The 227,786-nt window shown below is 70.2% G+C and carries 197 protein-coding genes (2 of these 197 running past the window's edge); 118 read left to right on the forward strand and 79 right to left on the reverse strand.

What is annotated here, in order from left to right; translation table 11 throughout:
* Positions 1–231, forward strand: the final stretch of a protein-coding gene (locus ACFFGY_RS03055) for an MFS transporter (RefSeq protein ID WP_377042904.1). Its footprint begins 1,089 nt before the window's first position; only the last 231 of its 1,320 coding nucleotides appear in the window; its start codon lies beyond the left edge, outside the window; the stop codon is at positions 229–231.
* 1 nt (position 232) lies between these two features.
* Positions 233–1,423, forward strand: a complete 1,191-nt coding sequence (locus ACFFGY_RS03060; protein WP_377042905.1) for an enolase C-terminal domain-like protein — start codon at positions 233–235, stop codon at positions 1,421–1,423.
* 154 nt (positions 1,424–1,577) lie between these two features.
* Here ACFFGY_RS03060 and ACFFGY_RS03065 read toward each other — a convergent pair whose 3' ends face one another.
* Together ACFFGY_RS03065 and rocF are read right to left on the reverse strand one after the other, a co-directional pair.
* Positions 1,578–2,618, reverse strand: a complete 1,041-nt coding sequence (locus tag ACFFGY_RS03065; protein ID WP_377042906.1) for an ornithine cyclodeaminase — start codon at positions 2,616–2,618, stop codon at positions 1,578–1,580.
* A gap of 3 nt (positions 2,619–2,621) precedes the next feature.
* Positions 2,622–3,548 carry an arginase gene (rocF, locus tag ACFFGY_RS03070; protein ID WP_377042907.1) on the reverse strand — a complete coding sequence of 309 codons (927 nt, stop codon included), beginning with the start codon at positions 3,546–3,548 and terminating at the stop codon, positions 2,622–2,624.
* A gap of 123 nt (positions 3,549–3,671) precedes the next feature.
* On the opposite strand from rocF, the gene ACFFGY_RS03075 reads away from it, so the two are divergent.
* The 6 genes from ACFFGY_RS03075 (at position 3,672) to ACFFGY_RS03100 (ending at position 10,131) form a co-directional block, all read left to right on the forward strand.
* On the forward strand, positions 3,672–4,109 hold the full coding sequence (locus ACFFGY_RS03075; RefSeq protein ID WP_377042908.1) for an Lrp/AsnC family transcriptional regulator: 438 nt from the start codon (positions 3,672–3,674) through the stop codon (positions 4,107–4,109).
* 504 nt (positions 4,110–4,613) lie between these two features.
* A complete protein-coding gene (locus ACFFGY_RS03080; protein WP_377042909.1) occupies positions 4,614–6,188 on the forward strand; it encodes an ABC transporter substrate-binding protein in 1,575 nt (524 codons plus the stop codon).
* 104 nt (positions 6,189–6,292) lie between these two features.
* Positions 6,293–7,246: a nucleoside hydrolase gene (locus ACFFGY_RS03085; protein WP_377042910.1), complete on the forward strand. Its 954-nt coding sequence runs from the start codon at positions 6,293–6,295 to the stop codon at positions 7,244–7,246.
* Between the two features lie 942 nt (positions 7,247–8,188).
* A complete protein-coding gene (locus ACFFGY_RS03090; protein ID WP_377042911.1) occupies positions 8,189–8,794 on the forward strand; it encodes a TetR/AcrR family transcriptional regulator in 606 nt (201 codons plus the stop codon).
* A 2-nt stretch (positions 8,795–8,796) separates the two neighbouring features.
* Entirely contained in the window at positions 8,797–9,231 is a 435-nt protein-coding gene (locus ACFFGY_RS03095) for a DMT family transporter (RefSeq protein WP_377042912.1), read from the forward strand.
* A gap of 9 nt (positions 9,232–9,240) precedes the next feature.
* Positions 9,241–10,131 carry an alpha/beta fold hydrolase gene (locus ACFFGY_RS03100; protein ID WP_377042913.1) on the forward strand — a complete coding sequence of 297 codons (891 nt, stop codon included), beginning with the start codon at positions 9,241–9,243 and terminating at the stop codon, positions 10,129–10,131.
* 55 nt (positions 10,132–10,186) lie between these two features.
* On the opposite strand, the gene ACFFGY_RS03105 is transcribed toward ACFFGY_RS03100, so the two are convergent.
* Positions 10,187–10,561 carry a VOC family protein gene (locus tag ACFFGY_RS03105; protein ID WP_377042914.1) on the reverse strand — a complete coding sequence of 125 codons (375 nt, stop codon included), beginning with the start codon at positions 10,559–10,561 and terminating at the stop codon, positions 10,187–10,189.
* 141 nt (positions 10,562–10,702) lie between these two features.
* On the opposite strand from ACFFGY_RS03105, the gene ACFFGY_RS03110 reads away from it, so the two are divergent.
* From ACFFGY_RS03110 to ACFFGY_RS03125, 4 genes are all read left to right on the forward strand, one after another.
* The gene (locus ACFFGY_RS03110; protein ID WP_377042915.1) at positions 10,703–11,521 is read left to right on the forward strand and encodes an IS5 family transposase; all 819 of its coding nucleotides are present in this window, start codon (positions 10,703–10,705) and stop codon (positions 11,519–11,521) included.
* A 234-nt stretch (positions 11,522–11,755) separates the two neighbouring features.
* Entirely contained in the window at positions 11,756–13,303 is a 1,548-nt protein-coding gene (locus ACFFGY_RS03115; protein ID WP_377042916.1) for an MFS transporter, read from the forward strand.
* A gap of 10 nt (positions 13,304–13,313) precedes the next feature.
* Positions 13,314–14,510: an HlyD family secretion protein gene (locus ACFFGY_RS03120; RefSeq protein ID WP_377042917.1), complete on the forward strand. Its 1,197-nt coding sequence runs from the start codon at positions 13,314–13,316 to the stop codon at positions 14,508–14,510.
* Between the two features lie 3 nt (positions 14,511–14,513).
* Complete coding sequence (locus tag ACFFGY_RS03125; protein WP_377042918.1) at positions 14,514–15,965, forward strand: efflux transporter outer membrane subunit; 1,452 nt, start codon at positions 14,514–14,516, stop codon at positions 15,963–15,965.
* Between the two features lie 25 nt (positions 15,966–15,990).
* Here the strand turns inward: ACFFGY_RS03125 and ACFFGY_RS03130 are convergent, their stop codons facing one another.
* Genes ACFFGY_RS03130 through ACFFGY_RS03140 form a run of 3 tightly spaced genes read right to left on the reverse strand, consistent with a single transcriptional unit; the run spans position 15,991 to position 19,236 of the window.
* Positions 15,991–17,091, reverse strand: coding sequence for an HlyD family secretion protein (locus tag ACFFGY_RS03130; protein WP_377042919.1), 1,101 nt, complete (start codon positions 17,089–17,091; stop codon positions 15,991–15,993).
* Positions 17,092–17,110: 19 nt separating this feature from the next.
* Positions 17,111–18,763: an MFS transporter gene (locus ACFFGY_RS03135; RefSeq protein WP_377042920.1), complete on the reverse strand. Its 1,653-nt coding sequence runs from the start codon at positions 18,761–18,763 to the stop codon at positions 17,111–17,113.
* Positions 18,760–19,236, reverse strand: coding sequence for a MarR family winged helix-turn-helix transcriptional regulator (locus tag ACFFGY_RS03140; protein WP_377042921.1), 477 nt, complete (start codon positions 19,234–19,236; stop codon positions 18,760–18,762). The genes ACFFGY_RS03135 and ACFFGY_RS03140 overlap by 4 nt, the downstream gene beginning before the upstream one ends.
* A 458-nt stretch (positions 19,237–19,694) precedes the next feature.
* Here ACFFGY_RS03140 and ACFFGY_RS03145 point away from each other — a divergent pair, with 458 nt between their 5' ends.
* The 8 genes from ACFFGY_RS03145 to ACFFGY_RS03180 all read left to right on the forward strand — a co-directional run bounded on the left by ACFFGY_RS03145 (position 19,695) and on the right by ACFFGY_RS03180 (position 27,220).
* Positions 19,695–20,114 carry a DUF6525 family protein gene (locus ACFFGY_RS03145; protein WP_377042922.1) on the forward strand — a complete coding sequence of 140 codons (420 nt, stop codon included), beginning with the start codon at positions 19,695–19,697 and terminating at the stop codon, positions 20,112–20,114.
* Between the two features lie 698 nt (positions 20,115–20,812).
* Positions 20,813–22,396, forward strand: coding sequence for an ABC transporter substrate-binding protein (locus ACFFGY_RS03150; RefSeq protein WP_377042923.1), 1,584 nt, complete (start codon positions 20,813–20,815; stop codon positions 22,394–22,396).
* Positions 22,397–22,409: 13 nt separating this feature from the next.
* On the forward strand, positions 22,410–23,456 hold the full coding sequence (locus ACFFGY_RS03155; RefSeq protein ID WP_377042924.1) for an ABC transporter permease: 1,047 nt from the start codon (positions 22,410–22,412) through the stop codon (positions 23,454–23,456).
* Positions 23,453–24,370 (forward strand): ABC transporter permease, encoded by a 918-nt coding sequence (locus tag ACFFGY_RS03160; protein ID WP_377042925.1) that lies wholly within the window; start codon positions 23,453–23,455, stop codon positions 24,368–24,370. The genes ACFFGY_RS03155 and ACFFGY_RS03160 overlap by 4 nt, the downstream gene beginning before the upstream one ends.
* On the forward strand, positions 24,367–25,230 hold the full coding sequence (locus tag ACFFGY_RS03165; protein WP_377042926.1) for an ABC transporter ATP-binding protein: 864 nt from the start codon (positions 24,367–24,369) through the stop codon (positions 25,228–25,230). The genes ACFFGY_RS03160 and ACFFGY_RS03165 overlap by 4 nt, the downstream gene beginning before the upstream one ends.
* On the forward strand, positions 25,227–26,015 hold the full coding sequence (locus ACFFGY_RS03170) for an ABC transporter ATP-binding protein (protein ID WP_377042927.1): 789 nt from the start codon (positions 25,227–25,229) through the stop codon (positions 26,013–26,015). Before ACFFGY_RS03165 ends, ACFFGY_RS03170 begins: the two co-directional genes overlap by 4 nt.
* Positions 26,012–26,980: a mandelate racemase/muconate lactonizing enzyme family protein gene (locus tag ACFFGY_RS03175; RefSeq protein WP_377042928.1), complete on the forward strand. Its 969-nt coding sequence runs from the start codon at positions 26,012–26,014 to the stop codon at positions 26,978–26,980. The genes ACFFGY_RS03170 and ACFFGY_RS03175 overlap by 4 nt, the downstream gene beginning before the upstream one ends.
* An 18-nt stretch (positions 26,981–26,998) precedes the next feature.
* The gene (locus tag ACFFGY_RS03180) at positions 26,999–27,220 is read left to right on the forward strand and encodes a hypothetical protein (protein WP_377042929.1); all 222 of its coding nucleotides are present in this window, start codon (positions 26,999–27,001) and stop codon (positions 27,218–27,220) included.
* A 610-nt stretch (positions 27,221–27,830) separates the two neighbouring features.
* Here the strand turns inward: ACFFGY_RS03180 and ACFFGY_RS03185 are convergent.
* The gene (locus ACFFGY_RS03185; RefSeq protein ID WP_377042930.1) at positions 27,831–28,634 is read right to left on the reverse strand and encodes a DeoR/GlpR family DNA-binding transcription regulator; all 804 of its coding nucleotides are present in this window, start codon (positions 28,632–28,634) and stop codon (positions 27,831–27,833) included.
* Positions 28,635–28,762: 128 nt separating this feature from the next.
* Here ACFFGY_RS03185 and ACFFGY_RS03190 point away from each other — a divergent pair, with 128 nt between their 5' ends.
* The 8 genes from ACFFGY_RS03190 (at position 28,763) to ACFFGY_RS03225 (ending at position 36,907) form a co-directional block, all read left to right on the forward strand.
* Positions 28,763–29,500 (forward strand): SDR family NAD(P)-dependent oxidoreductase, encoded by a 738-nt coding sequence (locus tag ACFFGY_RS03190; protein ID WP_377042931.1) that lies wholly within the window; start codon positions 28,763–28,765, stop codon positions 29,498–29,500.
* Positions 29,501–29,565: 65 nt separating this feature from the next.
* Positions 29,566–30,882, forward strand: coding sequence for an ABC transporter substrate-binding protein (locus ACFFGY_RS03195; protein WP_377042932.1), 1,317 nt, complete (start codon positions 29,566–29,568; stop codon positions 30,880–30,882).
* A 97-nt stretch (positions 30,883–30,979) separates the two neighbouring features.
* A complete protein-coding gene (locus tag ACFFGY_RS03200; RefSeq protein WP_377042933.1) occupies positions 30,980–31,810 on the forward strand; it encodes a carbohydrate ABC transporter permease in 831 nt (276 codons plus the stop codon).
* A complete protein-coding gene (locus tag ACFFGY_RS03205; RefSeq protein WP_377042934.1) occupies positions 31,804–32,619 on the forward strand; it encodes a carbohydrate ABC transporter permease in 816 nt (271 codons plus the stop codon). The genes ACFFGY_RS03200 and ACFFGY_RS03205 overlap by 7 nt, the downstream gene beginning before the upstream one ends.
* The gene (locus tag ACFFGY_RS03210; protein ID WP_377042935.1) at positions 32,616–33,584 is read left to right on the forward strand and encodes an alcohol dehydrogenase catalytic domain-containing protein; all 969 of its coding nucleotides are present in this window, start codon (positions 32,616–32,618) and stop codon (positions 33,582–33,584) included. Before ACFFGY_RS03205 ends, ACFFGY_RS03210 begins: the two co-directional genes overlap by 4 nt.
* Positions 33,581–34,552 (forward strand): PfkB family carbohydrate kinase, encoded by a 972-nt coding sequence (locus ACFFGY_RS03215; RefSeq protein ID WP_377042936.1) that lies wholly within the window; start codon positions 33,581–33,583, stop codon positions 34,550–34,552. Before ACFFGY_RS03210 ends, ACFFGY_RS03215 begins: the two co-directional genes overlap by 4 nt.
* Before the next feature lie 26 nt (positions 34,553–34,578).
* Positions 34,579–35,571 (forward strand): tagatose 1,6-diphosphate aldolase, encoded by a 993-nt coding sequence (locus ACFFGY_RS03220; protein WP_377042937.1) that lies wholly within the window; start codon positions 34,579–34,581, stop codon positions 35,569–35,571.
* Positions 35,572–35,740: 169 nt separating this feature from the next.
* Positions 35,741–36,907 (forward strand): mandelate racemase/muconate lactonizing enzyme family protein, encoded by a 1,167-nt coding sequence (locus ACFFGY_RS03225; RefSeq protein WP_377042939.1) that lies wholly within the window; start codon positions 35,741–35,743, stop codon positions 36,905–36,907.
* 71 nt (positions 36,908–36,978) lie between these two features.
* On the opposite strand, the gene ACFFGY_RS03230 is transcribed toward ACFFGY_RS03225, so the two are convergent.
* Positions 36,979–38,178, reverse strand: coding sequence for an MFS transporter (locus tag ACFFGY_RS03230; protein ID WP_377042940.1), 1,200 nt, complete (start codon positions 38,176–38,178; stop codon positions 36,979–36,981).
* 95 nt (positions 38,179–38,273) lie between these two features.
* Between ACFFGY_RS03230 and ACFFGY_RS03235 the strand changes: the two genes are divergently transcribed.
* Positions 38,274–38,831: a TetR/AcrR family transcriptional regulator gene (locus tag ACFFGY_RS03235; protein WP_377042941.1), complete on the forward strand. Its 558-nt coding sequence runs from the start codon at positions 38,274–38,276 to the stop codon at positions 38,829–38,831.
* A gap of 455 nt (positions 38,832–39,286) precedes the next feature.
* Here the strand turns inward: ACFFGY_RS03235 and ACFFGY_RS03240 are convergent, their stop codons facing one another.
* The gene (locus tag ACFFGY_RS03240) at positions 39,287–39,652 is read right to left on the reverse strand and encodes a winged helix-turn-helix transcriptional regulator (protein WP_377042942.1); all 366 of its coding nucleotides are present in this window, start codon (positions 39,650–39,652) and stop codon (positions 39,287–39,289) included.
* A 97-nt stretch (positions 39,653–39,749) separates the two neighbouring features.
* Here ACFFGY_RS03240 and ACFFGY_RS03245 point away from each other — a divergent pair, with 97 nt between their 5' ends.
* The 7 genes from ACFFGY_RS03245 to ACFFGY_RS03275 all read left to right on the forward strand — a co-directional run bounded on the left by ACFFGY_RS03245 (position 39,750) and on the right by ACFFGY_RS03275 (position 47,634).
* The gene (locus ACFFGY_RS03245) at positions 39,750–40,766 is read left to right on the forward strand and encodes a zinc-binding alcohol dehydrogenase family protein (protein WP_377042943.1); all 1,017 of its coding nucleotides are present in this window, start codon (positions 39,750–39,752) and stop codon (positions 40,764–40,766) included.
* A 177-nt stretch (positions 40,767–40,943) separates the two neighbouring features.
* Positions 40,944–41,363, forward strand: a complete 420-nt coding sequence (locus ACFFGY_RS03250) for a hypothetical protein (RefSeq protein WP_377042944.1) — start codon at positions 40,944–40,946, stop codon at positions 41,361–41,363.
* Between the two features lie 73 nt (positions 41,364–41,436).
* On the forward strand, positions 41,437–43,215 hold the full coding sequence (locus ACFFGY_RS03255) for a thiamine pyrophosphate-requiring protein (protein ID WP_377042946.1): 1,779 nt from the start codon (positions 41,437–41,439) through the stop codon (positions 43,213–43,215).
* 2 nt (positions 43,216–43,217) lie between these two features.
* Positions 43,218–44,315: an enolase C-terminal domain-like protein gene (locus tag ACFFGY_RS03260; protein WP_377042947.1), complete on the forward strand. Its 1,098-nt coding sequence runs from the start codon at positions 43,218–43,220 to the stop codon at positions 44,313–44,315.
* Complete coding sequence (locus tag ACFFGY_RS03265) at positions 44,312–45,352, forward strand: hypothetical protein (protein ID WP_377042949.1); 1,041 nt, start codon at positions 44,312–44,314, stop codon at positions 45,350–45,352. Before ACFFGY_RS03260 ends, ACFFGY_RS03265 begins: the two co-directional genes overlap by 4 nt.
* Positions 45,345–46,001, forward strand: coding sequence for a gluconate 2-dehydrogenase subunit 3 family protein (locus ACFFGY_RS03270; protein WP_377042950.1), 657 nt, complete (start codon positions 45,345–45,347; stop codon positions 45,999–46,001). The genes ACFFGY_RS03265 and ACFFGY_RS03270 overlap by 8 nt, the downstream gene beginning before the upstream one ends.
* Positions 45,991–47,634 (forward strand): GMC family oxidoreductase, encoded by a 1,644-nt coding sequence (locus ACFFGY_RS03275; RefSeq protein ID WP_377042951.1) that lies wholly within the window; start codon positions 45,991–45,993, stop codon positions 47,632–47,634. The genes ACFFGY_RS03270 and ACFFGY_RS03275 overlap by 11 nt, the downstream gene beginning before the upstream one ends.
* A 147-nt stretch (positions 47,635–47,781) precedes the next feature.
* Here the strand turns inward: ACFFGY_RS03275 and ACFFGY_RS03280 are convergent, their stop codons facing one another.
* The 4 genes from ACFFGY_RS03280 to ACFFGY_RS03295 all read right to left on the reverse strand — a co-directional run bounded on the left by ACFFGY_RS03280 (position 47,782) and on the right by ACFFGY_RS03295 (position 53,156).
* The gene (locus ACFFGY_RS03280) at positions 47,782–48,435 is read right to left on the reverse strand and encodes a glutathione S-transferase family protein (RefSeq protein WP_377042952.1); all 654 of its coding nucleotides are present in this window, start codon (positions 48,433–48,435) and stop codon (positions 47,782–47,784) included.
* 227 nt (positions 48,436–48,662) lie between these two features.
* Positions 48,663–50,171 carry a M81 family metallopeptidase gene (locus tag ACFFGY_RS03285; RefSeq protein ID WP_377042953.1) on the reverse strand — a complete coding sequence of 503 codons (1,509 nt, stop codon included), beginning with the start codon at positions 50,169–50,171 and terminating at the stop codon, positions 48,663–48,665.
* Positions 50,172–50,193: 22 nt separating this feature from the next.
* Positions 50,194–51,792, reverse strand: coding sequence for an ABC transporter substrate-binding protein (locus ACFFGY_RS03290; RefSeq protein WP_377042954.1), 1,599 nt, complete (start codon positions 51,790–51,792; stop codon positions 50,194–50,196).
* Between the two features lie 38 nt (positions 51,793–51,830).
* Entirely contained in the window at positions 51,831–53,156 is a 1,326-nt protein-coding gene (locus ACFFGY_RS03295; RefSeq protein WP_377042955.1) for a CapA family protein, read from the reverse strand.
* Between the two features lie 449 nt (positions 53,157–53,605).
* On the opposite strand from ACFFGY_RS03295, the gene copC reads away from it, so the two are divergent.
* Together copC and ACFFGY_RS03305 are read left to right on the forward strand one after the other, a co-directional pair.
* Positions 53,606–53,980, forward strand: a complete 375-nt coding sequence (copC, locus tag ACFFGY_RS03300; protein WP_377042956.1) for a copper homeostasis periplasmic binding protein CopC — start codon at positions 53,606–53,608, stop codon at positions 53,978–53,980.
* A gap of 3 nt (positions 53,981–53,983) precedes the next feature.
* Positions 53,984–54,922, forward strand: a complete 939-nt coding sequence (locus ACFFGY_RS03305; protein ID WP_377042957.1) for a copper resistance D family protein — start codon at positions 53,984–53,986, stop codon at positions 54,920–54,922.
* A gap of 37 nt (positions 54,923–54,959) precedes the next feature.
* On the opposite strand, the gene ACFFGY_RS03310 is transcribed toward ACFFGY_RS03305, so the two are convergent.
* The 6 genes from ACFFGY_RS03310 to ACFFGY_RS03335 form a co-directional block, all read right to left on the reverse strand.
* Positions 54,960–56,288 (reverse strand): NAD(P)/FAD-dependent oxidoreductase, encoded by a 1,329-nt coding sequence (locus tag ACFFGY_RS03310; RefSeq protein ID WP_377042958.1) that lies wholly within the window; start codon positions 56,286–56,288, stop codon positions 54,960–54,962.
* A 35-nt stretch (positions 56,289–56,323) separates the two neighbouring features.
* Positions 56,324–57,337, reverse strand: a complete 1,014-nt coding sequence (locus tag ACFFGY_RS03315; protein ID WP_377042959.1) for an ABC transporter ATP-binding protein — start codon at positions 57,335–57,337, stop codon at positions 56,324–56,326.
* A complete protein-coding gene (locus ACFFGY_RS03320) occupies positions 57,334–58,407 on the reverse strand; it encodes an ABC transporter ATP-binding protein (protein ID WP_377042960.1) in 1,074 nt (357 codons plus the stop codon). The genes ACFFGY_RS03315 and ACFFGY_RS03320 overlap by 4 nt, the downstream gene beginning before the upstream one ends.
* Positions 58,407–59,312 carry an ABC transporter permease gene (locus tag ACFFGY_RS03325; RefSeq protein WP_377042961.1) on the reverse strand — a complete coding sequence of 302 codons (906 nt, stop codon included), beginning with the start codon at positions 59,310–59,312 and terminating at the stop codon, positions 58,407–58,409. Before ACFFGY_RS03325 ends, ACFFGY_RS03320 begins: the two co-directional genes overlap by 1 nt.
* A gap of 10 nt (positions 59,313–59,322) precedes the next feature.
* Positions 59,323–60,273, reverse strand: coding sequence for an ABC transporter permease (locus ACFFGY_RS03330; RefSeq protein ID WP_377042962.1), 951 nt, complete (start codon positions 60,271–60,273; stop codon positions 59,323–59,325).
* 63 nt (positions 60,274–60,336) lie between these two features.
* A complete protein-coding gene (locus ACFFGY_RS03335) occupies positions 60,337–61,986 on the reverse strand; it encodes a peptide ABC transporter substrate-binding protein (RefSeq protein WP_377042963.1) in 1,650 nt (549 codons plus the stop codon).
* Positions 61,987–62,828: 842 nt separating this feature from the next.
* Between ACFFGY_RS03335 and ACFFGY_RS03340 the strand changes: the two genes are divergently transcribed.
* Together ACFFGY_RS03340 and ACFFGY_RS03345 are read left to right on the forward strand one after the other, a co-directional pair.
* Positions 62,829–64,352: an ABC transporter substrate-binding protein gene (locus ACFFGY_RS03340; protein WP_377042964.1), complete on the forward strand. Its 1,524-nt coding sequence runs from the start codon at positions 62,829–62,831 to the stop codon at positions 64,350–64,352.
* Between the two features lie 243 nt (positions 64,353–64,595).
* The gene (locus tag ACFFGY_RS03345; protein ID WP_377042965.1) at positions 64,596–65,018 is read left to right on the forward strand and encodes a Rid family hydrolase; all 423 of its coding nucleotides are present in this window, start codon (positions 64,596–64,598) and stop codon (positions 65,016–65,018) included.
* A 251-nt stretch (positions 65,019–65,269) separates the two neighbouring features.
* Here the strand turns inward: ACFFGY_RS03345 and ACFFGY_RS03350 are convergent, their stop codons facing one another.
* Together ACFFGY_RS03350 and ACFFGY_RS03355 are read right to left on the reverse strand one after the other, a co-directional pair.
* Entirely contained in the window at positions 65,270–66,448 is a 1,179-nt protein-coding gene (locus ACFFGY_RS03350) for a cupin domain-containing protein (protein WP_377042966.1), read from the reverse strand.
* 107 nt (positions 66,449–66,555) lie between these two features.
* Complete coding sequence (locus tag ACFFGY_RS03355; protein WP_377042967.1) at positions 66,556–67,155, reverse strand: LysE family translocator; 600 nt, start codon at positions 67,153–67,155, stop codon at positions 66,556–66,558.
* Between the two features lie 253 nt (positions 67,156–67,408).
* On the opposite strand from ACFFGY_RS03355, the gene ACFFGY_RS03360 reads away from it, so the two are divergent.
* The 3 genes from ACFFGY_RS03360 to ACFFGY_RS03370 are packed head-to-tail and all read left to right on the forward strand — an operon-like array spanning position 67,409 to position 70,704.
* Complete coding sequence (locus ACFFGY_RS03360; RefSeq protein ID WP_377042968.1) at positions 67,409–68,527, forward strand: helix-turn-helix transcriptional regulator; 1,119 nt, start codon at positions 67,409–67,411, stop codon at positions 68,525–68,527.
* A gap of 33 nt (positions 68,528–68,560) precedes the next feature.
* Positions 68,561–69,649 carry an acyltransferase family protein gene (locus ACFFGY_RS03365; protein WP_377042969.1) on the forward strand — a complete coding sequence of 363 codons (1,089 nt, stop codon included), beginning with the start codon at positions 68,561–68,563 and terminating at the stop codon, positions 69,647–69,649.
* Positions 69,650–69,690: 41 nt separating this feature from the next.
* On the forward strand, positions 69,691–70,704 hold the full coding sequence (locus ACFFGY_RS03370; RefSeq protein ID WP_377042970.1) for a C-terminal binding protein: 1,014 nt from the start codon (positions 69,691–69,693) through the stop codon (positions 70,702–70,704).
* Between the two features lie 94 nt (positions 70,705–70,798).
* Here ACFFGY_RS03370 and ACFFGY_RS03375 read toward each other — a convergent pair whose 3' ends face one another.
* The 4 genes from ACFFGY_RS03375 to ACFFGY_RS03390 are packed head-to-tail and all read right to left on the reverse strand — an operon-like array spanning position 70,799 to position 77,489.
* Positions 70,799–71,539: a class II aldolase/adducin family protein gene (locus ACFFGY_RS03375; protein ID WP_377042971.1), complete on the reverse strand. Its 741-nt coding sequence runs from the start codon at positions 71,537–71,539 to the stop codon at positions 70,799–70,801.
* On the reverse strand, positions 71,536–73,041 hold the full coding sequence (locus ACFFGY_RS03380; RefSeq protein ID WP_377042972.1) for an efflux transporter outer membrane subunit: 1,506 nt from the start codon (positions 73,039–73,041) through the stop codon (positions 71,536–71,538). Before ACFFGY_RS03380 ends, ACFFGY_RS03375 begins: the two co-directional genes overlap by 4 nt.
* 1 nt (position 73,042) lies before the next feature.
* On the reverse strand, positions 73,043–76,201 hold the full coding sequence (locus ACFFGY_RS03385) for an efflux RND transporter permease subunit (RefSeq protein WP_377042973.1): 3,159 nt from the start codon (positions 76,199–76,201) through the stop codon (positions 73,043–73,045).
* 10 nt (positions 76,202–76,211) lie between these two features.
* Complete coding sequence (locus ACFFGY_RS03390) at positions 76,212–77,489, reverse strand: efflux RND transporter periplasmic adaptor subunit (RefSeq protein WP_377042974.1); 1,278 nt, start codon at positions 77,487–77,489, stop codon at positions 76,212–76,214.
* 135 nt (positions 77,490–77,624) lie between these two features.
* Between ACFFGY_RS03390 and ACFFGY_RS03395 the strand changes: the two genes are divergently transcribed.
* On the forward strand, positions 77,625–78,278 hold the full coding sequence (locus ACFFGY_RS03395) for a TetR/AcrR family transcriptional regulator (protein ID WP_377042975.1): 654 nt from the start codon (positions 77,625–77,627) through the stop codon (positions 78,276–78,278).
* 28 nt (positions 78,279–78,306) lie between these two features.
* Here the strand turns inward: ACFFGY_RS03395 and ACFFGY_RS03400 are convergent, their stop codons facing one another.
* Positions 78,307–78,765 (reverse strand): RrF2 family transcriptional regulator, encoded by a 459-nt coding sequence (locus tag ACFFGY_RS03400; RefSeq protein ID WP_377042976.1) that lies wholly within the window; start codon positions 78,763–78,765, stop codon positions 78,307–78,309.
* Positions 78,766–78,852: 87 nt separating this feature from the next.
* Here ACFFGY_RS03400 and cysK point away from each other — a divergent pair, with 87 nt between their 5' ends.
* From cysK to ACFFGY_RS03425, 5 genes are all read left to right on the forward strand, one after another.
* Positions 78,853–79,944 (forward strand): cysteine synthase A, encoded by a 1,092-nt coding sequence (gene cysK, locus ACFFGY_RS03405; protein ID WP_377042977.1) that lies wholly within the window; start codon positions 78,853–78,855, stop codon positions 79,942–79,944.
* Between the two features lie 238 nt (positions 79,945–80,182).
* Positions 80,183–81,298 (forward strand): single-stranded-DNA-specific exonuclease RecJ, encoded by a 1,116-nt coding sequence (locus tag ACFFGY_RS03410; RefSeq protein WP_377042978.1) that lies wholly within the window; start codon positions 80,183–80,185, stop codon positions 81,296–81,298.
* Complete coding sequence (uvsE, locus tag ACFFGY_RS03415; protein WP_377042979.1) at positions 81,295–82,368, forward strand: UV DNA damage repair endonuclease UvsE; 1,074 nt, start codon at positions 81,295–81,297, stop codon at positions 82,366–82,368. Before ACFFGY_RS03410 ends, uvsE begins: the two co-directional genes overlap by 4 nt.
* A gap of 54 nt (positions 82,369–82,422) precedes the next feature.
* Positions 82,423–83,007 carry a helix-turn-helix domain-containing protein gene (locus ACFFGY_RS03420; RefSeq protein ID WP_377042980.1) on the forward strand — a complete coding sequence of 195 codons (585 nt, stop codon included), beginning with the start codon at positions 82,423–82,425 and terminating at the stop codon, positions 83,005–83,007.
* Positions 83,004–83,528, forward strand: a complete 525-nt coding sequence (locus tag ACFFGY_RS03425; RefSeq protein ID WP_377042981.1) for a GNAT family N-acetyltransferase — start codon at positions 83,004–83,006, stop codon at positions 83,526–83,528. Before ACFFGY_RS03420 ends, ACFFGY_RS03425 begins: the two co-directional genes overlap by 4 nt.
* A gap of 4 nt (positions 83,529–83,532) precedes the next feature.
* Here the strand turns inward: ACFFGY_RS03425 and ACFFGY_RS03430 are convergent, their stop codons facing one another.
* The 7 genes from ACFFGY_RS03430 to ACFFGY_RS03460 all read right to left on the reverse strand — a co-directional run bounded on the left by ACFFGY_RS03430 (position 83,533) and on the right by ACFFGY_RS03460 (position 92,454).
* Positions 83,533–84,300: an ABC transporter ATP-binding protein gene (locus ACFFGY_RS03430; protein ID WP_456316143.1), complete on the reverse strand. Its 768-nt coding sequence runs from the start codon at positions 84,298–84,300 to the stop codon at positions 83,533–83,535.
* Complete coding sequence (locus ACFFGY_RS03435; protein WP_377042982.1) at positions 84,297–85,163, reverse strand: ABC transporter ATP-binding protein; 867 nt, start codon at positions 85,161–85,163, stop codon at positions 84,297–84,299. Before ACFFGY_RS03435 ends, ACFFGY_RS03430 begins: the two co-directional genes overlap by 4 nt.
* A gap of 41 nt (positions 85,164–85,204) precedes the next feature.
* On the reverse strand, positions 85,205–86,971 hold the full coding sequence (locus ACFFGY_RS03440) for an ABC transporter ATP-binding protein (RefSeq protein ID WP_377042983.1): 1,767 nt from the start codon (positions 86,969–86,971) through the stop codon (positions 85,205–85,207).
* 52 nt (positions 86,972–87,023) lie between these two features.
* On the reverse strand, positions 87,024–87,929 hold the full coding sequence (locus tag ACFFGY_RS03445; RefSeq protein ID WP_377042984.1) for an ABC transporter permease: 906 nt from the start codon (positions 87,927–87,929) through the stop codon (positions 87,024–87,026).
* Positions 87,926–88,948 (reverse strand): ABC transporter permease, encoded by a 1,023-nt coding sequence (locus ACFFGY_RS03450; protein ID WP_377042985.1) that lies wholly within the window; start codon positions 88,946–88,948, stop codon positions 87,926–87,928. The genes ACFFGY_RS03445 and ACFFGY_RS03450 overlap by 4 nt, the downstream gene beginning before the upstream one ends.
* Before the next feature lie 52 nt (positions 88,949–89,000).
* Entirely contained in the window at positions 89,001–90,614 is a 1,614-nt protein-coding gene (locus ACFFGY_RS03455; RefSeq protein ID WP_377042986.1) for an ABC transporter substrate-binding protein, read from the reverse strand.
* Positions 90,615–90,855: 241 nt separating this feature from the next.
* Positions 90,856–92,454, reverse strand: a complete 1,599-nt coding sequence (locus ACFFGY_RS03460; protein WP_377042987.1) for an ABC transporter substrate-binding protein — start codon at positions 92,452–92,454, stop codon at positions 90,856–90,858.
* Between the two features lie 97 nt (positions 92,455–92,551).
* On the opposite strand from ACFFGY_RS03460, the gene ACFFGY_RS03465 reads away from it, so the two are divergent.
* Both ACFFGY_RS03465 and ACFFGY_RS03470 read left to right on the forward strand, forming a co-directional pair.
* Positions 92,552–93,286, forward strand: a complete 735-nt coding sequence (locus ACFFGY_RS03465) for a phosphoribosyltransferase (protein WP_377042988.1) — start codon at positions 92,552–92,554, stop codon at positions 93,284–93,286.
* A 480-nt stretch (positions 93,287–93,766) separates the two neighbouring features.
* Positions 93,767–94,489 carry a DUF1194 domain-containing protein gene (locus ACFFGY_RS03470; RefSeq protein ID WP_377042989.1) on the forward strand — a complete coding sequence of 241 codons (723 nt, stop codon included), beginning with the start codon at positions 93,767–93,769 and terminating at the stop codon, positions 94,487–94,489.
* Positions 94,490–94,564: 75 nt separating this feature from the next.
* Here ACFFGY_RS03470 and ACFFGY_RS03475 read toward each other — a convergent pair whose 3' ends face one another.
* The gene (locus tag ACFFGY_RS03475; RefSeq protein WP_377042990.1) at positions 94,565–95,311 is read right to left on the reverse strand and encodes a sulfite exporter TauE/SafE family protein; all 747 of its coding nucleotides are present in this window, start codon (positions 95,309–95,311) and stop codon (positions 94,565–94,567) included.
* Positions 95,312–95,397: 86 nt separating this feature from the next.
* Here ACFFGY_RS03475 and ACFFGY_RS03480 point away from each other — a divergent pair, with 86 nt between their 5' ends.
* Positions 95,398–96,282, forward strand: coding sequence for a LysR family transcriptional regulator (locus ACFFGY_RS03480; protein ID WP_377042991.1), 885 nt, complete (start codon positions 95,398–95,400; stop codon positions 96,280–96,282).
* Positions 96,283–96,459: 177 nt separating this feature from the next.
* On the opposite strand, the gene ACFFGY_RS03485 is transcribed toward ACFFGY_RS03480, so the two are convergent.
* Positions 96,460–96,879: a DUF3775 domain-containing protein gene (locus ACFFGY_RS03485; RefSeq protein WP_377042992.1), complete on the reverse strand. Its 420-nt coding sequence runs from the start codon at positions 96,877–96,879 to the stop codon at positions 96,460–96,462.
* 224 nt (positions 96,880–97,103) lie between these two features.
* On the opposite strand from ACFFGY_RS03485, the gene ACFFGY_RS03490 reads away from it, so the two are divergent.
* From ACFFGY_RS03490 to ACFFGY_RS03520, 7 genes are all read left to right on the forward strand, one after another.
* Positions 97,104–97,484, forward strand: coding sequence for a hypothetical protein (locus ACFFGY_RS03490; RefSeq protein WP_377042993.1), 381 nt, complete (start codon positions 97,104–97,106; stop codon positions 97,482–97,484).
* Between the two features lie 181 nt (positions 97,485–97,665).
* Positions 97,666–98,826: an LPS export ABC transporter permease LptF gene (lptF, locus tag ACFFGY_RS03495; RefSeq protein WP_377042994.1), complete on the forward strand. Its 1,161-nt coding sequence runs from the start codon at positions 97,666–97,668 to the stop codon at positions 98,824–98,826.
* Positions 98,823–99,950 (forward strand): LPS export ABC transporter permease LptG, encoded by a 1,128-nt coding sequence (gene lptG / locus ACFFGY_RS03500; RefSeq protein ID WP_377042995.1) that lies wholly within the window; start codon positions 98,823–98,825, stop codon positions 99,948–99,950. The genes lptF and lptG overlap by 4 nt, the downstream gene beginning before the upstream one ends.
* Positions 99,950–102,418 (forward strand): LPS-assembly protein LptD, encoded by a 2,469-nt coding sequence (locus ACFFGY_RS03505; RefSeq protein ID WP_377042996.1) that lies wholly within the window; start codon positions 99,950–99,952, stop codon positions 102,416–102,418. The genes lptG and ACFFGY_RS03505 overlap by 1 nt, the downstream gene beginning before the upstream one ends.
* Positions 102,419–102,639: 221 nt before the next feature.
* Positions 102,640–103,980 (forward strand): peptidylprolyl isomerase, encoded by a 1,341-nt coding sequence (locus ACFFGY_RS03510; RefSeq protein WP_377042997.1) that lies wholly within the window; start codon positions 102,640–102,642, stop codon positions 103,978–103,980.
* Positions 103,973–104,833, forward strand: a complete 861-nt coding sequence (gene rsmA / locus ACFFGY_RS03515; protein WP_377042998.1) for a 16S rRNA (adenine(1518)-N(6)/adenine(1519)-N(6))-dimethyltransferase RsmA — start codon at positions 103,973–103,975, stop codon at positions 104,831–104,833. The genes ACFFGY_RS03510 and rsmA overlap by 8 nt, the downstream gene beginning before the upstream one ends.
* Before the next feature lie 514 nt (positions 104,834–105,347).
* The gene (locus tag ACFFGY_RS03520; protein WP_377042999.1) at positions 105,348–106,214 is read left to right on the forward strand and encodes a choice-of-anchor L domain-containing protein; all 867 of its coding nucleotides are present in this window, start codon (positions 105,348–105,350) and stop codon (positions 106,212–106,214) included.
* A gap of 67 nt (positions 106,215–106,281) precedes the next feature.
* On the opposite strand, the gene radC is transcribed toward ACFFGY_RS03520, so the two are convergent.
* Together radC and ACFFGY_RS03530 are read right to left on the reverse strand one after the other, a co-directional pair.
* On the reverse strand, positions 106,282–107,424 hold the full coding sequence (gene radC / locus ACFFGY_RS03525) for a RadC family protein (RefSeq protein ID WP_377043000.1): 1,143 nt from the start codon (positions 107,422–107,424) through the stop codon (positions 106,282–106,284).
* Between the two features lies 1 nt (position 107,425).
* Positions 107,426–108,034 carry a JAB domain-containing protein gene (locus ACFFGY_RS03530; RefSeq protein WP_377043001.1) on the reverse strand — a complete coding sequence of 203 codons (609 nt, stop codon included), beginning with the start codon at positions 108,032–108,034 and terminating at the stop codon, positions 107,426–107,428.
* 471 nt (positions 108,035–108,505) lie between these two features.
* Here ACFFGY_RS03530 and ACFFGY_RS03535 point away from each other — a divergent pair, with 471 nt between their 5' ends.
* On the forward strand, positions 108,506–109,669 hold the full coding sequence (locus tag ACFFGY_RS03535; protein WP_377043002.1) for a benzoate/H(+) symporter BenE family transporter: 1,164 nt from the start codon (positions 108,506–108,508) through the stop codon (positions 109,667–109,669).
* A 305-nt stretch (positions 109,670–109,974) separates the two neighbouring features.
* Positions 109,975–111,333, forward strand: coding sequence for a hypothetical protein (locus ACFFGY_RS03540; RefSeq protein ID WP_377043003.1), 1,359 nt, complete (start codon positions 109,975–109,977; stop codon positions 111,331–111,333).
* A 188-nt stretch (positions 111,334–111,521) separates the two neighbouring features.
* Here ACFFGY_RS03540 and ACFFGY_RS03545 read toward each other — a convergent pair whose 3' ends face one another.
* Both ACFFGY_RS03545 and ACFFGY_RS03550 read right to left on the reverse strand, forming a co-directional pair.
* Entirely contained in the window at positions 111,522–112,190 is a 669-nt protein-coding gene (locus tag ACFFGY_RS03545; protein ID WP_377043004.1) for an acetyltransferase, read from the reverse strand.
* Positions 112,191–112,395: 205 nt separating this feature from the next.
* Entirely contained in the window at positions 112,396–113,238 is an 843-nt protein-coding gene (locus ACFFGY_RS03550; RefSeq protein ID WP_377043005.1) for an oxidoreductase, read from the reverse strand.
* 49 nt (positions 113,239–113,287) lie between these two features.
* On the opposite strand from ACFFGY_RS03550, the gene ACFFGY_RS03555 reads away from it, so the two are divergent.
* Positions 113,288–113,896 (forward strand): TetR/AcrR family transcriptional regulator, encoded by a 609-nt coding sequence (locus ACFFGY_RS03555; protein WP_377043006.1) that lies wholly within the window; start codon positions 113,288–113,290, stop codon positions 113,894–113,896.
* Positions 113,897–114,110: 214 nt separating this feature from the next.
* Here the strand turns inward: ACFFGY_RS03555 and ACFFGY_RS03560 are convergent, their stop codons facing one another.
* On the reverse strand, positions 114,111–115,364 hold the full coding sequence (locus tag ACFFGY_RS03560) for an MFS transporter (RefSeq protein WP_377043007.1): 1,254 nt from the start codon (positions 115,362–115,364) through the stop codon (positions 114,111–114,113).
* 134 nt (positions 115,365–115,498) lie between these two features.
* Between ACFFGY_RS03560 and ACFFGY_RS03565 the strand changes: the two genes are divergently transcribed.
* From ACFFGY_RS03565 to ACFFGY_RS03580, 4 genes are all read left to right on the forward strand, one after another.
* Entirely contained in the window at positions 115,499–116,290 is a 792-nt protein-coding gene (locus ACFFGY_RS03565) for an AraC family transcriptional regulator (protein WP_377043008.1), read from the forward strand.
* A 49-nt stretch (positions 116,291–116,339) separates the two neighbouring features.
* On the forward strand, positions 116,340–119,696 hold the full coding sequence (addB, locus tag ACFFGY_RS03570; RefSeq protein ID WP_377043009.1) for a double-strand break repair protein AddB: 3,357 nt from the start codon (positions 116,340–116,342) through the stop codon (positions 119,694–119,696).
* The gene (gene addA, locus ACFFGY_RS03575; protein ID WP_377043010.1) at positions 119,693–123,193 is read left to right on the forward strand and encodes a double-strand break repair helicase AddA; all 3,501 of its coding nucleotides are present in this window, start codon (positions 119,693–119,695) and stop codon (positions 123,191–123,193) included. Before addB ends, addA begins: the two co-directional genes overlap by 4 nt.
* A 131-nt stretch (positions 123,194–123,324) precedes the next feature.
* Positions 123,325–123,813 carry a cupin domain-containing protein gene (locus tag ACFFGY_RS03580; RefSeq protein WP_377043011.1) on the forward strand — a complete coding sequence of 163 codons (489 nt, stop codon included), beginning with the start codon at positions 123,325–123,327 and terminating at the stop codon, positions 123,811–123,813.
* A gap of 148 nt (positions 123,814–123,961) precedes the next feature.
* Here ACFFGY_RS03580 and ACFFGY_RS03585 read toward each other — a convergent pair whose 3' ends face one another.
* The gene (locus tag ACFFGY_RS03585; protein ID WP_377043012.1) at positions 123,962–124,849 is read right to left on the reverse strand and encodes an alpha/beta fold hydrolase; all 888 of its coding nucleotides are present in this window, start codon (positions 124,847–124,849) and stop codon (positions 123,962–123,964) included.
* 439 nt (positions 124,850–125,288) lie between these two features.
* On the opposite strand from ACFFGY_RS03585, the gene ACFFGY_RS03590 reads away from it, so the two are divergent.
* Positions 125,289–126,449, forward strand: coding sequence for an OmpA family protein (locus ACFFGY_RS03590; RefSeq protein ID WP_377043013.1), 1,161 nt, complete (start codon positions 125,289–125,291; stop codon positions 126,447–126,449).
* 114 nt (positions 126,450–126,563) lie between these two features.
* Here ACFFGY_RS03590 and ACFFGY_RS03595 read toward each other — a convergent pair whose 3' ends face one another.
* On the reverse strand, positions 126,564–127,460 hold the full coding sequence (locus ACFFGY_RS03595; RefSeq protein ID WP_377043014.1) for an oxygenase MpaB family protein: 897 nt from the start codon (positions 127,458–127,460) through the stop codon (positions 126,564–126,566).
* A gap of 250 nt (positions 127,461–127,710) precedes the next feature.
* On the opposite strand from ACFFGY_RS03595, the gene ACFFGY_RS03600 reads away from it, so the two are divergent.
* The gene (locus tag ACFFGY_RS03600; RefSeq protein ID WP_377043015.1) at positions 127,711–129,297 is read left to right on the forward strand and encodes an ABC transporter substrate-binding protein; all 1,587 of its coding nucleotides are present in this window, start codon (positions 127,711–127,713) and stop codon (positions 129,295–129,297) included.
* 176 nt (positions 129,298–129,473) lie between these two features.
* On the opposite strand, the gene ACFFGY_RS03605 is transcribed toward ACFFGY_RS03600, so the two are convergent.
* The 3 genes from ACFFGY_RS03605 to ACFFGY_RS03615 all read right to left on the reverse strand — a co-directional run bounded on the left by ACFFGY_RS03605 (position 129,474) and on the right by ACFFGY_RS03615 (position 133,498).
* Complete coding sequence (locus ACFFGY_RS03605) at positions 129,474–130,442, reverse strand: magnesium and cobalt transport protein CorA (RefSeq protein WP_377043016.1); 969 nt, start codon at positions 130,440–130,442, stop codon at positions 129,474–129,476.
* Between the two features lie 181 nt (positions 130,443–130,623).
* Positions 130,624–131,319: a class I SAM-dependent methyltransferase gene (locus tag ACFFGY_RS03610; protein ID WP_377043017.1), complete on the reverse strand. Its 696-nt coding sequence runs from the start codon at positions 131,317–131,319 to the stop codon at positions 130,624–130,626.
* A 274-nt stretch (positions 131,320–131,593) separates the two neighbouring features.
* Positions 131,594–133,498, reverse strand: coding sequence for a DEAD/DEAH box helicase (locus ACFFGY_RS03615; protein ID WP_377043018.1), 1,905 nt, complete (start codon positions 133,496–133,498; stop codon positions 131,594–131,596).
* Between the two features lie 745 nt (positions 133,499–134,243).
* On the opposite strand from ACFFGY_RS03615, the gene ACFFGY_RS03620 reads away from it, so the two are divergent.
* Entirely contained in the window at positions 134,244–135,341 is a 1,098-nt protein-coding gene (locus ACFFGY_RS03620) for an aspartate-semialdehyde dehydrogenase (RefSeq protein WP_377043019.1), read from the forward strand.
* Between the two features lie 103 nt (positions 135,342–135,444).
* Here the strand turns inward: ACFFGY_RS03620 and ACFFGY_RS03625 are convergent, their stop codons facing one another.
* The 5 genes from ACFFGY_RS03625 to ACFFGY_RS03645 all read right to left on the reverse strand — a co-directional run bounded on the left by ACFFGY_RS03625 (position 135,445) and on the right by ACFFGY_RS03645 (position 140,714).
* A complete protein-coding gene (locus ACFFGY_RS03625; protein WP_377043020.1) occupies positions 135,445–136,614 on the reverse strand; it encodes a phytanoyl-CoA dioxygenase family protein in 1,170 nt (389 codons plus the stop codon).
* 325 nt (positions 136,615–136,939) lie between these two features.
* Positions 136,940–138,067 carry an epoxide hydrolase family protein gene (locus ACFFGY_RS03630; RefSeq protein ID WP_377043021.1) on the reverse strand — a complete coding sequence of 376 codons (1,128 nt, stop codon included), beginning with the start codon at positions 138,065–138,067 and terminating at the stop codon, positions 136,940–136,942.
* Positions 138,068–138,166: 99 nt separating this feature from the next.
* Positions 138,167–138,478, reverse strand: coding sequence for a DUF3297 family protein (locus tag ACFFGY_RS03635; RefSeq protein WP_377043022.1), 312 nt, complete (start codon positions 138,476–138,478; stop codon positions 138,167–138,169).
* Between the two features lie 348 nt (positions 138,479–138,826).
* Positions 138,827–139,252 (reverse strand): VOC family protein, encoded by a 426-nt coding sequence (locus ACFFGY_RS03640; protein ID WP_377043023.1) that lies wholly within the window; start codon positions 139,250–139,252, stop codon positions 138,827–138,829.
* Positions 139,253–139,382: 130 nt separating this feature from the next.
* The gene (locus ACFFGY_RS03645; RefSeq protein WP_377043024.1) at positions 139,383–140,714 is read right to left on the reverse strand and encodes an NAD(P)/FAD-dependent oxidoreductase; all 1,332 of its coding nucleotides are present in this window, start codon (positions 140,712–140,714) and stop codon (positions 139,383–139,385) included.
* Positions 140,715–141,218: 504 nt separating this feature from the next.
* On the opposite strand from ACFFGY_RS03645, the gene ACFFGY_RS03650 reads away from it, so the two are divergent.
* The 3 genes from ACFFGY_RS03650 to ACFFGY_RS03660 all read left to right on the forward strand — a co-directional run bounded on the left by ACFFGY_RS03650 (position 141,219) and on the right by ACFFGY_RS03660 (position 144,552).
* Positions 141,219–141,836 (forward strand): LysE family translocator, encoded by a 618-nt coding sequence (locus ACFFGY_RS03650; RefSeq protein ID WP_377043025.1) that lies wholly within the window; start codon positions 141,219–141,221, stop codon positions 141,834–141,836.
* 85 nt (positions 141,837–141,921) lie between these two features.
* Positions 141,922–143,226 (forward strand): hypothetical protein, encoded by a 1,305-nt coding sequence (locus tag ACFFGY_RS03655; RefSeq protein WP_377043026.1) that lies wholly within the window; start codon positions 141,922–141,924, stop codon positions 143,224–143,226.
* A gap of 228 nt (positions 143,227–143,454) precedes the next feature.
* On the forward strand, positions 143,455–144,552 hold the full coding sequence (locus tag ACFFGY_RS03660) for a YeiH family protein (RefSeq protein WP_377043027.1): 1,098 nt from the start codon (positions 143,455–143,457) through the stop codon (positions 144,550–144,552).
* Here the strand turns inward: ACFFGY_RS03660 and ACFFGY_RS03665 are convergent.
* The 3 genes from ACFFGY_RS03665 to ACFFGY_RS03675 all read right to left on the reverse strand — a co-directional run bounded on the left by ACFFGY_RS03665 (position 144,515) and on the right by ACFFGY_RS03675 (position 148,631).
* Entirely contained in the window at positions 144,515–145,438 is a 924-nt protein-coding gene (locus tag ACFFGY_RS03665) for a LysR family transcriptional regulator (protein ID WP_377043028.1), read from the reverse strand. The two genes, ACFFGY_RS03660 and ACFFGY_RS03665, sit on opposite strands and share 38 nt — an antisense overlap.
* Before the next feature lie 339 nt (positions 145,439–145,777).
* On the reverse strand, positions 145,778–147,481 hold the full coding sequence (locus ACFFGY_RS03670) for a thiamine pyrophosphate-binding protein (protein ID WP_377043029.1): 1,704 nt from the start codon (positions 147,479–147,481) through the stop codon (positions 145,778–145,780).
* 286 nt (positions 147,482–147,767) lie between these two features.
* The gene (locus ACFFGY_RS03675) at positions 147,768–148,631 is read right to left on the reverse strand and encodes an SDR family oxidoreductase (RefSeq protein WP_377043030.1); all 864 of its coding nucleotides are present in this window, start codon (positions 148,629–148,631) and stop codon (positions 147,768–147,770) included.
* 103 nt (positions 148,632–148,734) lie between these two features.
* Here ACFFGY_RS03675 and ACFFGY_RS03680 point away from each other — a divergent pair, with 103 nt between their 5' ends.
* Entirely contained in the window at positions 148,735–149,628 is an 894-nt protein-coding gene (locus ACFFGY_RS03680; protein WP_377043031.1) for a LysR family transcriptional regulator, read from the forward strand.
* 198 nt (positions 149,629–149,826) lie between these two features.
* Here ACFFGY_RS03680 and ACFFGY_RS03685 read toward each other — a convergent pair whose 3' ends face one another.
* The gene (locus tag ACFFGY_RS03685) at positions 149,827–150,426 is read right to left on the reverse strand and encodes a nitroreductase family protein (RefSeq protein ID WP_377043032.1); all 600 of its coding nucleotides are present in this window, start codon (positions 150,424–150,426) and stop codon (positions 149,827–149,829) included.
* Between the two features lie 472 nt (positions 150,427–150,898).
* Between ACFFGY_RS03685 and ACFFGY_RS03690 the strand changes: the two genes are divergently transcribed.
* Complete coding sequence (locus ACFFGY_RS03690) at positions 150,899–151,165, forward strand: hypothetical protein (protein ID WP_377043033.1); 267 nt, start codon at positions 150,899–150,901, stop codon at positions 151,163–151,165.
* 76 nt (positions 151,166–151,241) lie between these two features.
* Complete coding sequence (locus ACFFGY_RS03695) at positions 151,242–153,092, forward strand: ABC-F family ATP-binding cassette domain-containing protein (RefSeq protein WP_377043034.1); 1,851 nt, start codon at positions 151,242–151,244, stop codon at positions 153,090–153,092.
* A gap of 143 nt (positions 153,093–153,235) precedes the next feature.
* Here ACFFGY_RS03695 and ACFFGY_RS03700 read toward each other — a convergent pair whose 3' ends face one another.
* Positions 153,236–153,406 carry a hypothetical protein gene (locus tag ACFFGY_RS03700; protein ID WP_377043035.1) on the reverse strand — a complete coding sequence of 57 codons (171 nt, stop codon included), beginning with the start codon at positions 153,404–153,406 and terminating at the stop codon, positions 153,236–153,238.
* Between the two features lie 297 nt (positions 153,407–153,703).
* Between ACFFGY_RS03700 and ACFFGY_RS03705 the strand changes: the two genes are divergently transcribed.
* Positions 153,704–154,927, forward strand: coding sequence for a multidrug effflux MFS transporter (locus tag ACFFGY_RS03705; protein ID WP_377043037.1), 1,224 nt, complete (start codon positions 153,704–153,706; stop codon positions 154,925–154,927).
* Between the two features lie 57 nt (positions 154,928–154,984).
* Here the strand turns inward: ACFFGY_RS03705 and ACFFGY_RS03710 are convergent, their stop codons facing one another.
* Complete coding sequence (locus tag ACFFGY_RS03710; protein ID WP_377043038.1) at positions 154,985–155,524, reverse strand: NAD(P)H-dependent oxidoreductase; 540 nt, start codon at positions 155,522–155,524, stop codon at positions 154,985–154,987.
* 94 nt (positions 155,525–155,618) lie between these two features.
* Here ACFFGY_RS03710 and ACFFGY_RS03715 point away from each other — a divergent pair, with 94 nt between their 5' ends.
* The 3 genes from ACFFGY_RS03715 to ACFFGY_RS03725 all read left to right on the forward strand — a co-directional run bounded on the left by ACFFGY_RS03715 (position 155,619) and on the right by ACFFGY_RS03725 (position 158,308).
* Complete coding sequence (locus tag ACFFGY_RS03715) at positions 155,619–156,536, forward strand: LysR family transcriptional regulator (protein ID WP_377043039.1); 918 nt, start codon at positions 155,619–155,621, stop codon at positions 156,534–156,536.
* Positions 156,537–156,799: 263 nt separating this feature from the next.
* Positions 156,800–157,042 carry a DUF2171 domain-containing protein gene (locus ACFFGY_RS03720; RefSeq protein WP_377043040.1) on the forward strand — a complete coding sequence of 81 codons (243 nt, stop codon included), beginning with the start codon at positions 156,800–156,802 and terminating at the stop codon, positions 157,040–157,042.
* A gap of 246 nt (positions 157,043–157,288) precedes the next feature.
* The gene (locus ACFFGY_RS03725; RefSeq protein ID WP_377043041.1) at positions 157,289–158,308 is read left to right on the forward strand and encodes a YihY/virulence factor BrkB family protein; all 1,020 of its coding nucleotides are present in this window, start codon (positions 157,289–157,291) and stop codon (positions 158,306–158,308) included.
* Between the two features lie 17 nt (positions 158,309–158,325).
* Here the strand turns inward: ACFFGY_RS03725 and ACFFGY_RS03730 are convergent, their stop codons facing one another.
* Positions 158,326–158,874, reverse strand: a complete 549-nt coding sequence (locus ACFFGY_RS03730; RefSeq protein WP_377043042.1) for a GNAT family N-acetyltransferase — start codon at positions 158,872–158,874, stop codon at positions 158,326–158,328.
* Between the two features lie 133 nt (positions 158,875–159,007).
* Here ACFFGY_RS03730 and ACFFGY_RS03735 point away from each other — a divergent pair, with 133 nt between their 5' ends.
* From ACFFGY_RS03735 to ACFFGY_RS03745, 3 genes are all read left to right on the forward strand, one after another.
* Positions 159,008–159,481: a DUF1203 domain-containing protein gene (locus ACFFGY_RS03735; protein WP_377043043.1), complete on the forward strand. Its 474-nt coding sequence runs from the start codon at positions 159,008–159,010 to the stop codon at positions 159,479–159,481.
* A gap of 409 nt (positions 159,482–159,890) precedes the next feature.
* Positions 159,891–161,588, forward strand: coding sequence for a peptide chain release factor 3 (locus ACFFGY_RS03740; RefSeq protein ID WP_377043044.1), 1,698 nt, complete (start codon positions 159,891–159,893; stop codon positions 161,586–161,588).
* A gap of 292 nt (positions 161,589–161,880) precedes the next feature.
* Complete coding sequence (locus ACFFGY_RS03745; protein ID WP_377043045.1) at positions 161,881–162,429, forward strand: septal ring lytic transglycosylase RlpA family protein; 549 nt, start codon at positions 161,881–161,883, stop codon at positions 162,427–162,429.
* 388 nt (positions 162,430–162,817) lie between these two features.
* Here the strand turns inward: ACFFGY_RS03745 and ACFFGY_RS03750 are convergent, their stop codons facing one another.
* A complete protein-coding gene (locus ACFFGY_RS03750; RefSeq protein ID WP_377043046.1) occupies positions 162,818–164,050 on the reverse strand; it encodes an aminopeptidase in 1,233 nt (410 codons plus the stop codon).
* Between the two features lie 551 nt (positions 164,051–164,601).
* Between ACFFGY_RS03750 and ACFFGY_RS03755 the strand changes: the two genes are divergently transcribed.
* From ACFFGY_RS03755 to ACFFGY_RS03780, 6 genes are all read left to right on the forward strand, one after another.
* The gene (locus ACFFGY_RS03755) at positions 164,602–166,548 is read left to right on the forward strand and encodes a PrkA family serine protein kinase (RefSeq protein ID WP_377043047.1); all 1,947 of its coding nucleotides are present in this window, start codon (positions 164,602–164,604) and stop codon (positions 166,546–166,548) included.
* 35 nt (positions 166,549–166,583) lie between these two features.
* Positions 166,584–167,888 carry a YeaH/YhbH family protein gene (locus tag ACFFGY_RS03760; RefSeq protein WP_377043048.1) on the forward strand — a complete coding sequence of 435 codons (1,305 nt, stop codon included), beginning with the start codon at positions 166,584–166,586 and terminating at the stop codon, positions 167,886–167,888.
* Positions 167,889–167,902: 14 nt separating this feature from the next.
* Positions 167,903–169,426, forward strand: coding sequence for a SpoVR family protein (locus ACFFGY_RS03765; protein WP_377043049.1), 1,524 nt, complete (start codon positions 167,903–167,905; stop codon positions 169,424–169,426).
* Positions 169,423–170,220 carry a GDSL-type esterase/lipase family protein gene (locus ACFFGY_RS03770; protein ID WP_377043050.1) on the forward strand — a complete coding sequence of 266 codons (798 nt, stop codon included), beginning with the start codon at positions 169,423–169,425 and terminating at the stop codon, positions 170,218–170,220. The genes ACFFGY_RS03765 and ACFFGY_RS03770 overlap by 4 nt, the downstream gene beginning before the upstream one ends.
* A gap of 234 nt (positions 170,221–170,454) precedes the next feature.
* The gene (locus ACFFGY_RS03775; RefSeq protein ID WP_377043051.1) at positions 170,455–171,384 is read left to right on the forward strand and encodes a 2-dehydro-3-deoxygalactonokinase; all 930 of its coding nucleotides are present in this window, start codon (positions 170,455–170,457) and stop codon (positions 171,382–171,384) included.
* Complete coding sequence (locus ACFFGY_RS03780) at positions 171,384–172,004, forward strand: 2-dehydro-3-deoxy-6-phosphogalactonate aldolase (protein WP_377043052.1); 621 nt, start codon at positions 171,384–171,386, stop codon at positions 172,002–172,004. Before ACFFGY_RS03775 ends, ACFFGY_RS03780 begins: the two co-directional genes overlap by 1 nt.
* A 218-nt stretch (positions 172,005–172,222) precedes the next feature.
* Here the strand turns inward: ACFFGY_RS03780 and ACFFGY_RS03785 are convergent, their stop codons facing one another.
* On the reverse strand, positions 172,223–173,053 hold the full coding sequence (locus tag ACFFGY_RS03785; protein WP_377043053.1) for an aldo/keto reductase: 831 nt from the start codon (positions 173,051–173,053) through the stop codon (positions 172,223–172,225).
* A gap of 99 nt (positions 173,054–173,152) precedes the next feature.
* Between ACFFGY_RS03785 and ACFFGY_RS03790 the strand changes: the two genes are divergently transcribed.
* The 16 genes from ACFFGY_RS03790 (at position 173,153) to ACFFGY_RS03870 (ending at position 189,195) form a co-directional block, all read left to right on the forward strand.
* Entirely contained in the window at positions 173,153–173,815 is a 663-nt protein-coding gene (locus tag ACFFGY_RS03790; protein WP_377043054.1) for a hypothetical protein, read from the forward strand.
* Positions 173,816–173,824: 9 nt separating this feature from the next.
* Positions 173,825–174,313, forward strand: coding sequence for an Lrp/AsnC family transcriptional regulator (locus ACFFGY_RS03795; protein WP_377043055.1), 489 nt, complete (start codon positions 173,825–173,827; stop codon positions 174,311–174,313).
* 453 nt (positions 174,314–174,766) lie between these two features.
* The gene (locus tag ACFFGY_RS03800; RefSeq protein WP_377043056.1) at positions 174,767–175,288 is read left to right on the forward strand and encodes a cysteine dioxygenase family protein; all 522 of its coding nucleotides are present in this window, start codon (positions 174,767–174,769) and stop codon (positions 175,286–175,288) included.
* A 344-nt stretch (positions 175,289–175,632) separates the two neighbouring features.
* On the forward strand, positions 175,633–176,820 hold the full coding sequence (gene metK, locus ACFFGY_RS03805; RefSeq protein WP_377043058.1) for a methionine adenosyltransferase: 1,188 nt from the start codon (positions 175,633–175,635) through the stop codon (positions 176,818–176,820).
* A 97-nt stretch (positions 176,821–176,917) separates the two neighbouring features.
* Positions 176,918–177,691: a tRNA (guanine(46)-N(7))-methyltransferase TrmB gene (gene trmB, locus ACFFGY_RS03810; RefSeq protein WP_377043059.1), complete on the forward strand. Its 774-nt coding sequence runs from the start codon at positions 176,918–176,920 to the stop codon at positions 177,689–177,691.
* 154 nt (positions 177,692–177,845) lie between these two features.
* Positions 177,846–178,376 carry a type II 3-dehydroquinate dehydratase gene (aroQ, locus tag ACFFGY_RS03815; protein ID WP_377043060.1) on the forward strand — a complete coding sequence of 177 codons (531 nt, stop codon included), beginning with the start codon at positions 177,846–177,848 and terminating at the stop codon, positions 178,374–178,376.
* 79 nt (positions 178,377–178,455) lie between these two features.
* A complete protein-coding gene (locus tag ACFFGY_RS03820; RefSeq protein ID WP_377043061.1) occupies positions 178,456–179,292 on the forward strand; it encodes a sugar phosphate isomerase/epimerase family protein in 837 nt (278 codons plus the stop codon).
* A gap of 142 nt (positions 179,293–179,434) precedes the next feature.
* The gene (gene rimP, locus ACFFGY_RS03825) at positions 179,435–180,079 is read left to right on the forward strand and encodes a ribosome maturation factor RimP (protein WP_377043062.1); all 645 of its coding nucleotides are present in this window, start codon (positions 179,435–179,437) and stop codon (positions 180,077–180,079) included.
* 4 nt (positions 180,080–180,083) lie between these two features.
* Entirely contained in the window at positions 180,084–181,682 is a 1,599-nt protein-coding gene (nusA, locus tag ACFFGY_RS03830; RefSeq protein ID WP_377043063.1) for a transcription termination factor NusA, read from the forward strand.
* A gap of 19 nt (positions 181,683–181,701) precedes the next feature.
* Positions 181,702–182,376 (forward strand): RNA-binding protein, encoded by a 675-nt coding sequence (locus ACFFGY_RS03835; RefSeq protein WP_377043202.1) that lies wholly within the window; start codon positions 181,702–181,704, stop codon positions 182,374–182,376.
* Positions 182,377–182,407: 31 nt separating this feature from the next.
* Positions 182,408–185,722, forward strand: a complete 3,315-nt coding sequence (gene infB / locus ACFFGY_RS03845; protein ID WP_456316144.1) for a translation initiation factor IF-2 — start codon at positions 182,408–182,410, stop codon at positions 185,720–185,722.
* Positions 185,723–185,857: 135 nt separating this feature from the next.
* Positions 185,858–186,316 carry a 30S ribosome-binding factor RbfA gene (gene rbfA, locus ACFFGY_RS03850; RefSeq protein WP_377043064.1) on the forward strand — a complete coding sequence of 153 codons (459 nt, stop codon included), beginning with the start codon at positions 185,858–185,860 and terminating at the stop codon, positions 186,314–186,316.
* 68 nt (positions 186,317–186,384) lie between these two features.
* Positions 186,385–186,726, forward strand: coding sequence for an acyl-CoA thioesterase (locus tag ACFFGY_RS03855; RefSeq protein ID WP_377043203.1), 342 nt, complete (start codon positions 186,385–186,387; stop codon positions 186,724–186,726).
* A gap of 596 nt (positions 186,727–187,322) precedes the next feature.
* Positions 187,323–188,363: a tRNA pseudouridine(55) synthase TruB gene (gene truB / locus ACFFGY_RS03860; protein ID WP_377043065.1), complete on the forward strand. Its 1,041-nt coding sequence runs from the start codon at positions 187,323–187,325 to the stop codon at positions 188,361–188,363.
* 4 nt (positions 188,364–188,367) lie between these two features.
* Positions 188,368–188,637, forward strand: a complete 270-nt coding sequence (gene rpsO / locus ACFFGY_RS03865; RefSeq protein WP_377043066.1) for a 30S ribosomal protein S15 — start codon at positions 188,368–188,370, stop codon at positions 188,635–188,637.
* A gap of 126 nt (positions 188,638–188,763) precedes the next feature.
* A complete protein-coding gene (locus ACFFGY_RS03870; protein ID WP_377043067.1) occupies positions 188,764–189,195 on the forward strand; it encodes a DoxX family protein in 432 nt (143 codons plus the stop codon).
* A gap of 100 nt (positions 189,196–189,295) precedes the next feature.
* Here ACFFGY_RS03870 and ACFFGY_RS03875 read toward each other — a convergent pair whose 3' ends face one another.
* The 5 genes from ACFFGY_RS03875 to ACFFGY_RS03895 are packed head-to-tail and all read right to left on the reverse strand — an operon-like array spanning position 189,296 to position 193,362.
* On the reverse strand, positions 189,296–190,195 hold the full coding sequence (locus tag ACFFGY_RS03875; RefSeq protein ID WP_377043068.1) for a homocysteine S-methyltransferase family protein: 900 nt from the start codon (positions 190,193–190,195) through the stop codon (positions 189,296–189,298).
* Positions 190,196–190,209: 14 nt separating this feature from the next.
* Positions 190,210–191,031, reverse strand: a complete 822-nt coding sequence (locus ACFFGY_RS03880; protein ID WP_377043069.1) for an ABC transporter ATP-binding protein — start codon at positions 191,029–191,031, stop codon at positions 190,210–190,212.
* Entirely contained in the window at positions 191,028–191,717 is a 690-nt protein-coding gene (locus ACFFGY_RS03885) for an ABC transporter permease (RefSeq protein WP_377043070.1), read from the reverse strand. Before ACFFGY_RS03885 ends, ACFFGY_RS03880 begins: the two co-directional genes overlap by 4 nt.
* A gap of 17 nt (positions 191,718–191,734) precedes the next feature.
* Complete coding sequence (locus ACFFGY_RS03890; RefSeq protein WP_377043071.1) at positions 191,735–192,463, reverse strand: ABC transporter permease; 729 nt, start codon at positions 192,461–192,463, stop codon at positions 191,735–191,737.
* A gap of 38 nt (positions 192,464–192,501) precedes the next feature.
* Positions 192,502–193,362, reverse strand: coding sequence for a transporter substrate-binding domain-containing protein (locus ACFFGY_RS03895; RefSeq protein ID WP_377043072.1), 861 nt, complete (start codon positions 193,360–193,362; stop codon positions 192,502–192,504).
* A gap of 443 nt (positions 193,363–193,805) precedes the next feature.
* Between ACFFGY_RS03895 and ugpB the strand changes: the two genes are divergently transcribed.
* The 4 genes from ugpB to ugpC are packed head-to-tail and all read left to right on the forward strand — an operon-like array spanning position 193,806 to position 198,093.
* Complete coding sequence (gene ugpB, locus ACFFGY_RS03900; RefSeq protein WP_377043073.1) at positions 193,806–195,185, forward strand: sn-glycerol-3-phosphate ABC transporter substrate-binding protein UgpB; 1,380 nt, start codon at positions 193,806–193,808, stop codon at positions 195,183–195,185.
* A gap of 22 nt (positions 195,186–195,207) precedes the next feature.
* Entirely contained in the window at positions 195,208–196,089 is an 882-nt protein-coding gene (gene ugpA, locus ACFFGY_RS03905; protein ID WP_377043074.1) for a sn-glycerol-3-phosphate ABC transporter permease UgpA, read from the forward strand.
* A complete protein-coding gene (ugpE, locus tag ACFFGY_RS03910) occupies positions 196,089–197,018 on the forward strand; it encodes a sn-glycerol-3-phosphate ABC transporter permease UgpE (protein ID WP_377043075.1) in 930 nt (309 codons plus the stop codon). The genes ugpA and ugpE overlap by 1 nt, the downstream gene beginning before the upstream one ends.
* A gap of 4 nt (positions 197,019–197,022) precedes the next feature.
* Positions 197,023–198,093: a sn-glycerol-3-phosphate ABC transporter ATP-binding protein UgpC gene (gene ugpC / locus ACFFGY_RS03915; protein ID WP_377043076.1), complete on the forward strand. Its 1,071-nt coding sequence runs from the start codon at positions 197,023–197,025 to the stop codon at positions 198,091–198,093.
* Positions 198,094–198,440: 347 nt separating this feature from the next.
* Here the strand turns inward: ugpC and ACFFGY_RS03920 are convergent, their stop codons facing one another.
* Positions 198,441–200,162 carry a stimulus-sensing domain-containing protein gene (locus ACFFGY_RS03920; RefSeq protein WP_377043077.1) on the reverse strand — a complete coding sequence of 574 codons (1,722 nt, stop codon included), beginning with the start codon at positions 200,160–200,162 and terminating at the stop codon, positions 198,441–198,443.
* Complete coding sequence (locus ACFFGY_RS03925) at positions 200,162–200,863, reverse strand: response regulator transcription factor (protein ID WP_377043078.1); 702 nt, start codon at positions 200,861–200,863, stop codon at positions 200,162–200,164. The genes ACFFGY_RS03920 and ACFFGY_RS03925 overlap by 1 nt, the downstream gene beginning before the upstream one ends.
* A 144-nt stretch (positions 200,864–201,007) precedes the next feature.
* On the opposite strand from ACFFGY_RS03925, the gene ACFFGY_RS03930 reads away from it, so the two are divergent.
* Positions 201,008–201,784, forward strand: a complete 777-nt coding sequence (locus ACFFGY_RS03930; RefSeq protein ID WP_377043079.1) for a HugZ family pyridoxamine 5'-phosphate oxidase — start codon at positions 201,008–201,010, stop codon at positions 201,782–201,784.
* Between the two features lie 93 nt (positions 201,785–201,877).
* On the opposite strand, the gene ACFFGY_RS03935 is transcribed toward ACFFGY_RS03930, so the two are convergent.
* The gene (locus ACFFGY_RS03935; protein WP_377043080.1) at positions 201,878–202,180 is read right to left on the reverse strand and encodes a hypothetical protein; all 303 of its coding nucleotides are present in this window, start codon (positions 202,178–202,180) and stop codon (positions 201,878–201,880) included.
* A gap of 174 nt (positions 202,181–202,354) precedes the next feature.
* Here ACFFGY_RS03935 and ACFFGY_RS03940 point away from each other — a divergent pair, with 174 nt between their 5' ends.
* The 3 genes from ACFFGY_RS03940 to ACFFGY_RS03950 all read left to right on the forward strand — a co-directional run bounded on the left by ACFFGY_RS03940 (position 202,355) and on the right by ACFFGY_RS03950 (position 205,603).
* Complete coding sequence (locus tag ACFFGY_RS03940; RefSeq protein WP_377043081.1) at positions 202,355–203,269, forward strand: LysR family transcriptional regulator; 915 nt, start codon at positions 202,355–202,357, stop codon at positions 203,267–203,269.
* Positions 203,270–203,370: 101 nt separating this feature from the next.
* Complete coding sequence (locus ACFFGY_RS03945) at positions 203,371–204,006, forward strand: hypothetical protein (RefSeq protein ID WP_377043082.1); 636 nt, start codon at positions 203,371–203,373, stop codon at positions 204,004–204,006.
* 40 nt (positions 204,007–204,046) lie between these two features.
* Positions 204,047–205,603 (forward strand): tetratricopeptide repeat protein, encoded by a 1,557-nt coding sequence (locus tag ACFFGY_RS03950; RefSeq protein WP_377043083.1) that lies wholly within the window; start codon positions 204,047–204,049, stop codon positions 205,601–205,603.
* 101 nt (positions 205,604–205,704) lie between these two features.
* Here ACFFGY_RS03950 and ACFFGY_RS03955 read toward each other — a convergent pair whose 3' ends face one another.
* From ACFFGY_RS03955 to ACFFGY_RS03965, 3 genes are all read right to left on the reverse strand, one after another.
* Entirely contained in the window at positions 205,705–208,113 is a 2,409-nt protein-coding gene (locus ACFFGY_RS03955) for a tetratricopeptide repeat protein (RefSeq protein ID WP_377043084.1), read from the reverse strand.
* A gap of 153 nt (positions 208,114–208,266) precedes the next feature.
* Positions 208,267–211,194, reverse strand: a complete 2,928-nt coding sequence (gene polA, locus ACFFGY_RS03960) for a DNA polymerase I (protein WP_377043085.1) — start codon at positions 211,192–211,194, stop codon at positions 208,267–208,269.
* Positions 211,195–211,273: 79 nt separating this feature from the next.
* Positions 211,274–211,495 (reverse strand): zinc-finger domain-containing protein, encoded by a 222-nt coding sequence (locus ACFFGY_RS03965; protein WP_377043086.1) that lies wholly within the window; start codon positions 211,493–211,495, stop codon positions 211,274–211,276.
* Between the two features lie 498 nt (positions 211,496–211,993).
* On the opposite strand from ACFFGY_RS03965, the gene ACFFGY_RS03970 reads away from it, so the two are divergent.
* Positions 211,994–213,019 carry an alpha/beta fold hydrolase gene (locus tag ACFFGY_RS03970; RefSeq protein WP_377043087.1) on the forward strand — a complete coding sequence of 342 codons (1,026 nt, stop codon included), beginning with the start codon at positions 211,994–211,996 and terminating at the stop codon, positions 213,017–213,019.
* Positions 213,020–213,143: 124 nt separating this feature from the next.
* On the opposite strand, the gene ACFFGY_RS03975 is transcribed toward ACFFGY_RS03970, so the two are convergent.
* The 3 genes from ACFFGY_RS03975 to ACFFGY_RS03985 form a co-directional block, all read right to left on the reverse strand.
* Positions 213,144–213,578, reverse strand: a complete 435-nt coding sequence (locus tag ACFFGY_RS03975; RefSeq protein WP_377043088.1) for a BLUF domain-containing protein — start codon at positions 213,576–213,578, stop codon at positions 213,144–213,146.
* Entirely contained in the window at positions 213,575–214,990 is a 1,416-nt protein-coding gene (locus ACFFGY_RS03980; RefSeq protein ID WP_377043089.1) for a putative bifunctional diguanylate cyclase/phosphodiesterase, read from the reverse strand. The genes ACFFGY_RS03975 and ACFFGY_RS03980 overlap by 4 nt, the downstream gene beginning before the upstream one ends.
* A gap of 201 nt (positions 214,991–215,191) precedes the next feature.
* Positions 215,192–216,394 carry an ABC transporter ATP-binding protein gene (locus tag ACFFGY_RS03985; RefSeq protein ID WP_377043090.1) on the reverse strand — a complete coding sequence of 401 codons (1,203 nt, stop codon included), beginning with the start codon at positions 216,392–216,394 and terminating at the stop codon, positions 215,192–215,194.
* Between the two features lie 367 nt (positions 216,395–216,761).
* On the opposite strand from ACFFGY_RS03985, the gene ACFFGY_RS03990 reads away from it, so the two are divergent.
* Entirely contained in the window at positions 216,762–217,010 is a 249-nt protein-coding gene (locus tag ACFFGY_RS03990; protein WP_377043091.1) for a hypothetical protein, read from the forward strand.
* Positions 217,011–217,143: 133 nt separating this feature from the next.
* Here ACFFGY_RS03990 and ACFFGY_RS03995 read toward each other — a convergent pair whose 3' ends face one another.
* Positions 217,144–218,748 (reverse strand): CYTH and CHAD domain-containing protein, encoded by a 1,605-nt coding sequence (locus tag ACFFGY_RS03995; RefSeq protein ID WP_377043092.1) that lies wholly within the window; start codon positions 218,746–218,748, stop codon positions 217,144–217,146.
* Between the two features lie 163 nt (positions 218,749–218,911).
* Here ACFFGY_RS03995 and ACFFGY_RS04000 point away from each other — a divergent pair, with 163 nt between their 5' ends.
* Entirely contained in the window at positions 218,912–220,519 is a 1,608-nt protein-coding gene (locus ACFFGY_RS04000) for an ABC transporter substrate-binding protein (protein ID WP_377043093.1), read from the forward strand.
* On the forward strand, positions 220,512–221,513 hold the full coding sequence (locus tag ACFFGY_RS04005) for a P1 family peptidase (protein ID WP_377043094.1): 1,002 nt from the start codon (positions 220,512–220,514) through the stop codon (positions 221,511–221,513). Before ACFFGY_RS04000 ends, ACFFGY_RS04005 begins: the two co-directional genes overlap by 8 nt.
* Positions 221,514–221,846: 333 nt before the next feature.
* On the opposite strand, the gene ACFFGY_RS04010 is transcribed toward ACFFGY_RS04005, so the two are convergent.
* From ACFFGY_RS04010 to ACFFGY_RS04025, 4 genes are all read right to left on the reverse strand, one after another.
* Positions 221,847–223,232, reverse strand: a complete 1,386-nt coding sequence (locus tag ACFFGY_RS04010) for an esterase-like activity of phytase family protein (protein ID WP_377043095.1) — start codon at positions 223,230–223,232, stop codon at positions 221,847–221,849.
* Between the two features lie 140 nt (positions 223,233–223,372).
* Complete coding sequence (locus tag ACFFGY_RS04015) at positions 223,373–224,341, reverse strand: retroviral-like aspartic protease family protein (protein ID WP_377043096.1); 969 nt, start codon at positions 224,339–224,341, stop codon at positions 223,373–223,375.
* A gap of 68 nt (positions 224,342–224,409) precedes the next feature.
* Complete coding sequence (locus tag ACFFGY_RS04020; RefSeq protein WP_377043097.1) at positions 224,410–224,757, reverse strand: hypothetical protein; 348 nt, start codon at positions 224,755–224,757, stop codon at positions 224,410–224,412.
* A gap of 8 nt (positions 224,758–224,765) precedes the next feature.
* Positions 224,766–225,248, reverse strand: coding sequence for a peroxiredoxin (locus ACFFGY_RS04025; RefSeq protein ID WP_377043098.1), 483 nt, complete (start codon positions 225,246–225,248; stop codon positions 224,766–224,768).
* Between the two features lie 315 nt (positions 225,249–225,563).
* On the opposite strand from ACFFGY_RS04025, the gene ACFFGY_RS04030 reads away from it, so the two are divergent.
* Together ACFFGY_RS04030 and ACFFGY_RS04035 are read left to right on the forward strand one after the other, a co-directional pair.
* Entirely contained in the window at positions 225,564–226,241 is a 678-nt protein-coding gene (locus ACFFGY_RS04030; RefSeq protein WP_377043099.1) for a YqgE/AlgH family protein, read from the forward strand.
* A gap of 224 nt (positions 226,242–226,465) precedes the next feature.
* Complete coding sequence (locus tag ACFFGY_RS04035) at positions 226,466–226,981, forward strand: ankyrin repeat domain-containing protein (protein WP_377043100.1); 516 nt, start codon at positions 226,466–226,468, stop codon at positions 226,979–226,981.
* Positions 226,982–227,217: 236 nt separating this feature from the next.
* On the opposite strand, the gene ACFFGY_RS04040 is transcribed toward ACFFGY_RS04035, so the two are convergent.
* Positions 227,218–227,786, reverse strand: the final stretch of a protein-coding gene (locus ACFFGY_RS04040) for a catalase (protein WP_377043101.1). 1,060 nt of this gene lie beyond the right edge of the window; the window shows 569 of its 1,629 coding nt (coding positions 1,061–1,629); its start codon lies beyond the right edge, outside the window; it ends in the stop codon at positions 227,218–227,220.

Here is a 227,786-nt window from a genome sequence, read left to right on the forward strand (position 1 = left end):
GCCGCGGCCGGCGGCATTGCCCTGGTGAACGCGCTGGGCAACCTGTCCAGCGTGGTCAACCCCTGGGTGATCGGGCTGATCCGCGACGCGACCGGCAGCTTCAACGGCGGCCTGCTCTGGCTCGCGCTGATGGCGGTCATGTCCATCCTCGTGATCACCGTCATCTTCCTGCTCTGGGGGCGCGCGGAACCCGGCCGCCCCAGCCTTCCTGTCCTGAAAGAAGCCCGCTGAGATGCGCATCACCGCCGTCCGCCTGCGCCGCCTGACCGGCACCCTGCCGACCAAGGGAGATATCTGGGAGGAGCGGTTGGTGCGGCCGATCGACGTGTACGACGAGTACCGCCACCGGCAGGACCATGAGGGCGGGGTGCAGACCGCCGAAGGCTTTCGCATCTCCACCGTGTTCCTGGAGATCGACACGGATGCCGGGGTTTCCGGCCGCGCCGGTCCGATCCCGGAGGCGGTGGCCTCCATCGTCGCGGGCAGCCTGCGCCGCCTGCTGATGGGACAGGACCCGATCGCGGGGGAGAAGCTGTGGGACCAGATGCACCGCGCGATGGTGCACGGGCGCCAGGGTGACGCGATGCTGGCGATCAGCGCGGTCGACTGCGCTCTGTGGGACCTGCGGGGCAGGTGGCTGGGACAACCTGTGTACCGGCTGCTCGGCGGCCCCACCCGCACGGCGGTGCCGGCCTATGCCTCCATGCTCGGCTTCGCCGTGCTCGACCCCGGCCGCGTGCGGGAACGGGCGCAGGAGTACAAGGCCCTCGGCTACCAGGCGCAGAAGTGGTTCTTCCGACATGGCCCGATGAGCGGCAAGGAGGGCCTGCACAAGAACGTCGAACTGGTCCGCACCCTGCGGGAAGCGGTGGGCGAGGATTACGACCTGATGTTCGACTGCTGGCAGTCCATGGATGTCGGCTACATCGTCGACCTCGCGGATCGCATCGCCGAGTACCGGCCGCGTTGGCTGGAGGAATGCGTCATGCCCGACCGCATCGACAGCTACCGCCGCATCAAGGACCGCACCAACATCCCGCTCGCCGGGGCCGAGCACGAGTACACCCGCTGGGGCTTCAAGCGCTTCATCGACGCCAACGCACTGGACGTGCTGCAGCCCGATATCTACTGGTGCGGCGGCCTGTCGGAAACGCTCAAGATCGCCGCCTACGCGACGGCGCACGACCTGATCACCATTCCGCACGGTCACTCCGGCGCGGCGACGATCCATTTCTCCGTCACCCAGTCACCGATCCACACGCCGTATCAGGAATACCTGGTGAAGTGGAACGCCATTCACCAACACTTCCTGCGCGACCCCGTCGACCCGACGGACGGCATGATCCACGCCCCGGAGCTGCCAGGCCTCGGCATGGAGTTGGACCTATCGAAGATCGAGACGGACACCGAAATCTTCGCATAGAAAAACGTGGCCGGTGGGTGAGGCAGCACTCCCTCCCTGCTCACCGGTCGGGGTATGGGTTCATTGCGGCTGCTCGCGAGTTCGAAGGCGCGTGCGTCAGCGCCCGCCCCCTGAAACGGCGCAGCTCGTGAGAACTCAAGAAGCGGGTTTGTTGTCACGCTGCTGCACGCAGCAGCATGCCGAAAAGGTCGCGCGGCTCATCCGGATCGGCGAGGAGGTCGAGTTCGTCGAAGAACGGGGTGCCGGCGATCTTGTCACGCACGTAACGTAGGGCCGAGAAATCCTCGGTGGCAAAACCGACGGAGTCGAACAGCGTGATCTGCTGCCGGCTGCTTCGCCCTTCCGCCTCCCCCGCGATGACGCGCCATAGTTCGGTCACCAGATGATCGGGCGCCAGTTGCTGGATTTCGCCCTCGATGCGGGTCTGCGGCGGGTATTCCACAAAAATCGCGGCCCGGCGCAGAATGTCAGCGTGCAACTCGGTCTTGCCGGGGCAATCACCACCCACCGCGTTGATGTGAACTCCGGCACCGACGAGATTGTCGGTGAGGATTGCCGCACGCTGTTTGGCTGCCGTCACCGTGGTGATGACGTCAGTCCCATCCACCGCCTCTTCCGTCCCGCTGCAAGTGATAACGTCGAAGCCGAAGCCGTCGAGGTTGCGCGCGCACTTCTCGCTTGCCCAGCGGTCGATGTCGTAGAGGCGCAGGTGATCAATGCCTAATAGCGCTTTCATCGCCAGCGCCTGGAACTCAGCCTGCGCTCCGTTACCGATGATCGCCATGGTGCGGGCATCCCCTCGCGCCAGATGCTTGGCCGCAACCGCCGAGGTTGCCGCGGTCCGAAGCGCCGTCAGGAGGGTCATTTCGGTGAGAAGCATCGGGTAACCGTTGGCGACATCGGCGAGAACACCAAAGGCCGTCACGGTCTGCCGCCCATCGCGCGTATTCTTCGGATGACCGTTGACGTACTTGAACCCGTAGGCGGTGCCGTCCGATGTCGGCATCAGTTCGATCACCCCGTCCGGCGAATGGGCAGCGACGCGCGCTACCTTGTCGAAGCTTTCCCAGCGCCGGAAGTCCTCTTCCACATAGGCTGAGAGTTCGGTCAAAAATCGTTCCACGCCAACCGACAGGACGAGCTTCATCATGTGATCGACGCTCACGAAGGGAACAACGTTCAGCTTCGAGGTCATCGGTCAGAAGCTCCGTGTCGGGCGATCAAAGATACGCCGGCCCATCAGGCTGGCGGCAAGGTCCACCATCAGAAGCGCTGTGCGACCACGCTCGTCAAGGAAAGGATTGAGTTCCACAAGGTCGAGCGAACGCACGAGACCGCTGTCATGAAGCATCTCCATGGCCAAGTGTGTTTCGCGAAAGGTTGCGCCTCCGGGCACCGTCGTGCCGACGCCGGGCGCGATGCCCGGATCCAGAAAATCGACGTCCAGGCTTACATGGAGCACACCGTGGACGGCTGCGACGCGATCAAGGAAGGCGCGCAGCAATGGTGCCAGTCCCTCCTCGTCGACCGCGCGCATGTCGTGAACGGTGACGCCGGCCGCTCTCAAGGCTGTTCTTTCCGCCGGATCCACGCTTCGAATGCCGATCATGCAGACATGCTCTGGCTCCGTCGTGGCGTGGAGCGCAGGAAGAAATGGCATGAAGCCCGGCTGCCCCGTGACATAGGCCATTGGCGTACCGTGGAGGTTACCGCTGGTGGTGGTTTCCAGCGTGTGGAAGTCCGGGTGGGCGTCGAGCCACAGAACGAAAAGCGGACGCCCTTCGTGCGCGGCGCGCCGAGCCATGCCTGAAATGGTGCCCGCCGAAAGACTGTGATCTCCCCCAAGAAAAATTGGGAAACCCTCGCCTCCAGTTTCGAATGCAACTTGCGAGAGGACACGTGTCCAGGCGTCATACTCGGCGAGTAGTCTCACAGCCGCGTTCGGATGCACGATGGGGCGGAGGGGTGCCAGAGCGACGTTGCCGCGATCGTAGACCTCGATGTCCAAGTCGAGAAGCACTTCGCGGAGCCCAGCCGCTCGGTATGCGCTCGGTCCCATGTCGCAACCCAGTCGTCCCGCCCCGTCCTGCACGGGGGCACCAATCAGGATGCATGGCTTCGTCATGTTGTTCCCTGCCGCCTCAGGAAGGCTAGCAAGGAAGGGCGGCAGTATCAGCCGACCAGATTGGCAGTTTGATTACCGTATTTATCCGATATGTAATAACCTCCTTATCAGTTCGGCGGAAGCATGGACAACATCGACCAACGCCTGATCACAATTCTCCGCCACGACGCGCGTCGTGGCATTTCGGATCTGGCAAACGAACTCGGACTGGCCCGAGCCACCGTGCGCAACCGGATCGAGCGGCTGGAAGCGCGCGGCGACATCATCGGCTACACCGTGATCTTGAGATCGGACGCCTTGGCTCTTCCGGTGCGCGGCATCACAATGATCGGGGTCGAAGGGCGCATGGCCGACAAGGTGGTGGACGCCTTGGCCGGCTTCCCCGAGATCAGGGCGGTGCATACGACCAACGGCAAGTGGGATCTTGTTGTCGAGATATCAGCGCAGAGCCTGACTGATCTTGACGCAGCCCTGCGACGGCTTCGGCTCGTCCCAGGCATCATCGCTTCGGAAACCAACCTTTTGCTCGCTACGCCGCGTTCAACGCAGGCGCGGCTGTAACCCGGGTCGTGCTCGGCACGTCAGGATGCGGGCGAGAGAGCTGCCCATCCGGCGAGATCGAGCAGCGGAAGGCGGCGTCATGGTTGAACAATCGAAAGTTGGCACCATCGAGGGTTGAAAGGCAGAAACTAGTCCCCTGGTGCCAGGCAAGGCGTTCAGCCGATCAGGAACTCGTCGCGGCGGGTACTGGCCTCCTCAGCTTAGGCCGGCCCGCACGGTGGCCACCGCGAACCACACAGTGATACGGGTGCCCTGCGAAACATTGCGCGGCTGGCATGAGGATGCTGGACAACATCGGGCCACAGCGAGTGCTAGATTGTGGCCTCAGCCGGATGCCCGGCATCCTGTTCACCGCACGCGTGGACCAAGCTCGTTATCCAGGCAAGACCACCAAAGGCAACCAGTTCCGACCGGCGCCCGGTTGAGAGAACGACAGCGGGGCACCTTCCGCGCTCGGCCCATCTTGCCTAGAAGGCGAGGCAAAGCTGGAGGAGCGACCGAACAATGAAGCGCACGATCTTGCTGGCAGCCCTGGTGGCAGCAGCCTCGCAGGCCCCTGCGAAGGCTCAGGATCTGCGCATCGGGCTCGGATCCGCGATCACCTCGCTCGACCCGCAGTTTCACGTCGTAGGCTCCAACAGCGCCCTGGCACGGAACTTCTTCGACGGTCTGGTGAACCAGGACGACCGGCAGCAGATCGTGGCTGGTATCGCCGACACCTGGCACGTGGTGGAGCCCACCGTCTGGGAATTCCACCTGCGGCCAGGCCTACGGTTTCACAACGGTCAGCCCGTTGAGGCGGAGGACGTGGCGGCCAGCCTGCGCCGCGTGCCGGAGGTGAAGAACAGCCCCTCCTCCTTCCTACCCTTCGTGCGCCCCATCACCGCCGTGGAGGTGGTGGATGCGAGCATCGTGCGCATCCGCACACAGGAGCCCTATCCGCTGCTGCCCAACGCGCTCAGCCGCATCGCCATCCTGCCGCGCACGGTGGAGCACGCCGACACCGCCGCCTTCAACGACGGTTCGGCGATGATCGGCACCGGCCCGCTGCGCTTCGTGCGCTATGCCCCGGGCGACCGGGTGGAAGCCGAGGCCGCCGAGCCACAACCAGGCGCGGCGCCGCTGCCGTGGAAGCACGTCACCTTCCGCTTTCTGACCAACGACGCCGCACGGGTAGCCGCTCTGCTTTCCGGTGACCTGGACATGATCGAACAGGTTCCCTCGGCCGATATCGCCCGGCTACGGCACGATGCGCGCGTCGGGATCGCCTCGGGCGCCTCGAATCGCATCATGTACCTGCACCTGGACCATGCGCGCGAGCACAGCCCCTTTGTCCGCGGCAAGGACGGGCAGGAGATCGCCAATCCGCTGCGTGACCCGCGCGTGCGTGAGGCGCTGTCGCTGTCGATCAACCGCGAGGCGCTGGTGGAACGCGTGATGGATGGCGAAGGAACGCCGGCTGGTCAGCTAGTACCGCAGGGCTATTTCGGCTTCGTTCCGGGCATCGCGGCCCCGAAGGCAGACCTTGCCAAAGCCAAGCAGTTGCTGACGGCGTCGGGGCTGCCGAATGGCTTTCGGATGACGCTGCACGTCACCAACGACCGCTATCCCAATGACGGGCGCGTGGGACAGGCGCTGGCACAGATGTTCACCCGCGCCGGCATCCAGACGCAGTTGGAAGCGCAGCCGGGCAGCGTCTTCTTCGCCCGCGCGAGCAACCTCGACTACAGCCTGATCATGGGCGGCGCCGCAGCCGAGACCGGTGAGGCTTCCTCGGTACTGCGGCCCCTGCTCGCCACCTGGAACCCGCAGTTGGGCGACGGCTCGGGCAATCGCGGCCGCTATTCCAACCCACGTTTCGACGCGGCCCTGCACGCGGCGCTGACCACCGTGGACGACGCGAAACGTGAAGCTCTGCTGCAGGAAGCCACCAGCATTGCGATCGGCGAGAACGCGGTGATTCCGCTCTTCTCGCTGGCCAACAGCTGGGCCACGGCGGGCAAGGTGCATTACCGCCCGCGCTCCGACGGCTACACGCTGGCGATCAACGCAACAATCGGCGATACGGGCGGGAACTGATTTGCCCCTACCCGGCCCAGCAATTTCTCGGCCGGCCGCGCCCCCGCAGGCTCGGGTCCTGATCAGGCCCGGTCCTGGCTGAGCTGTTTTCTGAAAGGACGACCATGGCGCCCGTCACATCCTCCCGCCCCGTACTGATCGACTGCGATCCCGGTGTGGACGACGCCATCGCCCTACTGTTGGCACTGGCCTCGCCCGAGCTGGACGTGCGGCTGATCACCACGGTAGCCGGTAACGTGCCGGGTGACACCACGGCCGACAATGCGCGGCGCGTGCTGACCCTGGCCGGGCGTGAGGATGTCCCGGTACATGCCGGCTGCACGCAACCACTGCTCGGGCCTGTGTGGCGCGGCAAGTACAGCGGTGCCAGCGGGCTGGGCGGCACGCTGCTGCCCGAGGGACGCGCGCCGCTGGCCGGCGGACATGCGGTGGACGCACTGACAGCGGCGCTGGAGCGCGCCATCGCCGAGGATGCGCCGGTGGAGCTGTGCGTCACCGGGCCGATGACCAACGTGGCACTGGTGCTGGCACGCGATCCCTCGCTGGTGCGCGGCATCCGGCGCATCGTGGCGATGGGCGGTGCCTTCGCGCAGGGCGGCAATCGTACGCCGACAGCAGAATTCAATATCCTGGCCGATCCGCACGCGGCACAGATCGTGCTGCACTCCGGTGCTCCCATCGTGCTGGCGCCGATCGACGTGACCTTCCAGGCGCTGGCCACGCCCGAGCGCGTGCACGATCTGCGCGGGCGCGCTGGTCGGGTGACGGCGGTGGCAGCGGAGTTGATCGCCTTCTATGACCGCAACGACCCGGCGCGCTACGGCGCGGTGGGCGGACCGCTGCATGATCCTTGTGTCATCGCCTTCCTGCTGCGACCGGAACTTTTCGAGGCACGCGAGGCCAACGTGGAGATCGAGCTCAACCCCGGCCTCTCCTACGGCCAGACGGTGGGAGACTTCTGGCGCACCACGGATCGGCCGGTCAACGCGACGGTTCTGTGGAAACTCGACGCGGCAGGGTTCTTCGACCTCCTGTGGGAACGTCTCGCACGCTTCTGAGACTCCCCCGCACGACGCCGCACCCAGGTGACACCGCTCCGGTACGTCAACGACAACGCTGGCGAGCTTAGCGCGCCACGTCACTCCTGCCCTCAGGCCAGCCCCGTTCAAAGCCGACACTCGTGACCGTGAAGGTTTACCCCCTTCACCGAGACAGCTGGGCGACCTCGCGTATGTAGGATTGTCGCGCCGGAAATTTACCTTATCGGGGACGGCAGCTTCGGACCTATGCGTGTTGATCCGGATAACCAGCCTGGCAGCCAGCTAGCACGGTAGTCACCTACCTCCCCGCTCGAACTTCGCGCCGCGTGGCAGGTCAGCCCAGCCCCAAGTGGCCGCACAACGTGGTTTCCCCGTAGTCGCGGCGGAACCGCCGCGCCGCTGAACAACGGGAACGACCTTGCGGACGAAAACGTCGAAGCCGCCGGGCGTGAGGCGTGGTGCGAAAACGAAGCCACCGCCGCGTCCTCCTACACGTAGCGCTCGATGCCGAGTGCTACCGTTTCCGGTCTGCCAGCGCCCCATCACCCTGATCATAAGTCGGCAGTTCGAGAGACCGTCCCGCTCTGCCACTTCGCTCCACTTCCCTGCGGTGCCCAGGCGATCGCCAAAACGCCCTGCCAGCCTTTCCGACACCGCGTCGCCTTCCACGTCAGGCCCGATCGGCGGCAGTAGCCCGTCGGGGTTGTGGGCTGACAGATCGCGGCTCCAGATATGCTCATGGAGGTTGATGGCAGTTCTCGGGCTGACCTGCCGCAGGCGGGTCGCGGCGGCATCGAGGTATGCCTCTTCCTCAGTATCGCCCAGGGTCAGGGTGGCGCCGGGCGGGATCTTCAGATTCCGCGGGCGGAGAACTCCTGGCCGAGCTCCGGCACGACCTGTTGACGTCGTCGGAAGCGCCGCCTAATTAGGGAACGATCGTTTCCTAAATAGGTGGTTGGTGTGCCGCGACCTCTTCGGGAAAGGACACGGGGTCGACCACGCGCCTTCGATGAGGCCAAATTCCTTGATGGCGCCATTGCTCTCTTCAGCGGCGCGGGCTTCTCAGGTGTCGGCATCAGCGATCTTACGGCGGCGACAGGCCTGGCGGTCGGCAGCGTCTACAAAGCATACCAGGACAAGGAGGGCGTCTTCGCCAAGGCGCTCGAACGCTACATCCTGCTCCGCGAAGCCCATCTGGCCGCGCTGTTTGCACAGGCGCCGAACGCCCGCGCCAGGATCGAGGCGCTCCTGAGGCTCTACATCGACCTGAGCCAGGGCAAGGACGGCAGGCTCGGCTGCCTGGTGGTCGCCGGGATCGCTGATCTCGATCAGGTCGGCCGTGCTGCGGACATGCTGTGCACGCAGCTCTTGAGGCGGCGAAAGATGCTGGCGGAGCTGATCACCGATGGCCAGCGCGACGGCTCAATCGCGATAGGCGCCGATCCTCGGGCGACCGCCGAACTGCTGCTGGCCATGCTGCAAGGCATGCGCGTCGTCGGCAAGGGCGGGATGCTCACCGAATGCAGCGAAGCGCTCATCGCCCAGGCCCTAAAGCTCCTCGATTGACCATGCCAGCCGCCATCCTCACCGCGCTTCTCGCCGGGGCGATGCTGCCTTTGCAGGCCCTCTTCAACGCCTGCCCCGGACGCTTGCTCGGGTCTCCACTCTGGGCGGCCTGCGTGTCCGGTGCGGTCACAACGGTCGCTCTCCTCGTCTTCGGCCTGATCGTGACGAAAGGGCTGCCCCGGACCGCAGGTGCCACCGAACTGCCGTGGTGGGCCTGGGCCGTTGGGCCGTGCGGCGTGGTGGCGCTTGCAGGCATGACGGCGGCGGCCCCGCGGCTTGGCGTCGCGGCGATGATCGCCATGGTCGTGACCGGCCAAGTCCTGTTCTCGCTGCTGCTCGACCGCTTCGGGCTGTTCGGCCTGACGGCCTCTCCGCTGACGCCGCAGCGCGTGCTCCCGGCCTACCTTTTCCTGACTGGCGCCATTCTGATCCGATAGGAGACAACCGTGATCCACGGCACTCTGCCACCGGCGCCAGCCGGTTTCCGCCACCACTTCGCCACCGCGGGCGGGCTGCGCTTCCATTACGTCGCCGGTGGCGTTGACTCTGGCACGACCATCGTGCTCCTCGCCGGGTTTCCGGAGAGCTGGTACGCGTGGCGCCACGTCATGCCGAAGCTCGGAACACGCTTTCGCGTCCTGGCTATCGATCTGCCGGGACAAGGCGACAGCGACAAGCCCCTCGACGGCTACGACACCGAGACGGTTGCGCGGCGCGTGCATGATCTCGTCGCGCAGCTGGCCCTCGGCCGATATTGTCTGGCGGCGCACGATGTGGGTGCCTGGGTCGCCTTTCCCTACGCCTTGATGTTCGGCGACGAGATCGAGGCACTGGCACTGCTGGATGCCGGAATCCCGGGCATCACCCTGCCGGACATGTTGCCGTCGGCGTCTGACAGGTCGTGGAAAACATGGCACTTCGCCTTCCATGCCGTTCCGGACCTGCCGGAGATCCTGCTCGAAGGACGGGAACGGCCCTACCTCGAGTGGTTCTTCTGGCACAAGACTGCCAGTCCCTGCCCTTACGGCGAAGCGGAGATCAACGAGTACCATCGCATCTACTCGGCTCCCGGAGGCATGCGGGCTGGCCTGGCTTTCTACCGCGCCACTGACCGCTCAGCGGAGCAGAACCGCGCCCTGGCGGCGCGTGGCAAACTCTCCATGCCAGTGCTCGGGCTCAGCGCCGATCAGGGATCGATTCCGGACATGGCCGCAGCGATCCGCGCCTTCGGGGCTGACGTAAGAGGGGAAACGATCAAGGACTGCGGACACTTCCAACCGGAGGAACAGCCCGAAGCGGTCGCGGAAACACTGTCGCGATTCTTCGGGGCTCGTTGAACCGTATGAGGGCGGCAACGGCTTAGTCGGATCTCGTATCCGCTTAGCGACTTTATCACTTCGTGGCTTGAGATCGTGCTGTGAGTTTGTTCCCGTCCGGATCACGAAGGTAGGCGACGAATGCCCCGTTCGGACGCTCAGTGGGCGGGCTCTCGATCGCGGTACCGCCATGCGCGGTGCCGGCCTTGTGCCATGCGAGAACATGGTCCCGGCTCGCAGCGGCAATGCCGATAGTCCCACCGTTGGCCGCGGTCGCCGGATTACCATCGATCGGTTTCGTGACCATCAGCCGACCGCCCTCGTGGGTATAGATCAGCCTACCTCTGGCATCCATTTCGCCAGGCTTGCCCCCTAGCGCGGCGAATGTGGCATCGTAGAATTCCCTGGAACGTTCCATATCGTTGCTGCCGATCATGACATGAGTGAACATGTTTTCTCTTCAGGAAGGTGCTTTGCGAGATAGTAGATGCCTGCTCGCCGGCTGAGAGCCCGCTTCATAACGGCTGAGATTGGGTGAGCGGCGAGGGTTCTGCGCGTTCGGAGGGTGTCTGTGTGTCCTTCGAGGTGCCTCATGTGGACCCCCGCCACCCGCGCGCAGCTTGCGCGACGGGTACAGCCCTATGCAACCTGCCTGACCGATGCCGAGTGGGTGCTGGTCGAGCCCTTTTTGCCAGCGCCTGTGGGAACTGGACGGCCTCGCTCCTGGCCGATGCGGCTGATGGTCGACGCCATCCTCTACGTGCTCCGGACCAGCTGCGCCTGGGCGCACCTGCCTCGCGACTTCCCACCCCCTGGGACCGCGCATCGCTGGTTCCTGCGCCTCTCGCGCTCGGGCACCTTCGAGCGGCTGGCCCACGCGCTGACCATGGCCGACCGCGAGCGTGTCGGCCGGGAGGCGTCACCGACAGCGGCGGTGCTGGATGCCCAGTCCGCCCGCCCGGGCGGTGTCGGCATGAAGGGGGCTCGCGGCCACGATGCCGGAAAGAAGGTGACGGGGCGCAAGCGTCATGCCCTGGTGGACACCGACGGTCGGCTCCTGCTGGCCGCCGTCTCACCAGCTTCCCTGCACGACAGCCGCGGCGGTGCGGCCCTCCTGGCCATGTCGCGCCATCCGTGGCCGTTCCTGGCCCGCTGCTTCGCCGAGCGCGCCTACACCGCATCCCGCGTGGCACAAGCCTCGTTTGTCGCCGTCACCATCGTCGGCAGCGCACCGGGACAAAAGAGCTTCGCTGTGCAGCCCAGGCGCTGGGTGGTGGAGAGGTTCTTCGCCTGGTTCGGCCGATGCCGGCGCCTAGCCCGCGATCACGAAACCACCGCCAGCTCTGCCGTCGCCCTCTTCACCCTCGCCGCCACCATGATCCTCGTCAGGCGTCTCGCCCAGCCGTTATGAAGCGGGCTCTTAAACCCATGCGGAAACAGCAGAGATCAGCCTAAGATCCCCGGAGCATCTGCGCCCCGGCCACGAACTGCGAGGCCTGATGAACTACGATGGCAACCCGTGCAATCTCTCCAGTAACCTATCCCGCTGGAACACACGAAATTCTTTTTTGCTGCATTGCATTAGATGCGGCAATGCAGCCTTCATGATCGAACCGCGCCTGCGCCTGAGACCGCATCCTCTCCCATGAAGGCGCAATCGCTCGTAGGCCTTCTGGGGATTCTTCTCGCTGCCCTGACAGCCGAGTTCAATGATGGCGTGACCAATGCAGCCCTGAACGACATTCAAGGCGGCCTCCGCATCAGCCATGACGCAGGGACCTGGATCGAGAGCCTGTACGCCACGGGGCAGGTCATCGGTATGTCGATGGCGACCTTCTGGGCCGTCACGGTTTCGGTCCGACGTTTCGCCATCTTCGCCGTGATCCTGAACGGGGTCACGACGGTGTTGATCCCTTTGTCGGCCGAACTCGCCTGGCTCTACGGTCTGCGCATCATTGAAGGCATGGCCGCCGGCTTTACCATCCCACTGCTGCTCACGGTCGCGCTCCGCGTGCTGCCGCCACCCATTCGTCTTTACGGCCTGTCCGCCTACGCGCTCACAGCGACTTTCGGACCCAACATCGCGACGACGCTTGCCGCCTTGTGGACCGACCTCGTGGATTGGCGCTTCGTGTTCTGGGAAGCGCTGCCGCTCTGCGGCCTAGCCGGAACGATGATCTGGTACGGTGTGGCACAGGACCCGCCTCAGTACGATCGGATCAGCAAGTTCGACTGGCCGGGCGCCCTGCTCATCGTCATCGGCGCTGGATCGCTCACGACCATGCTGGAGCAAGGAAACCGCTACGACTGGTTCAACTCGCCGACGATCTGCGTCCTGGCCACGCTCAGCGTGGCAGGCTTCGGGCTGCTGCTCGTCAACGAGACGCGGCAGGAGCTGCCGCTGTATCGCTTCGACCTGCTCAAGCGGCGCAACTTCGCCTACGCGCTAATCGCGCTCTTCGTGTTCCTGCTCCTCAACCTCGGGGTCAGCACGCTGCCGGCGAGCTTCCTGCGCGAGGCCGGTTTCCGCCCGGAGCAGATCCAGTTCATCAGCCTGCCGATCGCCCTGTCGCAGCTCATCACCCTGCCGGCCGTCGCCTACCTACTCGACTTCCGCCGCGTGGACCCGCGGGTGGTCAGCTTCGCAGGCATCCTCTTGGTCATGGCGGCGGCGCTGGGCAACAGCTTCATCACCTCAGGCTGGCAGCTTGAGCAGTTCTACCTATGGGAGGCCTGCGCCGCCTTGGGCGAGTCGCTGATCGTCATGCCGCTTCTGATGATGGCAACCAACACCATCCGTGACCCGGCCGATGGCCCCTTCACCTCTACTTTGGTGAACACCATGCGCGCCATCGCGCAACCGACGGGCGTCTGGATGGTACAGCTGATCACGCGCTGGCGCGGCAGCCTGCACTACAATCGGCTGGCGGATCAGGCCGGACTAAATCGCTTCAGCGTCCTGCAGGCTCCGGGCCTGCTGCCAGGGAACCCTCCGCCTTTCCTGCCAAATGGGGAACCAGGCCCCGGCGGCGGGGCGGAGGTTTATCGCGCCGCCGTCGAGGCACAGGCCATGGTGCTGACCCTGGCGGACGGCTTCCTGATTATTGCGGGCCTTGCTCTCGCCCTGGTGGTTGTTCTCCTGATCCTGCCGGTTCGAACCTATCCGCCGCGGATCGAATTGGCCGAAAAGTAAGGAAAGTAGCATGGCGGAGAACGACGACGCGCCTGGAAAGGGCGGCGGGCGCCACGCGGCCGAACATGGCGAGAAGGACGGGAAGGCCTCGTCCGGTGGCGACGAGAAGGCCGGGAGCAGGTCAGAAGCCGAGCCGAGGTCCCGCTGGCCCCTCCTTGTCGCCCTTGCCGTGGCGATCCTCTTCACGGGCGGCGTGCTGCTCTACGTGTTCCTGCCGCACCGCGTCGTTTATACCAACGATGCCTACGTCACCGCGCATTATGCCACGATCGCGCCGCGCATCTCCGGACAGGTTTCCGCCGTGCTGGTGGACGACAACCAGCGCGTCACCGCAGGACAGTTGCTGGCCATGATCGACGACCGCGACTACCGTGCCGCGTTGAGCACGGCCGAGGCGCAGCTCGAGCGGGACCGCGCGCAGGTGGAAGACGTGACCGGCACCATCGCGCGGCAACCGGCGGTCATCGACCAGTCGAAGGCGCAGGTGGACTCCACTGCGGCGCAGCTCTCCTTCGCCCGGGCCAATCAGCGGCGCTACCGCAACCTGGCCAGCACGGGTGCCGGAACGGAGCAGGATCGGCAGCAGGCTGACACCGCCGTGCAGCAGGCCGAAGCGACCATCGCCAGCAACAGGGCTTCCGAAGAGGCCGCGCGTCGGCAGGTGCCGATCCAGGAGGCGCAGCGCCGCGCTGCCATGGCGACCGTGAAAGCCGACGAGGCACGCGTGGAGCAGGCACGCCTGGACCTGTCCTATACGCGGATCGTGGCGCCGATCGACGGCATGGTGGCCCGACGCTCCGTCCAGGTCGGCAACATCGTCGCGCCGGGCGCCGCGATGATGGCGGTGGTGCCGCTGGACGATGTGTACGTCGAGGCGAACTATCGAGAAGTCGAGCTACGTCACATGCTACCCGGCCAGCCCGCACGCATCCACGTGGATGCCTACGACATCGACATCGACGGCGTGGTGGACAGCATCTCGCCCGCCTCCGGCGCCGCCTTCTCGCCGATCCAGCCGAACAATGCGACCGGCAACTTCACCAAGATCGTGCAGCGCCTGCCAGTCAAGATCGTGGTGTCCCCGGGTCAGGATCTGGCGAAGCTGCTCCGCATCGGCTTCTCGGTCGAAACCTACGTCGATACCGGCCTGGCCGACGTGTCCACCCGGCAGCAGGGCAATCCGCAGCGCGTCACGGGAGAGCGCTGAGCGATGCGGTTTTCCGGAACATGGCTCGCGCTGGGCCTCGGGATCGGGCTGGCGGGATGCACCGTGGGCCCGGACTTCGTGCCGCCGGCAAACCAGGCACCATCGCGCTGGTGGGGGCAGGACGGACGGCAGGGCGTTTCAAGCCCAGCGGGCATCACCTACGGCGCCGCCGTGGATGCGCGCTGGTGGATGGGGCTCGGCGATCCGGTGCTGTCGGCCCTGGTGGAACGGCTCGCGGCCGAGAACCTCGACCTCATGCAGGCGACGGAGCGTGTGCAGCAAGGACGGGCGCAGCGGAAGGTGGTCGCCTCCGAAGGCCTGCCGCACATCGAGGCTCACGACTCCTATGAGCGTATGCGCAGCAGCCCGACCGGGCCAAGCTCCCTGTTCGAGAAGGTGCCCGGTGCGCCGCGGGAATATGACGACTGGCGGGACAGCCTCGGCGCCTCCTGGGAGCTCGACCTGTTCGGACGAGTTCGCCGCGCGGTGGAGGCCGAAACGGCCAACACCGAGGCGTTGGACGAGGCGCGGCACGGCATCGCGCTGATGGCCGTCGCGGATCTGGTTCAGAACTACATCCAGCTCCGCGGCGTCCAGCGGCTGCTGGCCATCACCGGCGACAATCTTGCCAACGCCCGGAAGAATGTCGGCTTGGTGCGCGACCGCTTCGCCAACGGCGTCAGCACCACCCTGGACATCGCCAATGCCGAGGCACAGCGCGCCACCATCCAGGCCTCCCTGCCCCAGCTGCGAACGGAGGAAGCGCAGTTGGTCAACGCGATCGGCCTGCTGCTGGGTCAGCCGCCCCGTGCCCTCGAGGACGAGCTGTCGCGATCGCTGCCGCAGCCGGTCGTGCCTCCAGCCATCCCGGTCGGCCTGCCGGCTGATCTGGCGCGCCGCCGCCCCGACGTGCGCGAGGCCGAGGCCCGGCTACACGCCGCCACGGCGCAAACGGGCTTCGCGGTGGCATCCTTCTATCCCGACGTGCGGCTGATGGGGAATGCGGGCACCGAGTCCCTGCAATTCGGTCGGACCTTCGACCTGCACTCGGCCTTCTTCTCCGTAGGGCCTTCCATCGACCTGCCGATCTTCGAAGGCGGCCGGTTGCGCGGCACGCTGCGACTGCGGGAGTCCCAGCAGCGCCAGGCTGCGATCAGCTACCGCGAAACGGTGCTCCGTGCCTGGAACGAGGTGGATAACGCGCTGACCGCATTCGAGCAGGCGCGCCGCCGGCGGGACGATGTGGCGGAAGCGGTCAAGCAGAATACCAGGGCCCTCACCGCGGCGCGGCAGCGCTACGTGGAAGGCACGGTGGACTTCCTCAACGTCATCGCGGCCGAGAACGCGGTGCTGGAAAGCAGCCGATCGCTGGCGGAAACCGACACGCGCATCGCCGTTGCATTCGTTGCCATCTACCGCTCGCTCGGCGGCGGCTGGGAAACAATCGCCCCGTGACGCGCTCCCGGCACGCGAGTGGACGCTATCCGCCACGCGTCCGGGTAGCGGACCCGCTGTCGCTGACGGTGGATGTCGCAGGTGCCGCCGTATCGACGCGCACAACCACCGACATGCCAGGGGCGAGTTGCGAAGCCAGGGATTGGTCAGGGTCGATGGCGATCCGTACCGGCAGGCGCTGCGCCACCTTGGTGAAGTTGCCGGTGGCGTTGTCGGCGCGAATCACACTGAACTCCGAGCCGGTCGCGGGGGAGAACTGCTCGATGTGACCGTTCAGCACGGCACCGCGCAATGCATCCACCTGGAAAGACACCGGCAGTCCCACCCGCATGTCGGGGATCTGCGTTTCCTTGTAGTTGGCCACGACCCACTTATGCTCGGGCACCACGGTGGTGAGCTGGGTGCCGGCAGTGACGTACTGACCCAGCCTGGCGCCAACCTCTCCGAGGCGGCCATCGCTCGGCGCGATCACGCGCGTATTGCTCAGGTCGATCTCGGCTAGGTGCACCAGCGCCTCGGCACCGTGGACGGCGGCTTCCAGCCCGGCACGGTTGGCGGTGGTTTCTGCCAGCGCCTGCTGCGCCACCAGTTTGCCAGCCGCGGCCTGCGCCAGGCTGGCTTCCGCCTGACGCAGGGAAGCACGCACCTCGTCACCCTTCGCGACTGACTGGATGTTGGCCTGCAGCAACGGTTCCATACGCCGGAGATCCGCCTGTGCCTTGGCCAGTACGGCCGCGGCGTTCTCGACCTGTGCCTGGGCGACGGCGACGCTGGCCTCCTTGGTGCGGCGCTGCAGGTCCAGGTTGTCGAGCAGGGCCTGGCTGGCGGCACGCTGCGCCTCGGCCTGGGCCAGACGCTCCCGGAAGATGCGATCGTCGATCCGCGCCAGCAGGTCACCCGCCTTCACCTCACCGTAGTCTTGCACGGGGATTTCGACGAGGTATCCGGCCACCTGCGGGCTGACCACGGTGACGAGACCGCGCACGTAGGCGTCGTCGGTGGTTTGCACCGTCGAGGTGAAGGGCGCGAGTTGCCACGCGTACAGGACCACCAGGACACCCGCCGCACCGGCCAGCAGGGCCGGGATGGTGACACGCGAGCCGGGCAATAGCTTCGGGAACGACATGAGGACCTGTGATGGCGGTTCAAACTGGCTGAGCCCGTCGCTGCACGGCGATGTCGCGCAGCTTCCGGACCAGCAGATGGATGAAGAGGAGGAGGAGGCAGCCGCCAGACACGCCAGACACGACCCGGAACAGGTCGTTGTAGGCGAGAACATAGGCTTCCCGCGTGGCGACCTGGGCAAGCAGGGCCGCGCCCTCGGCGCTGCGCAGCGCGCCGTCGCCCAGTACCCGGCCGTAGGTGGCGCCGTACTGCGCGACGCGCTGCGCCACGAGCGGATCCGCGAGGGTCAGATGCTCGACAATCTGGCTGGAGTGGAACTTCTCCCGCACCGTCAGCAACGTGCCCAGCATCGAGGAGCCCAGGAGGCCACCCAGATTCTGCGATGCCAGGAACACGGCAAAGAAACTGGTGAGGTACTGCATGCCTGAGCGGATGGTATGCGTGAAGCACCAGGTCAGCGCCGATGGCAGAAAGAGCGCCCCGCCGAAGGCAACCAGGGCCTGGGACACGTACACGTCGTGCGGGCGGGTGAGGCTGGTGGCATCCCCGTCCATCCAGGCACCGATCGCGATCATCAGGAGCGCGACCGCGTGGATTGCCGGGGTGTTCTGCGGCCGGTTGACCACGGCGAGCACGGGAAAGGACGCTGCAGTGGCAGCGAACACGACCCAGAGCATGCCCGTCATATGATCGTTCAGCAGGCCGAGTGTTTGGAAGAACCCGATCATCCCAGTGGTCTGCTCGGCCAGCACGAAGCGGGACAGCAGCATGGCGCCGCCGAACACGATCATGGTTTCCGAGGAAAGCCAGCGCAGGTGCAGCAGGGGGTTGGCGCGGTTCGCTTCCACCGCGACCAGCAGCGCCAGGCACGCGATGCCGCCGGCCAGGCAGAAGCCGAGCCAGGGCGCCTCAAACCACCAGTAATAACGGCCAAGGCTCAGCACGACGCTCAGGAGGCCCATGCCCACCACCAGGAGCGGCAGGCTGATCGCATCCACCCGGTCGAAGATTTTGGCGCGCGGCATCGGGGTGAGCGGCAACAGGAAGGCGCAGGACAGTGACAGCAGCGCCAAGCCCAGTTCCAGCAAGTTCAGGTTCTGCCAAAGGCCGGTGTCCAAGAGATAGGGCGAGACCAACCTCGCCAGAGGCGTTGCGAGTTGCGAGCCGCACAGACCGAAGGTGACGCCAATCGTCAGCTTATGCTGCGGCGGCATGATCTCGAGCATGTACAGGAAGGCCAGCGTGCCGAGCGGTGCTGCCACAAAGCCGGCGGCGGCGCGCACGATCACGGCGGAGCGCAGGTCGTGGGCGAGGAAGTGCGCCGCCGCGACGCCGACGAACAGGCACAGTCCGAGCTCGGCAAACAGCCGCAGGCCGAACTGCGTACGGAACTTGTAGAGCAGCAAGGAGGCGGTGATGCTGGTGGAGGAGTAGGCGGCGGTCAGCCAGACCGACTCATTGGTGGTGGCGCCGAAGGTGGCCTGCACCGCCAGCAGGTTGCCCGCGACTAGGTTGTTCACGAGGCCCTGGGTCAGTCCCGTGATCAGGGACGCCAGCACGTAAAGGCCCATGCGCCACAGAGGCATGGGGGCAGGAACGGGTGGAGCCGGCGGCGGTGACACCGCCTCGGTGACCGGCTGCGGTGCAGCAGCCGGCAGGGCCGTACCGCTCATCGGCCTTGCTCCTCCGCGGGTGGAGCGGCACGGAGGGGAGCGGGGATGAGTTCCAGATTGTCCACCATGGCGTCCATGACGCGGACGGCAATCTTGATATCGGTTTCTGGTACGGTGGCCAGCATCCCGTCGAGGAGATCCTCGAACAAGGCGTTCACCCGTTGAACCACGGAGGCGGCCTCCGGCGTCAGCGTGATGCGGTTGGCGCGCTTCTGGCCGGCTGCGGGCTCACGCCGGATCAACTGCTGGCCTTCCAGCCCGTCCAGCAGGCGAACCAGCGTGGGGTGTTCCACGGAAAGCTCGGCGGCAAGGTCACGCTGCATCATGCTGCCGCCCTCACGCGACAGAGCGATCAGCGCGCGCGCCCGGCTCAGGGTGTGGCCACTGCCCTTCAGTTCGCTGTCGAAGCGGGCGCGCCACTTCTGGGTGACGCGGCGCAAAGCGGCGGCCAGGGAGGCGTTCGTGCTCTTCACGTTGGATGTTAGCTTGCTAATGTTAGCAAGCTACATACCCGATTTGCTGGAATTTGCAAGCTGAGCAGGCGCCTTGGGACCCGCCGAAGGACAACAAAGAGTTCCTTGAGACTTGTGCAACCAGCATCGGCCGTTGTGACCCACAGGAAGACGTCACCACCCGAAGCACGCCGCTGGCCCAAGCGGAGGAGCGGCACGCCCCGTGGAGCGACTTCGCCACACAACCTCCCTGGGACTTTGCCAGCGGCCCTGGCCGTAGTCGCCTGATTGTTCTGGCTCCCCAGGCTTAGTTATGTCGGACCAAGAGCCTGGCTTACGCGTTATGAGGAGCTTTGTTCGGGAACCGCTAGGACTGCGGGCGGGAACGCAGCCGTGTCCGGCATGGCGGCATGGCTGTCGGGTACTGGAGGGCTGGCGCCACGATTTCCCTGCGGTCTTCCCTTCGTTAGAAGGACGGCATGGACAACAGCATGGCCGCCAAGCCCTACAGCAAGCTCAAAGGCGATCCTTACCAAGCATATGAGGAGCTGCCGCTCGAGGTGCGCCGTGCCTTGCAGGAAGCCTTGGTGGACTGGTGCCCCCTGCGCACCCGCGAATGGCATCTTCACCTGCTGCGCCGGGAGCGGCTGCGGCCGGCGCAGGCGGCGTCCGTCCTTGTCCAGACAATCCGTGGACATGATCACGCCGAGGTGAGCGCCTTCGCGAAAACATGGTCCAAAGGCGCTAGGTCCTATCCGCACCTTGCCGCTGGGGCAACGTTGCAGCGCTACGCTGGAACGGATGGCATCCCCGCCGCCAAGCCTGTGCCCATCCCGCGGACGGACACGAAGCCCAAGGCACGAACCAAGCGCCCGGCACGCCGTCGCACCAAGCGCTGACGGTGACGGTGACGGTGACGGTGACGGTGACGGTGACGGTGACGGCAAGAATGACGGCGACCAAGTGGTCGCCACGTCTGATTTGAACCGCCGCTTGCTCGGAACGAATGGAATAGTCACAGTCCGGCCGGCCACCGTGTGCGATTTAGTCAAAACAGTTTGTCCGCGAGGCCGGGCACATAATCGCAATATGGTTTTGTCGCAAGCACAAAGCCGAAATGCCATCAAGCGGAAATTACGAAATTAGCCCCGTTTTCGAAGCTTTTTACACCAACCATTCACGACCACCTCAAGCCGATTGTTCGCGAACTCGTCCGAGTGGTTCCAAGATGTGATTTTCGTCTGCCCATGGAAATTTCCCCATCGCCGCATTCAGCGAGGAAAGCTGCTTAACTCCTTAATCAGGAAGCTGTTTGGTTCCTATCGACAGTCCACCGACATAGCTGCCGTTCCGACTGCACTCGGTTAGCCGTCGACGACAAGGCGAGCCTGCAAAAGTTATTCTGCTCAACCTTCCTAACCGATCCAAAGACGCGGTCCTCCGCCCCTCAACACACCCCGTCGAACTGAACTGGACTCGGCTGACATCCACTGGCAGCGTAACGTTCCGACCCGGCCCGACGGATAGCCAGCCTTTCCGCGGGCGTCTGGGGGTCAAAGCGGCGCAAGACCGCGGCCAGGGCGTAAGGGAGGAAAACGTGAAGCGGAGAGATTTCGTCGGGCTGGGCGCCGCCACCCTGCTCGCCGGCACCACGAGAGCCCGTGCCGCTTCACCCCCCAACGTGCTGGTGATCGGCACCAACCTGGGCGCCGTGCCCTCGCTCGACCCTGCGGCGATCAACGCCCGCACACCGTCGGAGGTGGTGTCCAACCTTTACGACAACCTCGTGCAGCTCGCGCCCGACGACCTCACCACCATCCGCCCGATGGCGGCGGAGAAGTGGGACGTCTCGGACGACAAGAGCACCATCACGATGACGATGCGCCGGGGCGCGACCTTCAGCTCCGGCAATCCCGTCACCGCCGAGGACGCGGCCTGGTCCATCCGCCGCGTCATCAAGATGGCGCAGGTCGGCGCCACCGACATCGCGCTCTGGGGCTTCACGCCCGAGAACGTGGATGGGCTGGTGCAGGCGACGGACGAGCACACGCTCGTCATCAAGCTGCCGGAGAAAGTCTCCACCGACCTCGTGCTCTATTCCCTGGCGGGGTCGTCGCTCGGCGTGCTCGACCGGAAGGTCGTGCTGCAGCACGAGCGCAACGGCGATCTCGGCCGCGACTGGCTGAAGGGCAACAGCGCCGGCAGCGGCCCCTACAAGCTCGCGCAGTGGCGACCCAACGACATCCTGCTCTGCGATGCGCGCACGGATTACTGGGCTGGCACGCCGGCGATGCGCCGCGTCGTCATGCGCCACGTCGCGGAATCCGGCAGCCTGCGCCTGCAGATCGAGGCGGGCGACATCGACGTCGGCCAGTACATGGCCAGCGGCGACCTCGAAGCCTTGCAGGCCAAGGGAGCAACCATCGATCTCGGGGCGGGCTTCGGCTTCTACTACATCGCCATGAACACCAAGGACCCGGACCTCGCCAAGCCGCAGGTCCGGCAGGCCTTTCAGCACATCGTCGACTGGAAGGCGCTCGCCGCCACCACCATGAACTTCAACGGCTTCCCCTGGCAGTCGATCATCCCCAAGGGCATGATCGGCGCGCCGACGGAGGCGCCGACCGGCTACGAATACGACCCCGACCTCGCGAAGAAGCTGCTGGCGGAGGCGGGTTATCCCAACGGGCTCAAGAAGGTCCTCTTTCCTTCCTCGGACGCGCTGCTGAAGATGGCGGTCGCCGTCCAGGCGAGCGCGCGCAAGGCGGGCATCGAATTCGAGATCGTGCCGGGCGAACACACCCCGGATTTCCGCGCCCGCAAGTTCGAGGTCTTGGTCGGCAATTCCGGCGCCCGCCTGCCCGACCCCTTCGGCACCCTCGTCCAGTACGCCTACAACCCCGACAACCGGGACGAGGCGAAGCTCGGCGGCTATTACCTTTGGCGCACCGGTTTCGACGCGCCGGAGCTGACCAGGCTGGTCGAGGATTCCAAGGACGAAACGGATCCCGAGCGGCGCAAGGCGATCTTTCAGCAGGTGGATGCCGGCTTCAAGGCGCTGAACCCGCCGCTCGTGGTGCTGCTCCAGCGCACCGACCCCTACGCGATCCGCAAGGGCGTTTCCGGCTATGTCGGGCATCCGACCTGGTCGACGCGCTGGTTCGCGGCCAAGAAGAGCTGACGCGCGGCACGCCGTGACAGCCGTCGACGCCCTGAACAGGCCGGCGCGCTTCCTCCGGATGCGCCGGCTGTCGGGCCGCGCCATCTCCGTGGTGGTGACGCTGCTCGGCCTGCTGCTGCTAACCTTCTCGATGGGGCGGCTGCTGCCGGCCGATCCCGTGCTCGCCGTCACCGGCGCCGAGGTCGACCGCGCCACCTATGACCGCGTCTTTCACGAGCTCGGCCTCGACCGTCCGGTGTGGCAGCAGTTCGGCTCCTACGTGGAAAAGGTCGCCACCGGCGACATGGGCTCTTCCCTCACCACGGGACGCTCCGTCGCCTCGGACCTGATGACGGTGTTTCCCGCCACGGTGGAACTCGCGCTGGTGGCGATCCTGTGCGGCACGATCCTCGGCGTGCCGCTGGGCGTGGTGGCCGCCGTGAAACGCGGCTGCCCGATCGACCACCTGGCGCGGCTGATCGGGCTGGCCGGGCATTCCATCCCGATCTTCTGGCTCGGCCTGATGGCGATCTTCGTGTTCTACGCCAAGCTGCACTGGGTCGCGGCCTCGGGCCGGATGGACATCCTGAATGAAGGCATGCTGGAGCCGATCACCGGGCTGCTGCTGCTGGACTCGGCGCTCGAAGGACAGTGGGACATCTTTCGCGACGCCCTGGCCCATATCATCCTGCCCGGCGCGATCCTCGGCTATTATTCCGTCGCCTATATCAGTCGCATGACGCGCTCCTTCATGCTGGAGCAGCTCGGTCAGGAATACATCATCTCTGCCCGCGCCAAGGGCGTGTCCCGCCGGCAGATGATCTGGGGCCACGCCTTTAAGAACATCCGCGTGCAGCTGCTCACCGTGCTGGCCCTCACCTTCGGCGGGCTGCTCGACGGCGCCGTGCTGATCGAGACCGTCTTCGCCTGGCCCGGCCTCGGCCAGTACCTGACGCGCGGCTTACAGATGAACGACATGAACGTGGTGATGGGCGCGGTGCTGCTGATCGGCATCGTCTTTCTGCTGATCAACATCGTCTCCGACCGACTGTACCGCATCCTGGATCCGCGAACGCGATGACGACGCTCGACACGGCCCCGTCCCGCCTGTCCTGGCTCACCTCCGAGGCGCCGAGCGGCGCCTTTCAGTCGGCGGCGCAGCAGTTCTATGCGGGCTGGCGCCGCTTCGCCCGCCATCCGCTCGGCCTGCTCGGGCTGGGTCTGATCGTGCTGTTGGTGCTGGTGGCGATCGCCGCGCCGCTCCTGACCTCCTACGACCCCACCATCCAGGACATGGGCGAGCGGCTCACCCCGCCCTCCGCCACGCACTGGCTCGGCACGGACGAGTTCGGGCGCGACGTCTTCGCCCGCATCGTCTTTGGCGCGCGCACCACCCTCTACATCATCGCCCTCGTCACCGTTCTCGTGGCCCCGATCGGCCTGCTGATCGGCGCCTGCGCCGGCTATTTCGGCGGCTGGACGGACGAGGTGCTGATGCGCATCACCGACATCTTCCTGTCCTTTCCGAGCCTCGTGCTGGCGCTGGGCTTCGCGGCGGCGCTCGGCCCCGGCATCACCAACGCCGTGATCGCCATCTCGCTCACGGCCTGGCCGCCCATGGCGCGCCTCGCCCGCGCCGAGACGCTGAGCCTGAAGCGCGCCGACTTCATCGCCGCCGTGCGCCTCCAGGGCGCGACGCCCGCCCGGATCATCACCCGACACATCCTGCCGATCTGCCTGCCCTCGGTGATCGTGCGCGTCACGCTGAACATGGCGGGCGTGATCCTCACCGCGGCCGGCTTGGGCTTCCTCGGCCTCGGCGCGCAGCCGCCGCTGCCGGAATGGGGCGCCATGGTGTCCTCCGGGCGGGAATTCATGCTCGACAGCCCCTGGGTGGTGGCCTCGCCCGGCATCGCCATCGCGCTGGTCAGCCTCGCCTTCAACCTGGCCGGCGACGCCCTGCGCGACGTGCTCGACCCGCGGGGCGATTCATGAGCAACGCCCCGCTGATCGAGGCGCATAACCTCGCCGTCGCTTTCGGCCAGGGCGACCGGACGATCCCCGTCGTCCATGGCGTCTCCTTCACCCTGGGGCGGGAAAAACTCGGTATCGTCGGCGAGTCCGGGGCGGGCAAGTCGATGGTGGGCCGCGCCATCATGCGCCTGTCGCCGCCGGGCGCGCGCGTCACCGCCGACCGCCTCGCCTTTCGCGGCTTCGACCTGCTCGCGGCGAGCGAGCGCGAGATGATGGAGCTGCGCGGCCGGCGCATCGGGCTGATCCTGCAGGACCCGCGCTATTGCCTGAACCCCGTCACCCCCGTGGGCGAGCAGATCGCCGAAACCTTTCGGCTGCACCATCCCGGCCGCGCCGGACGGCGGGAAGCACGCGAGCGGGCCCTGACGTTGCTGGACGCCGTGAAGATCCGCGACCCCGCCCGCGTCGCGCGCCTTTACCCGCACGAAGTGTCCGGCGGCATGGGCCAGCGCATCATGATCGCCATGGCGCTGATCGCCGGGCCGGACGTGCTGATCGCCGACGAGCCGACCTCCGCCCTCGACGTGACCGTGCGGCTGGAGGTGCTGGCCCTGCTGGAGGAGCTGATCGCCAGCCGTGGCCTCGGGCTGATCTTTATCAGCCACGACCTCAACCTCGTCCGCCACTTCTGCGACCGCGTGGTGATCATGTGCGCCGGCCGCATCATGGAAACCATCGCGGCCGCCGATCTCGACCGGGCGCAGCACCCCTATACGCGGGGCCTGCTTTCCTCCCTGCCCTCCATCCGCCACCGCCGCGCCTTTCTGCCGGTGCTGCAACGCGATCCCGCCTGGCTGCGGCCGCCGGAAGCCGTGTCGTGATCGAGGTCGACCGCCTGTCCATCCGCTTCGCGCATGACGCCCCGCCCGTCGTGGACGGCGTCAGCTTCACCGTCGAAACCGGCGAGGCCTTCGGCCTGGTGGGGGAATCCGGCTGCGGCAAGTCCACCGTGCTGCGCGCCCTGGCCGGCCTCAACCCGGAATACGGCGGCGAGGTCCGGCTCGACGGCCTCGCCATGCCGCACCGACGCCCGCGCGGCTTCTTCAAGCGCGTGCAGATGGTGTTCCAGGACCCCTACGGCTCGCTGCATCCCCGGCAGACCATCCTGGCGCAGCTGCTGGAACCGCTGCGCAACCAGGGCATGCGCCGCTCCGTCGCGGCGGCGCAGGACGCGCTGGACACGGTGGGCCTGCCGCGCGCCCTGTCCTACCGCTTTCCGCACCAGCTCTCGGGCGGGCAGCGCCAGCGCGTCGCCATCGCCCGCGCGCTGATGCTGCGCCCCGACATCCTGCTGCTGGACGAGCCGACCTCCGCGCTGGACGTGTCCGTACAGGCGGAGATCCTCAACCTGCTGACCACGCTGCGGCAAACGCGCGGGCTGACCTATCTGCTGGTCAGCCACGACCTCGCCGTGGTCGCCCATATGTGCGACCGCCTCGCCGTGATGCAGGCCGGGCACATCGTCGATCAGCTCAGTGCCGAGCAGCTGCGCGCCGGCACGCTGGATCATCCCTATTCGCGCGCCCTGCTCGCGGCGAGCGAAGCCTATGGCGAGGGGCCCCGCGCGCCGACGCCCGAAGCGAGCCAGGAAAGGCAGGTCGGATGAAGATCGCCGCCGTTGACACCTTTCTCATGCATGTCGGCGGTCCGCCCGCCGATCCCGCACCCGGCGCCCCGCCCCGGCCGGCGGCCTTCGGCGGCACCCGCAACTGGCTCTTCGTAAAGATCCGCACGGACGAGGGCATCACCGGCATCGGCGAGTGCTCGGGCTGGCCGCGCGTGGTGGAAACCGCGGTGGCGGACCTGTCGCGCCTGCTGATCGGCGAGGATCCGACCCATATCGAGCGCCTCTGGGGGAAGATGCAGGTCGCGCTGATGGGCCACGGCATGACCGGCACCGTCGGCGGCGGCGCCATGACCGGGCTCGACATGGCCTTGTGGGACATCAAGGGCAAGGCGCTGAACACGCCCGTGTGGAACCTGCTCGGCGGCAAGGTGCGCGACCGCATCCGCATCTACGGCCACGCCAACACGCCGGAGGTCGCGCTGTCGCTGCGCGATCGCGGCGTCACCGCCTTCAAGTGCGGCGGCGTGGCCGATCCCGTGCGCAAGGTGGCCGAGCTGCGCGAGGCCGTGGGCGACGAGATGGACATCATGATCGACCTGCACGGCCCGCCCTGGCTGACGCCGGCCGATGCGGCGCTGGTGGCGCGGGCGCTGGAACCCTATGGACTGCTGTTCGTGGAGGATCCGATCGCGCCGGAAAACCTCGATGGCTACCGGCGCATCCGCGACGCGGCCAACATCCCCCTCGCCGCCGGGGAGCGCATGACCACCATCTTTGGCCAGCGCGAGCTGATCGAGCACGACCTCGTCGACGTCGTGCAGCCCGACACCGGGCGGGCCGGCGGCATCACGCAGATGAAGAAGATCGCCGCCATGGCGGAAGCGCACCACATCATGGTGGCGCCGCATTCCGGCTCGCTCGGCCCGGTGGCGGAATACGCGGCGCTGCACCTGCTGGCCGCCATCCCCAACGCACTGATCCTGGAACGGCTGGAGGATGACTAGGAAGGTCGTGCCCAGACGGTGATCCCGCATCCCCGCGCCGTGGACGGTTTCATCACCGTGCCCGACGCTCCTGGCCTGGGCGTGGACATCGACGAGGCGTTCGTGGCCCGCCATCCCAGCCGCGGCAACGTCTCGATCCCTACGAGCGAGGCGAGTGGGTCCTACCTGCCGGGAACCTATGGTGAGCACGTCTACACGCAGACGCGGTTGAGCCGCCGACGTTACTTTGGCCCCGGCTGAATTCAGGAGGTAGGCGCCAGAGTGACATCATGTACCGGAGGGCGAGATGCTGCTCGTCGGGCCGGACGGCTATGGGGGCGCCCGCATCTAAGCCGCCCACGCCGCACGTCTCGCCCCCCACCCGGCCGCCCTGCAGCTTTGCCGCACCGCCTGAGCGCCACCGGTCCGAAGAGCACGATCCATGGACCTCGAGTTCGCGGGCAAGTTGTTCATCGTCACCGGCGGGGCGGCTGGGCTGAGCCTCCCCACGGCCCCTGCCTCCTCGCCGACGGGATCTAGGGCTTCTCACCGGCCGCATCGAGGGGTGCTTCCTGCGAGCGCAGGCTTCGCTCCCGAAACATGCCGACAGGGTTGTGTTTCTGCGGGCCGACAGTACCGACCCCGGCCTGCTTGGCCGTTTGCACGATGCTGGCATGGAGCCTGGGGACGGTTGCTGGACGGCCTACTGGCCCGTGCCGGCGGCCCACCGGTGAGCGTCATGAGCACGAGTTGCCCGCATTGGTCGCAGCACCGGACCTAGAACACCGCATCCTCCGGTACGCGCCCCATGGCGTAGAAGGGCACGTTGCCCGCGAGCACGTCCCGGCTGAGTGGATCGCCCGCAAGTCCTTCAGCAATCCCCGCTCCCATCGCCGGAGAGGTGAACTTCATCCGTCTGCAGAACTCCCACGCCTAGTCGCTTCAGCGACGCAACGTGGGCTGGCGATGGAACCTGATCCGTCACGAGCGTATCGCCGCGCTTGACCTGTGCCACCCGGTGCGGCGCGACACGACCGAATTTCGCGCGATCCGCTACCACGATCAGCCGGGTCGCGTTCGCCTGCATGGCGCGGACCACCGCAACCTCGTCCTCATGGTAGTCGAGCAGCCACCCATCCTGGGTGATGCCGCCGATCCCGAGAACGCAGGTGTCGCAGTGCCATCGTCCCACCATCTCCACGGTCGTGACGCCGGCCAGGCCGCTGTTGCGCGCCTGCCAGCGCCCGCCCAGGAGGTTCACGCGCATGCCGGGCGCTGCACCCAGGATATGCGCTGCGGCGACGCTGTTGGTTACCACCACCAGGTCGCGGTGCGTCGCCGCAAGTGCCGCCGCGGTGGCCTCCGCCGTGGTGCCGAGCGCCAGGAACACCGAGGAACCATCGGGCACCAGTACGGCGGCGGCGCGGGCGATCTCCGCCTTCTCGCGCGCGTGCTCTACGTGGCGATGGGCGTAGTCGGTGTTCGCAATGGTGGAAGGCAGGCTCGCGCCGCCATGATGCCGGCGCAGCAGCCCGCGCTCGGCCATGTCGGCCACATCGCGCCGCACGGTCTGCGGTGTGACGGCGAGAGCCGTCGCCAGTTCTTCGACCGAGGCGTAGCCGCCACGCCGCTGCAGTGCCTCAAGGATGCGGGTGTGTCGCGTGTCGACGGCCATGGTGTCCTTCGCAGTTGCGGAAGTGAAAATTACCTTGCGCAAACGAAGCAGTCTTCGCTTAACTGGCATCAATAATGAAAATCCGACGCCGATCAACGGCGCGGAAAAGCAGGGGAACGTCCACGGTCATGGCAGCCGAAGGCAGCGGCGACGCAGCGCCCGATTTCTCCGTCCGCGACAAGGTGGTTCTGATCAGTGGCGGCACGGGCGGTATCGGCCTTGCCTTCGCGCGCGCCTTCGCGGCCTGCGGCGCCACGCCCATCCTGGCCGACCTCAAGCCGCCCGGCCCCGAGGCGGCGGAGTTCCGCTACGAGCCGCTGGATGTGCGCGATGACGCGGCGGTGGAAGCGCTGGCGGCGCGGATCGAGCGGCTGGATGTGCTGATCCACTGCGCCGGCCGGCTGATCCGGCACGAGGAACACAGGCCCGACGTGTTCCGCGACATCGTGGACATCCACCTCGTCGGCAACATGCGGCTCGCCACCGCCTTCCGCCCGCACCTGGCGCGCACGCAGGGCTGCCTCATCAACATCGGTTCCATGTACTCCTACTTTGGCTCGGCGATGATCCCGGCCTACGCCTCGGCCAAGACGGCGATCGTGGGGCTGACCAAGTCGCTGGCCGTGGCCTACGCGGAGGATGGCATCCGCGTGAACGCCATCGCGCCGGGCTGGATCGAGACCGAGATCAGCCGCCGCGGCCGCGAGGAGCCCGCCTTCAACGAGCGCGTCATGCAACGCCTGCCCACCAAGCGCTGGTCGCCGCCGGCCGAGCTCGCCGGCACCGCGGTCTTTCTCGCCTCGCCGGCGGCAACGCTGATCAACGGGGTCACCATCCCCGTGGACGGGGGTTACGTGGCGAGTTGAGCGCGCGGGACGCAACAGCAACCAGCCACGAGCAACGTGGCGGCAAGGGGAAGGAAGACGGCACCATGAGGCGACGGCACCTGCTCGGCGGCGCGGTCTCCGCGGCCATGATCCCGACGTTCCTGAGGGCGCCTGCGCGGGCCCAGGGAACGGCCGGCTTCGACTGGCGCCGGCATGACGGCCAGACGGTGAACCTGCTGCTCAACAACCATCCCTGGTCGCAAGCGATGCGCGACATGGTGGCCGAGTTCACCACAAAAACGGGGATCCGCACGCGGCTGGAGGTGTTCAACGAGGAACAGTTCCGCGCGCGCCTGTCCACGCTGATGCAGGGCCGTTCCGCCGACGTGGACGTCTTCATGTCGCTCACCAGCCGCGAGGGCGCGGTATTCCAGCGCGCCGGCTGGTACGCCGACCTGGCACCCATGATCGCCGACCGTGCCATGACGGTGCCGGACTTCGACTACGACGATTTTGCCGCCTCGATCCGTCAGGCCAGCACCTTCGGGCAGCAGGTGGTGGCCGTGCCGATCAACCAGGAAGGGCCACTCTTCTACTGGCGCAAGGACGTGTTCGAGCGGCTGGGCATCGGCGAGCCCCAATACCTCGAAGACATCCCCGCCGCCGCGGCCACGATCAAGGCGAAGGGTGGCGAGATCGGCCCCTGGGCGGCGCGCGGGCTGCGCGGCGTGCTGCCCTATTCCTTCGCGGGTTTCGTGTACAATTCTGGTGGCTCCTTCGCGACGCCTGACGGCAAGCCCGGCCTGTCGCAGCCGAACAGCGTGCGTGGGCTGGAGCTCTACGCGAACCTGCTCAAGGACTACGGGCCGCCTGGCGCGCTGAACCACACCTTCACCCAGGTGATCGAGCTGCTGGGCCAGGGCCGCGTCGCCATGACGCATGAGAGCAGCAACGAGTTCGCCAATATCCTGCGCTTCACGGGGCGCGCCGACGACTTGGGCGTGAAGCCGCTGCCACCCGGCCGCCAGTCCGGCGTGTCGAAGCCGGTGGCGATCGGCTGGACGCTGGCGATCTCCAATTTTTCCAAACGCCAGCCCGCGGCCTGGACCTTTCTCCAATGGGCCACCGGGCGGGAGGTTCAGGTCAAGCTCGTGCAGGCCGGCGTCGCGCCGCCGCGTGCCAGCGTGTTCCAGGGTCCGGCCTTCGAGAGCTGGGCGCGCGAGGTGCCGATCCGCCGCGCCTGGGCCGACGCGCTGGTGTATCTCGGCCAGCACGGCACCGGCGTGTACCAGTCGCCCACCGACCGCGTGCCCGAGGCGCGCGACCTGATCGGCGGCGCGGTGCAGCAGGTGGTGCTCGGCCGCGCCACGCCCGAGGAGGCGGCGCGCAGCGCCGATGCCGAGCTTGCCAAGCTCCAGTAGCCAGACCTCTGGCCGCCTCGGCCACGACGCGGCGCTGGCGCGGCCCGCGACGGTGGCGCGCCCTCACCGCCGGCGCGGGAAGACGTCTTACCGTTGGATGGTCGCGCCGGCCGTGCTCTTCGCCGCCGCGATGATCGTGTTCCCTTTCGGCTACGCGGTGTGGCTCTCGCTCAGCGAGGTCGCGCTGGGCACGCCGCCGCGCTTCACGGGCCTGAACAACTACGCCCGCATGCTGGCCGACGCGGAGTTCTGGAACGGCCTGCGGCTCACGCTCACGCTCTACGTCGTGTCGCTGGCGGCGCAGCTCGTGCTGGGCACTTGGCTCGGGCTGCTGCTGGCGCGCTCCGACCGCGCGCGGGGCATCGTGCGGACGGTGCTGATCTCGCCCTTCATGCTGCCGCCGGTGGTGGTGGGCATGATGGCGATCGTGATCCTCGACCCCAGCTTCGGCATCGCCAACTGGCTGCTGGGGCGGGCCGGGCTGCCGCCGCACCTGTGGCTGTCGGATCCGGACACGGTGATCCTGACGGTGGCGGGCATCGACACCTGGCAGTGGACGCCCTTCGTGGCGCTGATCGTGATGGGCGGCTACCTGTCACTGCCGGGCGAGCTGTTCGAGGCCGCCGAGATGGACGGCGCGGCGGGGTGGCAGCGGTTCCGGCGCATCACGCTGCCGCTGCTGGGACCGACGCTGGTGACCGCCGCGGTGCTGCGCAGCGTGGACCTCCTGCGCTTCTTCGACATCATCTATCTCACCACCCAGGGTGGGCCGGGCACCGCCAGCACCACGCTCAACATCCTGGCTTACCGCCGCGGCTTCGAGTTCTACGATCTGGGCTACGCCAGTGCGATGATGGTGACGCTGTCGGCGATCGTCTTCGCCTCCGTGCTGGGCTTCGCACGCCTGCGGCAGGCGGTGTCGTGGTAGCGCGCCGCCTCCTGCGCGCGGCCGACGTCGCGCAACTCGCCCTCGTGGTGGCGGTGCTGGTGCTGCCCGTGGCCTGGATGCTGCTGTCGGCCTTCAAGAACCGCACCGAGGTGGCGGCGATCCCGCCACGCCTCCTGTTCACCCCGACTCTGGACAATTTCGTCGAGCTGTTCGCGCGCAACGACTTCCTGCTCTACACCGTGAACAGCCTCCTCGTATCCACGGGCTCCACTCTGCTGGGCCTCGTCCTGGCGGTGCCGGCTGCCTTTGCGATGTCGTGGCACCGGATGAGCTGGCCCGCCACCGCGACGCTCTTCGCGCGCATGGCGCCGGGCACGCTGTTCCTGCTGCCCTGGCTCGTGATGTTCAGCGCGATGGGCCTCGTCGGAGGCCGCGCGGTGCTGGTGCTGACGCACGCGGTGATCACGCTGCCGATCGCGGTCTGGGTGCTGCTGCCCTACCTCGACACCATGCCGCGGGAGCTCGTGGAAAGCGCGCAGATCGACGGCGCGAAGCCGCTTCGCCTGCTGCTGCGCGTGGTGGTGCCGGTGGTGATGCCGGGCGTGGTGGTGGCTGCGATCCTGTCCTTCGTCTTTTCCTGGAACTACTTCCTGTTCGCGCTGGTGCTGTCAGGCCTCGAGAGCAAAACCGCGATCGTGGCCAGCTTCAACTTCGTGGGCGAAGGCGTGACCAACTGGGGCGCGCTGATGGCGGCGGCTGTGGTGATCGCCACCCCGCCGATGATCCTGACGCTGCTGATCCAGCGCCGGCTGGTGGGCGGCCTTTCCGCGGGGGCGGTCAAGGGATGAGGGCAGCACGCTTCCACGGCGAAGGCCGCATCACGGTGGAGGATGCCCTGCTCCCTGTCCCGGCCGAAGGCGAGGTCACGCTGCGCGTCGCCGCCTGCGCCCTGTGCGGCAGCGACCTGCGGCCACTGCGGCGTGGCTGGCCCACCACCCCGGGACACGAGATCGCCGGCCGCGTGGACCAGCCGGGCCACCCGCGCCACGGGGAACGCGCCGTCGTCTACATCCCCGTCTTCTGTGGCCGGTGCGAGGAATGCCGACGCGGCCTGACACATTTGTGCCGCGAAGAGCGTACGCTGCTGGGCTGGCAACGCCCGGGCGGCTACGCCGAGGCGCTCGCGGTGCCGGAGCGCTGCCTGCTGCCCCTGCCCGACGACGTGCCCGACCATCTGGCACCGCTGCTGCTCGACACGGTGGGCACCGCCGCCCATGGCGTGCGGCTGGCGCGCCGTGTGGTCACGGGCGGCGCGGCGCTGGTGCTGGGCGCGGGGCCGATCGGCCTCGGCGCGATCCTGGTGCTGCGCCGCATGGGCTTCTCGCCGGTCGCGGTGGTCGATCCCGCACCCTATCGCAGCCGCTTCGCGGCGAGCCTGGGCGCGGTTCCATTGACGCCCGAGGAAGCGGCGACCGGTCGTTACCCGCTGGTGGTGGAGGCCACTGGCAAGGACGCCGCACGGCAGGTGGCGCTGGAAGCCGTGGCACCGGAGGGCGCGATCGTGCAGCTGGGCGAGTCCGATGCCTGGGCGGTGACCGAAACGCGCTCGATCCGGCTCAAGGACTTCTTCCTGATCCGCTCCTTCTACTTCCCGATTGGCGACTACGCGGAGAACCTCTCGCTGCTGCGCGCCGACCGCGAGGATTACGCCCGCCTGGTGGACGACCGCGCCGGGCTGGACGGGCTGGAAGCCCTCTTCGCCGCCTTCGCGCGGGGCGAGCGGCTGAAGCCCATCATGGTTCCCCAGGCATGAGCGCGCGCGTCTGCTGCCTCGGCATGGCGGTGCTCGACCAGGTCTGGGAACTGCCCGCCCTGCCCGACACCGCGGCGAAGTTCGTGGCGCACGGCTTTCGCGAGAGCGGCGGCGGCATGGCTGCCACGGCGGCGGTGGCGGTGGCAGCGCTGGGCGGCCGCGCAGCCTGGCATGGGCGGCTGGGCGACGACGCCGCGGGCGACACGGTCCTGGGGCTGCTGCAACGGTACGGCGTCGATCCCGCCGGCGCGGTGCGGGCACCAGGCAGCCGCACGGCGGTGTCGGGCATCCTGGTGGACGATGCCGGGGAACGGATGCTCGCGGTCTTCCGTGGCAGCGGATTGCCGAACGAGCCGCGCTTCTCTGAAAGCTGGCTCGACGGTGCCGGCGCGGTGCTGTCCGATCCGCGCTGGACCGAAGGGGCGGCGCAGCTGTTCCGCCTCGCCGCCGCGCGCGGCCTGCCCCGCGTCCTCGACGCCGACACCGCCGCGGTGACGGAGATCCGCATCCTGGCGCCCCTGGCCGACCACGTCGTGTTCTCGCAACGCGGGCTGGCGGAGTTCAGCGGCGTGGCGGAGCCCGGAGACGGCCTGCGCGTCGCAGCGGAGCGTTTGTGGTGCCCCGGAGCGCGCACTGTGCTCGCCGTGACGCTGGGCGAGCGCGGCAGCCTGTGGTGGCAGGATGGCGAGACCGCCGCGCTGCCGGCGCCGCGCGTCGCGGTGCGCGACACCAACGGCTGCGGCGACGTGTTTCACGGCGCCTATGCCCTGGCACTGGCCGAAGGCCGTGACGTTCCCGCCGCGGCACGCTTCGCCACCGCGGCCGCAGCCCTCAAGGCGGCGCGGGGCGGCGGCTGGGGCGGCATGCCCGACCGGGCGGCGGTGGACGAGTTGCTCGACCGCGCGGCGGCTGACGAACCAGCCGGCCGCGCGACGGTCAGGGAAACGCTCAAGGAGAAACGGGGATGAAGCTCTCGCCTGGAAAGCTGTGGGGAATGCGTCGGCTCGCCGACGAGGCGGGGCTTTGGAAGATGGTGGCCATCGACCAGCGCACGCCGCTCTTCGGTCCCATCGCCGCCCGGCGCGGGGTGGCCGAGCCGCCCTTCGACGACGTGGCGCGCGTGAAGCAGCTGCTGGCGCGCCACCTCGCACCCGCCGCTTCGGCCGTGCTGATGGACCCGATCTACGCCTACGGCCGCGCCATTGCCGAGGTGCCGTCGCACAAGGGCCTGGTCCTGGCCTACGAGCACTCCGTCACCGAGGACACGCCGCAGGGCCGCAAGTCCTCGCCGGTTCCGGGCTGGTCGGTGGGGCAGATCCGCCGTATCGGCGGCGACGCGGTGAAGGTGTTGGTCTGGCATCGTGCCGACGCCGCCCCCGAGATCGTGGCGCATCAGGAAGCCTTCGTGCGCGCCGCGGGCGAGGCCTGTCGGCAGGAAGACTGCACCTTTCTGCTCGAGGTGTTGATCTATCCCCTGCCGGGCGAGAACCCCAGGGCGGTGGAGGCGCGTCGCGAGGCGCTGGTGCTCGACAGTATCCGTCGCTTCGCCGATCCGTCCTTCGGCGTCGACATCTTCAAGCTGGAGCCACCCGGCGCGGTGCACGACGTGCCTGATCCGGATGGGCCCGATGCCGCGGGGCTGCAGGCCGCCTACGACCGCATGGCCGCGATGCTGCAAAGGCCCTGGGTAATGCTGTCGGCCGGCGCCGGCATGGATGATTTCGAACGGTCCTTGCGCTATGCCTTCCGGGCGGGCTCCTCCGGCTTCCTGGCCGGGCGCGCCATCTGGGCGGAGGCCTTCGGGCGGTTTCCCGACTACGCTGCGATGGAAGCCGCTCTGGCCTCCGGCAGCCGCGCAAACCTTGAACGGCTGAATGCGCTGGCCGATCGCCACGGCACGCCGTGGCACCGTCACCCCACCTTCGGCGGCACGCCAGAGGTCGATGTGGTGGAGGGCGATTTCCCGCAGAACTACCTGGCAGCCTGAGAAGCATCATGTCGCGCATCCGCCTCGTGGGGGATGCGAGGCATCCGGCGTCAGTTCCTCACCGGCCGCGCGCGTCACCTACGTGGCCGGTTCTCGGGTTGCCCCTGTCTGCCGCCCCGTCGATGCCATCCGGTTGCAGGTCTGAAGCGATGCCACGAGGAACCGTGTCATGACCGATCACGCCGCCTGTTGCATCACCGATGCAGCGTTCCTGCCCATCCAGGTCACACCACGCACCACCTGGTGCTTCCTGCGAGTTCGAACGGCGGACGGGCGGGTGGGGCTGGGTGAATGTACGCTGCCTGATCAGGAGAACGAGCTACGTGCCGCTGCTGATAGCCTGATACGTGAGATCGTCGGGGAGAGCACGCTCGAGCGCGCGCGATTGACGCGGGTGCTGCCGCACGCCCCGGGCGGGCTGGTGTCACAAACGCTGCGCAGCGGCTTGGAGCAAGCGCTTTGGGACCTCGCGGCCCAGGCCGCGGACCTGCCGCTGCACGCGCTGCTGGGAGGTGCGCTGCACCCCACGGTACCCCTCTACGCCAACATCAACCGCGGGGCGGAGCGCACGCCGGCGGGCTTCGCCGCGGCCGCCACCCAGGCCGTCGTAGCCGGGTTCCGGGCGGTAAAGCTCGCCCCCTTCGATCCATTCATCTGGGAGGACGCAGCGCATCCCGCGATGGCTGCGGCCTATGCCGAAGGGCTGGCGCGCGTTGCCGCGACGCGTGCGGCCGTGGGATCGTCGATAGACCTGATGGTGGACGCACACTGGCGCTTCTCGGCCGGTGGCGCCGCGGCGCTGCTGCGCGACCTCGAGGAGTTCCGGCTGTTCTGGCTCGAATGTCCCCTGGCGGAGGCCAACCACGCCGAGATCCGGCGACTACGCTCGATGGCCAACGCGCGTGGCGTGCGGCTGGCAGGGGCTGAAACGCTTTGCGGCTTGGCCCGCTACCGCCCGCTGGTGGAAGCGGGCTGCTACGATGTGCTGATGCCGGATATCAAGCACTGCGGCGGTCATGCCGAGATGCAGCACATCGCGGCGCTTGCTCAGACGGCAGGTATCGAGGTCGCACCGCACAACCCCACCGGGCCGGTCTGTCACCTCCATTCCCTCCATGCCGCAGCGGTGCTTCCCAATGCCGGAAGACTGGAAGTCCAGTTCGGCGAAAGCGAGACCTTCTTCACCCTGCTGCAAGGCCACTCGCTCGCCTTCTCCAATGGCGAGGGCTCCCTGCCCCCAGCTCCCGGTTTGGGCGCCGAGTTGCGAGAACATCCCGCGCAAGCAGAACTTGGTGGTTCAAGGCCTCCGCCATGGCTGGATCGTCGTTTGGGTTGAAGCCTGCACCTCAGCTGGCGGTGGCACCGGTGAGATGCCGCAGCAGACGATGCTGAGGCTCCCGGATCATGTCAGCGAGCGTCCCGTCGCATCAGGATCCGCCTCGTGACGAGGCCGGCAAGGCACATGGCCACGATGACCGCGGCATAGGCGTCGGCCGTCACGGTGTAGCCCAGCGTCAGCACGAGATATCCCGCCAGGACCGCGGGTAGGCTGAACGCCAGGTAGCTCTGGACGTAGAACGCTGCCAGGAGCCCGGCTCGTTCGTCCGGCTTGGCAAGCGGCATGACACATCCCACCGAACCCAGGAAGCAGGCACCGAACCCCAACCCACCCAGAAGCGTTCCGCCGACCATGACCGGCACGCTGCCCCCGTGCATCCCCGCCAGAACAACGAGGATTCCAGCCACCATCGCGAAGGTGCCGATGGTGAGATTGGACATGGCGGGCTTGGTTCGCCGCGCCAGCACGGCGGCAGCCCCTGCCAGCATCAGCACCGTAACAACCATGCCTCCGGTCATCGGTGCCCGGCTCCCCGTGGCAGCGACCACCAGGGAAGGAACGAGCGACAGGTAAAAGCCACCGACCATCCAGCCTGCCACGTTGGTCGCGGTGATGGCCAGCAGCGACCGCCGTACCTGCTGTGGGATCAGGATCCTTGGCCGCAGGGAGCGCATGACCCCCGGTTTCCAGCCTCCCGTTTCCGGCGTCAGCCAAAGAGCACCGGCCAGCACCGCGAAGGCAAGGCCCAGGATCGCGTAGGCGAGATGCAGAGGATGTGGTCCGTACTGCACGAGCGCAGCCGCACCGGACGCGCCGAACGCCATGCCGAGAAGCGGCGCGAGCGAATTCACGAGTTGACCCCGACCACGGTCGATATCGACGAGCGCGGCACCGAGGGAACTCGCGGCAACGCCGGTGGCGAGGCCTTGAACGAGCCGGGCTGCGATCAGCCAACCGGCCCCATCCGCCGCGACGAAGAGACCCATCGAGGCAATCTCCATCAGGAGAGCCACGAAGATCACCGGCCTTCGCCCAAGGTGATCTGAAATGGACCCGGCGACCAGCAGGGCTTTCAGGAGCGCCAATGCGTAGACGGCGAAGATGGCCGTCGTGAGCAAGGGCGAGAGCGCGAAGGTCTCCTGATAGATCCGGTAGAGTGGTGTCGGCGCTGCCGAGGCGCCGAAGAACGCGCCCAGGACAACGGCGTGAAGGGGCAATCCCCAGTTTGAAGCAGCCGATTGCGCGGCGGAGCCAGTGCAGGAGGTCATGTCGGTTGCCTAAAGCTTATCCTTTGCTTTAGTTCCGTAGCAGCGGCAAAACACAAAAGCAAATACTTTGCGTTTGTTCGAACGGAGTTGAGGAAATGGTTCGGAGGCAAGGTCCGCGCCCTGGTGGCCGGAGCGCACGGGTTCAGGCATCGGTTCACACTGCGACACGTGACCTTCTGGGCCAGTTCGACCGCGCAGAGATCACTGTGCCAATGATCGCGAGCAAGGCCGGGGTGACGCCCTCGACGATTTACCGCCGCTGGGGTGATCTCGGGGACCTCCTGGCCGATGTCGCGGTCGAGCACCTGCGCCCCGACACCGAACCTGCAGATACGGGCGAAGCTCAAAGGGACCTCCTGGCCTGGGCTGAACAATATGCGGACGAGATGTCGTCTGCTCCTGGTCAGGAGATGCTCCGCGACGTGCTGGCAGCATCCGGTTCAACCGGCGCGCAGCAGTGTTGCACCTTTACCCGCGACCAGATCACGCTCATCGCCAGGCGGGCTGCATCGAGGGGCGAGGCGTTTCCCGATCCGGAGGCCGTGATCGACGGAGTGGTGTCTCCAATCCTGTTCCGGATCCTGTTTGCAGAATCGCTGGACCCCGAGCGGATCCAAGAACTTGTCAGCCGCATCATGAAAGATCATCGGTGATCTGATTGCCGGGTGACGCCAGGTACTGCCTGCAGGAGCTCGTTTCCTCCGCAACGGGTGCCGGGGGTTTACTCACCCGAAAACGTGGAGGTCTGGCGCAGCGAGGAGATGGCATACACTCTGACCGAGGTGGCGATGCCTTGATCCACGAAGCCAGCCCTCAACGATTCCTTCGGAACATCTGAGTTTGGCCGCAAGCGGCGTGTCTGCTTTGCAGATTCGGCAGCCTCAGCGAAGGGCAGCAAAGGTATCTGCAACATCGCCGGCGGGATTACCGAAGGTGTCAGCACGCGACCGGGCTTAGACCCTATAGTGCCTACGACGTATCGCATCCGACCTTCCGGCCTCCCGCCCGGAACGAGGCAGCCGAGTCATTTAACGGCGTCGCACATTACGGAATGGCGCTGGTTCAGCACCCGGACCAAGATCATCCGGCGGCAGGCACCAGCCCCGGCTCAGGCTGCGTCGCGCACCTGCGCATCAGACTGCACCGTGCCGTGCAGGTCGCCCCAGGCCTTGAGCGCGTTCAGCACGGGCGCCAACGTGCGACCGCGCTCGGTGAGGCTGTACTCGACCTTCGGCGGCACCTCGGCATAGACCTGCCGTGCCACGAGGCCGTCCGCTTCCAGTTCACGCAACTGGTTGGTCAGCATGCGTTGCGTGACGCTCGGGAGGAGACGGCGGATCGCGTTGAAGCGCAGCGTGCCGCCCAGCAGGTGCCACAGGATCACCCCTTTCCACTTGCCGTCGATGAACTGCAGCGTCGCTTCCACGGCGCAACCGGGCGAGCAATCGAGGCGGTCATGGCGCGTGCGGGGCAAGGCAGTATCCCTTTAGACACTATGTGTGATGAATGTGCGTTCTTGCGACAACTGACGATAGGCAGCATCTCGGCAGCCGACAATGCGGAGGTTCCCCATGCGTGCCATCGGCTATCAGACCTCGCTCCCGATCAGCGACCCGGCCTCGCTTTCCGACATCGAGCTTCCCCGGCCGGAAGCCGCAGGCCGCGACCTCCTCGTCCGGGTCGAGGCTGTGTCCGTGAACCCCGTGGACACCAAGGTCCGCATGCGCGCGCAGCCTGAGGCCGGGCAGTGGAAGGTGCTCGGCTGGGACGCGGTAGGCACGGTGGAGGAAGTCGGGCCGGAGGTGACTCGGTTCCGGACGGGTGACCAGGTTTTCTACGCCGGCGCCCTCGGCCGCCCCGGCACCAATGCCGAGTTCCACCTGGTGGACGAGCGGATCGTCGGCCATAAGCCGGCCACGCTGTCGGTGGCTGAGGCCGCGGCCCTACCGCTGACCGCCATCACCGCCTGGGAGGCCCTGTTCGACCGGCTCGACGTACGCAAGCCCGTGCCGGGAACGGCTGAAAGCATCCTGATCGTGGGCGGCGCCGGCGGCGTCGGTTCCATCGCGACGCAGCTGGCCCGCCAGCTCACCACGCTGGAGGTGATCACCACGGCTTCGCGCCCCGAAACGGCGGAATGGAGCCGCAGCCTCGGTGCCCATCACGTCCTGGACCACTCAAAGCCGCTGTCCGCGGAGCTGGCGCGGCTGGAGCTGGATCAGCCATCCTTCGTGTTCTCCACCACCAACACGGATGATCACCTCGCGGAGATTGCGAAGCTGATCGCTCCCCAGGGCCGCTTCGCGCTGATCGACGACCCGACCTCGCTGGACGTCCTGCCCTTCAAGCAGAAGAGCGTTTCCACCCACTGGGAGTTCATGTTCACCCGCTCCATGTTCGGCACCGCCGACATCGGTGCGCAGGGAGATCTGCTGGAGGAGGTGTCGCGGCTGGTGGACGCCGGCACGCTGCGCAGCACGGCTGCCGAGCGCTTCGGCATCATCAACGCCGCCAACCTCCGCCGCGCCCATGCCTTGATCGAGAGCGGGCGGGCAAAGGGCAAGATCGTGCTCGAGGGTTGGGGCTGAGGCGACGGGGCAGCCCAGGCAAGGCCACCCAATCCTCGAATGGTGAGGGCCAAGGCTCTGTTTCTGGTCCCAGCCAGAACCGCGGGCCTGTGCCGCGACGGCCCGAAGCCGTGCCGTCGATTGGGACCGGACAGGCGCTGCTGCTCGACGCCGAGAATGGCACCCGGCGGCGTTGGGGTGATCCCCGGCGCCGGCAGCCGCCGTCGGCACCGCCGCAAGTACGCCCAGGGTCATCTGGGCGAGGATACCAGCTTCTTCTTCCGCGGACCGGATGCGAAGCTGAATCTCCGTGCCCACAACCTTACCCTGTTCGTGCAGATGGGCGAGGGATTGGATGAGGAAACCTGGCAGCATCATCGCCAACAGGGCGACTACTCGCGCTGGCTGCGGGACTGCGTGAAGGACGAGGAACTCGCCGCCGAGGTCGAGGCGGTGGAACGGAGCGACGCACCCTTTACCGAGGCCCGCGCCGCCATGGGTGACATCATCCAGCGCCGCTACACTGTAGGCCGCAATTCACGGAAGAACGACCTGTTCTGGTCGGACGCGAGTGCCACGTTCCAGTCCCTCCGCCGGCCGGACCTATCCGCAACGTGAGATGCACGACCCGGGGCGCTGGTCGTTCACTTACCGTGGTTTTGCGGCCAGCCTTCACTGCCAGGAGATACCCATGTCCATAAATGTCAGCGAATTCGTCTGGCAACGCTTGCAGGAATGGGGGCTGAACCGCGTCTACGGCTACCCCGGTGACGGTGTCGGCGGCCTGGACGTTGCGTTGGAGAAGGCGCAGCCCGGCATGGAGTACGTCCAGGTCCGGCACGAGGAGATGGCGGCCTTCATGGCCTCGGCCCACGCCAAATTCACCGGCGGTGTCGGCCTCTGCTACGCCACCTCGGGTCCCGGCGCGATCCATCTGCTCAACGGCCTGTATGACGCGAAGATGGACAACCAGCCGGTGGTCGCCATCGTCGGGCAGCAGGCCCGCAGCGCGCTTGGCGCGCACTACCAGCAGGAAGTGGACTTGGTCACGCTGTTCAAGGACGTGGCCAGCGACTACGTGGCCATCGGCACGGTGCCGAGCCAGGTGCGGCACATGGTGGACCGGGCGGTTCGCATCGCGCAGAACAAGCGCAGCGTCACCTGCATCATCCTGCCCAACGACCTGCAGCTGATGAAGTACGAGGACCCGCCGATGGCGCATGGCGCCACCCACACGGGCGTCGGCTTCCCGGCCGAAAGCAAGGTGCCGGAGAGCTCCGGCCTTCAGGCTGCCGCCAAGATCCTCAACGAGGGCAAGAAGGTTGCCATGCTGGTCGGCGCCGGCTGCCTGAACGCGACGGACGAGGTGATCGCGGTGGCCGACAAGCTTGGCGCCGGCATCGCCAAGGCGCTGCTGGGCAAGGCCGCGGTGCCGGACGACCTGCCCTTCGTCACCGGCGGCCTCGGCCTGCTCGGCACCAAGCCGTCCTGGGACATGATGCAGGACTGCGACACCCTGCTGATGGTCGGCTCCTCCTTCCCCTACAGCGAGTTCCTGCCCAAGCCCGGCAGCGCCCGCGGCGTGCAGATTGACATCAAGGGCGACAAGCTCAGCTTGCGCTACCCGATGGAGCTGAACCTGGTCGGCGACAGCGCCCAGACCCTCAGAGCCCTGCTGCCGCTGCTGGATCAGAAGACCGACACGGCGTGGCGCGACACCATCAAGTCCAACCTCGAGGATTGGTGGAAGGTCCTCGAATCCCGCGCCATGAACTCGGCCGACCCGATCAACCCGCAGCGCGTGTTCTGGGAACTCTCTCCGCGCCTGCCGGAGAACTGCATTGTCACCGCCGACAGCGGCTCGGTCGCCAACTGGTACGGGCGGGACCTGAAGTTCCGCCGGGGCATGAAGGGCTCACTGTCCGGCTCGCTCGCCTCGCTGGGCGCCGCAACGCCCTACGCCATCGGCGCCAAGATGGCGTTTCCGGAACGCGTGGTGATCGGCACCATCGGCGACGGCGCCATGCAGATGAACGGTCTGAACGAGATGATCACCATCTCGAAGTACTGGAAGCAGTGGTCCAACCCGAAGCTCATCATGATGGTGCTGAACAACCGCGACCTGAACCAGGTGACCTGGGAGGAGCGGGTGCAACTCGGGGCCGGCAAGACGGAAAGCACGCAGTCCATCCCCGACTTCCCCTACAGCAAGTACGCCGAGCTGCTGGGCCTGAAGGGCATCTTCTGCAACGACCCCGAGAAGGTGGGCGCCGCCTGGGACGAGGCGCTGGCAGCCGACCGTCCGGTGATCTTGGAGTTCTTTACCGACCCGAACGTGCCTCCGCTGCCGCCACACATCTCGGTCAAGGACGCGATGCACTTCATGACCATGATCCCGTCCGAGCCCGAGTTGGGCAGCGTGCTGAAGAATTCCGCCAAGGAGCTGATCTCGACCATCATGCCGGGCTGATCGTGCGGGTATCCGTTCCCCTCGGTACCGTGCGGGCGCGCGCCTACACGGTGCCGACCGACGCGCCGGAAGCCGACGGTACCTTCAGCTGGAGCGAGACCACGCTTGTCGTGGTGACGGTCGATGGCGGTGGCCAGCGTGGCCTCGGCTACACCTACGCCGCCGCCCCGGTCGCAGCCCTGGTGACAGGGCCGCTGGCGGAGGCGATCGCCGGGCAGCACGCCTTCGACATCCCGCTGTGTCACCGGCTGATGGTGAATGCCGTGCGCAACAACGGGCGCTCCGGCCTCGCGGGCACGGCGATCTCCGCCCTCGACGCGGCGCTGTGGGACCTGAAGGCGAAGCTGCTGGGCCTGCCGCTGGCGGCGCTGCTGGGCCGGGCACGGGACGCCGTGCCGATCTACGGCTCCGGCGGCTTCACCTCCTACAACGACGAACAGCTGACCCGGCAGCTGCGCGCCTGGGTGGAGCAGGACGGCTGCCGGGCCGTGAAGATGAAGATCGGCTCCCATCCCGCGGACGACCCGCGCCGGGTGCGCGTCGCCAAGGCCGCCATCGGCGAGGCAGCGCTGTTCGTCGATGCCAACGGCGCCTGCTCGGTGAAGTCGGCGCTCCACCTCGCCCACCAGTTCGCGGCCGAGGCTGGAGTGGCGTGGTTCGAGGAGCCTGTTTCCTCCGACGACCTCGACGGCTTGGCGCAGGTCCGCGACGCGGCGCCCGCCTGCATGGACGTCGCCGCCGGGGAATACGCCTTCACCATCGACGACATCCACCACATGCTGAAGCGCCGGGCAGTGGATGTGCAACAGGCGGATGCCTCGCGCTGCGGCGGCATCACCGGCTTCCTGGCCGCCGGCACCCTGTGCGACGCCCACCACATCGACCTGTCCGGCCATTGCGCGCCGGCGCTGCACCTTCATGCCGCCTGCGCCGTGCCGCGCCTGCGCCACCTGGAATGGTTCCACGACCACGTCCGCATCGAGCGTATGCTGTTCGACGGCGCGCCCGTCCCGAAGGATGGCGCGGTCGCGCCCGACCTCACCCGGCCCGGCCTGGGCCTCGAATTCAAGCACCAGGACGCGGAGCCCTACGCCCGATGACACCACGCAGCGCCAACCAGCGCCCCACGGGCGGGGTGCTCGTCGCCCTTTGCGCGCTCGGCACCGCCACGGTCGCGGGTGCAGCGATGCTCGCGCGCAGGCCCCATCGCGCGCTCGGCCGGATGGAGGCGCTGAGCCTGCCACCCGCCCCCAGGGTGCCGGCGGCGCGGACCCGGCGCCCGCTTCCGCCGCCATCCTCGCCGGTGGTGAGCCACTCCAACGCCGTGCTGGCGGCGCGGCGGCTGAACCGCGCGGCCGGCACCATCGCCACCTCGGTGCTGATCGACAGCGCCGTGGAGCATTACCGCGGCGCCTTCAGCAACAAGGCCATGTACACCCCGATCGTGGTGTCCGCCCTGTCCCTGCTCGCCAGCTATCACGGGCATCGGGACCATGACCCGATCCCGCACAAGCTCCGCGATGCCATCTACGCCCTGTCCGCGATCACCGGGGTGATCGGCACCGGCTTTCACCTCTACAACGTCGCCAAGCGGCCCGGCGGCTTCTGCTGGCAGAACCTGTTCTACGCCGCGCCGCTGGGGGCACCGGCCGCGATCACCCTGTCCGGCATGACCGGCTTCCTGGCGGAGCGGGTGCGCGACAACCATCCGAACAGCGTGCCCGACGTGCTCGGCCTGCCGGCCGGCCGCGTGGTGGCGGCCCTCACCGGCATCGGCCTTCTCGGCACCACGGCGGAAGCCGCGCTGCTTCACTTCCGCGGCGCCTTCCACAACCCGGCCATGCTGCTGCCCGTCACCGTCCCGCCCGCCGGCGCCCTGCTGCTGGCCGGCGCCGCACTGGGCCCGTCCGAACGCCCCCGCCCCCTCACGCGGTGGTGGATGCGCGTCACCGCCCTGCTCGGCGTGGTGGGGGTCGGCTTCCACGCGGTCGGGGTGGCGCGGAACATGGGCGGCTGGCGCAACTGGATGCAGAACATCCAGGCGGGCCCGCCCCTGCCGGCGCCGCCCGCCTTTACCGGCTTGGCGCTCGCCGGGCTGGCGGCGATGGGCCTGCTGCAGGACAACCCCCATGAGTGATGAGGTGACCCGGGGCCGCTATCCTGGCTACGACGTGCTCGCCAAGCGCGACACGCCGTCCTGGAACGACCGGACGCGCGAAGTCATCGACAAGCGCCTGGCGGTGGAGAACCGGCCGGCCTTCCTGGACGAGGCGGAATGGCGGGCGCTGGAAGCCCTGTGCGACCGTGTGGTGCCGCAGCCGGCGGGCCGGCCGCGCGTGCCGGTCGGGGCCTTGGTCGACCGGCAGCTCGCGGCAGGCAAGCTCAAGGGCTATCGCCTGAAGGACATGCCCCAGCCCGCCGAAGCCTGGAAGCGCGCCCTGGCCGCGCTGGATGAGGCGGCGATGCGCGACATGGGGCGGCCCTTCGCCAATCTTCCAGCCGCCGATCAGGACAGGCTGCTGGGCCGCATGAAGGACGGAACGCTGGAGGCTGCGGCGCTGCGGGGTATGCCGGCCAAGACCTTCTGGGCCAGCCACGTGATCCACGACGTGGTCGGCTCCTACTACGCGCACCCGACGGCCTGGAGCGAGATGGGATGGGGCGGCCCCGCCAGCCCGCGCGGCTACGTGCGCCTGGACAACAACAGCCGCGATCCCTGGGAACCGATGGAAGCCGTGCCGGGCAAGGAGGCGAAGGCCGAGCGGGAGAACAAGCGTGTCGTCTGACCCTTTCGCCGCCCCCCGTGCCACCGGGGGCCGCGCGCCGAACGTGTTCCGCCCCGGCGCCTGGGTGCCGATGAAGCAGTTCCAGGATTCCGAGGAGGTCGACTTCGTGGTGGTCGGCACCGGCGCTGGCGGCGGCCCGGTGATCGCCGGCCTGGCCGAGCAGGGCTTCTCCGTGGTCGGCTTCGATGCAGGCCCCTATTTCCGCCCGCTGGAGGATTTCGCCTCCGACGAGACGGAGCAGGAACAGCTCTACTGGAACGACGACCGCATCTCGGAAGGCGCCAACCCGCTCACCATGGGTGGCAAGAACAGCGGCAAGGCGGTGGGCGGCTCCACCGTGCACTTCGCCATGGTGTCGCTGCGCTTCCGCCCCGAATGGTTCAAGTCCCGCTCGCTGCTCGGCTACGGAGCCGACTGGCCGCTGGACTGGCGGGAGATGTGGGACTGGTACGCCAAGGCCGAGAAGGCGCTCTCCATCGCCGGCCCCGTCAATTATCCCTGGGGCCCGAAGCGCCCGCGCTACCCGCTGCGCGCCCACCCGATCAACGGCGCGGCGCAGATCCTGGCGCGCGGCGCGGAGGCGATGGGCTATTCTTGGACGGAAACGCCGCTGGCCACGGTGTCTGCGCCCAAGGGCGACAGCGCGCCCTGCGTTTACCGCGGCTTCTGCCGCTTCGGCTGCACCACCAACGCCAAGCAGAGCCAGCTCGTCACCTTTATCCCCCGCGCCCTGGAAGCGGGGGCCGAGATCCGCGACCTCGCCATGGTGGGGCGCATCGAGGTGAACGCCCAAGGGCGGGCAACCGGCGTGCACTACATCCGCGAAGGGCGCTGGCACTTCCAGCGGGCGCGCAACGTGGTGGTAGCGGGCTACGCGATCGAGACGCCCCGCCTGCTGCTGAACTCGGCCACCGACCGCTTCCCCGAAGGTCTGGCCAACCGCTCCGGCCTGGTAGGGCGCTACCTGATGAGCCAGTCCAACCAGGCGGCCTTCGGCTACATGGACGAGGTGGTGCGCGCTTATAAGGCGCCGCCCTCCACCACCATCACCGAGCACTGGAACTACGAGGACCGGAAGGACTTCTTCGGCGGCTACTGCTGGATGGCGCAGGGCCCGCTGCCGATCGAGACCATGACGATCCTGACGGGGTCCAAGGGCCTCTGGGGCGCCGAGCTGCACGAGGAGATGCTGCGCTACAACCACATGGTCGGGCTGAAGATGGTGGGCGAGCAGCTGCCGAACGAGAACAACACCGTCACCCTGGCCGAGGACAAGGACCAGTACGGCCTGCCCATCACCCGCATCACCTACGGCTGGGGCGACAACGACAAGGCCATGATCAACCACGCGCTGGACCAGATGGTGACCAGCCTGGAACTGGTGGGCGCCCGGGATATCTTCCGCCAGGAAAACGACATGAACCACCTGGGCGGCACCGCCCGCATGGGCTTCGACGCCGGCACCAGCGTGGTGGACGCTGACTGCCGCAGCTGGGACATTCCCAACCTGTTCGTGTGCGACGGCTCGGTGTTTCCCACCGTCGGCGGGGTGAACCCGTCGCTCACCATCACCGCCATCGCCATGCGCACCGCCGAGCGCATCGGGCAGATGGCCCGGCGCGGCGAGCTGTAGCGCCGGCCGGAACCGCTGCGCCGGATGGATCCGGCCGACCTGCCGGCGGGAGCGGGCCACGGGCATCGGCCCGGCGGTTCTGGTGGGGACGGCGCGGGCACAATCTCCACCACGGCCGCTAGGCTTGCCTTGTTGGAGGGCAGGCGCTCAGGTCAGTGGGGCCGCGACGTGCTTCCCGAAGCCCGGCCGACGCCCGATCCGCTCGTACCATTCCTTAAATCGAGGCAGGTCAGGGCGGCTGGCCACCTCCACTCCGAACCAGCGCCGCGCGTAGGCGCCGAGCGCGATATCCGCGAGCGTGAAGGCTTCGCCTTCCACGTAAGGGCGCCCATGCGCCAAATGGGCGTCCAAAATCCGCCAGGCCTCGCCGGACGCCTTGGCGGAAGCAGCAATCGCGGCCATGTCGCGCACCTCGGGCGCGGTGCGGATCATGCCCCAGAAGAGGTTCCGTTCCGCGGGCTGGAGGGTGGACAGTACCCAGTCCAGCCAGCGCTCCACACCCGCACGCGCCGCGGCGCCCTCGGGATAAAGGCCCCGGGTCACGGCCCTCGCCTCCATCTGCCGCAGCGCGAGGTAGCGCATGATGGAATTCGACTCCCACAAGGTGACCTCGCCGTCCACCAGCGTCGGGACCCGGCCATTGGGGTTCATGGCCCGGTAGTCGGGCGTGTCCACCACCCCGTGCTGCAGGCCCGCTTCCAGCCGTTCGAAGCGCAGGTCGAGTTCCTCGCAGCACCAGAGGACCTTCTGGACGTTCACCGAGTTCGCACGTCCCCAGACACGCAGCACGCCCGCTTCCATCACAGCTCCACCCCCACTATCGGCCCCCGAACCTAGAGCGCCGTCCGGCCACGTGGAACGGGGGGAAAGAGCCTCGGGACCCCATGCCGGAAGACGGCGAACCCCTCGCGGTGCAACGCGGCAGCCTGGAAGGCTGGCCGATTACGCTCCAGCCTAACCTCTTTCCCCAGGCGTGGACGGTTCCCGCCCGCCGCCGCTCGGTCAAACAAGCGGCGGCGAGCAAGCTCTCAAGACTTGGCGGAACTGAAATCGGGGCTGCCGTAGGGATAATAATTCTTGAGATCGACGTTCTGGTAGTTCAGCCCGTCGAGCCGCACGGTGCCGAGGAAGGGCTGCTCGGGCTCCACCAGGAAGATGGCGGGCGAGAAGCCGGTGTCGTGGAACCCGCGGCGGAAGTGCACGCGGGACTTGATGGCGATGACGTCGAAACTATTCGGATCGAGCCCGATCTCCGGCAGCATGGAAGGCTCCATCAGCTGCGACAGGTAGCGGCTGATCACCAGGACGTTGCCGTCGCCGAAGCCCACATGCACCCAGGTGTCACGGGCACCGCCGCGTAGGCCCGTGGTGACCCGCAGGACCTTGCCCTGCACCCGCACGGGTTCGCCCGCCGATTCATCCGCCAGGCCGCCAACGGCCATGTCGAAATCGTCCCCGGGCTTCGCGCCCTGGGCCAGCAGCGTTTCCACCGCCTTGTTGTCGGCCACCGTGATAACCAGGGTCTTGCGCAGCCCCTGATCGATGATCTCCCGCAGCAGCCAGGTGGCGTAGCCCGAGCGGTCGCTGTGGTCGCACAGCGTCACCGGCATGCGGCTTTCCGCCACCGCCTGCTTGGCCAGTGCCACGCCCTCCGTGATGCGGTGGATCTTGGTGCTGTTCAGCAGGGCTTCCCGCTGGCGCCAGGCTGCGTTGGCCATGTCCTCGGCGATGCGTCGGGCGAGCTCGGGCTTGTTGTTCGTGAGCACCTGAAAGGTGATGCCGACATCCGGCACGTCGGACCAGGGAAAGCCGAAGAAGAAGTTCACGTAGGTGTCGGGCTCACGCGCTTCCCAGACCAGCGCCCGCTGCACCAGGTCCATCCAGGGCGAGGCGCCGGTCCACTGCAGCACGGTGGGTGAGATCACCGGCACCTTCAGCGTCACATGCGCGGGCGCGTAGTCGCCGCGGATGGCGCGCACCAGCATGCGCGCGGCGCGCTCGCCCTGCAGGTAGCCGTCGTAGTGCGGGTAGTACTTCACGGTGAAAGCCAGGTCCGCATGGCGCAGGAACTCCGCATCCTCGTTGCCGTGCGGGTCGAAGGTGGCGGCGATCTTCACCTGCGGCCCGACCACCGCGCGCACGCGGCGGGCGAGCTCCGCTTCCGGTCGAGGGATGTTGCGGACCGCCATGGCGCCGTGGACGGACAGGTACACGCCGTCGAAGGGGCCTTCCGCCTTCAGCCCCTCGATCATGCGGCCGACGAAGTGGTTGAAACATTCCTCCGTCAGCCAGCCCGAGCCGGAGCCGGTCTTGGAGTCGAGAGGCGACTCAATCCCGACGAGCTCCACCCCGTCGAACTCGCGCGCCACCTTCACGAAGCCGCCGATGTAGTTCTTGGGCTCGCAGGTCAGCAGAGCCTCGCCCTTGGCCGGCGAGCCTTCGTAGGTGAAGTCCTCGATCATGGTGTCGTAGGGCAGGAAGGTCACCGTCTCGTGCGAGAACTTCAGGACCGCGATGCGGATCGGCGCGCTTGTCATCAGGTGTTCCTTCTTGCTCACGTCAGGCCCAGTGTACGCCGTAGAACTGGCCGCCGCCCGGACCGAAGCCCGTGAGGCCGCGCCGGTAGCCGCGCAGGGCACGGTATTCGCCCACGGGAATATAGGGGACATCGATCATAGCTTGGCGCTGCATATCCTCGCAGATCTTCGCCCGCGCCGCCGTGTCCGCCGCGGCGAACCAATCCTGGCGGAGTTGTTCGAGCCTCGGGCTGTCCGGCCAGCCGAACCAGGCCTTGTCGCCGTTGGCGCGTAGGCCGAGATGACCCGCGGGGTCGGTGCTGTTGGTGAGGCCCGTGACGAAGACGCTCCAGCCACCGGCATCCAGCGGGCCGCGATTGGCGCGGCGGGTGCTCACCGTGCCCCAGTCGGCGCTCTGCACGTCCACGTTCATGCCGAGCTGTCGCATCATGTCGCCCGCCACCTCCGCCAGGGCCTTCAGCGGCGGGTTGTCGTCGGCCTGCATCAGCACCACGCGCTCGCCCGCGTAACCCGCCGCCGCGAGATCACGCTTCACCTTGGCCAAGTCGCGCGGGCCCGTCAGCGCCTCCAGCCCCGCCTTGCTTGCCATGGGGGAGTTCGAAGTGAAGAAGCCTACCCCCGTTTCCCAGACCGACCTGTCCGAGCCGTAGGCAGCGGTCATGAAGTCTTCCTGGTTCACCGCGCCCAGCAGCGCGCGACGGATGGCCGGCTTGTTGAAGGGCGGCTGCAGCCAGTTGAAGCGCAGGATGGAGCCGAAGGGATCCTTCGTCAGCGCCACTTCGAGGTTGCTGTCGGCGCGGATCATCGGGGCGATGTCGCTGCCCACCACCTCGACCCAGTCTACCTCGCCGGCGGACAGCGCGGCCGCGGCGGTGGCCGGGTCGGGGATCACGTTCCACTCGACGCGGTCGAAATAGGCGTGCTTGGGCCCGGCCATGCGGCTCGTCGTGCCATCGGGGCGCGGCACGTAGCCCTCGAAGCGCGCGTAGGCCACGCGGGCGCCCGCCATGCGCTCGTCGGCGAGGAAGCGGAAGGGGCCGCTGCCCACCATCTCCGTGACCTGCTTCGTGGCCGGGGTCTGCGCCAGGCGCTCCGGCATGACGACGCAGACCGACGGTCCGTTCTTGCCCAGCGCATCCGGCAGGGCGCTGAAGGGCGCCTTCAGGCGGAAGCGCAGGCGGCGGTCGTCGAGCGCGGTGATCTCGTCGGCGCGGCTCGCGACCTCCTGCCCGTACATGTCGCGCGAGGCCCAGCGCTTGATGCTGGCCACCGCGTCGCGTGCCAGCACCGGCGTGCCATCGTGGAAGCGCAACCCGTCGCGCAGGGTCATGGTCCAGGTCAGCCCGTCATCCTCGACCGTGTGGCCCGCCACCATCTGCGGGTGTGCCTGGAAGTGCTCGTCGAGGCCGTAGAGCGTGTCGAACACCATCAGCGCGTGGTTGCCGGTCACGCCGGCCGTGGTGAAGACGGGATCGAGCACGGCAAGGTCGGCGGAAGGCACGAAGCGAAGCACCTTCCTGTCCGCGGCACGGCCTAGCCGCGGGGCCGCGAGGGCGGCCGTGCCCGCTATGGCCGAACGGAGAAGCGTGCGACGCGCGAGGGGCGGGGGACGTAGGGTCATCCGGTGTTTCTCGGTCGTGGAGCGAAGCGGCGGCGGGATCAGGCGAAGGCTGAGACCGGCAGACTGGCCCGCGCCCCGTCAATGCGGATCTCGGTTCCGAAGGGGCGCGACAGGTCGGCGAAGCGGCCCAGGATCCGCTCGGCCTCCTCGCCCTCGGCCAGACGAGGCCGGCCGCGGAGATGGCGCGCCTCGCCCAGGCCCAGGCTGACCGGGTGGAACTCCATCGCCGCGAGCGCGCCGTCACGATAGGTGAGAACCGGCATCACGCTTTCCCAGAAGCGTCGGTCGGAGGGGAAGCCGCCGCGGTCGTGGTCCACGCGCTTCTGGTAGACGGCACCGGGTGTCATCGCGGGATCGGCACGGAAGCGTTCGTAGCCATCGGCCGGGATGCGCGGCACCAGCTCGTTCTGGCCGATGAAGTTCCCGAGGGAGTAGAAGATCGGCTTGCCCTGATGGATCTCGAGGCCGCGCAGGAGATGCGGGCCGTGGCCGACCACGAGATCGGCCCCCGCCTCAATCATCCGGCGCGCGAAGAGAGGCAGGAACTCGGCCGGGTCTTCCTTGGTCGCCCCTTGCTCATGGGCATGAACGCTGACCAGCACGAGGTCCGACAGGCCGCGGGCCTCGCGGATCCAGCGGATCATGGACTCCACGTCCTTTTCCTTGGGCTTGGTGCGCAGCGCCGTGCGCTCGGCCGCGCGGAAATCCATGCCGCCGAGCGGAAAGATGGCGGGATCACTGGGCGGAAAGCCGAAGCCCATCTTCAGGTTCTGCTGGCGCTGCCCTTCAAGGCCCAGCCCTTCCGCGATCTCGCGCAGGGCGGCGAGCTGGGTGGGCGTCACCTCGTGCACCGTCTCGATGCGCAGAGGATTGAGCCCGGGGCGGCCAGGCATGTCCACGGTCTGCGCGCTGGCCTCCTGCCCCTTGGCGAAGGAGGAGGAGCAGGACAGCATCGCCACCGTGCCCTGCGGGTGGCCGTAGTAGACGGGGCGACGCGCATCCTCGAGCTGACGGCCGATGCCGGCATAGGACAGACCGCGCGCGTCCAGCGCCTCGATCGTGTGCAGCAGGCCGGAGATGCCGTAGTCCAGGCAGTGGTTGGTGGCCGTGGCGAAGAGCCCGAAGCCAGCCTCGCTGAGTTCGTCGAGCACCCAGGCCGGGGCGCCGAAATGGGAGCCGCCGCTTTCCAGTGCGGGATCGCCCCGATAGTCGTTCGCCAGCACCTCCAGGTTGGTGAAAGCGACGTCCGTTCCGCGGATCAGGTCAAAGAGCGGACGGAGCGTTTCATCGCTGCGCGACAGCAGGCGACGTTGAAGGATGCTGTCGCCGGTGAGGGCGAGGCGAAGCACGCGGCTGGAGGTCATGCTGGGGGTGCTCATCCGAGAGGGGGCGTTTGCTTCCGACGAGGTCGGTACCACTGCGATCCGGTACGGCAGGACCGGTTCAGTCCTGAAGTGTCAGTCCATCAGGCATGCTCCGCCTTTCCACGCGGAAGGTCAGCAAAATCTGCGCCAGACCAGACGAGACAGCCAGTGGAACGACATCGCTGCGAACGTCACGAGATGCGTACGGGCCGGATAAGCGCGCATCACCGCGCTCCGCGCCGCCTACGGCCCCTGGGCGAACGGTGCCGTGCTGTTTCGCACGACGCTCGCGCGCTCGATGGCTCGGGAATAATCAGCCGGGCCGGGCGTCTTTACTCACGGGAACTACTCCGGCCAAACGGGTCGCCCGGCCTGCACCTGCGTGGGCAAGCGACCCGCCTGACTGGGCCAATGGCGGCCTCGCGGCTGCTGAACCAGAGGATCACACCATGCGCCACAGCATCCGCACGCCCGCCCTCGCCGTACTGGCCCTGCTTGCCGCCGGAAGCGGCCCGGCCTGGGCCCATGCCCACCTGCAGAGCGCGACACCCGCCCCCGGCAGCACGGTGGCGGCACCGGACACGGTCGTCATCAGCTACACGGAGGGCGTCGAAGCGCGGTTCAGCAGCATCGAGGTGCAGGATGCGGCGGGGCACCGCGTCGACAAGGGCACCCTCAGCACGGTTCCGACGGACAACAAGCGGCTGAGCATCGGGCTCCAGCCGCTCCAGCCCGGCACCTACAAGGTCACCTGGCACGTGACGTCGGTGGATACCCACAAGACGGACGGCACCTTCCAGTTTACGGTCAAGCCCCAGGGGTAATCCTTGCCGATATTCGACATTGAGGGTGGGCCGTTGCTCGTCCTCGTGCGCGGCATCTGGAACGTCGCGCTCCTGTCCGCCTTCGGAACGCTTGCCTTCCGGGTGGTGGTTGCGCCGCGCACGCTCCTGCGCGCACCGCAGGATGTCGTGCAGCCCGTCGAGCGAGCACTGCTGCGGCTGAGCCGGACGAGCCTGGCAGCGGCAGGGCTTTTGCTGCTCACCTGGCTATGGCTGCAATCGGCCGAGATCGCCGGCAGCGCCAGCCTGGCTTCGCTTCGCGCCGTCGCGGGCGGCACGATGTTCGGTCACCTCGTGCTGCTGCAACTCGCAGCCCTGGCGGCCGCGGCGGTTGTCCTGGGCCGTGGCGGCGCCGCAGCCCGGCGCTGGCTGACCACCGGCCTGGCCGCCGTCGCGACCGCGCTGCAGGCCGGGCATGGACACGCGCTCGCCATGGAAAGCGGGCCGAGCCTCCTGCTGGGGGCCGGCGTGCTCCACCTGCTCACGGCCGGTGCCTGGCTGGGAGGGCTGCTGCCGCTGCTGCTGACCGTCCGGGTGGCGCCGGCGCGCACCGGGGCAGCGGCGGCGCGCTGGTTCTCGCCACTCGGCAAGTGGTGCGTGGGCCTCATGGCCGGATCGGCGGCGGTTCAGTTCTGGGTGCTGATCGGCGGATGGCGCGGACTGATCGAAACGCCCTACGGCTGGGTGGCAAGCGCCAAGCTCGTGCTGTTCGCCGTACTGTTGGGCTTTGCCTGGATCAACCGCTACCGGTTCGCTCCGCGCCTGCTCGGCCCGGCAGGCGAGGCGTCCCGTCCCCACCTGATCGCCAGCATCGCCGTGCAGACCGGGTTCGGCGTGCTGGTGGTGCTGGCGGCCTCCCTGCTCAGCAGCCTGCCGCCCTCCGTCCACGAGCAGCCGGTTGAGGTTTCCAGCGCCACCCGCTGATGGCCCCGGCCGGCACCATGCTCACGGGAGCTCGGGCTCACATGGGCCCGGGAGGCAGCGGCGATCCGTCGATGAGCCGGGAATAGCGGAAGGGCGTCGGATCCACCACGGGCGCGTCGCCGGCCACCAGGTCGGCAGCCAGCCGCCCGGCCCCCGGCCCGATGCCGAAGCCGTGGCCGCTGTAACCGGTGGAGAGCGTGAGGCCGGGCAGCCTGTCCACGCCCGAGATCACCGGCACCGCGTCGGGCATGTTGTCGATCCAGCCGCCCCAGGCATCCTTCATGCGAATGCCGTCCAGCGCGGGATAGGAGGCCACGAGCTGCCCGAGCGCCTCGGTGACCGTGTCCGTGTCGGCCGCGGGATCGAGCACGCGCATCCGCTCGAAGGGCGTGGGCTTGTCGAGCGACCAGCGGCCCAACGCTTCCGGACCTTCGAGGAAGGAGCGCCCGAAGCGGATCTTGGTGCCGGCGTCGCGCCGCTTGCGGAAGATCGGCCAGAACTTGCGGGCGTAGCGCAGCCCCTGCGGCGTCACCTCCAGCCGCCCGCGGCCGCGGATGGACACGGTGTAGCCACCGTCGAGCCGGCGGCGGATGACGTAGCCAGGGGTAGACAACCCGCCCTCGATCACCTCGGGCGCGGCGGTGGTGGAAAAAGCGGTGGAGCGGACGCCGGCCTGCGGCAGGTCGATGCCGAGGCTGCGGCAGAACATCGAACTCCAGGCGCCGCCGGCGCAGAGCACCGCCTCGGTGCGGATCGTGCCCTTCTCCGTCACCACTGCGGACACGCGCCCCCCGGTGGTTTCCAGCCCGCGCGCGGCGCAGCCCTGGTGGATGGTCACACCCAGGCGCCGCGCGGCCTCGGCCAGGGCGGGCGCCGCCTTGGACGGTTCAGCGCGGCCGTCGGTGGGGGAATGGACGCCGCCGATCCACTTCTGCGTGCAGCCCGGCGTCATCGCCTGGGCCTCGGCGGCGCTCAGCATCTGGCTGCGGACCTGGTAGGGCCGGGCCAAGTTTGACCAGGCTTCCCACTCATCCAGATCGGACTGTTTATCGGTGACGTAGAGCAGGCCGGTGCGGCGGAAGCTGACGTCGGCGCCGATCTCCTCGCTCAGCTGCCCCCAGAGCTCCAGGCTGTACTTGATGAGCGGCAGCTCGCGCTCGTCGCGGTTCTGCTGCCGGCACCAGCCCCAGTTCCGGCTCGACTGCTCGCCGGCGATGACGCCCTTCTCGACCAGGGCGACGGAATGCCCCTTCTTCGCGAGGTGGTAGGCTGCCGACACCCCGGCGATGCCGCCCCCGATCACCACGACGTCGGCGCGTTCCGGCAGCGTCGGATCGCTCTGCACTTTCTCGACGGGAGGCGACATGGGGTTCTCGGTCCTCGGTTCGGGGTCTCGTGCGCTCAGCCGGCCGCCTGCAGCTGCAGGTCGTCGCGGATGCAGGCGGACAGATGTCCCGCCGCGACCTCGCGCAGCGGCGGCCGCGCCTCGGTGCAGGCTGGCAGGGCATAGGCGCAGCGCGTGCGGAAGGAGCAGCCGGAGGGCGGGTTGAGCGGGCTCGGCACGTCGCCGGCGAGAACGATTCGACGGCGCCGCCGCGTGGGGTCGGGCGTGGGTGCTGCGGACAGCAGCGCCTCGGTGTAGGGGTGGCGCGGCGCGGTGAAGAGGGCGCGCGTTTCAGCGACCTCCACCAGCCGCCCCAGGTACATCACCGCCACGCGGTCCGACATGTGCCCGACCACGGCGAGGTCATGGGCGATCACCAGCATGGTCAGGCCGAGGCGTTCCCGCAGCTCCAGCATCAGGTTCACCACCTGCGCCTGCACCGACACGTCGAGCGCCGACACCGGCTCGTCAGCCACCACGAAGTCCGGCCGCGTCACCAGCGCGCGGGCGATGCCGATGCGCTGCCGCTGCCCGCCGGAGAATTCGTGCGGGTAGCGCCCCGCGTGCTGCGGCAGCAGCCCCACCAGCCGCAGAGCTTCCTCGACGGTGTCCGCCCGTTCGGCCCGCGTGGCGCCGACGCCGTGGATCGCCAGCGGCGCAGCCACGATCTGCTCCACCGTCATGCGCGGGTTGAGGGAGGCGTAGGGGTCTTGGAACACCAGCTGCATCTGCCGGCGCAGCGGCCGCATCTGCCGGCGCGACAGGGCCGTGATGTCGCGGCCCTTGAAGCGGATGCTGCCCTCGGTCGGCGCGGTGAGGCGGAGCACGGTGCGGCCCACCGTGCTCTTGCCGGAGCCGGACTCCCCCACGAGGCTCAGGATTTCCCCGGGCCGGATGGAGAAGGACAGGCCGTCAATGGCGCGAAGTTGCGCGCGGCCGCGCCCGAAGAGCCCGCCGCCGACGGCGAAGTGCTTGCGGAGGTCGCGGACCTCCAGCAGCGGCGCCAGGGCGTCACGCAACGCGGCGCTCAAGGCGCCAGCTCCCCGGCCAGTTCGCGCCAGCGGAAGCAGCGGCTCAGGTGGCCACCGCCGGTTTCCTCCAGCGGCGGCACGGCGGCGTCGCAGGGATCGGGCAAATGGTGGGCGCAGCGCGGCGCGAAGGCGCAGCCCGGCGGCGGCTGCCGCGGGTCGGGCACGCTGCCGGGAATGGCGAAGAGTGGCTCGCTGCGCTGCCCCGCGAGGTCGAGGCGCGGCACCGAGCGCATGAGCCCGGCCGTGTAGGGCATGCGCGGCGCCCCAAAGAGCGGCAGCAACTCCGCCTGTTCCACCACGCGGCCGGCATACATCACCATCACCCGGTCGGCGATCTCCGCCACCACGCCGAGGTTGTGGGTGATGAAGATCATGGCCATGCCGGTCTGCCGCTGCAGCCGCTGCAGCAATTCCAGGATCTGCGCCTGGATGGTGACGTCGAGCGCGGTGGTGGGCTCGTCGGCGATCAGCAACTCCGGCCCGCAGCTCAGCGCCATGGCGATCATCGCGCGCTGCCGCATGCCGCCCGACAGCTGGTGCGGGTAGGCGCTCAGACGTCGGCGAGGGTCGGGAATACCCACGAGGTCCAGCAGCTCGGCCGCGCGGTCGGTGGCAGCGCGGCGGGAGGCGCCACCGTGAAAGCGGATGGCCTCCGCGATCTGCTCGCCGATCGTGTGCACGGGGTTGAAGGAGGTCATCGGCTCCTGGAACACCATGGACACCGCGGCGGTGCGCACGCCGCGCATCTCTTCCTCACTCAGGGCGAGGAGGTCCAGCACGCGACTGTCGCGGCGGCGCAGGCGTACCTGCCCGGTCACCTGACAGCCCGGTGCCGGCGGGGTGAGGCGCAGCAGCGCCAGGCTGGTCACGCTCTTGCCCGAGCCGGACTCGCCCACCAGTGCCAGGGTTTCGCCGCGGCGGACATCGAAGCTCACGCCCTGCACGGCCGGGATCGCGCCGCCGGGTGCGCGGAAGCGGACATGAAGGTCGCGGACCTCCAGCACCGCGTCGCGGGCCGGGGTGGCGGAGATCGCGGTGGCCGTCGGCGCCTCGCACAGCAGCTGCGGCATCAGCGCCCCCCTGCCCGCGGGTCGATCGCGTCGCGCAACCCGTCGCCCAGGAAATTGAAGCTCGTGACCGTGAGCGCGATCACCGCGCCGGGGATGATGGCGAGCCAGGGCGCGCTGGCGAGATAGGTCTGGGCATTGTCCAGCATGTTCCCCCAGCTCGGCGTCGGCGGCTGGATGCCGTAGCCGAGGAAGCTGATGTAGGACTCCGCCAGGATGGCATGCGCCACGTTCAGCGTGGCCGAGACCACGATCGGCGCCAGCGCGTTGGGCAGCAGCTCACGCAGCATCACCCGCAGGTCACCGGCGCCGCTCGCCTCCGCCGCCACGGCGAAGTCGCGCTCGCGCAGGGAGCGGATCTGCGCTTCCACGATGCGCGCGACCTCCATCCAGGCGGTGAGCGCGATCAGCAGGATGATGGATCCCACCTCCGGCTGCACGAAGGCCGCCAGCGCCAGCAACAGGAAGATGCTGGGAAAGCACAGCATGGCATCCACGAAGCGCATCAGCACCGCGCCCAGTGCGCCGCCGTAATAGCCGGCCAGCAGCCCGACGGTGATGCCGATCACCATACTCAGCGCCATGGCGGCGAAACCGACGGCGAGCGAGATGCGGCCGGCCATCAGCAGTCGCGCCAGCACGTCCCGTCCCAGCTGGTCGGTGCCCAGGATGTGCGGCCCGGCGAAGGGCGGCGCAAAGCGGGCGCGCAGGTCGATGAACAGGTCATCATAGGGCAGCAGGTGCGGCCCGGCGGCACAGAGCAGCACCAGCAGCAGGATGGTGACGGCGCCGAACAAGGCGAGCCGGTGTCGGAGGAAGCGGCGCAGCGCCGGGCTGCCGCCGCGACGCGCGGGGGCGGTCACGGATGGCACGGTGGCCGTGCCGGCGGTGGTGTCGGAGGCAGCCATTTCCCCTCCCCTAGCGCAACCGCATGCGCGGGTCCGCGACGCCGTAGAGCAGGTCCGCCAGCAGGCTGCCCAGCAGCACCAGCACCGCCGTGAACATCAGGATGCCCATCACCACCGGGTAGTCGCGGTAGGAGATGGAATCGAGGAAGAGCCGCCCCATGCCGGGCCAGGTGAACACCGTTTCCGTCACCAGCGCGCCGCCCAGCAGGTTGGGCATCTGCAGCCCGGCCACGGTGATCATCGGCAGCAGCGCGTTGCGCACGGTGTGGCGCACGAGGATGCGCCGCTCCGGGATGCCCTTGGCGCGGGCGGTGCGCACGAAGTCCTGGTGCAGCACGTCGATCATGGAGGAGCGCATGTAGCGGCTCCAGATCGCGGTGGAGACCAGCGCCAGCACCATCGAGGGCGCGATCAGGTGGTGCAGCTGGTCGAGGATCGAGCCGTCGCCCATCGTGTAGCGGTTGCCGGCCGGCAGGATGTCGAGCTCCACCGAAAACAGGAAGATCACCACCAGCCCGAACCAGAAGGTCGGAATGGAGAGCGCGATCATGGAACCCACCGTCACCAGCATGTCGAAGAAGGAGTAGCGGCGGATCGCACCCAGCACGCCCAGCCAGCAACCCAGCATCACGGCAATCAGGGTGGAGGTGAGCATCAGCTCCAGCGTCGCGCCGAGGTGAGAGCCGATGACGCTCAGCACCGGCAGCCCGTCGCGATAGGAGCGCCCCCAGTCACCGCCGAGCATCCGTGCCAGCCAGTTCAGGTACTGCAGCGGCAGGGGCTGATCGAGGCCGAGCTGACGCTCGACCCGCGCGATGTCCTCGGGCGACATCTCGCCGCCCGCCAGGAACTGCGACATCGGCCCGCCGGGCGCGAGATGCAGGATGGTAAAGCCGATCACCGACACCAGCAGCAGCAGGATGAGCGACTGCAGCAAGCGCAGGGCGAGGTATCGCTGCATCAGCGGCGATCCCGTGCGGCGCGGCGCACCGTTACGGTACCCCGCGCCTCGGCGCGCCGCACCTCAGCGTACCCAGTACCAGGTGCCGATGTTCCAGCAGTTCGACTGGACGTTGACGTTGGGCTTGTAGCCAACGAGCCCCTCCTTGTAGCCCTCCACCGGCGCGGGCTGATAGATCGGCAGGATCGCCAGGTCGTCGCGCACCAGGGCCTGCACCTTCTGGTAGGCGGCGCGGCGCGCATCGCGGTCGAAGTTGCTCGACGCCTCGTCCAGCAGCGCGTCCACCTGCGGATTGACGTACTGCATGGTGTTGGAGCCGGAGCCGCCCTTGGCGGGGATGGCATTGCTATGGAATCGGTAGGCGCAGTCGGGATCGTTGCTGGTCTGGTAGGTCGCGGCCACCAGCACGGACTGGAACTTCGAATTGATGAAGAAGTCGCCCCAGATCACGGCCGCGGGCATGTTGGCGATCTTCAGCGCGACGCCGATGCCCTGCCAATCCTGCACCAGGAGCTGCTGCACCTGCTCGCGCAGCGGGTTGCCCGCGGTGGTGGAGGTGTTGATTTCCAGCCTGACGCCGTTCTTCTCGCGGATACCGCGAGCGCCGCGTTTCCAGCCGGCGTCATCCAGAATCTTGTTGGCCTTGGCCGGGTCGTAGCTGTGTGCGGGCAGGTCCGCGTTGAAGGCCCAGGACTGGCGCGGGTAGAAGGACTCCGTCGGCTTGGGCAAGCCGTAGTAGACGATGTCGGTGATCGCCTGCTTGTTCATGCCCTGGTAGAGCGCCTGCCGCACCGCCTTGTCCGCCAGCGCCGGGAAGCCGAGATTCGGTGCGATGGCCTCCACCTGCTGGCTCGGATTCACCGAGAGCACGAGCCCCTTCAGCTTCTTCGCGTCCTCGTAGTAGTTCGCAAGGATCCCTGAGATGCTGGCGTGGTCGATCTGCCCAGTGCGGAACTGCGTGTAGAGCACGGTGAGGTCGGGGATGTACTTGAACACCACGCGCTCGAGATACGGCCCCTCGCCAAAGTATTTCGTATTGGCCGTGAGGGTGATGTGGTCGCCCGGAACACGCTCACCCCAGCGGAAAGGGCCGGTGCCGACCGGGGCGTTGTTGAACGGCGCGGTGTTGGGATCGGACGCGCCGGCCAGGATGTGCTTCGGCACGATAAAGGTCCAGGCCAGCAAGGAGAGGTAGGGCGCGTAAGCCTTCTCCATGCGCCAGGAGATCTCGTGCGGGCTGGCGATCGTGATCTCGCGCACGAGGTTGTGGCCCTGCCGGGTGCGCGCACGGAAGGCCGTGTTGTTGAGAAGCTCGATGGTGAACTTCACGTCCTCGGCGGTGAAGGGCGTGCTGTCGTGCCAAGTGACACCCTCGCGCAGGCGCAGCTTCCAGGTCAGCCCGTCGGCGGAGATGCCGCCATTCGCCGTGGAAGGAACCTCGGTTGCGAGTTGCGGCGTCAGGTTGCCTTCCTCATCGACGCCCCAGAGCGGGTTGAACAACGCCCACCAGACGCCCTGATCCACCTCGATCGACGGCATCAGCGGGTTGAAGACCGTGGGTTCTTGCGAGAGGCCGACCACGATCTGCCCGCGCGGTGCGGAGGGCGGCGGCGTGCTCTGCGCTTTCGCGGCGCCGATCGCGGCGCCGGAAGCACTCAGCGCCAGCAGCGCGCGGCGCGACATGTTCAACCCTGTAGCGCGCAAGCCTTGCATCACGGACTCCATTCGTAATCGCCGTTGGCGACCGGATCTCCCGAACTGCATTCCATAGGGTGACCCAGTGTGAGCCAGACGCGGCCACGCGTGCCAGCTTCATTTGCAAGCAGCTAAGAAGGCCCATTCCTGACTGTCAATTAAGCAAATGACAGCTTTCTCGGGAAAAAACCTTCCTTTTAGCATACAATTTGTGCGAAATGTCTTCTATTTAGACTGTACCTCACGCAGCCTATGGCTGTTTCTGCCAGTCGGGCGTCGACACCTCTAGAAACCTTCGGCGGCGATGAAACCGGTGCGGACACTCCTGTGCCCGTTCCGCACGCTGGCGCTGGCCGTGGCGCAGTGATCGGGCAGGACACCGCGCCCGGTGCCTTCAGCGACACCTGGGGATCAGCCGGGACGGAGGACGCTTTCCAGACCTTGATCGGCGGAGCGGTCGTCGAACAGGCAATCTCCGCGAAGGTCCCGCCGGAACCGAGATCGATGCGCTAGGCCGTGCAGCACGCCTCCGTCCGTCAGAGCAGCCGGACAGAGTCCGGACGGAACAAGCCGGCACAACAACAATACGCTGGACAGCATGGCGCCTCCTGCCGCCCAATTCTGCCACGAGGCCTCGATCCCCTGCTGCTCAAGGATGACGGACGCGTGGCGCCACAGGTGAACCGGTTCCAGGGCGGCGCGACCGTCCCGCTGCAGGTTCCGACGGCCATGGCCGCCGACGTCACTCCGAGGGCGGATGCCACACCCCACCGGCCGGGCCGCCTCGCCCGGAGCCAGCGCCTGGCCGCCTGAGGCGTCACCCGACATTTCGTCCCGGGTGCCGGGACGGAGGAGACAGCATGCTTACGACGCGCCGCGTCTTCATGGGATCCGCCCTGGCCATGGGGGCAGGCCTCGCAGGCCCCGCCCGTGCGGCACGGGCTGCGGACACGCTGGTCTTCGGGCTGTCGAGCTATCCGCCCAACCTGCAGGCCTTCGCCGCCGCGGGCACCGCCGCGCTGACGGTGAAGCTGCAAACGCATCGTGGCCTGCTGTCCTATGACAGCACCGGCAAGGTCCGGCCCGAACTGGCCGAGAGCTGGGAGCCGCAGGGCGCGACCGGCTGGCGCTTCCGGCTGCGGGAGGCGGTGTTCCACAACGGCAAGGCCGTGACCTCCGAGGATGTTCGCTGGACCCTTGAGCAAATCGCCGCCGAGAATTCCGCCGCCGCTTTTGCCGGCCAGTTCCGCGACATCGAGCGGGTGGAAACACCCGATCCGCGTACGGCGGTCATCGTGATGAAGGAACCGACCAGCATCCTGCCGGAATGGTTGGCGCATCCGCACGTCCCCATCGTAGCCAGGGAATCGCTGGGGCGGGACGGCGTCGGCATCGGTGCCGGCCCCTACGTCGTGAAAAGCCAGGAGCGGGGCTCTTCCGTCACCCTTGAAGCGAACCCGCGCTACTACCGCCCCGGCCTGCCGAAGATCCGCAACCTGCGCTTCATCGCCTATGCCGACGAGAACCTGCGCGTCGCGGCCCTGCGGGCAGGCGACGTGGACATCATCGAATACGTGCCCTGGGAAGCCATGGCCTCGATCGAGGCGGACACCAACCTCAGGCTGGACAACCAGAACGGCCCCTTCATGTGGATGGGCTTCAACGGCGCGCGCAAGCCCTTCGACAACCCGCTGGTCCGCCAGGCCTGCGCCTATGCCATCCGGCGCGAGGAGATCGTGCAGGCGGTGTTCTTCGGCCGCGGCGCACCGCTGGCCGGCATTCCGCTGGTCGAAGACAGCCCCTTCTTCGACGCGGCGCGCAGCCGCCACTTCAGCTACGACCCGGCCAAGGCCAAGGCACTCCTCTCGCAGGCCGGTCTGGCGGGAGGCTTTTCCACCCAGCTGCTCTCAACAGCACAGTACGGCATGCACAAGTCGACTGCCGAGATCGTGCAGCAGCACCTGGGCGAGATCGGCATCAAGGCAGAGCTGAGCATGCCGGACTGGGCCACGCGCATCGCCCGCGGTTCGCGCGCGCAGTACGACTTCTTTATCCAGGGCAGCACCGCCGACAACAACGACCCGGACGGGCTGTCCACCCTGCTCGACGGCAGCCTGCCCTCCAGTTCCTCGCGCAGCATCAACCTGCCGACTCCGGAAGTGCACGACCTCTTTGCCGAAGGGCGGCGCGAGTTTGACGGCGCGAAGCGCAAGGCCATCTACGAGCGCCTGGAAAAGCAGGCCCTGTACGACTGCGCGCTGGTCGGGCTCGCCTGGCGGGCGCAGGGCTACGCCATGGCAAAGGACGTGCGGGGCTTCCGAGGACTGCCGGGGGCACTGAATTTCAACTCCGGCGTTACGCTGGAGGATGTGAGCCTTGGATAGGTGGCACCCGGAGAAGCCGGGGGTGCTCCCCTCCCGCCAGGCTCCACGAGGCTGGCATCCCAATTGCTTGGTCCGGGCCGGCGGCGGTAGCCGGGTTGCGCTCCTCGCGCGCCCCGACGCTGATCCTCGCCGGCACACTCGCCACCGCGATCACCGCGGTCGGGCCGTCTCGTCGACTGCATTGCCCCGGCCGTTCGACCGGCTTCCTGGTCGGCACCAGCCTCAGCAGAAGGGATTGTATCCATGGTTGAAGTCATCAAGGTTAAGTCTGGCAGCAAATTCGAGGACGCCCAGAACTATTCCCGGATCGTCACGGTCGGCGATCTGATCTTCGTTTCCAACACGGCGGGCATCGATTACGAAACCCGGGAAATCTCCCCTGATGCCGGCGAGCAGTGCACCAAGGCTTTGCAGAACATTGAGGGTGCCCTGGCTGCCGTGGGCGCGACCCTTTCCGACATCGTGAAGGTGGTCCGCCACATTCCCAACCGCGACGACAAGGACAAGGTCGGCGAGGCCTTTGCCCGGGCGTTCCAGGGCATCGATCCGACGTCCACCACTCTCTGCACCCCGCTCTCCAGCGACATCTACAAGGTGGAGCTCGAGGTCATCGCCTATCGTGGTGCCGGCGAGGCCGCGCAGCAGCGCCTGCGCATCAAGGTCTGACACCGGCCTCCACGGCGTGCCCGCAGCTGAGCCGGCAGGTTCACGACCGGAGGCCGGTCTGAACACGGCCCAGCCGCACCGCAACAGGTGCGGCGTGGTGCTGGCCGAAGCCGGCGGCCCACGCCGCTCGTGCGGAAGTCCACCGGATGGTTCTTCCGGGATGAAAGGGCAGGCTGAGGTCACCCAGCACCGCCCTTCCATTTGCCCCCTGTCTGCCGGGTGTCGCCGGTCACCCTCGCTCCGGCACTCCGCTATCCTGCTGCAATGACCAGGCGATTGCTGGACGCGAGACGGCGGAAGGCCTCGTCGGTGAGATGGAGATTGTTAGCGAGCAGATGCCGCGGCGCCTTCGCGAGCCAGTCGGCCATCGTGCTTTCCTGATAAGAGCCGCTGTCGAGCACGCCGACGATTTCGCAGTCGGCATCGCCGATGTTGTGGATGGCATGAACGCAGTTCGCCGGGATGTAGGCGCAGTCCCCGGCAACGAGGTCGGCGTCGCCCAGGTGCTTGTCCGGCATGTACAATGACGCCCTGATTCGTCCCTTCGCGACGTAGAGCCACTCGTTGGCATCCGGATGCCAGTGCAGAACGTGCATCGCATCGGGCTTTAGCGTGGTCACCATCCCGGTGATCTCGGTGGAAAGGGGAAACTCGGCGGCCGATGCGACGCGGATCGTGCCGCCTGGCCCATCGAACCACGGCGTTGACCCGCTCAGTTGAAAACGGTGCGTTCTGGCGGCATCGAGCGGCCTCGTTTCCTGCGCCTCCGGTCCGTTCACGGCGATGACGTCGCCCTGCGCGATGTAGGTCTCGCCCTGTGGCATGGAAGCCAGCAGTGGCGCCGGGACACCGAGGTGTCGCGACAGCATCTCGGGGCTGAACCGGCTCAGCACGTCGCTGATACCGAAGGTGCCGTGCTCGGAATAAAGGCCGTCGTTGAAGGCCAGGATAGCGTGGCAGGGTGCGTCGCCGAGGGCCTGGATCGAGTGGGCGTGACCGGTCGGAAAGTACCAGAGGTCGCCCGGGCCGAAGTTGACCACCTCCACATCGCCCCGCTGATCCATGACCGTGACCTGGCACGCGCCTTCCAGGACATAGGCCCATTCGACGGAATTGTGCCAGTGCATCTCCCGGGCACCGCCCGGATTGAGGAAGAGGTGCGCCCCCGCGATGCCGGTCGCGAGCGGAAGCTGGCGCGACGTGACCTCGCGCGCCCAGCCGCCCGAGGTTGCCTTGAGCGCCGCCTTGTCGAGCGATGTGGAGAACGGGGCGGCATCGCCGGGGCGGCGCGGCACCAGCGGCATGAAGTTGGATGAGGCAGCAACGTCGTAGCCTGAGGCGTGGCCATCCGCGACGGATGAAGCAGCCTGGGCGGCCGTGGTGCCGGTCCAGCCCGCGGCGATAGCTCCGAGGAGCAAGCGGCGATCCATATGAACCACATCCAGTCTCCTGTTCTTGGATTGATGACCAGGCGGCTTCGTGGAGCCGCTCGTGATTTCGGGACCCAACCGGTGGGCAGCCCCCTTCCCGCCAGCGCCTATCTGCAGCCTACCATCAACCCGAAGCCGATCAGCAGGGTTCCGGCGGCGTGGTTCAGGACCCGCGTGGCGCCTTCGGACAGGCTCGAACGGAACATGGCGGCTGCGGTGCTGACGGCCGCGTACCAGGCCGTCGCGCCAACAAGCACGCCGGGTATGGACCAGGCGGTCAGCGGGGCATCGGCCGCCTCGATCGTTGCGGCGCTCGATGCCACGAGGAGGTAGGGCAGAACCGTCAGCGGGTTGCACAGGGCGACGGAGAAGCTGGACGCGAAGGCCACGTGCGCCCGGGGCCGCGACAGGGTCTGGGCCACGGGAGGACGCCGCAGCAGCACGCGGGTCCCAAGAACGATCAGGAGAGCTGCCGAGATGAGCCGGACGGCCTGGCCCCACTCCGCCAGGTAAGTCGCGGCAATCCCCGCGCCGCTGATGGCGAACGCCGCGTACAGGCCCTGGACGCATGCCGCTCCGAGCCCGGTGGCGACGCCCAGCCAGGGACCGGCCAGAATGCTGCGCTGCACACAAAGCAGGGATATGGGCCCGAAAGGCGCGGCGACCGAGAGGCCGAGCATCGTGCCCGTGATCAGGGAGGCAAACATGAGTTTCAGCCCGCGTGCCGAGAGCAGGAAACCTGCTCCGGGCGTGTAAGCCGCACCCGCGCGCCCTCCTCGAGCCGCGTTCGCAACGCGTGAGTAACGAAGACCATGGTCGCCGCTCTATGATGAGCTATGATCCTCACACCCGGATCAACCACCCGCATCCACTAAATGGTGGAGGTTTCCGTTTCGGCTCAGGAATGCCTTAGGGTGGATGGGACGGCGGTCCGAGGACGACCAGATGCGGAGCACGAGAGTGAGGGAAGAAACCTTCCTGGCCGTATTGGAGATGATCCATGAGGCGGCGCTGGAACCAACGGCGTGGGACAACGTGCTTCGCCGCCTCGCCACATTGACCGGATGCGTCGCCGGCGGATTAACCGTGGAAAGACCGGCGACCCGCCAAGGGGAGCCGCTGACTTACTTCGGCTTCAATCCAACCCACGTGGAACGGACATTCGACCATTACCTGCCGATGAATCCTCTGTTTAACATCGAACGGCGTATGCAGCGCGGCTTCGTCGTCACCAACGGGGACGTTGTGGCGCTGGACGTGTTTCGCCGATCGGAGTTCTACAATGGCTGGGCGCGTCCGCAGGGGCTTTGCAGCCCGATCACCGTCGTTATTCACCGCACGCCGGCCTCCTACGTACCGCTTACGCTCGTGCGCCCCGACGGTGCCGGCGAAGTCACGGCGGGCGGCCGGGCCTTGATGTCGCGCCTGGCACCGCACCTGGTGCATGCGATGGACATCACCTTCAGGCTGCAGAAGGCCGATCGGGCACAGCAGGAAGCGGCCACGCTGCTGGAGGCGCTGCCCTGCGGCACGATCCTGATGGATCGTGAGCAGCGGGTGATCTTCATGAACGCGGCGGCAAGAGCCTTGTGCGACCGATCCCATGCGGGGGGCCTTTCATGCACCTCGGGAAAGATCACCCTCCGTGACGTCGACGCCGACCGGCGGTTTCAGACCGCCGTTTCAGCGGCACTCGGTCTTGGTGGGACACCGCGGGGCAACAGAATCGCAGTGAATGACCCCTCCGGGAATGTCGGCCTGACGATCACCCTGGCCCCGCTGCCCCCGTCGGACGGGATCTGGCGTGCATTGGGCGACGATTTTGTTGAACGGGCGCGGTGTCTCATATTGATCAACGGCACGAATATGGCCGAGTTGTCGCGGCATTACAGGCTGACCGCCGCCGAAACACGCATGCTTTCGGCCATCGTGCTCGGAAAAGGGGTGGCCGCCGCGGCGCGGGAACTTGGCATCGCCCGTTCCACCGCACAAAGTCACCTCGATAAGATCTTTCAGAAAACCGGAACCAACCGGCAGGCGGAGCTGGTCGGATTGGCCAAGGACGGCCTTAAATTCTGAAACAGATCCGAACCCGGTGGAAACGGCGCGACGATGAAGACTGAGATAAAGTCCCTGACCGGGCTGCGTGGTGTCGCGGCAACGCTGGTTATGGTGGACCACTACGCCGCCATCGATTTCAGCTATCCTTTTCCGCTCGACCTGCTCCCGCACATGTACCTGGCCGTGGACATGTTCATGGTTCTGAGCGGCTTTATCCTCGCGATGACCTACGAGGACCGGCTGACCACGGTGTCCGCTCCCGGGTACTGGAACTTCCTGCTGCGCAGGATCGCACGGCTTTATCCGATCTATGCCCTCACGACGGTTGTGTGCTTCGTGCTGTGCCGCATGGGCTGGCTGACCTTCCTGAACCCCGACACGTCCTACGGCGCGCTTCTCGCAAACCTGCTCGCGATACAGACATGGGTCTGGCCGGGCTCGAGCCTGAACGGTCCCGGCTGGTCGATCAGCACGGAATGGTTCGCGAACCTGGTGTTTCCCCTGCTGATGCCCCTGATGCTGAGACGATCCCTCGCACTCGTCACAGCGATCAGCGGACTGGCTTTCGTCACCCTTATCATCAGCGCGCTGATGTTCGGCCAGTTGTTCGATGTGCCCTCCAGTGGCGCGGTCAACATCATCAGCGGCCCCCAGGCGCTCGGCCGCTGCGTGACCGAGTTCCTCATCGGCATGTATTGCTGGCGCCTCAGGTCACGCGTTCCCGCCATGCGGGCGCTGGCGGATCATCGCGTTCAGTTCGCGCTGCTGTTGGCGCTTGCCGTGCTGATGCAGTTCACGGAACTCGACACCGTGTTCGTGGCAGTCTGCTGCCTGTTGCTGATCGGGCTTTCGTTCGAGAGTTCTGGCTTTTCCGCCGCACTTCGTTCCGCGCCCCTGGTGTACCTGGGCCGGATCTCCTACTCGCTCTACCTCATCCACATCACCCTGCTTCCCCTCCGGGATGAACTGGGCGGGTTGTTCAGGCGCCATGACGTCCCGGCCGCCTGGACCTGGGCTGTACTGAGCACTGCCGCCGTCGCAATAATGCTTGCCACGTTCTCGTGGCGTTACCTGGAACGACCATCCCGCAGCCACCTCCGCAGCGTCCTGCGACCGGAGTTTGCGGGAGGTTCCAGGTGATGACCTCCTGACCGCCAGCGTCCAGGTTGAAAGGCACGCCGATGCAGCAGATGACGGTGCTAGAGCCTGAAAGGCTCTACGAGGGCGACGACCTCGAGAGATCCATCTTCGGCTCCCGTGTCGAGCTGGTCAGGGGCGGCGGTTCCGAGCGCTACGACGCGCTCCCGCCCGAGTTGCGGGCACGTGCCGCAGGGCTCTTCGTGTTCCGCAACTGGTTCCGGGCCGAGGATCTGGACCTCTTCCCCCAGCTGAAGGTCATCGTGCGGATGGGGGTCGGCTACGACCGTGTCGACCGGGACGCCTGCGCCCGCCGGGGCGTGCTGGTCTGCAACGTGCCCGACTACGGCACCGCGGAAGTCGCCGACCACGCCCTGACCCTGGCGCTGACCCTGCGGCGCGGCCTGCTCCTGCACCACGACATCCAGCGCGCGGAGCCGCCGCCCCCCTGGAACTACCTGGACCATCCCACGATCCGGCGGCTGTCGGTGCAGACCTTCGGCATCGTGGGCCTCGGCCGGATCGGTACCGCCGCCGCGCTGCGTGCCAGGGCCTTTGGCTTCAGGGTCGTGTTCCATGACCCCGGGCTGCCCAACGGCGTGGACCGGGCGCTCGGCATCGAACGGGCGCGGACCCTCCCCGAGTTGCTGCGGCAGAGCGATGTTCTTTCGCTGCATTGCCCCCTGACCACTGAGACGCGCGGGCTCATCGGCGAGGCGGAGCTGCGCCAGCTGCCGCCGGGGGCCGTGGTGGTGAACACCGCCCGCGGTCCCGTGCTCGACCTGGGCGCGCTAGAGCGCTGCCTGCGGGACGGCCACCTCGCGGCGGCAGGGCTCGACGTACTGCCGGTGGAGCCGGTTCCGCAACCGGAGCCGGAGCTCGTTCGCGCTTACAGGGCGAAGGAGGAATGGCTGCGCGGGCGATTGATCATCACGCCCCACAGTGCCTTCCACACGCCGGAGTCCCTGCAGGACATCCGTGTAAAAGGCGCCGAGACCATGCGCGACGTGCTGCTCGACGGACTCCTGACGAACGTCATTTCCCCGGACATGCAGTAGCCGGCCCGGGCCGCCCGGCAGGGTCGGCCCTCAGGCTCCCGCCCCTCCCCCCGGATCGCTGCGCCCTGCCCACGCCGGGCGGAAGGGCGGGGCCTCAGCCTTCCCGCGCCCGGGCGCGAAGCATCCGCACGCGGTAGTTCTCCCAAGGCCGGCCGGCGTCGAAGTTCTCCTGCGCGTTGAAGGCGAGCTCCGCCTCATCGAGCGCGATCACCTCACCGCTGCCCATCTGCATCGCCGCCGCCTGCGCACGGGCGTTGATGTGGGTGTAAATCGTGCGCACCGTGGCTTCGCGCACCGAGGCGCCCACCACGGTGTTGCCGTGGCCGCGCATCAGCACCACCGGGTGGCAGCTGAGGCGTCCGGCCAGGGCCTTGCCCAGGGTCGGGTTGGTCACCAGCATGCCGCGCAACGGCAGGTGGCCGCACACGTCGCGGATCTCGAAGACCGGGGTTTCCGGCGGCAGGAAACCCGCCTGCACCACCACCGGCCGCAGCGGCGTGCGCGACAGGGTGAAGGGGATCACCGCGAGATCGTGGGTATGGATCACCGACTGCACCTCCGGACGGGCGCGGTAGATCTCGGCGTGGATGAAGCGCTCACCGTTCAGGCGCGGAGCGTCGAGCTCCACCGCCCGGCCATCCAGGCCGACCTCCACGACGTCGCCCCGCGCCACCAGCGCCGGCGGCATGGCGCGCGGGATGAAGAAGCGCTCCGGATCGGCGGTCGAGCGCGTACTGACATGGCCGAAGCTGTCGAGGATGCCTTCATGGGCCAGGATGTGGCTGGCGGTGACGAGGTCGGCGATCCGGGCCTCGTCGGCATCGTGTTCGGTCATGGATGCACCAGGTTGGTTCCGAGGTTCGGCGCGATCGCGGGTGTGGTGCTGGCGTTGCTGGCGGAGGAGACCGGCGTGGTGGAGGCCTGCTGCCAGCCGCCGCCCAGGACCTTGTAGAGCGTGACCTGGTTCTCCAGCTGCTCCTGCTTCAGAGTGATCAACGCCTGCTGGGCGGCATACAGCTCCCGCTGGCTGTCGAGCGTGGTGAGGTAGTTGTCCACGCCGCTGCGGAAGCGCAGCTGTGCCAGGCGGTAGCTGTCGGCATAGGCATCCGTCAGGCGCTGCTGCGCCGCGAGCTGGTTGCCGTAGGTGCCGCGCGCGGCGAGCGCGTCGGACACCTCCCGGAAGCCGGACTGGATCGCCTTCTCGTAGGTCGCGACCTCCACGCTCTTCTGGATCTTCTCGTAGTCCAGCGTTGCCTGGTTGATGCCGCCGGTGAAGATCGGCAGCGTGATCTGGGGCGAGAAGGACCAGCTGCCGGAGCCCGGCTTGAACAACTGCGCCAGCGAGGCGGCCGAGGAGCCGTAGGAGCTGGTCAGCGTGATGCTCGGAAAGAAGGCCGCTCGCGCCGCGCCGATATTGGCGTTGGCCGACAGGAGGTTGTGCTCCGCCGCCACGATGTCGGGCCGGCGCAGCAGAACCTCGGACGACAGGCCGGCCGGCAGCTGCGTCATCACCAGCGGCGTGTCGAGCGTGGTGCTGTCCGGCAGGTCCGCCGGCACCGGCTGGCCCAGCAGCAGCGCCAGCGCGTTCTCGGCCTGCGCCACCTCGCGCGTGTAGAGCGCGAGGTTCACGCGCGCCGTTTCCACCGAGGTTTCCGCCTGCCGCAGCGTCAGCGCCGTGTCGGTGCCGCCCAGGGTCGCGGCCTGCGTCAGGCGGTAGGATTCCTCCTGGCTTGCCAGCGTCTGCCGCGTCAGTGCCAGCAGCTGCCGGTCGGCGAGCAGCGCGATGTAGGCATTGGCGACCTCCGCCACGAGGCTGATCTGCGTGGCGCGCTGGTTCTCCGCGTTGGCGAAGACGGTTTCCTGCGCCGCCGTGGTCAGGCTGCGGATGCGGCCGAAAAGGTCGATCTCCCAAGTGCTGAAGCTGCCGCCGACGCTCCAGGTGCGGATGGTCTGCGGGTTGGGGGTACGGGCCACGCTGGCAGAGGTCTGCTGGGATTCGAGGTCGGCGGTGGCGGCGATCTGTGGGAACAGGTCGCCACGCTGCACCCGGTACTGCGCGTCGGCCGCCTGCACGTTCAGCGCGGCGACGCGCAGGTCACGGTTGTTCTCCAGTGCGATCAAAACCAGGCGGCGCAGGCCGGGATCGAGGAAGAAGTCCTCCCACCCGATGCTGTCGGCCGTGCTCTCGCCCGGCTGCGGCGCGCCGTAGGCTGCCCCTTGCGGCCATTGCGCCGGCACCGGCGGCGTCGGGCGGTCATAGTCGGGGATCAGCGTGCAGCCGCCGAGCAGCGTGGCCAGCGCGAGGACTCCGGGACGGAGGGAGGTCGGGCAGCGCATCTCAGTGCTCCCCGCCCGCCGGCAGCGGCGTTGCCGCGCCGGTGCCTTCCTCCGCCACCTCGCTGCGCCGCTTCGTGCGGAACAGCGTCAGCACCAGCACGAAGAACAGCGGCACGAAGAACAGCGCCAGCACCGTGCCGGCCACCACGCCGCCGATGATGCCGGTGCCGATCGCGGTGCGCCCGCCGGCACCAGCGCCGGTGGCGATGGCCAGCGGCACCACGCCCAGCACGAAGGCGAGCGAGGTCATCAGGATCGGCCGCAGCCGTTCGCGCGCCGCGTGAACGGCGGAGTTGAGCAGGCTTTCGCCGGCCTCGAAGTGCTCCTTGGCGAATTCCACGATCAGGATGGCGTTCTTGGCCGACAGGCCGATCGTGGTGAGCAGCCCGACCTGGAAGTACACGTCGTTGGACATGCCGCGCAGCATCGTGGCCAACACCGCGCCGAAGACGCCCAGCGGCACCACCAGCATCACCGAGACCGGGATCGCCCAGCTCTCATAGAGCGCGGCCAGCGACAGGAACACCACGATCAGCGAGATGGCGTAGAGCGCGCCCGTCTTGGAGCCCGCCGCGCGTTCCTCGTAGGACAGGCCGGTCCAGTCCGTGCCGATCCCCTTGGGAAGCGAGGCGGCCAGCTGCTCCATCGTGCTCATGGCGGTGCCGGTGCTGTAGCCGGGCGCCGCGTCGCCCAGCACCTCGACCGAGGGCGTGCCGTTGTAGCGCGACAGGCTGGGCGCGCCGGTGCTCCAGTGGATGCTGGCGAAGGCGCTGAAGGGCACCATGGTGCCGGCCGAGTTGCGGACGTGCCACTGGGCGAGGTCGCCCGGCGACATGCGCGACGTGGACGTGCCCTGCATGTACACGCGCTTGACCCGGCCGCGGTCCACGAAGTCGTTGACGTAGGAAGCACCGAAGGCCGCACCCAGGGTGCTGGTGATATCGTCCACCGACACGCCGAGCGAGGTCGCCTGCTCCCAGTCGATGTCGAGCAGGGCCTGCGGCTGGTCGCTCAGCCCGTTCAGGCGCACCGCAGTCACGGAAGAGTTTTTGCCGGCGCTGGCGATGAGCTGCGCACGCGCGTCCATCAGCGCCTGGTGACCCAGGCCGCCGCGGTCGAGCAGCTCCATGTCGAAGCCCGAGGAGTTACCGAGCTCGCTCACCGCCGGGGGAGAGAAGGCGAAGATCTGCGCGTCCTTGTAGCTGCCGAAATGCTGCATGACCCGGCGCGCGATGGCGCCCACGGCATCGTCCGTCCCGGTGCGCTCGCTCCAGTCCTTGAGCCGCACGAAAGCCATGCCGGAGGCCTGGCTGCGGCCGCCGAAGTTGAAGCCGCTGATGGTCAGCACGCCCTGCACGCGCGACGCCTCGTCCTTCAGGAGGTAGTCGTTGACGGCCATCAGCGCCTGCTGCGTACGCTCCGCCGTGGCGCCGGGCGGCGCGGTCACCTGGACAAACATGATCCCCTGGTCCTCGGTCGGCAGGAAGGAGGACGGCAGGCGGAGGTAGAGCACGCCCATGGCACCCGCGATAACCGCGTAGACCAGCATGAAGCGCCAGGCGCGCGAGGCGAAGTAGCGAGCGCCACCGGCGTAGCGGTTGCTGGCGCGGTCGAAGTTGCGGTTGAACCAGCCGAAGAAACCGCGCCGCTCCCCGTGCTTCGGGCGCTTGAGGATCGTGGCGCAGAGGGCCGGCGTGAAGCTCAGCGCCATCAGCACCGACAGCGTCATCGAGGAGATGATGGTCAGCGAGAACTGGCGGTAGATGACGCCCGATGAGCCGGGAAAGAAGAACATCGGCAGGAACACCGCCGACAGCACCACGGCGATGCCCACCAGCGCGCCTGAGATCTGTTCCATGGACCGGCGCGTCGCCTCCAGGGGTGACACATCCTCCTGCTCCATCACGCGCTCGACGTTCTCCACCACAACGATGGCGTCGTCGACTAGCAGGCCGATGGCCAGCACCAGGCCGAACATGGTCAGCGTGTTGATCGAATACCCGGCGAAGCTCAGCACGCCGAAGGTGCCCAGCAGCACCACCGGAATTACCAGCGTCGGCACCAGCGTGGCGCGGATGTTCTGCAGGAACAGGAACATCACCAGGAAGACGAGAATCATCGCCTCCACCAGCGCCTTGGCCACCTCCTCGATGGAGAGCTTCACGAAGGGCGTGGTGTCGGAGGGGTACACGATCTCCACCCCGGGCGGCAGCGTCGGGCGGAGGTTGTCGATGGTGGCGCGGACATTGGCGGCGGCGCTCATCGCGTTGCCGCCGCTGGCCAGCTGCACGCCGATGCCCGCCGCGGGCTTGCCGTTGTAGCGGGTGGACACGTTGAACTGCTGGGCGTCCAGGGCGACCTTCGCCACGTCGCGCAGGTGGACCTGCGAGCCGTCGCTCTTGGTCTTGAGCAGGATGCCCTCGAACTGCTCGGGCCGGTTCATGTAGGTCGGGCCGATCAGCGTGGCCGAAAGGCGCTGCCCGGGCACTGCCGGCAGGGAGCCCAGCTCGCCAGAGGCGACCTGCACGTTCTGCGCTTTCACCGCAGCGCTGACGTCGGAGGGCATCAGCTCGTAGGCATTGAGCTTGTCCGGATCGAGCCAGATGCGCATCGCGTACTGCGAACCGAACAGGTTGTAGTCGCCCACGCCCGCGGTGCGCGTCACCGGGTCCTGGATGTTGGAAGCGATGTAGTCCGCAAGGTCGGAGCTGGTGAGGCTGCCGTCGGTCGACACGAAGCCGATCACCATCAGGAAGTTCGGGTTGGCCTTGGCGACGCGGATGCCCTGCTGCTGCACCGTGGTGGGCAGGCGCGACTGCGCCAGCGCCAGCTTGTTCTGTACCTGCACCTGGGCAATGTCTGGGTTGGTGCCCTGCGCAAAGGTCAGCTTGATCGTGGCGCTGCCGTCGCTGTTGCTGGTGGAGGTGAAGTAGAGCAGCCCGTCGAGACCGGTCATCTGCTGCTCGATGATCTGCACCACGGTGTTCTGCACCGTTTCGGCCGAGGCGCCGGGATAGGTCAGCGAGAGCTGGATGGTGGGCGGTGCGATCTGCGGGTACTGCGCGATCGGCAGGCCGCGCAGGCAGATCAGGCCCACCAGCATGATCGCCAGCGCCACCACCCAGGCGAAGACCGGGCGATCGATAAAGAAGCGTGCCATGGGTCTTCGCTCAGCTCCGCTGGCTGGTGGTGGCGGCCTTGGCCTCCGCCGCAACCTGGGCGTCGAACTGATCGGCCGTCAGCGCGCGCAGCTGCGGCTTGGCGCCGTTGGTGACCTTCTGCGTGCCCTCGACGATCACGCGGTCACCATCCTGGAACCCGCCGCTGACCAGCCACTTGTTGCCGATCGCCTCCACCACCGTGAGTGTGCGCGTGGCCACGGTGCCGTCCTTGCCCACCACCAGGGCCGTGGCATTGCCGCGCACGTCGTGGGTCACGCCCTGCTGCGGCACCAGCAGCCCGTTCTGGAGCGAGCCTTCCTCCAGGCTGGCCCGCACGAACATGCCGGGCAGCAGCGTGCCGTCGGGGTTGGGGAACTGCGCGCGCAACGTGACGGTGTTGGTGTCGGTGCTGACGATCACCTCGGAGAACTGCAGCGTGCCCTTTTGCGCGTACTCGCTGCCGTCGCCCAGCTGCAGCGTCACCTCGGGATTGTTGTCGGCGTCGCGCTTCAGCTGGCCGGAGGCAAGCTCCCGCCGCAGTCGCAGCAGCGTCGAGGCCGGCTGCACCACATCCACGTAGATCGGATCGAGTTGCGTCACCGTCATCAGTGCGCTGGTCTGGTCCGAGGTGAGCAGCGCGCCCACCGTCACCGAGGAACGACTGGTGCGGCCGCTGATCGGCGAGGTGACAGTGGTGTAGCCGAGGTTGATGCGCGCCGTGTCCACCGCGGCGCGGGCCGAGGCGACGTCGGCCTCGGCGGATTTCTGGGTGGCCACCGCGGTCTCGTAGTCGAGTCGGCTGACCGCGTTCTGCGCCACCAGCGGCTTGTAGCGGGTGGCGGTCACGCTGGCGGATTCCAGCGTCGCCTGCGACTTGGCCAGGGCTGCCTGGGCGCTGGCGAGCGCGGCCTGATAGGGCGCCGGGTCGATGCGGTAGAGCGGCTGCCCGGCCTTCACCTGCTGGCCTTCCTGAAACAGGCGCTCGCGCAGCACGCCGCTCACCTGCGGGCGGATCTCGGCGGTCTGGAAGGCCGAGGTGCGGCCCGGCAGCGTGGTGTGGATCGGCACCGACTGCGGCGTGAGCGACACCGCCGTGACCGTGGGGGCCGGCGGCGGGGCAGAAGGCGCCTGCGCTTCGCTCTCGCCACCGTAGAGCCCGAACACCGTGCCCCCGGCCGCCGCCACACCCACCAAGAGGCCGAGGCCGACCACCGGCCGCGCGAAGCGGCGCCGCGACAGCCGGGCAGGGCCGGGCGGGGCCGGTGGGTGTGGGTCTGGGCTCATCATGGGGGACCTCGGCGGGTAATGGAGCCACACAGTCGGAAACTTTGTGGTTTCCCTCGAGCATGGAAACTGTCTAGTTTCGGCTGCGGCGTCAACGAGGATTGCTGCGTCGCAACATTTTGTGGTGGAATCTCACCGATGGATGCTATTGCCCCACTCTCCGTCCTGGCCCCGCCGCCCCCGGCGCAGGAGGATATGGAAGCGCTGCGCGAACGCGTGCTGCGCTGTGCCGAGACGTGCTTCGTGCACCAGGGCTTCCACGTCACGACAATGGACGCCATCGCGCGGGACGCGCGCTGCTCCAAGAAGACGATCTACAAGCTGTTCTCCTCCAAGGGGGAGCTGTTCAACGCTCTGCTGACGCGCTTCCGTCTCGAGATCGGGCAGCTGCGGGTCGACCCGGATTGGGAGCCGGGGCACGCGATCCGCTACTTCCTGGAAGCCATGGCCGACATCCTGCTGCGCGACCGCTCCGTGGCGCTGGTGCGCATCGCGATGTCGGAAGCGGGGCGGATGGAGATGAGCAACCCGGCGCTGAACAGCAGCGCCTCGGCCATCGCGCGCTCCGGCCTGGAGGACTACCTGGCGGAGCTGCAGCGCCGGGGCAGCCATGATGTCGGTGAACCGATCGAGGCCACGCGGATGCTGATCGGCATGGCGCTGGGCGCCTTCCACCACGAGCTCCTGACGGGTCTCAAGGCCGAGGTGCCGCGGCAGGAGTTGCTGGCGCGCATCGAGCAGGCGGTGCGGATCTTTCTGCGCGGCACGCAGTGCGTGGGTGCCGCCGCGTAGGGCGGCACCCCTTCCCTGCCGAAAGGGCTCAGATCACGAAGTTCAGGGGCGGCGCGCTGGGCCGGCGCAGCCCGGCCGCCTCGCCGCGCCGCAGCAGGTCCTCCAGCGTCAGGGCTTCGAGCTGTTCGCGCAGGCGCCCTTCCATCTCGCCCCACAGCGGCGCCAGCACGGCGCGGCCCAGCGGGTTGGCGGCGATCGCCTCGCCCTCCCCGGGCTCCGCGGCCGGCCCGACGGCTTCCACGATCTCCCACAGTCGGATGTCTCGGGCCCGGCGCGCCAGCCGGTAGCCGCCGCGCGGGCCGCGCGTGCTGTCCAGCAGCCCGGCGCGGGACAGGGCCTGGAACACCGGCTCGATGCCCCGCTTGGCGGCACCCAGGCGATCGGCGATGTCGCCGCCGCTGGCGACCTCCGGCCCGCGACCGACGCGGAAGCCCACGTCCAGCATCACCGCCACGGCGGCCATCGCGCGGTCCTGCCGAACGAGCATGCGAGCCCTCCCTCAAACCCGCCAGCCGATGCTGAGCGGCGGGACGGGGGTGATCTACGCCCGGCCGGCGTGGTAATCCAGGCGGCAATGCCCGAACAGCTCGACCCGCCCGGCAGCCCGGGCCCCGCCGTCCAGGGCGACGGAACTGCATCGCCTCAGGCTGCCCATCCTGATCCGGCGGGCGCGTCCCGCATCGGAACGCCCGGCCCGCACGGGACCGCGCAGCCCCCGGTCGCGGCGCGCAACCGCCTTTACGGCAGCGTGCTGGACACCGTGGGCGCCACGCCGCTCGTCCGCCTGCCGCGGCTGGAAGCGGAGGACGGGCTGCTCGCCCGCGTCGCGCTGAAGCTGGAATTCTTCAACCCCCTGGGCTCGGTCAAGGATCGCATCGGCCTGGCGATGGTGGAGGCCGCCGAGCGTGATGGGCTGATCGCGCCGGGCCGCTCGGTGCTGGTGGAGCCGACCTCGGGCAACACCGGCATCGCGCTGGCCTTCGTGGCGGCCGCCAAGGGCTACCGGCTGATCGTGGTGATGCCCGAAGGCGCCTCGGTGGAGCGGCGGCGCATGATCCGGCTGATGGGTGGTGAGGTGGAGCTGACGCCCTCGGCCCGCGGCATGGGGGGCGCCATCGCACGGGCCGAGGCCATCCTCGCTTCCACGCCCGGTGCCTGGATGCCGGGGCAGTTCGACAATCCCGCTAACCCCGCGATCCACGCCGCCACCACGGCCGAGGAAATCTGGATTGACACCGCGGGCGAGGTGGACGCGGTGGTGGGCGGCGTCGGCACCGGCGGCTCCCTGTCCGGCATCGCGCGCACGCTCAAGCCGCGTCGCCCTGGAATGCGGGTGATCGGGGTGGAGCCGCTGGAAAGCGCCGTTCTCTCGGGCGACGAGCCGGGGCCGCATGACATCCAGGGCATCGGCGCCGGCTTCCGCCCCACGGTGCTGGAGCTGGAACGGGTGGACGAGATCCTGCCCGTGAGCGAGCGCGACGCGCTTGCCACCGCCCGGCGCTGCGCCCGGGTGGAAGGGCTGCCGGTGGGCATTTCCTCGGGCGCGGTGCTGCACGCCATGCTGGCGGTGGCGCGCCGGCCGGAGATGCGGGGCCGGCTGGTAGTGGGCATCGCCGCTTCCTTTGCCGAACGCTACCTGTCGACGGAACTCTTCGCGGGGCTTTAGGCGCGCCAACAGGGTTCCGGCGGGCCCGTCCGGCCGGCGGAGCGGGTTGGACGACGCAGCAAAACCGTGCCCCAAGCCGGGCCGGTGCGGGCCGATCCGCCAATCCCTTAACCGGGCCGACCCACCGGAAACGGTCCGCCGCTCCCCTCAAATCTCCCGCAGCGCGCGAACCATCCCGGGCATGGCCCGTTCGCCCCCCTGAACCCCCAGCCCGGGGGCATGGAGGAGGCGCGGTCCGATGAGCGAGGGGTTTCCCGGCTGGCCCGAGAACTGGGTGCGCGACCGGCAGGATGCGTTCCGCCACGCCCTGGAGGGCTTCGACCACGCGCGCCCGGTGCTGGTCGCCTCGCACAACGATGCGGACGGGCTGTCCGCCGCGGCGGTGCTGGCCCGGTCGCTGGAACAGGCCGGGCATCGGGTGCGCGTCCGCATCCTGGGACGCGGCGAGAATCCCTGGTCCGACGCCTTTCGCACGGAGTTGCAGGGGGATGGATCAACGGAGGGACTCCCCGGCGGCCTCATCGTCAGCGACCTCGGGCTGCGGCGCGAGGCAATCCTGCCCACGCTGCCCACCGTGGTGATCGACCACCACGTCCCCACCGGCCCTGCCGAGGCGCCGCCCGGCATGACCGAGATCACTGGCCACGGGCTGGAGCCCACGCCCACCAGCAGCCTGCTGGCCTACTGGTGCGCGGGCGCCATCACGGAAGCGGACGACCTGCTCTGGCTCGCCGCGATCGGCATCATCGGCGACCTGGAGGAAAAGTCCGGCTTTGCCGAGCTGGACGCCGCCCGCGCGCGCTACGGCATCACGGCGCTGCGCGACGCGGTGTCGCTGATCAACGCGCCGCGGCGCGCCAGCGCGGGCGACGCTTCCCCTGCCCTGCGGCTGCTGATGCGCGCCGAGGACCCGCGCGAGATCACCAAGGGCGAGGATGCCGACACCGCCGCGCTGCGCGCCGCCAAGGAGGAGGTGAAGCAGGCGCTGGAAGACGCCCGCCGCGCCCCGCCGCGCGTCCAGGGCAAGGTCGCGCTCATCCGCATGCACACCGGCTGCCAGGTGCACCCGCTCGTGGCGCAGGCCTGGCGTGGTCGCTTGAGCGACAAGATCGTGATCGCCGCCAACACCGGCTACCGCCCGGGCTGGGTGCACTTCGCCGCGCGCTCCGCCACGGGCGAGGACCTGGTGGAATTCCTGCGCACGGTACGACCACGCGACGCGGACGAGAACTACGGCAACGGCCACGCCCAGGCGACGGGCGGCGCCCTGCGGACCGAAGGATGGAACGAGTTCATGGACAAGCTGGGCTTCGGCGAGGCGATGAAGCTGCCGGTCGGGGAAGCGGCGGCATGAGCGGCGCTCCGACGACCAGGCGGACCGATCCCCTCCGTCTCGGCTTTCCGGTGAAGATCATGGGCGCGCCGGAGATCAAGAGCAACGACACGCGGCGCTGGCAGAGCAACCCGCACCTCAAGGTGTCGCTCGAATACATGCATCAGGCGCTGGACTACCTGGCGAAGCACAAGATCCGCATGTACCGGATGTCGTCCGACCTCGCGCCCTACGTCACGCATCCGGACATGCCGCAGTTCCACAACATGATCCGCGAGAGCGATGCGGAGCTGCGCGCCTTCGGCGCCCGCGCGCGCGAGCTGGACATCCGGCTGAGCTTCCACCCTTCGCAGTTCATCGTGCTCAACAGCCCCGACGAGAAGCTGGTGCGCAAGAGCATTGCCGACCTGACGGCCCAGGCGGAGATGCTGGACCGCATGGAGCTCGGCCCCGAGGCGGTGCTGGTGATCCATGTCGGTGGCACCTACGGCGACCTGCCGTCGAGCCGCGCGCGCTGGGTGGAAACCTGGAACAACCTCCTGCCCGAGCCGGTGAAGCGGCGCCTCGTGCTGGAAAACGACGACCTGCGCTTTTCCGCCGCCGACGTGCTGTGGATCCATGAGCGCACCGGCGTGCGGCTGATCTTCGACCACCAGCACTTCTGGTGCCTGAACCCGGAAGGCATGGCGATGCGCGACGCGCTCGAACGCTTCGTGCGGTCCTGGCCGGACGGCGTGCGGCCGAAGTTCCACTTCTCCTCGCCGCGGACCGAGATGCGTGAGCTCAAGCGGCGGGACCGCAAGACCAAGAAGATCACCACGGTGCCGGTGGCGCCGGTCTGGACGGGCCACGCCGATTTCTGCAGCCCCTTCGAGTTCATCACCTTCATGCGCATCGCCGAAGGGCTGGACTTCGACGTGATGCTGGAAGCCAAGGTGAAGGACTTGGCGCTGATCCGCTTGCGCCCGGACCTCCTGCGCTACGCCCCGGACGTGGCGGCGCGCTTCGGCATCCATCCTTCCGACGCGCCGGCGTTGGAAGCCGAGGAGGACGCGGTGCTGGAGGAGGAAGTGGAGGTCGAGGGCGCCTGAGCCCTCTTGCCGCTCTCCCAAATCTGAGATTCATTCCCGGATATGGGAAAAGTGATGGCCTCCTCTTTGGCCGACGGCGCCGCGGCGCGCGACATGGACGCGCGCCTCGCCGAGCGGCTGGTGCAGCTGCGGACCGAGCGCGGCTGGTCGCTGGAACAGCTGGCGGAGCGCAGCGGCGTCAGCCGCGCCACCCTGTCACGCATGGAGCGCAACGAGACCAGCCCCACCACCGCCCTGCTGGGGCGGCTCTGCACCGCCTACAACAAGACCATGTCGCGCCTGCTGGTGGAAGTCGAGGCGGAAGCGCCGAGCCTCCTGCGCGCGGTGGCGCAGCCTGTCCGGACCGACGGCGACACCGGCTTCCGCCGCCGCGACGTGTCGCCCCCCATGCCCGGCCTCAACGGCGAGATGATCGAGGGCGAACTGCCGCCCGACGTCAGCATCCCCTACGAGGCGCCGCCGGCGGCGGGGCTGGAACACCACCTTTGGCTGCTGGCCGGCCGGCTGGAGGTGGGGCTCGGGCCGCGCGCCTTCGTGCTGCAGCCCGGCGACAGCCTGCGCTTCCGGCTCTTCGGCCCGTCCCGCTACGTGTCCGGTCCGGCGGGGGCGCGCTACGTCCTGGCGATGGTGCAGCCGTGAGCGGCGTCACGATCCGCGAGGCCGAAGCCGACGTCGACACGCTGCGTGCCCTGGCCGGGATCCTGCGCGCCTGCGTGGAAGCGGGCGCCAGCGTCGGCTTCCTGCTGCCCTTTCCGGAGGCCGCGGCGGAAGCCTTCTGGCAGAACCTCCGTCCCGCTTTCCAGACCGGGCACCGCCGGCTGCTGGTGGCGGAGGATGCGCGGAACGGCGCAATCCTGGGCACGGTGCAGCTGGTGCTGGACACGCCGGCCAATGGCCGTCACCGGGCCGAGATCGCGAAGCTGCTGGTGCATCCCCAAGCCCGCCGGCGAGGCATCGCCCGCGCGCTGATGCGGGCGGCCGAGGCGATGGCGCGGCGGGAAGGACGCACGCTGCTGGTGCTCGACACCCGCACGGGCGACGCGGCGGAACCGCTCTACCGTGCCCTGGGGTTCCAGGTGACCGGCGTGGTGCCGCGCTACGCGCGCGGCACGCACGGGGCACTGGAAGACTGCACCTTCCTGCACAAGCTGCTGGACTGAGCGCTCAGCCCTCTTCCAGCTCGCGCGACAGTTCCAGCAGCTGCTGCGCGTGCGGGTGGTGGGCGCGACCGGCGCGCAGGTCGGCCTCGGTCAGCGTATCCACGATCTGCCCGTTCTGCATCACCGCCAGGTTCTCGCAGAGCTGCGCCACCACGGCCAGGTTATGGCTCACCAGCAGGAAGGTCAGCCCGCGGGCGACGCGCAGGTCGGCCAGGAGGTTCAGCACCTCCGCCTGCACCGACACGTCGAGCGCGCTGGTGGGCTCGTCGAGCAGCATCACCGTGGGCTCGGCGATCAGGGCACGGGCGATGGCCACGCGCTGCCGCTGCCCGCCGGACAGCTGGTGCGGAAAGCGGAAGCGGGAGGCTTGCGGCAGCGCCACCTCGTCCAGCGCGCGGGCGATGCGGCGGTCCACCTCGCCGATACCGTGGATCTCCAGCGGCTCCGACAGGATACGGTCCACGGTCTGGCGCGGATGCAGCGAGCCGTAGGGGTCCTGGAACACCATCTGCACGCGGCGATGGAACTCCTTGGAGCGCTTGTGGCCCAGTGCCGTGCCGTCGATCGCCACCGTGCCGGACCAGTCGTCATTCAGCCCGGCCAGCGTACGCAGCACGGTGGACTTGCCCGAACCGCTCTCGCCCACCAGCCCGTAGCTCTCGCCCTTGCCGATGGCGAAGCTCACGCCGCGCACCGCATGCGTCGCGCCGAAGCGGACGTTGAGGTCGTGGACCTCGATCATGCTGTCCTTGCGCATGGCCGGCGCCGTCATGCCGCGGCTCCCTTGAACGGTGCCTTCTGCGTCAGCCAGGCCGGATCGCGGTTGAGCGTTTGCAGCCGCTCGCGCGGGCGGGCCAGCGAGGGCAGGCAGGCGAGGAGGCCGCGGGTATAGGGATGCTCGGCGTGATGGAGCTCGGAAGCCTTGAGCTCCTCCATCACCTGGCCGGAATACATCACCAGGATGCGGTCGCAGAAGTGGCTGACCAGCGGCAGGTCGTGTGAGATCAGCATCAGCGCCATGCCGCGGCTGTCCACGAGGTCACCGATCAGCCGCAGGATATCGGCCTGCACCGAGGCGTCGAGCGCGCTGGTCGGCTCATCCGCGATCAGCATGTCAGGCTCGGGCGCCAGCATCATGGCGATCATCACGCGCTGCCCCATGCCGCCCGACACCTCGTGCGGATAGCTGTCGAGCACACGCTTCGGGTCGCGGATGCGAACGCTTTCCAGCAGCGCCAGGGATCGGTCGCGCGCCTCGCCGCGGCCGATGCGCTTGTGCTGACGCAGCGCCTCGCCGATCTGGCGGCCGATCGTCATCACGGGGTTCAGGCTGTATTTCGGGTCCTGCAGGATCAGCCCGATGCGGCCGCCGCGGATGCGGCGCATCTCGCGCTCCGGCGCGCGCAGGATGTCGGTTTGGTCGAAGCGCAGCGCGTCCGCGCGCACGTCGGCGGTGCCCGGCAGCAGGCGCATCAGCGCGCGGCCGGTGACGGACTTGCCTGAGCCGCTCTCGCCCACGATGCCCAGCTTCTCGCGGCCGATGGTGAGCGACAGGCCGCGCACCGCCGGCGTGACGCCGGTGGCGGAGGCGAAGGACACCTGGAGGTTGCGGATTTCGACGAGAGGTTCGGCCATAAGCCCTTCTTCCGGCATCGGCGTTGAAAGGGAAGCGGCGGTCATTCGGCCGCCGGGCTCGCGGCGCCGGCCGTGGAGGCGCCGTCGCCGATCCAGCCCTCGTGCTGGGCTGCGTGGAGGCGGCCATACACGCCGCCGCGGCGCACCAGCTCGGCATGGCGCCCCTGCTCGACGATGCCGCTGGTGTCCACCACCACGATGCGGTCGGCATTCTGGATGGTGGCGAGGCGATGCGCGATGGTCAGCGTGGTGCGCCCGCGCGACAGTTCCGCCAGCGACTGCTGGATCGCGCGCTCGGTCTCCGTGTCGAGGGCCGAGGTGGCTTCGTCGAGGATCAGGATCGGCGGGTTCTTCAGGAAGATGCGCGCGATGGCGAGGCGCTGCTTCTGCCCGCCCGAAAGCTTCACCCCGCGTTCCCCCACCACCGTGTCGAGACCCTCGGGCAGCGCCGCGATCACGGTGTCGAGGCGGGCACGACGGGCGGCCTCGATGATCTCGGCCTCCGTCGCTTCCAGGCGGCCATAGGCGATGTTCTCGCGCAGCGTGCCCGAGAACAGGAACACGTCCTGCTGCACGATGCCGATCTGCGCCCGCAAGGAGCGCAGCGTCATGTCGCGGATGTCGATGCCGTCGATCGTGATGCGCCCGGCATCCACGTCGTAGAAGCGCGGCAGCAGCGAGCAGATCGTGGTCTTGCCGGCGCCGGAGGGACCCACGAAGGCCACGCTCTCGCCCGCACGGATCTCCAGGTCGATGTTGCTCAGCACCGGCTTGTCCGGGGTGTAGCCGAAGCGCACGCCCTCGTAGCGGATGGCGCCCTGCACTTGCGTCACGACCCGCGCGCCGGGGCGGTCGGCAACCTCGGGCGCGGTATCCAGCAGCTCGGTGTAGCGGCGGAAGCCGGCGATACCCTTGGGGTAGGTTTCCAGCACGGCGTTGATCTTCTCCACGGGCCGGAAGAACACGCCGACCAGCAGCAGGAAGCCCACGAAGCCGCCATTGGTCAGCTGGCCGTGCAATACGAACCAGGCGCCCACGATCATCACCACCATCTGCGTCAGCCGCATGCCGAGGTAGGAGACCGACAGGCTGGCCGCCATGATGCGATAGGCCTGGAGCTTGGTTTCGCGGTAGCCGGTGTTGTCGCGGGCGAACAGGGCGCGCTCGTGGTCCTCGTTGGCGAAGGCCTGCACCACGCGGATGCCGCCGACATTCTCCTCCACGCGCGCGTTGAAGTTGCCGACGCGCCCGTAGATGGCGTGCCAGTTGCGCGTCATGCGGCTGCCGTAGCGGGTGGATACGAAGGCGGTGACCGGCACGATCACCGCGGTGATCAGCGCCAGGTGCGGGTTGACCGCGAACATCAGCACGAAGGCGCCCAGGAAGGTCATCACCGCGATGAACAGGTCCTCGGGCCCGTGATGGGCGACCTCGCCGATCTCCTCCAGGTCCTTGGTGATGCGGCCGATCAGGTGGCCGGTCTTCTGGTTGTCGAAGAAGCGGAAAGACAGCTTCTGGAGATGGTCGAACAGCTTACGCCGCATCTCCGTCTCGATGTTGATGCCCAGCGCGTGGCCCCAGTAGGCAACGACCGCCATCAGCCCCGTATTGGCCAGGTAGATCGCGAGCAGCCCCACCGAGGCCAGCAGGATCAAACCCCAGTCCTGCCCGGGCAGCAGGTCATCCACGAAGAAGCGTACGGCGACCGGAAAGCCCAGCTCCAGCAATCCGCTGAGGATCGCGCAGCCGAAGTCGAGCAGGAACAGCCCGCGCCAGGGTCGGTAGTAGCTGAAGAAGCGTCTGAGCATCGTAGTCTGTTTCCTTCCGGGCGCGGCAGCGGTGCCGCCGCGCCCGGGTTTCTTACCGCTGCTTCGGGTCGAGAACGTCGCGTAAGCCGTCGCCCAGCAGGTTGAAGGCGAGCGAGGCCACGAAGATCGCGACACCCGGGATCACCGGCACCCACCATTGTTCCAGCACAAAGCGCCGGGCGGTGGCGATCATGGTGCCCCATTCGGGCAGCGGCGGCTGCGCGCCCAGGCCCAGGAAGCCCAGGCCGGCGGCGGTCAGGATGATCGAGGCCATGTCCAGCGTGACACGCACCACCAGCGAGGGCATGCACATCGGTGCCACGTGGCGCAGGATCACCCGGGTCGGCGAAGCGCCGATCAGGCGGATGGCGGCCACGTAGTCGGTGCGGCGGATGGTCAGCGTTTCGGCCCGCGCCAGGCGCGCGTAGGGCGGCCAGGCGGTGAGGGCGATGGCGATCACCGCACTTTCCACGCCGGGCTTGAGTGCGGCCACGAAGGCCAGCGCCAGGATCAGCCGGGGAAAGGCCAGGAACACATCGGTGACGCGCATCAGGATGCGGTCCCAGATGCCGCCGGCATAGCCCGCGACGCAGCCGATCACGAGGCCCACCGGCGCCACCAGGATCACCACCGACACCACCATGCCCAGCGTGATGCGCCCACCGTAGAGCAGGCGGGAGTACACGTCGCGGCCGAGCTCATCCGTGCCCAGCCAGTGCGCGGCGGAGGCGGGCTGGAGGCGGTTGGCGAGGTCCTGCACGCCCGGATCATGCGTCGCCAGCAGCGGCGCGAAGATCGCGGCCAGCAGCAGCACCAGCACCACGATGAGACCGGCCATCGCCAGCGGGTTGCGGCGGAAGGCCAGCCAGCCCTGGTACCGGCGGCCCCAGGCGGCCTGGCGGCGGGAGGCCGGCGCGTTGCTCAGCAGCCAGGCGCGGGAAAAGGGGGCAGCACTCATCGGACGCGGGGATCCAGCAGGCGGTAAAGCAGGTCGGACAGGAGGTTCAGGACCACGTAGATCAGCCCGATCACCAGCGTGGCGCCCAGCACCGCGTTCATGTCGGCGTTCAGCAGCGACACCGTCAGGTACTGCCCCAGCCCCGGCCAGGAGAAGATCGTCTCCGTCAGCACCGCGCCTTCGAGCAGGCCCGCATAGGTCAGGAACAGCACCGTCACCAGCGGCACCAGCACGTTGCGGAAGGCATGGCCCCAGATGATGCGGCTGTTGCTCAGCCCCTTGGCGCGGGCGGTGGTGACGTATTCGGAACGAAGCTCGTTCAGCATGAAGGCCCGCGTCATGCGCGCGATATAGGCCAGCGAGAAGAAGGCCAGCACGCCCGCCGGCTGGGCCAGGTGCCACAGGGCGTCGCGGAACACCTCCCATTCCCCGGCCAGGGCCGCGTCCACCGTCAGCATCCCGGTGTGGACGTCGATCATGTCCTGGTAGGCGATGTTCTGCCGTCCCGGCCCCGGCGCCACGCCGAGGCGGGCGTAGAAGACCAGCAGGCTGACCATGCCAAGCACGAAGACCGGCACGGAATGGCCGCTCAGGCAAAACAGCCGCACCAGCTGGTCCGTCAGCTTGCCCTGGCGGCTGGCGGCCCAGACGCCCATCGGCACGCCGATAATGATCGCGATGATGATCGCGGCGGTGGCGAGCTCGAAGGTCGCGGGAAAGAAGTTGATGATGTCCTGCACCACGGTGTTGGACGTCATCACCGAGCGCCCGAGATCACCGTGGACGATCTGACCCAGGTAATGGACGAACTGTTCCGGCAGCGGCCTGTCCAGGCCGAGGTCGAGGCGCGCCTTTTCCACCACGTCCTGCGGCGCGCGGTCGCCCACGATCGCCAGCACGGGATCGATGGGCATCACGCGGCCGATCAGGAAGGTGACCAGGGCGAGGCCGAACAGGGTGATGGGCACGCTGACCAGCGTGCCGCCGATGGTCTTCAGGCGGGTGCGGACGGTGCTCAACGGAGCCCCGCCCGCGGGAAAGCCCGCGGGAAGGACCGCGGAAAAACAGGTGTCACGATTTCACGATACCGGCAAAGGAGGTCTGGTCGCTGACGACGCCGAGGCGCATGCCCGAAACCGAGGCGCGTGTCACGGCCACTTCGATGGATTGTAACATGACCACCAGCGGGCTCTGCTCCTGGTGGTCGCGCTGGAGGGCCTCGTAAAGGGCCGCCCGCTTGGCCGCGTCGGTCTCGCGCAGGGCCTCCTCGGACCGCTTGCTGAGTTCGGGAATGTACCAGGCCGCGCGCCAGGCGAGGGTGCGGTTGCGTGCCTCCTCGCCATTGTCGGTGTTGACGCTGAAGGCCTCGGAATTCGAGTTCGGATCGAAATAGTCGCTACCCCAGTAGACCATGGCGATCTCGTGGGTGCGGGCGCGGGTCTTGGTGATGACCTGCCGCTGCTCGGAAGGCAGCATCCGCGCGCGGATACCGATGGCCGCGAGGTTGGCCTGCACCGCCTGGGCGATATCGGCGTAAGGCGCGCTGGAAAAGTAGTCGAAGCTGACCTCGAAGCCGTCGGGGTGCCCGGCCTCGGCCAGCAGCGCCTTGGCCTTGTTCACGTCGGCCTGGAAGGGATGGGCGGTCAGCGCGCCGGGGAAGCCCTCGGGCAGGAAAGCCTGATGCACCGCGTAGGTCATCGGCACGATATTCTTTTGGATGCCGGCGTAGTCGATCGCCCATTTGATGGCCTGCCGGACCTGGGGCTTGCTCAGGATCGGGTGCTTCTGGTTCAGCGACAGGTAGATCACGGTGGCCCGGCGCTGGCGGATCATGCGGTAGCGGTTGTCGCCCTCGATGCTCCTCAGCTGGTCGGAGCCTAGGTTGCGCACCACGTCGTAGTCACCCTGCTGCAGCCCCAGCATCTGCGCCGACGGGTCGGCGATGTGGCGGATCACCACGCGCTTGGTCTTGGGGGCCTCACGGGCATTGGGGTTGGCCTCCAGCGTGACGCTGTCGCTCGGCCGCCAGGCGCGCAGCACGAAGGAGCCCGAGCCCGCGGTGTTCTGCTTGAGCCAGCCGTAGCCCATGTCGTCCGTGCCGTCGGCGGCCTTGGCGGCGTGGGCCTTCACCACCTTGCTGTCCACGATCGCGCCCACATTGGCCGACAGGCAGTAGAGCAGGAAGCTCAGCGAGGCCGGCTCCGCCGTCCTGAGCACCAGCGTCCGCGCGTCGGCAGCGTGGATCGCCTCGGCCATGTTGGCCTTGGTGAAGCCGAACTGGTTGATAATGAAGGCCGGGCTCTTGTTCAGCGCCACCACGCGCTGGAGCGAGAAGGCCGCGTCCTCGGCCGTGACGGGGTTGCCGGAGGCGAATTTCAGCCCGTCGCGCAGGGTGAAGGTGAAGGTCCGGCCGTCCTCACTGGCCTTCCAGGACTCCGCGAGGTCGCCCACGATCCTGGTGGGTTCCTCCGGATCATTGGCCACCAGCTTGTCGTAGCAGGCGCCGCAGACCTCGTTGCCGGAGAACTCGAAGCTTTCGGCCGGATCGACGCTGATCATGTCGTCGATCTGCTTGGCGATCACCACCACGCCCGGCGGCGACTGCGCGAAGGCGCCGCCCACCGGCAGGAACGGCGTGGCCAATACGCCGGCGGAGGAGGCCAACAAGGCGCGACGGGTCGTCATCTCGGCTGTTCCTGCTCGATGGGGAAGAAAGAAACGGGCCGGTGGATCAAACGCCGTCCCGCGAGGGATAGTTCTGCAAGAAACCTGCCATCCAGCAGGCAGGCAAAAAAGCCTGCCATCCGGCAGGTGGGCAAGAAGCCTGCCACCTGGCAGGCCACGGGCGGGGGCAGCACGCCGCCCCCGCCACGAACCCCGGCGGGCCAACCAGGGGGCATCCCCCGGGCAACCCGCCGCGAAGCATTCAGGCCTTGGTGATGGCGGCGTAGTGGTGGCGGTCGTTCATCGGGCCCATGTCGAAGCCGGTCACGCCCTTGCGGCTGACCGACACCTCGATCTCCTGCAGCATGATGGCGTAGGGGCTGTGCTCCTGCAGTTCCTTCTGCAGCGAGGTGTAGATCGCGGTGCGCTTCTCCGCGTCGGTTTCCTTGGCGGCGGCCCAGACCTGCTTGCTGTAGTCCGGGATGTACCAGGCATTGCGCCAGGCCGAGGTACGGTTGCGGGCATCGTCGCCGTTGTCGGCGTTGACGGCAAAGGTTTCGGCGTTCGAGTTCGGGTCGAAGTAGTCGCTGCCCCAGCGGCCCATCGACAGGTCGTGCTGGCGGGCGCGGGCCTTGGTGATGACCTGACGGCTCTCGGCCGGCAGCATCTGCAGGCGGATGCCGATCTCGGCGAGGTTGGCCTGCACCGCCTGGGCGATGTCGGCGTAGGGCGCGGCCGAGGCGTAGTCCATCGACACCTCGAAGCCGTCGGCATGCCCGGCCTTGGCCATCAGCGCCTTGGCCTCGGCGACCTGGTGGTGGAAGGGCTTGTCCTCCAGCGCGCCGGGCAGTCCCACCGGCAGGAAGGCCTGCTGCACGGCGTACAGGTCGGGCACGATGTTGCGCTGGATGGCGTCGTAGTCGATCGCCAGCTTGATGGCCTGCCGCACCTCCGGCTTGCTCAGGATCGGGTGCTTTTGGTTCATCCCGATATACAGCAGGCTGGCCTTGCGCTGCGGCTGGAACACGTAGTTCGGGTTGCTCTTCACCTGCCGCAGCTGGTCGGAGCTGAGGTTGCGGGCGATGTCGATGTCGCCCTTCTCCAGGCCCAGCATCTGCGCCGACGGGTCTGGCATGTGGCGCAGGATCACGCGGCGCGTCTTGGGCGCGGTGGCGGCGTTGGGGTTGGCTTCCAGCGTCACGCTGTCGCTCGCGCGCCAGGAGCGCACGGCATAGGGGCCGGAGCCCGCCGAATTCTGCTTCAGCCAGGCATTGCCGAGGTCGCCGTCCTTGTTGTTGGCCATGGCGACGGCCTTCTCGACCACGCTGCCCACCACGGCGGTGAGGCAGTAGAGCAGGAAGGTCGGCGCCGTGCTCTCGGCCGTCTCGATCACCAGCGTCCGCGGCCCGGTGGCGCGGATCATCTTGGCCACGTTGTCCTTGTTGTAGCCGAACTGGTTGATGATGAAGGCCGGCGACTTGTTCAGGATCACCGCGCGCTGCAGCGAGAAGGCCGCGTCCTCGGCCGTCACCGGCTTGCCGGAGGCGAACTTCGGCCCGTCGCGCAGGGTGAAGGTGAAGGTCTTGCTGTCGGCCGAGGCTTCCCACTTCTCCGCCAGCTCACCTACCAGCTCGGACGGGTTGCTGTTGGGCGTGGTCACCAGCTTCTGGTAAACATTGCCGCAGACCTCGGAGCCCGTGTACTCGAAGCACTCGCCCGGATCGAGGCTGATCAGGTCGTCGATCTGCTTGGCGAAGACGATCACGCCCGCGGGCGACTGCGCCTGAGCCCAGCGGGGCGCCTGCGTCATGGCGAAGGCAGCGGCGGCGGAGCCCGCCAGCAGCGAGCGTCGGGTGGTCATGTGCTGTCCGATGTCCTTAAAGATGACATGAATTTAGCGGTCCCTGCGCTCTTGGGAAGACTGGACCGCATGGCTGCCCCGTGGCACCCGCTGGGGCATGGAGTTCTGGCAGGCCTTCGAGCCCCCATCCCCGCACCCAGCCACCGACGCCTCGGCAACGGATAAGGCCCCCTCGCCCAGCACCCCGGCGGAGGCGCCGCTGCGCGACAGCCTGCCCGCCGCCATGCCCGACGGCACCCGCCTGCGCCTGCCCCTCCGCGACTACGGCTCCATCGCCGTGGGCGGCTTCATCGCCAACCAGGCTTCCTTCACGGTGGTGCACCGCCTCGCCGACTGGATGGCGGAGGCCGGGCGGCCCTTCGCGGCGGAGGTGGTCTGCGGGCTGCCGACACTGGGGCACGTCTTTGCCCCGCTGGTGGCGGAGGCGCTCGGCCACCGGAACTGGGTCGCCGCCGGCTATTCCCGCAAGCGCTGGTACGAGGACGCGCTGTCGGTGCCCGTGTCCTCCTCCACCACGCCCGGGGAGCGCCGCATCTGGCTCGACCCGCGCACCCTGGACCGGCTGGGCGGCAGGCGGGTGCTGCTGGTGGACGACGTGATCAGCACCGGCACCTCCGCCCTGGCCGGGCTGGCGCTGCTGCGCGCGGCGGGCGTCGTGCCGGTGGGCTTCGCGGTGGCCATGGCGCAGGGAGACCGCTGGGTGCCCAGCTGGCCCGCCGCGGTCCCGGTCGCCGCCGCCTTCCGCACGCCGCTGCTGCGCCCGGTCGAGGGTGGCTGGCGGCCTGATCCCGCCACGCTGCCGGCGGTGACGGTCCCGCCCGGCGCTGCCTGATCCTTCGCGGCGGCAGTGGTGGATCCCGGGGAGGGGGAGAAGGAATTCTCCCCCTCCCCGAACCCCTCCGCCCTCATCTTTGTTTAGGACGCTGCCGCAGGAACGTAGCGAACGTTGTGCGCTCCGGCTCACGGAGCCGGAGCGAGGGACGTGTCAGCAAGCGCTGACAGGAAGCCTTATTCGTTTCAGCCAGTGCCAGCGGCTGCCATACCGCGACCGGCCTCCAGCCCTCCCGCGGCAGCGTTTCAAGAAGAGATGAGTGGGGGTCCGGGGGAGAGAATTCCTTCTCTCCCCCGGAGCGTCCACCGGGCGCGCAGCCCCCGACCCAAGCCCTCCCCCTCACCCTGCCGGCGGTCCGCCACTGCCGGGATCACCCTGCCGCGCCGGACACGCATCGGTGCGCACCACAACCGTAAGGATTTGTTGCACTGCCCCATCGCTTCCTGCTGCACTCGCGGGTGGAAGCGATGGGAGACGTTGATGCGTCGGAGATCCCTGCTGGCCGCCACCGGCGCGGCCACCCTGCTGCCCCGCGGCCGCCCGGCCCTGGCCGAGGAACCGGCCGACGTCGCGCTCGTGCTGGCGGTGGACGTGTCGCGCTCGATCGACGAGGACGAAGCCAGGCTGCAGCGTCAGGGCTACCGTAATGCCCTGTCCGACCCGAAGCTGGTGGAGGTGATCCGGGGCGGCATGATCGGCTCCATCCTGATCGCCTACGTGGAATGGGCCGGCTCCGATTATCAGCGGCTGGTGGTTCCCTGGACGCGCATCGGCAGCCAGGAGGACGCAAACGGCTGGAGCGAGGCGCTGAACCGGGCGCCGCGGCAGTCCCTGTCCTGGACCTCGATCTCGGGCGGTATCGACTTCAGCCACAAGCTGCTGGGCGAACTTCCGGTGGAGGCGATGCGGCGGGTGATCGACGTGTCGGGTGACGGCGTGAACAACAGCGGCCCACCCGCCGAGGAAGCACGCGACCGGGCGGTGGCGGATGGCATCACCATTAACGGCCTGCCGATCCTCAACGACCGGCCGACCTTCGGGCGCGGGCCGCCGGTGCCGCTCGACACTTATTATGAGCGCAGCGTGATCGGCGGGCCGGGCGCCTTCAGCATCCCGGCGGCGGATTTCGAGGCCTTCGAGAGTGCGGTGAAGCGCAAGCTGGTGCGCGAGATCGCCGGGCTGGATCTGCCGCGCCAGGGGTGAACCCAGGGGTTGAATCCAGGGCTTGAACCCGGGGGGGCAGGCCGGAGCCTGCGCCCGTCCCCGTCCGGGACGCGGTCACGCCAGCCCGCGCCAGATCAGTTCCACACCGAGCACGAGCAGGCCGGCGAAGAAGCACAGGCGGAAGGTTCCAGGACGCACGCGCCCGCGGAGCCAACCGCCGAGCCACATGCCCGCCAGCGCCGGCAGCACCGCGAGGAGCGAGCCGCCGGACGCGGCGAGCGGCAGAGCCCCGTGCAATGCCAGGCCTGCCCCGAGAGCCAGGGTCGAGACGGTGAAGGACAGCCCCAGCGCCTGTACGAGGTCGTCGCGCTCCAGCCCGAGCGATCCGAGATACGGCACGGCCGGGACGACGAAGACGCCCGTGGCGCCGGTCACCAGCCCCGTCACCGCACCCGCGAGCGGTCCCGCCCATTGCTCCGCGGTGGGTGGCACGCGCAGCCGGAGCCTGCCCAGCCCGATCCCACCGTAAAGCGCCAGGGCGGCCCCGAGCGCCGCGCCCGCGGCCGGTGCCGCCGCGCCGGCGATGACGCCCGAGGCGGCCACGGTGCCCGCGACGACGGCCAGCATCATGGGCCAGAGCCGCCGCAGCAGCGCACCGAAGCGGGGTCCGGCGAGAAGCTGCCAGAGATTCGTCACCAGCGAAGGCACGAGCAGGATCGCGGCGGCCTCCACCGGCGGCAGCACGAGGCCGAGCAGCCCCATGGCGACCGTCGGCAGGCCGAGGCCGAGCAGGCCCTTCACGAGGCCGGCGAGCAGGAAGACGCCGCAAAGCAGGGGAGCGAGGGAAGCGAGGTCGTTCATCGCGGCGAGGCTGCGGCCCGACGGCCCTGCCCCGCAATGCGGGAGTGGCGTAGCCTGCCTTCGCTGCAGCCGAAGGCATACTGCCCATGCACTTCGACCTGACCGACCTGCGCCTGTTCCTCCACGTGGCAGAGGCGGGAAGCATCACGGCTGGTGCCGCCCGCGCCGGCCTCGCCCTCGCCTCCGCCTCGGCACGGGTGCGGGGCATGGAGGATCAGGCCGGCGTGCCGCTGCTGGATCGGAACCGGCGCGGCGTGGCGCCGACCGCCGCCGGCCGGACGCTGCTGCGCCACGCCAGGCTGGTGACAGCACAGGTGGAGCGGATGCGCGGCGAGATGGGTGAATACGCGGGCGGGCTGAAGGGCCATGTGCGGGTGCTGGCCAACACCGCCGCCGTGGCCGAGTTCCTGCCCGAGATCCTCGCGGGGTTCCTGCGCGCCAACCCGAACGTGGACGTGGAGCTCGGCGAGCGCCCCAGCCCGGAGGTGGCGCGGGCGGTCGCGGAGGAGGAGGCAGACGTTGGGATCGCAGCGGCCCACGCGGATTTCTCGGGGCTGGAGGTCCTGCCCTTCCGGCGCGACCGCCTCGTGCTGATCGCGCCGCCGGATCACGCCCTGGCGGGTCGCGGCCGGATCACCTTCGCGGAAGCACTGGCGAGCGAGTTCGTCGGTTTCCAAGACAACAGCGCCCTCGGCGGGCACCTGGCCGGGCACGCAGCGCGGGCAGGTGGGCGGATGCGCACGCGGGTGCGGGTGGGCGGGCTGGACACCACCTGCCGCATGGTCGCGCTCGGAGCGGGCGTCGCCGTGATCCCCGAAGCCGCCGCGCGGCGCTGGAACACCCGTGGGGAGCTGGCCGTGGTGGGGCTGGACGATCCCTGGGCCGAGCGGCAGCTCATGGTGGTCGTGCGGCGGCTGGAGGCGCTATCGCCGCACGCGCGGCGACTGGTGGAACACCTGGCGAAGGAATGAAAGCTCCGTGCGCGGCCATGGTCGGTCCAGGTCATGGTCGGCATCACGCGCGGGGGCACGTCCTGCCGGGGGTATGGCCCACGGGCGTCGCCTGCCCCGCGACGCGTCGTCACCGGGACGCGGCGCGGCGATCTCCCGGAACCGTGGCACGGCGGGGCCGCGGCCCCGCCACCCGGCTCAGCGCCCGGTTTCCTCGGCGGCGATGCCGAAGGCGCTCAGCCCTTCCGACAGGAGGTCGCCCAGCATCTCCAGGCCCATGAGGTAGGCGGCCGCCCCGCCGCGCTCGTTGCGCTCGCGCGCCAGGCGCAGGGCCTCCTCCCAGTCGTCGGTCTCGTAGTCACCGCGACCGACCCAGGCCAGGGCGATCAGCGCCACCTGCTCATCCTCGTTCAGCGCGTCGATCTGCTCCTCGAGCATTTCCGCCAGGCCGTCGGGGTCGGAGTCGTCGGGCGCCTCCTCGTCCTGCATGTCCTCGTTCTCGACATCCTCCTCCATCTCGTCGACCTGACGGGCGGTGTCGATGATGCCGACGACGGTGGGCACCGCGATGCCGAGGTCGAAATCCTCGTCGTCGTCTCGTTCGGGGCGGTCACTCATGGGTGGCCTCTTGATGGCTGAAGGCGTTGCAGTGCCCGCCCAACGCCGCAACCGCGTCTCCGGCTTCGCGTTCGAATCGCCGATTGTGCTTTTGCCTTCCCACGGGACGCTGGGTGTCAATCACGAAGAGTCGAGACGCTTCCGGATCGGGTCTTCGCCGTGTCAGCCTTGCAACAGTCGTCGGGTGCAACACCATCCGGCGCATGACCGAGGGGGTCCGAACCGTGCGAGCCACCATCCTGAGCGCTCTCCTGTTGTCGGCCACCGTCTTCTGCACCGCCGGTTCCGCGGCACCCGCCGGCAGCTCCGCCGGCGACGACCCCGGCCAGCTGAACCTCGCCACCGCCCCCTCCATCACCGCCACCGCCTGCGAGGCCGTGGTGACGCCCCGCGGCACCTCCGCCCTGCAAAGCCTGCCGCGCGAGGTCAGCACCCGCCGCCGTACCCCGGCACCCCACGCCCCGGCCGCGAAGGCCGGCAAGGCCCCGGCCGTGCTGTCCGACAGCGATCCCCTGGACGACGAGCCCGAGGCCACGCTGCGCCCGGCCTTCTACCTGTGCGCGGTGGATGCGCCGGCGGTGCGGAAGGCCGTCCACCGCACCTGATCCGGGTCAGTTCCGGCCCTCCTCCGGGGCCACGGAGCGCGGCGCGCCCCGGTGGCAGGTTTTGAGGCCGTCGCAGTAACTTTCCGCAAGCCACGGAAAAGCCACAACTCCTCAGCAATCGCTCCGGCAGCCGGGGTGGCGATTTGCCCAGGCCCCTCCGCCTGGATAGGTTGCCTCCGCCATGTCACGGCTGGACCGATACGTTTTCCGCCAACTCCTCGTCTCGCTGATCGCGGTGACGGTGGGTCTGGCCCTGCTCATCTGGTTGACCCAGAGCCTGCGCTTCATCGAGCTCGTCCTCGATCGGGGCCTGAGCTTTGCTGTCTTCATCGAGCTGACCGGGCTGCTGATGCCCTCCTTCTTCGCGGTGATCCTGCCGATCGGCACCTTCGTGGTGACGCTGTTCTCCTATGTCCGGATGAGTTCCGACCGGGAGCTGGTGGTGATGCGCGCGGCCGGGCTGTCGCAATGGCAGCTGGCCCGCCCCGCGATCGGGCTGGCGGTGCTGGCGACGGCGATCTGCTTCTACCTGCAGCTCTCCCTCGTGCCGCTGAGCCACACCGCCTTCCGCACCTGGCAGTTCGAGATCCGCAACCAGATGGCCGCGATCCTGGTGCAGGAGGGCGTGTTCTCCTCCGTCGGCAACGACCTCACGGTGTATGCCCGCCTGCGCGACCGCGACGGCACGCTGCACGGCATCCTGGTGCAGGACAGCCGCGAGGCCGGCAACCCCGTGACCATCCTGGCCGAGGAAGGCCGCATCACCCAGAGCCCGAGCGGCCCGCGCGTGACGCTGCTCAACGGCCAGCGCCAGCAGGTCGAGCGCGTGCCGCCGCCGGCCGGCAGCCCGCCCGGCACGGCGCCGACCTTCCGCCTGTCGGTGCTAACCTTCGGCGAGAACAGCGTGGACCTCGCCCGCTCTGGCCGCACCGATGACGACAGCCGCAACCGCGATTCGCGCGAACGCTCGGTGACGGAGCTGCTGCACCCCGATCCGGCCGAGAACCTGCCCGAGCGCGACCGCCGCAAGTTCTTCGCCGAGGCGCATCAGCGCATGTCCAACCCGCTGACGGCGCTGAGCTTCGCCATGGTGGCGCTGGCCACCGCACTGGCCAGCGGCTTTCGCCGCCACGGCGGCGGTTTCGCCATCGGGGTGGGCGTCGGCACCGTGGTGGGGCTGCTGGCGCTGGGGCTGGCGGTGGGCAACCTCGCCGCGCGCAACAACGTGTTCGTGCCGCTGATCTGGCTCCACGCGATCGGCCCGACCCTGGTGTCGGCCTGGGTGATCTCGGGAATGCCGGGCTGGCCACGCCGGCGCGTCCGCCGCGCGGTGACGGCATGAACCTGCCGCCCCTGACGCTCACGGCCTACGTGGCGCGGCGCTTCGCGGCCATGGTGCTGGTGATGCTGCTGGCGCTGACCGGCCTGGTCGCGCTGTTCGACTTCATCGAGCTGCTCCGGCGCGCCGCCACCCGCCAGGACGCCACCTTCGCGATCGTGGCCACGATCTCGGGGCTGCGGCTGCCCTTCATGATGCTGCAGATCCTGCCCTTCGCGATCCTGCTGGGCGGCATCATCGCCTTCTGGCGCCTGTCGCGCTCCTCCGAGCTGGTGGTGGCGCGCGCCGCCGGCATCTCGGCCTGGGGCTTCCTGGCCGGGCCGCTGATCGTGGCCATTGCCATCGGCGTGGTGGCCACCACCGGCATCTCGCCGCTCTCCTCGGCCATGCTGTCGCGGGCGGAGCGGCTGGACGGCATCTACCTGCGCAACACCTCCGGCATCACGGCGCTGGCGGGCGGGCGGCTGTGGCTGCGCCAGGCGGACCGGGGGCTCGACCCCGACGGCGTCGCCATCCTGGCCGGGCGCCCCGCCAACACCGGCCGGCGCCTCGAGATCGCGGCGCTGCGGCTGGAGGAGGTGAGCGTCTGGCGCCTGTCCGCGGCCGACCAGCCGCTCCAGCGCGTGGAGGCGCCCTCGGCGGTGCTGGAAAACGGGGCCTGGGTGCTGGAAGGCGCGGTGACCTTCGGGGCCGACCGGCGCGCCTCGGCGCCGGCGGTGCTGAACCTGCCCACCGACCTCACGCCGGGCCGCGTGGAGGACAGCTTCGCCAGCCCCGACACGCTGTCCTTCTGGGCCCTGCCCGACTTCATCAAGGTGCTGGAATCGGCCGGCTTCTCGGCGGTGCGGCACCGGCTGCACTACCACTCGCTGCTGGCGCTGCCGGTTCTGGCCGCGGCGATGAGCCTGCTGGCCGCCGCCTTCTCGATGCGCCAGGCCCGCCGCGGCGGCGTGGCGCAGATGCTGGCGCTGGGCGTCGCCGCCGGCTTCGCGCTGTTCGTGCTCGACCGAATCGCCGGGGAGTTCGGCGAAACCGGCACCCTTCCCGTCGTCCTGGCCGCCTGGGCTCCCGCCGTGGCAGGATTGATGTTGGCCCTTTCACTGCTGCTGCACCTGGAGGACGGCTGATGCGCCGCCGACCCGTTCAAGCCCGCGCCCCCGGCCCGTTGCCGCGCGCCCGCATCCCGGGCCATTTCCCGCTCGCGCACCCCTTCCGCACCCATGCCTCGCGCGCCGGGCTCCTCGGCAGCACGGCGCTGTTCGCGCTGATCCTGGCGGCGGGCCAGGGCGCCAGGGCGCAGGGCGGTGCCCTGTCCGGGCCGCTCGGCAGCGCCGGCACCGAGAGCCAGGCGGTCACCGCGCCGGTGCCGGGCGTGCCCGCCGGCGCGGCACCCGCCCCCGTCACCACGGCGCCGGGTAGCCTCGGCAGCTTCGGCACCAACCCGGGCGACCGCGACTCGCCGGTGACCTTCACGGCCGACACCGTGGACTACGACGACAACAACAAGGTCGTGACCGCCACCGGCAACGTCGAGGCCTATCAGAACGAGCGCATCCTGCGCGCCGACAAGTTCACCTATAATCGCGACACCGGCGTCGCCACCGCCGAGGGCCACGTCCAGCTGCTGCAGCCCGACGGGCAGGTGCTGTTCGCCGACCGGGCCGAGCTGACCGGCAACATGCGCGACGGCGTGCTGCAGGGCGTCAGCGCACTGCTGGCGCAGAACGGCAAGCTGGTGGCCAATGGCCTGCGACGCACCGACCGGCCGGGGGGCGCGATCACCGACATGACGCGGCCGGTCTATTCCGCCTGCAACCTGTGCGCCGACGACCCGACCAAGCCGCCGCTGTGGCAGATCCAGGCGCGCTCGGCCACGCGCGACGAGGAAGCCCAGCGCATCCGCTTCCGCGATGCCCAGGTCCGCCTGGACGGCTTCCCGGTCTTCTACAGCCCCTACCTGTCGATGCCCGACCCTTCGGCGCCGCGCTCCTCGGGCTTCCTGTCGCCCTCCTTCGGGCAGACCAGCTACCTCGGCGGCTTCGTGGAGTTGCCCTACTACTGGGCGATCGACGGCAGCTCCGAGGCGACCATCACGCCCACGATCTCCACCAAGGTCCTGCCCTCGCTGGCCGCGCAGTACCGCCGGCGCTTCAACTTCGGCGAGATCCAGGCCGAGGGCTCGGTGGGCGAGCTGGACGGCAAGCGCGTGGATTCGGACGGCGTGGGCGCCCACATCTTCTCCAAGGGCACCTTCAACATCGACGAGAACTGGCGCACGGGCTTCAACTTCAACCGCGCCACCTCGGAAACCTACCTGCGCGCCTTCCGCTTCCCGACGCAGCGCGTCCTGGCGAGCAACGTCTTCCTGGAAGGCTTCTGGGACACGCAGAGCTACGTGCGCGTCGACGCGCGCGCCTACCAGGGCCTGCGCGACACCGACGACGTGGGCAAGATCCCCTACGTCCTGCCCAACGTTTACGCCGACCACGTGTTCCGCCCCGACGCGCTGGGCGGCACCGCGACGATCGACACCTCGGACTTCGCGATCTACCGCTCCGAGGGCGCCGACACCCGCCGCCTGGCCACCCGGCTGCGCTACGACCTGCCCGGCCGCGACGGCATCGGCGGCCTCTGGACCTTCCGCGCCCAGGGCGACGCCATCGGCTATTCCGCCAGCGACTTCGACCAGTCCCCCTTCTACGGCTCGGTCAGCTCCAAGGAGCAGGCGGTGGGCAACGTCCGCGCCGCGGTGGACTGGCGCATGCCCTTCGTCCGGCAGGCCGGCGCCTACGGCAACCAGATCATCGAGCCGCACCTGCAGGTGGTGAGCGGCCCCTCCACGGGGCGGCAAACGCTGATCCCCAACGAGGACAGCCTCGACTTCGAGTTCACCGACGCCAACCTGTTCGCGCTCAACCGCTTCACCGGGCGTGACCGGCAGGAAGGCGGCACCCGCGCCGACGCCGCGCTGCGCTCGGCCTGGTTCTTCCCCAACGGCGGTCAGCTCGAAGGGCTGATCGGGCAAAGTTACCGCGCCTCGACCGAGGACGTGTTCGAGGCCAATTCCGGCCTGCGGCAGCGGGTCTCCGACCTGGTGGGCCGCGTGCGCCTGTCCCCCACCCCCTGGCTGGACCTGACCGCCCGGGCGCGCGTGAACAAGACGAGCTTCGACCGGCAGATGATCGACAGCTCCGCCCGCCTCGACTTCAACGGCCTGGTGGGCATCCCGGTCACCACCACCGCGGGCTACTTCTACTCGGTGCCGATCGCGGCGCTGACCTCGGACGCTTCCGCCTCCTCGGCCACCAACGACCTATCCACGCGCTACCGGCGCGAGGTCTACGGCTCAGTGAACGCCAAGGTGAGCGAGCACTGGAGCACCGGCGCCTTCGGCCGCTACGACATCGAGATCAAGCGCCCCGTCTCGGTCGGGCTGAACCTGACCTACGAGGACGAGTGCCTGATCCTCGACGGCCGTTTCTACAAGTCCTACGCCGAGCAATCGACCAACAGCACGCTCTACCCGTCTTCCACCACGGTGCTGCTGCGCGTCGGCCTGAAGACGCTGGGCGATTTCGGGTTCCGCGCGCTGTGAGCCGGGATCAGGCCCGCTGCGGCGCCACGCCGGCCGCTCCCGCCGCCGCCGGTCCCGTCCTGGCCCCGGCGGCACCGCCCGGGCGGAGGTTCCCGGCGGACACCCGCCACACGCCGACTCCCCGCCGGCGCGCTTCCGTGCCACACGCTCCCCGGCCGCGCTCCCCCTCGGGCCTTCTCCCGGGCGCGGCCACGCCCGCCGGCCCCTTCCCGGGATTCACCATGCGACCGCTCCTGCCTTTCCTGCTCCTGCCCACTCTCGCGCTGCCGATGCTGTTTCACCCCGCCGCCGCACAACCGCGGCCGCAGGTGGCCCGCCCCGCCGCGGCCGCGGCGCAGCAGCCCGCGAACATGAACCGCATCGTGGCGGTGGTGAACGGCGACGTGGTCACCCAGGCCGAGGTGCAGAGCCGCGCCCGCCTCTTCGCGCTGACCTCGGGCATCCCGATCAGCTCCGACATGATCACGCGGCTCGAGCCGCAGATCATCCGGCTGCTGATCGACGACCACCTTCGCCTGCAGGAGATCCAGCGCCGCAAGATCCTGGTCACCGACGACGAGGTGGCACAGGCGATCGGCGACATCGAGACCCGCAACGGGCTGCCCAAGGGCGGCCTGACCGCGCAGCTGCGCGCCTCCGGCGTCGACACGCGCGTGCTGTTCGACCAGATCCGCGTGCAGCTCGGCTGGTCGCGCCTGATCCGGCAGTCGCTGGGCCCGCAGGCGCAGCCCACCGAGTCCGAGATCCGTGAGCGGATGCAGGCGCACGAGGCCCGCACCGGCCAGCCGGAATACCTCGTCTCCGAGATCTTCATTCCCGTGGACGACCCGGCCCGCACCGACGAGGTGCGGCGCTTCGTGGGCGACGTGGTGACGCGCTTGCGCGGCGGCCTGCCCTTCGCCGTGGCCGCGACCCAGTTCTCCCAGAGCCAGACGGCGCTGCAGGGCGGCGATATCGGCTGGACCCGCGCCGACGAGCTGGAGCCCGCAGTGGCGCGCATCGTGTCGCAGATGCCGCCGGGCGCGATCAGCAACGCGGTGGAGGTGCCCGGCGGCTTCCGCATCGTGACACTGCGCCAGAAGCGCGAAACCGGCCGCGACCTCGCGACGCTGGTGTCGCTGCGTCAGGCCTTCCTGCCCTTCTCCACCCGCCTGGACCCACAGAACCCGACCGACCAGCAACGTCAGCAGCTGACGCGCGCCCAGGCGATCAGCGGCGGCTGCCCGGCCGTGGAGGCCGCCAACCAGGCCGCCGGCAATGTCCGCCCCGCCGACCCCGGCCAGGTGCGCGAGGATGAGCTGAACCCGCCGCAGCTGCGCCAGCTGGTCGCCAGCCTCGCGCCCGGCAAGGTCAGCCAGCCGGTGGTGACGCCCGACGGCATCCTGGTGATCGCCGTTTGCGCGCGCGAAACCAAGAACCTCGCCCAGTACAACGAGGACATGGCCAAGCAGCAGCTCCTGCGCGACCGCGTGGAGCTCGCGGCCCAGCAGCAGCAGCGCAGCCTGCGCCGGCGCGCCGACATCGAGATGCGCGACGGCACCACGGTCGCGCGCGGTGACTGAACCCGCGCCCGGAACCGACGCCACCGCCGTTCTGCCTTCGCTGCGCGACACCGTCGCGCGGCACGGGCTGGATGCGCGCAAGTCGCTGGGTCAGCACTTCCTGCTCGACCAGTCCATCTGCGCCCGCGTGGCCGGTCAGGCGGGCGACCTCGCCGGGCGCCACGTGGTCGAGGTCGGGCCCGGCCCCGGCGGGCTGACCCGGGCGCTGGTGGAGAGTGCCGCCGCCCACGTCACCGCGATCGAGCTCGATCGCCGCGCCATTGCGGCACTGGCGGAACTGCAGGCGGCGCGCCCCGGGCGGCTGACGGTGATCGAGGGCGATGCGCTGCGGGTCGATGCGGCGGCGATCACCGAGGCGCCGCGCGTGGTGGTGTCGAACCTGCCCTACAACGTCGGCACCGCCCTGCTGGTCCACTGGCTGGAAGAAGCGGAGCGCTGGGAATCGCTGACGCTGATGTTCCAGCAGGAGGTCGCGGCCCGGATCGTGGCCGCCCCCGATACCGAAGGCTACGGGCGCCTGTCGGTGCTGTCGCAGTGGCGCTGCGAGGCGCGCATGGTGCTGACCCTGCCCCCCGGCGCCTTTTCGCCGCCGCCCAAGGTCTGGTCTGCCGTGGTGCACCTGCGCCCGCGCGCGCAGCAGCCCGAACCGGCGCTGGCCGCCGCCATGGGCCGGCTGACCGCCGCGGCCTTTGGACAGCGCCGCAAGATGCTGCGCGGCTCGCTGAAGTCCCTGGGTCAGGCCGAGGCGCTGCTGGAAGGCGCCGGGATCGAGCCGACACGGCGGGCGGAAACACTCTCGGTGGCGGAGTTCGAAATCCTGGCGCGGGCGCTGCTGGCGCGCGGCAACGGCTGATCCGCCGCGCGGCGACGCCCCGTACGCCTCGCCCGGTCGCGACGCTCGCTTCCAGGGTTTTGAGAACGAGGAGGTGGAGGCGACCGGGAGCGATGCGCTCCGGACCACCGCAGAAGAACCTGCGGAACTCCCGCCTCAGGGCCACGACGTGTTCGTGCTGCCGGAAAGGCTTCGGAACCTGCTTCGGGCAGAATCGGGCCTTGGGCGAAAGGCATCAGTATCAACCCCCGAATTTCACCCGGCGAAATTATCCTGCCCGATATTTCGGTAAATGGAGCGGCTTTCTCGGAAACCCGCGCAATGAAACGCCCCGGCAAAAGCGTTTTCCTGTTCGGAATAACGCGGCCGGTGCATGACGGAGAACTTTACACTCCCTCCTCCCATCCAGGATATTCTCGAATAACCCACTGTAAAATCTGACTTCATATCATGGCGCGGGTTTTGCCTCCGGGTTCGCGCCGGCCGCATCACGCAATGCTGCGGGACGGTGTTCATGAACCCAAAAAGGATTTCCATGCTCCCCCGCATCTCCCTGGTGGCATCCGTTCTTCTCGGAGGTTTTGCCATCGCCTCGGCGGCTCAGGCCGCCCCCATCACCGTGACGACGACGAACAACGCCACCACCCTCGCGCAAACGCTCGTGGGTTCCGGCATCACCATCAGCAATGCGACCTACACCGGCAACAGCGCCTCGGCCGGAACCTTCACGGGCGGCAGTTCTGCCAGCCTGCCCATCAACCAGGGCATCCTGCTGACGTCCGGTCTCGCGGCCTCGGCGGGTACGTCCTACACCGGCGACGGCCCGTCCACGGACGTGGGTGGGGCCGGATCGGCCTTGATCCCGAACTCGCACGACGCAACGACCCTGACGTTCGATTTCACGTCCAGCAGTACGACCGCCTCGTTCAGCTATTTCTTCGCGTCGACCGAGTACCAGGGATACGTGAACAGCTCCTATAACGATCTCTTCGCATTTCTCTTTAACGGCGAGAACATCGCGAAGGTGCCCGGCACCGACCTGGACGTGGCCGTCAACAACGTAAACAACGGCGGCCCGACCGCGCCGGGCACGAACCCCTCGAACCCGCAGTACTTCGTGAGCAACGCGACCGGCCAGAACCCGAATGTACCTTATGGCGGCTATACCACGCTGTTCACGGCCAGCATTTCTGGATTGACGCCAGGTGCCGTTAATTCGCTCACCCTGGTGATCGCCGACGTTACCGACAGTGTTCTTGATTCCGCGGTATTCCTCCAGGCCGGCAGCTTTACCGACCAGCCGGCGCCGACCCCGGTTCCGGAACCTGCCTCCGCGGCTCTTTTCGGGGCGGGCCTGCTCGGACTGGCGATGGTGCGTCGCCGCGCCGGAATGCAGCGCTGAGCAGCGCCGCGGGAACTGTTCGGCAGTTCCCGCGCACCGCGGAGAGGCGGTTCGCCCGCGCCCCGTTCTAGAGCAGACCTTCCGCCCGGAAGCTCGCATGGCGGCCGTTGCCGACGATCACGTGGTCGATCAGCCGCAGGCCCAGCGCGTCCAGCGCCTCGCGCACCTGGGCGGTCATGCCGAGGTCCTCGCGGGACGGCGTCGGGTCGCCGCTGGGGTGGTTGTGCACCAGGATCACCCCGGCGGCGTCCAGTTCCAGCGCCCGCCGCGCGACCTCGCGCGGGTAGACCGGCGTGTGGTTGACGGTGCCGCGCGCCTGCGCCTCGTCGGCCACCAGCCGGTCCGCAACGTCGAGGAACAGCACGCGGAACTGCTCGACCCGCTCCCGCGCCAGGGCGGCGTTCAGGTAGGCGATCACCCGGTCCCAGCGGTCGAGCACGGTCTGCCGCATCACCTCGGCGCGTCGGAGGCGCAGCGCCGCCGCCTGCACCAGCCGCACCGCCGCCACGCCGTGGGTGCCGAAGCCGCGAAGCGCGCGCAGCTCCCTGTCCCCGGCCGAGAGCAGCGCGGCGAAGGAGCCGAAATGCCGCACCGCCGCGCGCGCCAGCGGCCGTGGGTCGGTCGGAAGCGCCAGGCCCAGCAGCAGCGCGGCCAGCTCTTCCTCGGCGAGACCCTCGTGGCCGTGGTTCAGCAGCCGGCGACGCAGCGCGAGCGGGTCCCAGGCGGTGTCGTCGATGGCCCCCGGCGGCGGGAAGGCGGCCGGGACCATGGGTGGGGCCATCCCGGGGCTTTCCCCGGGCGGCACACCCCGCGAAACACCCGCCAGACCACTGTCCGGCGGGGAACGCCGCAGCTGTTGCTCTGCCTCCCGCAGCAGCCGCTCCACGTCGCGCAACGCGAAGCCGGCCGCATCGGCGAAGCCGCCGGGTGTTCCGTCGAGGCTGCAGGGTGCTCCAGCTGAATCGGTGGCTGTTCCGTCGAAGCCGCCGAATGCCCCGGCGAGGCCGGGAGGCTGCTCCGCGAAGTTCTGCGGTGCTTCCGCGAAGCCTTGGGACGGACCAATGGAGCCGCCGGCCTGACCGGCGGAGCCGCTGTCCGCTTCGGTCGGGGACGCGGTGACGGGCGAAACGGCACCGGGCGCCCGCGCCGGGCGGCCCCAGTCCACGTCCTCCTGCGCCGGACCCGCCGCGCTCCAGCCTCGCTCCGTCACCTCAGATCAGTTCCTCGCGACGGAGGCTGAGCGGCGCGGCGCCGCCGACCACCAGGTGGTCGTGCAGCGTGACCGACAGCACTGCACCGGCGCGGCGCAGCGCCTCGGTGGTGGCGACATCGGCCTCCCGCAGAGCGCCGCCGGGGCGCTGGGTCAGCAGGATCAGCGCCGTGGCATGCAGCGCCAGCGCCCTGCGCAGCACGGCACGCGGCGGGAAGCCCGGTTCCGCCGCCTCGTCGGCCAGCAGGCGGTTGCGGTTGTCGAGGAACAGCACCCGCGCGCCCTCGGGTGGCGCGGCTGCGTCATCGAGGTAGCGCATCAGCCCGTCCCAGGACCGCAGCACCGGCCGCTCCACCTGCTCGGCCCGGGCGAGCCGGTCGGCGGCGGCCTCCACCAGCTTGATCGCGGCGATGCTGTCGAGGCCGAGCTCCAGCCGGCGCAGGTGGCGGGGATCGGCCGACAACACTTCAGGCAGGCCGCCCAGCTGGTTGATCAGCGACTTGGCCAGCGGCTTGGTGTCGCGGCGTGGGATGCCCAGGAACAACAGCATCTCCAGCACCTCGTAGTCCGGCAGCGCCTCGGCGCCGCCGCCGAGCAGGCGGGTGCGCATTCGGGCGCGATGGCCCTGCGGCCCGGTGCTGGCGAAGGCGGGGCTGCCGAACGTGGTCGTGCCAGACGCGGGCGCCGACGACCGCGCCGGGCTGCGGCCCAGGTCGCCCCAGCCCGGATGCCCCATCCCTGGCAGGTCGGCGGGGTGCCCTCCGGCGGCAGGAAGTCGCGGCGGCGATGAGCCGGGTCCGCCTCCTGCGCCTGCCCTGCGGGAATTTTCCGTCGTCACGCGCTCTCCTCGCACCGGGGCACGGTTTTGGTGGCCGCCAGATGCGATCTGCGCGAAAGGTTGCAGAACCGGCCGCTAGGAACAACCGCCGCGCGCTAGGTCGCACGTCCTGGCGCGCAGACGATGTGCTGCTGTGACGCCGCTGCCATAGGAACAGCGTGGCCAACGCTGCACGGGGGCCCGTTGCGATTCATGCGGCCCTGCCTCTTTCCGCCATGGCGGTTCCGGGCTCCCCTGCCGGCCATGCGCCTCCTCCTGCCGCCCCAGACCGTGTTCGCGGGCCTGCTCGCCGCCTTCGTGGGCTTCGCCTCCTCTTTCGCCGTGGTGCTGCGCGGCCTCCTTGCCACCGGCGCCAGCCCCGCCGAGGCCGCCTCGGGGCTGATCGCGCTTTGCATGGCGCAGGGGCTCTGCGCCCTGTGGCTCAGCGCCCGCACCCGCATGCCGGTCAGCATGGCCTGGAGCACGCCGGGCGCCGCGCTGCTGGCGGCCTCGGGCGCGGTGGAGGGCGGGTTTCCGGCGGCGGTGGGCGCTTTCCTCGTCGCGGGCGTGCTGGTGGTGCTGGCGGGCTGGTGGCGCCCGCTCGGCCGCGCCGTGGCGGCGATCCCGCCGACGCTGGCCAATGCCATGCTGGCGGGGGTGCTGCTGAACCTGTGCCTGGCGCCGGTGCGCGCGGTGTCGCTCTCGCCCGGCCCGGCGCTGGCGATCGTGCTGACCTGGGCGGTGGCGGGGCGCATCCACCGGCTGCTGGCGATGCCGGCCGCGGTGGCGGTGACGATGCTGCTGGTGGCGCTGCAGCCAGGGGCCGCGCCACTGGCCTCGGGGCTGCCGCACCCGGTCTGGACCTGGCCCGCCTTTACCCCGGCCGCGCTGGTGGGCGTGGCGGTGCCGCTGTTCATCGTCACCATGGCCTCGCAGAACATCCCCGGCATCGCGGTGCTGAGCGTCAACGGCTTCCACCCCGAGCCCGGGCCGCTGTTTCGCGCTTCGGGCGTCTTCTCGATCCTGGCGGCCCCCTTCGGCGGGCACGCGGTGAACCTGGCCGCGATCACCGCGGCGATCTGCGCCGGGCCCGACGCGCATCCCGACCTGGCCCAGCGCTGGAAGGCGGCGGCGGTGAGCGGCGGGGCCTACGTCGTGCTCGGGCTGGTGGCGGGCGTGGTCACGGGCTTCGTGGGCGCCGCGCCGCTCCTGGTGGAGGCGGTGGCGGGGCTGGCCCTGCTCGGCGCGCTGGGGGGCGCCCTGCAGGGCGCGGTGGCCATCCCGGCGGAACGCGAGGCGGCGCTGGTCACCTTCCTGGTGACCGCTTCGGGCCTGGGCTTCGGCGGGATCAGCGGGGCCTTCTGGGGACTGCTGGCAGGAGGCGCGCTGCTGGCGGCGATCCGCCTGCGGGCGCGTCTCGGGCGGTAAGCCAGCGCTGCGAGCCAGGCGACCGGGCCCGACGGGCGCGGCCGGAAAAGCGAGGCAAGACAACGGGTCAGGAAAACGGGCCAGGGGAACGACCCGGCCGGAACGGGACGCGCCGCGGCAGCCTTTCCGCGCCCTGCCCTGTGTCGGAGCCGCCCCGCATCGCTACCCCGCCCCGCCGACCCAACCCGCTGCCCCAGCCTGCTGCCCCATCGGGCGCCTGTCCCGCTCTCTTTCAGGAACACGCCCGGCGCCGGTCGATCGTGACGGTGCCGGAAACTTTTCCGGGAGGCCACGATTGCTCTCCCATGCCTCCTGCTTCGCCAAGCCCGCGCCGGCTGGCCCCCGTGGCCGCGCTGCTGATCCTGCTGCTCGCGGCGCTTCCCGCAGGGGCGCAACGGCCGCCGCCGGACACGCCACCCGCCCCTGCCGCGGCGGCGACCGAGCAAGCCCGGGGCGAGTCCCGCTTCACCGTTCCGGCTGGCTGGAGCGGCGGCCCGCAGGCGAACGGCACCTGGCTGGGCCGGCGCGACTTCACCGGTGAGCGCGGGCAGCGCGGCAGCGCGCTGATCCAGGTGGCGCGGCCGATCTCGCACGCCGCCGGCCCTTTCGAGACCGTGTTCGCACAACTCGCCGCCTCGATCCCGGAACTGGCGAAGGAACGGCCAACCACCAAGGGCCAGGGCGTCACGGTGAACAACCACCGCATCGCCTACGATCATCGCTGCTGCGGCCGGCGCAACGGCGTCTCGCTGGCCAGCGAAACGGTGGCGATCGACGACGGCACGAACACCCACGTCATGATGTTGGTCACCCTCGGCCTGCGCGGCGACGACGCGCGCGCGGCCTGGGCGGATTTCGACGCGCTGGTGCGCTCCTTCCGGCCCCGCGCCACGGACCGCGCCTTCGCGCTGGAGCCTCCGGCCGGGGCCGGCGGGCTGGACGGGGTGTTCAGCCACCTCAGCACCGGCATCCGGCCCAACGCCTTCGGCGGCACCGACTTCTACGCCGACAACGAGGTCTTGGTGTTCGACCCCAAGGGGCTGTTCAGCCACGCCATCCCGTCGGGCACGCAGGACGTCGCCGCCCATTGCCGCGAGGAGCCCACCGACTGCGGCACCTACAGCCTCGCGGGCGGTGGCCTCCTGGGCGGGGCGGAACGCATCGAGATGCGCGAGGTCGGCCACCGCTTCGGCATCATGGAAAACGAGACGCAGCCGCTGCGCCGCGACGGCGGGAACCTGCGCATCGGGGAAACGCTGCACCAGCGCGTGCCGCCCCTGCCCTCGGATACGCGCTTCAACGGCACCTGGCGCTACTTCTTCGCCTCTTCCGGCACCGGCGCCTTTTCCTCGGGCGGCGTGGCGTCGGAGCGGCTGCTGACGCTCACCCCCGACGGCCGCTTCCGCCGCACCGGCTTCACCGGCGCCAGCAGCACCAACGAGGTCGGCGGCGGCACCACCGGCTTCACCGCCGGGCGGGAAAGGCCGGCCGAGAGCGGGCGCTACGAGGCCGCGGGCTTCCGCCTCACGCTGCGGGGCGACGACGGGCGGGAGGAGGTGTTGAGCATCTTCCGCCCCGATGGGTCCGACGACGGCGACAAGCTGCTGGTGATCGACGGCCGAAACTACCTGCGCCAGGACAACACCCGGCCGGCGCGGCGCTGAGAACGACCGGCCGGTTCGTGGCCGGGCGCTCGTGGCAGGGCCCTGTGGCGGACAGGCCGCGCAGGTTTCCTCCGGTGAACAGGCCGAGCACGCTTTCGCCAGTGCAGAGGCCAAGAGAGCTCCCCACCGGCAAACGGACCACGAAGGATGGCAGCGGCAAGCCGGCCGCGACGGGACGCGGCGCTGGGCTACTCCCGCGCCAGCGGGCGCGCCGGCACCCCGCCCACGGTGGCGCCGTCCGCCACGTCCTCCACCACCGCGGCACCGGTGCCGACCACGGCTTCCCGCCCGACGCGCACCAGCGGCCGCAGCGCCGCGCCGATGCCGATCAGCGCCCCGTCGCCCACCCGCACCCCGCCGCCCAGCACCGCGCCCGGCGCGACGTGGACGCCGTGGCCCAGCTCGCAGTCGTGTTCCACGATCGTGCCGGTGTTGAGGATGGTGCCCTCGCCCGCCAGGGCCCGGGCGCCCAGCACCGCCCGCGGCAGCACCACGCTGCCGGCGCCGAGGCGCGCGCTGGGCGACAGGATCGCGGCGGGGTGCGCCACCACCGGCAGCGCGTAGCCCAGGGCGCGCGCCCGTCCGATCCAGCGCAGCCGCGTCGCGTTGTGGCCGATGCACACCACCACGGCCGCGACACCCTCGTGCCGCAAGGCTTCGAGCCGCGCTTCGTCACCGATCACCGGCACGCCCAGCACCGGCGCCGTGGCCGACTGGTCGAGGCAGCCGACCGGGTGCAGCAGGCCCGCGGCGCGGATCACCTCGATAAGCGCCGCGGCGTGGCCGCCGGCGCCGATCAGCACCGTGGGAGTGGCGTGGGCAGCATCGCCGGGCGGGGCGAAGGACGGATGGCTCATGCCCCGGGCTCGCACCGGGGGCGAGGCCGGGTCAAGCCCGGCTGCCGCCGCGCGCGGAAAGGTTGGGGCGGGCTGTCACCGATCCGTCGGCGACCTTCCGGATCCGCGCGCAACCGCGCCCGGGCTCCGGGCCGGCACATCCCCCGCCGAAGCGGAACCGCGCCGTGCCGCCCGGCGGTGCCATTTCCGCCGCGCCGCGCCCCGCTCACGCGTCGAAGCTGGTGGAGCGCGACAGCGCGTCCCAGGTGGTGAGTTCCGTCTTCATGCTCTCGAGCTTCTGCTCCACCAGCCCCAGCGCGTCGCTGCCCAGGAACAGCCGCACCGGCGGATGCTCCGCTTCGATCAGCCGCAGCAGCGCCTGCGCCGCCCTGGCCGGATCGCCGGGCTGATGGCCGCTCTTGTTCTGACGCGCGGCGCGGATCGGGTCCATGACGGCGTCGTAGTCGGCGATGCTGCGCGGCGTGCGGTCCATCGACCGTCCGGCCCAGTCGGTGCGGAACTGCCCGGGCGCCAGCGCCGTCACCCGGATGCCGAAGGCCGCCACCTCCTTGCCGAGCGATTCCGAGATGCCCTCCAGGGCGAACTTGCTGCCGCAGTAGAAGCTGATCCCCGGCATGGTGATGAAGCCGCCCATGGAGGTGACGTTGACGATGTGGCCGCGGCGCCGCGTGCGCATGCCGGGCAGCACGGCCTTGATCATCGCGACGGGGCCGAACAGGTTGGCCGCGAACTGGCGCTGGAGATCCTCCATCGACGATTCCTCCAGCACGCCCTCATGGCCGTACCCCGCATTGTTCACCAGCACGTCCACCGGGCCGGCCTGCCGCTCGGCATCGGCCACCGCCGCCGGGATCGCGTCGAAGCGCGTCACGTCGAGGCTGAGCGCGTGGGCACGACCGGGTGCCAGGGCCGCGAAGGCCTCGGCATCGGCCTCCCGCCGCACGGTGCCGATCACGCGGTGGCCCGCTTCCAGCGCACCCTTTGCAAAAGCCTGCCCCAGGCCCGAACTGACGCCGGTGATCAGGAACGTCTTGAAGGTGGTTGCCATGGCTGCCTCCGGACTGCCGCGCTAACTATATCATGATATAGATAGGAACATGACACGCAGCAAGACGGAACCTTCGGGCGGCACGAGGGGCGAGCCGCTCCGACAGCGGGTGATCGACGCGGCGGAAAACCTGCTTCGCGAAGGCAGGGCCGAGTTCTCGATGCGCGACCTCGCGGCCGAGGCCGGGGTCAGCTTCGCGACGCCGTTCAACCAGTTCGGCAGCAAGGCGGCGATCATGCATGCCCTGTCGGCACGACGGATCGACACGATGGAAGAACGCTTCGCCGCGGCGCCGCCGCTGGCGGACGCCGCCGCCCGCGTGCTGCGGGCGACCGACACGGCGGCCGCGGTCATGCTGGAGGAGCCGGAGGTCAACCGGGCGGTGATGGGATGGATCGGCACCGCCGGTCCGTCGCCCGGACAGGTTCGGGCACGCTCCACGGGTTTGTGGACGCTGGCGCTGGGTGCGGGTGAGGGCCTGGCACCGGCCCGGCGGGAACAGGCGCTGGGCTGCCTGCCGGGTCAGCTCGCCTTCGCGTTCCGCGGCGTGCTGTCCTTCTGGACGGCGGGCGAGTTGCCGGACGACGCCCTGACCCAGAGCGCGCGGGAGATCGCGAAAACCTTGCTGCTCGGCTTCACCGACCGGCCACTACCCTGAGGCTGGGGGCTGCCGGCCGCCCGGTTCGGGGTTTCGCTGCCCCTGCCCTCCGGGGCTGCGCCCTTCGGAGCCTGAGGGTTACTGAAGCGGACCGTGACCGATCCGAACCACGGAAAACACCCGTGGGGGTCGGAGAAGGCACACCCGCTCCGACCGCCTCGCCTTGCCCGCAGCGCCGTCGTCCGCGGCGCAGGACCGGAAAAACGCCGGGACGTCAGCCCCGCGCGCCATCCGTGCGGGGCAGCAGCACCGTGAGCAGCCCCAGCAGCGGCAGAAAGGCGCAAAGGTGGTACACGAAGCCGATGCCGCGCCAGTCCGCCAGGATGCCCAGCAGCGCCGCCCCCAGGCCCCCCATGCCGAAGGCGAAGCCGAAGAACAGGCCCGAGATCATGCCCACCCGGCCCGGCACCAGCTCCTGCGCGTAAACCAGGATGGCCGAGAAGGCGGAAGCGAGGATCAGCCCGATGATCACCGTCAGCACCGCAGTCCAGAACAGGTTGGCGTAGGGCAGCACCAGGGTGAAGGGCAGGATGCCCAGGATCGAGATCCAGATCACCGGCTTGCGGCCGATGCGGTCGCCCACCGGCCCGCCCAGCACCGTGCCCACCGCCACCGCGCCCAGGAAGATGAACAGGTAGACCTGCGCCTCCCCCACGCTCAAACCGAAGGTCTCGATCAGGTAGAAAGTGTAGTAGCTGGTGAGGCTGGCCATGTAGATGTACTTCGAGAACACCAGCACGCCGAGCACCGCGATCGCCGCCAGCACCCGGCCGCGCGACAGCCCGCTCGAGGCCGGGGCCGCGGCCGGCCGCTTCCGGGCCGCCGCCATCTCGCGGATCGCCCAGGAGCCGACCCACCACAGCAGCGCCATGGCCACCAGCGCCGCCAGCGCGAACCAGGCCACGCTGTGCTGGCCCAGCGGCAGCACCACCAGCGCCGCCAGCAGCGGCCCGAGCGCCGAGCCCGCATTGCCGCCCACCTGGAACACCGACTGCGCCAGCCCGTGCTGCCCGCCCGAGGCCGCCCGCGCGATGCGCGAGGAGCCCGGGTGGAAGATCGACGAGCCCACGCCCACCAGCGCCGCCGCCGTCAGCAGCGACCAGTAGTGCCCGGCCCAGGCCAGCAGCAGCAGCCCCACCAGCGTGAAGCCCATGCCCAGGCTCAGCGAGCGCGGCTGCGGGTTGCGGTCGGTGTACCAGCCATAGACCGGCTGCAGCAGCGAGGCGGTGAGCTGAAAGGTGAAGGCCAGCAGCCCGATCTCGGTGAAGCTCAGCCCGTAATTGCTCTTCAGCACCGGAAACAGCGCGGGCAGCAGCGACTGCATCATGTCGTTAAGGAGGTGGCACAGGCTGAGCGCGCCGAGCACCGCGAAGGCCGTGCCGCCCGCAACAACCGGCGCCGTGGCCGCCGTCGTCGTGGGCACGGCAATGCCGGGGGTGTTCGGGGGGTCGATCGTGGCCTGGCTCATCCTGTGGCCTCCCAATGGCGCCTGTTCTGCCGGCCTCCTCTTAGCGCCCTTGCCCACCGGCCCGCTTTCGTGTTCCGGTCGGATTTCTTCGCGATCGGGCCAAACCGGGTCGCGGCAGCCCCGCCGAGTCGGACGTGACGCTCCCCTCCCCGCCTCCCACCTTCAACTCGCTGGACGACACGCCGCAGCCGGTGAGCGGCCGCGCCAACCGCTACGCGCCCGACATGGTGGTGCCGCTGCACCACCACCGCCGCGGGCAGCTGCTGCTGATCGTGCAGGGCACGGCGCTGATCGCGGCCGGCGACTGCCGCTGGATGGTGCCGGCGCAGCACGCGCTGTGGATCCCGCCGGGCACCGAGCACTCGCTGCAGATGCTGGGCAGCACCGCCTCGCATTCCGCCTACCTGGAGCCCGACCTGGCCTCCGCCCTGCCCCGGCGGGCCTGCGTGCTGGGCGTCTCGCCACTGATGCGCGCCCTGATGGCCGAGGTGGTGGCGCTGCCCCACGACCACGGCGCCGACCGCCGCGCGGCGCTGATCGTGGCCCTCATCCTCGAGGAGGTGGCGCGGCTGCCAGAGCTGCCGCTCGCCCTGCCGATGCCGCGCGAGGCCCGGCTGGCGGCGCTGTGCCGCGACTTCGTCGCCGCCCCCACGCCGCGCGACACGATCGACCGCTGGGCGGGTGCTGCGGCCATGAGCCGGCGTGCCTTCACCCGCGCCTTCCGGGAACAAACGGGCCTCAGCCTCGTGGCCTGGCGGCAGCAGGCCTCGCTGTTTGCCGCCCTGCCGCGGCTGGCGGCGGGCGAGAGCGTGACGGCGGTGGCGCTGGACCTCGGCTACGAGAGCCCGGCGGCCTTCACCACCATGTTCCGCCGGGTGCTGGGGCAACCGCCGCGCCGCTATCTCGGCGGGGGTGCCGTGTCGTGAAAGCTGCTGGCCGTGCCGGGACCGGATGCGCTAAGCGGGACGGTATCGCATGAATCTCTACGAAATTCCGGCGCACCTCCCCTTCTTGGACGCGCTGGCGCGCGGCGTCGTGCACCTGGCCGGCACGGAAGACCCCGCCGCGCTGGCCCGCACCACGATCCTGCTGCCGACCCGCCGCGCGGCGCGGAGCTTGCGCGAAAGCTTCCTGCGCGCCTCGGGTCGCGAGGCGCTGCTGCTGCCGCGTCTGCGCCCCCTCGCCGGCCTGTCGGTGGAGGATGCCGAGGAACTCTCGCTGCCGGCGCTCATGGACCTGCCGCCAGCGGTGGACGCGGCGCGGCGGCTGGCAGTGCTCACCTCGCTGGTGATGCGCCTGCCGCCCCATTTCGGCGGCCCGTCCCACCCGGACCAGGCCTGGCGCCTGGCGGTGGAGCTCTCGACACTGCTGGACGAGATGGCGCTGGAAGGCTGCGACCCGGCGCAGCTGCCGGGCCTCGTGCCGGAAGGTCTCGCACAGCACTGGCAGATCACGCACCTCTTCCTGGGCGGCGTGATCACCGCCTGGAACGAGTGGCTGGCGGAACAGGGGCTGATGGATATCGGCCCCCGCCGCGTCGCCGCGATCGAGGCGCAGACCGCCGCCTGGCGCGATGCGCCGCCGTGCGACCTCGTGGTGGCGGCGGGCATCGGCATCGGCGGCACCATCCCCTCGGCGGCCGCGCTGCTGCGGGTGCTGGCGCGCGCGCCCAACGGCCACGTCGTGCTGCACGGCGTGGGTGAGCCGCTGCCGCGGGAACTCTGGGACGAGGTCGCCGGCAGCCACACCCACCCGCTGAACGGCCAGGCCCGGCTGCTGCAGCAGATGGATGCCAGCTTCGGTGACCTCCGCCCCTGGCCCGGCACCGCTCCGGCCGAGGCGCCGGGCGCGCCCTCCGCCATGGCGGGCGGCGCCGCGCCCGGTGCTGCGCTCCGGCCGGCCGCGGACGGGCATGCGGAGTTCCGCGGCGCCACCCCCGTCGCGACCAGCCCTGTCGCGAGTGGCCCCATCACGGGTGGCCCCGACGCCCCGCCCCGCGCGGGCGGCATGCGGCGCACCCGCCGCGCCGCGCCCCTGACCGCGCAAGCCGACCTGTTCGACGCCGCCGCCGAGATCGCCGCCGCCGAGGCCGCCGTGGAACAGGCGGGCTCGCGCCGCGCCGCGCTGCTGGCGCGCTCGCTGCGCCCGGCCGGCGGCATTGCCTGCTGGGGCGAGAACGAACCCGCGCGCTGGGCCCCGGCGCTGGACGGGCTGACGCTGCTCACCGCCCCGGACGAGGCCGGCGAGGCCGCCGCCATCGCGCTGCTGCTGCGCGAGGCGCTGGAAACGCCGGGCACGCAGGCGGCGCTGGTGACGCCGGACCGCGACCTCGCGCGGCGGGTCTCGGTGGAACTCGCCCGCCACGGCGTGATGGCCGATGATTCCGCAGGCCAGCCGCTGGGGCAGACCCCGGCCGGCGCCTTTCTGCGCCTCCTGTGCCGCATGGTGGCGGAAGGCTTCGCGCCGGTGCCCGCCCTGGCCTGCCTGAAGCATCCGCTCTGCGCCGCCGGCCTCAACCGCGCCGACTGGATGCGCGCGGTGCGGGAGCTCGAGCGCGAGGTGCTGCGCGGCCCCCGCCCGGCGGCCGGCCTCGCCGGGCTGCGCGCGGCGGCGCGGCTGGCGCTGCTGCCGGAGGATGCGGACGACGAACCGGATGCGGCGGAAGCGGAGCGCCGCGCCCGGCGCCGCGCCAACCGGGCGGAGCGCCTCGCACGGGTGGAGGCGATGCTCAGCCGCCTCGAAGCGGCGCTCGGCTCCTTCACCGCGCTGGCCGAAGTCGCGCGCCCGCCCGCCGCGCTGCTGGAAGAAACACTGACAGCCGCCGAGGCGCTGGCCGCCACCGACACCGAACCCGGCGGCCTGCGCCTGTACCACGGCGAGGAAGGTGAGCCGCTGGCCGTCCATCTCGCCTCGCTGGGCCCGGCGGTGGACTGCCTGCCGCCCATCTCGGCTGCCGCCTGGCCCGGGCTGTTCGACGCGCTGCTGGAAGGGCCGCTGGCGCCGGGCGTGCGCAACATGCGCGGCCGCGTCGGTGGGTCGCACCCGCGCGTGCAGATCCTGGGCCTGCTGGAAGCGCGGCTGCAAAGCTTCGACCGCGTGGTGCTGGGTGCGCTGGAGGAAACCGTCTGGCCCATCGCCACCGACCCCGGCGCCTGGATGAGCCGCCCGATGCGCCGCGAGTTCGGCCTGCCCGAACCGGAAGCGCGCATCGGCCGCGTCGCCGCCGACTACCTGCTGACCGCACTCTCCGCCCCCGACGTGGTGCTGAGCCGCGCCCGGCGCCGCGGCGGCAGCCCGGCGGTGCCGGCGCGCTGGCTGACGCGGCTGGAAACCTTCCTGGACGGGCAGAAAGCGGAAGGCCGGTCCCTGCGCCTCGCGGTTTCGCCGGCCGCGGCCTGGGCGGCGCGGCTCGACGTGCCGGAAGCGCCGGTCCCCTCGCCCCGCCCGGCGCCCAACCCGCCCGCGATCCTGCGGCCGAAGCGGCTGACCGTGACGGATGTCTGGACGCTCAAGGCCGATCCCTACGCCTGGTACGCGCGACGGATGCTGGGGCTGCGCGCGCTCGACCCGATCGATGCCGAGGCCGATGGCGCGCAGTACGGCTCGCTGGTGCACGACGCCGTGGCCGCCTGGACGCGCCGCGCGGCCGGGCGCTTTTCCGACGCCCAGGCGGAGGCCTGGTTCCGCGAGGCCGCCGAGGAGGCGCTCGCCGCCCGCGCACCGCGCCCGGGGCTGGTGGCCTTCTGGCGCCCGCGGCTGGAGCGCATTGGCGCCTTCCTGCTGGACATCGAGCGCGCACGCGAGGAAGTGGCGGCCCGCCACGCCGAGGTTTCGGGCACCCTGCCGCTCAGTTGCGGCGTGGAGCTTTACGGCCGTGCCGACCGCATCGACCGGCTGACGGACGGGAGCCTCGCGATCATCGACTTCAAGACCGGCACGCCGCCCACCGACGCGAAGATGCGCGACGGCCGCGCGCCGCAGATGCCGCTGGAAGCCGCCATGGCGCTGCGCGGCGCCTTTCGCGACGGCGCGGGCATCGCCATCACCGGCGAGGGCGTTTCGGCACTGGAACACTGGCAGCTTTCGGGCCGCTGGGAACCGGGCGCGCGCCACGGCTTCGACACCACCCGCCGCAGGTCCGAGGACGGCGGCATCGACGCCGTGGCCGAGGAAGCGCTGCGCCAGGTCGACGCGCTGGCCGAGGAATTCCTGTTGCGCGAGCGTCCTTTCCTGGCCCGCCCGCATCCCGGCCGCGCGCCTGCGGGTGGCGACTACGACCACCTGTCGCGGCTGCGCGAATGGGGCGGCGCCGCCGACGGAGGCGAGGCATGAACGTGACGCTGCCGCCCGGCCGCGGCAACGCGGCCCTGCTGCGCGACGGCGCCCAGCGGGATGATGTCCGGCGTGAGGACGCCCGGCGCGACGACGACGCGCTGACGCCGCGCCAGCGCGCCGAGCGGGCGCAGCAGGAAGCCTCCGACCCCGGGCTCTCGGCCTGGGTGGGCGCCTCTGCGGGATCGGGCAAGACCAAGGTTTTGACCGACCGCGTGCTGCGCCTCTTGCTGCGGCCCAAGGCGGAGCCGGGGCGCATCCTGTGCCTGACCTTCACCAAGGCGGCGGCGGCCGAGATGGCGACCCGCCTCGCGCGGCGCCTGGGCGGCTGGGCCGTGGCCGACGACGCGACGCTCGGGCACGAGATCCGGGCGCTGACCGGCCGCGCCCCGGACGAGGCGGGCCTGCGGGACGCACGGGCGCTGTTCTGCCGCGTGCTGGAACAGCCGGGCGGCATGCGGATCAACACGATCCACGCCTTCTGCCAGTCGCTCTTGCGCTCCTTTCCGCTGGAAGCCTCGCTGCCGCCGCAGTTCGCGCTGCTGGAGGACGCCGACGCGCTGACCTTGCTGGCCGAGGCGCGAGAGGCGGCGCTGGGCGGCGGCCGCGTGGAGGATGCGAGCATCCGCCTCCTGTCGCAGCTCGACGGCAGCGACGACACGGCGCGCATGCTGCGCGAGATGGCAAAGCAGCGCGAGCGCCTGCGGCCGCTGCTCGACGCCGCCGGCGGGCGCTTCGCGGTGGACGCGGCGCTGCGCGAATCCCTGCTCCTGCCCGAGGGCGAAACGGCCGACGACATCCCGGCGCTGCTGTGCCGCCCGGACGAGGCGGTGCGGACGCAGGCGCAGATCCTGCTGGAGCACAAGAACAAGACGCAGCGCGAGCTCGGGCAGAAGATGCTCGACTTCCTGGGCACGCCCGAAGGGGAACGTCTCGGCCGCGCCGCGGAATGGTTCGCGATCCTGCACACCGACAAGGGCACGCTGCGCAAGGCGCTGGAACCCATCGAGGCGATGGCGGCCGAGAGCGCGCGTCTTCTCGCGCTTCAGGCGCGCTGGAACGCGCACCGGATGCGCGACGCCACCGCGGCGCTGCTGGATGCCACGCGTCCCGTCCTGGCGGATTACGCGGCGCGCAAGCGCAGGCTCGGCGCGCTGGACTTCGACGACCTGATCCACCGCGCGCAGATGCTGTTGCGCGACCCGGGCTCGGCCTGGGTGATGTTCAAGCTCGACGGCGGGCTGGATCACCTGCTGCTGGATGAGGCGCAGGACACCAACCCGGAGCAGTGGGGCATCGCCTCCTCACTCGCCGAGGAGTTCTTCGCGGGCGACGGCGTGCGCGAGGCGGGCGAGCGCACGCTCTTCGTGGTGGGTGACGAGAAGCAGTCGATCTACGGTTTCCAGGGCGCCGACGCGCGCGGCTTCGAGAGCTGGGAAGCGCGCTTCCGCGAACAGGTCGTGCGATCGGGCAACACCTTCCGCCCGGTGGCGCTGGACGTGAGCTTCCGCTCCTGCACGCCGGTGCTGGAACTCGTGGACGCGGTGTTCCACGAGGGTGCGGCGAAGCACGGCGTGGTGCGCCCCGACGGCGCGCCTTTGCGCCACTTCTCCGATCGCGCGGGACAGGCGGGCTCGGTGGAAGTCTGGCCGCTGCTCCAGCGCGGCACCACCGCGGAGCCGGAGCCCTGGGTGGTGCCGCCGGTGCCGGTGCCCGCGGCCGACAGCGACGCGCAGCTGGCGGAAACGCTGGCCGCGCGCATCGACTGGATGGTGCGGCACGAAACCCTGCCCTCGCGCGGCGGGCGGCCGGTGCGGCCGGGCGACATCATGGTGCTGGTGCGCCGGCGCACGCGGCTGACGGAGCTGCTGGTGCGGCAGCTCAAGCGGCGCGGCGTGGCGGTGGGCGGCGTCGACCGCATCGCGCTGATCGAGCAGATCGCGGTGGAAGACCTGCTGGCGCTGCTCGATGTGCTGCTGCTGCCCGAGGACGACCTGCAGCTGGCGGCGCTGTTGAAGTCGCCGATCATCGGCCTCGACGAGGACACGCTGTTCACGCTCTGCCACGGGCGCGAGGGCGCGCTGTGGCACGCGCTGCTGCGCCACCGCGGCGCCGACACCGCGACCGGCCGCGCGGCGGACTGGATCGCCAGGCTGGCCGACCGCGCCGACTTGGTCACGCCGCACGCGCTGCTGAGCGAGGTTCTGGGCGAGCACGGGCGTCGCGCGATGCTGCTGGAACGCCTGGGCACCGACGCGGCGGACGCGCTGGATGAGCTGCTGAGCGCGGCACTTCGCTACGAGAACCGCCACCCGCCCTCGCTCCAGGGCTTCACGCACTGGCTGCGCCGCGGCGGCGCCGAGGTGAAGCGCGACGCCGAGAACACCGGCGACGCGGTGCGGATCATGACGGCGCACGGGGCCAAGGGCCTCCAGGCGCCGGTGGTGATCCTGCCCGATGTCGGGCGCGGCGGGGTGCGCACCACGCTGCTGTGGCAGGACGACGTGCCGCTCTGGGCGCCCAGGCGGGAGTTCCAGGCCGAAGCCTGGCGCGACGCGGACCGGCGCCGCGCGGAGGCTGCGGCCGAGGAAGAGAACCGGCTGCTCTACGTGGCGCTGACCCGCGCCGAGGACCGGCTGCTGGTGTGCGGACAGGAGCCCCGCGGGCGCGAGAACGGCGAAACCAGCTGGCACGCGCTGGTGCGCGCCGGCATGAGCCGCTGCGACGGGGTGGCCGAGGAGGATTTCGACCCGGTGAGCTTCGGCGGCCCGGCCTCGGCGGTGTTTCTCGGCCCGGTGCTGCGCCTCACCGCCGAGCAGACCGCCGCGCCGCGCGTCGAGGCGGCGGGCGAGGTCGCCGCCCCGGTGGCGCTGCCGGGCTGGGCCACGGTGCCGGCCCCTGTCGAGGTGTCGGAGGACCCGGTGGCGCCGTCGCGCCTGGCGGGCGAGGAGGTCGTGCCGCCGGCCGCGGCACCGCACGGCACGCGCGACCCGTCGGGCCGGCGCTTCCGGCGCGGGCTGCTGATCCACGGCCTGCTGCAGAACCTGCCCGACCATCCGGAGGAAGCACGCGAGGCGGTGGCGCGACGGCACCTCGCGCGGCCCGGGCACGGGCTGACGGAGGAGGAACAGGCGGCCACGCTGCGCGAGGTGATGGCGGTGATCGCGCACCCGGCGCTGCGCGACGCCTTCGGCCCCGACAGCCTGGCGGAAGCGCCGCTCGCGGCCCGGATCAACGGGCGCGTGGTGGCGGGACAGGTGGACCGCCTCCTGGTGGGGGACGACCGCGTGGTGGTGGTGGACTACAAGACCAACCGCCCCCCGCCCGATCGGGCGGAGGACGTGCCGCCTGCCTACCTTCGGCAGATGGCCGCCTACCGCGCGGCGCTGCAACAGGCCTGGCCGGGGCGGGTGGTGGAGTGCGTGCTGGTGTGGACCTGGTCGGGCCGGGTGATGCCGCTGCCGGCGGCGATGCTGGACGCGCAGCCGGGGATCTGAGCGGCGGGGCGGCCAGTCGCCCTCGCGGCGCCAGCGCCCTCCTACCCGTCCCGCATCCCCCTTCAGGTCAGATTGACAGGCCGGCGGGAAATCTGCCCGCCTCGCTTCGCCGGACCCCGACGAGGATGAACATGACGGAACCCACTGCGGCCGCAGCGCCGCGCAACCACGTTTCCCTGCCCGGGGCAGGACGCGTCGAGGCGGTTCTCGGAACGGTCGCGACCTACAAGGCCGAGGCCTCGGAAACAGGCGGGCACCTGGTCTGCGCCGAGATCACCGTGCCGCCGGGCCAGGGTATCCCGCCGCACCGCCACACGCAGGAGGACGAGTCCTTCTACGTGCTGGCCGGCCGCGTCGTGATCGAGGGCGATGACTGCGGCGGCGGCGTGGCGCTGGGGACCGGCGGCTTCTTCTACGGCCCGCGCGGCCATGTGCACGGCTTCCGCTGCGAAGGCGAGGAAACCGCCAGGCTGCTGGTGCTGGTGTCCCCCGGAACCGGGATCGGGGCCATGTTCACCGAACTGGCCGGGCTGACCGCCGCGGGGCAGGAGGGCGGCGTCGATCCCGCCCACATCGCCGCGGTGTGCGGCCGCTACGGCATCGCCTTCGGGCCCGGCTGAGGCCAGGCCGCGGAAGTCGTCGCGGCTTCGCGCTCGTTGCGGCGGCCCGCGGACGACATCCGGACAGGCACCGGACCTTGGCGGGTCCGCTGCCCCGGACCGCGCCGGGGTTCGCCTTACTTCCTTACCATCTTACCATCTTACTTCCTTACCCGGCCGCCGCGCGCCGCGGCCGGGTGCCGACCACGAAACCCTTGATGACGTCCATCAGCGCTTCCGGCTCGTCGGCGCGGATGGAGTGGCTCGAGTTCTCGAAGATGCGCAGGTCGGAGCCGGGGATCAGGCGGTGGATCTCCTCGGAGAACTCGGGCGCGCAGATCCAGTCGTGGCGGCCGGCCAGGATCAGCGTCGGCGCGGTGATGCGGCCGAGCTCGGGGCGCAGGTCGAAGGTGCGCAGGAAGCCGCCCGGGCGGAAGGCGCGGTTCAGCGCCTCGGGCGAATGGAGGGTGCGCTCGCGCCCCGCGGCGGCTTTGCTTTCGTCGTGGGTGACCGAGTAGAGCGGGCCCATGACGCGGTAGTAGTCGCGCACGTCCTCCACCGTGCCGAGCGTCCCCTGCCAGAGGCGCTGGACCATCTGGTACTGCTCCTCCGTCCCGCGTTCCCGCACGATCTGGTCGGCACGCTCCATGGTGCCGGCATGCGAGGCGGTGACCACCAGGACCAGGTGCGACACCGAGTCCGGATAGCGGGCGGCGTGGGCCTGGGCGACCATGCCGCCGTAGCTGGTGCCGATCGACACGATGGGACCGAGGCCAAGGTGTTGGCGCAGCGCCTCCATGTCCTCGACCGCTTCATCCAGGGTCCAGCGCTCCGGGTCTTCCCGGCCCGAGCGGCCCTGGCCGCGGTGGTCGAAGTAGACGAGCTGCATGCGATCGGCCAGCGGGGTGTAGCCGGGCTTGAAGCCGCTGTGGTCGCCGCCCGGCCCGCCATGGATCACGAAGGCCACCGGGCGCTCGCGCATGGTGTTGCCGTCGGGGACGAGGCCCATGCCCTCGATGTCGAAGTAGATCTCGGTGCCGCGAAGGCTGGCGCGCATGGTGGATGTCCCTGCAACCGGGTTGGCGCCGGACGAACCGGCCGATCGGGCGGATCATAAGGAAGATCGCCGGGCGGGGAAGCGCAGGCGGGTGGACGGCGCCTTTCATTGCGTGCGTTCGCAGTTCGGATACGTCTCAGAGTAGTATCAGGCTCATTTGGTGAGCAATAAATCAACCTTAAGTTAAATTACCATTTTATTTAATCGCGCAGATGGTTTTGTAACTTACTGATGGAGATAATAAACAACCCCATGTTGTCTCATGCAATTTTTACTTTAAGCGTTACGAATCACTCGTGCCGCTTTTGAGATGAATACCTAAAAATCCCCTCGCTTCGCCTGGCCCTGCTTCGCAGCACCGACCCGCAGCCCCGGGTCCGGCAGGAGCGAACGCGCGCCACCGCTCCGGCGTCGCCCAACCGTCCAGGGGAAACGAACCTTGCACTTCCGTTATGCCTTGCTCGCCACCACCGTGCTTTCCGTTCCTGCCACCGCGATGGCCCAAGGGATGGCCCAGGGAACGTCCCAGGAAACGCCCGGGGCCGCGATCCAGCCGATGCGCGGCTTCTACGTCGCCGGCGGCGCCGGCCTGAACATCCTCCAGAACCGCGACTTCGACGCCATCCGGGCCAACCGCCTCTTCCTGGACAGCCAGGGCGTGTCGCGCTCGGGCACGGTGAAGCACGACCTGGGCTGGGTCGGCGTGGTGTCGGCCGGCTACGGCTTCGGCAACGGCATCCGGCTGGAACTCGAAGGCAACTACCGCCAGAACGGCGCCGACAAGATCAGCGGCTTCCGCGGGCTGAACCCGGGCGCATCCTCGGACAAGGCCTCGGGCCGGGTGCGGCAGTACGGCGCGATGGCCAATGCCTTCTACGACTTCAGCATCCCCGGCCTGCCGGTGCAGCCCTATATCGGCGCGGGCCTGGGCTACATGTGGAACGAGAACGACAGCGTCCGCACGACCGCGTCCGGCGGCAACACGGTCACCTTCCAGGACGTGGACGGCGGCTTCGCCTACCAGGGCATCCTGGGCGTGGCCTACCCGATCTCCTCGGTGCCCGGCCTCGCCGCGACCGCGGAATACCGCTACCTCGGCCGGCCGTCGCAGCGCGTCAGCGGGCGGGTGTCCAACGCGGCGGGCGCCACGATCTCGCAGGGCAACTTCCACGGCGACCCGGTCAACAACCATTCGCTGCTGGTTGGGCTGCGCTACAGCTTCAACCAGCCCGCGCCGGCGGCAGCACCCGCGCCCGTCATGACCGCGCCCGCCGCCACCGCCCGCACCTACCTGGTGTTCTTCGAGTTCGACCGCGCCGACCTGACCGAGCGCGCGCGGCAGGTGATCGCCCAGGCGGCGCAGGCGAGCGGCAACGCCCGCATCGAGGTCGCCGGCCACGCCGACCGGTCGGGCTCGGTGCCCTATAACCAGCGGCTGTCGCAGCGCCGCGCCGAGGCGGTGGCCGGTGAGCTGGCGCGCAACGGCGTGTCGCGCGCGGCCATGGTGGTCCAGGCCTTCGGCGAAAGCCGCCCGCTGGTGGCCACCGCCGACGGCGTGCGGGAGCCGCAGAACCGTCGGGTCGAGATCGTCCTGCGCTGATCGCGCAGGGCGACCTCAACCGACGCTCAGGCAAAGGGGGGCCGGTCCGGAAGGGCCGGTTCCCCCTGGCAGGAAGGACCCGGCCGGGTTCCGGCGGAGCTGTTCCTCGCTGCCTCAGCCCCTTCCCGCGCCGCGTCGCGCGAAGGCCCAGCGCAGGGTGTTCGCCACCCCGAAGGTTCCCGCCCGTACCAGCGGCCGGACGAGCCTCGGGTTGTCCAGCCCGTGCATCCGCCGCGCCCAGTCCGGCAGCAGGTCCACCGCCGCCTGCATGGTCAGGTGCTGCAACGGCCCCGCCAGCGGGTGCGGCGCCGGCTGGCGCAGCACGAGGCGCGACACCGCCTCCGTGCGCGCGTCGCGGCGCAGCGACGGGCGCATCGCCTCGATGATGGCGCGGGCCTCGGCGCGGCTTTCCGGCACCGGGTCGGCGCCCAGGGCCCGGCCCACCGTGGCCATCTCGCGGAAGTAGCGGTCCCCGTCGGCGCCGGGCATCGCAGGCTCGGCGTAGCGGCGCCAGGCCTGAAGGAAGCTCGCGGTCTCGGTGACGTGGACCCAGGCGAGCAGCGCCGGATCGTCCGCGGCGTAGGGCGTGCCGTCGGGCAGCGTGCCACGGAGCTGCGCGTGGATGCGGCGGACGCGGTCGATCACGGCTTCCGCTTCCTCGCGCCCGCCATAGGTCGTCAGCGCGATGAAGCGGGCGGTGCGGCGAAGCCGGCCGCGCATGTCGTTGCGGAAGGCCGAATGGTCCCACACGCCCGCCAGCACCGCCGGGTGCAGCATCTGCAGCAGGAGGCTCGCGATGCCGCCCACCATCATCGCGCCCACGTCGCCGTGCACGCGCCAGGCCACGGCACGCGGCCCGAACAGCCCGTCCGGGCGGCGGACCACCGGGGCCTCGCCCCGCGCGCGGTCGTTGAACAGGGCCACGACCTGCCCGGTGATGGCGGCGCGCAGGCGATCGGCCAGGGCGCCCTCGTGGGGCAAGGGCAAGGTGGCGGTGCGTGGCTGTGGCATGGCACTGGATATCGGGTGGCCGGCCGGGCCTGCGAGGGTCCGGCGCGCACGGAACGGGAACACGGTGTTGCGCGCAACCTTGTTGATGCGCTGCGGCAGGGGGTGGGGGTCGATGCGGCGCGGGGCGGGCGGCACGACGCGATCGCGTGACACCGGGGGGCGATCGGCCGGCGCCTCTTTGCATCCCCGCACGCGGGAGTGGAGAATGGCGGAACCTCTTCACGCCGCAGCCCCACCGGAGCAGAACGCCATGTCCGCAGGTCCTTCCTTCTCGCGCAGAACCGGGCTCAAGCTGCCGCTCGCCTTCGGCGGTGCCCTGGCGGGAAGCACGGCCCTGTCGCGGCCGTCGCTGGCGCAGGGGACCGACGCCCGGACGCTGCGCTTCGTGCCCAGCGCCAACCTGTCGACGCTCGATCCGCTCTGGTCGGCGGCGCTGATCGCCTTCACCTACGGCTACCTGGTGTACGACCAGCTCTACGGGCTCGATGCGCAGCTGATGCCGCAGCCGCAGATGGTGCAGGGGCATGAGCTGAGCGACGGCGAGAAGACCTGGCGCTTCACCTTGCGCGAGGGCCTGCTGTTCCATGACGGCGAGCCGGTGCGCGCCGCCGACTGCGTGGCCTCGATCCGCCGCTGGTCGCAGCGCGATCCCTTCGGGCAGTACCTGGCCACCCAGCTCGACGAGATGAAGGCGATCGACGACCGGCGCTTCGAGATCCGCCTCAAACGGCCCTACCCGCTGCTGACCTACGGGCTGGGCGCCACCGCCTGCTTCATCATGCCCGAGCGCGTGGCCACCAAGTTCGATGCCTTCACGCAGGTGACGGAATCCGTGGGCAGCGGTCCCTTCCGCTTCGTGCGCGACGAGTGGGTGTCGGGTGCGCGCGCCGTGTTCACGCGCTTCGACAAGTACAAGCCCCGCGACGAGAAGCCGGAGTTCTGGAGCGGCGGCAAGGTCGCCCATCTCGACCGCGTCGAGTGGCAGATCATGCCCGACCCGGCCACCGCCGCGGCCGCGCTGCAGAGCGGCGAGGTGGACTGGCTGGAGCGGCCGCTGCTGGACCTCGTGCCGCAGCTGAACTCGACCCCCGGCATCAAGACCGAGGTGGTGGACCGGCTGGGCTCGCTGGCCATGATCTACCTGAACAACCGCGAAGGGCCCTTCAGCAACCCGAAGCTGGCCAGCGCCCTGTTCCCGGCGGTGAACCAGACCGAAGCGATGCAGGCCGTGCTGGGCGACCAGAAGGACCTGTACAAGACCGATGTCGGCTTCTTCGTGCCGGGCTCGCCCTACACCAGCGACGCCGGGATGGAGGTTCTCAAGGGCAAGCGCGACATCGCGGCGGCCAAGAAGCTGCTCGCGGATGCGGGCTACAACGGCGAGAAGATCGTGCAGATCGTATCCGCCGAGAGCCCGACGCTGAACCCCTTGTCGGAGGTGACGCGGGCGATGTTCCAGGAACTCGGCGTGAACGTCGACTACCAGGCGACCGACTGGGGCACGCTGCTCAGCCGCACCCGGTCGCGCGACGTGAACAACCCCTGGCACTGCTACGCGGTGACCTGGTCGGGGCTGTGGGTGACCAACCCGGGCAGTTCCATCCCGCTCTACGGCGAGAAGCCGGACCCGCGCATGATGGCGCTGAAGGACGAGTGGCTGCAGGCGCCGGACCTGGCGGCGCAGAAGGCGGTGGCCGCGCGGATGCAGGAACAGGCCTTCGCCGCACCGCCCTTCATCCCGCTGGGCCAGTGGTTCATCCCGCAGGCGATGCGCAACAACGTGCAGGACGTGGTGAAGGCCTCGACCGCGGTGTTCTGGAACGTCCGCAAGAGCTGACGGCCGCGGCGGCGGGTGGGCACTGGCCCGCCCGCCGCGTCACCCCGGCCGCGGCGAGGGCGTCGCCACCCTCGGCACGGCGAGGGCGCGGGCGGGCGGCACGGGCCCTTGGCGGCGGCTATCGGGAAACCCGGTGGAACGCCAGCGGAAAGCCCGGTGGACCCTCGGCGGATGGCTCAGAGCCAGCCGGTGCGGCGGAAGCGCCAGTAAAGGGTGGCGCAGAGCACCGCGATCACGCCCAGCACCACGAAGTAGCCGTCGTGCAGCTTCAGCTCGGGCATGTTCTCGAAGTTCATGCCGTAGATGCCGGCGATGGCGGTGGGCACGGCCAGGATCGCCGCCCAGGCCGCGAGCTGGCGGGTGATGATGCCCTGGCGCTGCTGTTCCAGGAGGCTGCTGATCTCGAAGACGGAGGTCAGCACCTCGCGCAGCCCGTCCGCCATGGTCTGGGTGCGGCGCAGGTGGTCGAGGACGTCGCTGAAATAGGGCTTCGCTTCCCCGTCCACGCAGGGCAGGTCGAGGCGCGACAGCTTGGAGCAGACCTCGCCCATCGGGCCCAGGATGCGGCCCAGGCGCAGCAGTTCCCGCCGGCGCTGGAACAGCCGGGCGATCTCGTCGCGCGACAGGAAGGCGTTCAGGGCGCGCGCCTCCATCTGCAGCACCTCTTCCTCGATCGTGGAGATGATCGGGCCGTAGCTGTCCACGATGAAGTCGAGAACGCCGTGCAGCACGTAGTCCACGCCCTGCGCCAGCAGCGTCGGCGCCGCTTCCAGCTTCTCGCGCAGCTCGCCATGGTTGCGGGGCGATCCGTGGCGCACGGTGATGATGTGGTGCGGCCCCACGAAGATCGCGGTTTCGCCGTAGCGGATGCTGCCGTCCTCGAGGAAGGCCGTGCGGGCCACCGCGAAGAGCGTGTCGCCGTAGACGTCGATCTTGGGCAGCTGGTGGGCCTTGAGGGCGTCCTCCACCGCGAGGGGGTGGAGGCTGTAGCTGCGCCGCAGCGCCTCCAGCTCCTCGAAGCTCGGCTCCACCAGGCCGATCCAGACGAAGGAGGAGCGGTCGCCGGAACAGTCCACCGGCTCCTCCAGCGAGACCGAGCGGACGCGCTGCCCATCGCGGTACAGGAAGGCCGCGGCGACGCTCATGGGAACACTTTCAGCGAGGCGGTGTCCGGCGCCCCGCCGCGAGGGCCCGCGGCCGGAACGCCGGGATGGGGAAGGATCGGGAAGGCCCGGCCGGTGGCTGGCGCCCCGGGCGGGGAAGCGGTTTCAGCCCCGGCGAGAAGCCCGTCGGCAGGTCCCATGAAAGGGCCCGGCCGCCGCGGCGTCAGGCCGCGAGCGCCTCGGCCGCGGCGGCGCTGTTGCGGACCTGCACCAGCGTGAAGAGCCCCGCCGGCGGGCAGGGCTGGATCGCCTCCACCTCGACCGTGTCGCGGTCCAGCAGGGCGGACAGCTCGAAATCCGGATGCCAGCCGAGCACGCGGCTCAGCGGCGCCATGGCGCGCTCGACCCACCAGCGGGGCCCGGCCTCGGCGGCGAAGTGGTTCACGAAGAGCAGGCGTCCGCCGGGGCGGACCACGCGGCTCATCTCGGCGAACAGGATCTTGGCGTTGGGCACCACGGAGGCGGTGAACATCGCCACCGCCGTGTCGAAGCTGTTGTCGCGGAAGGCCATCGCCTCCGCATCCATCTCGAGCAGGCCGTCGACGTTGGGCAGGTTCTCGGCCGAAACGCGCTCGGCGGCCTTTTCCAGCATCTCACGCGACAGGTCGATGCCGGTGACGCGCAGGTCGCGGCGGTAGTTCGGCAGGGCGAGGCCGGTGCCGACGCCCACCTCCAGCACCCGCGTCCCCGGCAGGCGGTTCACCGCCGCCACGGCGCGACGGCGACCGTAAGCGGACACGCCGCCGAACACCGTGTCGTAGACTCCGGCCCAACGGCGATACGCGTCGCGCACCGAGGACGCATCCAGGGCCGCGCGAGGGTGGTCGCGTTCCCCACCCCGATCAACCGCCGATGACATCGCTGCCCTAGATCCCCTGAACTTCAGTACCACGGGATGCGCTAGACCACGTGGGGGTCGGGCGCAAGCCGCTGGGTGGTATGCTCACGGCGTGCTCATCCCCGCAATGATTGCGCGCGCCCCGGCTGCGGTTTGTGGTGCGTCGTGGCGCGGGAGTCGCTGCGGGGCGCCTCCCAGGCAGGCCGCTCCGGGGCCGGACGGCTGGCCGGGCGCGCGGCCCGGTTCCGCCTGGCGCCCTTCCCCGCGCAGCCTTGCGGCCCGGCGGGGCCGCGCGTCAGTCGCGCGGGCGGCGGGCCGGGCCGCCGGCGGCGCGGCGGGGGCCGTAGCCGCCGCGGTCGCCGCCGAAGCGGTCACCCTGATAGCGGCCGCCCTGCGGACGGTCACCGTGGCCACGGTCGCCACCCGCCGGGCGGAAGCCCGTGCCGGCCGGGCGCGGGCCGTAGCCGGCGCGGGGACCGGAGCGGCCGGGGCCGCCCGCAGGGCGCGGCGTGAAGCTCTGCACCGCCGCCGGGTCCATGATCTCCACCGCGATATGCGCGTCCTCGCCCTCGGCCTTGCGGGCCGCGGAGGCGAAGCGCGTGGCCGCCGCCTGGGCCACCTCGAACTGCGTTTCGGTGTCGAGGATGCGGATGCGGCCGATCTCCTCGCGCGTTACGTGGCCGCGGCGGCACAGGAAGGGCAGCAGCCAGCGCGGATCGGCATTGCCGTCGCGGCCGACGCTGGCGCGGAACCACACGCCCTCGGGGCGCGGGGCGCGGGGGGCCGCCCCAGGGGCGGAGCCATCGCGGTCACCGAAGTCGCGGCGGGGGCGGTCATTGCCCTCCGACAGTTCTTCCGGCGCCGGCAGCGGGCCGCGCAGGGTGCGGATCAGCGCGGCGGCCACCTGCTCGGGCGTGCGGGTCTCGAGCAGGGTGCGGGCCATCGCCATCTCGTCGTCGCCGCTCTCCTCCTCGGTGACGGTCAGGGCCTGGACCGCGAGGCGCTCGTTGTCCTTGGCGCGGATCGTCTCGGCCGAAGGGGCCGGGCCCCAGGTGGCGTTGACCTTGGCGGCGAACAGCAGGCGCTCGGCCAGGCGGCGGCGGCTGTAGGGCACCAGCAGCGTGGAGATGCCCTTCTTGCCGGCGCGGCCGGTGCGGCCGGAGCGGTGCGTCAGCGTTTCGGGGTCGCGCGGCAGCTCGGCATGGATCACCAGGCCCAGGTCCGGCAGGTCGATGCCGCGCGCGGCCACGTCGGTGGCGACGCAAACGCGGGCGCGGCCGTCGCGCAGCGACTGCAGGGCGCGGGTGCGCTCGGCCTGGCTCAGCTCACCGCTCAGGGCCACGGCGGAGAAGCCGCGCTCGGTCAGGTTGCTGTGCAGGCGGTTCACCGTGGCGCGGGTGGCGCAGAACACCATCGCGATGCGCGGGTCCTCGAGGCGCAGGAGGTTGACCACCGCGCGCTCGATCTCGTGCGGGGCGATCAGCGCCGCGCGGTGCTCGATGTCGCCGTGGCCACCGCCCTCGTTCTTGACCTCGATGCGCTGGGCGTCGCGCTGGTAGGAGCGCGCCATCTGCGCGATCTCGCGCGGCACCGTCGCCGAGAAGAGCAGCGTGCGGTGCGGGTCGGGCAGCGTGTCGAGGATCGCCTCCAGCTCCTCGCGGAAGCCGAGGTCGAGCATCTCGTCGGCCTCATCGAGCACGACGACGCGCAGCGTGTCGGGCTTGAGGTTGCCGCGCTCCACATGGTCGCGCAGGCGGCCGGGGGTGCCGACCACGATATGGGCGCCGCGGCTCAGCTCGCGACGTTCGGCCATCGGGTCCATGCCGCCGACGCAGGAGATCACGCGGCCGCCGGCGCGGCCGTAGAGCCAGCTCAGCTCGGTCTTGACCTGCAGCGCCAGCTCGCGCGTCGGCGCGATCACCAGGGCGAGCGGGGTGCCGGCGGCGGGCAGGCGGTCGGCGAGGGGCGCGGCCTCGGTGGCCTCGGTGCCGGGCAGCGGGGCCGGGGCGCCGAGCAGGTCGGCCGCCATGGCCAGGCCGTAGGCCACGGTCTTGCCGGAGCCGGTCTGGGCCGAGACCAGCAGGTCGCGGCCGGCACCGGCGCCGTCGAGCACGGCGGCCTGGACAGGGGTGGGTTCGTTGTAGCCGCGCTCCGTCAGGGCGAGCTGGATCGACGCGGGAAGGTCGCTGGGAAAGGGCATCGGGTCGCCTTCGGGCAGAACGGCGCGGCGCAAAACCCCGCGCGACGCGCCGGGGGTCTGTTGGCCGCAGGATGGATGGATCCCCGTTCGCCCGGTGTGTCGGGGCGGGAGCGGGGCCGAACGGTCTGGAAACGAGGCGGGGTCCGGAACGCGCGGCAGTTCCCTATCTCAGGGCGGAACGCCGGTAGCCTTCGTGAGACCTCGGACCCTCGCGGAACCGCGCGGAGCGTCGGGTGCAACGGTGGTGTTGTCGAGCCGGGGTGTAGCAGCGGGGCGCGGGAAAAGTCCAGGAAATTCGGGCCTCTGCCCCGGTGTGCAGCGCGGGGCAGACCGGCAGGAACGCGCTGCCAGAGGGACTTGATGCGTGGCGCCCGCCTCGCCCGCCGCCCGGGCTGGCGGCCGGAAGGCGCCGGGGCCGGGCTGCCGTGGTGGAACCGCCGCGCCGTGCGCAAGTGACCGGCGAGGTGCCCTCGCGGCCATCCCGATCCGTCGCGGGGGCCTGGGACGATGGATCAGGATCAACCGCGCCCCGTTGACGACCGATTGTTGCGCCGCCTAAACAGGTCCCATGCCCGCGCGCATCACCATCAAGTGCATTACCAAGACGACCGCCACGGCGGGGCGTCCTCTGGTGCGTGCGCGGTGAACGGCACGAAGTAAGCACCAGAAGGCCCCGCCGGAAGCGGACGGGGCCCGGCCGAAGCCACGGCGCCCGCCTCTCCCGGCACAACAGGAGAGCTCCACCATGTCCGATATCCTCGACCTCGACGCCGCCGCGCCGCGCGACACCCAAGAGGCACCCGACACCGGCGCCTTCCGCCGCATCGAGGCCGCGGCGCCGCGCGTGGCGATCGTGGGCGCCACGGGTGCCGTGGGCGAGGCGCTGCTCGACTGCCTGGCGGCGCGCCGCTTCCCGATCGGTGAGCTGCGGCTGCTGGCCTCCCCGCGCTCGGCCGGACGCACCCTGCCCTTCCGGGGGAAGGAGGTGGCGGTGGAGGCGCTGACGGAGCGGAGCTTCGAAGGTGTGGACCTCGCGCTGTTCTCGGCGGGTTCGGGCATCTCGAAGCGCTACGCGGCGGCGGCGGTGCAGGCGGGCGCGGTGGTGGTGGACAATTCCTCCGCCTTCCGCATGGACCCGGACGTGCCGCTGGTGGTGCCAGAGGTGAACGCCCGGGCGATCGAGGCGCACCGCGGCATCATCGCCAACCCGAACTGCGTGGCCGCCATCGCCACCGTGGCGCTGGCGCCGCTGCACCGCGCCCACCCGATCCGGCGCCTGACCATGGCGACCTACCAGGCGGCCTCGGGCGCGGGTGCGGCGGCGATGGAGGAGCTGCGGCAGTCCACCGCCGCCTACCTGCGCGGCGAGGCGTTCGAGCCGAAGGTGCTGCCGCACCCCTACGCCTTCAACCTGTTCAGCCACAACGCCGAGATGGACCCGGAGAGCGGCTACAACGGCGAGGAGCTGAAGGTGGTGGCGGAAACGCGCCGCATCCTCGACGTGCCGGAACTGCCGGTGAGCATCACCTGCATCCGCGTGCCGGTGCTGCGCGCCCATGCCATGGCGCTCAGCGTCGAGTTCGACGCGCCGGTGGCCGTCGAGGAGGCGCGCGCGCTGCTGGAGGGCGCGCCGGGGCTGCGGCTGGTGGACGACCGCGCGCGCAACCACTTCCCGATGCCCTCCGAGGCGAGCGGGGCGGACGACGTGCTGGTGGGCCGGCTGCGGCGCGACCTGGGCGACCCGTCGGGCCGGACGCTGGCGCTGTTCGTGGCGGGCGACCAGCTGCTCAAGGGCGCGGCGCTGAACGCGGTGCAGATCGCGGAGCGGTTGCTGCGGCGCTGAAGGCCGTGAGGCGGCGGCACGGCCGGACCTGCGGGCCCGGCGGTGCCGGCCGACGGGGGCGGCGCCGGGGCGCGCGCCCGCGATCCGCGTCAGGGCGCGGGGTTCAGGGCACGGGGGCAGCGCCCGGCGGCACGGCGGCCGCCGGCTTGGGCGTTCCGGCGACGGGCGTGGCGCTGCCCTTTCCGGCGGGCATGGGCCCCGGGACCATCGCGGGCGAGGTGGCGCCCTGCCCCAGCGGCGGGTCCATGGGGTTGACCACGCCGACGTCGCGCCATGGCTGGCGACCCAGGCCGCGGTGCGCCAGCCAGTCGGTCAGTTTCCAGAACAGCACCGCCTGCCGGTCGCCGATCGCCCGCACCGTGGTGGGGGAAAACCCGGTCCAGGGCAGGAAGGGGTTGCGCCGCCCCTGCGCCCAGAGTGCCACGCGCGTGGAAGGGCGGCTGCTCGGCCCCCGGGCGTGGAAGCCGTAGGTGTCGGCGATCACCAGCGTGTTGGCGCGCGCGGCGCAGGTGACGGGCTCGCCGTAGCCCAGCCGGCGGATCATCGCGGGCGTGACGCGCAGGGAGCCGCGGCGGCTGTGGTCGTCGCCCTGCCGCCAGCTCAGGCTGCGCTCGCGCTCCCACCACAGGCGGCGCGGCGTGGCACGGTGGGAGCCGGGGACGTAGACGAAAGGGCCGTCCTCGGCCGGCACGTCCTGCAGGTAGAGCCAGCACTTCATGCTGGGATAGAAAGTGTCGCTGTGCAGCACCGTCTGCGGGTCTTCCTCGCCCAGGGCGGCGTGGCTGTAGATGGTCTGGATGAACAGCAGCGGCCCCACGCGCGTGCTGGCGACGTAGTCCAGCAATCCGCGCCAGGCCGGCGACGTGACCAGGGCCCGCGTTTCGGGCAACCGTTCCAGCACGGCGGGCGACAGCGGTAGCAGCCGGCTGACGGCATCGCCCTGCACGACCTCCCGCGCCGGGGCGCGCAGGGCCGCGATCTCGGCCCGCAGGCGCGCGAAGGATTCGGGCGGCAGGAAGTCGGGTTTGACCAGGATGCCGTCGCGCTCGAAGACCTCGCGGTCGGCGGCCGGGAGGGCCGGGGCCAGACGCTCGCGGCGATGTTGCGCCAGCCGCTGCGCCACCGCCACGCGGCGTGCATGCAGGCCCCAGCGGTTGAGCCGGTCACTTCCCAGGAAAGGGTTGCGCCCGAAGGAGCGCGAGGCGCTGGCGACGGCCGCCAGATGAACCGGGGCCAGAAGGATTCGCGTGGCGAGGCGAGGCCAAGATCCCATTCCTGGAGCCCTGAAGGCTGTTGCCTCGCCAGCCTGGCATCTTCCCCACCCGTTGCGTTACGAAATCATATTAATATCGATTAACTAACAAACAGCCGCTGCCGTTCCGCGGCGTCGCCCATGCACCGCGCGGCGACGTGGCAGGGTGCGGGCCGATGGCGCGTCAGGGTGGAACACGGCCGGCGAACAGGCTGCGGATGTCACGGGAGGGACCGGAGTCCAGGCGGGCCGCGACGACCGGCCGCCGGGTGGGCAGGACCTGCGGCCGCGTGGCGCCCACCGACCCGCGGGCGCGGGCCCGGCGGGACCTTGGGTGGCGGGGCCCCTACCCGGCCCAGGCGCGCAGATCCTCCACCAGCAGCTCCGGCGCTTCCAGCGCGCTGAAATGGCCGCCGCGCGGCATGGGCGTCCAGCGGGCGACGTTGTAGGCGGTTTCCGCGTAGGCGCGCGGCGGCCAGGGGTGCAGCGGGTCGGGGAAGCAGGCAAAGGCGGTCGGAACCTCGACGCGCCTGCCGGCCGGCATTTCGCGCAGGCCCGCCTCCATCGCCGCGCTGTAGAAGCGGATCGAGGAATGGAAGGCGCCGGTCATGTGGTAGATCATGACCGTGTCGATCAGTTCCTTGCGGGTAAAGACCTGCTCGAAGGGACGGTCGCGGCGATCGGACCAGTCGTGGTAGCGCTCCAGGATCCAGGCGGCCTGGGCCACGGGGCAGTCGCCCACGAGCCAGCTCAGGCTTTGCGGCTTCGTGCCCTGGAGGTGGCGGTAGGCGCCCATGCCTTGCTCGATCGCGGGCTGCTTCGCGGCCCAGGCCTTTTCTTCCTCGGTGCGCGGCGGGGTGGCGGGCTTGGGAAAGAGCATGGTGAGGTGGATGGCCTCGACGCTGTCCGGATGGTCCAGCGCCAGCAGCGAGGTGACCAGCGCACCCCAATCGCCGCCATGGGCGCGGAAGCGGCGGTAGCCCAGGACTTCCGTCATGAGGCTATGGAACAGGTCGGCGGTCCGCCGCTGGTCGATCGTCTGCTCCGGCTTGGCGGAAAAGCCGAAATTGGGCAGCGAGGGGATCACCAGGTCGAAGGCGTCCTCCGCGCGGCCGCCGTGGCGCGACGGGAAGGCGAGCGGTTCCGCCACGCGCCAGAACTCGCGGATCGAGCCGGGCCAGCCGTGGCTCAGCAGCAGCGGGCGGCGGCCGCCCGCCTCGCCCACCAGGTGGACGAAGTGCAGCGCCACCCCGTCCACCGTGGCGGTGAACTGCGGGAAGCGGTTGAGGCGGTCCACCGCCGCGCGCCAGTCGTACTCCTCCGCCCAATGGCGGCAGAAGTCGCGCAGGAAGGCGGCGTCGGTGCCGTAGCGCCAGCCCTCCCCCGCCGGCGCGGGCGGGAAGCGGTAGCGGCGGATGCGGTCGAGAACGGGGGCCACGGCCTCCGCCGTCCAGTCCACGCGGAAAGGGGTCATCGGGCGCGTTCCTCGGGGCGGTGTCGCCGGGGGAAGCGCGCGGGACGGGCAACGGGTTGCCGGCGCGAAACGGCTGCCCCACGCCGGCAGCCGGGTGCGTCAGGTCGCCGGGGAGTCGGAAGGGGCGTCGCCGGCCGGGTCCGCCTTCGTGGCATCGGGGGCACCATCGGGGGCGGCGTCGCGGAAATACGGCTCCACCGTGCCCTGGAGCTTCACGGTCATCGGGTTGCCCTTGCGGTCCAGCGTGTTGCCGACCGTCAGGCGCACCCAGTTCTCGCTGACGCAGTATTCCTCGACGTTGTTCTTCTCGACGCCCTTGAAGCGCACGCCGACGCCGCGCTGGAGCAGCGGCTCGTTGAAGTAGGGGCTCTTGGGGTTCACGGACAGGCGGTCGGGCGGGGTGTCGGACATCGGCGGGGCCTCGCGGGCGAAGAAAGCGGCGACGAGCCGCGGTGGAAGGGGGCGGCCCGCGCGTCGTGGCGGGCGTGAAGCGTCCGCATCCCACCGCGCGGCAGCCAGGGCAAGAGGCAGGGGCGCGGCGGGGCACCGGGCGGCCGCATTCGGACCAGTCGTGAATGGAGCGCGCAAACAGGAGGACACGGACAACGGCGCAGGCAGGCGGGGGCGGACGGGCCGGGTCGTGCGGCCGCAACGCTGAATCGGTTGCCGTTCGCCACGGCTCACGAAAATCGCTCCAGGCTGTTGTTTTCCCCAGGTATTTTCACCCGATCAAGTGATTCCACCTGATCGGGACCTGCGCTAGTCCGGCAGCGTGAGGGCGCCGTCGGGCCCGAGCGCGAAGCCCGGGTTCCAGGCGATCTCCCACAGGAAGCCGTCGGGGTCCGCGAAATGCCCGTGGTAGCCGCCCCAGCAGGCTTCCTGCGCCGGTCGCGTGACCTTGCCGCCCAGCGCCGCCGCCCGGGCGAGCACGGCGTCCACCTCCTCGCGGCCGCGCGTGTTGTAGGCCAGCGTGAAACCCTGCGACGGCGCCTGCTGCAGCGGCACGCCGGCGTCGCTGGCGAGTGCTGCGCGGGGATAAAGCGAGAGCGCGATGCCGTTGAGCTGGAAAAAGGCGACGCCCTCCGCCGCGTGCATCCGCCGCGGCCAGCCCAGCGCCTCGTAGAAACCCGTGGCACGGGCGAGGTCGGCAACGCCCAGAGTGACGAGGCTGAGGCGGGGTTCCATGGCGCCCAAAGGGGGCTCGCCCGCAACGGGTGCTGTCAAGCACGGCGCGGGGGAGAGCCCGCCCCGGCACCGCCGGCAGACGCCCCGCGGGGGTGGCGGGCTGTGCCCAGCCGCGTGCCTCCTGCCCGGCTCAGCGGAAGCGGCTGGCGCGGAAGGGCTCCACCGGCACCTCCGGCGCGCGACCGCCGAGGAGCTGCGCCACGAGGCGGCCAGTGCGCGGGCCGCTCACCAGCCCGACATGGCCGTGGCCGAAGGCGTGCACCACGTCCGGGCTGCGCCGGCTGCGTGCGATGACCGGCAGGCCGTCCGGGGTGGAGGGACGATGGCCCATCCAGACCTCGACGCGATCGGCCGGCAGGTCGCGCGGCAGGGCGGGAAAGGCGCGCAGCAGGTGGTCGCGCAGGATCTGCGCCCGGCGCCAGTCCGGCGCGGCCGCGAGTCCCGCGATCTCCACCTGGCCGGAACAGCGCAGGCCCCCGGCGGTCGGGGTGATCGCCATCTTGCCGTCGGAGGGCATCAGCGGCAGGCGGGGCGACACCTCCGGGTCGCGCAGCACGGCGTGGTAGCCGCGCTCGCTCTCGAGTGGGACGCGGTCGCCGGCGGCGGCGGCGAGCGTCTTCGCATACGCGCCGGCCGCGATCACCGCGGCGTCGCAGGGGATCTCGCCCACCTCGGTGCGCACCGCGCGCAACCGGTCGCCCTCGAAGCGGAAGCCGGTGGCGCGGGTGCGGCGCAGCGTGGCGCCCTGCCCTTCCGCGTGGCGCACCAGGGCCGCCACCAGCGCGCCGGGGTCGGAACAATGGCCGCCCGCTTCCACCAGGGCACCGAAGGAATAGGTGCGGCTGAGCTCGGGCTCGCGCTGGTGCAGTTCCTCGGCCGACAGCTCGATCCACCGGATGCCGAGCGCGCGGCGGATGCGCCAGCTCATCGCCTCGGCCTCGAAGGCCGCACGGTCCGGGTAGATGTAAAGGTCGCCGTTCCGGTGGATCAGGTGCTCCACCCCGGCCTCGGCGGCCAGCGCCCGGTGCAGCGCCGGGCCGTCGGCCAGCAGCGGTTGCAGGGCGGCTGCGGTGCGGGCGACGCGCGCCTCGGTCCAGCCGGCCAACAGGTAGCGCGCGAGCCAGGGCGCCACGCGCGGCAGGTAGCGCCAGCGGATCGCCAGCGGCCCCAGCGGGTCGCGCAGGAAGCCCGGCACCTTGCGCCACAGCCCTGGGCCGGACGGCGGGATCACCGATTGCACCGAGAGCCAGCAGCCATTGCCGTAGCTGGCGCCCTGCGGCCCGCCGGGATCGCCGGGCTCGACCACGGTGACGCGGTGGCCGTCGCGCAGCAGCTCCACCGCGGAGGCCGCGCCGATGATGCCGGCGCCGATCACCACGACGTGGCGTGGGGTTCCGTCGCCGGCCCGCGTCGGGGTGGCGGGAGGCTGGGACGGCGGAACGGAGCCGGACGTGGAAGGCATCGGGAGCGGCGGGCTTTCGGAGAGGCGCGCGAGGCAGGGCGCGGGGAACAGGTGGCGGCGGATTTGGGCGGGACGGAACTGGCCAGGGCGGAACTGGTGAGGGCGAGCTTAGCCGAGGCGGGTGCTGGCACGAAGCGGGGCCGCCGACAGTCGCGGCGGGGTGGCCGGGTGCGACGGGGCAGGCTGCGGGCTGCGGGCTGCGGGCTGCGGGCTGCGGGCTGCGGGCTGCGGGCTGCGGGCTGCGGGCTGCGGGCTGCGGGCTGCGGGGGAACAGGTGGTCAGCGGCGCCGCTGCGCACGAAAGCGGGAGAAGGCGTGGTTCCGACGCTTTGTTCTTTATTTGTTCCTATGAAGCGGCCAAAATTCCTACCGCAGTCAGCCGCACCGAGTCGGGCTGCACGATCCGGCCGGCCCGGTTTTCCGCCCCTGCACGGGTGGCGGAACTACCGGATCCGCACCGGGCAGCAACGGCGAGGCGACGAGAACCGGCAGCAAGGACGGGGCCATGCACGATTTTTCCTTCACGACGGGCATGCTGATCGGCTGCTCGATCGCCATCCCGATCGGCCCGATGGGGCTGCTCTGCATCCGCCGCACCCTGGCCTGGGGCATGCCGGCGGGGATCAGCAGCGGCCTCGGTGCGGCCACGGTCAACCTCCTGCACGGGACGCTCGTGCTGCTCGGGATGGGGGCGGCCGTTCCCTGGCTGAGCCAGGACAGCGGGACGCTGCACATGTTCAGCGGGTTGTTCCTGTTGCTGAGCGCGGCGCGGACCCTGTTCCGCCGCCGGCCCTCTTTAACTGGCGAGGCCACGCCGGCGCCGGCGCTGCTGGCGGCCTACGCCTCGGCCGCGGCGTTCAACCTCGTGAACCCCATGGCGATGGTGCTGATCGTGGCGCTGCTGTCGCCCTTCGCGGGCGCGCACCCGCCCTCGGCGGGCGAGGCGGTGCTGCTGCTGCTGGGCATGTTCACCGCCGCCGCGGCGTGGTGGGCCTGCCTTTGCGGCGCCTTCGCGCTGCTGCGGCGCCGGCTGCCCGCCGACACGCTGCTCTACGTCAATCAGGGGGCGGGCATGCTGCTGACGGTCTACGGGACCCTGGCCCTGGCCGAGGCCGCGCGCTGAGTTACAAAGGAATATATTCCTTAATCGCGACGTGCCCCCGTGCAACGGTGTAGGGGAGCGGCCAGCACCGAGCCGGAGCCCGCCGATGAGCCTTTCGACCCTCGAAGCCCTGCGCCGCGGCGATCTCGCCGGGGCGCGCACCCTGCGGCTGAACGGGTTGGGGCTGGAGGCGGTGCCGCCCGAGGTCTTCGCGCTGCGCGACACGCTGGAGGAGCTGGACCTCGGCAATAATCGGCTGAGCGAGTTGCCGCCGGCGATGGCGACGCTGGGGCGGCTGCGGGTGATCTTCGGCTCGAACAACCCCTTCCCCCTCCTGCCGCCGGTGCTGGGCGGTTGCGCGGCGCTGACGCAGGTGGGGTTTCGCGGCACGGGGCTGCGCGAGGTTCCGGCGGAGTCGCTGCCGCTGCGGCTGCGCTGGCTGACGCTGACCGACAACGCGATCGGCACGCTGCCGGCAGCCCTCGGCGAGCGGCCGGCGCTGCAGAAGCTGATGCTGGCGGGCAACCGGCTGGAGCAGCTGCCCGAGGGCCTGGCCGGGGCGCCGTCGCTGGAGCTGCTGCGGATCGGGGCCAACCGCTTCGAGGCGTTGCCGCCCTGGCTCACGGCGCTGCCGCAACTGTGCTGGCTGGGCTACGCGGGCAACCCGGCGGAGCCCGCGATGCGGGGCGCGGCGGCGGTGCCGGACGTGCCGTGGGAGGCGATCGAGCCCGGCGCGGCGCTGGGCGAAGGCGCTTCGGGGCGGGTGCAGGCGGCGCTGTGGCACGGACAGGCCGGCGCGGCGCCGCGCCCGGTGGCGCTGAAGCTGTTCCGGGGCGCCATGACCAGCGACGGCTTGCCGGGGCACGAGATCGCCGCCTCGCTGGCGGCCGGGGCGCATCCGAACCTCGCCGGGGCGCTGGGGCGCGTGATGGGGCATCCGGAGGGGGTGGAAGGGCTGCTGCTGCCGCTGCTGCCGGAGGGTTGGCGCGCCCTGGCCGGGCCGCCGAGCCTGGCCGGCTGCACGCGCGACGACTATGCCCCGGCGCTGCGGCTGCCCTGGCCGGTGGCGCGGCGGCTGGCGCTGGCGGCCGGGGCGGGCGCCGCGCAGCTGCACGGGCGCGGGCTGCTGCACGGCGACCTTTACGCGCACAACCTCCTTTGGGACGGCCGCGCGGGCGAGGCGGTGCTGAGCGACCTGGGCGCCGCCTCGGTTCTGCCCGGGGGCGAGGACGGCCTGGCGATGCAGCGGCTGGAGGTCCGCGCCTGGGGGCTGCTGCTGGAGGAGCTGATCGCGCGCGCCGAGGCGGTGCCCGAGGCCGCGCGCGCGGTGGCGGCGCGCTGCGTGCAGCCGGTGCCGGCGGATCGTCCGCTGATGGCGGAAGCGCTGCGGGCACTGGAGGCCTGCGCCTGAACCCCTCGCCCGCCGCGCCTGCCGGGTCGTGGACGGGATGATCCCTGGCGCCTGAAGGCTGTTCCACCGCCTGCCCGGCGCGCCCGGGCGGGGCGCCGCGAACCACGCGGCCGAACGATGTGTCCGCACCCATCAATCGCGCCGGGCGATTGTTTCAAGCGTGTGTCGGCGTTGGACCGACTCAGTGGGAGTGACGATCCTGCGGGCAGAACAACAACGGCCCCGACGATGTCCGCGACCACCGCCAAAGCAGCAGCACCACGCCTCGCCCCGTCCCACGGCCTCGCGCGCGTCGGGCCTGGCGTGGCGCTCTGCGCCGCGGTGGCCATGGCGGCGATCGGGCTGGAACACGCGGAGGCGGCGGCCTTCGGGCGCGCCTGGCTGGAAGCCCTGGTGCTGGCGATCCTGCTCGGCACCGCCGTGCGCACCGCCTGGACGCCGGGCGCCACCTGGAAGCCCGGCATCGCCTTCTCGGCCAAGATGCTGCTGGAGATCGCGGTGGTGCTGCTCGGCGCCTCGGTGAGCGCCGCCACGGTGATCGCGATGGGGCCGGGGATGCTGCTCGCCATCGCGCTGGTGGTCGCGGTGTCGATCCCCCTCAGCTACGGCCTGTGCCGCGCGCTGGGGCTGCCGCGGCGCATGGCGGTGCTGGTGGCCTGCGGCAACTCCATCTGCGGCAATTCCGCCATCGCGGCGGTGGCGCCGGTGATCGGCGCCGACAGCAAGGACGTGGCGGCCTCGATTGCCTTTACCGCGGTGCTGGGCGTCGCCGTGGTGCTGCTGCTGCCGGTGCTGGCGCCGCTCCTGGGGCTGAGCAACACGCAGTTCGGCGTGCTGGCCGGGCTGACGGTCTATGCCGTGCCGCAGGTTCTGGCAGCGACCGCGCCGGTGGCCGCCATCAGCGTGCAGGTGGGCACCCTGGTGAAGCTGGTGCGCGTGCTGATGCTGGGCCCGGTGGTGCTGGTGCTGTCGCTGCTCGCCCCCCGGCTGCGCGAGGCCGGCGAGGTCGGCGCGCCGGCCGTCGCCGCGGGGGACCGACCGCGCGCCGCGCGGCCGCCGCTGCACCGGCTGGTGCCGTGGTTCATCCTGGGCTTCCTGGGGATGATCGCGCTGCGCTCGCTGGGCCTGATCCCGGCCGTGACGCTGGCCCCGCTCGCCACCGCCGCCACGGCGCTGACCGTGGTGTCCATGGCGGCGCTGGGGCTGGGCGTGGATGTGCGCACCGTGGCGCGGGCCGGCGGCCGCGTCACCGGCTCGGTGGTGCTGTCGCTGCTGGCGCTGGGCGCGATCAGCCTGCTGCTGATCCGGCTGCTGGACGTCCACTAGCCGCCGCCTCGCCCACCTGGGCGAGCAGCGCCCGGGCGGCGCGGCCGAGGCGCCGGTCGCGGTGCCACAGGGCGCGGAAGGGGCGCTGCGGCAGAACCAGCGGAACGTGGTGCAGCAGCCCGGCCTCGATCGCCGGCGCCGCCACCGAGGCGGAGATCACCGTGGCCCCCATGCCGGCCTCCACCGCGGCGCGCACCGCCTCGTTGGCCGGCAGTTCCAGCGCCACCTGCAGCGCCGCCGGGTCGGCACCGGCCTCGCGCAGCGCCGCCTCGAAGGCCGAGCGGGTGCCCGAGCCCGCCTCGCGCAGCACCCAGCCGGTGCCGGGGGCCAGCGCCGCGATATCGGCCGGGGGGTGCCTGACCCAGGGATGGCCCGGCCCCACCACCAGCACCAGCTGGTCCGTCGCGACCTCGCGCGCCAGCAGCGCCGGGTCGTCGAATTCGCCTTCCACGAAGCCGATCTCCACCGCGCCGTCATGCACGGCGGCGGCCACCTGGGTGGTGTTGCCGATCCCCAGGCGGACCTCCACGCCCGGGTGCACGGCGCGAAAGCCCACGAGGTGGCGGGGCAGCCAGTAGCTGCCGATCGTCTGGCTCGCCATCACCGAGAGCGTGCCGCGCACCAGCCCGCCGAGCTCGGTCAGCGCCCGCTCCGCCGCCTCGACGTGCGCCAGCACGGCGCGGGCCTCGGGCAGGAAGGCGCGGCCTTCCTCCGTCAGCTCGATGCCGCGGCCGACGCGGTGGAACAGCTTCACGCCGTGGCGCGCTTCCAGCGTGGCCACCGCGGCGCTGGCGGCCGACTGCGCCAGGTTGAGGGCCTGGGCCGCGCGGGTGACGTGCTGACGCTCCGCCACCGCCACGAAGACCCGCAGCTGCTCGAGCGTCATGGGCGGGGTGGTTCCTCGAAACCAGGAGCGCCGGGACGCCGGCGCCGGGGGCGGCGATTGTTCCGCAACCCGTTGCGCGAAGCCAGGGGCGCGAAGCCAGGGGCGCGAAGCCAGGGGCGCGAAGCCAGGGGCTGACGCCGCGCCCCGCCAGGCTTCCACCCGGCAGGAAGGCCGCCATGGCCAGCGGCACGGGGTGGGGCGGCACCGTGCGATGCGGGGTGGTGCGGTGTTCACGGCGCGGTTCCGGGGCGATCCCAGAACAAGGCGTCGCCGGCCGTGGCGGGCGCCGGGGCGCGCCGGTCAGCCGCCCGTCAGAGCCCGCCCATCAAGGCGCGCCCCTCAAAGCCCCTGGTCTTCCGGCATGTCGCGGCCGACCGAGCGGGCGCGCGGATCCAGGAAGCAATGGAGGATCGCGGGCTTGCCGGACGCCACGGCGCGCTCGAAGGCGGGGGCGAATTCCTCGGTGCGGCGCACCGTTTCGCCGTGGCCGCCGAAGGCCTGGGCATAGGCGGCGAAATCCGGGTTGCGCAGCCGCGTCGCCGAGATGCGGTTCGGGTAGTCGCGTTCCTGGTGCATGCGGATCGTGCCGTACATGCCGTTGTCGATCACCACGATCATGACCGGGATGTCGTGCTGCACGGCGGTGGCGAATTCCTGGCCGGTCATCAGGAAGTCGCCGTCGCCCGCGATGGCGAGCGCGATGGCCTCGGGGCGTTCGCGCTTGGCCATGATCGCGGCCGGCACGCCGTAGCCCATGGAGCCCGAGGTCGGGGCGAGCTGCGTGCCCAGCTGCCGGAAGCGGTAATGGCGGTGCATCCAGCCGGCGAAGTTGCCGGCGCCGTTGCACAGCGCGGCGTCGGGGCCCAGGCGGTCGCGCAGCCAGGCCATGACCTCGCCGTACTGGAAATCGCCCGGCAGGGTGCGGACCGGGCCGGACCAGCTGAGGTAGTCCTCGTGGGCGCGCGCGGCCTCGCCGGCCCAGGCGGGGACGGCGTCGGGGCGGCTGTCTTCCAGGGCTGCCACGAAGCTGGAAAGGCCCGACAGGATGCCGAGCGTGGGCGCGTAAACGCGGCCGATCTCCTCGGCGCCCGGGTGGACATGCACGAGTTGCTGCTGCGGCACGGGGATGTCGAGCAGCGAGTAGGAACCCGAGGGCATTTCCGACATGCGGCCGCCGACGAGGAGCAGGAGGTCGGCCTCCCGCACCCGCGCCGCCAGCTTCGGCGAGGGTCCGATGCCGAGGTCACCGGCGTAGCAGCGGTGGTCCCAGGGGAAGTGGTCGGCGCGGCGGAACGAGGTGCAGACCGGCAGGTCCCAGCGGTCAGCGAAAGCGGCGAACTGGTCCACCGCACCTTGCGTCCAGCCCGAAGCGCCCGACGGGCCGCCCAGGATCGCCAGCGGGCGCTTGGCCTCGCGCAGCAGGGCGTGGAAGCGGGCGAGCGCGTCGGGGGTGGGGGCGGCGACTGCCGGCTCGGCGCGCGGGGCGTCGGGCACCGTGGCGGTGGAGGTCAGCATGTCCTCGGGCAGCGCGATCACCACCGGGCCGGGGCGGCCCTGGGTCGCGACGTGAAAGGCGCGCGACACGATCTCGGGGATGCGGCGGGCGTCGTCGATCTCGGTGGCCCACTTGCACATCGTGCCGAAGACGGCGCGGTAGTCGAGCTCCTGGAAGGCCTCGCGCTCGCGCATCTCGGTGCCGATCTGGCCCACGAACAGGATCATCGGCGTGGAGTCCTGCATCGCGATATGCACGCCGGCGGACGCGTTGGTGGCGCCGGGACCGCGGGTGACGAAGCACACGCCGGGGCGGCCGGTCATCTTGCCCAGCGCCTCGGCCATGATCGCGGCGCCGCCTTCCTGGCGGCAGGTGATCACGTCGATCGTGGCGTCGTGCAGCGCGTCGAGCACCGCGAGGAAGCTTTCGCCCGGCACGCAGGTGACGCGGTGGACGCCCTGCCGCTGAAGCTGGGCGACCAGGATCTCGCCGCCCGTGCGCGGGGTGGGGGACGCGGCGACGGCGGTGGGGGCGGGAATGTCGGACATGGGCTCTGCTTTCCTCCGGCGGCGCGGTTGCCTTCGGGCATAGCGCAGGGCGGTGCGGCGGCCAACGGCGTCCGGCGCGGCCGGGCCTCTTCGCCAGGCCCGCGCGCCACGATGTGGTGGCGCGGCTGCGGTGGGGGGAGAACGGGGGTGCCAGAGGTGGAGCCGTGGGCGGTGAGCGAGGTTCCTGATGGAGAGGGCGGAGGCGGGGGAGAGAAGGAATTCTCTCCCCCACACCCCCACTCATCTTTTTCCGGGACGCTGCCGCGGATCTGTGCTGCCGGCGCGGTCAGGCGGCGATTTCGGCGGCGAAGTCGCGATAGCTGCGCAGCGGGCGGCCCAGCAGCGTGGCAAGGCGCCCGGTGTCACCGGGTTCGGGGATCATGCCGTCGGTGAGGAAACGCTCGCTCATCAGCCGCATGTCGTAGGCCATCCAGCCCGGCATGAACTGGCGCAGGTTCGCCTCGAACCCGGCGGTGTTGTCGCCGCCGTAGGCGATCGGGCGGCCCAGCACCTCGGACCAGATCGCCGCCAAATCCGTGCCACGCAGCGTTTCGGGACCGACGAGGTTGATCCGGTCGGGCGGAAGCGGGTCGGGTGACCGTTCGCGGCGGATCAGCTCGATCGCCGCGATCTCGCCGATGTCGCGCGCGTCGATCATGGCGAGGCCCTTGCTGCCGATCGGCATGGGGTAGACGCCGTGCCCGACGACGACGTCCTTGATCGTCACGTCGTTGTTCATGAAGTAGGCAGGGCGCAGGACGGTGGCGTTGAGGCCCATACGCTCGATCATGCGCTCGACCGCGAACTTGCCGGCGAAGTGCGGCACGTTCACGTAAAGGTCGCTGTGGATCACCGACAGGTAGACGATCCGCTGCACGCCGGCCTCCCAAGCGAGGTTGAGCGTGATCAGCGCCTGGGTGAATTCGTCGGGCACCACGGCGTTGAGCAGAAACAGGGTGGACACCCCTGCGAGGGCGCCGCGCAACGCGTCGACGTCGAGCAGGTCGCCCTGGACCACGGTGACGCCCGCCGGGAGGTGGGCCTTCTCGGGATTGCGGACGAGCGCGCGCACCTCGGCGCCGCGCCTGGTGAGCTGTTCGACGACCTGCTGGCCGACCGTGCCGGTCGCGCCGGTGACGAGGATGGTCATGGGGATCACTCCGGGTTCGTGTTGAAGACGTCCCGGAAATAGGTGATCCACGGATGGCCCGGCAGGCGCCATATCTGGACGCGGTGTCTCACTGGTGGAACAGATGGATCTGCTTGCCCTCGCTGATTTCAGCCTGGTGGCCCGGCACGGGGGTTTCGGGCGGGCCGCACGCGCCGCCGGGCGGCCGAAGGCGACCCTGTCGCGCCGGGTCGCGGAGCTGGAAAGCAGCCTCAGCCTGCGCCTGTTCGAACGTGGCGGGCGCACGCTGAAGCTCACCCAGGAAGGACGGGCCCTCCATGAGCGGGCGGGGGCGCTGCTCACCGAACTCGAAGCGACCGCGGCGGCGATCGCTTCGGGAGGGGACAGGCCGCGCGGCCGGTTGCGGGTGAGCGCGCCGCTGCTGTTCGGGCAGACCGCGATGGGGAAGCTGGCCGCCGGCTTCGCGCTGCGCCACCCGGAGGTCCGGCTCGAGGTCACCACGGAGGACCGGGCCGTCGACATGGTGGAGGAGGGCTACGACCTGGTGATCCGGGTGGACCCGGACCCGGATGAGAGCCTCGTCGGACGGATCTTCCTGCGCGACCGGCTGGTGGTGGTGGCGAGCCCTGGCCTGGAGCGCCCGGCAAACGGTTCAGCGGTTCCGGCCGTGGTGCGCGCCGGGGGCGATCAGCCGCGGTCCTGGGCGGTGACGGCACCGGCCGGCGGAGCGCGCATCGCGGTGGAGCCGGTGCTTCAGCTCTCGTCGCTCATCATGGTGCGCGACGCGGTCCGGGCGGGTGTGGGCGCCGGGCGGCTGCCGGTGTCGCTCGTTATGCAGGACCTGGCAGCGGGCCGGCTGGTGCATTGGGGCAACGTGGAAGGGCCGGAGATTGCCCTGTGGACGCTCTACCCGTCGCGGCGGCTGCTGAGCGCCCGCGTGTCCGCCTTTCTCGATTACCTGCGGGAGGCTTTTCCGCTGGGCACGCCCGAGGAGCTGGCGGCCTGTATCGGGGGATGAGGCGGGTCGGGTGAACGCCGGGGCAGCCCCCTCACCTCCACGGTGCGGCTTCGCTCTGCACCGGCCGCCACCGTCCCGCGGCAGCGTCTCAAACAAAGATGAGGGAAAGGGGTCCGGGGAAAGGGAGAATTCCTTCTCCCTTTCCCCGGGGTCGGATCACGAAGGGCGGGCAGGACCCGAAGGCCCCGCCCCGACCGGTTACTCGGCCCCGAAGCCGCCCTCGAAGGCGATCTCGCGCACCGGCTTGCGCGGGCTGGGCATTTCGCGGGCCTGCAGGCCTTCGGGCAGGGTGAACTTGTCGCCCTGCTTGCCGATGGCGTAGGCGGCCTCGACCCGATAGCCCTGCGGCACGTTCAGCTCGGTGAAGGCGCGCTCCAGGTCGAAGCCCACCATGCCGTGCGCCTGCCAGCCCATGCGGGTGGCCTGCAGCGCGAAGTTGCCGGCCGCGGCGCCGGCGTCGAGCGAGTGGCTGTGCGACGGCACCGGCTTGTCGGCGCCGGGCGGCTGCATCAGCGAGTTCGACACCAGGATCACCAGCGCCGAGGCGTTCTTGGCCCAGCTCTGGTTGAAGGGGTTGAGCAGCGCCAGGAACTTGTCCCAGTGGGCGGTGCCGCGGCGGGCGTAAAGGAAGCGCCAGGGCTGCGAGTTGTAGGAGGAGGCGGCCCAGCCGCCGGCCTCGATCATGGTCAGCAGGTCGGCCTCGCTGATCATCTCGTCGGCGAAGGCGCGGGGCGACCAGCGCTCCAGGAACAGCGGGTCGACCGGGTGCTCGGCGGTGCGGGAATTGGCAGTGGTCACGAGGGTTCAGCTTCCTTCGGTGTCGCGGCGCGCCCGGCATCCGGTGGATCCGGTGCCCCCGGCCGTCCGACCGCGTCCCGGCGATCCCGGCCCGTCCGTTCGGGGGCGCCGGGCGCCGCAGTGGCTCCTCCGCCGCGCATGGTGCACTGCGGAAAAATCAGCGGAAGTCGTGGAACATCGTGCCGGCTTTGTCGAGGGGGCGGCCCCCGACCTTCCGACTGGGCTTCCCAACCGGGCTCCCTACTGGGGCTCCCTGCTGCGGCTCTCCGATGAGGGTGTCTGGTGGCGGGTGCCGCTGAGCCTCCAGGATGGATGCCGGTGCCCGGGGCGCGGCGCAGGGGCTGCCAGCCGGGTCCCATGCCGGGGCGCCGCGCCGCGTGGCGGAGGGTTCCGAACTCCGGCCCAGGCCGTGGCGTTGTTCGTGCGAGGGGGCGGCTCACGGGCGGCCCCGCGCGATCCGGGAGACACCAGCATGAGCAACCGCCCACCCGAAGGCCCCAAGGCGCAGCACGACGCCGGGGACGCGCCGGAAGGCTATATCCCCCGGCCGCCCTCCCCCGAGGCGATCCGGGCGGTGAGCGAGGCGCAGGGCGACATCACCGACGAGTGGAGCGGCGAGCCGGCCGAGGGCGGCCAGGGCGGGCCGCGTCGGGCGGGCACGCCCGAGGGCGGTTCCGCCGGGGGCAGCGAGGCCGGTACGGCGGGGGAAACTGCCGACAAGGACCCCGCGCCGCGCTGAGGACGCCGGCGGAAGGGCGGCGTTGCGGATGGCGACGGTTCCGCTCCGCGCTCGGGCGCTTTAAACCCCGGTCCACATGGCCGCTCCTCCGCTCCTGCTCCTCACCGATATCCGGCAGTTCTTCGGCACCACGCCGCTGCTGCAAGGCGCCACGCTGTCCGTCTCGCCCGGCGAAAGGCTGGCGCTGGTGGGGCGCAACGGCTCGGGCAAGTCCACGCTGCTGAAGGTCGCGGCGGGGATGGTGCAGCCCGATGGCGGCACGCGCTTCGTGCAGCCGGGTGCCACGCTGCGCTACCTGCCGCAGGAGCCGGACCTCAGCGGCTACGAGAACACGCTGAGCTACGTCGAGGACGGGCTGGCGCCGGGCGACGATCCGTACCGGGCGCGCTACCTGCTGGAGCAGCTGGGCCTGAGTGGCGAGGAAACCCCGGGCGTGCTGTCGGGCGGCGAGGCGCGGCGCGCGGCGCTGGCGCGGGTGCTGGCGCCGCGGCCGGACATCCTGCTGCTGGATGAGCCGACCAACCACCTCGACCTGCCGGCGATCGAGTGGCTCGAGGGCGAGCTGAAGTCCATGCGCTCCGCGCTGGTGACCATCTCGCACGACCGGCGCTTCCTGGAGAACCTGTCGCGGGCGATGGTCTGGCTCGATCGTGGAACCACGCGGCGGCTGGAACAGGGCTTCGCCGGTTTCGAGAACTGGCGCGACGAGGTGCTGGAGGAAGAGGAGCGCGAGGCGCACAAGCTGACCCGCAAGATCGCGCGCGAAGAGGACTGGCTGCGCTACGGCGTGACGGCGCGGCGCAAGCGCAACGTCCGCCGCCTGGGGCAGCTGCATGACCTGCGCAAGCAGCGGCGCGAGCGGGTCGGCGCGCTGGGCAAGGTGAGCATGGCAGCCAGCGAGGCCGGCGGTTCCGGCTCGCTGGTGGTGCTGGCAGACGGGATCAGCAAAACCTATGACGGGCGCGTGGTGGTGGCGCCCTTCTCGACCCGGGTGCTGCGCGGCGACCGCATCGGCATCGTCGGGCCGAACGGCGCGGGCAAGACCACGCTGCTCAACATGCTGACCGGCGTGCTGGCGCCCGATACCGGCGAGGTTCGGCTGGGCACGGGGCTGGAGATGGTGACGCTCGACCAGCGCCGCGCGAGCCTCGATCCCGACATGACGCTGCAGCGGGCGCTGACCGGCGACGACAGCGACATGGTCCATGTGGGCGGCACGCCGCGGCACGTGGTGGGCTACATGAAGGACTTCCTGTTCCCGCCCGAGCAGGCGCGAACCCCGCTGGGCGTGCTCTCGGGCGGCGAGCGCGGGAGGGTGATGCTGGCGCGCGCCATGGCGCGGCCGAGCAACCTGCTGGTGCTGGATGAGCCGACCAACGACCTCGACCTCGAAACGCTGGACCTGTTGCAGGAGCTGATCGCGGACTACAGCGGCACGGTGCTGCTGGTCAGCCACGACCGTGACTTCCTCGATCGCTGCGCGACCTCGGTGATCGCCTCCGAGGGCGACGGGGCCTGGGGGGAATATGCCGGCGGCTATTCCGACATGGTGGCGCAGCGCGGGCACGGGGTGCAGGCGCGGCGGGTGGCGGAAGCGGCGCGGGACGGCGGCACAGGGGGCGGCGCGGCGGGCAACGGCGGCGCGGCCGGGGGAGTCGCTGGGGGAACCACGCCGGGCACCCAGCGCCGGCGGCTGTCGATGCGGGAACAGGAAGGGCTCAAGACCCTGCCCGCGCGGATGGAGAAGCTGTCGGCCGAGCTGCGCAAGCTGGGCGAGATCCTGGCCGATCCTGCGCTCTACAGCCGCGACCGGGCCCGCTTCGACAAGGCCTCGGCCATGATGGCGGAGCGGCAGGCGGAGCTGGCGCGGGCCGAGGAGGAATGGCTGGAGCTGGAAATGCTGCGCGAGGAAATCGAAGGGGGCTGAGCGGTTCTGCCCTCATCCTGCCCACACCTGCCTGCCCCGTGGGGCGCATGGCAGGGTCCGTGCCGCTGTCTGCCCCCGCCGCCCCGCGCGGCGGGGCGGCGGAAGGCGCCGGGGTTCGGGCGGCCGCCGGGCCGCCCCCCTTCTCAGTTCTGCTCTTCGTGCGGGGCTTCGGCGGGCGTGCCGCCGGCCGCCGCGGCCGCCTCGGCCTCTTCTTCCTGCTTGCGGCGGGCCTTGGCTTCCGCCTTGGCATCGGCCTTGGCCTGCTTGGCGCGCTCGCGCTCGGCGCGCTCGAAATTGTAGTTCGGCTTGCGCATGGTTCTGTCGCTCCTCGCTGTTCGTCGCCGCTTTTGGCAGCAAGGCGCCCCGGCTTGAAGAGGTGATCGGGTCTTCCTGCCCCGCTGTCCCTGGCGCCCGTTCCTGGACCATCCCCTTGGTCCCCCCTGCCCCTGGAGGATATGCCCCGGCGATGCCCCCTTTCTTTCGCGGCGCCGGGGCGTGACGCCCCGGGGCGGAGGTCGCACACTGCCGGGCATGACCTTACAGCCCAGACGGCGGCCGCGATGCGGCGGCGGCCGGCGCCTTGCCCCCGAACCACGCGGGGGCGGGCGGGAATGAGCGGGGCAGCCGCCCCGGCCCTTCCGGAACGCCCGCCCACCCCGCCCCTGTGGCTGCTGACGCTGGTGACCTTCTCCGGCACGCTGGCCATGCACATTTTCGTGCCCGCCCTGCCCGCGGCGGCGCGGGACCTGGGCGCCAGCACCGCCACCATGCAGGGGGCGATCAGCTTCTACCTGGTGGGGCTCGCGGTGGGGCAGCTCTTCTACGGGCCGGTCTCCGACGTGCACGGCCGCAAGCCGGTGCTGATGGTGGGGCTGGCGCTTTATACCCTGGCCGGGCTGGCGGCGTTGCTGGCGCCGGGCGCCGGGGTGCTGATCGGCGCGCGGCTGATCCAGGCGCTGGGCGGCTGTGCCGGGCTGGCGCTGGGCCGGGCCATGGTGCGCGACACCGCCGGCCCGCAGGAGGCGGCGTCACGGCTGGCGCTGCTGAACCTGATGGTTTCGGCGGGGCCGGGCCTGGCGCCGGCGGTGGGCGGCGCGCTGACGGCGACGCTGGGGTGGCGGTCGATCTTCGCGCTGCTGTGCCTGATGGGCGCGACCTCGATCCTGTTGTGCTGGTGGCGGCTGCCGGAAACGGGACGGCGGGTGGAGGGCGTGAACGCGGCCTCGCTGATCCGCGACTACGCGCATCTCCTGCGCTCGCCGGTGTTCGGCGGCTACGCGCTGGGCGGGGCCTGCACCACCACCACCATGTACGCCTTTATCGCCGCCTCGCCCTTTATCTTCGTGAACGAGATGCACCGCCCGGTGGCGGAGGTCGGCCTCTACCTCGGCATCATGATCCTGGGCCTCGCGGCGGGCAGCCTGCTGGCCTCGCGGCTGGTGCGGCGCATCAGCATCGACCGGCTGATGGTGGGCGCGGGTGCCGCGGCGCTGCTCGGCTCCTGCGTCTTCCTGCTCGTGGTGCTGAGCGGGCGGCTGAGCGTGCCGCTGGTGGTGGGGCCGCTGGTGCTGGTGGCGCTGGGCTGCGGCATCGCCAGCCCGATGGCGCTCACCCGCTCGGTCAGCGTGAACCCGGCGCTGATCGGCTCGGCGGCCGGGCTCTACGGCTTCGGCCAGATGGCCTGGGGTGCGCTGTGCTCGGCGCTGGTGGGGCAGGGACAGGACCCGGCGCTGAGCGCCGCGCTGATCCTGGTGGGCGGCGGCGTGCTGGGGCAATTGGCCTTCCAGGTGGCCGGACGGTCGCGGGCTTCGGACCGCCCGAAGACGGCGGGCTGAAGGAGTGCGATCTGGGGCGGCTTCGCCCCGCTTCCTGGGCCCGCGCCACGGCGGGGTTCAGCCGGGAAGCGGGGCGCGCAGCCTGCCGGCATAGGCCGTGGCGGCGCCCGCCAGGGTGTCGTCGGAGGCCGTCCTGGCGCCGAAAACCAGGAAGGGCTCCTGCCAGGCAAGGCCGCAGCGATGCGCCGTGGCATGCAGCGGGCGCAGCAGCTCCGGCAGGGGGAACAGATTGGGCCCCGAGGCGGCGTAGGCCTCCGGCCGGTTCCCCGCGGTCGCGGCCACCAGCAGGGGGCGCCCGGCCAGCCTTGCCCCCTCGGTCTCGGCGTTGATGTAGAACATCCGGGTCAGCACCACGTCCTGCCAGAGCTTCAGCAGGGGCGGCGTGGAATACCACTGCACCGGGAACTGCAGCACGATCCGCCGCGCGGCCAGCAGGCGCGCCACCTCCGCCTCCGCATCGATCCGGCCGCCGGGATAAAGCGCGTCGAGATGCACCACCTCCACGTCTGGCAGGGCCGAGGCCGCCCCGGCCAGGGCCTTGTTGGCGCGCGACGCGGCGTAGTCGGGGTGGCAAAGGAGGATCAGGGTCTTGGTCAAGGTGCTGCTTCCGGGGAACAGGGGATGCGCGCCAAACTCAGCCGCCGACCGGTATTGTTCCACTTGATCCTTCGTATGCGGCATGATCGATCCCATGAATGACCTGCGCGGGATCGACCTCAACCTCCTGGTGATCCTGGAAACCCTGCTGGAGGAAGCGCACGTGACCCGCGCGGCACGTCGGCTGGGCCTGTCGCAGCCCGCCGCCTCCAACGCGCTGGACCGCCTCCGCCACCAGTTCGGCGACCGGCTGCTCAGGCGCGAGGGTGGCGTTCTGCGCCCGACTCCCAGGGCCGAGGCGCTGCGGGCACCGCTGGGCGAGGCGCTGCGGGCGTTGCGCGGCGTGCTGAACCTTTCCGCGCCGCCGCTGGCGGAGGCCCGGCAGGTGGTGCGCATCCTGATCGCGGACGCCCCTGCCGCCGCAATGCTGCCCGAGCTGCAGAACCGGCTGACCGCCACGGCCCCCGGCGTGACGCTGGCGCTGCTGCCCTGGGCGGGGGCGGCGGATGCGCTGGCCCGGCTGTCGCGCGGCGACGTCGACCTCGTCGCGTCCGTGCTGCCGCCGCTCGAGCCTCCCCTGCGCGGACGCCTGCTGCTGGAGGAGCACTACCTGGTCGCCATGCGGGCGGACCATCCGGCGGCGGCGGGTTTCGACCTCGCGCAATGGCTCAACCATCCGCACGTCGTGGTGTCCGGCCATGGCGCGACGGAAACGCCGCTGGACGCCCTGTTGGCGGCGCGCGGCCTGTCGCGGCAGGTGGGCGTCGTGGTGCCGAGCTTCCTCCTGGTCGCCCCGCTGCTGGCCCGGTCGGACCTCCTGGCCATGCTTCCGTCGCGCTGCGTTCCGGCGGAGGCGGGTTTCGCGGTGCGGCCGCTGCCGCTGCCGGTCCAGGGTTTCCGGCTGGATCTCGCCTGGCACGAGCGCCGCGCGGAGGATGCGGTGGTGATGCACGTGGCCGGGTTGATGAGCGAAGCGCTGCGAAGCGAGCCGGAGGGCGACGGCGGCCATTGACCGCGCGCGTCCGGAGACGCGCGGACCGGCGGGGCAACAGCCCTCCGGCGGCAGAAGGGCACCGCGCCCGTGGGCGCGACGCGGCAGCGCCCGGGCGATGGTTGCGGGACGGACCCGGGCGGCCGGCCTGCCGATCCTGGCTGCCGGCCGGGAGCCACCGGAACGGGATGCGGAACCTCACCGCTGCGCGCGCAGCCCGGCGGCCACGCATCCGCCGCCCGGCAGCGGCGTTACCCCCTCACGACACCAGAGGAGAGCTGTTCATGGCGGATGTGAGCGCGATCAAGGAGCACATGGAGATCATCGGCGCCGATGGCGGCCATATCGGCACCGTCGACCACGTCGATGGCAACCGCATCAAGCTGACCAAGAACGACAGCGGCGCGGGCGGCAAGCACCACTACCTGCCGCTCTCGCTGATCGAGGACGTGGATGGCGGCAAGGCCCGCGCCTCCTTCAAGGCGGAGCTGGCGCCGCAGTTCTGGGAAACCGACGCCGCGAACTGAGCATCCCGTGGGCGCCCTCGCGGCGCCCCGGAACGCGTGCCCGGAAGCCCGGTGGGGAAACCCGCCGGGCTTTCGTTGCTGCGCGTCGCGGATGCCTTCGCGCTTGGCGCCAAGGGTGGTCGCCGGGCATCGCGGGGTGACGCCATGATCGTCCCCGGGGCGGCCGAAATGTCACATTCGCTCGCGGAGCGGAGCGCCCTGCCTTCCAACTCCGGGAAGTGCCCCTCACTTGCCGGAACTGGTGTGGTGCGATGGAGAACCGGATTGCGGGTGCTGCGGCGCTTCGGGCGACTGACCAGCGAGAGCGTGATGGCCTTCGTCGAGGACAACGCGATGCTGCGCGGGGCGGCGATCGCCTATTACGCGATCTTCTCGCTCGCCCCGATCCTGGTGATCGCGGTGGCCATCGCCGGCTACGTCTTCGGCACCGAGCGCGCGCAGGCCGAGGTCGCCGAGCAGACGGAGCTGGTGGTCGGGACGCAGGCGGCGGAGCTGATCGCCTCCATGCTGAACTCGGCCAGCCATTTCGGCTCGGGCCTGGTGGCGACAACGATCAGCCTCGTGGGCATCCTGGTCACCTCCTCGGGCATGTTCGGGGCGGTCGAGTCCTCGTTGAACGACATCCTGCAGGTGCCGCCGGCGGCCTCCACCTGGTGGGCCACGATCCGCACGCGGCTGATGGGGCTGCTGCTGGTCGGCGCGGTGGGCTTCCTGCTGATCACGCTGCTGATCGCCAACGCGGTGCTGGAAAAGGTGAAGGTCTACCTGGGCATGCTGCCCAACACGCAGCTGCTGGTGGACCTCGCCAATTTCGGGCTGTCCTTCACCATGCTGGCGCTGGCGGTGGGCGTGCTGTTCCGCGTGCTGCCGAACCGCTGGCTGAGCTGGGGCGAGATCGCGGTGGGGGCGCTGGTGACGGCGGCGCTGCTGCTGGTCGGGCGCTACGGCATCAGCCTTTACATGAGCCAGGCCGGCGTTGCCTCGTCCTACGGCGCGGCGGGCACCGTCTTCGTGGTGCTGCTGTGGATCTACTATTCCACGCTGATCTTCCTGTTCGGCGCCGAGTGCGTGAAGGTTTACGCCCGCCACACGAGCGGCGGCCACATCCAGCAGAAGGAGCTGGGCGAGATGGCGCCCGACGAGAAGCCGGAGGAGGGCTGCCTGGGCAGCGTCACCGGCGAACTCGGCCGGCGGGTGCTCTCCCCCGGCGAAGCCGAACAGGCCCGCACCACCCAAGAAACCGCCCTGCGCGAGGAAGTCGCCTGAGGGCGTTTCGCCCCGCCTCAGGCGGCCGTGCCGCGGGGCGCCGCACCGGCCCGGGCCGGCGGTCCGTCCCAGCTGTAGGCGATCTCCTCCAGCGACCAGCCATCGCGTGAAATGGTCTTCCGCAGGCCCGGCCGGCCGCCCATGGCCGCGTAGAACTGCCGGGCCCGCGCGTTTCCGGCGAAGACCCAGAGGCTGAAGCCCGAGAAGCCCCCTTCTGCCAGCGCGGCGGCGCCCTGCGTCAGCAGGCGGCTTCCCACCCCGCGCCGCTGGGCGCGCGCGAGCACGTAAAGGCCGTAGATCTCGCCGCCCCCGCCGAGCGCCTCGTCACGCGCCCTGCCCCAGCCCACGAAGCCCAGGATCTCCCCGCCGGACAGGGCCAGCAGCGCCTCCGCGCCACCTTCCAGGTTGCGCCGCCAGCGCTCGGCGCGCTCCACCGGGTCGAGCGCCGCCAGCGCCGCGTCCGGCAGGAGCCCCCGGTAGCTTTCCTGCCAGCTGCGGACATGCATGGCGCCCAGCGCCGTTGCGTCCTGCGGCAAGGCGCGGCGGAAGGTGAGATCCCCTGGCATGGGTGGAGCGCAGCACGGGCCCGGGCGGGTCGCAAGCGGCGCCGATCTTGGATTGCACCGCAGGAAACGGGGTGCGCCGCCCTGCCCTCGGCTGGTTTCCTCCCGGCATCCGGACGGGGAGGAGCTTACGGAGATGATGTTCAGGTGCGTGCCGGTCGATACCACGGTGGCCGAACGCTTCAGGCGTGAAGGGCGCGACGACCGCGGGGGCGCCCTGCGGCGGATGCGCGCCTCCGGCAGCGGCTTTCCGTGCCGCCACTGCCTGCAACTGGCAACGGAGGGCGAGGAGGTGCTCCTGGGCTCCTACGACCTGCCGCGGCCGCGTGGCATCTACTGGACGCCCAGCCCGATCTTTCTCCACGCCGGGCCCTGCGAGCGGTTCCGGCAGGATGACGTGCTGGCACCGGTCGTGCTGCGCAACCCGCTGGTCTCCGTGCGGGCCTACGACGCGGCGGACCAGTGCCTTTACGCGCTGGGCGAGGTTTGCGATGGCGCGATGGCGGAAGTCCCGCTGTTGCGGGCGCTGCGGCATCCCGACACGGCGTTCGTCAACATCCACACGGCGCGGCCGGGCTGCCTGCTGACCCGGGTGGAAAAGCCCGGCTGAGCTTCGGGAGCGCGGCGGCGTTGTGCGGGCAGAACCCGACCCTTCGTGTGCGGGAGGGGCGTTCCTTTCGCCGTGCCGGGCAGCCGGGGAAGCGGGAACACATCCTGCCCGCAAGCCGGAGCGTCGCGCCAGGTCCACGAGGTCGCGCAGCCTCCGGCGGTCGGCGCATCCTGCCCGGGGGCGCCGTGTCAGGCCTCGGCATCATGTCCGGCAGCGTCGGTTCCGCGTCCTGCCCAGCCGCGCGGGCGTTGCGCCGCCGGCATGACACCGGCGCGTGGGCTGGCAGCGATGCGGGGCACTCCCCATTTCGTGTGGGAAGGGGCTACAAGCGCGCCCGGCGCTGCCTCTCCGCCCCCATCGCCCCCCTCAGTCGCCCCCCTCACTCGCCCAGTGCCGCAGGAAAACGCCCATGGACCAGCATGTTTCCGCCTCCACGCTCGGTCCCGACGCTCTGATCGCCGAGGTGCCCGCCAGCCCGGAGACCAGCCAGCGGGAACAGGCGGGGCGCGAGATCGCGGCGCGCGTGGCCACGGAGGCGGCGCGGCGGCGGGCCTTCGCGATCATCGCCCACCCGGACGCCGGCAAGACCACGTTGACGGAAAAGCTGCTGCTGCGCGGCGGCGCGATCCAGCTCGCGGGCCAGGTGCGGGCCAAGGGCGACCGGCGGCGCACGCGCTCGGACTGGATGAAGATCGAGCAGGACCGCGGCATCTCGGTCGCGACCTCGGTGATGACCTTCGAGCGCGACGGGGTGGTGTTCAACCTGCTCGACACGCCGGGCCACGAGGACTTCTCGGAGGATACCTATCGCACGCTCACGGCCGTCGACGCGGCGGTGATGGTGATCGACGCCGCCAAGGGCATCGAGGCGCAGACGCGCAAGCTGTTCGAGGTGTGCCGCCTGCGCGACATCCCGATCATCACCTTCATCAACAAGATGGACCGCGAGAGCCGCGACGTCTTCGAGCTGCTGGACGAGATCGAGAAGACCCTGGCCCTGGACGTGGCGCCGGTGGCCTGGCCGGTGGGCGCGGGGCGCGGCTTCGTGGGGACCTACGACCTGCTGGAGCCCGGTCTGCACCTGATGGCCGAAGGGTCCAAGGCGGTGCGGCTGAGCGGCCTCGACGACCCGAAGCTCGATGAGCTGGTGAAGCCGGAACTGGCGCAGGAGCTGCGCGACAGCGCCGAGCTGGCCGGCGCCTACCAGGACTTCGACCACGAGCGCTTCCTCGAGGGCACCATGACGCCGGTGTATTTCGGCTCGGCCCTGCGCGACTTCGGCATCGGCCACCTGCTGGAGGGCCTGGCGAAGTTCGCGCCGCCGCCGCGCGACCGGCCCGCCGACAGCCGCACCGTGACGGCGGCCGAGCCGGAGCTGACGGGCTTCGTGTTCAAGATCCAGGCGAACATGGACCCCAACCACCGCGACCGCGTGGCCTTCCTGCGCATCTGCTCCGGCCGGCTGCAGAAGGGCATGCGGCTGCGGCAGACGCGCACCGGCAAGGCGGTGCCGGTGAACGCCCCGCTGTTCTTCTTCGCGCAGGACCGGCAGGTGGCCGAGGAAGCCTGGCCGGGCGACGTGGTGGGCATCGCCAACCACGGCATTCTCCGGATTGGCGACACGCTGACGGAGCGTGAGGGGCTGAACTTCTCCGGTGTGCCGAGCTTCGCACCGGAAATCCTGCGCCGCGTGATGATCGACGACGCCATGGCCGGCAAGAAGCTGCGCACGGCGCTGGAGCAGCTGGCCGAGGAAGGCGTGGTGCAGCTGTTCCGCCCCCTTGACGGCACGCCGCCGGTGGTGGGCGTGGTGGGTGCCCTGCAGCTCGACGTGCTGGCGGCGCGGCTGGTCGCGGAATACGGGGTGAAGTCGCGCTACGAAGGGACGCCCTGGGGGCTGATGCGCTGGGTGGCGGCGGACGACAAGGCGGCGGTGGAGCGCTTCCGCCGGAGCATCCCGCACGACATCGCCGAGGACCATGACGGCGCGCTGGTGGCCTTCTTCTCCTCCGACTGGCGGCGCAACCGGGCGGCGGAGGACTTCCCGGAGCTGCGCTTCCTCGAGGTGCGAGAACAGCACGGGCTGGCGCCCGCCGAGTCGCGCTAAGGGAAACCGCCTTCGTGGCGACGGGAACACAGGTCTGGCGCCGCCCTGACACCTCATCGGTGCCGCACCAAGGTCCGGAAAGACCGCGGCCGTGCTTCCGGACAGGCTGAAGGTGGCCTTTCAGGGCCGCCTCGGGGCGTTTCCGGCGTCCTAAAGGCCGACTCGCTCACGGGTGTGGCATCGACCTGTGACCGGAAAGCAGCAACGCTCGCGAAGATGTTGAAACGGAGGCGGAAAGCAGCCACCGCGAAGGCTCGAATTGCGTTATGCTCATCAGCCTGAGGAGGCGATAATGGTGAGGCTTCGGGGTATCCTGGTCTGCGGTGCAGCAAGTCTGCTGCTGTGCGGCATGTCCATGGCGGCGTCGGCCCAGCCGGATGGCTCGGTGGTCGAGATGACGCGTCCCCGGCTGGAGATGGGGCCGCGCGGCGGCGACCATTCCGGGCAGCTTCGCCGCGGCGAGGCCGGGCTGATGGTGGGCCGCCGTCCGGGCGACCAGATGGCCAACGGGGCGGAATACGACCCGGGCGAGCCGCTGGCGGCCAGCAGCACCCTCCCCGTGGGCTCCACGGTGCGGATCACCAACCTCGACAACGGCACCGTGACCATGGTGCAGGTGCAGGACGTGATGCCGCGCGGCATCGACCACCTGATCGACCTGAGCAACGCCAGCGCGCGGCTGATCGGCATGACCACGGCCGGGGCGCGCGTCGAGGTAGCACCCCTGGCGGTGCCGCAGCCCGACGGCACGATCCGCCTGGGCCAGGGCACCGGTCTCGCCGGCCAGCGCGCCGTGCCGGTCAACGGCGCGCCGCGCCCGCGGACGGGTGAGCGGGGCTGAAGTTCGCTTTCCCCGGCCGCTTAGCCGGGAGTTTCTCGGATGGCGGCGGTGCGCTCCTGTTCTGAGGTGGGCTGGTGTCCGTCGTCCCGGTGAGGGGAGAAAGAATTCTCCCCCTCCCCGGACCCCTCCCCCTCATCTTTCTTTGAGACGCTGCCGCGGGAACGTGGCTGACGCTGTGCGCTCCGGCTCATCGAGCCGGAGCGAGGGACGTCGCGGCACGCGCTGACAGGAAGCTCAATTCCTTTTCAGCAGCATCGGCGGCCGCCGTACCGCGACCACCCGACCACTGCCCAGCGGCAGCGTCCCGAAAAGAGATGAGTGGGGGTTTGGGGGAGAGAATTCCTTCTCTCCCCCAAGGACAGAGCCGCGCCCGGCTGCCCTGACGGCGCTAGGCCCACTCGCCGCGGCGCATCACCGGTTCGGCCGTGCCGTCGGCGCTGATGCCGTCCACGTCCACCTCGGCCGAGCCGATCATCCAGTCGATATGGATCAGGCTCTTGTTGCCGCCCTGGCGCACGAAGTCCTCGTCGGTGAGGTTCGCGCTGTCGGTGAAGCAGGTCTTGTAGGCCTGGCCGAGCGCGATGTGGCTGGCGGCGTTCTCGTCGAACAGGGTGTTGAGGAACAGCAGCCCCGAGCGCGAGATCGGCGAGGAATGCGGCACCAGCGCGACCTCGCCCAGGCGGCGGGAACCTTCGTCGGTGTCGAGGACCTTGCGGAGCACTTCCTCGCCGGTGCGGGCCTGGGCGTCCACGATGCGGCCGTCCTCGAAGCGCACGGCGATGTCCTGGATCAGCGTGCCGCCGTAGGAGAGCGGCTTGGTGGAGCGGACATGCCCCTCGACCCGCAGCGCGTGCGGGGTGGTGAAGACTTCCTCGGTCGGGATGTTGGGATTGCAGGTGATGCCGTTGCGGGCGAGCTCCGCCCCGCCCAGCCAGGCATGGCCGTCGGCCAGCCCGACCTGCAGGTCGGTGCCGGGGCCGCGGAAGCGCAGCGCCGCGTAGCGCTTGCCGTTGAGGTGCCGGGTGCGGCCCTGCAGCGCGGCGTTGTGGGCGGCCCAGGCGGCGACCGGATCGGCCTCGTCCACGCGGGAGGCGGCGAAGATGGCGTCCCAGAGCTTCGCTTGCGCCTCCTCCGCCGGCAGGTCGGGGAAGACGGCCTTGGCCCAGGAGGGCGTGGCGTAGGAGGCGATGGTCCAGTTGATCGAGAAGGACACGATCCGCTCCAGCGCCGGCAGGTAGGCCTTCGAGCGGGCGCGGTTGGCGCGCGCCACCTTGTCCGGGTCCTGCCCGGCCAGGAGGTTCGGGTCCTCGCCGGCGATGGCCAGCCGCGCGGCGTTGCCGGCATAGGCCTTGCCCATGCCCTCGAAGAGCCAGGGGGTGGAGGTGTCGAAGGCGCCGTCGGGCGCGTGGCGGAAGCGCATCAGCGTCGCTTCCTCGTCGCTGAGAAGCGTCGTCACGAGCGAAGCGCCGGCGCGGTAGGCGTGTTCGGTGATGCGGCGCACCAGCGGCAGCGCTTCCACCGGGGCGGTCATCAGCAGTTCCTGGCCCTCACGCAGGCCCAGGCCGACGCGCACGGCGACCTCGGCCAGGCGGTCGAGGCGGCGGTCATGGGGTTCGGTCATCGGGTGGCCCTCCGGTTTGTCGCGAGTCGTGGTCACCAAAGAGCGCCCCCGCGCGCCGCCCGCAAGTGCGTCGCCCGGCATCCTCCCGCAGGCGTGTAGCGGCGGGTGGCGCCCGGAAGGGTGCACAGCGGACAAAGCAGCGGCAGGTTCTGCGTGGATTTCGTGCCACGGCCGGCTGGAAGCGTCGATGCGCCGACGCCAGGCGTTATGGGGTGCAGCGAATCGGCCTCGCGTCGTGCCAGCATCGGTCACGGCAGCTTGTCTGGACGGGCCCCGCGCCGCGTCGAAACTGTTTGAATTCGCCTCGGCAGGGCCACTACGCTTCCAGGCTGGGCGCATCCGCTCTTTCGCAATTCGATGCTGTAATTTCTTGTTTCACCCGCTTCGCGAGACGAGGCGGCACACGATCTTCTCTTGTTATTGCAGCGACCTCCCGCCCGGGCGCATCTGCTTTCCTTAAGACCGGGGTTTGATCAGTCCAGCGACCTTTCACCTTCAGCCGGCAGTTACGACGCATCAGCACCCCGCCACCACTCACTCGTGAGGTTTCCATGGCTCCGCTCGATGACATCTTCACGCTCCACACCTCGCTGCGCGAAGGCCGCCGCGAAGAAGAGATGAGCCTGGCCGAGTTCCTGGAAGCCTGCCGCGACGACAGCGGCTGCTACGCCTCGCCGGCCGAACGGATGCTCAAAGCGATCGGCGAGCCGGAAACGGTGGACACCGCGAAGGACGCGCGCCTGGGGCGCGTGTTCATGAACCGCACCATCCGCGTCTACCCCGCCTTCTCCGAGTTCTACGGCATGGAGGAGACGGTGGAGCGCATCGTCGCCTTCTTCCGCCACGCGGCCCAGGGGTTGGAGGAGCGCAAGCAGATCCTCTACCTGCTGGGACCGGTGGGCGGCGGCAAGTCGTCGCTGGGCGAACGGCTCAAGGCGCTGATGGAAAGCGAGCCGATCTACGTGCTCAAGGCCGGGCGCGACCTCAGCCCGGTGTTCGAGAGCCCGCTCGGCCTGTTCGACCCCACCACCATGGCCGAGGTGCTGGAGCGCCGCTACGGCGTGCCGCGGCGCTACCTGTCGGGGCTGGCCAGCCCCTGGGCGCTGAAGCGGCTGGAAGAGTTCGGCGGCGACCTGCAGCGCTTCCGGGTGGTGAAGCTCTACCCGTCGCGGCTGAAGCAGATCGCGATCGCCAAGACCGAGCCTGGCGACGACAACAACCAAGACATCTCGGCGCTGGTCGGCAAGGTCGACATCCGCAAGCTGGAAATGTTCTCGCAGAACGACCCGGATGCTTATGGTTTTTCCGGCGGGCTGAACCGGGCGAACCAGGGCCTCCTGGAATTCGTCGAGATGTTCAAGGCGCCGATCAAGATGCTGCACCCGCTTCTCACCGCGACGCAGGAAAGCAACTACCTCGGCACCGAGAACATCGGCGCGATCCCGTTCAACGGCATCATCCTGGCGCATTCCAACGAGGCGGAGTGGCAGAGCTTCCGCAACAACCGCACCAACGAGGCCTTCCTGGACCGCGTGAACGTGGTGAAGGTGCCCTACTGCCTGCGGGTGACGGAAGAAACCAGGATCTACGAGAAGCTGATCAGCGGCTCGGCGCTGACGGAAGCGCCGCTGGCGCCGCACACGCTGGAAATGCTGGCACGCTTCGCGGTGCTGTCGCGCCTCAAGCCCCACGCCAATTCCCGGCCCTTCACCAAGATGCGGGTCTACGACGGCGAGAACCTGCGCGAGACCGATCCCAAGGTGAAGACCATGCAGGAATACCGCGACGCCGCCGGCGTGGACGAGGGCATGGACGGGATCTCGACCCGTTTCGCCTACAAGGTGCTTTCGGCCACCTTCAACCATGACCCGACCGAGATCGCGGCCGATCCGGTGCACCTGATGTACGTGCTGGAAAACACCATCAAGCGCGAGCAGTTCCCGGCCGAGGTGGAGCAGAACTACCTCACCACCATCAAGTCGGAGCTGGCCTCGCGCTACGCCGAGTTCATCGGCAACGAGATCCAGAAGGCCTATCTCGAGAGTTACCACGACTACGGCCAGAACCTGTTCGACCGCTACCTCGACTACGCCGATGCCTGGATCGAGGACCAGGACTTCAAGGACCCGGACACGGGGCAGATGATGAACCGCGAGCTGCTGAACGCCGAGCTGACCAAGATCGAGAAGCCGGCAGGCATCGCCAACCCCAAGGACTTCCGCAACGAGGTGGTGAAGTTCGCGCTGCGCACGCGGGCGCAGAACGGCGGCCGCAACCCGTCCTGGACCTCCTACGAGAAGATCCGCGACGTGATCGAGAAGCGCATGTTCTCCCAGGTCGAGGACCTGCTGCCGGTGATCTCCTTCGGCTCCAAGAAGGACGGCGACACCGAGCGCAAGCACAACGACTTCGTGGAGCGCATGGTGTCGCGCGGCTATACCGAGCGGCAGGTGCGTCGGCTGGTGGAGTGGTACATGCGCGTCAAGCAGTCGGCCTGAAGGAAAGGAACACGGGAGAGAGGGGGCGGCGCGACTTGGACATCATTGATCGGCGGCCCAACCCGCACGGCAAGAACCTGGAGAACCGGCGCCGCGTGCTGTCGCGAGCCCGGTCCGCCGTGGTGCGCGCGGTGCGCGAGGCGGTGGATGGCGGCACGCTGCGCGAGGTCGGCAAGGAGGGCGAGGTGGTCACCATCCCGGCCGGAACCCTGCATGAGCCGTTCTTCCACACCACCTTCACCTCCGGCACGCGGGAGCTGGTGCTGGGTGGCAACCGCGAGTTCTCGGTGGGCGACCGCATCAAGCGCCCGCCCGGTGGCGCCGGCGGCGAGGGCGGCGCCGGCTCGGGGGCCGGAAACGGCGACGGGCAGTCGGAGGACAACTTCCGCTTCGTGCTCAGCCGCGACGAGTTCCTGGAGCTCTTCTTCGAGGACCTGGAGCTGCCGGACCTGGTGAAGTCGCAGGTGGTGGACACGGAAACCGTGACGCCGATGCGCACCGGCATCAGCACCGACGGCGCCCCTTCCGCGCTCGACATGGGGCGCACCATGCGCCAGTCGATGGCGCGGCGCATCGGTCTCCGGCGCCCCAAAACCGACGAGATCCGGGCGCTGGAGGCCGAGATCGAGGCGCTGGAGGGGGCCGGCGGCGACAATGCCGAGCGGTTGAGCATCCTGCGCGAGGAGCTGGCCAACATGCTGCGGCGCCTCGGGCGCATCGCCTGGGTCGATCCGGTGGACCTGCGCTACCGCCGCTTCAGCCCGGTGCCCAAGCCATCGGCGCGGGCGGTGATGTTCTGCCTCATGGACGTGTCGGGCTCCATGACCGAGGCGATGAAGGACCTGGCCAAGCGGTTCTTCCTGCTCCTCCACGTCTTCCTGGAGCGGCGCTACCAGCGCGTCGACCTCGTCTTCATCCGCCACACCGAGCAGGCGGAGGAGGTGGACGAGAAGACCTTCTTCACCGACCCGCGCACCGGTGGCACGGTGGTGTCCTCGGCGCTGGCGGAGCTTCTGCGCATCCAGCGGGAACGCTACCCGGCGGATGCCTGGAACATCTACGCGGCGCAGGCTTCGGACGGGGACAACTACTCCGGTGATACCGCGCGCACCGTGGGGCTGCTGGAAGGCGAGATCCTGCCGATCGTGCAGTATTTCGCCTATATCGAGGTCGGCGGCTCCGGCGCGCTGATCCGGGGCGAGAGCGACCTGTGGCGCGGCTACGCCCCGGTGGCGGAGCGGGTGCCGCAGCTGCAGATGCGGCGCGTGGGCGAGCGGCGCGACATCTTCCCGGTGTTCCGCGACCTGTTCGGCAAGCGGCCCGCCACTGCGGCGGGCTGAGGGGGAGATCGCCCATGGGTGCCGAGCTGCTGTTCACCGGCAATGACTGGGACTTCGCGACGCTGCGCCGGTCCTACGACGCGATCGAGCGCATCGCGGAGGAGGAGCTGGGGCTGGAGGTCTACCCCAACCGCATCGAGGTGATCACCGCGGAACAGATGCTCGACATCTACACCGCGCACGGGATGCCGCTGACCTATCGCCACTGGTCTTACGGCAAGCGGTTCCTCCAGCACGAGACCAGCTACCGCAAGGGCTATACCAGCCTGGCCTACGAGGTGGTGATCAACTCCAACCCCTGCATCTCCTACCTGATGGAGGGCAACACCGCCACGATGCAGGCGCTGGTGATCGCCCACGCCGCCTTCGGCCACAACCACTTCTTCCGCAACAACTACCTGTTCCGGCAATGGACCGAGGCTTCGGCGATCCTCGACTACCTGGAATTCGCCCGCGCCTTCGTCGGCCGCTGCGAGGACCGCTACGGCGTGGCGGCGGTGGAGCGCGTGCTGGACGCGGCACATTCCCTGTCGCACCACGGCGTCCACCGCCACGGCGGCACGCGGCAGCTGAACCTCGAGACCGAGGAAAAGCGCCAGCGCGAGCGGCGCGAACATGACGAGCGGATGTTCAACGACCTGTGGCGCACCGTGCCCACCGGCAAGACGGCCACCGGCGTCGACCCGGTGGTGGAGCGGCGCCGGCGGCTGGGGCTGCCGGAGGAGAACCTGCTCTACTTCCTGGAAAAGACCTCGCCGCGGCTGCAGAGCTGGGAGCGCGAGATCATCCGCATCGTGCGACTGATCGCGCAGTACTTCCTGCCGCAGCCCCAGGCCAAGGTGATGAACGAGGGCTGCGCCACCTGGGTGCACCAGCGCATCATGACGCGGCTGCACGAGACCGGGCAGATCGACGACGCAGCCTTCCTGGAGGTGCTGCATTCCACCAGCAACGTCGTGATGCAGCCGGGCTTCGACCATCCGGCGGGGGGCGACTTCAACCCCTACGCGCTGGGCTATGCCATGATGAGCGACATCGAGCGCATGTGCCGCGAGCCCACCGAGGAGGACCGGCGCTGGTTCCCCGATATCGCCGGCAACGGCGACCCGATCGGCACGCTGCGCCACGCCTGGGCGAACTACCGCGACGAAAGCTTCATCCACCAGTTCCTGTCGCCCGCGGTGATGCGGCAGTTCAAGCTGTTCCGCCTGCGCGACGACACCACCGAGCCCTTCCTGCTGGTGGACGCGATCCATGACGACCCGGGCTATCGCGAGATCCGGCGCTCGCTGGCCCGCACCTACGACCCCGGCGAGCACACCGCCGACGTGCAGGTGGTGGACGTGGACCTGGCCGGTGACCGGCGACTGATGCTGGAACACCGCACGAAGTCGGGAAAGCTTCTGAACAAGAAGGATGCGGAGCAGACGCTGCGCTACCTGGCGAACCTGTGGGGCTACGAGGTCCGGCTGCAGGAGGTCGACAGCGCGACCGAGGCGGTGCTGGCGACCCACGTCGCGGGGCCGCTGCGGGTTTGAAGGCCGGGAAGCTGGTGCGGGCGGCGGCCGCGATGCTCGTCAGCGCCTCTGCCGTGGTGCTGCCGGCCGGGATGGCGCCGGCCTGGGGGCAGCGGCCCGTCGGGGCGCAGCCCCGGGCGGAGACCGGCCCCGGCCCGGCCGACCCGCGGCTGCGCTGCATGAGCTACGACCTTCAGGTGCCCACCACGCCCGCGCCGCCCACCAGCGCCCCTGCCCTCAAGCGGCACCTCGACCTCCTGGCGGAAGCCGAGCGGCTGCGGGCGCCCGGGGCGGTGGAGGTGGTGGCGATCGGGGACTCCATCGTGCAGGGCTGGCCACCCGACCTGCTGCGGCAGGCCGCGGGAACCGACCGGGTGCTCAACCTGGGCATCGGCGGCGACCGCTTCCAGCACGTGCTGTGGCGGCTGCAGCCGGCGAAATGGGCCATGCTGCAGCCGCGCCGGGTGATCCTGCTGCTCGGCACCAACAATCTCGGCGCGGGCGACAAGCCCTGCGCCATGGCGGCGGGGGCGGAAGCGGTGCTGACGCGGCTGCGGGTGCTCTGGCCCGAGGCGGCGATCACCGCCGTGCCGGTGATGCCGCGCGGCGAGGCGGGCGGCTTCCGCGCCGCCGACCGCGCGGCGTTCAACGCGCTGTTCGGGGACATGCTGGCGCGCATCCCCCACGCGGCGCCGGTGGCGGGGCTGGAGGCGCTGGCGGACCGGCCGGAGGATTTCGTTCCCGACCGGCTGCACCTGTCGCGCGCCGGCTACGAGGCGCTGACGGCGGCGGTTGCGGCGGCGCCCAGGCCCTAGAACGCGCCGGGCGCCCCGGCGTGGGCGAGACGGCGTGGCTCCGGCATGGGGCTTCCCCCGGACCCTTCGCTGGCGCGGCTCCATATGTGCCGGGTCTCGCGTCAGGGCCCCTTGTGCGCGCCGCGTTTTCCGGCTCGTCATGCAGCCGCGGCCGGTTCGATGCCGCGGCGGCCGGGCAGGCGAGTGGCCGGAACGGCGCCGGCGGGCCGGACCGCAGGGAGTGGAGAAACGGCAATGGCGGATCGCGGCGACGACGGGCGGCGGATCGTGCTCGACTGGGGCACCAGCAGCTTCCGCGCCATGCTGGTGGACGGCGACGGCCGGGTGCTGGAGCGGGTGGACACCGGGGATGGCATCGCCACCGTGGCGGACCGCGACTTCGCCGCCGTGCTGCGCCGGGCGCTGGAGCCCTGGGGCGACCGGGCGCGCGGCTTGCCGATCCTGGCCGCCGGCATGATCGGCAGCCGCAACGGCTGGGTGGAGGCGCCCTACGTCGCCCTTCCCGCGGGCGCCAGGGAGCTGGCCGCGGCGGTGCGGCGGGAAGAGGTGCCGGAACTGGGCACGATCCGCTTCATCCCCGGCTGCACCGACACCGCGGTTGAGCCCTTCCCGGACGTGATGCGGGGCGAGGAAACGCAGCTCCTGGGCTTCGGCCTCGAGCGCGACATGGCGGTGGTGCTGCCCGGCACGCACAGCAAATGGGTGCGGGTCGGCGGCGAACGGATCCGGCGCTTCCGCACCTTCGCGACCGGGGAGCTCTTCGCCCTGCTCTCGCAGCACGCCTTTATCGCGCGCGGGGCGGAAGCGCCGGCGGAGCCCGACGAGGCCGCCTTCCGGCGCGGCGTCGAGGTGGCGCTGGCGGGCGAGGGCGGGCTGCTGGCGCGTCTCTTCACGGTGCGCGCCGGCTGGCTTTCGGGGGGGCTGCGGGCGGCGGAGATGGGGGACTACCTGTCGGGCCTGGTGATCGGCGCGGAGTTCCGCGAGGCGCGCGACATGGGCTGGTTCGCCCCTGGCGAGGCGGTGGGCGTGATCGGCGGTGCGGCGCTGGCCCGGCGCTACGCCCTGGTGGCGGAGATGATGGGCCTCAGGCCCGAGCCCGGGCCGGAGGACGCCGCGTTGCGCGGCTGCCTGCGGGTCGCGGCAGAGATGGAAGGAATGGCGTGATGCTGCGTTTCGAGGATGCCCTGCGCGAGATGCCACTGATCGCGATCCTGCGGGGCCTGCGCCCCGAGGAAGCGATCGCGGTGGGCGACGTGCTGTTCGAGGCCGGGTTCCGGGTGCTGGAAGTGCCGCTGAACTCGCCCGAGCCGTTGCGGAGCATCGCCGCCCTGGTGCGGCACTTCGAGGGCCGCATGGTGGTGGGCGCCGGCACGGTGCTGGACGCGCGCGCGGTGGCCGACGTGGCGATGACGGGCGCCAAGCTGATCGTGTCGCCCAACTTCGACGCGGGCGTGATCAAGGCCACCAAGAGCAGCGCCATGGCCTCGGCGCCGGGCGTGGGCACGGTGACGGAAGCCTTCGCGGCGCTGGCCGCGGGCGCGGACGTGGTGAAGCTGTTTCCGGCCGAGATGATGCCGCCGGCCGTGGTCAAGGCGATGCGGGCGGTGCTGCCGCGCGAGGCGAATCTTTGCCCGGTGGGCGGCATCACGCCCGACAACATGGCAGGCTTCCGCGCCGCCGGGGCGAACTCCTTCGGCATCGGCTCGGCACTGTTCAAGCCGGGCATGACGCCGGCGGAGGTGGCAGCCAGCGCCGCGCGCTTCGTGGCGGCGGCGCGGGCCTAACCGCCGGGAACCGGGCGGGCAGCGGGGGCCGCCCGTTTCGGCCGGGCTGAGCCGGCGTGCCCCGGCCTCGCCCGGTGGCCTGTTCCAGTGGTCTGCCTTCTGAAGTCTGTCCCTGGAGTCTGCCCAGGGAATTTCATCCGGAGGATTTTACCCAGGGGATTTCACCCAAGGGATTTTGCCGCGGCGGCACGCGAACGGCGCGCCCTCCCCTTTCCGGACTACAGCATCTCCAGCCGCCGCTTGTGGCGCGGCGGTGGAAAGGCGGCGTCGAGTTCGCGCAGGTCCGCTTCCTCCAATCGGAGTTCCGCTGCCAGGGCGTTGTCGCGCAGGTGCTCGGGGTCGCCGGCCTTCGGGATGGCGATCACGCCCGGCTGCCGCAGCGCCCAGGCCAGCGCCACGCGCGCCGCGGACACGCCGTGGCGCCCGGCCACCCGCAGCAACGCCGGGTCATGCAGCAGCGCGCCGCCCTGCCCCACCGGCGAATAGGCCATCACCGGCATCCGCCGCGCCGCGCAGAAGGGCAGCAGGTCGAACTCCACGCCACGCGCCTCGAGATTGTAGAGCACCTGGTCGGTGGCGCAGTCCGCCAGCGCGGGGCCGAGTTCCTCCAGGTCGTCGACGTCGAGGTTGCTCACCCCCCAGCGGAGGATCTTGCCCGCCGCGCGCAGCTGCTCGAAGCCCGCCACCGTGTCGCGCAGGGGCACGCTGCCGCGCCAGTGGAGGAGGTAGAGTTCGATCCGATCGGTGCGGAGGCGCCGCAGGCTCGCCTCGCAGGCCGCGGCCATGCGCGCGGGCGAGGCGTTCTGCGGATACACCTTGCTGACCAGGAAGACCTCGTCGCGGCGGCCCTCGATGGCGGTGGCCACCACCTCCTCGGCACCGCCCGAGGCGTACATCTCGGCGGTGTCGATCAGCGCGAGGCCGAGATCGAGCCCCAGCCGCAGCGCCCGCGCTTCCGCCGCGCGGTCCGCGCCGCGCTCGCCCATGTGCCAGGTGCCCTGGCCCAGCACCGGAACGGCGGTGCCGTCGGCGAGGTCGAGTGTTCTCATGCGGGCCCTCCTCAGCTTCGGCCGCAGCAGGATCCGGCGTCGCGGCGGCACCGGCGCTTCTCGTGGCGAAGCCGTGGGGGCTGCGCTACATCAGCGCCCATGCTTCCGTCCCGTCTCGCCCCGCTCGCGATCCTGCTGCCGTTGTTGCCTGTGTTAAGCGGCGCAGCGGCGGCGCAGTTGCCGGGCGGCAGCGCGGGGCGCGACGTCGAGCACGCGATGGAGGAGATCGGCTCCTGGCTGCTCAGCTGCACCGCCGACCCGATGACCGACCGCAGGACCTGCCGCCTCATGCTGCGGCAGCCGGCGGTGCCGGCGACGTTGGGACAGTCGGCGCTGACGCTGGAGGTGCTGCGCCGGGGCGATCGCGCGGTGCCCGCGGTCACGGCGCGCGACCTGACGCTGGAAGGGATCGGGCGCGGGCTGCTGGCCTTTACCGGCACGGCGCAGCTGCGCTTTCCGCCGAATAAGCTGTTCGAGATGCCCTGCGCGCTGGAAGGCCGCTCCGTGGTCTGCGCCCCGCACGACGAGGACTCCCCCCGCGCGGCGGCGGAGCTGGCGGCCGCCGACCGGGCGCTGGTGCGGATCGTGGGGCTGGTGCCGGGCGAGTCCGACGGGGTGGCGCCCACCGAGCTGCGGCTGCGCGACACGGGTGAGGCGGTGGCGCGCTGGCGCGCCCGGTCGCCGCAGGACGAGGCGGGCGCCGGCGCGGGGTTCGACCTGCGCAACCTCCTGGGCCGGCTGCTGCGCTTCCTGAACGGCTGAGCGCGGCCGATGGCGATCGACGAGTTCGACCGGCGCATCCTGGCGGTTCTCCAGCGCGACGCCACGCTGCCGGTGGCGCGGGTGGCGGAGCTGGCGGGGATGTCGGCCACGCCCTGCTGGCGGCGCATCCAGAAGCTCGAGCAGTCGGGGGTGATCCGCAAGCGCGTGGCGTTGCTGGACCGTGCCAAGCTGAACGTCGGGGTGACGGTGTTCATCGCCATCCGCACCAGCCAGCACAATGCGGAGTGGCTGGAGCGCTTCCGCCGCGTCATCGCCGACATCCCCGAGATCGTGGACTTCCACCGGATGAGCGGCGAGATCGACTACCTCCTGCGCGCCGTGGTGCCCGACATCGCCGCCTATGACGGGGTGTACAAGCGGCTGATCGCCGGGATCGACCTGACCGACGTGACCTCGATGTTCGCCATGGAGGAGCTCAAGAGCACCACCGAGGTGCCACTGGGCTATGCCGGAGGGAAGGAGGAGCAGGGCTCCTGAGGCCCCTCCCCCTGAAGCAGGTCCCTCGAGGCGGGGCTCCCTGAGACCGGGGGCCCTGAAACTGGGGCCCCTGAGGCCAGGTCGTCCGAGGCCGGGTGGTCCGTGGCTGGGTGGTCCGTGGCCAGGGCCGAGTGCCTTCCCATCTGCGGTGGCGAGCCAAGCCGGCGGCGCTCCTGCCATGCGCGAGGCGTCAGGACCGAACCCACGGGCAGCGCGAATCCTGACTGGAACGGGTTTACGCCACGGCCTGGTTTCACAGCATCCACGTTCCGACGTCGCGATGGAGGAGCAAAATCAATCCCGATTGCTGGCTGAAAGCGGAATGGATGTTCGCCCGGACGCCGTCTTCGGCTCAAACCGGGAAACACCTCGCGCTCCGGGCTTCCTAGTCTCGCGCCAAGGCCGACGCCCTCGCAGCGGGGTTCGGGCCAGCGCAGACACGGACCCGCCCCCATGCTCATCCGCCCGCCCCGTACCACGCTCGACACGCTGCTGGCCGAGGTGGCGCTGGCGGTCCGGGCACCGCTGGCGGCGCGGCCGGCGGCGGTGGCCGAGGCGATCGGCGCGCACCTGCACGACGCGCAGCTGCTGATCGGCCGCGACCTGCCAGGCTCGGCCGAGCGCTACGTGCGCCACCTGCTGCATTCCGACCCGGCGGGCGGCTACGCGGTGGTGGCGCTGGTGTGGCGGCCGGGGCAGATGAGCCCGATCCACGCTCACCGCACCTGGTGCGCGCTGGGCGTTCATGCCGGCACGCTGACCGAAAGCTTCTTCGACGTGGCGCACGAGACCGCCGAGCCGGTCACCACCGCGACGGCGCTGCGCCGCCCAGGCGCGCTGAGCCACGGCGGGGCCGATCCGCGTTGCGCACACCGGCTGGCCAATCTCGGCTGCACCGAGGCGGTGTCGATCCACTGCTACGGCGTGGGTTTCGAGCGGTTCGGCGAGGGCGTGAACCAGGTTTACGCGGCCTGAGCTGACCGAGGTTTGAGGAAGCAGCGCCCGGGCGGGTGACGCCCGGGCTGGTGGAGGTCCGGCTGGCATCGTCCGGCTCGCTGGCATCCCGCCCCGTGGTCCGCCCGAAGGGCTGCGCCCCGGTCCGTCGGGGCCCGTCCGGCACGCGGCCGCGCCAACCCCTTGCCCCTTTCCAGGCGCCGGGTTCCCCGGCGCGTCCTGCACCGGGCGCGGGGCAGGCGGCCGAGACCGGGCGGCCCTGCGGTGTTGACCCCCCCTGCCGCAGTTGCGAAACACGCCCGGCCCGCCGGCGTGCCGGGGTGGCGCCGTGCAACCACATCGCGACAAGAGGACGAATCCACGCCATGCGCGACAAGGGCGAGTACCTGTTTACCTCCGAATCCGTTTCGGAAGGCCACCCCGACAAGGTCGCGGATCGCATCAGCGATACCGTGCTCGACGCGTACCTGACGGCCGACCCGTATTCCCGGGTGGCCTGCGAAACGCTGGTCACCACCAACCGCATCATCCTGGCCGGCGAGACCCGCGGTCCCGGCACGGTGACGCCGGAATACCTGATGCACCTCGCCCGCCTCGCGGTGGAGGATATCGGCTACGACCAGGAAGGCTTCTCCTGGAAGAACGCGCATGTCGAGTGCCACCTCCATGCGCAGTCCGCCCACATCGCGCAGGGCGTCGATGCCGCGGGCAACAAGGACGAGGGTGCCGGCGACCAGGGCATCATGTTCGGCTTCGCCTGCACCGAGACGCCCGAGCTGATGCCGGCGCCGCTGTACTACGCGCACCTGATCCTGCGCCGCATCAACGAGCTGCGCCGCAACAACGACAAGTCCGTGGCGGGGCTGCTGCCCGACGCCAAGTCGCAGGTCACGCTGCGCTACGTCGACGGCAAGCCGGTGGGCGCGACCTCGGTGGTGGTGTCGACGCAGCACCAGGAAGGCCTGGACCAGGCCGCCATCAAGGCGATGCTCAAGCCGCTGATCGCCTCGACCCTGCCTGAGGGCTGGATGCCGGGCGATGACGAGATCTACGTCAACCCGACCGGCACCTTCATCATCGGCGGCCCGGACGGCGACTGCGGCCTGACGGGGCGCAAGATCATCGTGGACACCTACGGCGGTGCGGCCCCGCACGGCGGCGGCGCCTTCTCGGGCAAGGATCCCACCAAGGTGGACCGCTCGGCCGCTTATGCCTGCCGCTACCTCGCCAAGAACGTGGTGGCCGCCGGTCTCGCTGACCGTTGCACCATCCAGGTCTCCTACGCCATCGGCGTGAGCAAGCCGCTGTCGGTCTATTTCGACCTGCACGGCACGGGCCGCGACGTGGACGAGACCAAGCTGGCCAAGGTGGTCAACGAGATGGTCAACCTGTCGCCGCGCGGCATCCGCGAGCACCTGCACCTCAACCGGCCGATCTACGTGCCGACCTCGGCCTACGGCCATTTCGGCCGCACGCCGGACGAGGAGCGGGGCACCTTCACCTGGGAGCGGACCGACCTCGCCGCCGACCTCAAGCGCGCCTTCGGCCGCTGAGATGAGCACGGGCGCCGGAGGGGGCACCGGGCACGGGGCCGCCCCCGGTGGCCCGGCCAGGAACGAGCTGTCGGGGGCGCAGGCGTCCGGCAGCCCGATGAGCCACGGGGATGCGGACGTGTCCCCGGGCCTGGCACAACAGGGCGAGGCGCCACCGAAGGCCGGGCCGCACGGCCCCGGCCCGGTGGAGGGCGTGCCGAACCGGCTGTACGGCCGCAGGCGCGGCCACCCGCTGCGCCCGCGGCAGGAACGGCTGCTGGAAGACGCGGCGCCGCGCTTCTCGGCCGATCCGGCGGGGCTGGGCGATCCCCCTGCCCTGTTCGCGAAGCCGGTCGGCGAGGTCTGGGCCGAGGTCGGCTTCGGCGGCGGCGAGCATGCCGAGGCGCTGGCGCGCGCCAACCCGGATGTCGGGCTGATCGCCTCCGAAGTCTTCGAGAACGGCATCTGCGCGCTGCTGTCGCGCCTCGTGCCGGATGGCGAGGAAGCCACCGCCCCTGCGCTGCCGAACCTGCGGCTTTGGACGCGCGACGCCCGGCACCTGCTGGCGGCGCTGCCCGAGGGCGGGCTGACGCGGCTCTACCTGATGTTTCCCGACCCCTGGCCCAAGGCGCGGCATGCCAAGCGCCGCTTCGTCCACCCGGCGGCGATCCCGCTGGTGGCGCGGGTGCTGCGGCCGGGCGGGGAATGGCGCATGGCCAGCGACCACCCGATCTACCAAGCCTGGGTCGAGGAGGTCTTCGCGGCGCAGGAACTGTTCGAGCCGGTGCTGGACGTGTGGGAGCGCCCGGAAGGCTGGCCGCCCACGCGCTACGAGGCCAAGGCGCACCGCGAGGGACGGCACCCGCGCTACTGGATCTGGCGCCGCCGCTGAGCGCCGCGGCGGGGCCGGTCGTTCCGCCCCGCGACGCAACATCCCGGTTTCGCCCGGCGTTGAGCCCGCGTTCCGCGGCTGGCGGAACCAGGCCGCTCGCAAGAACGCGGCACCCGGCGAGAAGAAACGTTCCTGCAGCCACAGGAATGATCCCATGCCCCTCCGTCGCCGCCACCTTCTCGGGTCCGCCCTCCTGCTCGCGGGCGCGTCGCTGCTGCCCCGCCCGGCCGGGGCGGCACCAGGGCGGACCGTGTTCGTGCTGAACGGGCCCAATCTCGACCTCCTGGGACAGCGCCAGCCGGAGCTTTACGGCCACCGGACGCTGGCCGACGTGGAAAAGCTGTGCCGCGACGCGGCGGCCCGGCTGCGGCTGGAGATCGTGTTCCGCCATACCAACTCGGAAGGGCAGCTGGTGGACTGGATTCACGAGGCACGCAGCGGAGCCGCGGCCATCGTCATCAACCCCGCCGCCTATGCCCATACCTCGGTGGCGGTGATGGATGCGCTGGAAGCCTGCGACATGCCGAAGTTCGAGGTGCACATCACCAACACCTTCCACCGCGAGTCCTTCCGCCACACCGACTACGTCGCCCAGGCCGCGACCGGCGTCGTGGATGGGCTGGGCATCCAGGGCTACGCGCTGGCGCTGGAACGGGTGGCGCAACTGCTCGAACACAAACAGTGACGCCGACGGTCGGGTGGCGACGGGCCGGCCTTTCCCCCGGCGAAACGCCTGAAGCGACGCTTCACCGGAGGACACGGCGATGACCGGCAGCACCCCACGGCAACAGCTCTTCCTGAACACCGTGATCCTGGGCGGTTCCGCCGAAGGCAAGCTGCGCGCCGCGCACGAGGCGGGCTTCGACGCGGTGGAGCTCTGGGACCGCGACGTGACCGGCGAACTCGGCGGCCCGGCCGGGGCGCGCGGCGTGCTGCGCGGGCTGGGGATGCAGGTCACCGATTATCAGGTGCTGCTGAACTTCGACGGCACGACGCAACGCGCGGCGAAGCGGGCCGAGGCGCTGGAACTGCTGGAACGGATGGCGGAGGTCGGGGCGCCGATGCTGGTGGTCTCTGCCAGCTTCGACGAGCACGCCGGCGGCAGCCTGGCGCGGATTGCCGAGGACCTGGACTGGATCGCCGCGGCGGCCGGACAGCGCGAGCTGCGCGTCGCCTACGAGCCCATGGCCTGGAGCCGCTGGGTCTCGACCCTGCCCGAGGCGGCGGCGCTGTTGGCGCGGGTGAACCGGCCCAACCTGGGACTGGTGGTGGACAGCTTTCACCTGCTGCTGCGCGACCGTCCGGTGGAAGAGGTCGCGGCCATCCCGGCGGAGCGCATCTTCCTCGTGCAGCTGGCTGACAGTGCCCTGCGGCCGGGGGAACGCGACCTCACCGCGGAGGCGTACATGCAGCAGGGGCGCCACGCCCGGCTCCTTCCGGGCGAGGGCTGCCTGCCGGTGCGGGCGCTGGCGGAGGTGCTGCGGGGCGGCGGCTATGCCGGGCCGGTGGGGATCGAGGTGTTCAACGACCGGCTCTCGGCGGCCGATCCGGCAGTGGTGGCGCGCGATGCCATGGCCTCGCTGCGGCGGCTGGGCTTCTGAAGCGCGCCCTGTGCCCTCGCACCTCAGGAAGGCCGGGCCGGGCGTGCTTTGCCCTTGCGATCGGGAAACGGGCATCCTACATGAAGCGCGTTGACAATCCGCCGAGATCAGGGGGGTGGCCTTCGCGGGCCGCCTTTTTTTATTGCCAAATCCTGACGACACCGACCGCGACGACGCCGACGAGGCGCCGGAGAACCTCGACCTCGCCGGAGGTCTGGAGGCACGGCTGGCGCGCGCCATCGAGCCGGTGCTGACCAGCATGGGCTACGAGCTGGTGCGGGTGCAGGTGAGCGGCACGCGGACGCCGACGGTGCAGATCATGGCCGACCGGGCCGATGGCGCGCTGATCGGCGTCGAGGATTGCGAGGCGATCTCCCACGCCGCCGGCGCCGTGCTGGACGTGGAGGACCCCTTCACCGGGGAATGGAACCTTGAAGTGTCGTCCGCCGGCATCGACCGGCCGCTGACGCGCACCAAGGACTGGGTCCGCTTCGCGGGCCACCTGGCCACGGTGGAGATGCTGCTGCCGATCGAGGGCCGCCGCCGCTGGAAGGGCAAGATCCTCAGCGCCGACGACGCGGCCGTGGTGCTAAGGTTGGAAGAAGGCGGCGAGGTGACGCTTCAGCGCGACACCATCCGCCGCGCCAAGCTGGTGCTGACCGACGAACTGATCGCCGCCACGGCGGTGAATGCCCCCGAGGGCGGCTCGGGCGCGGAGGAGGCCGGGGAGGCCGATGCCGGGCCGGACACCGCCCCCGGGGCGAAGCCTTACGCGAAGAGGAACTGACGCCATGGCCCTGGACGCCTCCGTCCTTCGCCCGGAACTGCTGCAGGTTGCCGACGCCGTCGCGCGCGAGAAGATGATCGAGCGCGACGAGGTGCTCGAAGCGATGGAGCAGGCCATCCAGAAGGCGGGCCGTGCGAAGTACGGCGCCGAGAAGGACATCCGCGCCACCATCGACCGCCGCTCGGGCGAGGTGAAGCTGAGCCGCTGGACCGAGGTGGTCGACGCGGACGCCGTCGAGAACGAGGAAACGCAGATCCCCTTGCGGATCGCGCTGAAGTTCCGCCCCGGCATCTCGGCCGGCGAGTTCATCGTCGACCCCCTGCCCCCGATCGACTTCGGCCGCATCGCCGCTCAGACCGCCAAGCAGGTGATCGTGCAGCGCGTGCGCGAGGTCGAGCGCAAGAAGCAGTTCGACGAGTACAAGGACCGCGTCGGCGAGATCATCAACGGCGTCGTCAAGCGCACCGAGTACGGCAACCTGATGGTGGATCTCGGCCGCGCCGAGGCGCTGCTGCGCCGCGACGAGACCATCCCGCGCGAGGCCTTCCGCAACGGTGACCGGGTGCGCGCCTATATCTACGACGTGCGCGAGGAAACCCGCGGCCCGCAGATCTTCCTGAGCCGCACGCATCCGGGCTTCCTGGCGAAGCTCTTCGCGCAGGAAGTGCCCGAGATCTACGACGGCATCATCGAGATCAAGGCGGTGGCCCGCGACCCGGGCTCGCGCGCCAAGATGGCGGTGATCTCGCGCGACAGCTCCATCGACCCGGTCGGCGCCTGCGTCGGCATGCGCGGTTCGCGCGTGCAGGCCGTGGTGGCGGAGCTGCAGGGCGAGCGCATCGACATCATCCCCTGGTCGCAGGACCCCGCCACCTTCCTGGTGAACGCCCTGGCGCCCGCTGAGGTGACCAAGGTCGTGCTCGACGACGAGGGTCGCCGGGTTGAAGTGGTGGTGCCCGATGACCAGCTTTCGCTTGCCATCGGGCGTCGCGGCCAGAACGTCCGCCTCGCCTCGCAGCTGACCCGCTTCGACGTGGACATCCAGACCGAGGCCGAGGAAAGCGAGCGCCGGCAGGAGGAGTTCCGCAAGAACACCGGCCTGTTCGTCGAGGGCCTCGACGTGGACGACGTGATCGCCGGCCTGCTGGTGACCGAGGGCTTCACCTCGATCGAGGAGATCGTCGACACCGCCGACGAGGAGCTGGCGGAGATCGAGGGCTTCGACGAGAGCGTGGCGCAGGAGCTCAAGCGCCGCGGCATGGAGTGGCTCGAGCGCCGCGACAACGAGCTCGACGAGAAGCGCCGCGCGCTGGGCGTCGACGATGCCGTGGCCGAGGTCGGCGGGTTCAGCCCCGCCACCCTGGTCACGCTCGGCGAGAAGGGCATCAAGACGCTCGACGACCTGGGCGACCTCGCGTCCGACGAGCTGATCGACATCCTCGGCGAAGGCAGCGTCGACGAGGAAACCGCCAACGCCATCATCATGGCGGCCCGCCAGCACTGGTTCGACGGCGAGGAGGGCGAGGCTGCCGATGCAGCCCCGGCCGACGCCGGCGAGGCATCCAGTGAGGAGACAGACAACGCTTCCCGTACCGCACCATGATGCGCCCCATGACCCAGAACTGACGGGGCCGCCCGCCGCCGCTTCCCCCACCGGGGGAGCGGCCGCCTCGCGGCCGCGTCCGGCCGACGAGGAAGGGCAGCCCGATCCCGAGGAAAAGGGCCCGCTGCGCCGCTGCGTCGCAACGCGCGAGAGCCTTCCGAAGGAGCGCATGATCCGCTTCGTGCTGGGCCCAGGCCGGGAACTCGTTCCGGACCTGAGCGAACGGCTGCCCGGACGGGGAATGTGGTTGAGCGCCCGTCGCGATGTGCTAGAAGCCGCCGTGAAACGCGGCGCCTTTGCCAGGGCGTCCCGTGGGCAGGTTCACCCGCCCCCCGACCTGAGCATGCGGATCGAGGCCGGTCTGCGGTTGCGGGTGCGGGATCTCGTCGGTTTCGCGCGTCGCGCCGGGCAGGCGGTATGCGGCTTCCAGCAGGCGCGGGAATGGCTCCAGGCCGAGCGTGCCGGCGTGGTGGTGCAGGCGTCCGACGGCAGCGCGAACGAGCGCGCACGCCTGGTCGGAGCACGAGGTGTCCCGGTGGTCGCTGCCCTGACGGCAGCGGAACTCGGGGGTATTTTTGGACGAGACCACGCGGTTCACGTGGCCGTCGCGAAGGGCCGTCTGGCCCAGGAGATCGCGCGGGAGGCTGCCCGTCTGGGAGGCTTCACCAGCGCCGTGGAGAGTTTGCGTGGCTGACGAGAATTCGGGTGCAGGCGGCGGGCCGACGATGAGTGACCAGAACGACAGTGATGCGGCAAAGGGACGGCTGAGCCTTCGGCCCGGTGGGCGGATGGAGCTCGGCAAGACCGAGAATGCTGGCAGCGTCCGCCAGTCCTTCAGCCATGGCCGATCCAAGACCGTGCAGGTCGAGGTGGTGAAGAAGCGCGCGCCCGGCCCGACGCCGGCGGCGGCCAGCGGCCCCCGCCCGGCCGCGACCGGCCCGCGCCCCGGTGCCGGCGGCCGCCCCGCCGCGACCGGTCCGCGCACCGGCGGCGGTGCCGCGGCGAGCACGGCCGGCCGGCCGCTGACCCAGGGCGAGCAGGCCAACCGCCTGCGCGTGCTGGAAGAGCAGCGCCGCCTGGAAGCGCAGCGTCAGCGCGACGAGCGTGAGCGCCAGGCGCTGGCCATCCGCTCCGCCGCCGAGGAAGCGCAGCGCCGCGCCGCCGAGGACGAGGCCCGTCGCGCCGCCGAGGAAGAAAGCCGCCGCCAGGCCGAGGCCGCCGCGCGCCGCGCCGCCGAGGACGAGAAGCGCCGCGCCGCCGAGGCAGCGGCCGCCGCTGCTTCCGCCGCGGCAGCGCCCGCCCCCGTGGCCGCCGCACCCGCCGCCCCGGCGCCGGAGCCTGCCCCGGTCCGTGCCCCCGCCCCCGCGCCGGCCGAGCCCGCTTTCAACCGCGCCCCTCCGGCGGCACGTCCGCCGATGCGCGATGCCCCGGCCCGCGAAGGCTATGGCCGCGACGACGCGCGCGGTCCGTCGCGCGACTACGGCCGTGACCGTGACGGCGGCGCCCCGCGTGGTGGTGCCGGCGGCTACGCCCCGCGTCCGGCCGGTGGTGCCGGCGCCGGTGGTGGCTACGGTGCGTCCCGTGGCCCCGGTGGTGCCGGTGGTGGCTACGCCGCCCGCGGTCCCGGCGGCGCCGGTGGTGCCGGCGGCGGCTACGGCGCGCGCGGTGCCGGCGGTGCCGGTGGCGGTTACGCCGCCCGTGGTCCCGGTGGCGCTGGTGGTGCGGGTGGCGGCTACGGCGCGCGTGGTCTTGGTGGCCCCGGCGGTGCCGGCGGCGGCTACGGCGCGCGCGGTCCCGGCGGTGCCGGTGGCGGTTACGCCGCCCGTGGTCCGGGTGGCGCCGGCGGTGCTGGTGGCGGTTACGCCGCCCGTGGTCCTGGTGGCGCCGGCGGTGCTGGTGGCGGCTATGGCGCGCGTGGTCCCGGCGGCGCTGGTGGTGCTGGCGGCGGCTACGGCGCGCGCGGTCCCGGCGGTGCCGGTGCGCCCCGCCTGTCGCTGGGCGTTCCGGCGCCCGCGGAGGACATGGGTGAGCGTCGCCTGCCGACGCGCCGCCCCGGTGCGCCCGCCGGCGGTGCGCCCGCGACGGCACGCCGCGCGGCCCCGACCCCTGCCCGCAAGCCCCCCGTCGGCGGTGACCGCAAGCGCGAAGGCCGCATCGACGTCCAGGCCGCGATCGAGGGCGAGGACGATCGTTCCCGCTCGCTCGCCTCGGTGCGTCGTGCCCGTGAGCGTGAGCGCCGTCAGCAGGAGCTGGCGCGCCTCCGCTCCGATGGTGTGAAGGTCGTCCGCGACGTCACCATTCCCGACGTGATCACCGTGCAGGAACTGGCGAACCGCATGGCCGCCCGTGGCGGCGAGGTGGTGAAGTCCCTGTTCCGCATGGGCGTCATGGCGACGCTGACGCAGAGCATCGACGCCGACACCGCCGAGCTGGTGGTGGAGGAGTTCGGCCACCGCGCCCGCCGCGTCAGCGAGAGCGACGTGGAGCTGGGCCTGGAAGGCGGCGTGGACCAGGACGAGGAGCTGCTGCCCCGTCCGCCGGTCGTGACCATCATGGGCCACGTCGACCACGGCAAGACCTCGCTGCTCGACGCGCTGCGCAAGACCGATGTGGCGGCGCGCGAGGCTGGCGGCATCACGCAGCACATCGGCGCCTACCAGATCACGGTGCCCGACGGCTCCAAGGTGACGTTCATCGACACGCCGGGCCACGAGGCCTTCACGGCGATGCGCGCCCGCGGTGCCTCGGTGACCGACATGGTGGTGCTGGTGGTGGCGGCCGACGACGGCGTCATGCCGCAGACGATCGAGGCGATCCGCCACGCGCGGGCGGCCGAGGTGCCGCTGATCGTGGCGGTCAACAAGATCGACAAGCCGGGCGTGAACCCCGAGCGCGTGCGCAACGAGCTGCTGCAGCACGAGATCGTGGTGGAATCGCTGGGTGGCGAAACGCAGGAGATCGAGGTTTCGGCGCTCAAGGGCACCAACCTCGACAAGCTGCTGGAAGCCATCTCTCTGCAGGCCGAGCTGCTGGACCTGCGTGCCAACCCCGATCGCGCGGCCGAGGGCACCGTGATCGAGAGCAAGCTGGACAAGGGCCGCGGCCCGGTGGCCACGGTGCTGGTCCAGAAGGGCACGCTGCGCCAGGGCGACATCGTGGTGGCCGGCACCGAGTGGGGCCGCATCCGCGCCGTGGTCGACGACAAGGGCCGCCAGATCAAGGAAGCCCTGCCGTCGGTGCCGGTGGAGATCCTGGGCCTGTCGGGCGTGCCGTCCGCCGGTGAGAACTTCGTGGCCGTCGAGGACGAGGGCCAGGCCCGCGAGGTCAGCGAGTTCCGTCAGCGCAAGGCGCGCGAGAAGCAGGCGGCCGCGATCAGCGCGGCGCGCGGCACCCTCAACGACATGCTGGCGCGCATCCAGGCGGGCGAGCAGAAGGAGGTGGCCGTCGTCGTCAAGGCCGACGTGCAGGGTTCCGCCGAGGCTCTCGGCGTCACGCTGGGCAAGCTGAGCCGCGACGAGGTGAAGGTCCGCACGCTGCACAGCGGCGTGGGCCAGATCACCGAGAGCGACATCCAGCTCGCCAAGGCGTCGGATGCCGTGGTGGTGGCCTTCAACGTCCGCGCCACGACCCAGGCGCGCGAGCTCGCGACGCGTGAGGGCGTGGAGATCCGCTACTACTCGATCATCTACGAGGTGGCCGACGACATCGAGAAGCTGGTGCGCGGCAAGCTCGCCCCGATCCAGCGCGAGAAGTTCCTGGGCTACGCGCAGATCCTGCAGGTGTTCGAGGTCAAGCGCCTCGGCAACATCGCGGGCTGCCGCGTGACCGAGGGCGTGGTCAAGCGCGGCGCGGGTGTCCGCCTGCTGCGCGACGGCGTGGTCATCCACCAGGGCACGCTGTCGACGCTGCGTCGCTTCAAGGACGACGTGCGCGAGGTCGCCAACGGCTACGAGTGCGGTATGTCCTTCTCGAACTACAACGACATCCGCGTGGACGATCAGATCGAGTGCTACGAGACGGAGACCGTCGCCGCCGTGTAAGCGGCGACACCGTCACGATCCTGAACAGGGGCCTCCGCGGGCAACCGCGGGGGCCTCGATCCATTTCGGGCCACCGCGTGGCCCCCTGACACTTCCCCGGGTCCTTCCCGGTGCGATCTTTGTGGAACAAACACCATGAGCAACCGACCAGAGCGCCGCGGCGGCGCCGATGCGGGCCCTTCCCAGCGGCAGCTGCGCGTGGCGGAAGAAATCCGTCATGCCCTTTCGGCCGTGCTGATCCGCGGCGACGTGCGCGACCCGGAACTGGCCGAGGCGCGGGTGACCGTGACGGAGGTCCGCGCCTCGCCCGACCTGAAGCACATGACGGTGTTCGTGTCGCGGCTGGGCAAGACCGCCGACAAGCCGCTGCTCGATGCGCTGAAGCGCTCGCAGCCCTGGCTGCGGACGCAGGTGGCCAAGGCGGTGCGGCTGCGCGTGGCCCCGGAATTGCACTTCCAGCCCGACACGGCGCTGGACCACGCGATGCACATCGATGCTCTGATGCGCCGGCCCGAGGTCGCGCGCGACCTCGGAGTCGGAACCAGGGCGGCCGGAACCAGCCCCGAAGCCGAGAAGGACGACGACGCGTCGTGAAAGCCGCACCCGCCCCGCAGCACACGCCCATCCCGCCCGAGGGCGCACCGGTGATCCGCACCATCGCCATGCCGGCCGACACCAACCCGGCGGGCGATATCTTCGGCGGCTGGCTGATGGCGCAGATGGACATGGCCGCCGGCAACGCCGCCGCGCGCCGGGCCCGCGGCCGCTGCGCCACCGTGGCGGTGGACGCGATGAGCTTCCATTCGCCCGTGAAGGTCGGCGACGAGGTGAGCCTCTACGCGCAGATCCTGGCCGTCGGGCGCTCCTCGCTGCGCATCCGCGTCGAGGCCTGGCGGCGGGAACGGCACAGCGAGGAACGCAACCGCGTGACGGAAGCGGTCTTCACCTTCGTGGCCCTGGATGAGGATGCGCGCCCGCGCCCGGTTCCGGCCGAGGGGAGCTGAGGCAGCTTCAACCGGAGGCGCTTCGGCTTGCGGTGACCGGTGCCTGTTGCCGGAGCGTTGGCACTGGTGTGGCAGCCCCGGGGAAGGGGAGAAGGAATTCTCCCCCTCCCCGGACCCCTCCGCCCTCATCTTTGTTTGCGACGCTGCCGCGGGAACGTGGCTAACGGCGTGCGCTCCGGCTCATGGAGCCGGAGCGGGGGACGCTTCAGCGAGCACTGACAAGGTGTGTTTTCAAGTTCCGAAACTGGCGCGGCCACCGTTCCGCGACCGGCCTCAGCCGCCCCGCGGCTGCGTCCCAGAAGAAGATGAGTGGGGGTCCGGGGGCGAGAATTCCTTCTCTCTCCCGACCGGCGCCGCCGCAGCCGCATAGCATGACCGCGCACAGCGCCCCTTCCCCCGCCGCCCGGACGTGCTAGGACGCGCGCCACGCCGCGATCGTGCCGGGCCGATGGTTCCAGGCCAGCCGCGCGCACGGAAATCCCGCCATCGCAGGATCGGCCGCGTTAACCTTCGCCCACCTCCTCCGGCTCACGGAGGCTGGGCCGCGGGTGGCGGCCGCGTTTCGCGCGTGGCGGCAGATCAGAGGACACAGTGGCATGGCAGCGGAGCAGCGGGGACCCCATCGCGGGCACCAGGGGGGACGCCCCGGCGGCGGCCGTCCGGGACAGCGGCAGGGTGGGTTCCGCAAGCCCAAGGGCCGGCCGCTGGATGGCTGGCTGATCATCGACAAGCCGTCGGGCATCGGTTCGACCGAGGTCGTGAACCGCGTCAAGCGCGCCTTCAACGCCCAGAAGGCGGGCCATGGCGGCACGCTGGACCCGCTGGCCACGGGGCTGCTGCCGGTGGCCTTCGGCTCCGCCACCAAGACGGTGCCCTACGTCATGGACGGCACCAAGACCTATACCTTCACGCTGCGCTTCGGCGAGGCGCGCGACACCGACGACGCCGATGGGCAGGTGATCGCGACGGACGACAAGCGCCCGACCGACGACGAGATCCGCGCGGCGCTGCCGCAGTTCCGCGGCGACATCATGCAGGTGCCGCCGGCCTATTCCGCGCTGAAGGTGGACGGGCAGCGCGCCTACGATCTGGCGCGTGAGGGCAACGCCCCGGTGCTGATGCCGCGCCCCGCGCGGGTGGACCGCTTCGACCTGATCGAGCGTCCCGACGCCGACACCGCCGTCTTCGCGGTACAGAGCGGCAAGGGCGTGTACATGCGCTCGCTGGCCCGCGACATCGCGCGCGCGGTGGGCACGGTGGGGCATATCGTGGCGCTGCGCCGGCTGCGCGTCGGGCCGTTTCACGAAACGCACGCGGTTTCGCTTGACAGCGTCACCGTAACGGGCGATGGCCCCGCTCCTTCCCCGGATCTTCTGCTTCCCGTCATGACCGCGCTGGCCGACATCCCGGCTCTGGCCGCGACGGAAGCCGAGGCCGCCCGCCTGTCGTTCGGCCAGGACATCTCCCTGGTCGAGTTCATGGGCCGGGTTCCCGACGGCGCCAACCCCGATGGCGGGCTGGTGCGCGTGGTGACGGGGGGGCGCCTGGTGGGGCTGGCGATGCTCGGGGACGGACATGTCCACCCGGAGCGCTGGCTGATCCGGAGCGAACCCGTTCACGACCAGACAGAAGGTTGAACCGATGTCGATCACTGCCGAGCGCCGCAGCGCGCTGATTTCCGAGTACGCCCAGGCCCCCGGTGACACGGGTTCGCCCGAGGTGCAGGTCGCGATCCTGAGCGAGCGCATCGCGAACCTGACCGAGCACCTGAAGACCCACGCCAAGGACTTCCACAGCCGCCGCGGGTTGCTGGTGCTGGTCGGTCAGCGCCGTGGCCTGCTGGACTACGTGAAGCGCAAGGACAAGTCGCGCTACGAGAGCCTGATCGGGCGTCTCGGCCTGCGTCGCTGATTGCGTATCGCGGGGGGCCCCGGCCTCCCGCGCCTGGCTGCCGGGCCGAGCCTCCTTCGTGGCGGTGGGCCCGGACGGCACCGGGGGCGCTGCGCCTCCCCTTTCCCGTGAGCAGGTGAGCCAGGAATGGCTTCCACGTCGCCCCGTATCCGCGGGCGCGCCATTGCGCGCCGGGTGCTCGCGGCGCTCTACCTGATCGCCGGGGTGTTCCACCTCCTCACGCCCGGCACCTTCCTGCTGATCATGCCGGACTGGGTGCCCTTCCCGCGCCAGGTGATCCTGGCCACCGGCGCCTGCGAGTTGCTCGGGGCCACGGGGCTGCTCACCCGCCGCCTGCGCGCCGCGGCGGGGGTCGCGCTGGCGCTCTACGCCGTGTGCGTCTTCCCGGCCAACATCAAGCACGCCGTCGAGGGTATTCCCGGCGCCGCCGTGCAGCTTGGCTGGTGGTACCACGCGCCGCGCCTGCTGCTGCAACCCGTGCTGGTGTGGTGGGCCCTCTTCGCGGGCGAGGTCACCGATTGGCCTTTCGGGCGCGCCGGCCGGCGGTCATCGCCGTAGCGTTCCGCAGGACCTTCTTTCACGCACCCGCCTGCCCGGACGCCGTTCCATCAATCCCGGGCGCGACGCCGGCAGAGGCCGAGGCCTCCGCCCGCCGGCCTCAGCTGCAGGTGGGGCGGCCGAGCGTCGCGGCGATTTCCGCGATATGCTCCGGCCCGACGCCGCAGCAGCCGCCCAGGATGCGGGCCCCGCGCCGGTACCAGTCGGCCGCGCAGCCGCCATAGGTGTGGGTGTCGAGATCCTCACGCAGCTTGGACAGACCGGCATTGGCCTGCGCCTGCGCCGTGCGCGGCGGAAAGGCATTGGCGTAGACGCCGACGGGGATGTCGCTGCCTGCCAGCGCCGATACCGCGGCGTCGACCGCCGCGCCCATCACCTCCGGCCGGGAACAGTTGAACAGCAGCGCCGCGACGCCCAGCGCGCGCATGGCCGCCGCCGCCTCGGCCACCGGCTCACCGGAGCGCAGGCACGGGATGGCGTCGGGCTCGTCGTCCTCGATCGTGAAGGACACCCAGACCGGCTTGCCGGTGCCGCGTACGGCGTGGCAGGCGGCGGTGGCCTCGGCGACGGAGCCCTGGGTCTCGGCCAGCCACAGGTCCACGCTGGGCGCCAGCGCCGTGACCAGCACCTCAAGCAGGGCGGGGGCGCGGGCGGGCTCGAACAGGTCGGGGCGGTAGGAACCGAAGAGCGGCGGCAGCGAGCCCGCAACGCGGGTGCCGGGCGCCTCGTCGGCGGCCTGCCGCGCCAGGGTTCCAGCCAGGGCGGCGAGGCGGGCGCCGTCGGTGCGGAAGCGCTCCTCGCCGATGTGGAAGGGCACCACGGCGTAGCTGTTGGTGGTGATGACCTCGGCGCCGCCGGCGATGAACTGGCGATGCGCTTCCAGCACCGTGTCCGGCGCTTCCATCAGCGCCAGGGCGGACCACTCCGGCTGGCGGAAGGGCGCGCCGTTGCGGGCGAGCTGCCGTCCCATGCCACCGTCGAGCACGATCGCGTCGCGCATGCGGGCGCTTCCTTCTACTGCCAGCGGTTCAGATGGGTCGTGACGAAGCGGCGGCAGCGCTCCGAGACCGGGTCGCCGAAGACCTGCGCGGGGGGCCCGGCTTCCTCGACCTGCCCGTCATGGAGGAACACCGCCTTGGACGACACCTCACGCGCGAAACCCATCTCATGCGTCACGATCAGCATGGTGCGGCCTTCTTCCGCGAGGCCGCGGATCACCCGCAGCACCTCGCCCACCAGCTCGGGGTCGAGGGCGGAGGTCGGCTCGTCGAACAGCAGCGCGCGCGGGCGCATGGCCAGCGCCCGGGCGATGGCCACACGCTGCTGCTGCCCGCCCGAGAGCTGCGCCGGCCAGGCGTCGCGCTTGGCGGCCAGGCCCACCTTTTCCAGCAGCGCCTCGGCCTCGGCCACGCATTCGCGGCGGGGGCGCTTCTGCACGTGGACGGGGGCCTCGATCACGTTCTCCAGCACCGTGCGGTGAGACCAGAGATTGAAGCCCTGGAACACGAAGCCGATCTCGGTGCGCAGCCGGCGGATGCGGGCCTCGTCGGCGCGCGTCGGGCGGCGGCCGGTCAGCACCACGGCGTTGTCGCCCACCCGGATTTCGCCGTGGTCGGCGGTTTCCAGGAAGGGGATGCAGCGCAGCAGCGTGCTCTTGCCCGAACCGCTGGCGCCGATGATCGCCACCACGTCGCCGTCGCGCGCGTCGAGGCTGACGCCGCGCAGGACCTCGTGCGTGCCGAAGCGCTTGCGGATGTCGCGCAGCCCGATCGCGGGCGTGCCAGTCGCCGGCGTACTGGTGGCGGGGGTCGCGGTGCGGGGGTCGGATGCGCTCACGTCGTGGCCTTCGCGCGATGGGGGTTGAGCCAGCGCTCGAGCAGCCAGACGAGGCGCGACAGCAGAAAGGTCAGAACGAGGTAGATCGCCGCCGCGCAGAGGAAGACCTCGATCGTGCGGTAGGTCTCGGAGATGATGGCGCGCGCGGTGCCGGTCACCTCCAGGAGTGTCACGATGCTGGCCAGCGAGGTGGACTTGCACATCGAGATGATCTCGTTGCCGTAGGCCGGCAGCGCCTGGCGGATGGCTAGCGGCAACACCACGCGGCGCAGGGCGAGCGTGCGCGACATGCCGCAGACCCGCGCGGCCTCGACGGCACCGCGCGGCACGGCGCGCAAGCCCCCGCGCAGGATCTCGGTGGTATAGGCGGCCTCGTTCAGTGCCAGGGCGATCAGGGCGCAGGCGTAGGGTTCGCGCAGGATGGGCCAGAGGATGCTGTGTCGCACCGCCGGGAACTGCCCCAGCCCGTAGTAGATCAGGAAGATCTGCACCAGCAGCGGCGAGCCGCGGAAGCAGAAGACGTAGAAGCTGACGAAGCCGGCGCCCAGGCGCCCCGTGGCGCGCAGCCCCGACAGCAGCAGCGCCAGGATGCCGCCGCACAGCAGCGACAGGGCGGTGAGCTGCAGCGTCATCGGCAGCGCGGCCAGCAGGCGGGCCATCGTCGCGCCGAGAAAGGCGAAGTCCATGCGTCAGCGCACCCGGTTCAGTGGCTTCGGGCGGCGGGCTGGCCGCGCATCGTCCACCACTCGGCCGCGCGGAACACCAGGCCCGAGCCGGTGGTGATGGCGAGGTAGATCCCGGCGCCCACGGCGTAGAACAGGAAGGGCAGCTGGGTGGAGTCCGCCGCCACGCTGATCTGGCGCAGCGTTTCCACCACGCCGGTGACCGAGACCAGGGCGGATTCCTTGATCACGTTCTGCCACTGGTTGCCCAGCGCCGGCAGGGCGGTGCGCAGGCCTTGCGGAAAGATCACGCGGCGGAACAGCAGCCAGCGCCCCATGCCGGCGACGCGGCCGGCCTCGATCTCGCCCTTGGGGATGGCGTGATAGGCGCCGCGCAGCACCTCGCCCTGCCCGGCCCCGGAGATCAGCCCGATCGCCAGGGCACCGGCCAGGAAGCCGTTCACCTCGACACCGCCCGGGCCCATGCCGAAGAACTGCGCCAGCGCCGAGACCGCCTGCCGCCCGCCGAAGTAGAAGAGGTAGATCACCAGGAGGTCCGGCACGCCGCGCATCACCGTGGTGTAGCCCTCGGCCAGCCAGCGGATCGGCTTCGCCCCGCCGAGCTTGGCCCAGGCGCAGAGCGTGCCCAGCACCGCGCCGATCGCGAAGGCGCAGACCGAAAGGATCGCGGTGGTCAGCGCGGCGCGGAGCAGCACCGCGCCCCAGCCTTCCGGGCCGAAGCCCAGGAGGGTCAGGGCGCCGTCATCCATCAGCGAGGCTCCATCAGCGGCGACCCGTCACCGCCCACTCACATCGGCGGGGTGATGTCGTAGCCGAACCACTTCATCACCAGCGTCTTGAGTGTGCCGTCGGCATGGACCGCGCGGATGGCCTTGTCGAAGGCGTCCTTCAGCTCCGGGTCGCCCTTGCGCAGCCCGATGGCGCTGCCCTTGCCTAGCAGCCCGCCGCGGAAGCCGTAGCCGGTCATCACGATCTCGCCGTTACCCTTCTTGACCTCGCTCACGAGGTTGGAGCCGGACGCCATCACGGTGTCCAGCCGCCCGGCCTTGAGGTCGAGCATGGAGCCCGCGGCCGTGGGATAGGTGCGGATCGTGGCCGCGTCCTTGAGGTAGTTGTTCAGGAAGTCCGCCTGGATGGTGGAGACCTGCACGCCGATCGTCTTGCCCTTGAGCTTGGTGGAAAGGTCGGCGATCGCGGGCTTGGTCGCGGCCTCGTCGTCCAGCTGCACGACCTTGCCCTCGCCCGGCAGCGGGCCGAAGCCGCTGTCCTTGGTGACCACGAAGGTGGAGGGGCTGCTGACGTAGGGGATCGAGAAGGCGATCACCTCCTCGCGCTTGGGCGTGATCGACAGCGCGTCGATGATGGCGTCGAACTTGTTGCCGGTCAGGCCGGCGATGATGCCGTCCCAGTCCTGGGCGATCAGCTCGCAGCGGATGTTCATGCGCTTCGACAGCTCGGCCAGCAGCTCCGGCTCGAAGCCGGTCAGCGCGCCGCTGGGCGAGGTCATGTTGAAGGGCGGGTAGCCGCCTTCGGTGGCCACGCGAATGGTGGTCCACTCCTTGGCGCGGGCCGGGCGGACGGCGCCCGCGGCCAGGGCCACACCGCCACCCAGGGTGGCACGCAGGAAGGACGAACGGCTCAGCGTCATGCTCATGCTCCTTTTGGGGGGCGGGCCGCGCGGGCGATCGGGGCCGGGGCGCGGGGTGGTGGATCCTGGCGGAACAACAGGTCGCGCGGCCGTGACGGCCACTCTTCCGGTTGCGAATAAATGAAGTTTCGCTCCGCCGGAAGGGTGGGTTCGGTGGCCGGCACCGGGACGGGGTGCGGCCATGCCCGATGCGGCGGCATCCGGGGCGTGGCTGGCGCGGAAACGGGCGGCCAAGGGGGTGTGCGGAGCCCGCGCCTGCCACGGCAGGGCCCAGCCGCGCCGGCATCAGAAAGTATGTTTTCGCGCAAAAAGGCTTCGCAAGAGAACATCGACGCGGTCTTGGCGCTGGCGCCGTGCCGAGCCTTCGCGCTACTGTCACACAGTTGTAAAAAACCGAAGACGTGGCGGCCCTGCCCGACCACGCCACCCCAGGGAGGTTTCCGATGATGCGACGCCGCTCCGTCGCCGCCGGCGCGCTGGCGCTGGTCGCAGCGCCTGCCGTGCTGCGTAACGCCCATGCCCAGGGGAGCGCCCCGGGAACCGTCTCGGGCAAGACCACCATCCAGTTCTGGCACGGGCTGACGCAGCCGCTGGGCGGCATTCTGGAAGGGCTGGCGAAGGAGTTCAGCGACAGCCAGGGGAACTACGCCGTCGAGGCCAGCTTCCGCGGCAGCTATCCCGAAACCATGGTGGCCGCGATCGCCGCCTTCCGCGCCAACAGCGCGCCGCACATCGTGCAGATGTTCGAGGTGGGCACCGCCACCATGATCGCCGCCGGCCGGGCGGTGAAGCCGCTGCACGAGCTGATCCGGGAGACCGGCGTCGCGATCGACACCGACGACATCATCCCGCCGGTGAAGGGCTACTACGCCCTGGCGGACGGGCGGCTGATGTCGATGCCGTTCAACAGCTCCACCGCCATCACCTATTACAACAAGGACGCCTTCCGGAAGGCGGGGCTCGACCCGGACAAGTTCCCCGCCACCTGGGAAGGGGTGGAGGCCGCGGCGCGCAAGCTCAAGGCCGCGGGCGTGGCGACGCCGGTCTCGACCTCCTGGCCCACCTGGCTGCACGTGGAGGAGCTTTCGGCCATCCACGACGTGCCGCTGGCGACGCAGCAGAACGGCTTCACCGGACTCAATGCCGAGCTGACGGTCGACAACCCGCTGGTGCGCAAGCACTGGGCGAACCTGGCGAAATGGCAGAGCGAGGGGCTGTTCCGTTACGGCGGCCGTGATGCCGCGGGGGATTCGATCTTTCCGGCGGGCGAGGCCGCGATCACCTTCGCGTCCTCAGGCATGCGGGCGCGGGTGGTCAAGGAAGCGCAGTTCGACTGGGGCGTGGCGATGCTGCCCTTCTACGAGGGCACCTCGCCGCGCAACAGCATCATCGGCGGCGCCTCCTTCTGGGCCATGAACAAGGGGCCCAGCGCCGGCGCGACGGGTGGCCGCACGCCGGCGGAATGGAAGGCGGTGACCGAGTTCTACCGGTTCCTGAACGAGCCCGAGCGGGCGGCGAAGTGGCACCAGGACACGGGCTACGTGCCGGTGACCAAGAAGGGCTACGAGCTGACGCGCGCGAGCGGCTTCTACACGAAGAACCCCGGCGCCGACGTGCCCATCGAGCAGATGCTGCGCGGCGGCGACACCACGCCCAACACCCGCGGCATCCGCCTCGGCGGCTTCCCCGAGATCCGCACCATCATGGCGGAGGAGATGGAGCGCACCTTCCAGGGCGCGCAGACGGCGGACCAGGCGCTGAGCAACGCCCAGCGGCGCGGCAACACCGTGCTGCGCAACTTCGAGCGCGCCAACAAGGCCTGACGGCACTTCAGGGGTAGAAGCGTTGGACAAGAAGGTCGTCTTCCGCGGCACCGCACTGCCCTATGCGCTGCTGCTGCCGCAGCTCGCGATCACGGCGGTGTTCTTCTACTGGCCGGCGGCGCAGGCCATCTGGCAGTCGATGCTGCGCGAGGACGCCTTCGGCCTGTCGCAGGAATTCGTGGGCGCGGAGAACTACCTCGACGTCCTGCGCGACCCGGCCTGGCTGCACGCGGCGGGAAACACGGTGGTGTTCTCCTTCTCGGTGGCGGTGCTGGCGCTGGGCGCGGCGCTGTTCCTGGCGGTGCAGGCGGACAAGAAGCTGCGGGCGGCGCAGGCCTATCGCACGCTGCTGATCTGGCCCTACGCCGTGGCGCCGGCGGTGGCGGCGGTGCTGTGGCTGTTCCTGTTCCACCCGCAGATCGGGCTGATCGGGCGGGCGCTGAACAAGGCTGGGATCGCCTGGGACTACCGGCTGAACGGGGGGCAGGCGATGACCCTGGTGATCATCGCCTCCGCCTGGAAGCAGGTGGCCTACAACTTCATCTTCTTCCTGGCGGGCCTGCAGTCGATCCCGCAGAGCGTGCTGGAAGCGGCCGCGATCGACGGCGCGCGGCCAGTGCGGCGCTTCTGGACGGTGGTGTTCCCGCTGCTGGCGCCGACCGGCTTCTTCCTGCTGGTGGTGAACCTCACCTACGCCTTCTTCGAGACCTTCGGCGTGATCCACTCGCTGACGCAGGGCGGGCCCGCCAACGCCACCGAGACGCTGATCTACAAGACCTACATCGACGGCGTGCAGAACCTGAACCTCGGCTCCTCCTCGGCGCAGAGCGTGATCCTGATGGTGATCGTGATCGCGCTCACCGCAGTGCAGTTCCGCTACGTCGACCGCAAGGTACACTACTGATGGACAGCCTCGCGACGGGCTCCACCGCCCTTCCCCCGCCGCGCGCGGTGCCGGTGACGACCGAGGCGCTGGTGCGCGCCACGCGCCGCCGGCAGCGGCGCGAGAAGATCTTCGCCCACGCGGTGCTGATCCTGGGCATCCTGATCGTGGTGTTCCCGATCTGGGTGGCGCTGGTGGGCTCCACCCATGATGCGGGGACGCTGGGCCGCGGCGACGTGCCGCTGCTGCCCGGCACGCACGCGGTCGAGAACTACACCGCCGCCTGGAACCAGGGCGGCGGGCGCATCGCCACCGGCGGCGCCGGGCTGATGCTGCTCAACAGCGCGCTGATGGCGGTGCTGATCGCGGTGGGCAAGATCGCGATCTCGCTGCTCTCGGCCTTCGCGGTGGTGTATTTCCGCTTCCCCGGCCGCAACATCGCCTTCTGGATCATCTTCATCACGCTGATGCTGCCCGTCGAGGTCCGCCTGATCCCGACCTTTCAGGTGATGGTGAACCTCCAGCTGACCGACACCATGACCGGCCTGGTGCTGCCGCTGATCGCCTCGGCCACCGCGACGCTGCTGTTCCGGCAGTTCTTCATGACCATCCCGGACGAGCTGGCCGAGGCCGCGAAGCTCGACGGTGCCGGACCCTTGCGCTTCTTCCGCGACGTGGTGCTGCCGCTGTCGCGCAACTCCATCGCCGCGCTGTTCGTGATCCTCTTTATCTACGGCTGGAACCAGTACCTCTGGCCGCTGCTGATCATCAATGACAAGTCGCTGGAAACCATCGTCGTGGGCCTGTCGAAGATGATCGGCACCGGCGACAGCCAGAACGAATGGAACACCATCATGGCCTCGGCCGTGCTGGCGCTGCTGCCGCCCGTGTTCGTGGTGGTGGCGATGCAGCGCTGGTTCGTGCGCGGCCTGACCGAGACGGAGAAGTAACGCCTTGGCCACCCTGAAGCTGGACAACGTCCAGAAGTCCTTCGGCGCCACCCGCGTCCTCCACGGCATCGACCTGGAGGTCGCGGACGGCGAGATGGTGGTGCTGGTGGGCGCCTCGGGCTGCGGCAAGTCGACGCTGCTGCGCATGGTGGCGGGGCTGGAAACGCCCACCGCCGGGCGCATCCTGATCGATGGCAACGACGTGACGCCGCTGGAGCCCGCGGACCGCAACATCGCAATGGTGTTCCAGAACTACGCGCTCTATCCGCACATGACCGTGTTCGACAACATGGCCTACGGGCTGAAGATCCGTGGGATGCCAAAACCCGAGATCGCCACCCGCGTGCAGTCCGCGGCCGATATCCTGGGCATCGGCGCGCTGCTGGAACGCCGCCCGCGGCAGCTTTCGGGCGGGCAGCGGCAGCGCGTGGCGATGGGCCGCGCCATCGTGCGGGAGCCGGCGCTGTTCCTGTTCGACGAGCCGCTTTCCAACCTCGACGCCAAGCTGCGCGTGCAGATGCGTGCCGAGATCCGCCGCCTTCAGCAGCGGCTGCGCGTCACCTCGATCTTCGTGACGCACGACCAGGTGGAGGCGATGACGCTGGGCGACCGCCTCGTGGTGATGCGCGAAGGCCGCGCGGCGCAGGTCGCCACGCCGATGGAGGTTTGGAGCCGCCCCGCCGATACCGGCGTCGCCACCTTTATCGGCAGCCCCTCCATGAACCTGTTTCCGGCCACGCTGGAAGAAGGCGGCGCCGCGGCGGTGACCCGGACCGGGCTGCGCCTGCCCTTCGCCGACGGCGCCCGGCGCGGTGGCGCGGGCATGCCGCTGACACTGGGTCTGCGGCCGGAACACGTGGTGCCGGGCGACGGCCCGGGCGCGGTGCCACTGTCGGTGGACCTGATCGAGCCGCTGGGCTCGGAAACCGTGGTGCACGGCACGGCGCCGGACGGTTCGGTGCTGACGGTGCGCGTCGCCGGCCCGTTCAGCGGCGCGACCCTGCCGGTGCAGCTGCCGCCCGCCTCGCTGCACGTCTTCGACGGCGGGACCGGGCTGCGGATGGAAGCGGCCTGACTGTCGGGCTGGGGCGCTGTCCCGGAGAAGGGGAGAAGGAATTCTCCCCCTCCCCGGACCCCTCTCCCTCATCTTTTTTCGGGACGCTGCCGCAGGAACGCGGTGGACGTTGTGCGCTCCGGCTCCGTGAGCCGGAGCGAGGGAGATGTCAGCACGCGCTGGCAGAAATTTTCCTGCTTCGCGCTGCTTCCGCGTCGCCAGCAATTGCGCCGCGCCCGGTTATTCACACGACCGCTCTCCACCGCCCTGCGGCAGCGTTCCGGAAAAAGATGAATGGGGGCGCGGGGGAGAGAATTCCTTCTCTCCCCCGGCGACGCTGACACGGGAGCGCCCCCGAAGCCGACGGATCAGGCCGTGGGCAGGCGCACCACGAAGCGGGCGCCGGCGACCTGCCCGTCGGCACCGCGGCGGTTCTCGGCGGTGATGCGGCCGTTGAGGCCTTCCACGATCTGCCGGCAGATGCTGAGCCCCAGGCCGGAATGCTGGCCGAACTGCTCGCCGCTCGGTCGCTCGGAATAGAAGCGGTCGAAGATGTTCTCGAGCTTGGCCTCGGGGATGCCCGGGCCCTCGTCCTCCACGGCGATCTCGGCCATGGCACCGGTGGTGCGGGCGCGTACCGTGACGGTGCCGCCGGGCGGCGAGAAGGACACGGCGTTGCCGAGCAGGTTCCGGAGCACCTGCACCAGCCGCCCCTCGACGCCGCGCACCACGACGCCCTTCTCGGGCGCGTCGAGCACCATGCACGGGGCCTTGTCGCCGAGCTCGCTGTTCTCGCGCGTGGCGGCGTGCAGCTCGCTCAGCGCCCCCAGGATCGGCGCCACGTCCACCGGCTGCGTCGCGGTGCGCGACAGCTCGGCATCCACGCGCGACGCGTCGGCGATGTCGCCGATCAGGCGGTCCATGCGCACCGCGTCCTGCGCGATGATGGCGAGCAAGCGGTTGCGGTGCTCCGGGTTCTCGATGCGGCGCAACGTCTCGATGGCGGAGCGCACGGAGGTCAGCGGGTTGCGCAGCTCGTGCGCCACGTCGGCGGCGAAGCGCTCGTTGCTGTCCACGCGGGCCCAGAGCGCGGTGGCACCTTCCTGGAAGGCGCGGGCGAGCATGCCGATCTCGTCGCCGCGGTTGAGCAGCGGCTCCGGCACGGAGCCCGCCCGTCCCTTGCCCTGGCGCATGGACCGGGCGGTGGAGGCCAGCAGCAGGATCGGCGAGGCCAGGGTGCGCGCCAGGTAGAGCGACAGCGCCACCGTCAGAGCGAGCGCCATGCCGAACAGCGTCAGCACCGAAGCGCGGATATCCACCAGCCGCTGGTCCACGTCGCGCGCCTCGCGGGTGAGGAGCACGATGCCCACCGGCTGGTTGGCGCGGCGCGCGGGCTCGGCCACCGACACCAGCAGGCGGCCATCGCTGGTGCGGCGGACATAAGGGTCGACGCCGCCTTCCAGCGCCAGGCGCAGCTCCTCACGCCGGTCGGAGCTGCCGTCGCCGTTGTTGAACTCCGGCTGCCAGTCGAAGGAGGGCGCGTCGGGGCCGACATCCACCACCACGTCGTCGGGCGCCCTGGGCGCGCCCCAGCGCAGCAACGTCGTCACCAGCCGGTCGGCGAAACCGCCCACGGTGGAGCGCGGCTCGGGCGGCGGCAGCGGCTCGGTGACGATGTTGCCGTTGGTGCCCTCGCGCACGCGGCTGTCGGCGACGAGGAGGCCGTTGTTGTCGAAGAGCTTGGCCTGGGTGGCGGGGCTGGGCTCGGTCAGGCGGCGCAGCAGCGGGCGGGCGATGTCGGGCACCAGCACCGCGTGGTCGTCCTGGATGCGCACCGCCGCCTCGGCCACGCCGTTGGCGTAGATGCGGGCCTGGGTCCGCAGCGCCTGCACCTCACCGGCGAGCAGGCCGTTCTGGTACTGGTCGAGGTAGAGCAGCGAGGCGGCCAGCAGGAAGGGCGGCAGCGCGTTGAGCAGCAGGATGCGCCGCAGCAACGGCGACACCAGCCGCCGCTTGCCGAGCTCATCCCCGGTTCTTCCGGCGGAAACCGCGGGCGGGGCCGCGGTGAAGCTGCTGCTGCCGTCGGGCATCAGGCCTCCTTGTAGCGGTAGCCGATGCCGTAGAGCGTCTCGATGTGCGAGAACTCGTCATCCACCACGCGGAACTTCTTGCGCACGCGCTTGACGTGGCTGTCGATGGTGCGGTCGTCGACGTAGATGTTCTCGCCGTAGGCCGCGTCGATCAGCTGGTCGCGGTTCTTCACCATGCCCGGCCGCACCGCCAGCGCCTTGACCAGCAGGAACTCGGTGACGGTCAGCTGCACCGGCTGGCCCTTCCACAGGCAGGTGTGCTTGGTCTCGTCCATCACGAGGTCGCCGCGCGCCACCACGCCGCCGGCAGGCGCCCCGGAGCCTTCGGCGCGCGAGGTCTCGTTGCGGCGCAGCAGGGTGCGGATGCGTTCCAGCAGCAGGCGCTGCGAGAAGGGCTTGGTGATGTAGTCGTCGGCGCCGAGCCGCAGACCCATCAGCTCATCCAGCTCGTCATCCTTGGAGGTGAGGAAGATCACCGGCAGGGCGGTGCGCTGCCGCAGCCGTTGCAGCAGCTCCATCCCGTCCATGCGCGGCATCTTGATGTCGAGCACGGCGAGGTCGGCCGGGCGGGCAAGGAGGCCCTGCAGGGCGCTCTCGCCGTCGGTGTAGGTGCGGACGGTGTAGCCTTCCTGTTCCAGGGTCATGGAGACCGAGGTCAGGATGTTGCGGTCGTCGTCCACGAGGGCGATGGTCTGGGGCATGCGGTTCCGGGTGTCCGAGACGTTCTGAAGCTTGAAGACCAGTATAGGGGAGGAATTGTGGCGCGAGAGGGGAGCGAAAGCGACAGCCCATCCGGAACGGGGGTCAATCCTTCGGGCGGTCCCGTTCCCGAACGGGCTGGGACGATGCGTGCTGCGAGCGGCGATGCCGCCGGAGCGGTGGACAGTGCGGATGCCGGGTTCGCGGCGCGGGCGCTGATGCGGGCCGCGTCCTCTGCCACGCTGGCGACGCAGCGGGCCGGGCAGCCCTTCGCCAGCCTGGTCACGCCCGCCATCACGGCCGAAGGCGAGGTGCTGCTGTTCCTGTCCACCCTATCGGAGCATACGCGGCAGCTCCAAGCCGAACCGCGCTGCGCCCTGCTCTTCACCGGCCCGGCGGCCGAGCACAACCCGCAGACGGCGCCCCGCGTCAGCGTTACCGGCGTGGCGGAAGCACTGGAGCCCGGCGAGGCGCGCGACGCGCTGATGCGGCGCTGGCTGGCCCGGCACCCCTACGCCGCGCTCTACGCTGGTTTCGGGGACTTCGGGCTGTGGCGCATCGCACCGGGCGCGGCGCTGCTGGTGGGCGGCTTCGCGCGGGCGACGCGGCTGGGTGGCGCGGCGCTGCGGCCCGACCCGGCGGCGGTGGCGGCGATCGCGGCAGCCGAGGCGGAGATCCTCGCCCACGTGAATGCAGAGCACGCCGACGCGCTGCGCGCCATCGCACGGGGCCTGCTGGGCGGGGGCGAAGGCGCGTGGCGCATGGTGGCCGCCGACCCGGATGGCTGCGACCTCGCGCCGGCCGGGGATGCGGAAGGGCGGGTGCTGCGCCTGGGCTTCCCGACCCCGGTGGTGGATGCCGGGGGCTTCCGGGCAGCGTTGGTGGCCGCAACGAAGGCCGGCCGGGCGGCCCTGGCCGGCTGACATCCGGCCCTGGCCCAAGCCCTGCCGACACTGGGGGCGATCGGTGGCCCGCTCAGCGGCGCCCGGTGGGGCGCACTCCGGGGCTGTTCGGCCTCAGCGGCTGCCCGCGCGCTGGGATGCCGGCGGCTGGGGTGCCAGGGAGCGCTGCGCGTCGGGTTGGCTGCTGGCCAGCAGCTGGTTCACCTGCGCCTGGTATTCCGGGCGGACCAGCAACACCTGATTGTAGCCGGCGGGAAGGCCGGTGTCCTCGGCGGCCTGCTGGAAGCTGTAAAGGTCGTCCTGGGTCAGCACTGGTGCCCGGCTGCCCTGCGTGTCGGCAGCATGCGCCAGCAGCGGGGCAGCACCCAGGATCAGTCCGAGACCAAGGGCGGCCAGGACGTTGCGGGGTCGGATCATGGCGGATTCTCTTTTTGCGTTCTGGATGGGGACAGCACCGCCGGGCGGTGTTCCCGCGTCCTCTTCCGCAACATGGAAGCCGCGCCGCGCGAGAAAATCTGCTGCAACGCGAAAAGACTGTTCAGATCAGTCGGACAAAGCACGACATTCCCGGCAACTGCGGGGAACAGATCGTTGAACAAACTTGTTGCCATGGAGGTCTTCATCAAGGTCGCCGAGGCTGCGAGCTTCACCCGCGCGGCGGAGGAGCTGAGCCTGTCGCGCTCGGCCGCCAGCGACCACATCGCCGACCTCGAGCAGCACCTGGGCGTGCGGCTGCTCAACCGCACCACGCGCCGCGTCAGCCTGACCTCGGAGGGCGAGGTCTTTCTCAGTCGCGCCCGCCAGGTGATGAGCCTGATGGAAACCGCCGAGGAGGAAGCCAGCGCCGGCGCGCTGACGCCGCACGGGCGGCTGCGCGTCAACGCGCCCGTGTCCTTCGGCCAGCACCACCTGGGGCCGATGCTCACCGATTTCCTCCACAAGTACCCCGAGATCGAGATCGAGCTGACGCTCACCGACCGGCTGGTGGACGTGGTGGAGGAAGGCTTCGACCTCGTGCTGCGGATCGGGCGGCTGCCGGACTCCACGCTGGTGGCGCGGCGCGTCGGCACCATCCGGCTGCTGCTCTGTGCCTCGCCGGACTACCTGGCACAGCACGGCACGCCGCAGCACCCGGCCGACCTCGCCCGCCATTCCTGCATCCACCTGATCGGCACCGCCTGGCACACCTGGAGCTTCGAGGGCCCAGAGGGCACCGTGTCCGTGCCCGTGACCGGGCGGCTGACCGCCAACAACGTGGACACGCTGATGTCGGCCGCGTCCGCCGGCATGGGCTTCTCGCTGGTGCCGAACTACGTGGCCGTTGAAGCGATCCGGCAGGGTCGGCTGGTGGAGGTGCTGCCGGAATACCGCAGCCGCGAGATCCAGCTGCACGCGGTGCAGCCACCGGGTCACCTGCCGGTGCCCAAGACCCGCGCGCTGATCGACTTCCTGGCGGAACAGTTCCGCCTGCGGTCGCACGAGTTCGAGCCGCCGCGACCGGGCTGAGGGGGACGGGCGCCGTTCCACCCGGCTTCCGCCTCCCACTCCCCTCTCCGGCCGCGGCGTGCGAAGCAGCGGGCCAAACCAGCCTGCGAGGACCTGACCACGTGCCGACCCCGATCGCGGAGGTGCCCTACTTCAGCCAATGGGAATCGGCGGCGATGACGCCCGAGGTCCTGCGCGACGGCAAGGCGGCGCTGCGCCGCGACCCGCTTTGGCGCGCGTCGGGGGCAGGGTCGGTCGAGGAATACGCGCGCTGGGCCGACCAAGTCTGCGGCATGGCCTGCCTCAAGATGATCCTGGCGCATCGCACCAGCCACCGCTGGCCGGTGCTGGAACTCGCGCGCGGTTGTGCGGAGTACGGCGGCTACGTGGAGGAAGCGGACGGCACGATCCGCGGGCTGATCTACGCCCCCTTCACGCGCTTCGTGCGGGAGCGCTTCGGAATCGAGGCCCGCGTCGTGACCGAGGTCACGGCGGCGGACCTGCCGACGATCCTGCGGGAAGCAGACTTCTTCGTGGCCTCGGTGCATCCCGCGATCCGCTGGCCGGAGGCAGAGCCCCCCGGACGTGGCGGGCATCTGGTGCTGGTGACGGAGGCCACAGCGGAGGGAGTGGTGTTCCACAACCCGTCCGGGCACGATCGGGCGGCGCAGGAGGCGGTGCGGCTGCCGCTCGAGGTGTTCGGTGGGTTCTTCGCGGGGCGGGGGGTGGCGACTTATTTCGAGGAACATCCGTGCTAGCCTGATGTCGAATCGGCATTAGCGCAGCGACGGCACCAGAATGCTCCTTTACTCATCCTCCGACCTTTACGCGGTGTTCCAACCAGGGAAAAGCGACTTCCTGTTAATTACCTTCGGCTTCAACGGAATGGAAGCTGACGACTCCAATTTTTGGGGAAAGCATTTCTGCCAGCAAGCGCAGATAAACGCGGTCGGATTCATGTGCCGACGCAGCGACTGGTTCCCTGCGTCCGCCATGCTTCCTGCCATCGCGCAAGTCCTTCCCCAAATTTCCCAGTTCCGGCATCGCATCACCTATGGAGGTTCTATGGGTGGATTCGGCGCTCTCCGCTACGCTAAGGAACTTGGGGCAGACACCACGATCGCTTACTCGCCCCAATACTCCATAGATCCTAAGATTGTAGGCCACTTCGACCCCAATTTTACCGAGCTTTTCCAACCATTGCTCAACAATGCAATGGAACCGGATCAGAGACACATTGCGGAACACGCCTACGTTTTCTTTGATCCGCTTCATGTCAAGGATCGCGAACACGCACGTCTTATCAAGGCCGCAGCGCCAGGCGTGATCCTGATTGACATGCCACACACGGGCCATAGCGCAGGAAGCGCCTTTGCAAGCACCTACAAGGCGACGCGCCTTATCGAGGCAGCACTGAACCACGATACGAACCTGATTCGGCGTCTCACTGCAGAAGCACGAAGAACCACGCCCGTCAGAACTGGCTACGTGGCTGCGGCAGCGTTGAACAAGCACCCCCGGTGGGCCGCGGGTATCGTGTCAGGACGAGGGAGCGTTATACCACCGCATCTGGTCAAATCCCTTAGAAGCGCGATGAAGCAGAAGCTCAGCGCGCTGGAGCAACAGGCCAGGAGCAATGCGTCCATTGACACGGCCATAGTTGATCTAAGGAAAGCGTTGAAAGCAGAGTTCAGTGACGGTGACGCGGTGCTCGGCCAAGCGCGCAAACTCGCCAGGGAGCAACGCAAGGAAGAAGCCGTCGACATACTGCGCAGCCTTGTTCAGGCAGCTCCTCGACACGCAGAAGCGCATTTTCACCTTGCCGGAATGCTTATAGACTTGGGACAGCTTGAAGAAGCTGTCCGCATGGCCCGACGCGCAACAGAACTCGAGGCGGACAACGCCCACTACCACGCGCGACATGCTGTTGCCGAAGACCGCATCGGAAACTTGACTGACGCCGTGGAAGCGAGTCGACGTGCCGTTTCCTGTGCACCGATCGACGTTAAGCTGCGGGACGTATTATCTGCCCTGCTGATCAAGCAGGGACGCTTCACAGAGGCACTGGATGTTACGCGCAAAGCCGTTGCTCTCGATCCCGCCTTCTTGCCCGGGCAGATGCGGCTGTCGCATTTGGCCGCGCAGGCAAAGTCGTATGACGAAGCACTCCAGGCCGCCCAGCAAGTTGTTGCCCTGGACGGAGAGAAAGCACAGGCGCTGCTCGTATTAGCTCTCCGGCACCGCGCCATGAACAATTTGGCGGAAGCCACAAAGATTATGGCGCGAGGCCTTCAAATCGATCCCCATCACAAGGGACTGCTTGAGCAGTTCAAGAAACTTCAGGACGCCCAGTAAGAACTTCCTCCGTCATCACACCTTCGAACGGAGGGGTGAGACGCAGACAAGAACAATGATGATGGGCAGAATGAAGAATCCTGCCCATCATCATTGTTCGGCTACGCTGCCAAGCGCATGCGCAGATTTCTCATCCCCTCCGAATCGCGAACATCTGCGGACCTTTCCAGGTCCCGGAGGTAAAGTTTCACACCCTCAACAATGCTCGCACCGCCTTCACCGAGATTTTCCGCATCATCAAGGAATGCACCCACCATTCGGTCCCAGCGAGGCACCCTTTGACAAAGGCTCCAGCGCATTGCCGGACATTCTTTGTAGGTGAGGCCAGAAGCGAAGACATGGTTTCGGAGCAAGCCCTCACTCCACGCACCGGCAAACCACGGCAGATAACCACTATTCCCACGCTGTTTAACCATGGGCCATATGGAAGAGTATATCTCCATGGCACCTCTGCCACCAACAGCGAACTGATCTTCCAAGCCAGACGCCTTAAGCATCTTTACACACAGGGTGTTATTCAACCTCGACACATTCCTGACCTGGCTCAAATCAAAATAGCTGAACAACATGTCAGGCCTGAGCCTGAGAACGATGTCGTAATCCCATCCCTGCATGTGTTCCTGCTTACGCATCAACTCATGCGCACGCCATATCTTGTAGATCATGCGACAGGCATTCTTCATCCTGTCAGGAACATCGAGAGTTTTCCAGTGCTCATCGAAGTTTTCCGGCGGCTCAGTTTCACAACCTGCCAGGCCAAGGCTGCCGGACAACACGTCCGCAGCCACGCTCTCGTCTTTAAGGATCAGATCGGAAGCGTTGGGACACGCATCCAAAAACCTTTCATACTTGCGCATCTCCAGCGGAAGAGCCTGCAGCAGAATGGGGGGTATAAACCTGTCAATAACACCCGGCCCTCCTGCCCCGGTACCAACCGTGTTCCACGTGCTGAGAAAGACATCGGCTTGCAACGGATCAATAATGAGCTTCCGCAGCAATGGCCAAGCGGTTTCGTAGCCTCTCAGCTGACCTGACACACAGATGGCCACCCGAGCTCCGCGAGCATTGCCCGAACCTCGCTTTGCCGACCAGACAGCCGCCTTTCTTACCAGGGTCTCCAACTCAGCAACGGCAGGAAAACCTGCACTTGAAGTCCGGGTCTCGCTCTCGACACCTCGCAAGAGATCAGCGTTACGCAGATGAATCCTACAAAGTTGAGAAAATGAATCGTTGTATTTTTCCTCGGCAGCTCCGGTGATACTGGCAAGAAGCTTCTGAGCGGCCTCAACATCGTTACGGACGGTGTGAATGCCCAGGAGCAGGCTGGCAGCTTCAGCAGCCCACCTGTTAGGCGCCGTATCAACGACCTTATTCAGATACCCTTCCGCGATCTTGTTGCGCCCAGGCCTGAAATAGGCTGCGGCTGCCTGGAGACAGCTTTCAACATCCTCCGGAAACCTGTCAGCCGCCAGGCGGACGAAGTAGAATCCTCCCGTTGCAAAATCCGAGCCGGCCGCCCTGAAAACGTTTGAGCAAACCCTGAACGAAGCCACCTCTTCGGGATAATGCGACAGCAACTCCAATGCGCCAGCCTGCGCCGTTACGAAGTCCTTCTTCTTCATAATGCTGTAAACAAGATCCACCTTCTCGACACGCGATCGAGGGCCTTCTTGAATTTCAGCGGCCTGCTGCTTCCACCCCGCGCAGGCGTCTTCCCAAAGTTTTCTGCTTGCCGCTGCTCTGGAGAGAAGTATCTGGTAGTTGGGAAGTGCCTTTGCTGCTTCCGAGGCAAGGAGGTCACTCAGTTCATCGTATCTGTGGAGGCAGAGCAGGTACTTGACCACCAATGGCACCACGGCCGGAGCAGACGGTCTTGCCATGATGAATTCGCGACCAACGGCGATCGCAGCATCCAGAAGGTAATATTCTCCATACAGCCGCACCAAGGCCAGCGCGAGCTCCTGCTCTCCGTCGAGGGATCTTTTCGCAGTCAGGAGCGTCTTCTCGGCTTCCTGTACTTCGTCCATGGATTGAAGACAGGCGGCAAGTCCAATGACAGCAGCTTTGTTGTTTGGTGCCCGTTGTACCGCCGCTTTCCAGGATGAAAGTGCGACTTGCCTGTCTTCGAGCAGCAGCGCATCGTTGACCTGCGCACGTTTGATCAGCATCCACTCGTTGTCAGGCAGCAGTTTCAATCCATCATCGGCAACTTTGTCTGCCTGCTGCAGGTCGCCTTCCCGCAGAAGGAGGTCGATCAGGTTGAGTCGCGCCCGCGGCTGCGATGGAGCCAAGGACAAGATAGTGTTCCACACATGCAGTGCTCGTGTGTTTTCCTGTCGCCTCATGAAAGAGACAGCGAGTCGATCCAAGATGGCAATATTGTTCTCGTGGTCAGACAAGGCAGATTCAAGAAAATCCGACGCGGCCACCCAGTTTCCACCAGCAGTTAGTTTGTCTGCTTGCTCGATGATCTCGCGTAATGGGATCTTCTGCTGCTCCACCTCAGACATAAAATTTCTCCGATGGTCGTAGGTACCGCGATTGGTATCGAAGGCAGGAATGAGGTGAAAGGAAGGGGGGGCAAGCTGTGCCTTGAGAAGCTCTGCTTGCCTCGCGGTCACTGGTTTTCTTCCGATTCAGCCCGGAACTACGGCGTATAACCTTTAGTGCGCCTCGCTCCAGGAATGTCCCGTGCCGATCTCCACCGCGAGCGGCACGTGCAGCTGCGCCACGCCCTCCATCACGGTCTTCACCACCTCCGACGTGCGCTCCACCTCGGCATCGGGCACCTCGAACAGCAGCTCATCATGCACCTGCAGCAGCATGCGCGCCTTCAGCCCGGCTTCCTGCAGGGCGCGGGGCATGCGCACCATGGCGCGCTTGATGATCTCGGCGGCACCACCCTGGAAGGGGGCGTTGATCGCCTGGCGTTCCGCGTTGGCGCGCACCTGCTGTTGCTTGGCCGTGATCTCGGGGATCCAGAGCGGGCGGCCAAAGGCGGTGCGGACGAAGCCGTGGATGCGGGCTTCCTCCTTGATGCGCTCCATCGCGTCGCGGATGCCCGGGTACTGCGCGAAGTAGGCGTCGATGATGCCCCGCGCCTCGGCCGGTGAGATGCCCAGCCGCGGCCCGAGCCCGAAGGCCGAGATGCCGTAGATGATGCCGAAGTTCACCGTCTTGGCGCGGCGGCGCAGTTCCCGGTCCACCTTGGCGTCGTCGGGGAGGCGGAAGATTTCGCGCGCCGTGCGGGTGTGGATGTCCTCACCCTTGGCGAAGGCATCGCGCAACGTCGGCACGTCGGCCATGTGCGCCAGCAGCCGCAGCTCGATCTGCGAGTAGTCGGCGGCGAGCAGCACGTGGCCTTCCTCCGCCACGAAGGCGCGACGGATCTTGGCGCCTTCCTCGGTGCGGATCGGGATGTTCTGCAGGTTCGGCTCGGTGGAACTCAGCCGCCCCGTGGCGGTGATCGCCATGGAAAAGTCGGTATGCACCCGCCCATCGGCCGCGAGCTGCGCCTGAAGGCCATCCACGTAGGTGGACTTCAGCTTGTTCAGCTGCCGCCAGTCCAGCACCTTGCGCGGCAGGGCGTGGCCCTGCGCCGCCAGTTCCTCCAGCACGAAGACGTCGGTGGAATAGTTGCCGGTCTTGCCCTTGCGGCCGCCGGGCAGGCCCATTTCGCCGAACAGGATGTCGCCCAGCTGCTTGGGCGAGCCGACGTTGAAGGGCCGGCCCACGATCCCGTGGATCTCGGCCTCCAGCGCCACCATGCGCTCGGCGAAGTCGCTGCCGATGCGGGCGAGCTCGGCGCCATCCACCTTGATGCCCGCGGTCTCCATGTCGCGCAGCACCGCGATCATGCGGCGCTCCACCTGCTCGTAGGTCGCGAGCGCGCCGAGCTCCCGCAGGGTGGGGCGCAGCTTGTGCCACAGGCGCAGCGTCACGTCCGCGTCCTCGGCGGCGTAGGCGGTGGCCTGGTCGAGCGGGATCTGCGCGAAGGGCTTGCGGGCGCGGCCGGTGCCGGTCACCTCGTCGAAGGTGATCGGCATGTGCGCGAGGTGACGGCGCGACAGCTCGTCCATGCCGTGGCCGTGGCGGCCGGCATCCATGCTGTAGGAGAGCAGCATGGTGTCATCCACCGGCGACACTTCCAGCGCGCCGTTCTCCTCGCGCTGGAGGACCTCGGTGTCGTACTTGGCGTTGTGCAGCACCTTGAGCGTGCCTGGCTCGCGCAGCAGCGGCCGCAGCGCGGCGATGGCCTCGTCGAAGGGGATCTGGGTGGGTGCCGGCGAAAGCAGGTCGCCGGATTCGTGGCGCAGCGGCAGGTAGGCCGCCTGCCCCGGCCCGACCGCCAGGCACACACCGACCAGGCGCGCCTTGAGCGCATCGAGGCTGTCGGTCTCGGTGTCGATCGCCACCACGCCGGCGGCGCGGGCGCGGGCGATCCAGCCCTCCAGCGCGGCGAGGTCGGTGATCGTCTCGTAGGGACCGAAGGGCGTGTTGTCGTCGGGCAGCGCCAGCGGCGCCGCGGCCGCCGCGGGCGGGCCGCCGGCCACGAAGGGTGGCGTGGCGTGGCTGCGCTGCGGCACGCTGGCGCGGTCGCCATCCTCGGTCAGGCCCAGGCGATGCACCAGGGAGCGGAAGCCGTTGCGCGTGAGGAAGCTGCCGAGCTTGGCGGGCTCAGGCGAGCGCGCCACGAAGGCCTCCACCGGCTGCGGCAGCGGGGCGTTGCGGTCGAGCTCCACGAGGCGGCGGCTGATGCGCGCGTTCTCGGCGTTGTTCTGCAGCGCCTCGCGCCGCTTGGGCTGCTTGATCTCGCCCAGGTGCTCCAGCAGCGTCGCGACGTCGCCGTAGGTGTCGATCAGCTGCGCCGCGGTCTTGATGCCGATGCCAGGCACACCCGGCACGTTGTCGGTGGGATCGCCCGCCAGCGCCTGCACCTCGACCACCTTGTCGGGCGCCACACCGAACTTTTCGCGCACCTCGGCGGAACGGATCGGCTTCTGCTTGATGGGGTCGAGCAGTTCGATGCTGCCGTCCTCCACCAGCTGCATCAGGTCCTTGTCTGAGGACACGATCGTCACCCGCCCGCCGTCGCGCGCGAAGGCGGTGGCATAGGAGGCGATCAGGTCGTCGGCCTCGAAGCCGTCCTGCTCGACGCAGGCGACGCCGAAGGCCGCGGTCGCCTCACGGATCATCGCGAACTGCGGGACCAGCTCCTCGGGCGCTTCGGGACGGTGGGCCTTGTAGTCGGGGTAGATCTCGTTGCGGAAGGTCACGCGCGACGCGTCGAAGACCACCGCGATGTGCGAGCCCACGTGCCGCGACAGGAAGTTCGACAGCATCCCCGAGAAGCCGAACACCGCGTTGACCGGCACCCCTTCCGGGTTGGTCATCGGCGGCATGGCGTGAAAGGCCCGGAAGATATAGCCCGAGCCGTCCACCAGGATCAGGTGGCGCTCGCCAGTGGCCGCGGCCTCATCCGCCGCCTCGGCGCGGGTCGCCACCGCCTCGGCCGGTGGGGTGTTGCCGACGGTTGCGGTTTCCGCCGCGTTGTCGGGGATCACCGGGGTGGTCGCGTCGTCCTGGGTCATGTCGGCCTTGGTCTCCGCCTTGCTGTCCGCCCCGTGGTTGCCGGGGTCCGGCCCCGAAAGGCCAAGCCCCGCCCGCCGCTCAGTGGTCTTCGTGCCCGGCGCCCTCGGCCAGCACGAAGGTGCGCGAGCAGTAGGGGCAGGTCGCTTCCTGCCCCTCGATGCGGATGTAGATCGCCGGGTGCCCGGCCACGCCCCTGCCGCCGTCGCAGGCCACCACGCGGCTGGACACGGTGATGCGGTCCTGCGGCGTCACGCCGGGAATGACCTCTGGGGTGTAGCCGGTGAAATGACCGTCGCGCATGGGAACCGCTCGCCTCGGGGGAACCAGGAGCGGCAGAGATAGGCCCTGTGCGCCGATCGGACCAGGGGCAGGCGCCGTTCCGGCAGCGGGCCTGACGCCGCGGGGCGGGCACCGGACGGAGCCGCCGTAGGCCAGGGCGTTTCCCGGCGGCCCTCTGCGACGCCGCCGTGGGCGTTCCCTGCCCGGGCCCAGGGCGAGGCGCCGGAATCGGCATGGACCGACCGCCCCCTCCCTGGCCAGCGCCCTGCCCCTTCCGCATTCTGCCCGCGCCCGACTCGCGGCGGCACGCGCGCCCTGTTCCATGCCTGAGGAGTATCCGTGGCTTCAGCGAAGGTGGGCCATCCGGCCGTCCGGCCCGACGGCGGCAGCCCGGCGCGGCCGGGACGGGGCCGGTTGGGACAGGGTGGGGCGGCGTGGCTCCGGTCGGAACGAGCTCGGCCGGGGTGGGGATGGCCGCGGCGGACCCGTCTGCGGCTTGGGCCATGGAAGCTGCGCCCGGTGCTGGCCGGCCTCCTGCTGACGGTGCTGGCCGGCTGCGGCCCCTACGTCGCGGAGATGGGGCCGCCCCTGGTGGCGCCGGCCCTGCTCGCCGGCCCCGCCTCGGACCCGGCGGGTGGTGCGCTGATCGCCGGCGACGGCGCGGCGCTGCCGGTGCGGATCTACCGCCCGGAGGGCCCGCCGCGCGGGGTGATCCTGGCGATCCACGGCCTCAACGACGCCAGCCGCGACTTCATGGAGCCCGACACCGCGCCGCTGCTCACCGCCGGCGGGCAGCTGGTCTACGCCTATGACCAGCGGGGCTTCGGCCGCGCTCCGGATCGCGGGCTGTGGCCCGGCACCGACGCGCTGGTGGCCGATGCGCGCGCCATGGTCGCGGCGCTGCGGGCGCGTTATCCGGAGTTGCCGCTGACCGTGTTGGGGGAAAGCATGGGCGGCGCCGTGGCCCTGCTGGCCGCCACGCAGGAGCCGGTGCCGCCGATCGACCGGCTGGTGCTGTCCGCCCCCGCGCTCTGGTCGCGCCGCGAGATCGGGCCGGTGGCCAGCGGCGTGCTGGGCGCCCTGGCCTACGGGCTGCCGGCGCTGAGCTTTCCGGCCAGCGGCGGCAACATCCGCGCCTCCGACAACGAGGCCGCGCTGCGCCGCTTCAGCACCGATCCACTGACGCTGAAGCAGACGCGCGCCGACGTGGGTTACGGGCTGTTCGACCTGATGGACCGGGCGGTGGCAGCCCTGCCCCGTTGCTGCCGGATGCCGGCGATCCTGCTGCACGGGGAACACGACCGCCTGGTGCCGGGCGGCGTGCTGCGGCGTGCGCTGGACGCGGGCGGGGAGACTCCGGAAGGGACGCAGGGCACGCTGCGCCTGGCGGTGTATCCGGACGGGTGGCACCTGCTGCTGCGCGACAGGAACCGGGAGGTGGTGGCGCGCGACGTGCTGAGCTTCCTGCAGGACCCGCAGGCACCGCTGCCCAGCGGCGCGGAAACGCGCGCCGCGGCCTGGCTGCACGAGGAGGATGCCCCCTAAGGGCCGTGCCGGCGCGCACCGCGCCGCTGGAAACCGGGCCGGCCGCCGCGTCAGGCGTTCCGGGACCGGGGCACCCGCCTCCGTCGCGCCCCTCGCCCAGCGAAGGAACCGCGCCCCCAGCCGCTCAGGACAGGCCGGAACGCTCCACCACCCCATGCAGCAGCGACAGGATGCCGTGCGGCCCGCCGGCGCCGGAAGCCTCACCGGTCAGAGCCGCGTAGCGCGCGCGTTCCGACGACACGTGCCCGGCATAGGCCATCGACCAGGCGCCGAATTCGCGCCGGCTCGCCGGCCCGCATTCCAGCACCACCGTATCCTGGTGCCGCGGATCGAGCTGGATGCGCTCGAAGACCTGATGAACGGCGGCGCTGCCGCCCTCGAGCAGTTGCGCGAAGCATTCCTCGTTGAACAGCAGGGCGCCGGTGACGCCGTCGCGCCCGTTGTTGCGGCGCGAGGCCTCGAGGATGCGCGTTACCTCGCCCTCCATCTCCGTCGCCACGCCGGCCAGCGCGTTCCGGCTGACGTAGATCAGCCGGTAGAGTGATTCCGTCTCGCTCATCCCACTTCCGCTCCCATCTTGCGCCGCCCTTGCAGCAGGCCGAGGCGCTCGATCAGTGTCGCGACCTCGCCGGCCGGCACGGGGCGGCTCAGCAGGTAGCCCTGCGCCTCCGTGCAGCCGTCGTCGCGCAGCCGCTGCATCTGCTCATCCGTTTCGACGCCCTCGGCCGTGATCCGCATGCCCAGGCTGTTGCCCAGCGCCGCCACCGCGCGCACCACCGCCGGATCGTCGGCGAAGGAGCGGTCGATCTTCACGCGGTCGAAGGGGAAGCTGCGCAGCTGCGTCAGCGAGGAGTAGCCGGTGCCGAAATCATCGAGCGACACCTGCACGCCGAGGTCCTTGAGCGCCTGAAGCTGTTCCAGCGTCATGCCGCCGTCGTCGTGCAGCAGCGCCGTTTCGGTGACCTCCAGCTCCAGCCGGCGGCTCGGCAGGCCGGAGCGCAGCAGCGCCCCGGTCACCGCGGAAATCAGCGTGCCGCTGGTGAACTGCGCCGCCGCGACGTTGACCGCGACGCAGAGCCCGTCCGGCCAGCGCGCCGCCTCGGCGCAGGCCTCGCGCACCACCCACTCGCCGATCCGGATGATCAGCCCGAGTTCCTCGGCCAGCGGAATGAAGCTGTCGGGCGGCACCAGCCCGCGCACCGGGTGGCGCCAGCGGATCAGCGCCTCGAAACCCGCCAGCCGGTCGCTCGCGAGGTCGAGCTGCGGCTGGTAGAACAGCTCAAACTGCCCCAGCGCCAGCGCCGCGCGCAGGTCGAATTCCAGCAGCCGGCGCGCCTCGGCACTCGCCTGCAGCGCGGGCTCGAAGAAGTGGAAGCGGCAGCGTCCCTCTGCCTTGCTCTTGTAGAGCGCGAGGTCGGCGCGGCGGAGCACGGCCTCCGGATCGATGCCCGGCACGGCGAAGGCAATGCCGATGCTGACACCGATATTGGCGACGCCGCCTTCCACGAGATAGGGGCGGCTCAGCAGCTCGACCAGCCGTTCCGCGATCGAGGACACGGCGTTCTCGCCCGGGCTCGGCTCCAGCAGCACCGCGAACTCATCGCCGCCCAGGCGCGCCGCCAGGTCTCCCGGCCGCAGCGTCGCGCGCAGGCGGCCGGCCACGTTGCGCAGCAGGGCGTCGCCCGCGGCGTGGCCCAGGCTGTCGTTCACCGCCTTGAAGCGGTCGAGGTCGAGCAGCAGCACCGCCGCGCCATGCTCAGGGCCGCCATGTCCGGGATAGCCGGGCTCAGGGTCATCAGATGCCGGCGCATCGCCCGCGATGCACGCTGCGCCCAGGACGCGCTCCAGCGCCTCACGAAACTCGGTGCGGTCGGCCAGGCCCGTCAGCGCATCACCGCGCCGCAGCGGCTGCCGGCAGGACTCGCAGCGCAGCACCGGCTCCTTGCCGGGGTGACCCGCGACACCATCCATGAACGCCCTCCACCCATCGTGCGGCAGGGGTCCGGACTAGCAACAGTTGGTGGACGGGTCGTAAACGCGCCCGGCGGCCCGGCCGGCCTCACGCAGGCGTCACCGCCGGCTCGTCGCGCCAAGGCCAGCGGAACAGGAGGCATGACGGGTTCGCGGTCGGACCCGGGACCGGAACGGGGTTCCGGGGCGAGGCCCGGTGGCTCAGCCTTCCAGCGGCACCGGGTCCTCGCGGCCGCAGGTCACGCCCAGCACGGTGCCGGCCGCCAGGTGGCCGCCGGCCAGGCCAGCGCCCGCAATCGTGCTTCCCAGACCGGAACCGTCCGGGCCTGCGGCGACCTGTCCCGTGCTGCCCGAAGCCGCTGCCCCGGCGCCGTTGCCACGGGGCGTGCGCACCAGCAGCGTTTCGCCGCCCGGCAGCACGAGCTTCAGCAGCACCGAGTCGCCCAGGAAGTTCGCTTCCTCGACCCGCGCATCCACCAGCCCCTTGCCCGCCGGCACGAGGCGCAGCCGTTCGGGACGCAGCGCCACGGCGCAGGGGCCTTCCGCCACGCCGCCGGGCAGCGGCAGGTGCCAGCCACCGGGCAGCACGAGGCTGCCGGCCCGCGCCACGCCCGCGAGGATGTTGGTGTCGCCGATGAACTCCGCCACGAAGCGGCTGCGCGGGTGGTCGTAGATCTCGCGCGGCGGCCCGCACTGCACGATCCGCCCGGCGCCCATCACGGCGATCCGGTCGGACATGGTCAGCGCTTCCTCTTGGTCGTGCGTCACGTAGATCAGGGTCAGGCCCAGCTGCCGGTGCAGCGCCTTGAGCTCGAACTGCATGGCCTGGCGCAGCTTCTTGTCGAGCGCGCCCAGCGGCTCGTCGCACAACAGCACGGCGGGGCGGATCACCACCGCGCGGGCCAGCGCCACGCGCTGCTGCTGCCCGCCCGACAGCTCGGCCGGGCGACGGTCCTCCAGCCCGGTGAGGCGTACCAGCGCCAGCGCGTCGCGCACGCGCGCCGCGGCCTCGGCCTTGTTCACACCCTGCATGCGCAGGCCGAAGCCCACGTTCTCGGCCACCGTGCGGTGGGGAAACAGCGCGTAGTTCTGGAACACCATGCCCATGCCGCGCCGCTCCGGCGGCAGCGCGGTGATGTCGCGCCCGTCCAGCAGGATCTGCCCGGCATCGGGCGCCTCGAAGCCCGCGATCATGCGCAGCGTCGTGGTCTTGCCGCAGCCCGACGGGCCCAGCAGCGAGAAGAACTCACCCGGCGCCACGGTGGCGGAGATGCCCTCCACCGCAGGCAGCGGCGCCCCGGCATAGCCCTTGCGCAGGGCGCGCAGTTCCAGCCCGGCGCCGCTTCGCCCTTGCGCCGTCCCCTGCATCGTCCCCTGGGGCGTCCGTGGAAGGGGTTCGGTCACGCTCAACGTCTCCGTTCCTGATGCGCGGGTCGTGAAGCCCCGCGCCGCCGCGGTTCCCGATGATCCACGTGGAACCGAGCCTGGCCCGACGCGCCGCCACCGGGCACCGTGCCGGAGGGTTTCGTCGCCCGCCGCGCCGCCTCCATCCCATTCCCGGCGGAGGAGGGCAACGGGGCCGCGTGGAACCCCGGATGGAACCCCGCTCCCGCCCCGGTGTTGTGCCCGCAGCGTTCCCGCACGGCGTGGCGGTGGCGGCAGCACGCGGCGCGAGGCCGTGACGGCGGCCCCACCGGCACGACGCGGCGACCACGGCCCACCGGCCGCCGGTCGAGGGGGAACGACCCGCGCAACCCGAAAGGCGAACCCCATGGATCAGGCTCTGCAGACCACCTCCTACGCCCACCACCAGCCCCCGGCGGTGTCGGCCGGCACGCTGAGCATGGGGCAGCGCGCGCTCTACGTGACCGGCGGCCTGTTCCTGGCCGCGGCCGCCGCCAAGCCACGACCGAACCACTTCCTCAGCCTGCTGGCGCTGGGTGCCGGCGTGTACCTCGCCTGGCGCGGTGCCCAGGGCAACTGCCCGGTCAAGGCGATGATCGACAACAACATGGCCTGACAGCCGCGAGACGGGGGTCCGAGCCCGGACCTCCGCCCGCGACCTTGCCAGGGGGCTACGCGAGGGCCGCGCTCAGGGGCCGCCCCAAGCAACCGCGCCCGAGGCGGCGCAGCGGGCGCGTCACCGGTCCGGTTCAGAAGGGCGCGCGTAGCTTGCGGAAGCTCTTCCACTCCCCGGGCAGGCCCTTCAGCGCCTCGTCCCGGCGGCGCACCGCCCAGCCTTCCAGCGCCGCCAGCGCCGGCATCAGCTCCGCGTGGCCGGCGGCGGCCGTGAGCTTCCGGCTCGTCTCGATCGCCGAGGCGGCATCGTTGAGGTGACCCAGCCCTTCCTGGATGTCGCGGCAGCCGGACAGGTAGTGCTTGGTCCGCTTCGCCGGCAGCAGGGACTCCAGGAACTCCACGCCGTAGCGCAGGCGCTTCAGGGCCTTGCGCAGCCGGTGGAGGTCCTCGATCGAGCGGCGACGGATGCGCTTGCCGCGGCGCATCACCACGCGCTCCAGCGGCTCCAGCAGGTCGGGCACGAGGTCGCGCAGCGGCTCGCCCGGCTCCACCCCCGGGCCGGCGAGCACCGCGCCTTCCTCGGCCCAGCCGGCCAGGCCCAGCGACAGCGCGGTCAGCGCCGGTCCTGCCAGTTCCGCCGCCACCGCCTCCTGGGCCGCCGCGCGCTCCCGCTCGGCGGGCACGCGGAGCATGGCGATCCAGCCCTGCCCCGGCGCGCCGGCTTCCGTCGTGGGCGCGGCGCCGGCGGGGGCCGCTTCCTCCAGCTGGGCCGCCGCCTCGGGGAGGGTTTCGGTGCAGAACACGTCCCAGTCCCGCGCCGCGCCCAGGACCTGTCCCAGCCGGCGGAGCTCCGCCTCGAAGCCGCGCTCCGCTTCGGGCGCCAGCACCGGGCGGAACAGCCGCAGGGCGGCGCGCAACCGGCGTATGGCCACGCGCATCTGGTGGATGCCCTCCACCTCGCCCGCCCGGGCCGCGGGCAGGTTGGCCAGGAGGTGGCGCAGGCCGCTGGCCACCACCGCGCGGAACCCGGCCTCGGCCGAGACCGCCTCGTCGAAGGCGAGGTCGTCGGCCTTCACGGGCTTGGCCGGGTGTCCCAGAGCCAGCCGCCAGCCGCGCGCGGCTTTGCTTTCGCCCGTCATCACCGCCGCCGGAACCTCGGCGTGCAGCGCGGCGGCCAGGCGGTACAGCGCGGTGGCGGAGCCAGATTCCAGCTCCATCTCGACCTCGCGGAGGAGCTCGGCCTGCTCGCCGGCGCGCAGCACGCCGCGGTCCAGCGCCAGCTCCACCATCGCGCCGTCGAGCTGGAGGCGACGGACCTCGCGCTCGACCTCGGTGCGGAACACGGGCGCCAGGGTGGCGCCCTCCGGCAGCAGGCCGGCGGCCGGGGTGTCACGCAGCAGCGACAGGTCAGGCGCATCCCCCGACACCGGCCATTCCCATTCGCCGCGCCCGAAGGCACTGCCGTCCGACTGGGTCTTCAGCGTCTGGATCTGCTCCGCCGGTGCGCTGCGCCGGCGCGCGCCGTTGCTGCGGACCCGCAGGCGCAGCGCCATGCCGGCGCGCAGCAGGTGGTGTTCCGGCGTGTCGTAATAGGTGGCGACCAGCCGCTGCGTCCGGGGTGGCCCGGAAGCCCCCGCGGCCAGGAGGGGCGAGGCCACCAGGGTGCCGAATGCGGCATCGGGAAGGACGAGCTTGATTTCCAGCTCGGTGGGATTGTCCGTGGACGAAGCTTCGGTCATCGCTGACGCAACACCTGCCGCCACTCGGCGGTCAAGCAATGTCATTAAAAGTTCACACCGACACCGAGGTGCTCAACCACGCCGCGCGGGGCGGAAGGCCGTGCGATGGACCTCCGTTCCCGGCAATGCCACCTTGAGCCGCTGACGCGAGGAGGGACACCGGATGCGCCGTCGCACACTGCTCCAGGCCCTGCCCCTTGCCACGGCCGCCCCCCTGCTGGCCACCCCGCGCCTCGCCCGCGCGCAGCCGGCCGGGCGGGGTTCGGCGACGCTGCGCTTCGTGCCGCAGTCCGACCTCGCCGTGCTCGACCCGATCTGGAGCGCCGCCTACGTCACGCGCAACCACGCGCTGATGGTGTTCGACACACTCTACGGCCTCGACGCGCAGTACCGCCCGCAGGCGCAGATGGTGGAAGCGCACGTGGTCGAGCGGGACGGTCTCGAATGGCGCCTGACGCTGCGCGACGGCCTGCGCTTCCACGATGGCGAGCCGGTGCTGGCGCGCGACTGCGTGGCCTCGATCCGGCGCTGGGGGGGGCGCGACGGCTTCGGGCAAACGCTGCTCGCCGCGACCGAGGCGCTGGACGCCCCCGACGACCGCACGATCCGCTTCCGGCTGCGGGCGCCCTTCCCGCTGCTGCCCGACGCGCTGGGCAAGGCGGGCTCCAACATCTGCGCCATCATGCCCGAGCGGCTGGCGAAGACCGATCCCTTCACCCAGGTGACGGAGATGGTGGGCAGCGGCCCGTTCCGCTTCCTCGCGGATGAGCGCATCTCCGGCGCGCGGGTCGCCTACGCACGCTTCGACGGTTATCGCCCGCGCGAGGGCGGCGAGGCGTCCTTCACCGCCGGCCCGAAGCGCGCGCATTTCGAGCGCGTCGAGTGGATCGTCATGCCCGACGCCGCCACCGCCGCGGCCGCGATGCAGGCGGGCGAGGCGGACTGGTGGGAAAACCCGGCGGTGGACCTCGTGCCGCTGCTGCGCCGCGACCCCAGGCTTCGCGTCGAGGTCAAGGACAAGGCCGGCTACATCGGCTGCCTGCGCTTCAACCACCTGCAGCCGCCCTTCAACAACGCGGCGCTGCGGCGCGCCGTGGTGGGCGCGGTGAACCAGGCGGACTTCATGACCGCCGTGGCCGGGACCGACCGCGCGAACTGGCGCGACGGCGTGGGCTTCTTTCCGCCCGGCACGCCGATGGCGAGCGAGGCCGGGATGGAGGCGCTGACCGCCCCGCGCGACATGGCGGCGGTGCGCGACGCCGTGCGGGCCTCGGGCTACAAGGGGGAGCGCGCGGTGCTGCTCTCGCCGGCCGACTTCCCGACGCTGAAGGGCCTGGCCGACGTGGCAGGCCAAGCGCTGACCGAGGCCGGGATCAACGTCGACGTGCAGAGCGCCGACTGGGGCTCGATCATCGGCCGCCTGCCAAAGCGCGACGGGGTGGAGGCTGGTGGCTGGAGCATCTACGGCACCTACTGGTCGGGCATCGACCAGCTGAACCCGGCGGTGCACAGTTTTCTGCGCGGGCGCGGCACCGCTTCGGCGAACGGGTGGCCGACCAGCCCGGCGATCGAAGCCTTGCGCGACCGCTGGCTCGCGGCGCCCGACACCGCGACGCAGCGCGCCGTGGCGGCGGAGATCCAGGAAGCCGCCTTCCGCGAGGTTCCCTACGTGCCGCTCGGCCAGATGTTTGCCCCTACCGCGATGCGGCGCGAGGTGGTGGACGTGCTCGACGGCTTCGTCCTGTTCTGGAACGCGCGCCGCGATGCGTAACCTCCTGACCGACGTGGCGGGGGTGCGGGTCGGCCACGCCACCGACCTCGCGCTCGGCTCCGGCGTGACGGCGGTGCTGTTCGACGGCGGCGCCACGGCCTCCGTCACCATTCGCGGCGGCGCGCCCGGCACGCGCGACACGGCGCTGCTGGACACCGACATGACGGTGGAGCGCGTGGACGCCGTGGTGCTCTCGGGCGGCTCGACCTTCGGCCTCGATGCCGGGGGCGGCGTGCAGGCGGCGCTGCGCGAGATGGGGCGGGGCGCGCGCTTCGGCGGCGCGGTGATCCCCTTGGCGCCGCAGGCGATCCTGTTCGACCTCCGCAACGGCGGCAACAAGGACTGGGGCCGCTTCCCGCCCTATCGCGACCTGGGCTACGCCGCCGCCCTCGCCGCGGCCGAGGGCGAGTTCGCGCTGGGCACGGTGGGGGCAGGAACCGGCGCCACCACCGCCACGGTGAAGGGGGGCCTGGGCTCCGCCAGCGCCCGCACCGCTTCCGGCCACACCGTCGCGGCCGTCGTGGCGGTCAACGCGGTGGGTTCGGCCACGCTGGGCGACGGGCCGCATTTCTGGGCGGCCCCCTTCGAGCAGGATGGCGAGTTCGGCGGCCTCGGCTGGCCCGCGCCGGTCACGCCGGACCACCTCGCGCCCCGGCTGAAGGGCGGGCCCGGCACCGCCACCACGATCGGGCTGGTGGTGACCGATGCCGCCCTGACCAAGGCGCAGTGCCGGCGCCTCGCGATCATGGCCGATGACGGGCTGGCCCGGGCGATCCTGCCCGCCCACGCACCCAACGACGGCGACACGGTCTTCGCCGCCGCGACGGGCGCGCGGCCGCTCGAGGGCGAGCCGGCGCGCGCCTTGACCCTGCTCGGCCACGCGGCGACGCTGGTGATGGCACGCGCCGTCGCGCGCGGCGTCCACGCCGCCACGGCGCTGCCCTGGGCGGGGGCGCAGCCGTCGTGGCGCGACCGGTTCGGCGGTGGGAGCTGATCGGGGGCGGACTCGCCTGGGACGTCGCGAGGGGTGGCCGCCGTTGCTCCGGGGAGAGGGAGAAGGTGTTCTCCCCCTCCCCGAACCCCTCGCCCCTCATCGTTTTTCGGGACGCTGCCGCAGGAACGTGGCTGACGCCGTGCGCTCCGGCTCACGGAGCCGGAGCGAGGAGTGTTGCAGCCCGTGCTGAGAAGAAGTTCGATTCATTCCAGCATCACCAACGGCCGCCGTTCCGCGACCGGTCTCCATCCTTCCCGCGGCAGCGTCCCGAAAAAAGATGAGTGGGGGTACGGGGGAGAGAATTCTTTCTCTCCCCTGGGACAGCGCAACTCCTCAGCGCGCCCGCAGCAGCTCGCTGACCCGCAGCAGCACGAACTCGTTGTTGTCGGCCCGCGTCAGGCGGCGGCCTGCCGAGAAGGGGAAGTTGTTGTCGTTGGCCACGATGATGTGGTCCGCATCCACCATCGCCACGTTCTCGATGGTCACGAAGGGAAAGCTCAGCTGGTCGCCCGGAGCACTGGCCGCGCGGTCACCGCGGTCGCGCGCCTTGTTATCCGGGTCGCGGATCTGCATCAGGTCGATATAGCCGATCTTGCGCACGAAGCCCTGCTCATCGGTGGCGCCCAGGTCCACCAGCGTGATGCGCTTCAGCCGCGCCGGCGTGGCGAAGCAGGCGTTGTCCGTGGACTGCGGCGTCTGCCCGGCGGCGCAGGCGAGCGAGGGATCGCCCTCCCCGTCGTCGCGGTCGATGATCAGCGCGCGGCGGTCGTCGATCATGTTGAAGTCGCCGATCGAGGTTTGCCCCTCGGCATAGGCGTAGCGCATGACGCGGCCTGTCCAGGCGCCGCGCGCCGGGTCGAATTCCGCGATGCGCAGGAACCGGCCCTCGGGCTGGCCCTGCGGGCTGAGCAGCGGCTTTTCCAGCAGGGCGAAGAGGCGGCTGCCGTCGGGGCTCTGCGCCATGCCCTCGAAGCCGCCGCTGCGCTGCGACTGGAAGGTGACGGTGGCGGCGGGGCTGGCGGGCACCTGCAGCGCCGGGTTGTCCGGGCTCATCACCGGCTTGCCGTCGATCACGGTGTCCACGACGCGGCGGACGCGGCCCTGCCCGTCCACCTCGATCAGGAAGGGCCCGAACTCCTCGCCGATCCAGAAGCCGTCGCCCACGGGCTGGATGCTCTCGGGGTCGAAGTCGGCGCCGGTCAGGTAGCGGTGCTCGGTGCCCTCGTAGGTGATGCGGAAGGGCACCTTGCGGTCGGGATCGCTCAGGAACACCGTGCGCTCCACCGTGACCTGGCCGGTGCTGAAGTCGGGCCGGATCTTGTGGAACATCAGCATCGCGTCGGAGCTGTTGCGCTTGTTGCCGAAGCCGTTGTCGGTCAGCACCCAGTAGGCGCCGGGCTCGCCCGTCACGGGCTTGATGCCGGAAAAGCCCTGCACCGCCTGGCCAACCATCGGCAGGGGGATGCCGGTGGGGCGGCCTTCCGGCGCCGGGCCGGTGGTGGTGGGCAGGCTGCCCACGGCATCGGTGCGGCGGTTGCCGGGACCGGTGAACTTGCCGGCCACCATGGCGTCGCGCGGCGCGTCGGCCGGCGGCAGCGCCGCGGTCATGGCGGGCAGGATGGCGTGGCCGTCGAGCGTCGCCTCGAAGCGGGTCTGCGCCATGGCATGACCGGCCGACAGGCTGGTGGTGGCGAGAAGAGCGAGCAACAGGGCGCGCATGAGCGGCGAATCCGGTTCTGGTGACGCTGCGCTGCTAGGGGCACCATGTTGCGCGCTTCTGACGAAAACATGACCGAAACGCTACATAGCTAGGCCGCACCGCGCCCGCATGAGGGGCGGGCACGGAGACGCGCAACACGTTACCTCGCTGGCGCCTCCGCGAAGACGCGAGCGTCGCGGTAGGACAGCCAGAGCCGGACCTGCTGCAGCACGTCGAGGCCCAGCAGCATGTCGTGGTCCTCGAAGGTGTCACCCAGCACCACAACGGGCAGGTCGCGCAGCACCGGTCCCGCGTCGCCCAGTTGCAGCGCGCGGAAGCGGTGCAGATGCACCAGCCGGGCGGCGCTGCCGGTGCCCACGGCCTCCGCCGTCGGGTCGCGCCGCAGGATCTCGGCGGTCAGGCCCAGTCGCGCCGCGACCGTGGCGGTGATGACGCTGGCCGCGGCGCCGCTGTCGATCAGCGCCACCAGCGGCTGGTCGTCCAACCGGACGCGGATGGCCAGCCGCCCGCCCGGCAGTCGGTCACTCGGCAGCGCGACGGCGCGCCCGGGCCAGAGCGGTTGCCGCACCGCGCAGCGCTCAATCGGATAGGCCGTCATCACTCCGTGCGGCAGGTCGAGGTCGATCTCCGACAGGCTCAGCGCGTCGGTGCCTAGCGCCCCGGCCGCGAGCGGGCGGCGGCCTTCCAGCATCGGCAGCGGCACCACCGGGAAGGCCATGCGCGAGGCCGTCATCGCGCCGACGCGCAGGTCCTCCACCGCCGCGTCGTCGAGCCGGGTGGTGCTGTCGATCCCGACCGTGGCCTGCCCGCTACCCGCCACGGTCGGCAGGCGCAGCCGCGTCACCGCTTCCTGCGTCAGCACGGTGCGCTCCGAGCCGGTGTCGAGCGCCAGCTCCACCGCCTGGCCGTTGATGCCGGCCGGAACAAAGGCGTGCCCTTCACGGAAGGTGACCGGCACGGCGTCACCGTCGCCGCAGCGCGCCGCGGAACAGGCGGCCGGCAACAGCAGCAACGGCAGCAGCGCCGCGACCCGGCGCGGGATCGCCGCCGGCGCAACCGGGCCAGGCGCGACCGCCCCTGGCGTGCCCACCTGCTGCGTGACCGACACGCGTCCCATCCCTTCCCGGGTCCGGGGCGGCGCCCCTCGCCCCGCCTGCTGCCACACCGGCGTTGCGCTCAGCGGCGCGGGGCGCGGCGCAGCTGCCGCAGGTTCGCGATCACCCGCCGGCGGGCCGGCCGCATCGCCGCTTCCGTCACGGCCTGCACCCCGGCGCCGCCGATGGCGGCCCGTCCGGCGGCGGCCCAGCCATCCAGGAAGGCGCGCTGCTTCTCGGCCGCCATGGCGTTGAGCGAGGTGGCGGCGGTGGCGGGCTCGGCCCAGAGCTGGGCGGAGCGCAGGGTGAAGACCCAGCCGGTCTGCCAGGCGAACAGGTTCCAGCGGCCGATCTCGGCGGCGTATTCCAGCGGCTGGGTCATGGCCTTCGGCAGCAGGTCGGGCAGGCCGACCGTCACGCGCGGGCGCACCGGGCCGCTCAAAGCTTCGCCAGGACGGTCTCGGCCCGGCTGGCCTCGAAGGAGCCCGCCGCTTCCACGCCGAGGTAGGAGACCACGCCGTCGCGGGCGATCAGCGCGAAGCGCTGCGAGCGCACGCCCATGCCGCGGGGCCCGAGATCCATCTCCAACCCCATGGCGCGCGTGAACGTGGCGGAACCGTCGGCCAGCATCACGATCTCCTCGCCGATGCCCTGGTCCTGCGCCCAGGCGGCCAGCACGAAGGCGTCGTTCACGGCCATGCAGGCGATCAGGTCCACGCCCTTGTCGCGCAGCGCCTGCGCGTGCTCGGCGAAGCCAGGAAGGTGCTTGGCCGAGCAGGTGGGCGTGAAGGCGCCCGGAACCCCGAACAGCACCGCCGTCTTGCCACGGAACAGCTCGCCCGTGTCCACCTCCCGCGGCCCTTCCACGGTGGCCTGCATCAGCTTGACCGAAGGGATGGTGTCGCCGGGCTGGATCGGCATGACGCTGGTCTCCGCGAAGCGGCGCACCCGTGGCATACCGGTCGGGGGCCGTGATGAGAGGGCGACACCGGGCCGGAGCGTTCCGGCCGTGGTGTCGTGCGGCGACCATGGTGTCGGACCCGGCCGTCACGCTGTCAACGCCATGCCCTGCCCCGGGATGCGCCCCATTCTCGCGCCGCAGCGCGCGGACCCGTGCCACGGGACCGCGGCGCGCGAATCTGTGTTTGCGGGCCACGCCGTGCGGGCCCGTGCCCGCAGGCGTGGCGCCATCACGACGCTTGCGGGGAACGTAGGGCGCCGCCACATTCACTCCCGATGGCGAGGCATTCACCGGACGACGATCCCGAGGACTTTCCCGACGGCGAGGAGGAGAACACTCCTGCGCGTCCGGCGACGCGGCGACGCGGCCGCACCAGGGGGCGCACGGCGGAACAGGGCTCCTACATGGCGGGCCAGCTGCTGATCGCCATGCCGTCGCTCCAGGACCCGCGCTTCGCCCGCAGCGTGATCTGCCTTTGCGCCCATTCGGCGGATGGCGCGATGGGCATCATCCTGAACAAGCCGATCGAGAACCTGAGCTTCGACGACCTGCTCAAGCAGCTCGACGTGGCGCCGCTGCCGCCGGCGCGCCGGATCGCGCTGCACGCGGGCGGCCCGGTCGAGGGCGGGCGCGGCTTCGTGCTGCACACCGCCGACTGGTCGAGCGACGGCAGCCTGCCGGTGGACAAGGGCCTGGCGCTGACCGCCAGCGTCGACATCCTCAAGGCCATCGCCGGCGGCGGCGGTCCGCGCCGCGGGCTGCTGGCGCTGGGCTACGCGGGCTGGGGTCCGGGGCAGCTCGAGGCCGAGATCCAGAGCAATTCCTGGCTCAACGTGTCGCCCGACGAAGCGCTGCTGTTCGAGGAAGAGGACCACGACGGCAAGTGGCGTCGCGCCCTGGCCAAGCTGCGCGTGGACCCGCTGCTGCTGGTGAGCACGGCCGGCCGCGCCTGAGGCGGGGCGTGCGGCCCTGCTCCGGCCGTGCTGCCCGACGCGCGCTGGGCTGCCGCCATACCTTTTCCCACGGCAATGTCGCAGGCCCCGACTTGACGCGGCGACACCCGCGCGGCTGACGCGACGCCAGCCCTGCCCCGGGGGAAACCCTGCGGCGTTTACGGGGTAGAAGCAGGGCAGCGATGGCCCGGCGGAACCGGGCATCCAGGAAAGGGGCGCAGGTGATGGAACAAGGGCAGAAACCCGTGCTGGACGAGGCCACCATCGCCTTTGCCGGGCGCATGTTCGACGCGGCGCGCGCCGGCAGTCCGGAACTGGCGGAGTTGCTGGCCGCCGGGCTGCCGGCCAACCTGCGCAACGACAAGGGCGACACGCTGCTGATGCTGGCGAGCTACCATGGCCGCGCCGATACGGTGCTGGCGCTGCTGCGCCACGGCGCTGACCCCGAGATCGCCAACGACCGCGGCCAGACGCCGCTGGCCGGCGCCTGCTTCAAGGGCGACGAGGCGGTGGTCCGCGCACTACTGGAAAACGGCGCGCAGGTGGACGGCGATGGCGGCGACGGGCGCACCGCGCTGATGACGGCGGCCATGTTCAACCGCACCGCGATCGTGGCGCTGCTGCTGGAACACGGGGCGGACCCGCTGCGGCAGGATGCGCGCGGCCTGACGGCGCGTGCCGCCGCCGCGGCGATGGGAGCCACCGAGGCGGCGGCGCAGCTCGCGGCGCTGGAGGGCTGAGGCGCGGAGCCGGGCGGGAGGCAGCCCGGTTCGATTGATCCTGCCATGACTGCCTCCGTTCGGCTGGCTCCGGTCCGACTGGCACCCGCGCGGCAGGCGCCTGAGCGGCCCGCCACCGACGGCCGCCAGGGCGGACACTCAGGTGAACAAGAAAAAGGTGACGCAGCACCGGCCACGTCGCCCTTCCCTGTCCAACCGATCGGGAAGGCTGGCGAACCAGCCTCCCGCCGCTCTCGTTACTTCGCGGGCTCCGTGACGCGCGCCTCGGTGACCGGCCGCACCGGTGCCTCGCGCTCGCCGCTGGTATAGGTCGGGCCCGAACGCTTCTGCCCCGGCGCCGGCTTGCCGGGCAGCGGCGGCAGCGCCTTGGCCTTTTCCAGGTCGATGCCCGCGCCTTCCGCGACGCGGCGGCCGTAATCCTCGTCGCAGTGCCACCAGTGCCAGACCATGCGCAGCGCGATCTCTTCCGGACAGGCCTTCATGTCGGCGGCCATGTTGTTGATCAGGTCGTCGCGCTCCCGGTCGTCGAAGGAGCGGTAGCGGTCGCCCGCCTGCTTGTAGTCGGCCTGGGTGGTGGTGGTCTGGTAGCGGCCGAGATGACCCTGCACGAACTGGTGGTAGTCGTGCTCGGGCTGCGGCGCCTCGGTCAGGCCGCCCTGCGTGCTGGGCTCGTAGTTGACGTGCTTGTTCTGGCCCGCCTTGTCCACGAAGAAGGCCATCTGCCCGTCACGCTGGTTGGTGCGCGCCTGCGTGGTCTGCGGCGCGTTGATCGGCAGCTGGAGGTAGTTGGCGCCGACGCGGTAGC

Origin of the sequence: Roseomonas elaeocarpi (genome assembly GCF_042433915.1) — a bacterium.
Lineage (GTDB): Bacteria > Pseudomonadota > Alphaproteobacteria > Acetobacterales > Acetobacteraceae > Roseomonas > Roseomonas elaeocarpi.

Coding starts and splice junctions, on each gene's coding strand:
- ACFFGY_RS03335 (WP_377042963.1), bottom strand. CDS start 61,986: ATGCAAGGCTTGCGCGCTACAGGGTTGAACATGTCGCGCCGCGCGCTG.
- ACFFGY_RS03560 (WP_377043007.1), bottom strand. CDS start 115,364: ATGAGCCAGGCCACGATCGACCCCCCGAACACCCCCGGCATTGCCGTG.
- ACFFGY_RS04025 (WP_377043098.1), bottom strand. CDS start 225,248: ATGCCGATCCAGCCCGGCGACACCATCCCTTCGGTCAAGCTGATGCAG.
- ACFFGY_RS03065 (WP_377042906.1), bottom strand. CDS start 2,618: ATGACCTCGAAGCTGAACGTTGTTCCCTTCGTGAGCGTCGATCACATG.
- metK (WP_377043058.1), top strand. CDS start 175,633: ATGCGCGACAAGGGCGAGTACCTGTTTACCTCCGAATCCGTTTCGGAA.
- lptF (WP_377042994.1), top strand. CDS start 97,666: ATGTCACGGCTGGACCGATACGTTTTCCGCCAACTCCTCGTCTCGCTG.
- ACFFGY_RS03310 (WP_377042958.1), bottom strand. CDS start 56,288: ATGTCGCCTCCCGTCGAGAAAGTGCAGAGCGATCCGACGCTGCCGGAA.
- ACFFGY_RS03060 (WP_377042905.1), top strand. CDS start 233: ATGCGCATCACCGCCGTCCGCCTGCGCCGCCTGACCGGCACCCTGCCG.
- ACFFGY_RS03505 (WP_377042996.1), top strand. CDS start 99,950: ATGCGCCGCCGACCCGTTCAAGCCCGCGCCCCCGGCCCGTTGCCGCGC.
- ACFFGY_RS03950 (WP_377043083.1), top strand. CDS start 204,047: ATGCTCCTTTACTCATCCTCCGACCTTTACGCGGTGTTCCAACCAGGG.
- uvsE (WP_377042979.1), top strand. CDS start 81,295: ATGAGCGGCGCTCCGACGACCAGGCGGACCGATCCCCTCCGTCTCGGC.
- nusA (WP_377043063.1), top strand. CDS start 180,084: ATGGCCCTGGACGCCTCCGTCCTTCGCCCGGAACTGCTGCAGGTTGCC.
- ACFFGY_RS03655 (WP_377043026.1), top strand. CDS start 141,922: ATGAGCCTTTCGACCCTCGAAGCCCTGCGCCGCGGCGATCTCGCCGGG.
- ACFFGY_RS03390 (WP_377042974.1), bottom strand. CDS start 77,489: ATGATGAGCCCAGACCCACACCCACCGGCCCCGCCCGGCCCTGCCCGG.
- ACFFGY_RS04035 (WP_377043100.1), top strand. CDS start 226,466: ATGGAACAAGGGCAGAAACCCGTGCTGGACGAGGCCACCATCGCCTTT.
- ACFFGY_RS03925 (WP_377043078.1), bottom strand. CDS start 200,863: ATGCCCCAGACCATCGCCCTCGTGGACGACGACCGCAACATCCTGACC.
- ACFFGY_RS03605 (WP_377043016.1), bottom strand. CDS start 130,442: ATGAGCGTCGCCGCGGCCTTCCTGTACCGCGATGGGCAGCGCGTCCGC.
- cysK (WP_377042977.1), top strand. CDS start 78,853: ATGCCCGAACAGCTCGACCCGCCCGGCAGCCCGGGCCCCGCCGTCCAG.
- ACFFGY_RS03695 (WP_377043034.1), top strand. CDS start 151,242: ATGGCCGCTCCTCCGCTCCTGCTCCTCACCGATATCCGGCAGTTCTTC.
- ACFFGY_RS03995 (WP_377043092.1), bottom strand. CDS start 218,748: ATGACCGAAGCTTCGTCCACGGACAATCCCACCGAGCTGGAAATCAAG.
- ACFFGY_RS03990 (WP_377043091.1), top strand. CDS start 216,762: ATGGATCAGGCTCTGCAGACCACCTCCTACGCCCACCACCAGCCCCCG.
- ACFFGY_RS03635 (WP_377043022.1), bottom strand. CDS start 138,478: ATGTCCGACACCCCGCCCGACCGCCTGTCCGTGAACCCCAAGAGCCCC.
- ACFFGY_RS03755 (WP_377043047.1), top strand. CDS start 164,602: ATGGCTCCGCTCGATGACATCTTCACGCTCCACACCTCGCTGCGCGAA.
- copC (WP_377042956.1), top strand. CDS start 53,606: ATGCGCCACAGCATCCGCACGCCCGCCCTCGCCGTACTGGCCCTGCTT.
- ACFFGY_RS03620 (WP_377043019.1), top strand. CDS start 134,244: ATGTCCGATATCCTCGACCTCGACGCCGCCGCGCCGCGCGACACCCAA.
- ACFFGY_RS03235 (WP_377042941.1), top strand. CDS start 38,274: ATGGTTCGGAGGCAAGGTCCGCGCCCTGGTGGCCGGAGCGCACGGGTT.
- ACFFGY_RS03750 (WP_377043046.1), bottom strand. CDS start 164,050: ATGACCGAACCCCATGACCGCCGCCTCGACCGCCTGGCCGAGGTCGCC.
- ACFFGY_RS03965 (WP_377043086.1), bottom strand. CDS start 211,495: ATGCGCGACGGTCATTTCACCGGCTACACCCCAGAGGTCATTCCCGGC.
- ACFFGY_RS03875 (WP_377043068.1), bottom strand. CDS start 190,195: ATGCGCGACGCGATCGTGCTCGACGGTGGCATGGGACGGCAGCTCGCC.
- ugpE (WP_377043075.1), top strand. CDS start 196,089: ATGGACAGCCTCGCGACGGGCTCCACCGCCCTTCCCCCGCCGCGCGCG.
- ACFFGY_RS03485 (WP_377042992.1), bottom strand. CDS start 96,879: ATGAGTGACCGCCCCGAACGAGACGACGACGAGGATTTCGACCTCGGC.
- rbfA (WP_377043064.1), top strand. CDS start 185,858: ATGAGCAACCGACCAGAGCGCCGCGGCGGCGCCGATGCGGGCCCTTCC.
- ACFFGY_RS03820 (WP_377043061.1), top strand. CDS start 178,456: ATGACCGGCAGCACCCCACGGCAACAGCTCTTCCTGAACACCGTGATC.
- ACFFGY_RS03455 (WP_377042986.1), bottom strand. CDS start 90,614: ATGACGACCCGTCGCGCCTTGTTGGCCTCCTCCGCCGGCGTATTGGCC.
- ACFFGY_RS03265 (WP_377042949.1), top strand. CDS start 44,312: ATGACACCACGCAGCGCCAACCAGCGCCCCACGGGCGGGGTGCTCGTC.
- ACFFGY_RS03230 (WP_377042940.1), bottom strand. CDS start 38,178: ATGACCTCCTGCACTGGCTCCGCCGCGCAATCGGCTGCTTCAAACTGG.
- ACFFGY_RS03330 (WP_377042962.1), bottom strand. CDS start 60,273: ATGCAGCGATACCTCGCCCTGCGCTTGCTGCAGTCGCTCATCCTGCTG.
- ACFFGY_RS03080 (WP_377042909.1), top strand. CDS start 4,614: ATGAAGCGCACGATCTTGCTGGCAGCCCTGGTGGCAGCAGCCTCGCAG.
- ACFFGY_RS03210 (WP_377042935.1), top strand. CDS start 32,616: ATGAGGGCAGCACGCTTCCACGGCGAAGGCCGCATCACGGTGGAGGAT.
- ACFFGY_RS03975 (WP_377043088.1), bottom strand. CDS start 213,578: ATGAGCGAGACGGAATCACTCTACCGGCTGATCTACGTCAGCCGGAAC.
- ACFFGY_RS03870 (WP_377043067.1), top strand. CDS start 188,764: ATGGCTTCCACGTCGCCCCGTATCCGCGGGCGCGCCATTGCGCGCCGG.
- ACFFGY_RS04005 (WP_377043094.1), top strand. CDS start 220,512: ATGCGTAACCTCCTGACCGACGTGGCGGGGGTGCGGGTCGGCCACGCC.
- ACFFGY_RS03615 (WP_377043018.1), bottom strand. CDS start 133,498: ATGCCCTTTCCCAGCGACCTTCCCGCGTCGATCCAGCTCGCCCTGACG.
- ACFFGY_RS03520 (WP_377042999.1), top strand. CDS start 105,348: ATGCTCCCCCGCATCTCCCTGGTGGCATCCGTTCTTCTCGGAGGTTTT.
- ACFFGY_RS03920 (WP_377043077.1), bottom strand. CDS start 200,162: ATGCCCGACGGCAGCAGCAGCTTCACCGCGGCCCCGCCCGCGGTTTCC.
- ACFFGY_RS03580 (WP_377043011.1), top strand. CDS start 123,325: ATGACGGAACCCACTGCGGCCGCAGCGCCGCGCAACCACGTTTCCCTG.
- ACFFGY_RS03135 (WP_377042920.1), bottom strand. CDS start 18,763: ATGAGCGGTACGGCCCTGCCGGCTGCTGCACCGCAGCCGGTCACCGAG.
- ACFFGY_RS03320 (WP_377042960.1), bottom strand. CDS start 58,407: ATGCCGCAGCTGCTGTGCGAGGCGCCGACGGCCACCGCGATCTCCGCC.
- ACFFGY_RS03660 (WP_377043027.1), top strand. CDS start 143,455: ATGTCCGCGACCACCGCCAAAGCAGCAGCACCACGCCTCGCCCCGTCC.
- ACFFGY_RS03745 (WP_377043045.1), top strand. CDS start 161,881: ATGGTGAGGCTTCGGGGTATCCTGGTCTGCGGTGCAGCAAGTCTGCTG.
- ACFFGY_RS03555 (WP_377043006.1), top strand. CDS start 113,288: ATGACACGCAGCAAGACGGAACCTTCGGGCGGCACGAGGGGCGAGCCG.
- ACFFGY_RS03715 (WP_377043039.1), top strand. CDS start 155,619: ATGAATGACCTGCGCGGGATCGACCTCAACCTCCTGGTGATCCTGGAA.
- ACFFGY_RS03650 (WP_377043025.1), top strand. CDS start 141,219: ATGCACGATTTTTCCTTCACGACGGGCATGCTGATCGGCTGCTCGATC.
- ACFFGY_RS03885 (WP_377043070.1), bottom strand. CDS start 191,717: ATGGACTTCGCCTTTCTCGGCGCGACGATGGCCCGCCTGCTGGCCGCG.
- ACFFGY_RS03375 (WP_377042971.1), bottom strand. CDS start 71,539: ATGACCGAACACGATGCCGACGAGGCCCGGATCGCCGACCTCGTCACC.
- ACFFGY_RS03370 (WP_377042970.1), top strand. CDS start 69,691: ATGCAGCAGATGACGGTGCTAGAGCCTGAAAGGCTCTACGAGGGCGAC.
- ACFFGY_RS03545 (WP_377043004.1), bottom strand. CDS start 112,190: ATGAGCCATCCGTCCTTCGCCCCGCCCGGCGATGCTGCCCACGCCACT.
- ACFFGY_RS03420 (WP_377042980.1), top strand. CDS start 82,423: ATGGCCTCCTCTTTGGCCGACGGCGCCGCGGCGCGCGACATGGACGCG.
- ACFFGY_RS03130 (WP_377042919.1), bottom strand. CDS start 17,091: ATGTCGTTCCCGAAGCTATTGCCCGGCTCGCGTGTCACCATCCCGGCC.
- ACFFGY_RS03110 (WP_377042915.1), top strand. CDS start 10,703: ATGTGGACCCCCGCCACCCGCGCGCAGCTTGCGCGACGGGTACAGCCC.
- ACFFGY_RS03720 (WP_377043040.1), top strand. CDS start 156,800: ATGGCGGATGTGAGCGCGATCAAGGAGCACATGGAGATCATCGGCGCC.
- rpsO (WP_377043066.1), top strand. CDS start 188,368: ATGTCGATCACTGCCGAGCGCCGCAGCGCGCTGATTTCCGAGTACGCC.
- ACFFGY_RS03680 (WP_377043031.1), top strand. CDS start 148,735: ATGGATCTGCTTGCCCTCGCTGATTTCAGCCTGGTGGCCCGGCACGGG.
- ACFFGY_RS03640 (WP_377043023.1), bottom strand. CDS start 139,252: ATGGAACCCCGCCTCAGCCTCGTCACTCTGGGCGTTGCCGACCTCGCC.
- ACFFGY_RS03535 (WP_377043002.1), top strand. CDS start 108,506: ATGCGCCTCCTCCTGCCGCCCCAGACCGTGTTCGCGGGCCTGCTCGCC.
- ACFFGY_RS03340 (WP_377042964.1), top strand. CDS start 62,829: ATGCTTACGACGCGCCGCGTCTTCATGGGATCCGCCCTGGCCATGGGG.
- ACFFGY_RS03585 (WP_377043012.1), bottom strand. CDS start 124,849: ATGCGCGCCAGCCTTCGCGGCACCGAGATCTACTTCGACATCGAGGGC.
- ACFFGY_RS03395 (WP_377042975.1), top strand. CDS start 77,625: ATGGATGCTATTGCCCCACTCTCCGTCCTGGCCCCGCCGCCCCCGGCG.
- ACFFGY_RS04010 (WP_377043095.1), bottom strand. CDS start 223,232: ATGCGCGCCCTGTTGCTCGCTCTTCTCGCCACCACCAGCCTGTCGGCC.
- ACFFGY_RS03220 (WP_377042937.1), top strand. CDS start 34,579: ATGCGTCGGCTCGCCGACGAGGCGGGGCTTTGGAAGATGGTGGCCATC.
- ACFFGY_RS03175 (WP_377042928.1), top strand. CDS start 26,012: ATGAAGATCGCCGCCGTTGACACCTTTCTCATGCATGTCGGCGGTCCG.
- ACFFGY_RS03195 (WP_377042932.1), top strand. CDS start 29,566: ATGAGGCGACGGCACCTGCTCGGCGGCGCGGTCTCCGCGGCCATGATC.
- ACFFGY_RS03795 (WP_377043055.1), top strand. CDS start 173,825: ATGGCGATCGACGAGTTCGACCGGCGCATCCTGGCGGTTCTCCAGCGC.
- ACFFGY_RS03600 (WP_377043015.1), top strand. CDS start 127,711: ATGTCCGCAGGTCCTTCCTTCTCGCGCAGAACCGGGCTCAAGCTGCCG.
- ACFFGY_RS03350 (WP_377042966.1), bottom strand. CDS start 66,448: ATGGATCGCCGCTTGCTCCTCGGAGCTATCGCCGCGGGCTGGACCGGC.
- ACFFGY_RS03385 (WP_377042973.1), bottom strand. CDS start 76,201: ATGGCACGCTTCTTTATCGATCGCCCGGTCTTCGCCTGGGTGGTGGCG.
- ACFFGY_RS03510 (WP_377042997.1), top strand. CDS start 102,640: ATGCGACCGCTCCTGCCTTTCCTGCTCCTGCCCACTCTCGCGCTGCCG.
- ACFFGY_RS03785 (WP_377043053.1), bottom strand. CDS start 173,053: ATGAGAACACTCGACCTCGCCGACGGCACCGCCGTTCCGGTGCTGGGC.
- ACFFGY_RS03955 (WP_377043084.1), bottom strand. CDS start 208,113: ATGTCTGAGGTGGAGCAGCAGAAGATCCCATTACGCGAGATCATCGAG.
- ACFFGY_RS03735 (WP_377043043.1), top strand. CDS start 159,008: ATGATGTTCAGGTGCGTGCCGGTCGATACCACGGTGGCCGAACGCTTC.
- ACFFGY_RS03290 (WP_377042954.1), bottom strand. CDS start 51,792: ATGACCCTACGTCCCCCGCCCCTCGCGCGTCGCACGCTTCTCCGTTCG.
- ACFFGY_RS03200 (WP_377042933.1), top strand. CDS start 30,980: ATGGTCGCGCCGGCCGTGCTCTTCGCCGCCGCGATGATCGTGTTCCCT.
- ACFFGY_RS03400 (WP_377042976.1), bottom strand. CDS start 78,765: ATGCTCGTTCGGCAGGACCGCGCGATGGCCGCCGTGGCGGTGATGCTG.
- ACFFGY_RS03790 (WP_377043054.1), top strand. CDS start 173,153: ATGCTTCCGTCCCGTCTCGCCCCGCTCGCGATCCTGCTGCCGTTGTTG.
- ACFFGY_RS03480 (WP_377042991.1), top strand. CDS start 95,398: ATGCACTTCGACCTGACCGACCTGCGCCTGTTCCTCCACGTGGCAGAG.
- ACFFGY_RS03470 (WP_377042989.1), top strand. CDS start 93,767: ATGCGTCGGAGATCCCTGCTGGCCGCCACCGGCGCGGCCACCCTGCTG.
- addB (WP_377043009.1), top strand. CDS start 116,340: ATGAATCTCTACGAAATTCCGGCGCACCTCCCCTTCTTGGACGCGCTG.
- ACFFGY_RS03285 (WP_377042953.1), bottom strand. CDS start 50,171: ATGACAAGCGCGCCGATCCGCATCGCGGTCCTGAAGTTCTCGCACGAG.
- ACFFGY_RS03270 (WP_377042950.1), top strand. CDS start 45,345: ATGAGTGATGAGGTGACCCGGGGCCGCTATCCTGGCTACGACGTGCTC.
- ACFFGY_RS03410 (WP_377042978.1), top strand. CDS start 80,183: ATGAGCGAGGGGTTTCCCGGCTGGCCCGAGAACTGGGTGCGCGACCGG.
- ACFFGY_RS03625 (WP_377043020.1), bottom strand. CDS start 136,614: ATGGGATCTTGGCCTCGCCTCGCCACGCGAATCCTTCTGGCCCCGGTT.
- ACFFGY_RS03665 (WP_377043028.1), bottom strand. CDS start 145,438: ATGACGCTCGAGCAGCTGCGGGTCTTCGTGGCGGTGGCGGAGCGTCAG.
- ACFFGY_RS03690 (WP_377043033.1), top strand. CDS start 150,899: ATGAGCAACCGCCCACCCGAAGGCCCCAAGGCGCAGCACGACGCCGGG.
- ACFFGY_RS03115 (WP_377042916.1), top strand. CDS start 11,756: ATGAAGGCGCAATCGCTCGTAGGCCTTCTGGGGATTCTTCTCGCTGCC.
- ACFFGY_RS03645 (WP_377043024.1), bottom strand. CDS start 140,714: ATGCCTTCCACGTCCGGCTCCGTTCCGCCGTCCCAGCCTCCCGCCACC.
- ACFFGY_RS03440 (WP_377042983.1), bottom strand. CDS start 86,971: ATGCTCAGACGCTTCTTCAGCTACTACCGACCCTGGCGCGGGCTGTTC.
- ACFFGY_RS03085 (WP_377042910.1), top strand. CDS start 6,293: ATGGCGCCCGTCACATCCTCCCGCCCCGTACTGATCGACTGCGATCCC.
- ACFFGY_RS03890 (WP_377043071.1), bottom strand. CDS start 192,463: ATGGATGACGGCGCCCTGACCCTCCTGGGCTTCGGCCCGGAAGGCTGG.
- ACFFGY_RS03215 (WP_377042936.1), top strand. CDS start 33,581: ATGAGCGCGCGCGTCTGCTGCCTCGGCATGGCGGTGCTCGACCAGGTC.
- ACFFGY_RS03255 (WP_377042946.1), top strand. CDS start 41,437: ATGTCCATAAATGTCAGCGAATTCGTCTGGCAACGCTTGCAGGAATGG.
- ACFFGY_RS03800 (WP_377043056.1), top strand. CDS start 174,767: ATGCTCATCCGCCCGCCCCGTACCACGCTCGACACGCTGCTGGCCGAG.
- ACFFGY_RS03245 (WP_377042943.1), top strand. CDS start 39,750: ATGCGTGCCATCGGCTATCAGACCTCGCTCCCGATCAGCGACCCGGCC.
- trmB (WP_377043059.1), top strand. CDS start 176,918: ATGAGCCACGGGGATGCGGACGTGTCCCCGGGCCTGGCACAACAGGGC.
- ACFFGY_RS03705 (WP_377043037.1), top strand. CDS start 153,704: ATGAGCGGGGCAGCCGCCCCGGCCCTTCCGGAACGCCCGCCCACCCCG.
- ACFFGY_RS03595 (WP_377043014.1), bottom strand. CDS start 127,460: ATGCCACAGCCACGCACCGCCACCTTGCCCTTGCCCCACGAGGGCGCC.
- ACFFGY_RS03465 (WP_377042988.1), top strand. CDS start 92,552: ATGGAGTTCTGGCAGGCCTTCGAGCCCCCATCCCCGCACCCAGCCACC.
- ACFFGY_RS03280 (WP_377042952.1), bottom strand. CDS start 48,435: ATGGAAGCGGGCGTGCTGCGTGTCTGGGGACGTGCGAACTCGGTGAAC.
- ACFFGY_RS03120 (WP_377042917.1), top strand. CDS start 13,314: ATGGCGGAGAACGACGACGCGCCTGGAAAGGGCGGCGGGCGCCACGCG.
- ACFFGY_RS03780 (WP_377043052.1), top strand. CDS start 171,384: ATGCTGCGTTTCGAGGATGCCCTGCGCGAGATGCCACTGATCGCGATC.
- ACFFGY_RS03435 (WP_377042982.1), bottom strand. CDS start 85,163: ATGGCCGAACCTCTCGTCGAAATCCGCAACCTCCAGGTGTCCTTCGCC.
- infB (WP_456316144.1), top strand. CDS start 182,408: ATGAGTGACCAGAACGACAGTGATGCGGCAAAGGGACGGCTGAGCCTT.
- aroQ (WP_377043060.1), top strand. CDS start 177,846: ATGCCCCTCCGTCGCCGCCACCTTCTCGGGTCCGCCCTCCTGCTCGCG.
- ACFFGY_RS03185 (WP_377042930.1), bottom strand. CDS start 28,634: ATGGCCGTCGACACGCGACACACCCGCATCCTTGAGGCACTGCAGCGG.
- ACFFGY_RS03675 (WP_377043030.1), bottom strand. CDS start 148,631: ATGACCATCCTCGTCACCGGCGCGACCGGCACGGTCGGCCAGCAGGTC.
- ACFFGY_RS03075 (WP_377042908.1), top strand. CDS start 3,672: ATGGACAACATCGACCAACGCCTGATCACAATTCTCCGCCACGACGCG.
- ACFFGY_RS03365 (WP_377042969.1), top strand. CDS start 68,561: ATGAAGACTGAGATAAAGTCCCTGACCGGGCTGCGTGGTGTCGCGGCA.
- ACFFGY_RS04000 (WP_377043093.1), top strand. CDS start 218,912: ATGCGCCGTCGCACACTGCTCCAGGCCCTGCCCCTTGCCACGGCCGCC.
- ACFFGY_RS03355 (WP_377042967.1), bottom strand. CDS start 67,155: ATGTTTGCCTCCCTGATCACGGGCACGATGCTCGGCCTCTCGGTCGCC.
- ACFFGY_RS04030 (WP_377043099.1), top strand. CDS start 225,564: ATGGCGAGGCATTCACCGGACGACGATCCCGAGGACTTTCCCGACGGC.
- ACFFGY_RS03160 (WP_377042925.1), top strand. CDS start 23,453: ATGACGACGCTCGACACGGCCCCGTCCCGCCTGTCCTGGCTCACCTCC.
- ACFFGY_RS03765 (WP_377043049.1), top strand. CDS start 167,903: ATGGGTGCCGAGCTGCTGTTCACCGGCAATGACTGGGACTTCGCGACG.
- ACFFGY_RS03670 (WP_377043029.1), bottom strand. CDS start 147,481: ATGTCCGACATTCCCGCCCCCACCGCCGTCGCCGCGTCCCCCACCCCG.
- ACFFGY_RS03095 (WP_377042912.1), top strand. CDS start 8,797: ATGCCAGCCGCCATCCTCACCGCGCTTCTCGCCGGGGCGATGCTGCCT.
- ACFFGY_RS03775 (WP_377043051.1), top strand. CDS start 170,455: ATGGCGGATCGCGGCGACGACGGGCGGCGGATCGTGCTCGACTGGGGC.
- rocF (WP_377042907.1), bottom strand. CDS start 3,548: ATGACGAAGCCATGCATCCTGATTGGTGCCCCCGTGCAGGACGGGGCG.
- ACFFGY_RS03700 (WP_377043035.1), bottom strand. CDS start 153,406: ATGCGCAAGCCGAACTACAATTTCGAGCGCGCCGAGCGCGAGCGCGCC.
- ACFFGY_RS03630 (WP_377043021.1), bottom strand. CDS start 138,067: ATGACCCCTTTCCGCGTGGACTGGACGGCGGAGGCCGTGGCCCCCGTT.
- ACFFGY_RS03125 (WP_377042918.1), top strand. CDS start 14,514: ATGCGGTTTTCCGGAACATGGCTCGCGCTGGGCCTCGGGATCGGGCTG.
- ACFFGY_RS03935 (WP_377043080.1), bottom strand. CDS start 202,180: ATGATCCGACCCCGCAACGTCCTGGCCGCCCTTGGTCTCGGACTGATC.
- ACFFGY_RS03345 (WP_377042965.1), top strand. CDS start 64,596: ATGGTTGAAGTCATCAAGGTTAAGTCTGGCAGCAAATTCGAGGACGCC.
- ACFFGY_RS03610 (WP_377043017.1), bottom strand. CDS start 131,319: ATGTCATCGGCGGTTGATCGGGGTGGGGAACGCGACCACCCTCGCGCG.
- ACFFGY_RS03105 (WP_377042914.1), bottom strand. CDS start 10,561: ATGTTCACTCATGTCATGATCGGCAGCAACGATATGGAACGTTCCAGG.
- ACFFGY_RS03855 (WP_377043203.1), top strand. CDS start 186,385: ATGCCGGCCGACACCAACCCGGCGGGCGATATCTTCGGCGGCTGGCTG.
- lptG (WP_377042995.1), top strand. CDS start 98,823: ATGAACCTGCCGCCCCTGACGCTCACGGCCTACGTGGCGCGGCGCTTC.
- ACFFGY_RS03730 (WP_377043042.1), bottom strand. CDS start 158,874: ATGCCAGGGGATCTCACCTTCCGCCGCGCCTTGCCGCAGGACGCAACG.
- truB (WP_377043065.1), top strand. CDS start 187,323: ATGGCAGCGGAGCAGCGGGGACCCCATCGCGGGCACCAGGGGGGACGC.
- ACFFGY_RS03190 (WP_377042931.1), top strand. CDS start 28,763: ATGGCAGCCGAAGGCAGCGGCGACGCAGCGCCCGATTTCTCCGTCCGC.
- ACFFGY_RS03980 (WP_377043089.1), bottom strand. CDS start 214,990: ATGGATGGTGTCGCGGGTCACCCCGGCAAGGAGCCGGTGCTGCGCTGC.
- ACFFGY_RS03475 (WP_377042990.1), bottom strand. CDS start 95,311: ATGAACGACCTCGCTTCCCTCGCTCCCCTGCTTTGCGGCGTCTTCCTG.
- ugpB (WP_377043073.1), top strand. CDS start 193,806: ATGATGCGACGCCGCTCCGTCGCCGCCGGCGCGCTGGCGCTGGTCGCA.
- ACFFGY_RS03165 (WP_377042926.1), top strand. CDS start 24,367: ATGAGCAACGCCCCGCTGATCGAGGCGCATAACCTCGCCGTCGCTTTC.
- ACFFGY_RS03380 (WP_377042972.1), bottom strand. CDS start 73,041: ATGCGCTGCCCGACCTCCCTCCGTCCCGGAGTCCTCGCGCTGGCCACG.
- ACFFGY_RS03540 (WP_377043003.1), top strand. CDS start 109,975: ATGCCTCCTGCTTCGCCAAGCCCGCGCCGGCTGGCCCCCGTGGCCGCG.
- ACFFGY_RS03550 (WP_377043005.1), bottom strand. CDS start 113,238: ATGGCAACCACCTTCAAGACGTTCCTGATCACCGGCGTCAGTTCGGGC.
- ACFFGY_RS03430 (WP_456316143.1), bottom strand. CDS start 84,300: ATGACGGCGCCGGCCATGCGCAAGGACAGCATGATCGAGGTCCACGAC.
- ACFFGY_RS03530 (WP_377043001.1), bottom strand. CDS start 108,034: ATGCGCACCCGCCTGCTCGGCGGCGGCGCCGAGGCGCTGCCGGACTAC.
- addA (WP_377043010.1), top strand. CDS start 119,693: ATGAACGTGACGCTGCCGCCCGGCCGCGGCAACGCGGCCCTGCTGCGC.
- ACFFGY_RS03895 (WP_377043072.1), bottom strand. CDS start 193,362: ATGACGCTGAGCCGTTCGTCCTTCCTGCGTGCCACCCTGGGTGGCGGT.
- ACFFGY_RS03295 (WP_377042955.1), bottom strand. CDS start 53,156: ATGACCTCCAGCCGCGTGCTTCGCCTCGCCCTCACCGGCGACAGCATC.
- ACFFGY_RS03225 (WP_377042939.1), top strand. CDS start 35,741: ATGACCGATCACGCCGCCTGTTGCATCACCGATGCAGCGTTCCTGCCC.
- ACFFGY_RS03145 (WP_377042922.1), top strand. CDS start 19,695: ATGGACAACAGCATGGCCGCCAAGCCCTACAGCAAGCTCAAAGGCGAT.
- ACFFGY_RS03445 (WP_377042984.1), bottom strand. CDS start 87,929: ATGAGTGCTGCCCCCTTTTCCCGCGCCTGGCTGCTGAGCAACGCGCCG.
- ACFFGY_RS03930 (WP_377043079.1), top strand. CDS start 201,008: ATGCGTGCTGCGAGCGGCGATGCCGCCGGAGCGGTGGACAGTGCGGAT.
- ACFFGY_RS03325 (WP_377042961.1), bottom strand. CDS start 59,312: ATGGCTGCCTCCGACACCACCGCCGGCACGGCCACCGTGCCATCCGTG.
- ACFFGY_RS03740 (WP_377043044.1), top strand. CDS start 159,891: ATGGACCAGCATGTTTCCGCCTCCACGCTCGGTCCCGACGCTCTGATC.
- ACFFGY_RS03460 (WP_377042987.1), bottom strand. CDS start 92,454: ATGACCACCCGACGCTCGCTGCTGGCGGGCTCCGCCGCCGCTGCCTTC.
- polA (WP_377043085.1), bottom strand. CDS start 211,194: ATGACCCAGGACGACGCGACCACCCCGGTGATCCCCGACAACGCGGCG.